Source organism: Pseudomonas rustica, assembly GCF_049959085.1.
Lineage (GTDB): Bacteria > Pseudomonadota > Gammaproteobacteria > Pseudomonadales > Pseudomonadaceae > Aquipseudomonas > Aquipseudomonas rustica.
Window position 1 is genome coordinate 5,113,525 of record NZ_CP188200.1, and the last position, 230,686, is coordinate 5,344,210.

A 230,686-nucleotide genomic window follows, 5' to 3' on the forward strand; every position below is an offset into this window, starting at 1 on the left:
ACAATGGCTGGCAAATGCTGCCAAACAAGAGCGCCGGGGCCGATCAGAACCGGCTGTTTCTCGCGGTGCTGCAAGGTGACAGCAGCGGCCTGCAACGGGATTTCGAGCTGGCCCTGAGCGGCGATGCGCAGCAGTGGAAACTGTCGCTGACCCCGCGTTCGCTGCTGCTCAAGCAAGTGTTCAAACAGATCAACATCGATGGTGGCGCCTTGGTGCAAACCATCGAACTGCTGGAAACTCAGGGCGACAGCACCGTGCTGCGCATGCAGGACAGCAGCGCCGCCGAACCGCTGAGCGACACGGAGCAACATGACTTTGCCGAGTGAACGCAGGCTGCCCTGGCTGTTTCTGATGCTGCTGCTCGCGGTTGTTGCGCTGGCCGGTTGGCAGTGGCGCGACGGTGCGCCGCTGTCGGCAAACCTGATGGAACTGGTGCCCGGCACTAACCCGGACGCCCTCGAACTGCGCGCCGAACAGCGCATGCAGGAACCGTTGAATCGCGAAATGCTGGTGCTGGTCGGCCACGCCGATCGCCAGCAAGCGGTCAACATGGCGCAGAAGCTCGGCGAGCAATGGCAGGCCAGCGGTCTGTTCGAGAAAGTGCAGTGGAACCTGCAAGCGGATCTGCCGGCGCTGCGCACGCAGTTGTTGCAAGGACGCCTGGCGATGCTCTCGGCGGACGATCAGCAACTGCTCACCGAACATCCCGATGTGTTTATTCATCAGCGAGTGCAGGCGCTGTTCGATCCGTTCAGCGGTTTCAGCCTGGTGCCGAGTCCGGACGATTGGCTGGGCCTGACCGGGCGTATCCAGAACAGCCAGCCGCAACACGGTTCGGTGCAACTCGACATCGGCAGCGGCGCGTTGATTGCCGATGCCGACGGCAAGAGCTGGGTGCTGCTGCGCGCGCGCACCACTGGCGACGCTTTCGACATGAACCTGCCGCTGAAAGTGGCGGATCTGCTGCAGCACAGCCGCGAACAAGCAGCGCAAGCCGACGTGCAATTGCTGGCCGCCAGCGGTCTGCTTTACGCGGCCAACGGTCAGCAGCAAGCGACGCGCGAAATGACCTGGGTTGGCGGCGGGGCAACGGTCGGCATTCTGCTGTTGCTGCTGCTGGCGTTTCGTCGCTGGCGAGTGCTGCTGGCATTTGTGCCGGTGTTGGTCGGCATGCTTTTCGGGGCTGTCGCGTGCGTGGCGCTGTTCGGTCATATGCACGTGATGACGCTGGTGCTCGGCTCCAGCCTGATCGGCGTGGCGGTGGATTATCCGTTGCACTACCTGTCGAAGAGCTGGAGTCTGAAGCCGTGGCGCAGTTGGCCGGCCTTGCGCCTGACCCTGTCCGGGCTGACCTTGAGCCTGATCACCAGCGCCATCGGTTATCTGGCGCTGGCGTGGACACCGTTCCCGGCGCTGACGCAAATCGCTGTGTTCTCTGCCGCCGGGTTGCTCGGTGCGTATCTGTCAGCGGTGTGCCTGCTGCCGGCGCTGCTCAACAACCTCGAGTTACGCCCGGCGCAATGGCCGCTGACGCTCGCTGAGCGCTTGATCGCGCTGCGGGAAAAACTCCTCGAACGCGTGCGCACGCCAGTGCTGTTGGCGCTGTTGATCGCCTTCTGTGTTGGCGGTCTGGTGCAGCTACAAAGCAAGAACGACATTCGCCAATGGGTCGGCGCGCCGCAGCGTCTGACCGATGAGGCGCAGACCATCGCGCGCATCACCGGTTATCAGCCGACCAGCCAGTTTTTCCTCGTACGCGCCGCCAATCAGCAGCAATTGCTCGAGCGTCAGGCAGCGCTGAGCGAGCGTCTCGAGCAACTGGTCAACCTCGACAAGCTGCAAGGCTATCTGGCCCTCGATCAACTGGTCAGCCCGCCGAGCGAGCAGGAAAAAGTCCGCCAGGCGCTGAACCAACTGCCGCAATACTGGCAGCCGCTGCTCGACCTCGGCGTGCCGCTCGCTGCGCTGCAAAGCGAGCTGCAACAGCTGCAAACCGTGCCAGCGGAAGATATCGACACCGCCCTTGCCGGCCCGCTCGGCGAACCTTATCGCACGCTCTGGCTCGGCCCGACCGAAGACGGCGTGGCGGCGATGACCAGCCTGCAAGGCCTGAACAATCCGGCGCTGTTGCGCGTGCAGGCGCTGGATCTGCCGGGGGTGCAACTGGTCGATCGCCTCGGTGAATTGAACGACGTTTTCGCCGCCACGCAGATCAGCGCCGCGGAGCTGAAACTCGCCTCCTGCGCATTGATCGTGCTGGTGCTGATGCTGCCGTTCGGCCTCGGCGGTGCGCTGCGCATCGTCGCCCTGCCCTTGCTCGCGGCGCTGTGCAGTCTGGCCAGTCTTGGCTGGCTCGGTCAGCCGCTGACCCTGTTCAGCCTGTTCGGCCTGCTGCTGGTGACGGCGATCAGCGTCGACTACGCGATCCTTATGCGTGAACAGGTTGGCGGCGCCGCGGTGAGCCTGCTCGGCACGTTGCTGGCGGCGCTGACGACATGGCTGTCGTTTGGTTTGCTCGCGGTCTCCAGTACACCGGCGGTGAGCAATTTCGGTTTGTCGGTCAGCCTTGGGCTGGCCTTCAGTTTCATGCTCGCACCGTGGGCCGGGCGTCACGCCCACACGGCAACGGTCGCGGAGTCGGCAGCGTGATGGTCGCCGGCTTTTGGCTGCTGGCCTTGGCGCTGTTCGCCGTCGCGACCCGTGTCGGTCGATATTTCGGCCTGATCCCGATTGTCAGCCAGTTGCTGCTGGCGAGCTTCGGCCTGCCGCTGCTGATGTACTTCTGGATCGAACCGGGCTGGCAATTGAGCGGTGCGGAACTGATTGCGCCGGAGTCGCTGAAAAACCTCTACAGCCTGAGTTTTGCCCTGCTGCTCGGGCACATCCTCAGTGATGTGATCGATCTGAAACTCGATCGCCAGAGCGTGAAAATCGCCCTGCCGAGTTTTCTCGTGCCATTCATCTGCGGGCTGGCAGCGGCTTATTGGTTGCTGCCGACGCAACCGTGGCTCAACTCGCTGGCGATCGGCCTGGTGTTCGCAATTACCGCGATTCCGGTGCTGTACCTGTACTTGCGCCACATCGATTACCCGCCCGCCGCCACCCGGCGCCTGGTGCAAACCGCGATACTGATCGATCTGACTTGCTGGACGCTGTTCGGCCTCGCCCAAGGCAGCCTGCACTTGAGCAGTCTGTTGCTGCCGCTGGCGCTCGCTTGTGTGCCGTTGTTGCTGCGCCTGTTCGGCGTGCGCCGACCGTTGACCTACAGCCTCGGTTTCTTCGCCCTGCTGGTGATGGCCGAGCATTACAAACTCAACGCGCTGATTTTCGGCATCGGTTATTTGCTGTGCATGGCGGCGCTGAAAATCCCGTTGGTGCTGCCGTTGCCGGCGCGCTGGATGAACCGTTTGCAGACGTGGATCGCGATCCCGCTGATCCTCACCTTTGGCATTGTGCAGATCGACGTGCACAGCGCCCTCGCCAGCCTCGGCCCGCTGCAATGGGCGGCGCTGCTGCTGTTGCCGATTGCCAGTAAACTGCTCGGCAACTGGCTCGGCCTCGGCTGGGCCGGCGCCTCGTTTGAAGGCGCCAGCCGCTGGCGTGAAAGCGTACTGCTGAACATTCGCGGCCTGAGCGAGATCGTCTTTCTCAATTTGCTCTTGCAACAACAGCTCATCACCCCGGCGCTGTACTTCGCGCTGATGCTGATGGGCCTGATGGCGACGCTGCTGCCGGCGCTGATCGGCCTGCACCGTGCACCGCTGGACATCAAAAACCACCTGCCCCGGAGTTCACGTGCCAACCGTTGAAATGGAATCCCGTCAGGTCGTGATCATCGGCGCCGGCCCGTCCGGCGCCATCGCTGCTGCCCTGCTCAAACGCCAGGGCCACGATGTGCTGGTGATCGAACGCCAGCACTTTCCGCGCTTCTCCATCGGCGAAAGCCTGCTGTGCCACTGCCTCGATTTTGTCGAAGAGGCCGGCATGCTGGACGCAGTGAATGCCGCTGGATTCCAGCGTAAAACCGGCGCTGCTTTCGCCTGGGGCGAGCGCTACAGCGCTTTCGACTTTGGCGACACCTTTACCAACGGCAAGCCCACCACGTTCCAGGTGCAGCGCGCCGACTTCGACAAGTTGCTGGCCGACCAAGCCGCGCTGCAAGGTGTGGAAATCCGTTACGGCGATGCCATCGTCAGCGTCGATTTCGACCGTGCGAAACCGCAGCTCGACGTGCGTCGCGAGGACGGCCGTGAATACCGCGTCGAAGCGGATTTCGTCCTAGATGCCAGCGGCTATGGCCGTGTGCTGTCGCGACTGCTGGATCTGGAAGCACCGTCGAATTTTCCGGTGCGCCAAGCGGTGTTCACCCACGTCGAAGATCACATCGACAACCCGGCCTTCGACCGCGAAAAAATCCTCGTCACCACCCATCCCGAACATCGCGATGTGTGGTTCTGGACGATCCCGTTCAGCAACGGCCGCTGCTCGGTGGGCGTGGTCGCGGCCGAAGCACACTTCAAGGGCCGTGACAGCGATCTCGATGCCTGCCTGCGCAGCTTCATCGCTGAAACCCCGAGCCTTGCCGGCGTGCTGAACAACGCGGTGTGGGACACCCCGGCGCGCACCCTCGGTGGCTACGCGGCGAACGTGAAAACCCTGCACGGGCCGGGTTTTGCCTTGCTCGGCAATGCCGCCGAATTTCTCGACCCGGTGTTCTCTTCTGGCGTGACCATCGCCATGCGTTCGGCGAGCATGGCCGCCGCCGTGCTGCACCGTCAGTTGCAAGGTGAAGCGGTCGACTGGCAACGCGAGTTCGCCGAACCGCTGAAACGCGGCGTCGATACGTTCCGTTGCTACGTCGAGGGCTGGTACGCCGGCACCTTTCAGGACGTGATTTTTTATGAAGACAGCCAGGCCGACATCCGCCGCATGATCAGCTCGATCCTCGCCGGTTACGCCTGGGACGAACGCAACCCGTTCGTCAGCGAAGCCCGCCGCCGCTTGAAGATGATTTCCGAACTCTGTGCAAAGGACGCCACATGAATTACTTGAGCGACAGCTACGTCGAGGAAACCCGCTTCGGTTTCTGGTTCCTGCGCAGCCACACCTGGCAGCACCATGTGTTGCGCGTGGCGATCAATGATTTGCGCGGACTGTTCAGCGAAGCGCTGCCGGAGCATCCGGTGCTGCTCGACGCCGGTTGCGGTCAGGGCAAGTCGTTCGGCCACCTGCGCCAGACCTTCGCCCCACAGCGTTTGATCGGTGTTGACGCCGATCCGCACAGCCTGGAGTTGAGTGGCGAAGAGGCGGCGCGTCTGGGCCTCGATGTGGAGCTGATCGGCAGCGATTGCGCGACGCTGAATGTGCCGGACGCGAGTGTTGATCTGCTGTTCTGTCATCAGACCTTTCATCATCTGGTTGAACAGGAAAAAGCGCTGGCCGAGTTTTACCGGGTTCTGAAACCGGGCGGTTATCTGCTATTTGCCGAATCGACCGAGGCTTACATTGATACCTGGGTGATTCGCTGGCTGTTCCGCCATCCGATGCATGTGCAGAAGAGTGCGGCGCAGTATTTGGAGATGATTCGCGGGCAAGGGTTTGAGTTTGCCGAGCGCAATGTGTCGTACCCGTATTTGTGGTGGAGCCGGTCGAAGGATTTTGGCTTGCTGGAGCGGTTTGGGGTGCTCAAACCGAAACCGTTTGGGCAGCGTGAAGAGACGTTGGTGAACGTTGTCGCGCGTAAGCCATTGGCAGAGGCTTCCTGATGTACCCCATTACCTGTAGGAGTGAGCCTGCTCGCGATAGCGGTGGGTCAGCTAACCTTTATTTTGAATGTATGACCGCTATCGCGAGCAGGCTCACTCCTACAGTTTCCGCAGTGCTGCGGATGGTGATGGTCGGCGCAATATTTCTGTTAAGTGCCTGCGCCAGCCAGGCGCCGCTGCCGGCGGGCAACCCGACGTTGCCGCTGCCGTTGCAACTGCACATCGAACGCCAGCAAGCCGAGCAACGCCAGGACTGGCTGCTGGTGATCCAGCGCGAAGGCCCGGGTATTCGTTGGTCGATGATGGATCCGCTGGGTATTCCCCAGGCGCGTCAGCAATTGATCGACGGTCGCTGGCAGGCCGATGGTCTGCTGCCGCCGAACCCGGAGGCCCGCGAGCTGTTCGCCGCGCTATTGTTCGCCCTGACCCCGTCCGCCGAGCTGCTGCGCAATTACCCTTCTGCCCAACAGCAGACCGGGCAACGTTCCCTGCCAGCGCGCTGGGACATCCGTTATTCACAACCGTTGAGCTTCGAATTGAACCTGCCCCAAGGCCCGCACTATCGCGTTTCTCCGCTCGGTGAATCGACGCCATGACCGCTTACCTGAATGCCCTCGGCGTGATTTGCGCGCTGGGTCGCGACAAGGCCGAAGTCGCGCGCAACCTGTTCGCCGGCGACTGCTCGGGCATGCGCCGCGAATCCGGCTGGGTCGTGGAGCGTGAATTGCCGGTGGCCGCCGTACACGGTGAATTGGCGCCGATCCCGCCAGCACTTGCCGATCAAAGCAGCCGCAACAATCAGTTGTTGCTGGAAGCGGCGCTACAGATTCGCGATGACATCGATCAAGCGATCCAGACTTACGGCCGCGACCGCATCGGTGTGGTGCTCGGCACCAGCACCTCGGGCATCGACGAGGCCAGCCGTGGCCTGGCGCACTATATTCGCGAGCAGCAGTTCCCGGCGGAATACGATTACCGTCAGCAGGAACTCGGCGCGCCAGCGAATTTCCTCGCCGACTGGCTGCAACTGAGCGGCCCGGCCTACGTGATTTCCACCGCTTGCACCTCGAGCGCCCGCGCCTTGATGAGTGCCCAGCGCCTGCTCGATCTGGGCTTGTGCGACGCGGTGTTGTGCGGCGGCGTCGACAGTTTGTGCAAGCTGACGCTCAACGGTTTTTCGTCGCTGGAAGCGGTGTCGGACGAACGCTGCAATCCGTTCTCGGCCAACCGCAACGGCATCAACATCGGCGAAGCAGCGGTGTTGTTCGTGATGAGCAAACAAGCTCACGACGGCCCGTCGATCGCCCTGCTCGGCGCCGGTGCCAGCTCGGACGCGCACCATATTTCCGCGCCGGAGCCGAGCGGTCGCGGCGCTCTGCAAGCGATGCAGAAAGCCCTGAGCCGCGCGCATTTGCAAACCTCGCAAATCAGCTATCTGAACCTGCACGGCACCGCCACCCAACACAACGACGCCATGGAAAGTCTGGCCGTCGCCACGCTTTTTCCCGAAGGCGTCGCCTGTTCGTCGACCAAACCGATGACCGGCCACACCCTCGGCGCGGCCGGAGCGCTGGAAGCGGCGTTTTGCTGGCTGAGCCTGAGCGCCGACAACCCTGATCACGCGTTGCCGCCGCACGTCTGGGACGGTCATGCCGATCCCGCGCTGCCAGCGCTGAAGTGGGTGACCGCCCGCGAACGCCTGACGTCCATTGCTCCCCGCTACCTGATGAGCAATTCGTTTGCCTTCGGCGGCAACAACGTCAGCCTGATTCTCGGAGACGCCCCATGACCGACTGGCCGCTCGCCGAACTGCTGCCCCATGCCGGCGACATGATCCTGATCGACAGCATCGAGCGCTTCGACGATGAACAGATTTACACCCGCCTGACGGTCAAGTCCGAAGGCCTGTTCAACCTGCCCGACGGCAGCCTGCCGGCGTGGGTCGGCGTCGAACTGATGGCGCAAAGCGTCGCCGCGTTTGCCGGTTGCCACGCGCGACAAAAAGGTAATCCGGTGGAGCTGGGTTTTCTGCTCGGCACACGCAAATTCGAGTGCAATGTCGAGGCGTTTGCTGCCGGCACCGAGCTGACCATTCATGGCCTGCGCTCGCTTGAAGACGACAACGGCATGGGCGTCTTCGAATGCCATATCCACGGCGACGGCATTCATGCCAGCGCCCGGCTCAACGTGTTTCGCCCGCCCGAAGCCACTCAATATCTGCAACAGACAAAGGAGTCGAACGATGACTGAATCCGTACTGGTCACCGGCTCCAGCCGTGGCATCGGCCGCGCCATTGCCTTGCGCCTCGCGCAGGCCGGGCACGACATCGTCTTGCATTGCCGCAGCGGCGTGACCGAGGCGCAAGGCGTTCAGGCTGAAATCGAAGCGCTGGGGCGCAAGGCGCGCATCCTGCAATTCGACGTCGCCGACCGCGAAACCTGCAAAGCCATTCTCGAAGCTGACGTCGAAACCCACGGTGCTTATTACGGCGTGGTGCTGAATGCCGGCCTGACCCGCGACGGCGCGTTCCCCGCGCTGAGCGACGACGATTGGGACGTGGTGTTGCGCACCAACCTCGACGGCTTCTACAACGTTCTGCACCCGGTGATGATGCCGATGATCCGTCGCCGCGCCGCCGGTCGCATTGTCTGCATCACCTCGGTGTCGGGGCTGATCGGCAACCGTGGCCAGGTCAATTACAGCGCTTCCAAGGCTGGCGTGATCGGCGCTGCAAAGGCGTTGGCGATCGAGCTGGGCAAGCGCAAAATCACCGTTAACTGTGTCGCGCCGGGCCTGATCGACACGGCGATGCTCGACGAAAACGTGCCGGTGGAAGAACTGATGAAAATGATCCCCGCGCAACGCATGGGCACCCCTGAAGAGGTGGCCAGTGCGGTGAATTTCCTGATGTCGGCGGAAGCCTCGTACATCACCCGCCAGGTCTTGGCGGTCAACGGAGGCTTGTGCTGATGAAGCGCGTCGTCGTCACCGGCATGGCCGGCATCACTTCGCTGGGCAGCGACTGGCAGACCATCGCCGGTAATTTCGCGGCCAACCGCAGCGGCATTCGCCGGATGGACGAGTGGGATCGCTTCAGCGAACTCAACACGCGTCTGGCCGGGCCAATCGATGATTTCGTTGTGCCGGCGCACTGGACGCGCAAGCAGCTGCGCAGCATGGGCCGGGTTTCGCGACTGGCGGTCGGCGCGGCGGAAAAAGCCTTGGCCGATGCTGGCTTGCTCGGCGACGCAATCATCAAGGATGGCCGAATGGGCGTCGCTTGCGGCTCGTCGACCGGCAGCACCGACGAGATCAAAGCGTTCGGCAACATGCTGCTCAACTCGGTGGCCGAGGGCCTTAACGCCAACTCCTACGTGCGGATGATGCCGCACACAACCGCTGCGAATATCAGCATCTTCTTCGGCCTCACCGGGCGCCTGATCCCGACGTCCAGCGCCTGCACCAGCGGCAGTCAGGGCATCGGCTACGCCTACGAGGCGATCAAGTTCGGCCGTTTACCGCTGATGCTCGCCGGTGGCGCCGAAGAACTCTGCCCGACTGAAGCGATGGTCTTCGATGCGCTCTACGCCACCAGCCTGAAAAACGATGCACCGCAGACCAGTCCGCGCCCGTATGACAAGGGCCGCGACGGTCTGGTGATCGGTGAGGGCGGCGGCATGCTGGTGCTTGAGGAACTGGAACACGCCCTCGCACGCGGTGCGCACATCCACGCCGAGATCGTCGGTTTCGGCAGCAACGCCGACGGCCAGCACACCACCCGCCCCGAGCAAGTGACCATGCGCCGCGCCATGGAGCTGGCGCTGGAAGACGCCGGGCTGACACCGGACGCCATCGGTTATGTAAATGGTCACGGTACCGCTACAGAACAGGGCGACATTGCCGAAACAATAGCCACCAGCAGTTTGTTCGGCGAACGCATGCCGATCAGCTCGCAGAAAAGCTTCCTCGGTCACACGCTGGGGGCCTGCGGGGCGCTGGAGTCGTGGTTCAGCATCGAAATGCTCAACCGCGACCAGTACGTGCACACGCTCAACCTCGACGAGGTCGATCCGCACTGCGGCAAGCTCGATTACCTGCGCGGCGAATTCCGCCAGATGCACCACGAGTTCGTGATGAACAACAATTTCGCTTTTGGTGGCGTCAACACCTCGTTGATTTTCCGCCGCTGGCACTGACCGCAATACGTTTGGAGTAGAAGGAATGACTCAGTTTCACCGCATCGCCGCACTGCTGGCCCTGGCCTTTGTGCTCGGCGGTTGCACCAGCAAACCGGTGTACAACGCTAAAGAAGAGTTTTCGCCGAACCTCGGTTTCACCCAGCAACAGATGAGCCGCGCCATCGTCACCGCGCTGAACGATCGTCAGTGGGTGGTGCAATCGGTGCGCCCGGGCATGATCAAAGCGGCGATCACCGTACGCGGTCGCCATCACGCCGAAGTCGATATCCCGTTTACCCCGACCTCGTTCGAAATCGACTACCGCAGCAGCTACGGCCTCGACGCCAAGGACGGCAAGATCCACGGCAACTACAACCGCTGGGTCAACCGGCTGCGCGACAACGTGCTCAAAGAGCTGTCGATCAACCCGGACATCGAAGCGGTCAACAATCTCGGCATCATCAAACAAGGCGCTGACGAACCGACTTACCTGAGCTTCCGTGAAGGCGTCAAACGCGCCACCGACGCCGGCCTGCTCGACGGCAGCGTGAAGTTCTACCTGGCCGGCGAAACCCTGCCCAAGCAAGTACGAAAACTCGACACCGTGAGCAGCAGCCGCAAAACCAACGGCTCAAACAAATCCGACGAAGACGCCTGCTTCTGGGCCCTGCAATCGGCACTGGCCACCCTGCAGAACGCCGCGAAAAAAGCTGACGCCAACGCGGTGATCAACATCGCCAGCGTGGATCAGCGGGATCTGTACAAAGACACCGAGAAGTTTCAGTGCCGTGCGGGGATGGTGGTGTCGAGCGTGGCGTTGAGGGGTGACCTTGCTCACGTCGACTGACTGACTGAGTGGCTAAGTGGCTAAGTGGATGAATGACCGAGTGACTAATGACTGAATGAATGCAGTCCTGTGGTGAGGGGATTTATCCCCGACGGGGCGCGTAGCGGCCCAAAAACCTGAGAACTCGGAGCATCAGACATACCGAATTCACTGGTTTGGGGACTGCTTCGCAGTCCATCGGGGATAAATCCCCTCGCCACAGGGGTGCACTTTCACAAACAGGTCGACTCCCTCAATGGCTGGTTGCCCAGCGTAAGTCCTTGAGTATTACTCGACTGTGGCGAGGGAGCTTGCTCCCGCTCGGCTGCGCAGCAGTCGCAAAACCTGCTGACGCGGGCTAACTGAAAAACCGCGAGCGCAGGATTCAGGGCCACTTCGTACCCCAGCGGGAGCAAGCTCCCTCGCCACAGGGGGCACAGCGCTCCATCTGCATCTACACTCGTTCTCGCAGGCCGATACATCGCGCCTGCCAGAACGGCGGGCCCGGTCGGTCGAGCACTCGCGGTTCTCTTTCATCGTCAAGGAGATGACCATGCAAGTGAAAGCCATGATCGCCGCCGCGCTTTTTGGCCTGCTGCCCAGCGCCAGCCATGCCACCAACCTCATGTACATGCCGTTCGAAACCGTGCTTTCGGATGCGATTCGCGCCGGGCGGCTGGATGGCAGTGTGAAGTTTTATCTGGTCGGTAATGGCCCGCAGGGCACTCAGCAGTTGCTGCGCCGGGGTGTGGTCAGTGATTTGAGCACCAACGGTTTCAACAAGAGTGATCATGATTCCTGCGAGTGGGTGTTGCAGTCGAATCTGATCAAGCTGCAGGCCGATGCCAAGCGGGTCGGGGCGAACGCGGTGACCAATATCGTCAGTTATTACGACCAGCATGTGCGCAAGGATTTGAATACTTATGAGTGTCGGGCGGGGATTTTTGTGACACGGGTGGCGTTAAAAGGGGATTTGGTGCGGTTGCCTTAACGGCAAGATCAAAAGATCGCAGCCTTCGGCAGCTCCTACATAGATCGAGGTAGGAGCTGCCGAAGGCTGCGATCTATTAAGCGGACTCAACCTTACGCGTCAGCAGTTCAACAAACGCTTTGGCCATCGGCGACTTTTGATCCTTGCGCTGCACCAGCCACACCGCCGTCACCGCTTCGGGATCGAGCAACGGCCGATAGACCACGCCGTCAATGCGCATGCGCTGGTACGACGCCGGCATCACCGACACGCCCAACCCCGCCGCCACCAGGCCGATGATGGTCATCGCCTCCCCCGCCTCTTGCGCAAAGTGCGGGCTGAACCCCGCGTCACGCGCCAGGCTCAATAGCTGCGCATACAAACCACTGCCGTAACTGCGCGGAAAGAACACGAATGGCTCATGCGCCAACGCCGCGAGAAACAAACCCTCCTCCGAGCCCTGCGCCAGCGGATGTTTCGAGCTGAGCACCGCGACCAACGGTTCGCGCATCAACTCAACCACGCTCAGCGAGTCCGGCAATCCGAGCGGGCGCATGATGCCGACTTCAATCGACTCATCGACCAACGCATCGGCAACCATCGTGCTGCTCATCTCGCGCAGGTTCAGGTGCACTGCCGGAAAACGCTGCCGAAAGGAAAATATCGCCTGTGGAATGGTCGAGTTGAACGGTGCCGACGAGGTGAAGCCAATCTTCAATTCGCCCAGTTCACCGAGTTGTGCACGTCGGGCGACATCCGCTGCCTTATCGACCTGCGCCAGCACCAGCCGCGCTTCTTCGAGAAACAATCTCCCGGCCTCGCTCAGTTCGACCCGACGATTGGTACGTTCGAACAGCCGCGCGCCGACTTCCTGTTCCAGCGCCTGAATCTGCTGACTCAGCGGCGGCTGCGAGATGCCCAACACCTGTGCGGCGCGGCCAAAGTGCAGTTCTTCGGCGACGGCGATGAAGTAGCGCAGATGACGCAATTCCATGAAAACCCCATTAGGTCGTAAAAGCTATCAAACAGGTCGAACAATATATTGGATAGAAACATTAGCCAGCTATATGATTTTTTCATTGCCTGCCTGGCTGTGCCCTCCGAGGTCTGAAGTGAAAACTGCTGTCGCGCCCCTTGCCCATGAAGTTCCGCCTGCTGCAGCCGACGATGTCGTCGCCGAGCTGCAAGAGATCTACATCGAAAAAGGCACGCCGATGTTTATGCGCACGGTACTGGCGCTGTTCAGCGGCGGTTTCGCGACCTTTGCGCTGTTGTATTGCGTGCAGCCGATGATGCCGCTGCTGTCCCACGAATATTCGATCAACGCCGCGCAGAGCAGTCTGATCCTCTCGGTCGCCACCGGCATGCTCGCTATTGGTCTGCTGATCACCGGGCCGATTTCTGATCGGGTCGGGCGCAAACCGGTGATGGTAACTGCGCTTTTTGCCGCAGCGATTTGCACCATGGCCAGTGCAATGATGCCGAGTTGGGAAGGCGTGCTGATCATGCGCGCACTGATCGGCCTGTCGCTGAGCGGTCTGGCCGCCGTTGCGATGACTTATCTGAGCGAAGAGATTCACCCGCAGCACATCGGCCTGGCGATGGGTTTGTACATCGGCGGCAACGCGATTGGCGGGATGAGCGGGCGCTTGATCACCGGCGTGTTGATCGACTTCGTCAGCTGGCACACGGCGATGCTGGTGATCGGCGGTCTGGCGATGATTGCCGCAGCGGTGTTCTGGAAGATTCTTCCGGAGTCGCGCAATTTTCGCTCGCGCTCGCTGCACCCGCGCAGCCTGCTCGACGGTTTCACCATGCACTTTCGCGACGCTGGTCTGCCGCTGCTGTTTCTCGAAGCGTTCGTGTTGATGGGCGCGTTTGTCACGCTGTTCAACTACATCGGTTATCGCTTGCTGGCGGCGCCGTACAACCTTGATCAAGTCTTTGTGGGTTTGCTCTCGGTGGTGTACCTGTCGGGCATCTACAGCTCGGCGAAAATCGGTTCGCTGGCCGACAAACTTGGCCGTCGCAAAGTGCTCTGGGCGACCATTGCGCTGATGTTCGTCGGCCTCGCGTTGACCCTGTTCACGCCGTTGCCGCTGGTGATTGTCGGCATGCTGATTTTCACTTTCGGTTTCTTCGGCGCGCACTCGGTGGCCAGCAGCTGGATCGGCCGCCGCGCGCTCAAAGCCAAAGGCCAGGCGTCGTCGCTGTACCTGTTCAGCTACTACGCCGGCTCGAGCATCGCAGGTACTGCGGGCGGCGTGTTCTGGCACCTTGGTGGCTGGAACGGCATCGGGTTGTTCATCGGCGCGCTATTGCTGATCGCGCTGTTGGTGGCATTGAAACTGGCGAAACTGCCGCCCCTGACTGGCGCGACTATCTGAGCTGTAGCCGCGCTTCCAGCAGATTGTCGCGCGGCTCCAGGCTCAGCGATTGCAGCACCACGCCGTCACGTTCAAGCCTGTCCAGCCAGAGCAACAATGGCTCGGGCGGGCCGCTAAGGGTCAGACGGATCTGCTCGTTATCGCTGTCCATTTGCTGCACCTCAAACCCGGTCGAGTTGAGGCTTTCGCTGATCCTTAACGACAACGGCTGAGTCGCGTCGAACGCCGAACTGCTTGGTGGCTGAGCGCGATCCAGTTGAATTGCAAAAGCCTGTTGCTGACGATGTTGGCGCTCGAGCGCTTCGAGCCGTTGCACGCTTGGTTGCCAGATCCAGGTAAACACCGCACCACCGAGCAACCCCGCCATCAGCAGCAGAATCAACCCACGCTCACGGCGCGATAAACGCCGCCAACGCTGAACGTAATCATCAGACTTCATACGCCCGCCTCCCACGTCAGTGTCGCCGTCACCCGATCGCCTATCTTGCTTGCGCCCTCGACTTTTATCGCCAGACCTTGCTGACGCCCGCGTTCACGCAACTGCTCAAGCTCGGCAAAACTGTTGGCCGTCAATTGCACTTTCCAGCCATCGACCTCGGCAAAATCGATGCGCTTGACCTCGACCTGACTCGCGCCAATCACCTGCTCGATCAACCTGACCAGCGCCGCAACCTGAGTGTCGCGAGACTGCGCTGGCAAACTCTGAATCGCCCGCATCTGCGCGGTCAGATCGACGATTTGCCCGTGCTGTGGATACAGCGTTTTGAAGCGCTGTGCATTGTGCTCGGCGAGACGCCGGGTTTCGCCATCAAGGAAACGGAACCGCGTTTCGCTGGCGCCTACGCCCAGCAACAAAAAGGTCAGCAGCACCGCCGCCAGCGAACGCCACGGCAACGGCGAATGCCGTGGCGCAAACTCGCCATGACGCAGATTGATCGCTTGTCGAAAACCTTCCGCCAGCAATGCCTGTTCATCCGGCTCATCGACCCAAATCATGTCCTCGGGCAACACGCCTTTCAGCGCGGCCAAACCCTCGTCCGTGACTGCAAGCCGCGCCGGCAACGCCCCGCCCAGCAACCAGCGTCCGAACCAGCGGGTGCCGATTGGCTGATCCGTGGGCAACAAGTCGGCATCGACAAACACCGAGCGCACTTGCAGACCACTTTCACCGAGCAGCGACAACACCGCGGCCAGGCGCTCACGAGCGATGACCATCAGCGGATAACGTCGCTCGGCGTCCGCTTTGCCAACGCTCAAATGCACAGTGTCGAGCGCTTCGCCAAGCTGCTCTTCCACAGCAAATGCCAGCGCCTGCGCGGCCGGCGCACGGCGCCCGGGCCAGGGTTCGCTGCGCAGCCAGCTGCAGGATTCGATGGGCAGTAACAGGTCGATTTTTTGTCCGCGCAGTACTTGTGCGGCTTGATGCAGCGGCATCGATTGGCGTTGGCCGGTGTGCGACCACAGGCAACACGGCCAGTCAGTCGACAGGTCTGCAAGCCCTTCGGCGGTCAGGTAAAGCCAGTTTTTCATTGCGTTATCTCGAGGCCGCGGGAGGGAAGTAAGCGGCGTTGCAGGACTTTCAGCTGGGCGGATTTTTCGACAAGCTCGACGTCAGTGCTCAGCGTCAGCACGTGCTGGTCTTGCACCACGCGCACGCTGATGCGATGCCAGCGACTGTCGACGCCGAGTCCATGGGTATTGATTCCAGCATCAGCGATTAATGGGTCGGCGCTGAAGGCTTGAACGCTGTGCCATGAAGTTGTCGGACGCTGACGAACGAGGGCGTCGGCCACTTCGGGCTCGATCTCCAGCACGCGCAGCAACAGCGCCGGTACCGTGTTGATATTCAGCGCTGCATCCGTGGGCAGCAGCGAAACCCATGGTTCTAGGCGTCGTAGCGTTGCCGCATCGAAACCCGGCACCAGTCTTAATTGGCTCAACTCTGATAAAAACCCGACCTGATCAGGTCGCAACGCGGGCAACTCCAGCAATTCGAGCAACCGCGCCCAGCGCTCAAGCGTCACCACATCAATCTGCCCCTGATGCAGCAATGCATTGAGATTGAAACGCGCCGACAGGTCTTCGATCTGCACCTCGACTTGCGCGTCTTCGCTGCCCAGTTCAGGAGTGATTTGCGGCCAGTCGCGGAGCATCTCGGCGTGGTTCTGCTGTTCAACAAAAGCCTTGTGCAAACGCCGTAGCGCCCAGATTTCTCCGCCCACCGCCAACTGACGCAAATGCAAGGTTTGCAGCTGTTGCGCGCTGCTCTGCAAGGCCAGTCGATGACTGCGCAATAGGCCGCTGGTGATCAGCAAAGCGAGGCTCAACACCAGCATCACACTGATCAACGCCAGTCCCTGTTGCCGGTGTTTCATGGCAAGGCTCCCGGCAACAGCAGCACCCGGCGAATGCCGTCATAGCGTCGAGTCGAGAGCTGAAACTCCATCGCAGAATCATCAAGCAGGCGCCAGCGCAGATCGACGACTTCCTCCAGCAACTTCTGCCGCTGCACGGTCAGCGAGCCCTCGGCACGGCTCTCGCGCCACAACACGTCGCCGAGCAAGCGATACGTCAGCTCCTGACGTTCGCTGCGCGGTTGATCCAGCGGATTGCGCCAGTTACTGCGTTGCACGCTCAGTTGCCCGGCATTCAACACCACCGGCTGTTCGGTGATGTGCAGCAGATCGCGCTCGATCACCGCCACCGCCCGTTGCAGACTTCTGAAAGCGCGCTCATGACTCGCCGTCGTCTGTTGCACGCGCACCACGCTGTCGAACAGGCGCCAACTGGCGAGACCGAGTACGGCAAAAATCGCCATCGCGATCACCAGTTCCAGCAGGGTGAATCCGCGCTGGCTATTCATGGCGGCCCTGCAACCGTGCAGTCGTGCGATACAACGGTTGATCGCTGTCGGCGAGACTGACTTCCAGTTCCACCGTGAACAGCCCCGATACATCGCCCTCGCGCAGATGCTGACGTAACCGCCATTCGCGGCGATCCATGTGCACGATCTGTTGCTGTTGTCCGGCGACCCACGTGTGTTGCAGGCGCAATTCGTTCAAATGGTTATCCGCCAACCACGCGGCAAACAACCGTTGCTCAGCCGCACCACTCTGCTGCACCACGTAGCGGCTCGCGGACAATATCGCTGCTGCGAGTACGGCGAAAACCGTCAGCGCGACCATGACTTCCAGCAGCGTGAAACCTCGCATGCGCTTGATCAGCGGTCGGTCACTCATCAAGCGAGACCTCGCTCAAACCGTCCGAAGACAAACCCGCCCAAACTCGCTCGCGGCTTGCCAACTGCAAAGTAAACGCGCTGATTTCATCGCTGCTGAGAATCAGCAATTGCGGCCTCTCTGCGCTGCTCGCCAAGCGCACCGGCAGGCCCTCCACAGCAAGTCGCGGCTGCAATTCCGGCGGCCATGTTTGCAAGGCCATTAAAGGCGACCAACCCCGCTCGCCAAGCTGCAGAACGCGATAACCCTCCGGGCTGAAACCCACACCAAACTCCCGCCCTTCCAGCACCGCCCGTTCGCGAAATTGCTCGATCACCCGTGCAATCCGGCTCGCCTCCTGCCGCGCCACTTGCGCCGGATTGCTGCCGCCCACCAGGCTGACCAAACCCAGCAGCACGCCGATCAGCACCATGACCACCATCAACTCCAGCAAGGTGAAACCCCGGCAGCGCTGGCGCATCAATCGATGGCCCAGTTGCCGATATCGGCAGCGTGGCCGTCACCGCCGCTGACGCCATCGGAGCCCAGCGAATACAAGTCATAACCGCCACCCACCGCACGGGTGCCGGGGTTGAGGTATTGATACGGCGTACCCCACGGATCGCGCGCCAGACTTTTCAGATAACCGGCAGGATTCCAGTTGCGCGCCGCCGGGGTGCCGCTCGGGCGTTTCACCAACGCTTCCAGCCCCTGCTGCGTGGTCGGATACCGCGCGTTGTCGAGGCGATACATCTCCAGCGCCGTGGCGATCGCCTGAATGTCGATCTTCGCCGCAGTGGTTTTCGCCTGATCCGGCCGGCTCATGAATTGCGGAACGACAATCGCGCCGAGGATGCCGATGATCACCACCACGACCATGATTTCGATCAGGGTGAAACCGCGCTGCGCGGTCGCTGTTTTTCTGTGCAAAAGAGCCATGGATCAATTCACCAATTGGTTGAGACTGAGGATCGGAAGGAGGATGGCGAGGACGATCAACAACACCACCGCGCCCATCACCAGCAGCATCGCCGGCTCGAACAAACTCACCATCAAGGCGATGCGCGCAGCGAGGCTGGCTTCCTGTTGTTCGGCGGCGCGGGCGAGCATGGCGTCGAGCTCGCCCGCGCGTTCACCGCTCGCGATCATGTGCAGCATCATCGGCGGGATATCGCCACTGCGTTCCAGGCTGCGGGTCAGCGTCGAGCCTTCGCGCACCGAGCGGGCGACCTCGCTCATGCGTGCGCGGATGGTTTGGTTGCCGATGACGGCGGCGGCGATTTCCAGTGCATCGACCAAGGGCACGGCGCTCTTGCCGAGGATCGCCAGAGTGCTGGCGAATCGCGCCGCTTCCATGGCGCGCAGAAGCGTGCCGATCAGCGGAATATTCAATGCCAGCGCATGCCAGCGCAGTCGCCAGAGCGGTTGACGCAAACTCCAGCGCCAGCCACTAAACAGCGCCAATGCGCCGCCAAGAAACACCAGACCAAACTGACGCACACCGTCGCTGAGGCTGATCAATGCGCGGGTCAGCCATGGCAGCTGCTGGCCGCTGTCGACGAATATTTTCACCACGTCCGGCACCACGTAGCCGAGCAGGAAACCGACGATGGCCACGCTGGCGAACATCAGAATCGACGGAAAAATCAGCGCCATCTGAATCTTTTGCCGCGACGCCTGCCGCGCCTGGGTGTAAGCGGCCAGTTGCTCCAGCACATGACCGAGATGGCCCGAGCGCTCACCCGCCGCCACCGTGGCGCGGAACAATTCGGGAAATGCCGCAGGAAACTGGCTTAACGCGACGGCCAGCGCATGGCCTTCCATGACTCGACCACGCACCGCCCACAACAACCCGGCAACACGCCGCTTGCTGGTTTGTCGGGCGACCACTTCCAGCGCTTCTTCCAGCGGCAAACCGGCCTGCACCAGCGTCGACAGCTGCAACGTCAGCAGCGCCAGATCACTAGCGCTCAAACGGCCGGCACGCCTCGCACCCTGTTCACCGCGCAGTTCTTTGAGTTGAAACGGCCACAGTCCCCGCTCTCGCAACAGCTGCCGCGCGTGCCTTGGATTTTCGGCTTCGAGCCGGCCTCGGCAGCGATGGCCTTGCGCGTTGTCAGCGCGGTAATCGAAAGTCGGCATCGCTCAGTTCTCCTGCGTCACGCGCAGCCACTCATCGACGCTGGTGACGCCGTCGAGCACGCGTTGCCGACCCGCCTCAAACAGACTGCGCGAATCCTTGCGCGTGGCGTCGATCAGTTCGCGCTCGCTGGCGCCTCGATGAATCAGCGCTGCCACCGGTTCGCTGATGCTGATCAATTCATAGATGCCAATGCGTCCGCGATAACCGTGTTGGCAATGCTCACAGCCCTGCGGCCGAAACAACGCCACGGTCTGCGTGGGTTGCAAATCCAGACGCAGGCGAGTCTCGGCGTCAGCGAAGTACGGCGCCTTGCAATGCACACACAACGTGCGCAACAAGCGTTGCGCAAGCACACCAACCAACGACGAGGCCAGCAAGTACGCATCCACGCCCATGTCGACCAGCCGCGTCACCGCACCGACCGCGCTGTTGGTGTGCAACGTCGACAGCACCAGATGCCCGGTCAACGAAGCCTGCACAGCGATTTGCGCGGTCTCGCGATCACGGATTTCACCGACCATCACCACGTCCGGATCCTGCCGCAGAATCGCCCGCAAACCGCGGGCGAAAGTCATCTCGACTTTCGCATTGACCGGCATCTGACCGATCCCCGGCAGGTGATATTCGATCGGATCCTCGACCGTGAGAATGTTGCGCGACGGATCGTTCAGGCTGCTCAACGCCGCATACAAACTGGTGGTTTTGCCGGAACCGGTCGGCCCGGTCACCAGCAAAATCCCGTGAGGTCTGGCGAGCAGGTTTTGCAGGCTGACGAGGGTGTCGTCCGGCATGCCCAGACGTTGCAGTTCGAGGCGTCCGGCCTGCTTGTCGAGCAAGCGCAGCACCACCCGTTCGCCATGCGCCGACGGCAGTGTTGAGACGCGCACATCGACTTCGTGCCCGGCCAGACGCAAGGCAATCCGGCCGTCCTGCGGCACGCGTTTTTCAGCGATGTCGAGGCGCGCCATGACTTTGATCCGCGACACCAGCAACGTCGCCAGTTCGCGTTTGGGCCTGAGCATCTCGCGCAACTGACCGTCGACGCGCATGCGCACCGACAGGTATTGCTCGAAGGTTTCCAGATGGACGTCCGAAGCCTGTGCACGCACTGCCTCGCTGAGCAGCGCGTTGATCAGGCGGATCACCGGCGCATCGCCCTGTTGCTCGAGCAGGTCGGCGGTTTGCGGTACTTGCTCGGCGAGGCTGAGCAGATCCAGTTCATCGTCCAGCCCTTGCGCGACCTGTTGCGCGGCGCTCTGGCCTTCGCGATAGGTGGCCGCCAGACGCGCGGCAAAAGGCTCTGGCTCAAGCACCTCGATTGACAGTTTGCGAGCACATAAGCGACGCACTTCGGCCAGCGCGGTCAGCGACGTGTCGGCACGAATGAGCAGGTGGGAGCCCGCAGCGTCCAGCAGCACGCCAAACCGCCGGGCGAAACCGAACGGCAGGATTTCCAGCGGAGCACTCATGGCGCCACCTTTCCGGGCTCAAACAATTGCCGCGCCTCGGCCGGCAGCAACAGCGAGTTGCTCTCCCCGGCCTTGGGCTGACTGAGGTCACGCAAGGTGTCGTAACGCTGCTGACTGATCCCGGAGAGATCTTCGCGGCTGCGCACGATGGTCGGGCGCAGAAACACCATCAGATTGCTTTTGGTCTGGGTGTCGCGGCTCCAGCGAAACAGCGCGCCAACATAGGGAATATCGCGCAGCAACGGCACCCCGCTTTTCTGCGTGCGCACGCTGTCGCGGATCAGCCCGCCAATCACAATTATTTCGCCGTCGTCGGCGAGAATCGTGCTTTTCAGCGCGCGCTTGTTGGTGATCAGATCCGAGGAATCGATGCCCGACACCGAAGGCGCGATGTCCGAGACTTCCTGCTCGACTTCCAGACGCAGGGTCGAGCCTTCGTTGATGTAGGGTTTGATCTTCAGGCTGATGCCGACGTCTTTGCGCTCGACCGTGGTGAACGGGTTATCCGCCCCGCTGCTGTTGGTCGAGTAGGAGCCGGTCTTGAACGGCACGTTCTGCCCGACGATGATTTCCGCTTGCTGATTGTCGAGGGTCAGCAGGCTCGGCGTGGACAGCAGATTGCTCCGCGTATTGCTCGCCAGCGCCGAAATCAATGCGCCGAAACGGTCGCCGCCCAACTGCAGAATCGCGCCGTCGGGCGCCGATTTTTTCTCGTCGAACTTCAAGCCACCGACGATGGGAATGTCGGTGCCGGGAAAGTTGATAAAGCCCTTCGCGTCGCCCGTACTCAAGCCCCACTGCACGCCCACGGCATCGGCGATGTCGCCGGAGATTTCGACAATGGCGGCGTGGATCAGCACTTGCGCGCGCGGCTGATCGAGCTCGCGGACGATGTTCTCGATGGTTCTGACCTGAGCCGGATCGGCGATCAGCACCAGCGCATTCTGACTTTCGTCGGCCTTGAGCATGAACGGCGTTGCGGCGGACGCTTCTTTGACGCTGCCAGCTGTGGGTTGTTTGCGATTCTGGCCCATGCTTTCCAGCACCTGCGCGAGTTGCTTGGCATCGCTGTGGCGCAAACGGATGACCCGCGCGGTGTCGAGGCTGGCGGTGGCCGGCACGTCGAGTTGGCGAATCAGCTCGGTCAAACGCTGGCGCACGGCGAGCGGGCCGATGACGATCAAGCGATTGGTTCTGACGTCGGCCAGCACTTGTATCAGCGAGTCGACATTGCGCTTGCCCAGCGAGGATTCGATCACCGTGGCGACGTCGCTGGCCTGGGCAAAACGCAGCGCTACCACAGCGTGCTGATCTTGTTGACCGCCGTCGAGTTGGCGCACCACCTGGGCGATGCGTTTGACGTTGGCGCCGGTGTCGGTGATCACCAAGGCATTGGCCGAAACGGACGGGCCGAGGTAGCCGTTGGCCGACACCAACGGGCGAATCAGCGCAGACAGATCGGCGGCGCTGCTGGTGTTCAGTTCGATGACTTGGGTGATGAATTGCGCGGGGGTGGCGCGCTCGCTGGCCGATTGACCGGCGCGGGTTTTCACGTCTGATACGGGAGTGATGAGGATGCGGTCGCCCTCATCGATCACGGTGAAGTTGTGCGCGTCCAGCACCGAGTAGAACAAGCGCCGCACGCCCTCACGATCCAGCGCCTGACGGGACATGACGGTGACGCGTCCCGACACACGCGGGTCGAGCACGACGGTGGTGCCGAGGATCGCCGAGATCTCTTCGACGATGTCGCGCAGTTCGGCCTGATTCATCGCCAACTGCCAGCGTTGTTCTTCGGCGTATGCAGGGCGATTGAGGAGCGGCGTCGCCAGCACGGCGCAAACCAACAAGGTGCGCAGAGCGTGCGCGCCGTTCAAGTTGTTCATCAATGAGATCACTCTGACTGCCCGTTCAGCGGGCGTAGAAAACGTGCGGAAATGTCTGCGGCGGGTGCCTCGGCGGACGCGGGCGAGTGCTTGAGGAATGCGCTGGCAGAGGGCGCGAGAGGCAATGATTCCTCCCGCCCCTTGTTCCACAGCACCACGTGTTGTGCCTCGACTCGACGCAATACGCTGCCGCCCGGCAAGTCGTCGCCGACCCGATATAACCGCGCGCCTTGGGCAGCGCTTATCAGGGCTTTCGACAGGCCACTGTCGACGGCGAACGTCGCTTGCAGGGTCAGCGATTCGGCGCTTGGTCGAAGTGCGCTGGGCGCGGCGAGCCCGAACACCGTGGCCACTGCGGCGGTGTTCAAAGGTGCAGGTGCCTTCGGCATTGGCACAGCGACCGGCACCGGCAGACGTTGCGCGTTGCGAAATGCCCACTCTTGCCAAGCGAGAAACGCAGCACAGGCGAACGGCAGCGCCCACAGTCCCAACAGCAAAAAAAATCTCACCGGCGGTTCATCCGATACGCCCACAGGCCTGGCGAACGCGCGAGCGCCACGACATGCGTCGCAGCACGCGGTAACCGCGCAGCTCGTGCAGAATCACCGCGCCAATGTGCATTGCCACCAGCACTGCCAGCGCGGTGCAGGCCCAGATGTGCAGCACGAAAAAGCCGTCCGTCAGCGCCACATCGCTCAGCGGCTGCGGGAATTCGAACAGGCCGAACACAGGGATCGGTCGATCCATCATCAGCACCCCGCTCACCAGCACCACTGCCACCAGCAAATAGATCAGCCGATGGACAAACATCGCGAGCATTTTTGCCGAGGAAAACTGCGCCATGCGCTCATGTCGCAGGTGGCTGACAAACACCACCAGCCGCCAGCAGAACACAGGGATGAACAGCGTGGTCAGCGACACATTGACCCCGGCCACCCACTGTTTGGTGTCATCGGCCACATTGACGTTGGCCACATAAAACCCGGTGACCAGCGTCCACAGAATTACCGCTGCCGACACCCAGTGCAGCAGCATTTGTTGCTTGGAATAAATTGAAAGCGTCATTCGAATCGCCCCTGAAAATCATCAGCGGTCAGACGACCTCGGTGGTCGTCTGACGCAATTACACGGGACGAGCCTTAGAGCTTGTTCCACGCCGCATGCGAGTGCTCGCCGACGCCCGGTTCGAAACCGTTCGCCTCAGGCTTGTACTGCTTGCAATAGCCGGATGCCGGGAACGGCTTGCACTCGAAGACCTCGTTGGTTTTCGGCTGCAGCACCTTGGTGCCGGCGGTGTAGTCGCTGAGACCTTCCGGGAACAGGAAGTCGTAATCGGCGCCGGCGCCTTCACCGGTGACGTTGACAGGCTGGGTGTCTTGACGGGTGGTGCGGCCATCCAGCGTGGTGCCAACCAGCGTCAGCGTGTGCGGGCCGGGGTTGCTGCGGATGTCCATGGCCAGCCAGGTTGCACCGCTGTCCGCTTGCGCGGTGGTGGTGCCGACCAGCTTGTTCTGCTCGTTGAACAGGTTGGCTTCGACGTTCATTTTGCGGTTCGACATCATGCTGAAATCGACTTTGGTTTTACCTTTGTCGAGCACGTATTCGGCTTGTTGCGAGGCCACCGACAGACGCGCGGCGGCGTCTTCTTTCATCAGCAGTTGCACTTCGTAGCGAACGACGCCGCTGTCTTTTTGTGCGTACAGCGTGTTGCTGCCGCGAATCGCTTCGATGTTGCCGTTTTCATCACGAACGCCGGCGCGGATCAGGGTCTGCGACTGGTTGATCTGCTCGGCGAGTTTGAACGACCAGTTTCGCGGCTCGGCGTCTTCGGCGTTGTCGATCGAGATTTCGACGCTGTATGGCGCGCTCTCACCCGCTGCGGTAAAGGCGCGGGCCTTGACCTTGTCGCCAGCCAGCAGTGGCGTCGATGGTGCGATGGCGCCGACCGACGACCAGCCACCGGGCAGGGACGGCTCGGCAATGATGTTTACGTCGAGGACATTGTGGAAGGCCATTTTGGTATCACTGACGCCCCAGATTGCGAGGATCACGTGCTGACCGTTTTTGTCTTCTGGGATACTGCAGCGATGCCTGGTGCCTGGCACAGGCATCTGAAAATCACCCGCGACCTCACAAAAAGGCGTGCTCTCGAACGAAGTGCGTTTCAACGCTTCATTCGGGTTCCAGCCGTTACGGGTAATGAAATATTGGTGTTTTTCCACCGTATGTGGCGCTTCGTAATGCCACTGGAAATCCAGCGTGCGCTCTTTGATGTCTGTCAGCTGCCAGCGTGTCGCGGACTGCACGTCCAGAGCAGTGAACAGTTCATTGCCACCGCTAGCGATCCTGCCATCTACCGGCCCTTGGCCCTTGTCACCACCCACACCGGCCGGGAAACCCTGAAAGGTTTCGCCAACACTTTGTGGCTCGTATTGCGCACCACCACAACCGGTGTTTACTCCCTTCTGGCACAGCAACGCGCGCGATGGCGGCACCTCTACATAACCATGGGCTACTGCGCCCGAAGAACCCAGCATGGCCGACAGTAAAATCAACGAAGAAGTGCATGTCGCCAATGCACTCCTTTTAAAATTTGGTGTTTTCATTGTTATTCCAGGCTCATATCAAATAAGCGAGCCTGGCATCGCGCCAGGCTCTAATACGGTGCTCGACCCCATGCCGAACACACGCCTGAAACCTTACGTGGATAGGGAAAACTTCTATGTAGGAGTAATCACCGGGTGTAGCAGGAATAGTCGCCACGGAAACTAATCCGACAACTAAGGAAAGAATTCTTACAACAGGAAACTATTCATCCTCACCCTCAAGAGCCCCTCACCCGAGCTCCCTCCGAAGGGATAAGAGAATGATTGAGTGACATTACACGCATAAAAAAACCTGCCCCGCATGACACGGGGCAGGTTTTTTTGTACAGACGTTGCAGCGTTATTCGTGGTACTGCGCCGACAACTCATGCACCGCACGCAGGAAAGCGCCGGCGTGTTCCGGATCGACTTCCGGGGTGATGCCATGGCCAAGGTTGAACACGTGACCGCTGCCCTTGCCGTAGCTGGCCAGAATACGTCCGACTTCGGTGCGGATCGCTTCCGGTTTTGCGTAAAGCACGGTCGGATCCATGTTGCCTTGCAGCGCAACCTTGTCGCCAACGCGGGCGCGGGCGTTGCCGATGTCGCACGTCCAGTCCAGGCCCAGTGCATCGGCGCCAGCGTCAGCAATGCTTTCCAGCCACAGGCCGCCGTTTTTGGTGAAGAGGATCACCGGCACTTTGCGACCGTCGTTTTCGCGGATCAGACCGCTGACGATTTTCTTCATGTAGGCCAGCGAGAATTCCTGATACGCCGCCGCCGACAGGTTGCCGCCCCAGGTATCGAAGATCTGCACCGCTTGCGCGCCGGCCATGATCTGGCCGTTGAGGTACGAGGTCACCGACTGCGCCAGTTTATCCAGCAGCAGGTGCATGGCTTGCGGGTTGTCGTAGAGCATCGCTTTGGTCTTGCGGAAGTCTTTCGACGAGCCGCCTTCAACCATGTAGGTCGCCAAAGTCCACGGGCTGCCGGAGAAGCCGATCAGCGGCACACGGCCGTTCAATTCGCGACGGATGGTGCTGACCGCGTCCATGACGTAGCCGAGGTCTTTGTGCGGATCAGGGATCGGCAGGGCTTCGATATCGGCGAGGGTGCTGACGACTTTTTTGAAGCGCGGACCTTCACCGGTTTCGAAGTACAGGCCTTGGCCCATGGCATCGGGGATGGTGAGGATGTCGGAAAACAGGATCGCCGCGTCCAGTTGTGGATAGCGGTCGAGCGGTTGCATGGTGACTTCGCAGGCGAATTCCGGATTCATGCACAGGCTCATGAAATCACCGGCCTGGGCGCGGCTGGCGCGGTATTCCGGCAGATAGCGACCGGCCTGACGCATCATCCACACAGGGGTGACGTCTACGGGTTGCTTGAGCAGGGCGCGGAGGAAACGGTCGTTCTTCAGGGCAGTCATGTCGGCATCCGGAAAAAAAGTGCGGGCATTTTCTCAGAGCGCGACGCAAAAGGCACGGATGCAGGTCAGCCTTTTGTCTATCGGGTCAATTTATTGCGCAATGATCGTTCCCACGCTCTGCGTGGTAATGCCTCCTGTGACGCTCTGCGTCACGCTTTTGGGGACGCAGAGCGCCCCCGGCTGCATTCCCACGCAGAGTGTGGGAACGATCAATCACTAACACCGAGAAACAAATGTGGGAGCGAGCCTGCTCGCGAAGAGGTAGGCCCATCCAACATTTAAGTTGGCTGACAGACCGCTTTCGCGAGCAGGCTCGCTCCCACAGGTTTATTGCGTTTGGCTAAGGAGTCGGGTTTAGACACCCAGGTAATCAAGGATCCCTTCGGCGGCGTTGCGGCCTTCGAAGATCGCCGTTACCACCAGGTCGGAACCGCGCACCATGTCACCACCGGCGAAGATTTTCGGGTTGCTGGTCTGGTGCTTGTACTGACCTTGCTCAGGCGCAACGACGCGGCCCTGGCTGTCGGTCTGGATTTCGAACTGTTCAAACCACGGCGCCGGGCTCGGGCGGAAGCCGAAGGCGATGACCACGGCGTCGGCCGGGATGATCTCTTCGGAACCCGGGATCGGTTCAGGGCTGCGACGGCCACGGGCGTCCGGTTCGCCGAGACGGGTCTCGACCACTTTGACGCCTTCGACCTTGTCTTCACCGACGATGGCGATCGGCTGGCGGTTGTAGAGGAATTTCACGCCTTCTTCCTTGGCGTTTTTCACCTCTTTGCGCGAGCCGGGCATGTTCGCTTCGTCACGACGATAAGCACAGGTCACCGATTTGGCGCCCTGACGGATCGACGTGCGGTTGCAGTCCATCGCCGTGTCGCCGCCGCCGAGTACCACGACCTTTTTGCCTTTCATGTCGACGAAATCTTCCGGCGACTTTTCAAAGCCCAGGTTGCGGTTGACGTTGGCAATCAGGAAGTCCAGCGCGTCATAAACGCCCGGCAGATCCTCACCGGCAAAACCGCCCTTCATGTAGGTGTAGGTGCCCATGCCCATGAACACGGCATCGTATTCGGCGAGCAGTTGTTCCATGGTCACGTCTTTGCCGACTTCGGTGTTCAGACGGAACTCAATACCCATGCCGGTGAAGACTTCGCGACGATTGCTCAGCACGGTCTTTTCCAGCTTGAACTCGGGGATGCCGAAGGTCAGCAGACCGCCGATTTCCGGGTTCTTGTCGAACACCACCGGGGTCACGCCACCGCGTACCAGCACGTCGGCACAACCCAGACCCGCCGGGCCCGCGCCGATGATCGCGACACGTTTGCCGGTCGGTTTGACCTTGGACATGTCCGGGCGCCAGCCCATGGCGAACGCGGTGTCGGTGATGTACTTCTCGACCGAACCGATGGTTACCGCGCCGAAGCCGTCGTTAAGGGTGCAGGCACCCTCGCACAGACGATCCTGCGGACACACCCGGCCGCAGACTTCCGGCAGGGTGTTGGTCTGGTGCGACAGCTCGGCGGCCTGAAGGATGTTGCCCTCGGCCACCAGCTTCAGCCAGTTTGGAATGAAGTTGTGCACCGGGCACTTCCATTCGCAATACGGGTTGCCGCAACCCAGGCAGCGGTGGGCCTGATCGGCCGACTGCTGGGGTTTGAACGGTTCGTAGATTTCGACAAACTCTTTCTTGCGTTGACGCAACAGTTTCTTCTTCGGATCTTTGCGCCCGACATCGATGAATTGAAAGTCGTTACTGAGACGTTCGGCCATCTTCAAAACCTCATAACAGCAGCTTCAAGCTACTAGCTTCAAGCTGCAAGAAAATCACTCTGCAGGCACATCGCGCACTGCTGTTAACTTGCGGCTTGTAACTTGCCGCTTGCAGCTGCGTCTTTTATTGCGGACTCGCACGAGTACTGGAGAGCAGAGATTTCAAACTCGCCGCCTTCGGTTTGACCAGCCAGAAACGGCGCAAGTAGTCATCGAGGTTTTCGGCGAGTTCACGACCCCACTCGCTGTCGGTTTCCGCGACGTACTCGTTCAGCACGTTTTGCAGGTGGCTGCGATAGGCTTCCATCGCCTCGCCGCTGATCCGCTGGATTTCCACCAGTTCGTGGTTGACCCGGTCAACGAAGGCGTTGTCCTGGTCGAGCACGTAGGCGAAACCGCCGGTCATGCCAGAGCCGAAGTTGTAACCGGTCTTGCCCAGAACGCAGACAAAACCACCGGTCATGTACTCACAGCAGTGATCGCCAGTGCCTTCCACAACCGTGTGGGCACCGGAGTTACGCACGGCGAAACGCTCGCCTGCAGTGCCAGCGGCGAACAGCTTGCCGCCCGTCGCGCCGTACAGGCAGGTGTTGCCGATGATGGCGCTGTCCTGAGTCTTATAAACGCTGCCCTTCGGCGGCACGATGGTCAGTTTGCCACCGGTCATGCCTTTGCCGACGTAGTCGTTGGCATCGCCTTCGAGGTACATGTTCAGACCGCCGGCGTTCCACACGCCGAAGCTCTGACCGGCAGTGCCTTTGAAGCGGAAGGTGATCGGCGCTTTCGCCATGCCCTGGTTGCCGTGCTTGCGCGCGATTTCGCCGGAGATCCGCGCGCCGATCGAACGGTCGCAGTTGCAGATATCCAGGTCGAATTCGGCGCCGCTCATGTCGTTGATCGCCGACGAGGCCATCTCGACCATTTTCTCGGCCAGCAGGCCTTTGTCGAACGGCGGGTTGCGCTCAACGCCGCAGAACTGTGGCTTGTCCGCCGGGATGTGATCGCTGCCCAACAGCGGCGTCAGGTCCAAGTGGTTCTGCTTGGCGGTCTGGCCTTCGAGGATTTCCAGCAGATCGGTACGACCGATCAGCTCTTCGAGGGAGCGCACGCCGAGCTTGGCCAGCCACTCGCGGGTTTCTTCGGCGACGTAGGTGAAGAAATTCACCACCATGTCGACGGTGCCAATGTAGTGATCCTTGCGCAGCTTCTCGTTCTGCGTCGCAACGCCGGTGGCGCAGTTGTTCAGGTGGCAGATACGCAGGTATTTGCAGCCCAGCGCGATCATTGGCGCAGTACCGAAGCCGAAGCTTTCAGCGCCGAGGATTGCAGCCTTGATCACGTCGAGGCCGGTTTTCAGGCCACCGTCGGTCTGCACCCGGACTTTGCCGCGCAGGTCGTTGCCGCGCAGAGTCTGGTGGGTTTCGGCGAGGCCGAGTTCCCACGGTGCGCCGGCGTATTTGATCGAAGTCAGCGGCGAAGCACCGGTGCCGCCGTCGTAGCCGGAGATGGTGATCAAGTCCGCATAGGCCTTGGCCACACCGGCGGCGATGGTGCCGACGCCCGCTTCAGCCACCAGCTTCACCGAAACCAGTGCCTTCGGGTTGACTTGCTTGAGGTCGAAAATCAGCTGCGACAAGTCTTCGATCGAGTAGATGTCGTGGTGCGGCGGCGGCGAAATCAAGGTCACGCCCGGCACTGCATAACGCAGCTTGGCGATCAGCCCGTTCACTTTACCGCCCGGCAGTTGCCCGCCTTCGCCCGGCTTGGCGCCTTGGGCGACCTTGATCTGCAGCACTTCGGCGTTGACCAGGTATTCCGGGGTCACGCCGAAACGACCCGTCGCAACCTGCTTGATTTTCGAGCTCTTGATGGTGCCGTAACGTGCCGGATCTTCACCACCTTCGCCGGAGTTGGAACGCGCACCGAGGCGGTTCATGGCTTCGGCCAAGGCTTCGTGAGCTTCCGGCGACAAGGCGCCCAGCGAGATACCGGCGGAGTCGAAGCGCTTGAGCACCGATTCCAGCGGCTCGATTTCACTGATGTCCAGCGGCGTGTCGAGGGTCTTGACCTTGAACAGGTCGCGGATCATCGATACCGGACGGTTGTCCACCAGCGAGGTGTATTCCTTGAACTTGGCGTAGTCGCCCTGCTGCACGGCGGCTTGCAGGGTGTTGACCACGTCCGGGTTGTAGGCGTGATATTCGCCACCGTGGACGAACTTCAGCAGACCGCCCTGCTGGATCGGCTTGCGCGGACTCCAGGCTTCGCTGGCGAGTGCTTTCTGCTCGGCTTCGATGTCGACGAAACGCGCACCCTTGATGCGGCTCGGCACGCCACGGAAGCTCAGGTCGCAAACTTCTTCGGACAGGCCGATCGCTTCGAACAATTGTGCTCCGCGGTAGGAGGCGATGGTCGAGATACCCATCTTCGAGAGGATCTTCAGCAGACCTTTGGTGATGCCTTTGCGGTAGTTCTTGAACACCTCATAGAGGTCGCCCAGCACTTCACCGGTACGGATCAGGTCGCCCAGCACTTCGTACGCGAGGAACGGATAGACCGCCGAGGCGCCGAAACCGATCAGCACCGCAAAGTGATGCGGGTCACGGGCGGTCGCAGTTTCAACAAGGATGTTGGAATCGCAACGCAGGCCTTTTTCGGTCAGGCGGTGGTGTACGGCACCGGTCGCCAGCGAGGCGTGGATCGGCAGCTTGCCCGGGGCGATATGGCGGTCGCTCAGGACGATCTGGGTACGACCGGCGCGCACGGCTTCTTCAGCCTGATCGGCAACGTTGCGGATCGCCGCTTCGAGGCCAACGCTTTCGTCGTAGTTGAGGTCGATGATCGCCCGTTCGAAACCCGGACGGTCGAGGTTCATCAACGAGCGCCACTTGGCCGGCGAGATCACTGGCGAGCTGAGGATCACGCGCGAGGCGTGTTCCGGCGACTCCTGGAAAATGTTGCGCTCGGCACCGAGGCAGATTTCCAGCGACATCACGATCGCTTCACGCAGCGGGTCGATCGGCGGGTTGGTAACCTGCGCGAACTGCTGACGGAAATAGTCGTACGGCGTGCGCACGCGCTGCGAGAGCACGGCCATCGGCGTGTCGTCGCCCATCGAGCCCACGGCTTCGTAGCCTTGCTCGCCGAGCGGACGCAGGACCTGATCGCGCTCTTCGAACGTGACCTGATACATCTTCATGTATTGCTTGAGCTGATCGACGTCGTAAAACGCCGAACCGTGGTCGTTGTCTTCCATGGTCGCCTGGATGCGCAGAGCGTTCTTGCGCAGCCATTGCTTGTACGGATGACGGGACTTCAGACGGTTGTCGATCGCGTCGGTGTCGAGGATCTGCCCGGTTTCGGTGTCCACCGCGAAGATCTGGCCAGGGCCGACACGACCTTTGGCAATCACGTCTTCAGGCTTGTAGTCCCACACGCCGATTTCCGACGCGAGGGTGATGAAACCGTTGGTAGTGGTGACCCAACGCGCCGGGCGCAGACCGTTACGGTCGAGCAGGCACACCGCGTAACGACCGTCGGTCATTACCACGCCGGCCGGGCCGTCCCACGGCTCCATGTGCATCGAGTTGTACTCGTAGAACGCACGCAGATCCGGGTCCATGGTTTCGACGTTCTGCCACGCTGGCGGAATGATCATCCGCACGCCACGGAACAGGTCGATGCCACCGGTGACCATCAGTTCGAGCATGTTGTCCATGCTCGATGAGTCGGAACCGACACGGTTAACCAGCGGGCCGAGTTCTTCCAGATCCATCAGATCGTTGCTGAACTTGGTGCGCCGGGCCTGCGCCCAGTTGCGGTTACCGGTGATGGTGTTGATCTCGCCGTTGTGGGCGAGGAAGCGGAATGGCTGAGCCAGCGGCCATTTCGGCAGGGTGTTGGTGGAGAAGCGCTGGTGGAACACGCAGATCGCGGTTTGCAGGCGCTCGTCACTCAGATCTGGATAAAACGCGGCCAGATCGGCCGGCATCATCAGGCCTTTATAGATGATGGTTTTGTGCGAAAAGCTGCAGATGTAGTGGTCGGAGTCGACGGCGTTGGACACCGACGAACGACGACGCGCACTGAACAGCTTCACGGCCATGTCCTGATCGCTCAGGCCTTCGCCGCCGATGTACACCTGCTCGATTTGCGGCAGGCGCTCAAGGGCCAGGCGGCCGAGGACGCTGGTGTCGATGGGCACTTTGCGCCAGCCGATCAGCTGCAGGCCTTCAGCGAGGATCTCGCGGTTCATGTTTTCGCGAGCGGCTTCGGCCTTGGCCGGATCCTGGTTGAAGAAAACCATGCCCACCGCATATTGCTTGGGCAGCTCGACGCTGAATGTTTCCTGGGCAATGGCTCGCAGGAACGCGTCAGGCTTCTGAATCAGCAGACCGCAACCGTCACCGGTCTTGCCGTCGGCATTAATCCCACCGCGGTGGGTCATGCAGGTCAGGGCCTCAATGGCCGTTTGCAAAAGGGTATGACTGGGCTCGCCCTGCATATGGGCTATCAGGCCGAAACCGCAGTTATCCTTGAATTCATCTGGTTGGTACAGACCTGCTTTCATAGACACTTTCTCACCAGGCTGCCTCTTGTCGAGGCAAATTTCTTTTCAATTCAACCACTTGCGATCCGCGCCGAACGTACGCCGGCTTAGCGGGGGCAAAAGGGTGGTCATTGTACACAGCGACACAGAGGCTCACAAATTTGACGACGAAATGTCGCAAATTCATGTCGCATTTGTGAAAGGTTTAAAGCGATCTGCTGTGCTAGTCAAAACTTTTTTAATTCTGACCGCAACGACTCAAAGACTACTATGACGCAGACACCACAAGGCACGCGACCTGGAAGGAAGCGCGCACTTGCAGAAATTTTGAGGTGCTTGGAGAGGCGGCCTGGGTAAGGCCGCCGAATCTTCAGCGAGTTGTTGCCAGTTCTTGTTGGACGCTGGCGACAGTGCGAGGCCAAGGTTTACCAGCCTGAACCTTCGCTGGCAAGGCCTTGATGGCAGAAACGGCCGCATCACGATTGGCGAAGTTGCCATAAGTGATCACGTAAAGCGGCTTGCCGTTGAGGACTTTCTTGAAATAACGGTACTCGCCGCCCTGCTCCTTGACGAAGTTTTGCGCGGCAGTTTCCGAGCTGGTGCCGAGGATCTGCACCACGTAGTTACCGGTCGGCTGACCGGCGTACCAGCTGCCACCGGCGGCTTTGGCCACGGTAACCGGCTTCTCGGCAGGCTTGGCAGCAGCGGCTGGCTTGGCCGGCGCTGGAGCCGGTTTCGCTGCAGGCGCTGCCGGAGCAGGCTTGGCGGTAGCAATTTGGGTTGGCGCTGGCGTCGGCTTCGCGGCCGGGGCTGGAGCCGGTGTTGGCGCAGGGCCAGCCGGAACGCCTGCAGGTGGCGCGGAAGTGGTGACGGTCGGCGGTGTGGCGCTGGAGCCTTCGACCGGCACGCCGTCGTCGCCTTCGGTGATGCCTCCGGCCGCTTCAGCCAACGGGCCACGCATGACCGGTTGCGAGTTGCCGACCAGCGGCAGCGGCATCGGTTGGGTATTGCCGGCGAATTCGACGGAAGGATTAGCCCCGTTCGCCCCGCCCTGACCCAATGGCAACTGCGCCTGTTCATTGGCAGGAGCGCCGGTAGTTGGTGTCTTGTTGCGACCCGGCATCAGCCAGGCGGCGGCGACCGCAACCACAACGACGGCAGAAATCGCCAATACGTGTTTCTTCGGCATGTTGAACCCCATACTTGGACGCTTGACCGCAGAGCGGCTGGCAATCATGACTTCGATCAGTGCATCGCGAGCGACCTGGTTGATGTTGCCTGGCCAACCCTCGGCGCTTTCGTGAATATCAGAGATCTGATCCGCGGTGAAAAGTTCGACACCACGGCCTGCACCTTCGAGCCGTTGGTCGAGATACTCGCGGGTCTCTTCTTCGGTGTACGGCTGCAATTCGATGACGTGGAAACGCTCTTCCTCAAGGTGCAAAGCCTCGAGTTGCGCGATCAGCGACGACTCACCAAACAGGAATACGTGCGGGCGACCTTCCGGTGCGCCGGCACCCAGCGCCATCAGCGCTTCGAGGGCGGATTCGTCGAGTTGTTCGGCGTCATCCACCAGCAGATAGACTTCCTGACCGGTCAGCGCGAGTTGCACCACCTGATCCAGAATCGCGCCCACTTCGGCCTGAGCGACGTTCATCGCCTGGGCAACCTGACGCAGCACACCGGCCGCATCGCCGGCGCCACGGGCGGAAACCACCACGCTCTGTACCGATTGCTTGTTGGTGCTGGCGACCAGCGCCTGACGCAGCAAGGTCTTGCCGCTGCCTTGCGGGCCAGTGACGACCAGCAGCAACTGGCTGTAACGCGCCAGATGATGCAACTGACCCAGCACCGGTTTGCGCTGGGCCGGGAAGAATTTAAAACCCGGCACTCGTGGCGCGAAGGGGTCGTGGCTTAACTGGAAATGGCCGAGGAACGCCTCGTCGGCATGCAAACTAGTCATTGGAATCTTTTCAACCTTTAAGCTGAGCCAGGGCGCGGTAATCCGCTCCCAGCGTGGCCTGTAGAACCTCTTTCGGATAATCGGCGGTCACTACCGCTTCGCCCATCCGGCGCAGCAGCACCAGGCGCAGACGACCGTCGATCACTTTTTTGTCGATTGCCATGTGTTCAAGAAAATCGGCTTCGGTCATTTCTGTCGGCGGCACCACCGGCAGACCGGCGCGCTGGAACAGACGAATGCCGCGATCACGTTCCGCTTCGCTGATCCAGCCCAGACGCGCGGACATTTCCAGCGCCATCACCGTGCCAGCTGCGACGGCCTCACCATGCAACCAGACACCATAGCCCATGTGGGTCTCGATGGCGTGACCGAAGGTGTGGCCGAGATTGAGGGTGGCGCGCACGCCGGTTTCTTTCTCGTCGGCGCCGACCACCGCAGCCTTGGCCGCACAGGAGCGCTCGATGGCGTAAGTCAGGGCTTTTTGATCCAGCGCACGCAGGGCGTCGACGTTGTCTTCGAGCCAGCCGAGGAACGGCTCGTCGCAGATCAGACCGTACTTGATGACCTCTGCCAGGCCGGCGGACAGTTCACGCTCGGGCAGGGTTTTCAGCGAGGCGGTATCGATCAGCACCACGTTCGGCTGATAGAACGCGCCGACCATGTTCTTGCCCAGCGGATGGTTGATACCGGTTTTGCCGCCCACCGACGAATCGACCTGGGACAGCAACGTCGTCGGGATCTGAATGAAGTCGACGCCGCGCTGATAGCAGGCGGCGGCGAAACCGGCCATGTCGCCGATCACACCGCCGCCGAGGGCGATCACGGTGGTGCGGCGGTCATGACGCGCGGTCAGCAGACCGTCGAAGATCAGTTGCAGGGTTTCCCAGTTCTTGAAGGCTTCGCCGTCCGGCAGCACCACGGAGATCACCGAGAACTGCGCGAGGCTACGGGTCAGACGTTCGAGATAGAGCGGCGCAACGGTCTCGTTGGAGATGATTGCCACCTGCCGCCCATGGATATGCGGTGCCAGCAACTCGGGCTGATCCAACAAACCTTCGCCAATATGAATCGGGTAGCTGCGCTCGCCTAGATCGACCTTGAGTGTCTGCATGTGTCCCCACAGTGAAGATGGAAGCAGGCATCCTGCCCTGAATTATTGGTTATCTGCGGCCTATAGCGGGTATGACGCCGCTCGCCCGCCAGCCGCCACAACCGCGACGGGTTGTGACAGGACGCCGAGGATAGCGCATTTCGAGCGATGCTTTAACGGGGAGGAAGCTGCGCCAGACGCTCGAGAATGTCGAGCACTACCATGCGCGGCGGCCGTTCGTCGGTTTCCACCACCAGATCGGCGATTTCCCGATACAGCGGATCACGGATCGCCAGCAGATCGCGCAGGGTTTTCTCGGGATTGGCGGTGCGCAGCAACGGCCGATTGCGATCGCGCGAGGTGCGGCCGACCTGCTGTTCGACGGAGGCGTGCAAATAGACCACGCGCCCGCCCTCATGCAGAGCCTTGCGATTGGCATCACGCATCACCGCGCCGCCGCCGGTCGCCAGCACCACACCATCGAACTCGCACAGCTCGGCGATCATCGCCTGCTCACGGTCACGAAAGCCGGGCTCGCCTTCCTTATCGAAGATCCACGGGATATTGGCGCCCGTGCGCAGTTCAATTTCCTTGTCGGAATCTTTGAACGGCAGGCGCAGCTCTTTGGCCAGCAACCGGCCGATGGTGCTTTTACCAGCGCCCATCGGTCCTACAAGAATCAAATTTCGCACAGAATCAACGACTCACAGCAATCGCCTGGTTATTCATGATACGCGGAGTGAGAAATACCAGCAGCTCGGATTTTTTCTCCGAAACCACATCACGCCGGAAAAGGCGGCCAAGATACGGCACATCGCCAAGAAATGGCACCTTATCTACGACCTTGCTTTGAGTATTTGAGAAAACACCACCAATCACGATGGTTTCGCCGTCATTGACCAGCACCTTGGCGTTGACCTCGTTTTTCTTGATCGGCGGCACATCCTGCACTTTGTTCAGGTAATCCGGCTCATCCTTGGTGACCTTGACCTCCATGATGATGCGGTTATCGGGGGTGATCTGCGGCGTCACTTCCAGCGACAAAGACGCCTCTTTGAACGACACCGAAGTCGCGCCGCTGGAGCTGGCTTCCTGATACGGAATCTCGGTGCCCTTGAGGATCTTCGCGGTCTCCTTGTCGGAGGTGACCACTTTCGGTTGCGAAACGATTTCACCGTTGCCGGTCTTTTCCATCGCCGTCAGTTCGAGATCGAGCAAGACGTTGTCAGTAATAAAGGCGATGCCGATCCCCGAGGTGTTGCCGACCGTGCCCATATCGACGAACGGCGAGTTGGTGCTGGTGCTGCCCGGCGTGCCGATGGTGGTCGATGAACCGTTAACCCCGGAGGCGTTCCAGTTGCCCTTGTTCTGGATTGAGCCGCCCCAGCGCACGCCGAGGCTTTTGTCGTAATCGACGTTGGCCTCAACGATTCGGGCTTCGATCATCACCTGACGCACCGGAATATCCAGTTGCGCCACGATCCGTCGCAGCTCGTCGAGGCGATCCTGGGTCTGGTAGGCAATGATGTTGTTGGTGCGCTCATCGACGGTGATCGAACCGCGCTCATCGATTTTCGCCTCGGCGCTGGTCACCGACTGGAACAGCTTGGCGATGTCTGCTGCCTTGGCGTAATTCACTTGCAGCAATTCACGACGCAGCGGCGCCAGTTCGGCGATCTGCTTCTGCGACTCCAGCTCCTGGCGTTCCCGGGCGGCAATTTCATCGGCGGGCGCGACCAACAGCACGTTGCCGATTTTGCGTTTATCCAGCCCTTTGGTTTTCAGCACCAGATCCAGCGCCTGATCCCACGGCACGTTTTGCAGGCGCAAGGTAATGCCGCCCTGCACCGTGTCACTGGCGACCAGATTGAGGTTGGTGAAATCGGCGATCAGTTGCAGCACCGAGCGCACGTCGATGTCCTGGAAATTCAGCGAGAGCTTTTCACCGACGTACGCCTGGCGGTCAGCATTGCGCTTTTGCAGATCGTCGACGGTCATCGGCCGGACGCTGACGGTCAGCTTGTTGTCGGTCTGGAAAGTTGAATAGTCGTAAGTGCCGCCGGGCTCGACGGTGATGATCGCGCGATCACCGCTGACGCTGGAATTGACGAACTGCACCGGGGTGGCGAAATCCTTGACGTCGAGGCGTACGCGCAGCTTTTCCGGCAGTTGCGTGCGGGCGAAGCTGAGGATGATTTTGCCGTCATGCTCCTGAATATCCGGGGCGATGGTCGGGTCGGACAAATCAATGACCACATTGCCTTCGCCCGCTGTGCCGCGTTGAAAGTCGACGCCGCGAATGACTTTGGTTTTTGCGACATAAGGTTTTATCGGTACCGCAACAGGCGTAATGCGCGGCGCGGCAACGGGACGCGGTGCTGCGGCCGGAGCACCTTGCCCCACCACCACGAACAGATTATTGCCATCGACCCGCGTGTCATACGGCGCCAGTTGCGTCAGGCTGACGATCAGTCGCGTGCGATCCTTGGCCTCAACCACCGTCGCCGTGCGCGCATTACCGCTGCCTAGATCGAGATTCTTGCTGGCCAACTGGCTGGCAACCCCGGGCAAGTCCAGAGCAATCCGCGCCGGCGATTCAGTGGTATAGCCCTTGGGCTGCGGTGGCGGGCCGTCGAACGACAGCTTCAGCTCGACGCGGTCACCCGGCAAGGCCGCCACGTCCAGCGTCTTCAGATTGGCCGCAATAACCATCGGTGACAACAACGCTATCCATAGCGAAAAACCGAGGGTGGAGAAAATCCTGTTCATTGTTCGACTTCCACTATGAGTGCTCTTTCAAAGGAATAGTGCGCGGACGTTCCAGCCAGGCCCCTTCGCCGTCGGGAACGATCTCGACCACATCGACCTGGGTGGCGCTGATCGAAACGATGCGTCCGTCGTTGCGCCCCAGGTAGTCGCCGACCTTCATCCGGTGCACGCCGCCGGCTCCGCGCAACAGCGCGAAAGAGCCGCCGGCGTTGGAGATGGTGCCGACCATTTCAAACTGCTCGATGTTGAAACCTTCGAGGTACTGCTTGACCCGATTGGAGTCGGGTTTGACGTTGCGCGAACCCTGTTTTTGCCCGGCCAGATCGATGCGCACCTGACGCGAGAACGGGCTGCGCAGGTTGGCGGCGCTGTAAGTGAATGTGGGGTAAGACCGGAATGTCGGGGTTGGTTCAATTTTCCCCGGCGGGCGCAGTCGCACTTCATTCATGTAGGCATCAAGGTCGCTGAAGTCATTGCCGCCACCACAACCATTGAGCGCGAGCAGTGCCATCGACAGGGCCAAATAGCGTGGCGGGCTCATTTTTGCAGCCCCTTGTCGTTATAGCGGTACGTCTTGGCGAGGATGTTCATGCGCAGCTTCGTCCCGCCTTCGGGATTGGCTGGCGCCAGTTCGAAATCATGCAGGGTGACGATGCGCGGCAACCCGGCGACGCCGCTGACGAAGGTCGCGAGGTCGTGGTAGGCGCCAGTCACGGTGATCTGGATCGGCAGTTCGATGTAGAACTGCTGGGTGACCTCCGGCAGCAATTTGATCTCTTCAAATTCCAGACCGCTGCCCAGACCGGTGCGGGTGATGTCTTCGAGCAGGCCCGGCACTTCGGTGTCGCTGGGCAACTGCCGCAACAGCACACCGAAGGAGTTTTCCATCTCCTTCATCTGTTGGGTGTACAGCTCGAGATTGGCCGAGACATGCGCTTTGCTGGCGAACTGCTCCTTGAGCGTGGCTTCCTCTTCGCGCTTGAGGGCGAGCTGATCTTCCATGTCACTGATGAAAAAGTTGTAGCCCAGGGCGAGCACCAGAATCATCAGCAATGCGCCGGCCATGGCTTTTACCGCCGCTGGCCACGAGCCGATGTTGCTGGTGTCGAGATCGTTGAAGTCGATGTTGCGCAGGCTCTCCAGCCATTCGGACGGCTTCATGGCTCGTCCTCCGTCGTCTTCGGCTGCGTCTGACGAACGGTTAACTGGAAGACGTTGGCCTGTTCCACCTGATCGGCTGAGGTGGCTTTGACTTCATTAAGGCTCGGCGCATCGAACCAGTCGGAGGCGTCAAGATTGCGCATCAACTCGGAGACACGGTTGTTCGACTCCGCCGCGCCACTGATGGACAGGGTTTTGCCGAGCATTTTCACTTGGGTGAAATACACGCCGTCGGGCAGCGTCCGCGCCAGTTGATCGAAGATCCGCCCGCTGACCTGCCGGTTGCCCTGCAAGTCCTGGATGATGCGCATGCGTTCGACCAGTTGCTGGCGATGGGCCTTGAGTTCACTGATCTGTTTGATCCGTTCGTCGACCACGGCAATTTGTTTGCCGATGTAATCGTTGCGCGCCACTTGTCGATCGATCGCCGCGCTGATCACCTGATCGGCGATGAACACCGCGCCCACCGAACCGACGATGACGCCGGTCAGCGTCAGCAGGAAGCGTTTGCGCCGCTCTTCACGGCGCTCCTCGCGCCACGGTAAAAGGTTGATCCGCGTCATCAGTCGAAACTCCTGAGCGCGAGCCCGCAGGCAATCATCAGGGCCGGCGCATCACTGGCCAGGGCGCCAGCGTTGACCTTGCTGCTCAGGGACATATCGGAAAACGGATTGGCCACTTGCGTCGGCGTATTCAGGCGCTGTTCGATCAGGCGATCGAGCCCCGGCACCGACGCCGTGCCGCCGGCCAGCAGAATGTGATCGACGGCGTTGTACTGCCCGGAGGCGAAGAAAAACTGCAGCGAGCGCGAAACTTGCTGCACCAGCGCTTCGCGAAACGGTTGCAGGACTTCGCTGACGTAATCGTCGGGCAAGCCGCCCTGCTTTTTCGCTAGTCCCGCCTGTTCGACGGTCAGGCCGTAACGGCGCTGGATTTCTTCGGTCAGCTGGCGGCCGCCGAACAGTTGCTCGCGGGTATAAATGATTTTGCCGTTGTGCAGAACGCTGAGGGTGGTCATGGTCGCGCCGATGTCGACCACTGCCACGGTGAGGCGCTCTTGCGAGGCGGCGAGTTGCTTGGAGAGCAGGCCGAACGAGCGCTCCAGCGCGTAGGCCTCGACGTCCACCACCCGCGCGGTGAGCCCGGCGAGGGCCAGCGCTGCTTCGCGGACTTCGACGTTTTCCTTGCGACAGGCGGCCAGCAACACGTTGACCCGTTCTGGATTGCGCGGCGAAACGCCCTGGACTTCGAAATCGATGGCGACTTCATCCAAGGGATAGGGAATGTATTGGTCGGCTTCGATTTTGAGCTGGTTTTCCAGTTCGTCGTCGGAAAGTCCGGCGTCCATTTCGATGACTTTAGTGATTACCGCTGATCCGGCCACCGCCACCGCCACGCTCTTGAGCCCGGTGCGCGCCTTGACCAGTACCCGACTGAGGGCTTGGCCCACGCCTTCGAGTTCGGCGATGTTTTTTTCGACCACGGCATTCGCCGGCAACGGCTCTACCGCGTACGCCTCGACCCGGTAGCGATCGCCCTGACGGCTCAGCTCCAGCAGCTTTACCGAGGTGGAGCTGATGTCGATCCCCAGTAACGTATGGGTCTTTTTATTGAAGAGTCCTAGCACTACCAATTCCCTATGACTTTCCGTGAGTTACGGACTCTGTAATACGCATTGCGTTCCCTGACCCCACCTTGACAGAAGCGTCAATGACGCCTCCGACGGAAAAGTGCTTATAATGCCCAGCGATTTTTTCCGCTTTTTACTGCCTGCGCGGGCGTTCTGTGTGTAGCCGGAACCCCGTCGCCAAATTCATTCTTTGCCCTGGATGTCCAAACGCCTTGATTCGTCTGCTGAAATTTTTCGGTTGGTCCATCGTCGCCGTTTTCTGCGGACTGCTTTTAGGTCTCAGCGGCGCCTATCTTTACCTTAGTCCGGGTTTGCCTTCTGTGGAGGCCCTGAGAAGCATTCAGTTGCAGATTCCATTGCGGGTCTACAGCAGCGACAACAAGTTGATCGCAGAATTTGGCGAAATGCGCCGGACTCCGATCCGTTTCGCCGACATTCCCCCCAATTTCATTAATGCGTTACTAAGTGCTGAAGACGACAATTTCGCCAATCACTATGGCGTCGATCCGAGCAGCCTGATGCGCGCCGCGACGCAATTGGTCAAAAGCGGCCACATTCAGTCCGGCGGCAGCACCATCACCATGCAGGTGGCGAAGAACTTCTTCCTGACCAGCGAACGCAGCTTCTCGCGCAAAACCACTGAAATCCTCCTGGCCCTGCAGATCGAGCGACAGCTGACCAAGGACGAAATCCTTGAGCTGTACGTGAACAAGATCTATCTGGGTAACCGCGCCTACGGCATCGAGGCGGCGGCGCAGGTGTATTACGGCAAGTCGATCCGCGACATCAGCCTGGCGCAGATGGCGATGATCGCCGGCCTGCCGAAAGCCCCGTCGCGCTTCAATCCGCTGGCCAACCCGACGCGCAGTAAAGAACGCCGCGACTGGATCCTCGGGCGCATGTACAAGCTCGGCAAGATCACCGAAGCGGATTACACCGCTGCGATCAACGAGCCGCTGAACGCCAGTTATCACGTGCCGACCCCGGAAGTGAACGCACCGTACATCGCCGAAATGGCCCGTGCCGAAATGGTCGGCCGTTATGGCAGCGACGCCTATACCGAAGGTTTCCGCGTCACCACCACGGTACCGAGCAATCTGCAGGAAATGGCCAACACCGCGCTGCACGAAGGTTTGATGACCTACGACCAGCGTCACGGCTACCGTGGCCCCGAGTCGCGCCTGCCGGGCAAGACCCGCGAAGCCTGGGCCAGCGAGCTGACCAAACAACGCACCATCAGCAGCCTCGAACCGGCGATCGTCACGCAAGTCGACAAGAACGGCCTGCAAGTACTGACCCGCACCGGTGAAGAACACGTGGCCTGGGACACTATGAAATGGGCGCGGCCGTTCCTCAATACCAACAGCATGGGCCCGAATCCGCGTCAGCCGTCGGATGTTGCGCAGGTTGGCGATCTGGTTCGTGTGCAGCGTCAGAAAGACAATTCGCTGAAATTCAGCCAGATCCCGCAGGCGCAAGGCGCGCTGGTCTCGCTGGATCCGCAGAACGGCGCAATCCGCTCGCTGGTCGGTGGTTTCGCTTTCGAGCAGAGCAACTACAACCGCGCCATGCAGGCCAAGCGTCAGCCGGGTTCGAGTTTCAAGCCATTCGTTTATAGCGCCGCGCTGGACAGCGGCTACACCGCCGCGACGCTGGTCAACGACGCGCCGATCGTGTTTGTCGACGAGTACCTGGACAAGGTCTGGCGTCCGAAGAACGACACCAATACCTTCCTCGGCCCGATCCGCTTGCGTGAAGGTTTGTACAAATCGCGCAACCTGGTGTCGATCCGTTTGCTGCAAGCGATGGGCGTGAGCAAGACCATCGACTACATCAGCCGCTTCGGCTTCAACAAACAGGATCTGCCGCCGAACCTTTCGCTGGCACTGGGTACCGCAACGCTGACGCCAATGGAGATCGCGACCGGCTGGAGCACGTTCGCCAACGGTGGCTACAAGATCACGCCATATGTGATCGACAAGATCGAAAGCCGTAACGGCGACACGCTGTTCGTCGCCAACCCGCCGACCGTGCCGCAGGGCGCTGCGGCAACGGACGGCATTGCCGCGCCGCACACTGACGCGATCACGGTCAACGCTACGCCGGGTGAAGCACCGGGCACTGCGGCGGCACCGCAAACGCCTGCCGTCGCCGAGCGCATCGTTGATGGCCGCACCACTTACATCCTCAACAGCATGTTGCAGGACGTGATCAAGCTCGGCACCGGCCGTCGCGCGCTGGCCATGGGTCGCAGCGACATCGCCGGCAAAACCGGTACCACCAACGAATCTAAGGATGCGTGGTTCTCCGGGTACAACGCCGATTACGTGACCACGGTCTGGACGGGCTTCGACCAGCCGGAAAGCCTTGGTCGTCGCGAGTTCGGTGGCACGGTGGCACTGCCAATCTGGATGAATTACATGTCGGCGGCGCTGAAGGACAAGCCACCGCACGTGCAGCCTGAGCCGGAAGGTTTGTTGAGCCTGCGCGTGGATCCGGTGAGTGGCCGTGCGGCGACGCCGAGCACGCCGGGGGCGTACTTCGAGCTGTTCAAGGCTGAGGATACCCCGCCATCGGTGAACGAGCTGGGTAACGGCGCTGTGCCAGGCAGCCCGCTGCCGGCGGATGAACAGGCGCCGATCGACTTGTTCTGATCCAGCGGCATTGAAAAGCCCCGCCTTCGCGAGAAGTGCGGGGCTTTTTATTGGTTGGAGCGCAGATCAAAAGATCGCAGCCTTCGGCAGCTCCTACAGGGGGAGTGCGATATTCATGTAGGAGCTGCCGAAGGCTGCGATCTTTTGATCTTTCCAAACAAAAAGCCCTGACTCTCACGAGCCAGGGCTTTCGCTTGAAGCGTTACAACGGCTTAGCCGTTGAACACGTCATCCACGCTTTTCAGCGGGTAGTTCTTCGGATACGGCAGGGTTGCCACACCAGTCTCGATCGCGGCTTTAGCCACAGCGTCGGAGATCAGAGTGATCAGGCGCTTGTCCATTGGCTTCGGAATGATGTACTCACGACCGAATTCCAGCGGAGCACCGCCGTAGGCATCGCACACGTCCTGTGGCACTGGCAGTTTGGCCAGTTCACGCAGGGCGTTGGCCGCAGCCACTTTCATTTCTTCGTTGATGCGCTTGGCGCGAACGTCCAGGGCACCACGGAAGATGAACGGGAAGCCCAGTACGTTGTTGACCTGGTTCGGGTAGTCCGAACGGCCGGTGGCCATGATCACGTCGTTACGGGTGGCGTGTGCCAGTTCCGGGGAGATTTCCGGATCCGGGTTCGAGCACGCGAACACGATCGGGTTGGCCGCCATCGACAGCAGGCCTTCAGGGCTCAGCAGGTTCGGGCCGGACAGACCGACGAACACGTCAGCGCCTTGCAGAGCGTCAGCCAGGCTGCGCTTCTCGGTGGCGTGAGCGAATACCGCTTTGTACTGGTTCAGGTCGTCACGGCCGGAGTGGATCACGCCGGTACGGTCAACCATGAAAATGTTTTCGATGCGTGCGCCCATGCTCACCAGCAACTTCATGCAGGAGATGGCGGCAGCGCCGGCGCCCAGGCAAACGATCTTGGCATCAGCCAGGGTTTTGCCTGCGATTTCCAGGGCGTTGATCATGCCGGCAGCGGTCACGATCGCGGTACCGTGCTGGTCATCGTGGAATACCGGAATGTCGCACTGCTCGATCAGAGCACGTTCGATCTCAAAGCACTCTGGTGCCTTGATGTCTTCCAGGTTGATGCCACCGAAAGTGATGGAGATGCGTTTTACGGTGTCGATGAAGGCTTGCGGGCTTTCGGAGTCGACTTCGATGTCGAAAACGTCGATGCCGGCGAAGCGCTTGAACAGTACGCCTTTACCTTCCATCACTGGCTTGGACGCCAATGGGCCGAGGTTACCCAGGCCGAGAATCGCGGTGCCATCGGAAATGACTGCAACCAGGTTGCCCTTGCCGGTGTATTTGTAGGCCAGTTCAGGATCGCGAGCGATCTCACGCACTGGTTCAGCTACGCCGGGGCTGTAGGCCAGCGACAAGTCGCGAGCGGTAGCAGTGGCCTTGGTGAGCTCGACACTCAGCTTCCCTGGACGAGGATTGGCATGATATTCGAGAGCGGCAGTTTTCAGATCAGACATTTTGGCATTCCGCTTTTTACTGTTGGACAGACTGGTCAGCGAGGATACGCGCCTCGCAAAGTCCCCACAAGACTGAGCGGTCACCCCTGTCAAGCGCCCTGCCCTACGACTTTGGGCCAAGAGCCACGGCGCACAAGGGCTGGACTGTTCACAATCGACAGAAAAAATGTCTACAATTTTATTTCAGCGAGCGCTTTGCAACATTGCAGGATCTGTCAGCGGAAGTAGCCAACGTGGCTGATCTTGTTTCAAGCCGCCGCGCCGTGATCGATCGACAATCCAGCCGCGCACCTCGATCTGCTTGCCCTTCAACGCCTGCAATCGGGCATTGTCGAATTGTCCGACCAGATTGGGTGCAACGCGCAATACAAGCGCACCCTGCAACTCGATCCAGGTTCCGCCACGATTGCGCTGAACCTTGCTCACACGGCCACTGACCACGGCGAAACCGGAACGCTGGATCCGCGCCGCTTTCAGCACCGGCGACTGCCGCCAGAGACCCCGGCCAGCCTGTCGCGCACTGCGCTCGGCGGCTTGCTGACACGTAACCAAATCGATATTCGGCGCGACCGCGACCTGAAAGCCGAGGCCATCGGCGAGCATCTGCGCTTCAAGATTGGTGCCGCTGGCGCTGTAGAGGTGCGCGAGCGTGCGGCCGTAGTGGTCTTTCGCCTGCTTGCCGAGACGCAAACCGAGCCGTCCATTGCTGTCGGCCACCAATGATTCCAGACGTTTGCGCGCCGCCACCGCGAACGGTTCGTCACTGCGGCCCTGCTTGCCCAGCTCAGATGTGTTGAGGCCGATCATCCGCACACTGCGCCCGTCGCTCAGGCGCACGGTGTCGCCATCGACCACGCGCTGCACCGTGACGCGGGTCAGCCCTACGGGCGTGGGGCAGAAAGCCTGCGCGGCGGACAGCCAAATCGCAGACACAAAAAAGGCGCCCACAAGGGACGCCTTTTTCAGCAATGAGGAAAAGCCCATCGGGCCTTTCAACTTTACTCTGCAGCAGCAGGCTTCTTGCCGAAAGCACCGAAACGGTCTGCGAAGCGCTGAACGCGGCCGCCAGTGTCCAGAGTCTTTTGCTTACCGGTGTAGAACGGGTGGCATTCGTTGCAAACGTCGATCGCCAGAGGCTTGGCCAGGTTCGAACGAGTTTCGAACTTGTTGCCACAGCTGCAGGTAACTGCGGTGACTTCGTATGTTGGATGAATATCAGCTTTCATGATGTCTTCCTCAGGCTGCGTGCCGCCATCCAACACTATTGTTGAATACCGCACGTAATTAGGCCGCGGATTCTACCAGACCTTTTAAATCACGCAAGCTGTCACCGAGACCGACCGTCTGCTAGGCTCCCGACCCTGTGGGAGCGAGCCTGCTCGCGAAGACGATCCATCAGCCAGCATTTTTGTCGCCTGACACTCCGCCTTCGCGAGCAGGCTCGCTCCCACAGGTTATGCAGCCAGTCCTTTAATCGTCTGTTGATAGAGATCCCCCCGCGTGCCCGACGCCATTCTGCGCCTCGCTTTGCCTTCGCCCCTGCGCCGCCTGTTCGATTATCGAGCGCCGGCCGGCGTGCTGCGCGAGCAATTGCAGCCGGGCATGCGCTTGCGCGTACCGTTTGGCCGACGCGAGATGATCGGGATTCTGGTCGAGGTCACTGACACCAGCGAAGTGCCGGTGGAGAAACTCAAACCGGCGCTGGCCCTGCTCGACACGACGCCGCCGCTACCGCCAGCGCTGTTCAAGCTGTGCCTGTGGACGTCGCAGTATTATCAGCACAGCCTCGGCGACACCTTGAGCTGGGCGCTGCCGGTGCTGTTGCGTCAGGGCGAACTGGCCGAGGCGCGTCAGGAACGTTTCTGGTCAGCCGCCCCCGGTGCCAGCCTTGATGATCCGCGTATCGCCCGCGCGCCGCGTCAGCGTGAGGCGCTCGCCACATTGGCCCAGCACCCGCACGGCGTTGCCCATCAGTTGCTGAGCAAACTGATGCTGAGCAAAGACAGCCTCGACCTGCTGCTGGCCAAAGGTCTGGTGCAAGTCGAGATCCGCCGTCACGCACCGGGCTTGCGCCATGAACATTGGCTGGCGCAACCGGAGCTGCCGCTGAACAGCGAGCAACGCGCCGCGTATGAGGCGATCCGCGCCGGCTTCGACAGTTATCATGCCTTTCTGCTGGCCGGCGTCACCGGCAGCGGCAAGACTGAAGTTTATCTGCAGTTGATCCGCGAAACCCTCGAAGCCGGCAAGCAGGCACTGGTGTTGATCCCGGAGATCAACCTCGGCCCGCAGACCCTCGCGCGTTTCGAGCAACGTTTCAACGCGCGCATCGCCCTGTTGCACTCGGCGGTCAATGATCGCGAGCGCCTCGAAGCCTGGCTCGCCGCCCGTGATGGCGAGGCCGACATTATTATCGGCACCCGTTCGGCGCTGTTCACGCCGATGAAAAATCCCGGCCTGATCATCATTGATGAAGAACATGACGGCTCCTATAAACAGCAGGAAGGTTTGCGCTACCACGCCCGTGATCTGGCGCTGGTGCGTGCGCGGCAGGAAAACATCCCGATCGTGCTCGGCTCCGCCACGCCTTCGCTGGAAAGCCTGCACAACGCCTACACCGGACGTTACGGCCTCCTACGCCTGAATGAGCGTGCCGGTGGCGCCAAGCAGCCACGCTTCCTACGCCTGGATGTAAAAAGCCGTCCACTCGACAGCGGGATTTCCGGGCCGATGCAACAAGCCATCGGCCAGACCCTCGCCAACGGCCAGCAGGTGCTGGTGTTCCTCAACCGTCGCGGTTTCGCGCCGACGCTGCTGTGCCACGATTGCGGCTGGATGTCCGAGTGTTCGCGTTGCGATGCGCGGATGACCGTGCATCAGCGTTATGGCGAGTTGCGCTGCCACCATTGCGGCTACGTCGAGCGCACGCCGCGCCAGTGTCCCAAGTGCAACAAGGTCGATTTGCGTCCGGTGGGCGCCGGCACCGAGCGCGCCGAGGAACGTCTGGCGATTCTGTTTCCCGACTATCCGGTGCTGCGCGTCGACCGCGACAGCACCTCGCGCAAGGACGCGATGAATCAGCTGTTCGCGACGATTCAGAAGGGCCAGCCGTGCATTCTGGTCGGCACACAGATGCTCGCCAAGGGTCACCACTTTCCACGGGTGACGCTGGTGTCGATCCTCGATGCCGACGGCGGGCTGTTCTCCGGCGACTTCCGCGCCAGCGAGCGCATGGCGCAGTTGATTGTTCAAGTGGCCGGGCGCGCCGGGCGAGCGGAAGAGCCGGGCAAGGTGATCATTCAGACGCATCTGGCCGACCATCCTTTATTGGTGCAACTCACCGAGCAGGGTTATTTCGCCTTTGCCGAGCAGGCTTTGAGTGAACGTCGTGCGGCCGGGCTGCCGCCATTTGCGCATTTGGCACTGTTGCGCGCTGAGGCGCACAAACCGGGGCAGGCGGAAGGGTTTCTCGATGAGGCGTGCAGCGAGGCTGAGCGCTTGCTGGCGGAGCAGAATCTGAGCGGGATTGAACTGCTCGGGCCAGTGCCGGCGCCGATGGAGCGACGGGCCGGGCGTTATCGTGCGCAGCTTTTATTGCAGGCGTCGGCGCGGGCGCCGCTGCATCGGTTGCTGACCAGTTGGCTGTTGGCGCTGGAGCAGATGCCGAGCGGGCGGGCGGTGCGTTGGTCCTTGGATGTCGATCCCGTCGATTTGTATTGAAGATCAAAAGATCGCAGCCTTCGTTAGCTCCTACAGGAAAACCCAGATCCCCGTGTAGGAGCTGCCGCAGGCTGCGATCTTTTGCTTTTAATGTCACCACATATCCACATCCTGCCTGCTAAGGTTGGCAAGCCCGTCTTCGCAACGGATAATGCCCAGTTTTTCCACCCGCGCATCGATGCGCCGCCGCGCTTGCGGTCGAAAGAGAAGACCATGAAAGACACCATTCGCCAGCTGATCCAACAAGCCCTCACCCAACTCGTCAACGAAGGTGTGTTGCCTGAAGGCCTGTCGCCGGCGATTCAGGTGGAGAACGCCCGTGACAAGACCCACGGCGATTTCGCCAGCAACATCGCGATGATGCTGGCCAAGCCTGCGGGCATGAAGCCGCGCGATCTGGCGGAAAAAATCATCGCCGCGCTGCCGGCTGACGAGAACGTCACCAAAGCCGAAATCGCTGGCCCGGGCTTCATCAACTTCTTCCAGAACACTCAGGCTTTGGCCTCGCGTCTCGACGCTGCCTTGGCTGATGCCCATGTTGGCGTGCGCAAGGCCGGCCCGGCGCAGCGCACCGTGGTCGACCTGTCGGCACCGAACCTGGCCAAAGAGATGCACGTCGGCCACTTGCGTTCGACCATCATTGGCGACGGCGTGGCCCGCGTCCTCGAATTCCTCGGCGACGAAGTGATCCGTCAGAACCACGTCGGCGACTGGGGCACCCAGTTCGGCATGCTGATGGCGTATCTGCAGGAAAACCCGATCACCAGCGACGAGCTGTCGGATCTGGAAAACTTCTACCGCGCCGCCAAACAACGTTTCGACGATTCCGCAGAGTTTGCCGACCGCGCCCGTGGCCTGGTGGTCAAGCTGCAGGCCGGCGATGCTGATTGCCTGGCGCTGTGGACGAAGTTCAAGGACATCTCGCTGTCGCACTGCCAGAAGATCTACGAACTGCTCAACGTCAAACTGACCATGGCCGACGTGATGGGCGAAAGCGCCTACAACGACGACCTGATCAACGTGGTCAACGACTTGAAAGCCGCTGGCATGCTGGTCGAGAGCAACGGCGCCCAGTGCGTGTTCCTCGACGAATTCAAAAATGCCGATGGCGACCCGCTGCCGGTGATCATCGTCAAGGCTGACGGCGGTTACCTGTATGCCACCACTGACTTGGCGGCCGTGCGCTATCGCAGCGGCAAACTGAAAGCCGATCGCGCGCTGTACTTTGTCGATCAGCGTCAGGCCCTGCACTTCCAGCAAGTCTTCGCCGTGGCGCGCAAGGCCGGTTTTGTGACCCATCCGATGGAGATGGAACACATGGGCTTCGGCACCATGAACGGCGCCGATGGCCGTCCGTTCAAGACCCGTGACGGTGGCACCGTGAAGCTGATCGACCTGCTGACCGAAGCGCAGGAACGTGCCTACAACCTGGTTAAAGAGAAGAACCCGACACTGGCCGAGGACGAACTGCGCAACATCGCCAAAGTCGTCGGCATCGGCGCGGTGAAATACGCCGACCTGTCGAAGCACCGCACCAGCGACTACAGCTTCAACTTCGACCTGATGCTGAATTTCGAAGGCAACACCGCGCCGTACCTGCTTTACGCTTACACCCGCGTCGCCGGTGTGTTCCGCAAGCTGGGCAAGGACTTCAGCGAAGTCGACGGTCAGATCGTTCTTGAAGCCGAGCACGAACAAGAGCTGGCGGCGAAACTGGCGCAGTTCGGCGAAGTGCTGAACAACGTGTCCGACAAAGGCACGCCGCACATTCTCTGCACTTATCTGTATGACGTTGCCGGTCTGTTCTCCAGCTTCTACGAGAACTGCCCGATCCTCGCCGCCGAAACGCCGGCCCAGATGCAGAGCCGTCTGCGTCTGGCCGCACTGACCGGTCGCACCCTCAAGCAAGGCCTGGAGCTGTTGGGTCTGGAAACTCTGGAGCGTATGTAAGTTGGCTGCCAAGAAAAAACCTGCACCCAAGCGTGGCGCCAGCCGTTACCAAGCTCCTGCGAAGCAACCGATTCCGGGTTGGCTGTGGATGGCCATCGGCCTGACGGTCGGCGCGTTCATCGTGTTTCTGATGAAACTGGAGCCGGGCAAGGGCAGCGACACGGTCAAGCGTGAGAAAGTCGAGCAAGCGCAACAGCAGAAAGCGTCGAAGATCGCCGAGGCCAACAAGACCCCGCCGAGCCCGACCCAGCCTGTGAAACCGAAGTACGACTTCTACACCCTGCTGCCGGAATCGGAAGTGATCGTGCCGCCCGACGCCGTGCCGGAGAAAACCCTGCCGACGCCACAAGTGCCGACCACTCCGGTGACCCCGGCGGAAGCGGCGAAAATCGACACTGCGCGTGCTCAGGCGGCGCTGGCCGGGATCACCCCGCCACCGGCACCCCCGGTGAAAGCGGCGCCCGTGACCAAGTTCTTCCTCCAGGCCGGTTCGTTCCGCAAAGAGGCGGACGCGGACAAAGTGCGTGCGCAGATCATCCTGCTCGGCCAGGCGGTCGCGGTTGAATCGGGCACGGTGAAAGATGAAACCTGGTACCGCGTGCTGGTCGGCCCGTTCAGCAACCGCGAACAACTGACCACAGCGCAGAAACAACTGGCGGGCAGCGGTTTTAGCAATCTGTTGTTACAACAACGCCAGAGCCGCTGACTTTACGTAGAAAACCGCTCCCACAGGCGACGCAAACCCCCTGTAGGAGCTGCCGCAGGCTGCGATCTTTTGATTTTGCTTTCAGATCAGGATCAAAAGATCGCAGCCTTCGGCAGCTCCTACAGTTGATCACCGCTCGTCTCCTCTCCCGCGCTACGGTTGAAATCCTCTCCAGCACCCCCATATGAATGGGCATAAGGCACTTTCGCCCCGCTGTGTGGAGACTCTTCCCTTGACCACCATCGTTTCAGTCCGCCGTCACGGCAAAGTCGTCATGGGCGGCGACGGCCAGGTTTCTCTTGGCAATACCGTGATGAAAGGCAACGCGAAAAAAGTTCGTCGCCTGTACCACGGCCAGGTCATCGCCGGTTTTGCCGGTGCCACCGCCGACGCCTTTACCCTCTTCGAACGTTTCGAAGGCCAGCTTGAAAAACATCAGGGCCACCTGGTGCGCGCCGCGGTCGAACTCGCCAAAGAATGGCGCACCGACCGCTCCCTGAGCCGCCTCGAAGCAATGCTCGCGGTTGCCAACAAAGACGCTTCCCTGATCATCACCGGCAACGGTGACGTGGTCGAACCCGAAGACGGCCTGATCGCCATGGGTTCCGGCGGCGGCTACGCGCAGGCTGCGGCCAGCGCCCTGCTGAAAAAGACCGACCTGTCGGCTCGCGAAATCGTCGAAACCGCACTCGGTATCGCCGGCGACATCTGTGTATTCACCAACCACACTCAGACCATTGAGGAGCAGGATCTCGCTGAATAAGCCTGACGCGGCCCTGTGCCACGGCTTGTTTTTGCTTGAGGACCGTCAACTACTATGTCCATGACTCCCCGCGAAATCGTCCACGAACTCAACCGTCACATCATCGGCCAGGACGATGCCAAGCGCGCCGTCGCGATTGCCCTGCGCAACCGCTGGCGCCGCATGCAGCTGCCTGAAGAGCTGCGCGTTGAAGTGACCCCGAAGAACATCCTGATGATCGGTCCGACCGGTGTCGGTAAAACCGAGATCGCCCGTCGTCTGGCGAAACTCGCCAACGCGCCGTTCATCAAAGTCGAAGCGACCAAGTTCACCGAAGTCGGCTACGTCGGCCGTGACGTCGAATCGATCATCCGTGATCTGGCCGACGCGGCGCTCAAGTTGCTCCGCGAGCAGGAAATGACCCGCGTTCGCCACCGCGCCGAAGACGCTGCCGAGGATCGTATCCTCGACGCGCTGCTGCCGCCGGCACGCATGGGCTTCAGCAATGAAGAAGCGCCAAGTTCCGATTCCAACACCCGTCAACTGTTCCGCAAGCGCCTGCGTGAAGGTCAGCTGGATGACAAGGAGATCGAAATCGAAGTCGCCGAAGTGGCCGGCGTCGATATCTCCGCGCCACCGGGCATGGAAGAAATGACCAACCAGTTGCAGTCGTTGTTCGCCAACATGGGCAAGGGCAAGAAGAAGTCGCGCAAGCTCAAGGTCAAAGAAGCGCTGAAGCTGGTGCGTGACGAAGAAGCCGGGCGTCTGGTCAACGAAGAAGAGCTGAAAGCCAAAGCGCTGGAAGCGGTTGAGCAGCACGGCATCGTGTTCATCGACGAAATCGACAAAGTCGCCAAGCGTGGCAATGTCGGCGGCGCCGATGTCTCCCGTGAAGGCGTGCAGCGCGACTTGCTGCCGCTGATCGAAGGCTGCACCGTCAACACCAAACTGGGCATGGTCAAAACCGACCACATCCTGTTCATCGCGTCCGGTGCGTTCCACCTGAGCAAGCCGAGCGATCTGGTGCCTGAGCTGCAAGGTCGTCTGCCGATCCGCGTTGAACTGAAAGCGCTGAGCCCGTCGGACTTCGAACGCATCCTCAGCGAACCGCACGCTTCGCTCACCGAGCAATACTGCGCACTGCTGAAAACCGAAGGTTTGAACATTCAGTTCCAGCCAGAAGGCATCAAGCGCATCGCCGAGATCGCCTGGCAGGTCAACGAGAAAACCGAGAACATCGGTGCCCGTCGCCTGCACACCCTGCTTGAGCGTCTGCTCGAAGAGGTGTCGTTCAGCGCCGGCGACATGGCCAGCACCCACGATGAGAAGCCGATTCTGATCGACGCCGAATACGTCAACAGCCACCTCGGCGAATTGGCGGAGAACGAAGACCTGTCCCGTTATATCCTGTAAAGCGGCAAGCTCCGAGCTACAAGCGGCAAGCTGAGTTAAGCTTGCCGCTTGTTGCTTGCAGCTCAAGGCTGTTTTTATGATTCCTACCGACATCAAACTGCACAAAGCCTCGAAAACCCTGACGCTCAAATACGCGTCTGGCGAGGAATACACCCTGCCCGCCGAATTTCTGCGCGTGCATTCTCCCTCCGCCGAGGTTCAAGGCCACGGCAATCCGATCCTGCAATTCGGCAAGATTCACGTCGGTCTGAGCAAAGTAGAACCGGCCGGTCAGTACGCACTGAAACTGACCTTCGACGACGGTCACGACAGCGGTCTGTTCACCTGGGAATACCTCTACGAGCTGGGGCGACGTTTTGACGCACTCTGGGCCGATTATCTCGCCGAGCTCAAAGCCGCCGGAAAAACCCGCGATCCCGACGAGTCGATCGTCAAGCTGATGCTCTAGTCCGAGCCTCGCGCTCTTTAGAGGGCATTTTCTAACTTCATCTGTTTGAATGCTCCCCTGCGGAATACAGGATCGGTCCGCTTGCGAAAAAAATTAAACTCGGGTAACCAATGGAGCTGGCAAGTTCCCTGCAGTGCACTACGACTGTAAAACAGCTATGCAGAATTAACGGTCACCCGAGCAGTAGTACCTGGCATTGGCTGTGGAACTGCACAGCAGAAAACCGGGTACTCGTCTCAGGACAATGGAGCGTCGTAGATGAGTAACAAGAATAACGATGACTTGAAGTACCAAGCCTCGGAAAACACCTTGGGGCTTAATCCTGTCGTTGGGCTACGTGGAAAGGATCTGCTCGCCTCTGCTCGTATGGTGCTGAAACAGGCCATCAAACAACCGATCCATAGCGTCAAGCACGTGACCCATTTCGGCCTCGAACTGAAGAACGTGTTGTTCGGCAAATCCGAACTGCAACCGGCCGGCGATGACCGTCGCTTCGCCGATCCTGCGTGGAGCCAGAACCCGCTCTACAAACGTTATCTGCAAACCTACCTGGCGTGGCGCAAGGAACTCCACTCCTGGATTGATGACAGCAACCTCTCACCGAAAGACATCGCGCGCGGCCACTTCGTCATCAACCTGATGACCGAAGCCATGGCCCCGACCAACTCGGCGGCCAACCCCGCAGCGGTCAAACGTTTCTTCGAAACCGGTGGCAAGAGCCTGCTCGACGGCCTCTCGCATCTGGCCAAGGATCTGGTACACAACGGCGGCATGCCGAGCCAGGTCAACATGGGCGCATTCGAGGTCGGCAAGAGCCTCGGCGTGACCGAAGGCGCGGTGGTGTTTCGCAACGACGTGCTGGAGCTGATCCAGTACAAGCCGATCACCGAGCAAGTCCACGAGCGTCCATTGCTGGTGGTGCCGCCACAGATCAACAAGTTCTACGTATTCGACCTCAGCCCGGACAAGAGTCTGGCGCGGTTCTGCCTGCGCAATAACGTGCAGACGTTTATCGTCAGCTGGCGCAACCCGACCAAGGCGCAGCGTGAGTGGGGCCTGTCGACGTACATCGATGCACTGAAAGAAGCGGTCGACGTGGTCACCGCGATTACCGGCAGCAAAGACATCAACATGCTCGGCGCCTGCTCCGGCGGCATCACCTGCACCGCCCTGCTCGGCCACTACGCGGCGATCGGCGAGAAGAAGGTCAACTCCCTCACGCTACTGGTGAGCGTGCTCGACACGACGCTGGACAGCGACGTCGCCCTGTTTGTCGACGAGCAGACCCTGGAGACCGCCAAGCGCCATTCGTATCAGGCCGGCGTGCTCGAAGGTAAAGACATGGCCAAGGTCTTTGCGTGGATGCGCCCGAACGACCTGATCTGGAACTACTGGGTCAATAATTACCTGCTCGGCAACGAGCCGCCGGTGTTCGACATCCTGTTCTGGAACAACGACACCACCCGGTTACCGGCGGCGTTCCACGGCGACCTGATCGAGATGTTCAAAAACAACCCACTGATCCGCCCGAATGCACTGGAAGTGTGCGGCACGCCGATCGACCTCAAGCAGGTCACGGCCGACATCTTCTCGCTGGCCGGCACCAACGACCACATCACGCCGTGGAAGTCCTGCTACAAGTCGGCGCAGTTGTTCGGTGGCAAGGTGGAATTCGTGCTGTCGAGCAGCGGGCATATCCAGAGCATCCTGAACCCGCCGGGCAACCCGAAATCGCGCTACATGACCAGTGAAGGCATGGCCGCGAATGCCGATGACTGGCAAGAGAACTCGACCAAGCACACCGATTCCTGGTGGCTGCACTGGCAGGCCTGGCAGGCCGAACGCTCGGGCAACCTGAAAAAGGCCCCGCTAAAACTGGGCAACAAGGCACATCCGGCGGGCGAAGCCTCGCCGGGCACATACGTACACGAGCGGTAACTGACACCACCCCTCCCCTGTAGGAGCTGCCGCAGGCTGCGATCTTTTGACTTTTGATTTTTAAAAAACAAGATCAAAAGATCGCAGCCTTCGGCAGCTCCTACATGGGGTGTGGTGAATTTAAATCCACAGGGTCTGACGCATGCCGCAACCGTTCATATTCCGTACCGTCGATCTGGATGGCCAGACCCTCCGCACGGCGGTACGCCCCGGCAAGCCTCACTTGACGCCCTTGCTGATTTTCAACGGCATCGGCGCCAACCTGGAGCTGGTGTTTCCGTTTGTCGCGGCGCTGGATCCGGATCTGGAAGTGATCGCTTTCGACGTCCCCGGTGTCGGCGGCTCCTCGACGCCTAATCGGCCGTACCGTTTTCCCGGTCTGGCCAAACTGACGGCGCGGATGCTCGATTACCTCGACTACGGGCAGGTCAACGTCATCGGCGTGTCGTGGGGCGGTGCGCTCGCGCAGCAGTTCGCCTACGACTATCCGGAACGCTGCAAGAAACTGGTGCTGGCGGCGACCGCTGCCGGTGCGGTGATGGTGCCGGGCAAACCGAAAGTACTGTGGTTGATGGCCAGTCCGCGGCGCTACATTCAGCCCTCCCACGTGATCAGGATCGCGCCGCTGATCTATGGCGGCTCGTTCCGTCGCGACCCGACCCTGGCCGCCAGCCACGCGGCGAAAGTGCGTTCGGCGGGCAAGCTCGGTTATTACTGGCAACTGTTCGCCGGCCTCGGCTGGACGAGCATTCACTGGCTGCACAAGATCCATCAGCCGACGCTGGTGCTGGCCGGCGACGACGATCCGCTGATCCCGCTGATCAACATGCGCATGCTCGCCTGGCGCATTCCCAACGCGCAGTTGCACATCATCGATGACGGCCACCTGTTCCTGATCACCCGCGCCGAAGCCGTGGCGCCGATCATCATGAAATTCCTCCAGGAGGAACGGCAGCGCGCGGTGATGCACCCGCACCCGACACCGCTCGGCGGCTAAGGTCGGCGGCAGGCTTTATGCAGGGCTTTACCCGCAATTCGTGGCAGGACGCCACGCAAGCAGCAACCCGTAACAGCGTCTATGGTGTTCTGGTTCGGTGAGTGTGTTTTTGGCCTGAAGACGAAGGAGTGTTGAGTCATGCGCGACAAACCAGCGACGGGCGTAGTGCCCAGCCCCGCCGTGTTCATTAACGCACAGAGTGCGATCACCGGATTGCGCGGTCGCGACTTGCTCTCGACCCTGCGCAGCGTGGCCGCCCACGGTTTGCGTAACCCGGTGCACAGCGCGAAACACGCCTTGAAGCTCGGCGGCCAGTTGGGCCGCGTCCTGCTCGGTGAAACCCTGCACCCGACCAATCCCAACGACAGCCGTTTCGCTGACCCGGCGTGGAGCCTCAACCCGTTTTACCGGCGTAGTCTGCAGGCGTATCTGGCCTGGCAGAAACAGGTCAAAAGCTGGATCGACGAAAGCGACATGAACCCGGAAGACCGCGCCCGCGCGCACTTCGCCTTCACCCTGCTCAACGACGCCGTGGCGCCATCCAACACCCTGCTCAATCCGCTGGCGGTCAAGGAGCTGTTCAACTCCGGCGGCCACAGTCTGGTGCGCGGCCTCGGTCATTTGTTCGATGATTTGCTGCACAACGACGGCTTGCCACGGCAAGTGACCAAGCAGGCTTTTGAAGTCGGCAAAACCGTGGCGACCACTACCGGCTCGGTGGTGTTTCGCAACGAGATGCTCGAGCTGATCCAGTACAAACCGATGAGCGAAAAGCAGTACGCCAAGCCGCTATTGGTGGTACCGCCGCAGATCAACAAGTACTACATTTTCGACCTCAGCCCGCAGAACAGCTTTGTCCAGTACGCGCTGAAAAACGGCTTGCAGACCTTCATGATCAGTTGGCGCAACCCTGACGTGCGCCATCGCGAATGGGGTCTTTCGACCTACGTCGAAGCGGTGGAAGAGGCGATGAATATTTGCCGGGCGATTACCGGCGCCCGCGAGGTCAACCTGATGGGCGCTTGCGCCGGCGGGCTGACCATCGCCGCCCTGCAAGGGCATTTGCAGGCCAAGCGGCAGCTACGGCGGGTCTCCAGCGCAACCTATCTGGTCAGCCTGCTCGACAGTGAAATCGAAACCTCGGCCACGCTGTTCGCCGATGAGCAAACCCTCGAAGCGGCCAAGCGTCGTTCCTATCAAAAGGGTGTGCTCGATGGTCGCGACATGGCCAAAGTCTTCGCTTGGATGCGCCCCAACGATTTGATCTGGAGCTACTTCGTCAACAACTACCTGTTGGGCAAAGAGCCGCCGGCCTTCGACATTCTCTACTGGAACAACGACAACACGCGCCTGCCCGCTGCGTTTCACGGTGACTTGCTGGACTTCTTCAAACACAACCCGTTGACCCATCCGGGTGGGCTAGAAGTCTGCGGCACGCCGATCGACCTGCAGAAAGTCACCGTCGACAGCTTCAGCGTCGCCGGCATGAACGACCACATCACGCCGTGGGATGCGGTGTATCGCTCGACCTTGCTGCTCGGTGGTGACCGACGCTTTGTGCTGTCCAACAGCGGCCATGTGCAGAGCATTCTCAACCCGCCGAGCAACCCGAAAGCCGCGTACGTCGAGAACGCCAAGATGAGCAGCGACCCGCGCGCCTGGTACTACGACGCCAAACACGTCGACGGCAGCTGGTGGCCACAGTGGCTGGAATGGATACAGCAACGCTCCGGCGCCCAGCACGAAACCTCGTTCACCCTCGGCAACCCGAACTATCCACCGATGGAGGCAGCGCCCGGTACCTACGTGCGCGTGCGCTGACGCTTAACCGAACTTTTCTAAGAAGACTGGATGAAAACCCGCGACCGGATTCTCGAATGTGCTTTGCAACTGTTCAACGAAAAGGGCGAGCCGAACGTCTCCACCATGGAAGTTGCCAACGAAATGGGCATCAGCCCAGGCAACCTCTACTACCACTTCCACGGCAAGGAACCGCTGATTCTCGGGCTGTTCGAACGCTTCCAGAATGAACTGGCGCCGCTGCTTGATCCGCCCTCGGATGTGGAACTGGCACCGGAGGATTACTGGCTGTTTTTGCATTTGATTGTGGAGCGGCTGGCGCAGTATCGGTTCCTGTTTCAGGACTTGTCGAACCTGGCCGGGCGGTTGCCGAAACTGGCCAAGGGGATACGTCATCTGCTCAACGCGCTGAAGCGTACGCTGGCTTCGTTGCTGGCGCGGTTGAAGGCGGCGGGGCAGTTGGTCAGTGATACCCAGGCGTTGGGGCAGTTGGTGGAGCAGATCACCATGACGCTGCTGTTCTCGCTGGATTATCAGCGGATTCTGGATCGTGAGGGCGAAGTTCGTTTGGTCGTGTACCAGATCATGATGTTGGTGGCACCGCACCTGCTGCCGCCGGTGAAGGTCGCCACCGAACGGATGGCCCTGCAATACCTTGAAGACCACGAGTAACCCGGAATCAAAAGATCGCAGCCTTCGGCAGCTCCTACAGGGGGAATGTGTACCTCTGTAGGAGCTGCCGAAGGCTGCGATCTTTTGATCTTCAAACAAAAACGCCCGACCTTCACAGGACGGGCGTTTTGTTTTGCCCTGAAAGAATCAGGACTGACTGGTTGGCGTCGACGGGGTCGATGCAGCAGTCGGGGTTGCCACTGGAGTCGGTGCGGCGGCGGAGTTCGACGCGCTTACCGGAGCTGCCGGGGTGGCAGGTTTGGCTGCAGCAGGTGCTGCTGGCTTCGGCGCTGCGGCTTTCGGCGCGGCCGGTTTTTTCACTGCGGTTTTTTTCGCTGCTGCCGGTTTGGCCGCAGGCTTGGCAGCCGGTTTAGCGGCAGCGGTTTTCGCTGCTGGCTTGGCGGCCGGTTTGGCTGCTGCTTTTGTCGCAGGTTTAGCGGCTGGTTTCGCAGCGGCCTTAGCGGCAACCGGTTTGGCAGCTGCTTTAGCGGCAGGCTTGGCGGCGGCAGTTTTTGCTGCCGGTTTAGCGGCGGCTTTGGCTTTCGCTGCCGGCTTGGCCGCTGCTTTTGCTGCAGGTTTAGCCGCAGCTTTTACCAGTGGCTTGGCCGCGGTTTTAGCAGCAGGTTTGGCCGCTGCCGTTTTAGCAGCAGGTTTTGCCGCAGCCGTTTTCGCCGCCACAGGCTGAGCTTTCAGGCCGGTGAGTTTTTCGATCTGCTTGGTCAGTGTGTCGACCTTGCTGTTGAGCGCTTTGACTTCATTGCGGCTCGGTACACCGAGGCGCGAAATCGCGCTGTTCAGGCGCTTGTCGAAAGCCCCTTCCAGCTCGTCCCACTTGCCCAGTGCGCGATCTTTCACGCCGCTGATGCGCGACTTGGCCGACGAAGCGGAATCCTTGGCGGCATCGACTTTTTTGCCGACTGCAGACTTGGTGAGCTTCTCGGCTTTCTCGCCGTCTTTGACCAATGTATCGAAGAGCTTGCTGCCGTCAGTGTCGATCTTCGAGTACACGCCTAAACCAGCCAGCCAGATTTTGCGGGAGTAGTCTTCGACTTTCCCGATCCACGAGCTGCCTTCTTTATCGGTGTTCTTTTTACCAGCCATCCCGTTCTCCTTAAGATTTACGCGCGACGCGTTCGAGCAATGCCGTCAGCTCATCGAGCTTAGCAGAGAGTGTCTCAACGTCATGTTTAGACGGAATGCCGATACGATTCAAGGCGCTTGCTACACGGGAGTCGAACGCCTTCTCGACCTTGTCGAGTTGAACTTCGACGCGACCTTTGAAAGAACTCACTTCACCCTTGGCTTCATCGATCTCGGCGTTGGCCGCTTCGAGTTTTTCGGTGACGGCTTTTTTGCCTTTCTTTTCAACAGTTTGACCAGCTTTGATCAGCTCTTGAAAGTAGTCGCTGCCCTCTTGGCCGACCTTGGCATAGGCACCCAGGCCTGCCAGCCAGATCTTGCGGGCATAGGATTTAACGTCGCTCAGAGCGGTTGTCGAAGCGTCGATTTTTTTCTTCAAAATTACTTTGGCCATGGTGCACCTCACGCGCAGAAGGTTTGAGGAACTGCCCGCGAAAGTGTCGGGCTCAGGCACAAAGTAGGTAGAAAAATTAGAAACGGCACCCTAACAACTGACATAAATCGGTGTTGCCTGAACGAAAGGATCGCAGCCTTCGGCAGCTCCTACAGGGGTACACATTCCCCTGTAGGAGCTGCCGAAGGCTGCGATCTTTTGATGTTCAGACCAGGGCTTTGTCGAGGGCTTTTTCGATTTCGGCTTTGATCATGCCGCTCATGGCCGACATCATCAGGCCCAGCTCGACGTCGACCTTGATCGAATCGTCCGCCACATGCACCGCGCCTTTCACGCCCGAGCGTTTGAGGTTCAGGGTGTCGCCCGACCACTGCGGCTCCAGGCCATATTGATCGGAGAGTTTTTGCGCCAGCTTGTCGGCCTTCTCGCGGGCGGCTTCCTTACCCAGGTTGTGGGCACGCTCAACAGTGATTTTGGCCATTGATTGACTCCTGCTTTTTGAATGGGGCGAAAAATGTGTGTCGGTAAATCTTGACCGCCGCTGCGGCAAATCGTCCCGAAGGTTGCCCATCTTACCTTTAGCCATTCCAAGACAAAGCATGGCTTGGGGATTAGAATGTCGCGCATTCTCTTTTGGTGACAGCGATATGACTGATCAGCGCAAAGGCAGCGATGCCGAACCCACCACTCACTTCGGCTTCAAAAACGTTCCGGAAAGCCAGAAAGCGGAAAAAGTCGCTGAGGTTTTCCACTCGGTAGCCGCCAAGTACGACCTGATGAACGACCTTCTGTCGGGCGGCATGCACCGTTTGTGGAAGCGTTTCGCGATCGAACTGTCGGGCGTGCGCAGCGGTAACCGCGTGCTGGACATCGCCGGCGGTACCGGTGACCTGACCAAAAAATTCTCGCACCTGGTCGGCCCGACCGGTCAGGTCGTTTTGGCTGACATCAACGAATCCATGCTCAAGGTCGGTCGTGACCGCCTGCTCGACCTGGGTGTCGCCGGCAACGTCGAATTCGTTCAGGCGGACGCGGAAAAGCTGCCGTTCCCGGACAACCATTTCGACTGCGTGACCATCGCCTTCGGCCTGCGCAACGTGACGCACAAAGAAGACGCGCTGCGTTCGATGCTGCGCGTGCTCAAGCCTGGCGGTCGCCTGTTGGTGCTGGAATTCTCCAAGCCGACCAACGCGCTGATGTCGAAAGCCTACGACGCCTACTCGTTCGCCTTCATGCCGCTGATGGGCAAGCTGATCACCAACGACTCGGAAAGCTATCGCTACCTGGCCGAATCGATCCGCATGCACCCGAATCAGGAAACGTTGAAGTCGATGATGGTCGACGCCGGTTTTGACCGCGTGACCTATCACAACATGACCGCAGGCATCGTCGCCCTGCACCGTGGCATCAAGCCCTGATGTTACTTACCGGGCTGCTCGCCAGCGTTGAACTCGGCCTCAACCGGGTGCTGCGTCTCGACAGCACGGCGCTGCCGCGGCTGGCGCATTTGACCGGCAAAGTGATTGCCGTCGACTGCCGCAGCCCGGCGCTGCAACTGTTCATTTTGCCGAGCGACGAAGGTCTGATGCTGGCCTCGCACTGGGAAACCGGTGTCGACTGCACCCTGCGTGCGCCGGCTTCGAGCCTGATCAAACTGGCCGTGAGCAAAGACAAGACCGCGGTGCTGCACGCCCCGGAAGTCGAGCTCGATGGCGACAGTGGCGTGCTGCTGGAGCTGGCCGGCGTGCTGCAAGACCTTGAGCTGGACTGGGAGTACGAACTCTCGCGCTGGCTCGGCCCGGTCGCCACGCAACTGATTGGCGGTCACTTGCGCAGCCGCGCGCGCTGGTATCAACAAGGATTTGCCAGCCTCAACCAGAACCTCGCCGAATACCTCGCTGAAGAATCGCGCACCCTCGTCGGGCAGCGCGAAGCCGAAGCGCGGTTCAGTGAACTGGACCGGATCAAACTTGATCTGGAACGTCTCGAGGCGCGCTTCGAGCGCCTTTCCCGATCCCTCGACCCAAGCGATAACGCATGAAGCTGCTTGCCGTCCGCCGTCTGTTGCGCATCCAGCGCGTCGTGATCCGCTACCGTCTCGATGACCTGCTGTTCGATCTGCCGCTGCCCTGGTTCCTCCTGGCGCTGCGCTATGTGCTGCCGTGGCGCTGGTTCCCGCGCAAGCCGCTGGATCTGAGCCGGGGCGCGCGTTTGCGTCTGGCGTTGCAGGATCTCGGGCCGATTTTCATCAAGTTCGGGCAGATTCTCTCGACCCGCCGCGACTTGCTGCCGGAAGACATCGCCGATGAGCTGATGCGCTTGCAGGATCGCGTGCCGCCGTTCGATTCGCAGCTGTCGATCAAGTTGATCGAAGAACAGCTCGGCAAGAAAATCAGCGACGTGTTCAGCCGTTTCGACGTTGAGCCGCTGGCTTCGGCCTCGGTGGCGCAGGTGCATGCCGCGCAGTTGAAAACCGGCGAAGAAGTGGTGGTTAAAGTGATCCGCCCGGGCTTGAGACCGATCATCGCGCAGGATCTGGCGTGGCTGTTCATCCTCGCCCGCGCCGCTGAAAAGCTCTCGGCCGACGCGCGTCTGCTGCACCCGGTCGACGTGGTGCAGGACTACGAAAAAACCATCTACGACGAACTCGACCTGCTGCGCGAGGCGGCCAACGCCAGCCAGTTGAAGCGCAACTTCGAAGGTTCGCCGCTGCTCTACGTGCCGCAAGTCTATTGGGACTGGTGCCGGCCGAAAGTGCTGGTGATGGAGCGCATCTACGGCATTCAGGTGACCGATCTGGCGACCCTCGCCGATCAGCGCACCGACATGAAAATGCTCGCCGAACGCGGCGTGGAGATCTTCTTCACTCAAGTGTTCCGCGACAGCTTCTTCCACGCCGACATGCACCCGGGCAACATTTTTGTCAGCACCGTCAATCCGTGGAGCCCGCAGTACATCGCGATCGACTGCGGCATCGTCGGCAGCCTGACCCCGGAAGATCAGGATTATCTGGCGCGCAACCTGTTCGCTTTCTTCAAGCGTGACTACCGGCGTGTGGCGCAATTGCACATCGATTCGGGCTGGGTGCCGGCGGAGACCAAACTCAACGAATTCGAAGCGGCAATCCGTACCGTGTGCGAACCGATCTTCGAAAAACCGTTAAAAGATATTTCATTTGGCCAGGTGCTGATGCGCCTGTTCCAGACCGCACGCCGTTTCAACATGGAAGTGCAGCCGCAACTGGTACTGCTGCAAAAGACCCTGCTGAACATCGAAGGCCTCGGCCGTCAGTTGTATCCGGATCTGGATCTGTGGAACACCGCGCAGCCATTCCTCGAGCGCTGGATGCGCGAGCGCGTCAGCCCGAAAGCCTTGCTCGGCAACGTGCAGAGCCAGTTTGAACAGTTGCCGCATCTGGCGAATATGGCCCGCGATCTGCTCGAACGCATGTCCCAACCGCACGCCTACGACCCGCCGCCACCGTGGCATAAACGCAAGGACGACTGGTTCCTGCGCCTGCTCGGTTGCGCGCATCTGGCCGGCGGGGTGATCCTCGCCATCGGTGGCCCGCTAAACGAATTGGGGCATTGGCCGGCGGGAATCATGGTGGCAGTCGGCTTGTATCTGGTCGTTCGCCGATAGCACGAATCAGCTGCAAGTTATAAGCTGCGAGCTGCAAGCTTGAAGCTACAAGCACACCGCAACTGCTTTTACTTGCAGCGTGAAGCTCGCAACTCGAAGCTGCTTCTGTCAGGAATTGAAGATGAAAAACTGGCTGGACGAGATCAAATGGGACGCTGATGGCCTGGTGCCGGCGATTGCCCAGGATCACAAGACCGGACGTGTATTGATGATGGCCTGGATGAACCGCGAAGCGCTCGAACTGACCGCTGCGGAAAACCGTGCCATCTACTGGTCACGCTCCCGTGGCAAGCTGTGGCGCAAGGGCGAAGAGTCCGGCCATGTGCAGACCCTGCATGAAATGCGTCTGGACTGTGACGCCGACGTGATCATCCTGATGGTTGAACAGATCGGCGACATCGCTTGCCATACCGGCCGTCAAAGCTGCTTTTATCGCGTCTTCGAAAACGGCGACTGGAAAACCGTCGATCCGGTTCTCAAAGACCCGCACGCCATCTATTCCGCAGGACACAAACATGAGTGACACCCTGACCCGCCTGGCCGAAGTGCTCGAAGAGCGCAAAGGCGCAGCCGCCGACAGCTCATATGTAGCTAGTCTGTACCACAAGGGTTTGAACAAAATTCTGGAGAAAGTCGGCGAAGAGTCGGTCGAAACCATTATTGCCGCCAAAGACGCCGCCATCAGCGGCGACTGCAGCGATGTGATCTACGAGACCGCCGACCTGTGGTTCCACAGCATGGTCATGCTCGCCCAACTGGGGCAGCATCCGCAGGCTGTGCTCGATGAACTGGATCGTCGCTTCGGTCTGTCCGGACACGTCGAGAAAGCCTCGCGTCCGTCCGCCTGAACAATTTTTAGAGAGGAACAGCAACATGGGCATTTTTGACTGGAAACACTGGATCGTCATTCTGGTAGTCGTGGTGTTGGTGTTCGGCACCAAGAAACTGAAAAACCTCGGCACCGACGTTGGCGAGTCGATCAAGGGCTTCCGCAAAGCCATGAACGACGACGAAAAACCTGCCGCTGATCCAACCGTGACGCCTGCGCAACCGGTACCACCGGTGCAGCCGCAAGCCACCGCTCAGGCCAACCCGCCGCACACCATCGACGTGCAGGCGCAGAAAGTCGAAGAGCCGATCCGCAAAGACGTGTGAGCACTGACTAATGTTTGGTATCAGCTTCTCTGAACTGCTGCTCGTCGGCCTCGTCGCCCTGCTGGTGCTGGGCCCCGAGCGTCTGCCGGGCGCTGCGCGCACCGCTGGCCTGTGGGTCGGACGGCTGAAGCGCAGCTTCAACGCGATCAAACAGGAAGTTGAACGTGAAATCGGTGCCGACGAGATCCGTCGGCAACTGCACAACGAGCATATTCTGTCGCTGGAGCAAGAGGCGCGGAAGATTTTCAACCCGGTTCAGCAAGAGCCGACGTCGGTTGAGCATGTGGGTCAGCAGACGATTCATGCGCCGACTGCGCCTGTTCCGACACCCGTGCCCGCCGCCGTTGTGGCGCCGACAGAACCCGTGCCCGTTGCCGCAGAAACTTCGGTCGAACACGTAGCTCCAACCGCCGCGCCGATCAGACCAGCGCCTCACGACCCTACTCTGCCGCCGCGAGCCCCATGAGCGATCTCCCCGAAAACGACCAGCACATGCCGCTGGTTTCGCACCTCACCGAGTTGCGCACCCGCCTGCTGCGTTGTGTGGCGGCGATCTTCATCATCTTCGCCGGGCTGTTCGCCTTCACCCAGCAGATCTACACCTTCGTCTCGACGCCGCTGCGCCAGTACCTGCCGGTCGGCGCGACGATGATCGCCACCGACGTGTCGTCGCCGTTCCTGACGCCGCTGAAACTGACGATGATGGTCTCGCTGTTCCTCGCGATCCCGGTGATCCTGCATCAGATCTGGGGCTTTATCGCGCCGGGCCTGTACAAGCATGAGAAGCGCATCGCGGTGCCGTTGCTGGTGTCGAGCATCCTGCTGTTCTACACCGGCATGGCGTTCGCCTATTACTTCGTGTTCCCGCTGATCTTCAAGTTCTTCGCCGCCGCCACCCCGGCCGGCGTGGAAATGATGACCGACATCGCCAGTTACCTCGATTTCGTCATGACGCTGTTCTTCGCCTTCGGCGTGGCGTTCGAGATTCCAGTGGCCGTGGTGCTGCTGGTATGGATCGGCGTGGTCGACGTCAAATACCTGAAGAAAATCCGCCCGTACGTGATCATCGGCTGCTTCGTGGTCGGCATGATCCTGACACCGCCGGACATCTTCTCGCAGACCCTGTTGGCCGTGCCGATGTGGATGCTGTTTGAAATCGGCATTCTGTTCGGTGGTTTGATCAGCAAGCGCGAACGCCCGGAAGAAACCCCGGCCGACGACCACAACGACCAGCCGCCAGCGACCCAGGCATGAACCTGTTGTTGCTCGAAGAGGCCGATTTCATTGCGGCCGACCGCGTGGTGCTGCGTGATCGACGCCTGACGCACATGCAGGAAGTTCACCGTTCGGAAGTCGGTGACAGCCTGCGCGTCGGGCGTATTGACGGGTTGATGGGCTCGGCTGAATTGCTGCGACTGGACGCAGGTGAAGCTGAGTTGCGCGTTACCCTCGATCAGCCGCCACCGGCGAAATTGCCGCTAACCCTCGTGCTGGCGCTGCCGCGTCCGAAAATGCTCCGTCGGGTGTTTCAGACCGTGGCGACCATGGGCGTGGCGAAGGTGATTCTGGTCAACAGCTATCGGGTCGAGAAGAGCTTCTGGCAGACGCCGTTTCTTGAGCCGGCGGCTATCCGTGAACAACTGATCCTCGGCCTCGAACAGGCGCGCGACACGGTATTGCCGGAGATCGTCATCGAGAAACGCTTCAAGCCGTTCGTTGAAGATCGCCTACCCACGATTACCGAAGGCACGCTCGGTCTGGTCGGTCATCCCGGCAACTATCCGCCGTGCCCGCGCGCCCTCAGCGAACCAGTCACCCTCGCCATCGGCCCTGAAGGCGGCTGGATTCCCTACGAGATCGACCTGCTGGCCAAGTCCGGCCTGCAACCGGTGCAACTGGGCGAGCGCATCCTGCGCGTAGAAACCGCCGTCACCGCCCTCCTTGCCCGCCTGTTCTAAACGAACACCGCGCCCCGTGTAGGAGCTGCCGAAGGCTGCGATCTTTTGATGTTGTTTTTTTATAAGCAAGAACAAAAGATCGCAGCCTCGTTTCACTCGACAGCTCCTACAGATCAGCGGATCAGCGGATTAGCAGGTCGGCAATCGGCAGGTCAGCAGGTCAGCAGATCCAGAGCGCAGGGCCTTCCCGGACAAATGGTGTTACAGATTGCCATCACCCGGCCGATACGCTCCCCATAAGTCCAATTTGTGGTCGGGGAGTTGTCGCATGTACCGTTGGTTAGCCGAGAATCTTGGGAATGTCAGCGTCAAACGCAAGCTGGGTATTGGCTTCGGTCTGGTGCTTTTGCTGACGCTGTTGATCACCTTCACCGGCTGGTCCGGCATGAGCGGCATCATCAGCCGGGGCGACAAGCTCGGGTTTATTTCCAGCCTCAATGAGTACAGCAAAGACCTGCGTCTGGCCCGCGTTGACTACGATTCACGCCGTGGCGAACAAGGCCCGGGCGCGGTCAACGACATGCTCGGCAAACTCGACAGCGGCCTGCAAACCGCGCGCACGCTGATCGAACAACCGGCCGACATCGCCATGGTCGACCAGCAACTGGCTGCCGTCGCCGAGTACAAACGTGCTTTCGCCGACATGATCCAGGCGACCACGCACCGCGAAGACGCGCGCAGCAAACTCGGCGCGAATGCCGACAACGCCGTGGCCAAAGTCTCGGAAGTTGAAAAGGGCCTGCTGCAAGGTGACAGCATCGCGCAATTCAACAGCGTGGTTGATCTGAGCAAGCTGCTGCAACAGGCGCGCTATCAAGTGCGCGGCTACACCTACAGTGGCAAGGCCGAGGCCGAGCAACCTGCGCTCGACGCCATCGAAAATGCTTTGAAATCCCTTGAGAGTCTGCCGTCGAAACTGCCGGAACAGTTCACTGCCAACCTGCAGCAAGCCGCCGAGTCAATGAAAGCCTATCGCGCCGCCGTCGGCCAGTTCCGCGACGCGCAAACTGCCAGCGGGAGCGCCGTTGCTCGTATGGCAGCCCAGGGCGATATCCTCCTCGATGCCAGTAAAAAACTGACCATTTCCCAGACCGTGGTGCGTGACACCGACGCCGCACACGCGAAAAACATGCTGATCATCGCCACCTTGCTCGCCATCGCGTTCGGCTTGCTGGCCGCGTGGGCGATCACCCGCCAGATCATCATCCCGCTGAACCAGACCCTGAAAGTTGCCGAGCGCGTGGCCGCTGGCGACCTGACCCACAACCTGGTCTCGCAGCGCCGCGACGAACTCGGCCAGCTACAACGCTCGATGCAGAGCATGACCCAAGGCCTGCGCGAGCTGATCGGCGGCATCAGCGACGGCGTCACCCAGATCGCCAGCGCTGCTGAAGAACTCTCGGCGGTGACCGAGCAGACCAGCGCCGGGGTCAACAATCAGAAGATCGAGACCGATCAGGTCGCCACCGCCATGAACGAAATGGCCGCCACCGTGCAGGAAGTCGCGCGCAACGCCGAGGAAGCCTCCGAAGCCGCCGTCGCCGCTGACCAACAGGCCCGCGAAGGCGACAAAGTCGTTGGCGAGGCCATTGCGCAGATCGAACGCCTGGCCGTTGAAGTCGGTCACTCCACCGAAGCCATGGGCGAGCTCAAGCGCGAAAGCGACAAGATTGGCAGCGTCCTCGACGTGATCAAATCCGTCGCTCAGCAAACCAACCTGCTGGCCCTCAACGCAGCCATCGAAGCGGCACGTGCCGGTGAGGCTGGACGTGGTTTTGCGGTGGTTGCCGATGAAGTGCGCAGCCTCGCCCAGCGCACGCAGAAGTCCACCGAAGAAATTGAAGAGCTGATCGTCGGCCTGCAAAACGGCACTCAGCAAGTGGCGACGATCATGGACAACAGCCGCACCCTGACCGACAGCAGCGTCGAGCTGACCCGTCGTGCCGGTGGTTCGCTGGAAAGCATTACGCGCACGGTGTCGGCGATTCAGGCGATGAACCAGCAGATTGCGGCGGCGGCCGAGCAGCAGAGCGCGGTGGCGGAGGAGATCAACCGTAGCGTGCTGAATGTGCGGGACGTGTCGGATCAGACGTCGGCGGCGAGTGAAGAAACCGCGGCGTCCAGCGTTGAGCTGGCGCGGTTGGGGACGCATCTGCAGATGCTGGTCGGGCGCTTCAAGGTATAAGCCCCACAGATCGTTCCCACGCTCTGCGTGGGAATGCATCCTGTGACGCTCCGCGTCATGCATGAAAGGGACGCGGAGCGTCCCGGGCGGCATTCCCACGCGGAGCGTGGGAACGATCAGTTACTACAAGACCTGACGCAGAAACGCCTGAGCCCGCGGATCCTTCGGCGCATCAAAGAACTCCGCCGGCGCAGCATCTTCCAGCAATTTGCCGTGATCAAAGAACAACACCCGGTCCGCCACTTCCCGAGCAAAACCCATCTCGTGGGTCACGCAGACCATGGTCATGCCTTCCACGGCCAGGTTCTTCATCACATCCAGCACTTCGCCAACCATTTCCGGATCAAGCGCCGAAGTCGGTTCATCGAACAACATCACCTTCGGTTCCATCGCCAGCGCCCGGGCAATCGCCACGCGCTGTTGCTGACCGCCGGACAGGCGTGACGGAAACTCGTTGGCCTTCTGTGCAATTCCGACCTTTTGCAGCAACTCCATCGCCTTGGCTTCGCGCTCTTTCTTGCCGCGCTTGCGCACGACTTTCTGCGCCAGACAGAGGTTTTCCAGCACGGTCATGTGCGGGAACAGGTTGAAATGCTGAAAGACCATGCCGACTTCGCGGCGGTAGGCGTTGACGTCGGTTTGCGGGTCGGCCAGTTGCAGGCCGTCGATGCTCACCGAGCCCGAGTCGAACTCCTCCAGGCCATTGAGGCAGCGCAGGAAGGTCGACTTGCCGGAACCCGACGGACCGATCACCACCAGCACTTCGCCCTTGGCGACCGTGGTGCTGACGTTATCCACCGCGCGCACCACTTGCCCACGGGTGTCGAAGACTTTTACCAGTTCGCGGACTTCAATCACTTTGCGCGAGCCTCCGCTCAAGCCGGCTGGCGATCTTCGACAGCGGCAGGTTGATCAACAGGTACAGACCGGCGACGCAGAACAGAATTTCGAACGGCGAAAACGAGGTGGTGATGACTTCACGGCCGCTTTTCAGCAGCTCGGTGATGGCGATCACCGACACCAGCGAGGTGTCTTTGACCAGACTGATGAATTGCCCGGCCAGCGGCGGCAGCACGCGTTTCAGCGCTTGCGGCAACACCACATGACGCATCGACTGACCGGCACTCAGACCGAGCGAGCGCGCCGCTTCGTTCTGGCCACGGGCGATCGATTGCACACCGGAACGAATGATCTCGGCCACGTAGGCGCCGGTGAACAGCGACAGCGCGGCGATCCCGGCGAACTCGCGGGACAGGTTCATCACCGTGCCGATGAAGAAGTAGAAAATGAAGATCTGCACCAACAGCGGCGTGCCGCGTACCAGTTCGACGTAGATGGTCGAGAGGTCGCGCAAGGTCGGGTTGTTCGACAGCCGGCACAGGCCGGTGACCAGACCAATGAGCAACCCGAGAATCCCGGACACTACCGACAGCCAAAGCGTCGTCCACAGCCCCCACAACAGCGGCCCTGCCGCCCAATGGCGAGTGACACCCACGACGTCACCTTCGGCCACATCGTCGCCCTGAGCGAATTGCAGGCTGTTCTCGTCGACAGTCAGGTGTTGCTCGTCACCAGCGTCGTTGCGCAGGGTGACCTGCGCGCTGCTGCCCTTGCGCACGAGTTCGGTGACCGTGGAAATGTCAGCGGCGCGCTGGGTTTCTTCGGCCTGATAGGCGAAGTACTGCGGCACACGGTTCCAGCGCCATTCGTAGGACATCAGCGACGTCGCGTAATACAACGCGCCGGCCAGGCCGACCAGCACCAGCACGGTGAGGACGTGCCAGGGCCATTGGGCTTTTTTCTGTTTCATTGCAGGTTCTCGGATGATCGTTCCCACGCTCTGCGTGGGAATGCCGCTCGGGACGCTCTGCGTCCCTGCCTGATCGTGACGCGGAGCGTCACAGGATGCGTTCCCACGCAGAGCGTGGGAACGATCAGCGGATGAGCGTTATTCCATGTCCTTGAGCCACTCGGTGCTCTTGAACCACTTGTCATGGATGCGATCGTAGGTGCCGTCTTCGTGGATCTGGTGCAGGAAGTTGTTGATGAAGTTGAGGCTGTCGTAATCGCCCTTCTTCAGACCAAACGCCAAAGGCTCGTAGGTGAACGGCTTGTCGAGGAACACCAGTTTGCCCGCGCCGACCTTGGTCACCGCGACCACGTTGTACGGGGCGTCGTAGATAAAGGCGTCAGCCTTGCCGTTGACCACATCGAGCACGGCTTCTTGCTCGTTGTCGTAGCCGTGGTACTTGGCTTTGGAGATCAGCTTCTTGGCGACCATCTCGCCGGTGGTGCCGAGCTTGGAGGTGATGCGGTAGTCAGCGGTGTTCAGGTCTTTGTAGGACTTGATGGTGCCTTCCAGCTCTTTGCGGATCAGCAGGGTCTGGCCGACGACGATGAACGGTTCGCTGAAGTTCAGGCGCAGGTTGCGTTCCTGGGTCAGGGTCATGCCGCTGCCGATCATGTCGAACTTGTCGGTCATCAGCGCCGGGATGATGCCGTCGTAGCCGGTGGAAACCAGCTCCAGCTTGACGCCCATGGCTTTGGACATGGCTTTGAGAATGTCGACTTCGAAGCCGATGATTTCGCCGCGCTTGTTGGTCATTTCGAACGGCATGTAGGTCGGATCCATACCGACTTTCAACGTGCCGCGCTTGACCGCGTCATCGATTGCGCCAGCCTGCGCCGCATTGACTGCAACCAGTGCCGTGACGCCGACCAGCAGCATCGACAGATACTTCTTCATCTTCAAGTCCCCAAAACCATTGCGTGTGCGGCGCGAAAACCAACAGTGACGGGCAAAAAAGCCCGGGTGCGCCAATTCGGGGACGGATGCTAACGCACTCGTTTTTTTGCACAAGGTTTAATGGACGATTTGTTTAACAATCAAGGGCGCACCCTCACCCCAGCCCTCTCCCGGAGGGAGAGGGAGCCGACCGAGGTGTCTCAAGCTAAATGTCGACCTGAAAAATCGAGTCGATTATGAATTCAACGCAGAAAAATCAGGTCGGCGTATCTCGAACATCCAACTCGGTCAGTCCCCTCTCCCTCCGGGAGAGGGCTAGGGTGAGGGGCTTTTCAGCAGGCCAAAAAAAACCCCGCAACATCGCGGGGTTTCTTCATCAGGCCGGTTGCGCCTGCAAGCTCACCGGTTGCAACGGCAGCAACGGCGCATGCGGATCGGCTTTCACCGAAGCGCGCCAGGCATCCAGCCACTCGGCGTGACCTTCCGCCCAGACCTGCTCATGCAAACGCGCCAGGGCAACAGGATCGCTCAGCAGTTGCAGACGATCATGGTTGTTCAACCCCGCAGGGCCGACCTTCAGCGCGTGACGCACACGTTCCTGACGCAGCCATTCGATCGGTTCGGCCTGACCGTGACGGGAAGTCGCCAGCGAGCACGCCAAAGCGTTCTGCTGAGGATCGACCACCGCGCGGACGAAGCCGTCGTTGAGCGCGTGGTAACGGTTTTCGTGGGTGTACTGATCGGTCGCCAGCAGCGCCTGTGGCGGATTGTATTCCTCAGGGATGAGGAACAGGCTCTCGTCACGGGATTTCAGGCCCAGACCGACACGGCTGGAAATCACCGACACCGGGATCGACAGCATCAGCGAACCGACGATTGGCACCAGCCACCAGAGGAAGCTCGGGTTCAGCCAGACCACCAGCAGCGCCCAGAAGAAGCCCAGCAGGGTTTGCGGGCCGTGGCGTTTGACCGCCTCGCTCCAAGGTGTCGAGTCGTCGTCACGTTGCGGCGAATTCCAGGTCGCGGCCCAGCCGAGGAACGCGGCCAGAACGAAACGAGTGTGGAAAATCATCCGCACCGGCGCCAGCAGCATGGAGAACAACATCTCCAGCAGCATCGACAGGGTCACCTTGAACTTGCCGCCGAACTCTTTCGCGCCTTTGGCCCAGATCAGAATGATGCTCAACAGTTTCGGCAGGAACAGCAGCACGATGGTCGTCGAGAACAGCGCAATCGCCTTGTCCGGATGCCATTGTGGCCACAGCGGATAGAGCTGACGCGGTTCAAGGAAGTACTGCGGTTCCATCAGTGTGTTCACCGCCAACAGCGCGGTCGACAACACGAGGAAGAAGAACCACAACGGCGCCGACAGGTACGACATCACGCCGGTGAGGAACACCGCGCGATGCACCGGGTGCATGCCTTTGACCAGAAACAGACGGAAGTTCATCAGGTTGCCGTGGCACCAGCGACGGTCACGCTTGAGTTCGTCGAGCAGGTTCGGCGGCAATTCTTCGTAGCTGCCCGGCAAGTCGTACGCAATCCACACGCCCCAACCAGCACGGCGCATCAGCGCGGCTTCAACGAAGTCGTGAGACAGAATCGCACCGGAGAACGCCCCTTTACCTGGCAACGGCGCCAAGGCGCAGTGGTCGATAAACGGCTTCATGCGGATGATCGCGTTGTGACCCCAGTAGTGGGATTCACCCAACTGCCAAAAGTGCAGGCCAGCGGTAAACAGCGGGCCGTACACGCGGGTCGCGAACTGCTGCATGCGCGCATACAGGGTGTCCATGCCCGACGCACGCGGCGCGGTCTGGATGATCCCGGCGTCCGGCGTGGCTTCCATCAAGCGCACCAGACTGGTCAGGCACTCGCCGCTCATGACCGAGTCGGCGTCGAGCACAACCATGTACTTGTAGTCACCGCCCCAACGACGGCAGAAGTCGTCGAGGTTGCCGCTCTTGCGCTTCACCCGACGGCGACGACGACGGTAGAAGATCTTGCCGAAGCCTTTGGCCTCGCGGCAGACGTCCAGCCAGGCCTGTTGCTCGGCAACACAGATATCGGTGTCGTTACTGTCGCTGAGGACGAAGAAGTCGAAGCGATCCAGATCACCGGTAGCCGCGACCGATTCGAACGTAGCGCGCAGACCGGCGAATACGCGCGGTACGTCTTCGTTGCAGATCGGCATTACCAGCGCGGTACGCGCGTCTTTGGCAATCGGCTCGTTGCCGGCGCTTTTGCCGGAGATACGGTATTTATCGTGACCGGTGAGCAACTCGAGGAAGCCCATCAGCGCCGTCCAGAAACCGGCCGACACCCAGCAGAACAGAATCCCGAAGAGAATCAGGATGCTGGTTTGCAGCGCATACGGCAGCACTTGCGTGGCGGTTTGCAGCAGCGGCTGGTGCAGGACTTCGTCGAGATCGACGAACGACCAGCCCTGGTACGGCATGATGCCTTTCATGTACCAGCCAGCAACGATGGTCTGGCCGAGCATCAGCACCAGCAGAATATAGCGACGGATCGAACCAACGGTGCGCCAGCGCGCCGCCGGCAGAACGTTTTCGTCCTTCGGCGGCTGTGGCGGGTTGGTGCGACCGGTCAGACGGCGCCAGCCACGCACCAGAATATTGGTGCGCCACGGCTCCGGAACCACCTTGGTGCGGCGGATCGGCGGGGTGGCCTTGAGGCTGACCCGACCGCTGGCGTCGAGCACCAGCATTTCCGCTTCTTCCAGCTCTTCAGCCGTGCTCAGGGTCAGGCGCTTGCCCACCGAAGCCTGGGCGGCTTCGGCAGGGGCGTCGAACGTCGAGGACGACAGGCGTTCATGCAACTCGCTGAACGACTGGCAGCCCGCGAGTTCCGCGCGCTGCTCGTCGGTCATCGGCAGATGCGCCAGATACTCGGAAAGAGTCTCTGGCTGTACTTGAGAGTTACTCATCGGCAGGCAACTGATAGCTCCAGGTTTCGGTGATGACTTCTTCAGTCGGCGCCGATTCCGGTGTGGCTGGGGCCGCGTCCGCAGCTACAGGCTGCTTGGCGTCTTTGTTGGCCTTGTCCTTGGCATCTGCAGCGGGCTTGGCATCGGCCTGTTGAGCCTGTTTGGCCTCGGCTGCCTTGGCTTCCTTGTCTTCTTTCTCTTGTTGCTTGGCGGCAACCTTGTCGGCCTTGGCCACGGACGAGTTGGACGCCGGTACCGACGACTTGGCCAGATCAGCCGTTACCACCGGCTGAACCAGTGCGGCACGCATCTCGGTCGACTTGCCTGCGTCTTTGATTTTCATCCGCAGGGTCAAGCGCCAGCCCTTGGTTTCCGGGTTGTAGCGCACGCTGTTCTCGACCAGTTCGGCGTTGTCGCCGACGCTGACCTGACTGCGAACGTCAGCGTCCGGGGCCAGGGCCGCCAGCGATGGACCTTCGAAATCGACCAGATAGGCAACGCTGCCATCCGGCTGACGGATCAGGTTCGATTGCTTGACGTCACCGGTCGAACGCAGAGTCTGCGAGACCCAGGCGCTGTCCGGCGCGTGAATCGCCGCTTCGTCCATCGTCCAGTGCATGCGGTAAGCGAAGTCCAGCGGCTGGCCCGGCTCCGGCATTTTTTCCGGGCTCCAGAACGCAACGATGTTGTCGTTGGTTTCGTCGGCGGTCGGAATCTCTACCAGATCAACGGTGCCTTTGCCCCAGTCACCCTTCGGCTCGATCCAGGCGCTTGGACGCTTGTCGTAGCGATCGTCGAGGTCTTCGTAGTGGCTGAAGTCGCGACCACGCTGCAGCAGACCGAAACCACGCAGGTTTTCGACGCTGAAGTTGCTCACGGCCAGGTGTTTCGGATTGTTCAGCGGACGCCAGATCCACTCGCCGTTGCCGGCATGGATCGACAGACCGCTGGAGTCGTGCAGTTCACGACGATAGTTGAGGACTTTCGACGGCTGGTTAGCGCCGAACAGGAACATGCTGGTCAGCGGTGCGATGCCCAGTTTGCCGACCTTGTCACGCAGGAACATCTGCGCTTTGACGTCGACAATGGTGTCGCTGCCCGGACGCAGGATCAGACGATAGGCACCGGTGGCGCGCGGCGAGTCGAGCAAGGCGAAGATCACCAGATGCTTGTCGCCCGGCTTCGGCTGCTGAATCCAGAACTCGCGGAAACGCGGGAATTCTTCGCCCGACGGCAGCGCGGTATCAATCGCCAGACCACGGGCCGACAGACCGTAGGTATGACCCTTGCCAACGACGCGGAAGTAGCTCGCGCCAAGCATGGTCATGATTTCGTCTTGCTTGTCGGCCTTGTTGATCGGGTACAGCACACGGAAACCGGCATAACCCAGTTGCTCAGTGGCCTTAGGATCGAATTTCAGGTCGCCGAAATCGAAGCGGGTCGGATCGTATTTGATCTCTTCGACGGTGTTCGCCGTGATTTCGTTGATTTTGACCGGCGTGTCGAAGTGCATGCCCTGGTGATAGAAGGACAACTTGAACGGGGTCTTCTGATCAGCCCACTCAGCCTTTTCGGTGAGGAAGCGAATTTTTTGATAGTCCGCGAACTTCATGTCGCGGAACTCGTTCGGCAGGTTGCTGCGCGGGGCTTCGAACTTCTGCCCGGCCAGCTCTTTTGCCTTGGCCGATACATCGTCAAGATTGAACGCCCAAAGCTGACCGGCGCTGAGCAGGCACAGGAGCGCCGAGCCCGCTACCAGAGCACTTCGCATGCGTTTGGCAGACAATTTTGCTGCATTACAGGGACTAACAATCACGAGCAACCCTCGCCGAAAACAGATCAATAAACCAACGGCCAGATGAAGTGCCTGTAGGGTTTTCGGCAGTGAAAAACCGACCTTCCAGAACACTCTTGCCAAGTTGGCGAGCATTGTTCCGACTCCGCTGGGGCAAAATGATTCCCCAATCGGCTCCGGACAAGTCTCTACCTAAGTCAAAACGGACCAACGAACGCTGATCCCCGTAGCGCGCGATTATCTAGTAGCCCGCATGACAAAGCATCGGGGGTAACCAAGTATTTATCGCGAAAAATGCCTGTTTTCAGTCGAAACGCCCTTAAAAAGATGTTTCAAGCGCTTTCAGGTCTGTAACAGGAAGGTTACCGGGCCATCATTGACCAGGTGCACCTGCATATCCGCGCCGAATCTACCTGATGCCACAGTGCCATGCATCTGTTTCGCTTTGCCTAATAGATAGTCGAACAATTCCTCGCCCAGGGCCGGAGGTGCTGCGCTGGAAAAACCCGGGCGCAACCCGCTCTTGGTGTCGGCTGCGAGGGTGAACTGAGAGACCAGCAGCAACCCGCCGCCAACATCCGCCAGGGACAAGTTCATCTTGCCCTCGGCGTCGCTGAATACCCGATAGTTAAGCAGCTTATGCAGAAGTTTGTCGGCGCTGGCACGCGTGTCGTCGGGTTCGACCGCCACCAGCACCAGCAAACCTTGATCGACCGCGCCTACGACCTCGCCCGCCACTTCCACCCGCGCGTTACTGACGCGCTGCAAAAGGCCCTTCATGCTTCTTCGGGCGGCAGGTCGAGCAAGCGTCGCGCCATGTTGCCGGCCGCGCGCACCAGGGCATCGGTGATGCCCGGTTCGGAGGCGGCGTGGCCGGCGTCGCGGATCACCTGCAATTCGCTGTTCGGCCAGGCTTGATGCAGTTCCCAGGCATTGTCGAGCGGGCAGATCACGTCATAACGACCGTGAATGATCACGCCCGGCAAATGCGCGATTTTGCCCATGTCGCGAATCAACTGATTCGGCTCAAGGAACGCGTTGTTGGTGAAGTAGTGGCATTCGATCCGTGCAATCGACAGCGCGCGCTGCGGCTCGGAGAAACGATCGACCACCAGCGGGTTCGGCCGCAGGGTTGCGGTACGCCCTTCCCACGTAGACCAGGCTTTGGCCGCGTGCATCTGCGCAATCTGGTCATTGCCGATCAGGCGTTTGTGGAAAGCGCTGAGCAGATCGTCGCGTTCGTCCAGCGGGATCGGCGCGATGTAGTCCTGCCAGTAATCAGGGAACAGACGGCTGGCACCGGCTTGATAGAACCACTCGATTTCCTGCGGACGGCAGAGAAAGATCCCACGCAGGATCAGACCATGAACACGTTCCGGATGAGTTTGCGCGTAGGCCAGCGCCAGCGTCGAACCCCACGAGCCACCGAACAGCACCCATTTTTCGATGCCCAAGTGTTTACGGATGCGCTCAAGGTCGGCGACCAGATCCCAGGTGGTGTTGTTTTCCAGACTGGCGTGCGGCGTGGAGCGACCGCAACCGCGCTGGTCGAAAGTGACAATGCGATACAGATTCGGATCGAAATAGCGCCGGCTCTGCGCGTCGCAACCGGCGCCGGGGCCGCCGTGGATGAACACAACCGGCAAACCCTCGGGTGAACCGCTTTCGTCGACGTACAGCGTGTGGGTGTCATCGACAGCCAGATCGTGCCGGGCGTGAGGTTTGATCTGCGGAAACAAAGTCTGCATTGCGCGCTCCGTAAGGGGTCGAGGTCATCCCTGGGGGGACTTCTATTATTCTGCCGTTGGGCATCATAAACCCGATTTACGTCAATGAGCATGCTCCGGAGCCTGATCGTTGATCGTTCCCACGCTCTGCGTGGGAATGCAGCCCGTGACGCTCCGCGTCACTGGACGCGGAGCGTCCCAAGAGGCATTCCCACGCGGAGCGTGGGAACGCTCAAAAGATCGCAGCCTTCGGCAGCTCCTACAAGGGTGGATCAGCCGGTGTAGTGAGACTTTGCCCAGGCCAGATAGCCTTGTAGCAGTTCCTTGAGTACGACTTGCGTCGGCTCGGCCAGGTCGGCGCGATAGCGGAACGGTTCGAACTCTTCCATGTAGGTGCTCTGGCACAACTCCAGTTGCACGGCGTGGATGTTCTCGGCCGGGTTGCCGTAATGCCGGGTGATGTGACCACCCTTGAAGCGGCCGTTGAGCACATGGCTGTAGTGGCTGTGGCCGGCGCAGATTGCTTCGAGCTGACTGGCCAGTTGCGGATCACAACTGGCGCCGTTGAAGGTGCCGAGGTTGAAGTCCGGCAGCTTGCCGTCGAACAGGTGCGGGATGATCGAACGGATCGAGTGCGCATCGAACAGCAACGCGTAACCGAACTCGGCCTTCAATCGCGCCAGCTCTTCTTGCAGGGTGCGGTGATACGGCGTCCAGATCTGCTCCAGATACGTCGCGCGTTCTTCCTTCGACGGTTCGTGCCCTTCGCGGAACAACGGAATGCCATCGAACAACGTCGCCGGATACAGCCCGGTGGTAGCGCCGGCGTATAGCGGCTTATCGTCGGACGGTCGATTCAGATCGATGACGAATCGCGAGTACTCGGCAGCCAAAGTACTCGCGCCCAGTTCCTCGGCAAAGTCGTACAGCTGCGGAATGTGCCAGTCAGTGTCCGGCAGGCTTTTCGCGTCCGGAATCAACCCGGCTTCCACCGCAGGCGTCAGGCGTACGCCAGCGTGAGGCATGCTGATCAGCAGCGGCACGCGACCTTGTTTGAAGTTCAGAACCTTATCCACAACCGCTCTCCTACAGACTTGATTCGACGCCGTGACGGACGACGCGTTTGTCCAGATCACCACCAAGCCAATAGGCCAGATCCGCCGGACGATCGATGTGCCAGGCGACGAAATCCGCGACCTTGCCGACTTCCAGCGAACCGTGAGTGTCGGCCATGCCCAGTGCTTGCGCGGCATGAATCGTCGCACCGGCCAGGGCTTCTTCCGGGGTCATGCGGAAACAGGTGCAGGCCATGTTCAGCATCAGCCGCAACGACAGCGCCGGCGAAGTGCCGGGGTTGAGGTCGCTGGCAATGGCGATTTTCACCTTGTGCTTGCGCAGGGCGTCCATTGGCGGCAACTGGGTTTCGCGCAGAAAGTAGAACGCGCCCGGCAGCAGCACGGCGACGGTATCGGCTTCGGCCATGGCGATGGCGTCGGCCTCGTCCATGAACTCCAGGTGATCGGCAGACAACGCCTTGTAGCGCGCGGCGAGGCTGGAGCCGTGCAGCGAGGACAATTGTTCGGCGTGCAGCTTCACCGGCAGACCGAGTTGTTGCGCGGCGATAAACACGCGCTCGACCTGCTCCGGGGAGAAGGCCAGGTATTCGCAGAACGCATCCACGGCATCGACCAGACCTTCGGCGGCGAGCGCGGGGAGCATTTCGTTGCAGACCAGATCGATGTAATCGTCCGCGCGATCCTTGTACTCAGGCGGCAGCGCGTGGGCGGCCAGACAGGTGCTGCGCACGCTGATGGGCAGCTGTTTTTCCAGGCGACGGATGACCCGGAGGATTTTGCGTTCGTTGACCAGATCGAGGCCGTAGCCGGATTTCATTTCGACCGTGGTCACGCCGTCGCGCATCAGGCTTTTCAGGCGTTTGGCGGCGCTGGCGAACAGCTCGTCTTCCGTCGCTTCACGCGTAGCGCGCACGGTGCTGGCGATGCCGCCGCCGGACGCCGCGATCTCGGCATAGCTGACGCCTTGCAGACGCTTTTCGAATTCGCCGCTGCGGTTGCCGCCGAACACCGTGTGGGTGTGGCAGTCGATCAGGCCGGGGGTGACCCACGCGCCTTGCAGATCATTGACCGCCGGGTATTCGCCGGACGGTAATTGATTGCGCGGGCCGATCCACTCGATGAGCGCACCGGACGTCACGATGGCCGCATCCTCGATGATCGAGTAGACGCCTTGCGCCATGGTTGCGACGTGGCAGTGTTGCCAGAGGGTTTTCATCCCAAGTCCTCGTCTGGTGATCGTTCCCACGCTCTGCGTGGGAATGCCTCAAGGGACGCTCTGCGTCCAGTGACGCGGAGCGTCACGGGCTGCATTCCCACGCGGAGCGTGGGAACGATCAGTGGGTGGGTTACAAACTAGGCAGCAGCTTCGCCGGAACCAGCTCGGTCAGGCAGCGCGAAGCCAACAACTCAGTCGCCGCATTGATATCTGGCGCAAAGAACCGGTCTTTCTCATAAAACGGCACTTCCTTACGCAGAATCGCTCGCGCCTGTTCCAGCTTCGCCGAGGTCTTCAGACCGTTACGCAGATCCAGCCCCTGCACCGCCGCCAGCCATTCCACCGCGAGAATCCCGCGGGTGTTTTCGGCCATTTCCCACAGACGCTTGCCCGCCGCCGGTGCCATGGAAACGTGGTCTTCTTGGTTAGCCGAGGTCGGCAGACTGTCCACCGAATGCGGATGCGACAACGCTTTGTTCTCGCTGGCCAGCGCCGCAGCGGTCACCTGCGCAATCATGAAGCCGGAATTCACGCCGCCATTGGCCACCAGGAACGGCGGCAGTTGCGACATGTGCTTGTCCATCATCAGCGAGATGCGGCGTTCGCTCAGCGAGCCGATTTCGGCAATGGCCAACGCCATGTTGTCAGCGGCCATGGCCACCGGTTCGGCGTGGAAGTTACCGCCAGAGATCACGTCACCTTCAGCGGCAAACACCAACGGGTTATCGGAAACCGCGTTGGCTTCAACCGCCAGCACTTCAGCGGCCTGACGGAACTGGGTCAGGCAGGCGCCCATGACTTGCGGCTGGCAGCGCAGCGAGTACGGATCCTGAACCTTCTCGCAATTCTGATGCGAGTCGGAGACTTCACTGCGCTCACCGAGCAGATCACGATAAGCCGCAGCCGCATCGATCTGACCTTTCTGGCCACGCGCCGCATGAATGCGGGCATCGAACGGCGAACGCGAACCCAATACCGCTTCAACCGTCAGACCGCCGAGCGCCAACGCGCCGGCAAACAAATCTTCACCTTCAAACAACCCACGCAGCGCGAACGCGGTGGAAACCTGAGTACCGTTGAGCAGCGCCAGGCCTTCTTTTGCTGCCAGCGTCAGCGGCGTCAGACCCGCGACTTTCAGCGCTTCAACCGCTTCCATCCACTCGCCTTTGTAGCGCGCCTTGCCCTCGCCCAGCAGCACCAGCGACATGTGCGCCAACGGCGCCAGATCGCCCGACGCACCCACCGAACCTTTCAATGGAATGTGCGGATAAACCTCGGCGTTGATCAACGCGATCAGCGCATCGATCACCACGCGGCGAATGCCGGAGAAACCACGGCTGAGGCTGTTGACCTTGAGCACCATGACCAAACGCACCAACTCATCGCTGATCGGCACGCCAACACCGGCGGCGTGGGACAACACCAGCGAGCGCTGCAGGTTTTCCAGGTCTTCGCTGGCGATGCGCGTCGAGGCCAGCAGGCCGAAACCGGTGTTGATGCCGTAGGCAGTGCGGTTCTCGGCGAGGATCTGCTCGACGCAAGCGACGCTGGCTTCGATCTGCGCCGAGGCGCTGTTGTCGAGCGTCAGCTTGACCGGGTTCTGGTAGACGTCACGCAGTTGGGCCAGGCTCAGTTGGCCGGGAATCAGGTTCAGCGCAGTCATTTAAATGCTCCTTTTGAGAGTTTGTTATTAACTTGCCATTCGCTCCGGAGCATTCCGTTATCCGTCGCTTTCAGCCTTGTGGGCATCCGGCGCCTTGGCACGCTGGCAGGGTAGTTTTTCAATGCAAATTCGATAGAACGTTGTGCAGCAGATTCGGGTTTTTCAACACGCTCGCGGCGGCGGCAATATCCGGGGCGAGCCAGCGATCCTGATCGTAGGCCGGGACGGTTTCACGCAGCAGTCGCCAGGCGACATCGGTGCCGGTGCCGAAGCGTTGTTCCTTGAGGAATTCAAACGCCTGCGCCGCCAGCAGATATTCGATGGCGAGGATCTGCGTGCAGTTTTCCAGCGCGCGATGCAGCTTCAGCGCGGCGTTGGTGCCCATGCTCAAGTGGTCTTCCTGCAGGCCGGAAGTGATGTAGTTATCGAGCACCGCCGGTTGCGCCAATTGACGGTTTTCCGCGCATAACGACGCAGCGACGTACTGGACGATCATCATCCCGGAGTTCACCCCCGGATTGGCCACCAGAAATGCCGGCAAACCGCTGACGTGTGGGTTGACCAGACGATCGAGGCGACGCTCGGCGATCGAGCCGATTTCGGCCATGGCAATCGCCAGCAAATCCGCCGCCATCGCCACCGATTGGCCGTGCGGATTGGCTTGCGACATCACCCGGAAATTATCCGGCGTGCCGAGCAGCAACGGATTGTCGGTGCAGCCGTTGAGTTCGGCTTCGACCTGTTTGATCGCATGGTCGAGTTGATCACGCGCCGCGCCGTGTACTTGCGGGATAGAACGAATGCTCAGCGCATCCTGCGTACGAATGCCTTTGCTCGACGCAATCACTTCACTGCCATCGAGCAATGTGCGCAAATTGATTCCGACCTGCTGCATGCCCGGGTGCGGTTTCAACGCGATGATCTCGGCATCGAAGGCGTCGATCTGACCGCGCTGCGCTTCGAAACTCATCGCACCGATGACGTCGGCCCACTGCACCAGCCGCGTGGCATCGGCAATCGCCAGACAGCTGAGGCCGGTCATGCATGGCGTGCCATTGACCAGACACAAACCGTCCTTCGCGCCGAGCTGCACCGGTTGCAGGCCTTCTTCGGCCAACGCTTGTTGTGCGGAAATAATCTGCCCGCGATAGCTGACATTGCCGACGCCGAGCAGCGTGATACCGATGTGCGCCATGTGCGTCAGATAGCCGACTGAACCTTGCGACGGCACTTGTGGGGTGATGCCACGATTGAGCAGCGCCAGCAGCCCTTCGACGACCCGGCGATGCAGGCCGGATTTGCCGTGGCTGTAGTTGTGAATGGCGGCGCAGATGATCGCGCGGGTCTGCTCGTCGGGGAGTACCGGGCCGACGCCGCAGGCATGGCTGAGCAAGGTGTTGCGCGAGAGCTGGCTGAGTTGTTGGTCTTGCAGGGAAACGTTAGACAAACCGCCCAGACCGGTGTTGACGCCATAGGCGCGCTCGCCGCTGGCGACGATGCGCTGGACGATGGCTTGCGCATTTTCGATGCGCGCCCAGGTGTCGCTCGACAGCTCCAGTTGAGCGCCGTGACGGGCGACAGCAACCACGTCCTGCCAACGCAGAGGAGCGCCGGTGATAACGATTTTTTCAGCCTGGGACATCTAAAACCTCATACCAATTCTGTTGATGCAGATAACCCTGTGGCGAGGGGATTTATCCCCGATGGGCTGCGCAGCAGCCCCAAAACCTGCAGCCAGGATGTTTCAGGCATACCGCATGCAGTGTTTGGGGCGGCTTCGCCACCCATCGGGGATAAATCCCCTCGCCACAAGGACAATCCATTTCAGACCACCGCCGCACGCCGCTGCACAAACCGGTCAACATACTCATCCGCCGGCGAATGCAGAATCTCGCGTGGCGTGCCGACCTGAATCAACCGCCCATCCTTGAGAATCGCAATCCGGTTACCAATGCGCACCGCCTCATCAAGGTCGTGGGTGATAAACACGATGGTCTTGTGCAACGTCTTCTGCAGCTCGAGCAACTGATCCTGCATCTCGGCGCGGATCAGCGGATCCAGCGCACTGAACGCTTCGTCCATCAGGATGATGTCGGTGTCCGCCGCCAAGGCCCGGGCCAGACCAACACGCTGGCGCATGCCGCCGGAGAGTTGATGCGGGTATTTGTTTTCATAGCCCTTCAGGCCCACGGTGTTGATCCAGTGCAGCGCGCGCTCCGCGCACATTTGCTTGCTCTCGCCGCGCACCTTCAGGCCGTAGGCGACGTTATCCAGCACGCTCTTGTGCGGCAGCAGGCCGAAGCTCTGGAACACCATGCTGATCTTGTGCCGGCGGAATTCGCGCAGGGCTTCCATGTCGTATTGCAGGATGTCGACGCCGTCGACAAGGATCGCGCCGCTGGTGGGGTCGATCAGCCGGTTGAAGTGACGAACCAGAGTCGATTTACCGGAACCGGAGAGGCCCATGATCACGAAGATCTCGCCAGTGCCGATGCTCAACGACAGGTCGTTCACGCCGACCACGCAACCGGTTTCGCTCAACACCTGATCCTTGGTCTTGCCCTGACCGACCATGGCCAGCGCATCCTTGGCGCGGTTGCCGAAAATCTTGAAGACGTTTTTGACTTCGATCTTGCTCACGGTTGCGTTGCTCATTTGCTCACCTCATGCCGTGGCCGACCGTACGCCTGAGTAATGCGGTCGATGACCACTGCGAGAATCACGATCGCCAGACCGGCCTCAAGCCCGCGCCCGACGTTGAGGGTCTGAATCCCCACCAACACATCTTCACCCAGACCACGGGCGCCGATCATCGAGGCGATCACCACCATCGACAGGGCCATCATGGTGGTCTGGTTGATCCCGGCCATGATGCTCGGCAGGGCCAGCGGCAGTTGCACACCGAACAGTTGCTGCCAGCGGTTGGCGCCGAACGCGTTGATCGCTTCCATCACTTCGCCGTCAACCTGGCGGATGCCCAGATCGGTGAGGCGAATCAGCGGTGGCGCAGCATAGATAACGGTAGCGAAAATCGCCGGCACCTTGCCCAGGCCGAACAGCATCAGCACCGGAATCAGGTACACAAAACTTGGCATGGTTTGCATGATGTCGAGCAGCGGCATCAGCACCGAACGCAGGCGATTGCTACGCGCAGAAAGGATCCCCAGCGGGATGCCGATCAGCACCGAAATGATCGTCGCGACCATCATCAGCGCCAGCGTTTGCATGAGTTTGTCCCACAGGCCGACCGCGCCGACGAGGAACAACAAACCGACGATGACCGCAGTGGTCACCACTTTGCGCGTGGCGTGCCAGGCGATCACACCGACGATCGCCAGCATCAACCACCACGGCGCCGCACGCAGCATGCCTTCAAGGTTGACGATGGCCCACAGCAGGGTGTCGGAGATATGGCGGAACACATCGCCGTAGTTGGTGACCAGCGAATCGACCCAACCGTTGACCCAGTCGGCGATGGAAAAGGTAAAGCTCTCGGGAAACATAAGCGGCTCTCAATCAGAAATCTCAATCAAGCGTTTACGGCATATCTCCCGGCCTGCCTCGCGGTTAGCCGGGAGGTATCGACCTACAGCGCCGCGTCGATTTTCTTGGCTGCGTCGTCACTGACCCACGCATGCCAGACTTCAGGATGTTCCTTGAGGAAGATTTTCGCCAGTTTTGGCGACTCGATGCGTTCCTTGGCCATGCGACCCAGGTTCTGGTTCAGCAGGTCGATCGGCAGGTTGACCTTTTCCAGCACGGCGACCAGTTCCGGGGCTTCGTCGTGGAAGGTCTTGGACAGGCCGACCTTGATGCTCACGGACTTGTCGACGCCGGGTTTTTCTTCGAGTTTGACCAGGTCAACCTGGCCCATCAGCGGGGTTGGCGACCAGTAGTAGAACAGGATCGGCTCGCCACGCTTGTAGCTCGACAGCACTGCCGCATCCAGCGCCGGGCCGGTGCCTGGGCGGAAGTTGGTGTAGCTGTTTTCGAGGCCGTAGCTTTTCAGCATTTCGCTGTTGTCGAGTTCACAAGTCCAGCCGGCCGGGCAGTTGTAGAAACGGCCCTTGGACGGCTCTTCCTGATCCTTGAACACGGCGGCGTACTTGCCCAGATCGGCGATGTTTTTCAGATCCGGTGCTTTCGGTTCCAGCTTGCGCTTGGCGTCGCCTTCGATCACGTAGCGCGGCACGTACCAGCCTTCCACAGCGCCCACCACAGGTGCGCCGACACCGACGACCTTGCCGGCCTTCTCGGCCTTGTTCCAGACCTCGCTGCGGCCGACCCACTCTTCGGCGAACACTTGAATATCGTTGCTGCTCAGGGCGTTTTCCATGGTGATGGAATTGCCCGGCAGGCTGTCGACCTTGCAGTCGTAACCTTTCTCCAGAACCACTTGCAGGACGTCGGTCAGCAACATGCCGCTTTCCCAGTTCAGGCCGGCAAACTTCACCGGTTTGCCCGATTCGCACCAGCCCGCGGCCTGGGTCGCGCCGGCACTGGCCAGCAGGCCCATGGACAGCAATGTGGTCAGCAGGGTCTTGTTCGATTTCATTGTTGTGACGCTCCTAATCATGAATTGGCTTTCGGCAGTCAAGAGGCATCCAGCCCTGTCCACGTCCAAATCAGGCCTGCGCCGCAGCGCGTCCGGCCCCGCTTGTTTTAGGTTGTACAACGCTGTTCTGCTCGACCGGCAGAATCAGTTGATCGGGTACCGCGCTGTGCCATTTTTTCGCGCACACGTAGTAGACGACGGCCGGCAGCACCAGACCGATGATCCAGGAAATATCCACATCACCGAGGGCCGCCACCAGCGGGCCGGTGTAGAACTTGGTGGAGATGAACGGCAGTTGCACCAGCACACCGAACACATAAACGCTGATACCGAGCATGTTCCAGCGACCGTAGCGACCGTTCGGATCGGCCAGCGCCGGCACGTCATAACGCTCACGGGTGATGCAGTAGTAGTCGACCAGGTTGATCGCACTCCACGGAGTGAAGAACGCGAGCAGGAACAGGATGAAAGACTTGAACGCACCGAGGAACGAATGCTGACCGAGCAGCGCGATCAGGGTCGCCGCGCCAACGATCACCAGCACGAACACCAGACGCTGCATACGCGTAACAGTCAGGTGGCCTTTGAAACCACTGATGATGGTCGCGATGCACATGAAGCTGCCGTAGGAGTTCAGCGTCGAGATGGTCACCTTGCCGAATGCGATGCTGAAGTACAGCAGCGCAGCGGTGGCTCCGGTGCCGCCCAGGCCGACGATGTAGGCGACTTCGTGACCAGCGAATTGGCCGTTGGCCGAAGCCGCCGCGAACACGCCGAGGATCATCGCCACTTGCGCGCCGACCACTGAACCGGCACCGGCGGCAAAGAAGGTTTTCACCGCCGAGGTATTGCTCGGCAGGTAACGGGAATAGTCAGCCACGTATGGGCCGAACGCGATCTGCCAGGAGGCCGCGAGCGACACCGCGAGCAGGAAGCTGCTCCAGCTGAAATGACGGATTTGCAGGAGTGCGCCAACGTCGGTCTGGCTCATCAGACGCCAGAACAGGAAGACGAAAGCGATCACGCCAATGACGCTGGCGACACGGCCGATCCAGTGGATCACCCGATAGCCGAGCACCGTGACCACCACGATCACGCTGGCGAAAATCAGGATGCCGACGCTGTCGCTGACGTTAAACAACTGGCCCAACGCTTGACCGGAAAGTACGGTGCCGGTCGCGGTGAAACCCAGGTACATCAGGCACACCAGCACGATCGGGATCGCCGCACCATACACGCCAAACTGCACGCGGCTGGAGATCATCTGCGGCAAACCGAGTTTCGGCCCTTGCGCGGCATGCAGCGCCATCACGCCACCGCCGAGCAATTGACCGATCAACAGCCCGATCAACGACCAGAACACATCACCGCCCAACACCACGGCCAAGGCCCCGGTGACGATTGCGGTGATTTGCAGGTTGGCACCCATCCACAGAGTGAATTGGCTGAACAGACGACCGTGTCTTTCCGCTTCCGGGATGTAGTCGATCGAACGCCTTTCGATCAACGGTTTGTTGCTTGCACGATCGGTGGTGACAGCCATGATTCAACCTCTGTGGATTGTTAGATTCTCTGTAGGAGCTGCCGCAGGCTGCGATCTTTTGATCTTGAAAAACCAACATCAAAAGATCGCAGCCTGCGGCAGCTCCTACAGGGCTTTTGCATTTATTTACCGGTGATCATCGGCAAGTTCAGGCCCTGTTCCTTGGCGCAGTCGATGGCGATCTGGTAACCGGCATCGGCGTGGCGCATAACGCCTGTAGCCGGGTCGTTGTGCAGGACGCGCGCAATGCGCTCGGCCGCCTCGTCCGTTCCGTCGCAAACAATCACCATGCCCGAGTGCTGCGAGAAGCCCATGCCGACGCCGCCGCCGTGGTGCAGGGAAACCCAGGTCGCGCCGCTCGCGGTATTGAGCAGAGCGTTGAGCAGTGGCCAGTCGGACACAGCGTCGGAACCGTCCTGCATCGATTCGGTTTCACGGTTCGGGCTAGCCACCGAGCCAGAGTCGAGGTGGTCGCGACCGATGACGATCGGCGCCGACAGCTCACCGCTGCGCACCATCTCGTTGAAGGCCAGACCGAGCTTGGCGCGCAGGCCCAGGCCGACCCAGCAGATACGTGCCGGCAGACCCTGGAAGCTGATGCGCTCGCGGGCCATGTCCAGCCAGTTGTGCAGGTGCGCGTCGTCGGGGATCAGCTCTTTGACCTTGGCGTCGGTTTTGTAGATGTCTTGCGGATCGCCGGACAGTGCCGCCCAACGGAACGGGCCGATGCCACGGCAGAACAGCGGACGGATGTAAGCCGGTACGAAACCCGGGAAGTCGAACGCGTTTTCGACGCCTTCTTCCTGTGCCATCTGACGGATGTTGTTGCCGTAGTCGAAGGTCGGAATGCCTTGCTTCTGAAATTCCAGCATCGCTTTAACGTGCACGGCCATCGACTGCTTGGCGGCTTTGATCACAGCGGCCGGCTCGGTCTTGGCGCGGGCGCGGTATTCGTCCCAGGTCCAGCCGGCAGGCAGGTAACCGTTGAGCGGGTCGTGGGCGCTGGTCTGGTCGGTGACCATGTCCGGGCGCACGCCGCGCTTGACCAGTTCCGGCAGAATTTCTGCGGCGTTACCCAGCAGCGCGATGGAGATCGCTTTGCCTTCTTTGGTGTATTTGTCGATGCGTGCCAGGGCGTCGTCGAGGTCTTTGGCTTGCTCGTCGACGTAGCGGCTTTTCAGGCGGAAATCGATGCTGACTTGCTGGCATTCGATGTTCAGCGAGCAAGCGCCGGCCAGGGTTGCCGCCAGCGGTTGTGCGCCGCCCATGCCACCCAAACCGGCGGTCAACACCCACTTGCCGGTGAGGTTGTCGTTGTAGTGCTGGCGACCGGCTTCAACGAAGGTTTCGTAGGTGCCTTGAACGATGCCCTGGCTGCCGATGTAGATCCAGCTGCCGGCGGTCATCTGGCCATACATGGCCAAGCCTTTGGCGTCGAGTTCGTTGAAGTGCTCCCAGCTCGCCCAGTGCGGGACGAGGTTGGAGTTGGCGATCAGTACGCGCGGGGCGTTGCTGTGGGTCTTGAATACGCCGACCGGCTTGCCGGATTGCACCAGCAGGGTCTCGTCGTCATTCAGGTTGGTCAGGCTCTCGACGATTTTGTCGTAGCACTCCCAGTTACGCGCAGCGCGACCGATACCACCGTAAACCACCAACTCTTTCGGGTTCTCGGCGACTTCCGGGTCGAGGTTGTTCATCAGCATGCGCAGCGGCGCTTCGGTCAGCCAGCTCTTGGCGGTCAGCTTGTTGCCGCGGGCGGCACGGATTTCGACATCGCGAAACTTAGTCATTTTGTTATCAGTCACGAAAGAGACTCCTCAGCGATCAATTCAAACCAACCCTGGCAGTGGGCAAGCAGCCTGTGCGCTTCGCTGCGCGACAAGCGAATCAGTGGACGCTGCGGAGAGTCTCGAACGACTCATACGCATACGTCTTTACTTGTACATACAAGCATATGCAATCAAGCGGCCAACTTGTTGGAGGGCTGTTCAAGAAAAACCGCGGACACGGCTGGAGGGCGCCTGAATCAAGGGTTCTGGCGTGGATGAAATATTTCGAGGGTATTGATGGAGGGGGTTGGAGATTGTTACGAAAGCGAGGTTTTGCGCCACGCTGGGGCAATCGGTAACAAGTTGGTGCGTGGGTTGGGAACATCCCAAAAGCAAAAGATCGCAGCCTTCGGCAGCTCCTACAGTGGGATTGAGGTACACCCTGTAGGAGCTGCCGAAGGCTGCGATCTTTTAAGATTTTTGAATCAGCGCGCCGTCAGCTCAATGACACAGCAAGCGGCATTGGTGGTGACTTCAACCAGTCCGGCGTTACCGTCCAGTTGCAGGCAATCATGGCGACCGAGTTGCGACGCGGAATGACCAACCTGCACTTCCAGCAACTCACTGACACTGAACACCAGCACCGTCCCCGCCGAGCTGAAAAACCGCTGTTCACCGTCCAGCCACTGCAACCGAGCGCTGTACCGCTGCGGCGCGTAGATCAGGTTGAAGTCGCGAATCGCACCGCCGAGCAGCGTGCAGGAAACCTGGCTTTCACCGCTGAAGGCAAACGGGTCGAGCGGTAACAGCGGCCGCGTATCGTCGCCATCGACGCACAGAACCATGCCGTCACCTTGCAACACGGTGATCACCCGCTGATAGCTAGCGAACGTCGAAAAACCACCGGACTCGGCGATGTCGGCAATCGACAGGCGCCAGCCGAAACCATCCAGCCCGGCACCGGCATCACGGGTTATTTCCTCAGTGCTGCCGCCGCCGTTTTTCCACGGCATGCGCGGGTAGCCTTCCGCGCGTAAAACCTTCACTTCACTCATTTATGCTCTCTATTTATGAAACCGACCTTCCAGACGATGACGAGAACCCGGGTGAATCAATCGCGCCGCCGTCACCGGCTGACGCCCCGACCACGTGCGGCGACGGATCAGCAAGCAAGGCTCACCCTTTTCAATCTGCAGCAATTTGCATTCGGACGGCTCGGCCAGAATCGCTTCAACCACATGCTCGCCTTCGGTCAGCGGCGCGACTTGGTTCAGATACGCGTAAGGCGTTTGCAGGGTGAAGTCCTGCTTGAGGTATTCCGGCGCGACCAGCGCGTTGACGAAACGGTCTTCGATTTGCACCGGAATGTCGTTTTCGTAATGCACGATCAGCGAGTGAAAGACCTTCTGCCCTTCGCGCATGTCCAGCGCCAGCGCGCGTTCGGAACCGGCGGCCTCTTCTTCGAGGGTGATCACCTGGCAGGTGTGGCGATGGCCACGGGAAGCGATTTCGTCGGCGATGTTGTGCACTTCGAACAGCGCGGACTGGCTCTTCGGTTCGGCGACAAACGTGCCGACGCCTTGCATGCGCACCAACAGACCGTCGGCGGTCATCTCGCGCAGGGCGCGGTTGATGGTCATGCGGCTGAAACCCAGTTGATTGACCAGTTCGCTTTCGGACGGCACGCGGTAGTGCGGCGGCCAGTTTCCGCTGTCGATCTGCTGGGTGATCATCTGTTTGACGCGGGCGTACAAGGGCGCCGGACTGTCGCCCATGTTCGCGGCCAACGGGGAGACTGGAGGCGGAGTCGGCACGGTTGATCCCTGTTCTTTGGATGAAAGTGGCTAGCTTGCCGGAGTTTACCGGGCAGGCAAACGTCTGTATATGTATATACAAATAACACACGATGGGGTGCTGAACCATGTCCGCCTTCTTTGCCGAACGCGCGCTGCTGCCTAACGGATGGGCCAACAATGTACGTCTTGAGGTCAGCGCCGAGGGCCTGCTGACCCAAATCCAGGCCGATTCCACCGCAGATGGCGCCGAGCGACTAAGCGGGCCGTTGTTGCCGGGGATGCCCAATCTGCACTCGCATGCTTTCCAGCGGGCGATGGCGGGGCTGGCTGAAGTGGCCGGCAATCCGAATGACAGTTTCTGGACCTGGCGCGATCTGATGTATCGCCTCGTCGGAAAAATCAGCCCGGATCAGCTCGGCGTGATCGCCCGTCAGCTGTACATCGAAATGCTCAAGGCCGGTTACACCTCGGTCGCCGAATTCCACTATGTGCACCACGACAGCAATGGTCAGCCGTACGCCGATCCGGCTGAACTGGCGTTGCGTATCAGTCAGGCGGCGAGTGAAAGCGGCATCGGTCTGACCTTGCTGCCGGTGCTCTACAGCCACTCCGGTTTTGGCGGCCAGACGCCGAATGATGGTCAGCGTCGGTTTATCAACAGCACCGAAAATTACCTGAATCTGCAGTCGCGTTTGCAGCCAATGTTGGCGCAGCAAAAGGCGCAGTCGCTGGGTCTGTGCTTCCACTCATTGCGCGCGGTGACGCCGCAGCAGATCAGCGAAGTGTTGGCGGCCAGCAACAAGCAATGCCCGATTCACATTCACATCGCCGAACAGCAGAAAGAAGTCGATGACTGCCTGAGCTGGAGCGGTCGGCGTCCGCTGCAATGGCTGTACGAGAATGCCGAAGTCGATCAGCGCTGGTGTCTGGTGCATGCCACTCACGCCAATCCGGAAGAGGTCACGCTGATGGCCAAGAGTCGCGCCATCGCCGGGCTGTGCCTGACCACTGAAGCCAACCTGGGCGACGGAATTTTCCCGGCGGTGGATTTCCTCGCGCAGGGCGGGCGCATGGGCATCGGTTCCGACAGCCATGTCTCGCTGAGTGTGGTGGAAGAATTGCGTTGGCTGGAATACGGCCAGCGTCTGCGTGATCAGCGGCGTAACCGTTTGTATGGCGCGGATCAGCCGATGGTCGGGCGCACGTTGTATGACGCGGCGCTGGATGGTGGTGCGCAGGCGTTGGGGCAACCGATTGGTGCGCTGGAGGTTGGCAAACGTGCCGACTGGATTGTGCTCGATGGCAACGATCCGTATCTGGCGACGGCGAGCGGAGACGGGATTTTGAATCGCTGGTTGTTTGCCGGAGGGGATCGGCAGGTGCGTGATGTTTTGGTCAATGGCCAGTGGGTTGTGCGCGATGGCCGGCATGCCGGGGAAGAGGACAGCGCCCGCGCGTTCACCCAAGTCTTGCGCGACCTTCTCGGCTAGAAAAGCAAAAGATCGCAGCCTTCGGCAGCTCCTACAGGGTGAACACTTTCCCTTGTAGGAGCTGCCGAAGGCTGCGATCTTTCGCTCTTAATTAGAAGTCTTGGCCATCTGCCGATCCGACGCTCGCCAGATCAATCGCGTGGTGTCATAGCCCTGCTGACGCGCCTTGCTCAGCAGTTCTTCACGCACCACACCGTTAACGGTCGGCGTGCGCGACAACAGCCACATGTACTTGCGACTCGGGTCGCCGACGATGGCGGTCTTGTAGTCATCGCTGACGTACAGCACCCAGTATTCGCCTTTCGCCACACCCGGTATCAGACGCGAGAACCAGGTATCGAACTCGACCCACAATTTGTCGGTCTTGCCCGGCACTTGTGGATAAGCCGTGCCCTTCACTTCTTCCCACTGCCATTGCGGGGTCAGGCAACGATTGAGCACCGCGACGTTGCCGTCAGGCTTGAGGGTGTAATGCGCTTCGGATTGCGCGCAGTCGCGCTGGAAGTACATCGGCAAACGCGCCAGCTCATACCAGGTCCCTTGATAACGCTTGAGATTGACGCTGTTGACGGTCTTCGGCGCCAACGGATCTACGCCGGAAGTGGCGCAGCCGGCCAGTACCAGGCCGGCAAAAAGGACAAGCAATAACCGCTTCATTTTTCTTCTCCGTGGGCGCGAGGCCCCGGTTTACTTCAGGCCTTGGCCGGAAAACATCAGCACTTTGTCACCGGCGTACTGCACGCTGATAAAGCTGTTTTTGTCGCCCCAGGTGCAACTGGACATGCCGAGCGCGCCCGAGCAATCAGTCGGTTTGCCCAACAAGGTCTCCACTTCGGTCTTGGCCATGCCGGCCGAGAGCTTCGAGTAGTTTTCCTGATTGATCTTGCCGCAGGCGGCCAACAGCACGCAGAACGACAAAAGGGCGATAGATCGCAGCGACATGGTGTAACTCCTGGAACGGAAGGGGGATGGCATGGGGCCAACCAGAAGCTTAGAAGAGAAAAGTGGTGTCTGGTTCCCTCCCGAGGCGCCTATTTATTGCTCCGCTCGTCTGGCTTTTGCCGATAAATCAGACACTTTGTCGCGCTTTTGAGCATTTCGTCGCAATTCGCAAAAAAGGCCTAATCTTTGGCGCGGCCCGGTCGAAACAAGAGCAGCGCAAAGCCTCCCTGTGTGGCAAATTGCCGCCCTTTCTTGATCAGCCCCTTCGCGGTAGCTCATTCGATGACCAGAAACATGAAATTCAGCCACAAGATTTTGTTGGCTGCCGCCCTCGTGGTGGCCGTTGCGTTCGCCTGTTTCATTTTCTTCAACGACTATCGACAGCGCGAAGCGCTGAGCAGCAGCACCGAAGCGTCGATGCAGGAACTGGGCAGCCTGACCACCAGCAACATCCAGACCTGGCTGGAAAGCCGCATTCAATTGCTGCAATCGCTGTCGCAGCAAGTTGTTGTCGACGGCAACGCCCCGGCCAGCCTCAAACGCATCATCGACCTGCCCGCCTACACCGGCAATTTTCAGCTCAGCTACTTCGGTGGTGCCGACGGCGTGATGTTCTCCGTGCCGGCCGGCAACCGCGCGCCGGATTACGACCCGCGCGCACGCGGCTGGTATAAAGCGGCGAACAGCGCGCAACAAACCATCGTCACCGAACCGTACATCGCCGCCTCCTCGGGCAAACTGGTGATCACCGTCGCCACCCCGGTGCAGCGTCAGGGCCAGATGCTCGGCGTTGCCGGTGCCGACATCGACCTGACCAGCGTCAGCGCGATCATCAACTCGCTGAACTTCGGCGGCCATGGCCACGCGTTCATCGTCAGTGCCGACGGCAAGATCCTGATTCACCCGGACAGCAAACTGGTGCTCAAGACCCTCGCCGAGGCCTACCCGAACGGTGCGCCGAAAGTCACTCCGGGCCTGAAGGAAGTCGAGTTCGACGGCAAGACCCAGTTGATCTCTTTCACCCACGTTAACGGTGTGCCATCTGCCGACTGGTACGTGGCGCTGGTGCTCGATAAAGACACCGCGTTCGCCATGCTCAGCGAATTCCGCACCTCGGCACTGATCGCTATGGTCATCGCCGTAGTGATCATCATCGCCCTGCTCGGCATGCTCATCCGCGTGTTGATGCAGCCGCTGCTGACCATGGGCCGCGCCATGCATGACATTGCCGAAGGTGAAGGCGATCTGACCAAACGTCTGGTGATCCACGGCAACGATGAATTCGGCGCGCTGGGCACTTCGTTCAACCGTTTTGTTGAGCGCATCCACACCTCGATCCGCGAAGTGTCCTCGGCTACCGGCCAGGTCAACGAAGTCGCCCTGCGCGTAGTCGCGGCGTCGAACTCGTCGATGTACAACTCGGATCAGCAAGCCACCCGCACCAACAGCGTCGCCGCCGCGATCAATCAGCTCGGCGCCGCCGCGCAGGAAATCGCCCAGAACGCCGCCCTCGCCTCGCAGCATTCGAGCGATGCGCGCAGCCTCGCGGTGGATGGTCAGCAGGTTGTGGATAAAACCATTTCTGCCATGCAACAGCTGTCGGCGAAGATAAGCGACTCCTGCGGCAACATCGAAACCCTGAACGCCAACACGGTGAACATCGGCCAGATTCTCGAAGTGATCACCAGCATTTCCCAACAGACCAACCTGCTCGCGCTCAACGCTGCGATCGAAGCAGCGCGTGCCGGTGAGGCCGGGCGTGGTTTCGCCGTGGTTGCCGATGAAGTGCGCAATCTGGCGCACCGCACTCAGGACTCGGCGCAGCAAGTGCAGAAGATGATCGAAGAACTGCAGGTCGGCGCACGTCAGGCGGTCAGCATCATGACCGAGAGCCAGCGCGAGAGCGAAAGCAGCGTCGGCATCGCCAACCAGGCCGGCGAGCGCTTGGGCAGCGTGACTCAGCGTATCGGCGAGATTGACGGGATGAACCAGTCGGTGGCCACGGCGACTGAAGAGCAGACGGCGGTGGTCGAGTCGATCAATGTCGATATCAACGAGATCAACACGCTGAATCAGGAAGGTGTGGAGAACTTGCAGGCGACGTTGCGGGCTTGCTCGGATCTGGAGCAGCAGGCGGCGCGGTTGAAGCAGTTGGTGGGTAGTTTCCGCATTTAAGGATCAAAAGATCGCAGCCTGCGGCAGCTCCTACATAGATCGAGTTCACTGTAGGAGCTGCCGTAGGCTGCGATCTTTTTTGGGATCAGAACCGCGAACCCGGTTCGGAAAGAAACACCAATTCCTCCACCGTAGACTCCCGCCCCAACACCGCATTGCGATGCGGAAACCGGCCAAACCGCGCGATCACTTTCTGATGCCGTTCGGCATAATCCAGATTATCGGCAAACACCGCGCGCTGCGCTTCCGGCTGTTCAGCCACCAGTTCGATAAACCGGGAGACCGCCTCGTTCTGCACCGCGAGGTTTTCGCAGTGTTCGAACACCAGATAAATAAACACACGCTGGATCGGCTTCAACTGCCGATCAAAATCCGCCGCAATGCCTTGGGCGACGAGTTTCTGCGCGCGCAGATCACCGGAAAACGCTTTGGGGGTGTCGCGAAAAATCATTCGCGGCAGTTGATCGAGCAGGAGCACCAGCGCCAGCCAACCTTCGGGACGTTGCGTCCACTCGGTCAATTCGCCGGCCAGGGCCTGATCGACAAAGACCCCGAAACGCGTCTGCGCTTCGAGGTCTTGGCTGTCTCGCTTACCGAACCACAACTTGCCCTTGTCAGCCGAAATGTCGTCCGGGGATTCGGCATGTCCGAACCACCAATCGAGCAACGGCTGCCAGGGCGCGGTCATGGTTTATTCCTTGTGGTAAGCCGTAGCGCGGGCGACTTCTTCTTTCGAGCCGAGGAACACCGCTACGCGCTGGTGCAGGCCTTCTGGCTGGATGTCGAGGATGCGCTGGTGACCGTCGGTGGACGCGCCGCCCGCTTGTTCCACGAGGAACGACATCGGGTTGGCTTCGTACATCAGACGCAGTTTGCCTGGCTTGGATGGCTCACGGCTGTCGCGCGGGTACATGAACAGACCGCCACGGGTCAGGATGCGGTGTACGTCGGCAACCATCGCCGCGACCCAACGCATGTTGTAGTTCTTTTTCAGCGGACCTTCTTCACCGGCCAGCAACTCGCCAACGTAACGTTGTACCGGGGCTTCCCAGTGACGCTGGTTGGACATGTTGATGGCGAATTCCTGGGTCGATTCAGGAATGGTGATGTCTTCGTGAGTGAGCACGAAGCTGCCCATTTCGCGATCCAGGGTGAAGCCTTTAACGCCGTCGCCGAGGGTCAGCACCAGCATGGTTTGCGGGCCGTAGATCGCGTAACCGGCGGCAACTTGCTGAGTGCCTGGCTGCAGGAACGCTTTCTCGTTCAGCGGCTCGTTCTGGCTCAGGTATTCGTTCGGGCAACGCAGTACCGAGAAGATGGTGCCGACCGGGGCGTTGATGTCGATGTTCGACGAGCCGTCCAGTGGGTCGAATACCAGCAGGTACGCGCCTTTCGGGTATTTACCCGGGATCTGGTAGGCATTGTCCATTTCTTCGGACGCCATGCCGGCCAGGTGACCGCCCCATTCGTTGGCTTCGAGCAGGATCTCGTTGGAGATCACGTCGAGTTTCTTCTGCACTTCGCCTTGGACGTTTTCAGTGCCCATGCTGCCCAGAACACCACCCAGGGCGCCTTTGGACACGGCGTGGCTGATTTCTTTGCAAGCACGCGCGACCACTTCGATCAGGAAACGCAGATCGGCAGGAGTGTTATTGCTGCGGGTCTGCTCAATCAAATAGCGACTCAGGGTAACGCGGGACATGGACGGCTCCGGTGGAATGGGGGGCTAAAAACCCGCGCAGTTTACAGGGAGTCTGAAACCGTAGCGAGCGAAGACGCCCGGTAACGTGCGTTGGGGTGTAATTGCCTGCATGAGACGTGATTGTCGGTGGAGAGTTCAGGTAGCGGATTTAGCGTAGTCCGAAATCGGGCGAAGGCTGCGCGGTTTGGGATATGTATTGATTGAGAGACCGCTTTCGCGAGCAGGCTCGCTCCCACAGGGGATTTGAGTGAACACGCAATTGGTGTCCACTGCAGTCCACTGTGGGAGCTAGCCTGCTAGCGAATGGCGCGCAGCGCCAGCCATTCTCAGGAATTGGCAGGAGGCTTGCGCAGTAAGCTAATCGCCATCGCCCCAAGGAACACCACACTCAGCAACAACACCGCCCACAACCCGATCTTCTTCCAATTGGTCTCCGCCACCGCCGCCGTCGTGGCCGTCGAAGTCTGCGTCGCCACCACTTCCCCCTGCACCGCAGCCTTACCCAGCCCCGCCAACTTCTCCGGTTTGAAATCCGGAATCAGCGTCGCCAACGGCAGATTCGCTGTTTTCACCGTCGCATTGCCCACCGCCAGACTGTACGGCCCCTCGCCCCGCGCAAGGAAAATCACCTGGGTCGCGCGCACTGCATATTTCAGGCTCGGCGCCTGCTCACCCAGACCACCGCCGCGCTCATCCACCGTCAACTTCAACTGCTGCACGGTTTGCCCGTAGAGCTGCAATTCATTCTGCACCACGTCCTGGCCATTCTGCGTCAGGCGATACAGCAAACCGTTGCTCACTTCCTGCCACGGCAAGCTGCTTTCGCGGCGCCCGGCCAATGTCACCGGCGCCAGACTGTTCGGTTGTTTCAGCTCGACCTGCACGCGCTCGACGTTCAGCCCCATGGGCAACTGCCAGCTGTACTCGCCAGCCTTGGTGCTGCTGCCAGACAACGCTTGCGACCAGACCAACGGCAGCGGAACGTTGCGCGGATCGCTGCTTTTCAACTGTGCCGAGGTGATGGTCGGCGCCGAACTCGGCGAATCCCACAACAGGCGCAAATAGCGCGCGGATTGCCCCGGCAACGTCACTTCGTGCTGCTCGATGCGCTCATCGGAAAACGTCAGGCGCGCGACCTGGCCTTCGCCCCACGGCTGCCAGTGCTGCAAGTCATCACTGGCTTCGATGCTGAAACGCTGAAAGCCATCGCGCTCGCTGGTCCAGTCGAGGATCAATTGCTGCAACGGCGCCTTGATCGCGCTGGCATCGAGCAGCCAACCGCGCAGCACTTCCTCGCCCGCCTCCAGCTGACTCGACGGCTGCACTTCGACCAGTGTGCCGTTGGTGGTCGACTGCACGCGCACGTTCGGCACGTGTTCATTCGAATCGGCGGCGTTGTACAGCGGAAACCACTTCACCTCGTGCAACTGTCCATCGTCGCGGGTCTGCGCCGATTCGCGCGCCAAGGCGTACGCCTGCGCTTCGCCGGCGGCGTTGAACACGCGCAGGTCACTGAGATCGGTCTGGCGCGCCTGCAATTGCACATTCAGTGGCAGTTCGAGGCGATACCACGGCCCGTCGCCGCTGACCGACAGCGGCACCTGCGTGGCGAAGTCCGCCGGTTTTTCCTGGGCGCCGGCAGCCATCACCACGCCCAACGCCAACCAACCCAGATTCAGCATGCGACTCAAGATGAAACTCCTTCGGTGTCCGGGGCCGGTTTGTCCGCCGCCGGGTCAGCGTCGACGCGTTTGGGCGGCAGCGGTGCGAAATAGCCGACCACCAGCAGCAACACGCCCACGCCGATAAACGAGACGATCCGGGCGAGGCCGCCACGGTTGCTCAATTCGACAAAAATCAGTTTGGCCACGACCAGCGCAATCAGCGCCGCGCCGATCAGCCACACTTCGCGACGATGACGCAGATGCCCGCCGATCATCAGCCCCAGCGCCATCAGCGTCCAGACGATGGACAAGCCCGCCTGCACCAGCATCGAAGCGAGCAGCGTATCCAGCTCAAACGGAATCCCCGCCCAATGGTGCGCGGCGCGGGTGACCAACGCCGTGCAGAAGGCGAACAGCGAAACCCCGGCGATCAATTGCGTCGCGTATTCGGCGTAGTCCTGACGAATCGACAGCTGCGAAACCGCGCTGCGCGACCACACATAAACGCCGAACAGCGCGAACAGCAAACCCAACTCCAACGGGTTGAGCAGCGGCACGTACGGCAACGGTTCGGCATTGCCATCGCTGACGCCATTCGCCAGCCAGAACCACGCGAGCATCAGCACCGCCAACGGCGCAGCGGCGTACAAGCGGTACTCGCGGGCAAACACTGCGACCGGCCACGGCCAATTGCGCGGTGCCGCCGCCATCAACAGATACAGGCTCGGCAGAATCGCCCAGCCCAACCAGCGCCAGGCGTTGTATTGCTCGGACAACAACAGCAGGCCGTAGCGCAATTCCAGCGCCAGCACGCCGATCAATAGCCAGCAGCCGAGCACATGCGCGGTGCTCAAAGCGCGCGCCGGCAACATCGGCGCCAAGCGGCGCAGACTGAAGAAATGCACGGCGAACACTGCCGCCCACGCCAGCCAACCGAAATCGGCCGCCGGGTGATAACGCGAATGCCAGGCAGCGAGCAACACCAGCCCCGCCGCCGGAATCAGCAAGGTGCAAAGCAAACCCAGCGCCGGCCATTTCAGGCGCAGCGACAACACCGTCCACAACGCCACGCTCACCGCTGCAACCGACAGCAGCAACGTGCCTTGCAGATTCGGCGTAGCAAAACGCAGCACTTCACTGACCCACGCCAGCGCCCACCAACCCGCGCCCCAAACCAGCAAAACTTCGGACAAACGCTGCAAACTCAACGCATCGAACGCGGAAGCGTGATTGCCCAGTTGCAGGCGCCACGCACCGATCATCGCGGCCAGCCCCAGCACCAGCGGCGTCCAGAATCCGCCGTGGGCCAGCGGTTTCAGTCCTTCGCTGGACAGCGGCCCGAGCAGTTCCGGGCCTGCGAACAGAAACGCCGCGCCACCCATCAACTGCAATAAAAGACCGAAGACAAAACTCACGCGCTGCTTGAGGTACAGGCTCAGCCAGATGATCAACAAACCACTCGCGGCCCACACCGCGCTCGCGGTTTGCCACGGCAGCACGAACAGCACCGCCAGATTGATCAGCACCAGACCGGCCAACAACACCACCGACAAACCACGCAGCAGGCGCACATCGCTACGCACCATTTCATCGCGAGCCGCCAACAGCATGCCGGCGATCAACGCCAGACCAATCAGCGAAGCACTGAGCAAACCGCTCCAACCGGCGCTGAACACCGCCGCTGAATCCTCGCCCGCGCCTTGCAGACGCAAGAGGAACAAAGCGCCGCCGAGCAACTGCACAGCAAACGCGGTGAACAGGAACGTGCGCGACTGAATCCGCAGGCCGACGAACAACGTCACCAACCCGGCCAGCGCCCAACTGATCGCCGTGCCCTGCGTGAAGAAAAACAGCGGCGCCAGCAGGTAGAGGAAGGTCAGGCCCAGACAGGCCAACACTGGCAGGCCTTGGCGTTCCCATGGCGAAATCTGCTCCGCCGAGGCCTTGCGCAGTTGATAAAAGCTGAACAGCAAAGCGCTGCCGAGCATCAACGCGCCGAGCGGTGCACCGTCGAGCAGGCTGCTTTCGCCAACCCGCAATTGACTGAGAAACGCCAACGCCGAGCCCAGTTGCAGCAGCAACGCGAACGCCCGCGCGAACGGTCGATGCTGACGCAGACCGAGCCAGAAAATCCCCGCACCTTCCACGGCCCACGCCGCCGAAGTCCAGCGCGCATCCAGCCCCAGCGGAATCGCCAGACTGGCGAAAATCACCCCGAGCGCCAGACAGGTTTCGCCCAGCAACGCCGCGCGGCCACCCATCAACACCTTGGCCAGCGCCATGTAAATCACGCCGAGTGCCAGCGCGCTGAACGCGGCGGCGAACTCCAGATGCTGCACCAACGCAAACTGCAAACCGAAACCAATGATCGGCGGGCCGAACAGCATCGTCCCGTCGACGTAATCGCCCTTGCGCGCCGACCAGTGCAGCAAGGCATCACGGTCGCCGTCCGCCGGGGCATCGGGCATGTCGAGCAATTTGCGTCGGGCAAACAACAGGCCGATGCCGAGGTACATCAGGAAGAACAGAATCAGAAACGGCTCGGTGCTCCACAACAGCTCGGGCGCATACGAACGCAAGCCCCAGGCGAAACCGATGCCGAAGGTGCCGACGAAGCCGATCAGGTTGAGCAGACGCCAGGCCTTGAACCAGGCGATGGCGAGAATGCCGGCGTTGAGCAACGCGAAATAACTGAACAGAGCGACGTGGCTGCCGGCCCCGGTCGAGGTCAGGATCGGCGCGGCGAAACCGCCCAATGCGGCTGCGGCAGCCAGGCCCAGCGCATCCTGGGTGATCGCCAGAATCGCCGAGAACACCGTGACCGCGACCAGCAATCCAAGCGCGGCAGAAGGATCGAGCAGCGGATGCAGACGCATCGCCGCAAATACCGTCAGGTACAACACCGCGATCCCGGTGCCTTGCAGCATCAATGCGTAATTACTGTTGCGATTGCGTAGCCACCAGCCCAGCGCGAGCAAGCCCAGCGCGGCGGCTGCGACACCGGCGTAACGCAACTCGATCGGCACGACCATGCCTTCGGTGGCGTAACGCAGCAGGAACGCCAGACCGAAAAACAACAACACCACGCCGACGCGCAGCACGGTGTTACCGCCGAACAGCCAATTGCGCGCAGCACTGATGCCGCGCTCGATAAGGTTCGGGCCACGGGGTTCGGCGGGTTTTTGTGGTTCAGGAGTAACGGCGTCGAGATTCCAGACATCGGCAGGCAGCGGTTGGCTGGTTTCGCTGGCGACGGCGGAAATCGGTTCGAGTTCGGGGGGCAACTCCCAGACCAGTTCCGGTGCGGGGGCTTCTTCGACGGTTTTGGCGGGTTCTGCGACGGTCTCGGTTACCGGTGCTGCACTCGGTGGCGGGGCGGCACGAACCGGCGCACCTTCTAGCAAAAATAGCCGCTGCTCCACGCCCTGCAGCGCGACCTTCGCCTGTTCAAGTTGCTGCTGTTGCTCAGCCGCTTGCGAGCCAAGCCGAGCAATGCGCAGCGTCTGCCCGATCACCAGCCCCAGCAACGCGCCCAACAGCGCATCACTGAACGACTCGTCGAGCAGCCAGCCGAGCACCAGCCCGATCAACATGAACATCCATTGCATGGTCGATATCCCTAAGCAGCCCCAAGACGGGGCGAGTCCGGCGATTGCTTCAGTCTAGGCACAAACCCTGTGGGAGCGGTGTTGACTAGAGCAGCCGGTAACCGGCGCTCAGTATATCGATGCGGCCCAACAAACGTTGGGACTTGCGTAGATTTGTTGCGGAAAGTTACTCCAGCGCTTTCCAGATCTCCGTGGCGTACTCACGAATCGTCCGGTCTGACGAGAACCAGCCCATCCGCGCCGTGTTGAGCACCGCCGAACGCCACCAGTTGTTGCTGTCGTGCCAGTGCGCTTCAACGCGTTTCTGCGCTTCCCAGTACGAGTCGAAATCAGCGCAGACCAGAAAGCGGTCGTAATCCACCAGCGAGTCGATCAACCCGGTGTAGCGCGAAGTATCGTCTGGCGAGAACACCCCACTGCGGATCGCTTGCAACACATCGTTCAAACGATGCGACGCGGCGATGTCCGGCAAGGCGCTGAACTCGTGGTTCTGTTTACGCGCTTCCACCTGCTGCGCGCTGAGACCAAAGATAAACATGTGCTCGGCCCCGATGCGCTCGCACATTTCCACGTTGGCGCCGTCCAGCGTGCCGATAGTCAGCGCGCCGTTGAGGCCGAACTTCATGTTGCTGGTGCCCGACGCCTCGAAACCTGCAGTGGAGATCTGCTCGGACAAGTCCGCCGCCGGAATAATGCTCTCCGCCAGACTGACGTTGTAGTTGGGCAGGAACACCACTTTCAGCAGGCCACGCACCGTCGGATCGTTATTCACTACCCGGGCGATGTCGTTGGTCAGTTTGATGATCAGTTTGGCCTGGTGATAACTCGCCGCCGCTTTACCGGCGAAGATTTTCACCCGTGGCACCCAGTCGACTTCCGGCTCGGCGCGAATCGCCTGATACAACGCCACGGTGTGCAGCAGGTTGAGCAACTGGCGTTTGTATTCGTGGATCCGTTTGACCTGCACGTCGAACATCGCCGCCGGATTGACGGCAATGCCCAAGCGTTCATGAATCAGATAAGCCAGCGCTTTTTTGCTGTGCAGGCGCTGTTCGGCGAAAGCTTTGCGGAACGCGGGCTTCTCGGCGAACGGTTCAAGATCGAGCAAGCGCTCTTCCGCGTTATCCAGCAGATCCGGGCCCAATGCGTCGACCAGCATCGAAGTCAGTTCCGAGTTGGCCTGATACAGCCAGCGGCGGAAAGTAATGCCGTTGGTTTTGTTGTTGATCCGCTCCGGGTAGAGCTTGTGCAGTTCGGCGAACACGGTTTTACGCATCAGCTGCGTGTGCAATCCGGATACACCGTTGACGCTGTGCGAACCGAGGAACGCGAGGTTGCCCATGCGCACGCGGCGACCGTTGTCTTCTTCGATCAGCGACACGGCGCGGAGCACGTCGAAATCGTGAATGCCTTTGGCGCGCAGCGAATCGATGTGCTGGGCGTTGATCAGGTAAATGATCTGCATGTGCCGGGGCAGCATGCGTTCCATCAGGCCCACCGGCCAGGTTTCCAGCGCTTCCGGCAGCAGCGTGTGGTTGGTGTACGACAGCGTATCGACCGTCACTTGCCACGCCGCGTCCCACGCCACGTCGTAGACGTCGACCAGTTGTCGCATCAGTTCGGCGACGGCAATCGAAGGGTGGGTGTCGTTGAGCTGGATCGCGGCGTGATCACCCAGGGTCAGCACCGAGGTGTGCATGTTGCGATGGCGGCGCAGCAGATCCTGCAGCGAGGCGGCGACGAAGAAGTATTCCTGACGCAGGCGCAGCTCTTGCCCTGCTTCGGTGCTGTCTGCCGGGTAGAGCACGCGCGAGATACTTTCGGCGCGAGCAACCTCGGCGACGGCGCCCAAGTGGTCACCGGCGTTGAAGCGCTCAAGGTGCAAATCTTCCATGGCGCGGGCACGCCACAGGCGCAGCGTATTAACGCTTGCCCCGCGCCAGCCGACCACCGGCGTGTCGTAAGCGATCGCGCGGACAGTTTCTGCCGGCGACCAGACTTGTTTGGATTTGCCGCTGACGTCGGTGACGGTTTCAACGCTGCCGCCGAAGCCGATGGAGTAGACGACCTCTGGCCGCTCGAACTCCCACGGGTTACCGAAATCCAGCCAGTGCTCGGTCTGCTCCTGTTGCCAGCCGTCGACGATGGCCTGGCGGAACAAACCGTGTTCATAACGAATGCCGTAACCGTGGCCGGCGATGCCGAGGGTCGACATGCTTTCCATAAAGCACGCTGCGAGACGACCGAGGCCGCCGTTACCGAGCGCGGCATCGGGCTCCAGCAAGCGGATGCGTTCGAGGTCGACACCGAGTTCGGTCAGCGCTTCACGGGCAACGTCGAGCAGGCCGAGGTTGCTCAGGCTGTCGTAGAGCAAACGGCCGATGAGGAACTCCAGCGAGAGGTAATACACCCGCTTCTGGCCTTTGCGGTAGATCTGCCGGGTGTGATCCATCCAGTGCTCGACCATGTGATCGCGCGCAGCCAAAGCGATGGCTTCGAACCAGTCATGGTCGAAGGCGTGATCAGGGTCTTTGCCCACCGCGTAGGTGAGTTTGGTCAGGACGGCATCGCGGAATGCGGCCACCTCTGCTTCGCGAACTAGTGGTTCTTGAGTCATCAATGGGACCTCGAGCGAGCGGGAATTGTCTGAGCCTAGACGGTCTGACCGACGGTGAGGGCTCTGGTTCGGCAGTATTTCCTGAGACGGTGAGATGGCCCGGCATAACCCTGGCGGCTGGGCTAATGAATGCAGGGGCCGTGCCGAATTGTCCGGCAATGTGCCTGCATCGAGAAAAAATCTGGCGAAAGGTTGTTCAAAAATCCACCAGTCCCGGTATGATCGCGCGCCCTGATGCACACACGCCTGGTAACTCCCGATGATGAAGCCCAACCTGATTGCCGCCGCCGAGATCGATCGTCTCGATACGTGGGCAAAATATTCAGCCCCGATGTGCGGTTCCTGCATATCCAGCTGCTGCACGCTGCCGGTTGAGGTGAAGATCAAGGATCTGGTGCGCATCGGTGTGGTCGACGAGTTCGAACTCGGTGACCCGCCGAAGAACATCGCCAAGCGTTTGCAGAAGGAAGGCCTGGTTGAACGCTTCAATCAGAAGTCCGGCATCTTCACCCTGCAGCGCATGAGCAACAACGATTGCTACTACCTGGATCGTAAGAGCCGCCTGTGCACCATTTATGACAAGCGGCCGGATACCTGCCGCAATCACCCGAAGATCGGGCCACGTCCGGGGTATTGCGCGTACAAGCCGAAGGAAGTGGTGCGCGAGCAGAATTTCCGCGCGATCGAGAAGTTTTGATCTGACCTGAGATTTTCGGCGGCTGATCGGCCGCCTTCGCGAGCAAGCTTTGCTCCTACAAAGGCGAATCGTGCCGCGTAGGAGCAAAGCTTGCTCGCGAAGGGGCCAGTACAAACACCACACAAATCCCGGACAAACAAAAACGCCCCCGGTCTCGCGACCGGGGGCGTTTTCATTCAGCCTGAACTAATGACTCAGTTCTTGGCTTTCTTGGCAGCGCGGGTACGCTCGCTTTCGTCCAGGATCTTCTTGCGAAGACGGATGGACTTAGGAGTTACTTCGCACAGCTCGTCTTCCTGGATGTATTCCAGAGCCTGTTCCAGAGTGAACTTCACTGGTGGAACCAGAGCGATGGTTTCGTCTTTACCCGAAGCACGCATGTTGTCGAGCTTCTTGCCCTTGGTAGGGTTAACGCCCAGGTCGTTGTCACGGCTGTTCTGACCAACGATTTGACCGTTGTAGATCTCTTGACCGTGTTCTACGAACAGCTTGCCACGAGCCTGCAGGGTTTCCAGCGAGTAGGTCAGTGCCTTACCGGTTTCAACCGAAACCAGAACGCCGTTCTGACGGCCGGACATGTGGCCCGACTTGACGGTGTCGTAACGATCGAAGATCGAGGTCAGGATGCCAGCACCGTTGGTCAGGGTCAGGAACTGGTTACGGAAACCGATCAGACCGCGAGCAGGGATGTTGTATTCCAGACGAACACGGCCCTTACCATCCGGAACCATGTTGGTCAGGTCGCCTTTACGCAGACCCATCTCTTCCATGACCTTGCCCTGCGAATCTTCAGGGATGTCGATGGTCACGTTTTCGAACGGTTCTTGTTTAACGCCGTTCACTTCACGAATGATTACTTCCGGACGGCCCAGGGCCAGCTCGAAGCCTTCGCGACGCATGGTTTCGATCAGTACCGAGAGGTGCAGCTCACCACGGCCGGAAACCTTGAACTTGTCAGCCGAGTCGCCTTCTTCAACGCGCAGAGCAACGTTGTACAGCAGCTCTTTGTCTAGACGATCCTTGATGTTACGGGAGGTCACGAACTTGCCTTCTTTACCGCAGAATGGCGAGTCGTTTACCTGGAAGGTCATCGAAACGGTTGGCTCGTCAACGGTCAGAGGCTTCATCGCCTCAACAGTCAGCGGGTCGCACAGGGTGTCGGAGATGAACAGCGATTCCATACCGCTGATGCAAACGATGTCGCCTGCTGCAGCTTCTTCAACGTCGATACGGTGCAGACCGTGGTGACCCATCAGCTTCAGGATACGACCGTTGCGACGCTTGCCGTCGGCACCGATAGCAACAACCGGGGTGTTCGGCTTGACGCGACCACGAGCGATACGGCCAACGCCGATAACACCCAGGAAGCTGTTGTAGTCCAGTGCGGAGATCTGCATCTGGAACGCGCCTTCACGGTCGACTTTAGGGGCCGGAACGTGATCGACAACCGCTTGGTACAGCGGGGTCATGTCTTCAGCCATGTCGGTGTGATCCAGACCGGCAATGCCGTTCAGGGCCGAGGCGTAAACAACCTGGAAGTCCAGTTGTTCTTCGGAAGCACCGAGGTTGTCGAACAGGTCGAAGATCTGATCCAGAACCCAGTCCGGACGCGCGCCTGGACGGTCAACCTTGTTGATGACCACGATTGGACGCAGGCCGGCTTCGAAAGCCTTCTTGGTCACGAAACGGGTTTGCGGCATAGGGCCGTCTTGAGCGTCAACCAGCAGCAGAACGGAGTCAACCATCGACATTACGCGTTCAACTTCGCCGCCGAAGTCGGCGTGGCCCGGGGTGTCCACGATGTTGATGTGGTAGCCGTTCCAGTTGATGGCGGTGTTTTTCGCCAGAATGGTAATACCGCGCTCTTTTTCCTGGTCGTTGGAGTCCATCACGCGCTCGTCGTTGAGCTCGTTGCGCTCCAGAGTGCCGGATTGACGCAGGAGTTTGTCTACCAGGGTGGTTTTACCATGGTCAACGTGGGCAATGATGGCGATGTTACGTAGATTTTCGATCACTTGTGTATCTCGATCAGAGGATTCGGTTTGCTGACAAGTCTTGGCAGCGATTAGCAGTAGTGTCCGGCATGGCCGTTACAGCTTGACGGCGGTGTCGGGGGGCCGGTGACGCAGGCCACAGGCAAACAGCCCCGGGCACTTAGCTCGGTCGATAAACGCGCACATTGGCATGCCCCTCACTGAGCAAATGGTGAGCATGCAGGCGACTCATCACGCCTTTGTCGCAATACAGCAGGTACTGGCGAGTCGGATCCAGCTCCTTGAAACGAGCGTTCACTGCGTAGAACGGCATCGTCTGTACTTCTACGCCAGCGAGTTCCAGCGGCTCATCCTCGGCGGCATCCGGGTGACGGATGTCGATCACGATCTGGCCGGCCAGTGCTTCGCTGACTTCTTCAATCTGTACGTCCTGGCCCAATTCGTCGATCACGCGATCGATCGGCACCAGTTTGGCGTTTTCGAGCGCACGCTCGAGCACCGCCATGTCGAATTCTTTCTCTTCGTGCTCAACGCGACCGCGTTTGGCGGCGGTCTTCGGGTTGACCGAAATGACCCCGCAGTATTCCGGCATGTGCCGGGCGAAATCGGCGGTGCCGATTTCATTGGCCGTGTCGATGATGTCCTGCTTGTGCGCCACGATCAGCGGGCGCAGGACAAGCTTGTCGGTCACGCAGTCGATCACCGACAGGTTCGGCAACGTCTGGCTCGACACCTGGGAGATCGCTTCGCCGGTGACCAGCGCTTCGATCTGCAGGCGGTCAGCGATGTTGGACGCCGCGCGCAACATCATACGCTTCAATACGACGCCCATATGACTGTTATCGACTTTGCCGAGAATTTCGCCGAGAACTTCTTCGAACGGAACACTGACAAATAGCACGCGTTGCGAGCTGCCGTACTTCTTCCAGATGAAATGCGCGACTTCCATAACGCCCAATTCATGGGCGCGACCGCCCAGATTGAAGAAACAGAAGTGGGTCATCAGGCCGCGACGAATGATCTGGTAGGCCGCAACGGTCGAGTCAAAGCCGCCGGACATCAATACCAGCGTCTGCTCCAAGGCGCCGAGCGGGTAACCGCCGATGCCGTTGTGCTGGCTGTGAATCACAAACAACCGTTTGTCGCGAACTTCGATACGGACTTCGATTTCCGGCGATTTCAGGTCAATCCCGGCAGCACCGCACTCACGACGCAGCTTGCTGCCGACGTATTTTTCGACGTCCATCGAGCTGAACGCGTGCTTGCCGGCACGCTTGCAACGCACCGAAAAGATCTTCCCGGCCAGCGCATCGCCGTAGTGCTCTTTGCACTTCTCGGTGATGTCGTCGAAGTCGCCCAGCGGGTACTCGTCGATCTGCAGAAAGTGCGCGATGCCCGGCATGCAGGTCAGGCGCTCACCCATCTCTTTCAAGGCTTTGGCGTCGGTAATGCGGGTGTCCAGCTCGAGATTGTCCCACACACCGTTCACCACCACGGCCGGGTCCAGGTCGCGGAGCACGGTGCGGATGTTCTTGGCCAACTGGCGGATGAATTTCGTCCGGACAGGTCGGCTTTTGATGGTGATCTCGGGGAAGACTTTTACGATTAGTTTCATGAAAACAGCGCGCGAACGGCCAGCCGAAAAAGGGGGGCGCGGATTATAGCGGAAATTGCTCAAGGTTTAACCAGTTAATGTGCAGAAGGTTTTGTCTGCACCAAAACGGGTCATTTTCGATTAAGGACGCTACATTAGGGGGCGAGATTTGCAGCATTAAGACGCTTTGCACCTTAATAAGCGTGAATTTGGGGCAAAAAACCCATGCTGGGGCACTGGCATGCAATTTGCTCCCTTGTGAGGCAGGTTGCCTTGGCAGAGTATTCGCGCCGGCATCACCCACATTTAAGGGCATCCACTACCAAGCCCGAAGCCACCCGGAGGACATATGTCGAAGACGGTTCAACTCATCAAAGATCATGACGTCAAGTGGATTGATCTGCGCTTCACGGACACCAAAGGTACTCAGCACCACGTGACCATGCCGGCTCGCGATGCTTTGGACGACGACTTCTTCGAAGTCGGCAAAATGTTCGACGGCTCCTCCATCGCTGGCTGGAAAGGCATCGAAGCCTCCGACATGATCCTGATGCCGGTTGACGAAACTGCCGTTCTCGACCCGTTCACCGAAGACGCCACCCTGATCCTGGTGTGCGACATCATCGAACCTTCGAGCATGCAAGGCTACGACCGCGACCCACGTGCGATCGCCAAGCGCGCCGAAGAACACCTGAAAGCCACCGGTATCGGTGACACCGTATTCGCCGGTCCAGAGCCAGAATTCTTCATCTTTGACTCGGTGAAATTCAAGTCGGACATTTCCGGCTCGATGTTCAAGATCTACTCCGAGCAAGGTTCGTGGATGTCCGACCAGGACATCGAAGGCGGCAACAAGGGTCACCGTCCAGGCGTCAAAGGCGGCTACTTCCCTGTTCCACCGTTCGACCACGACCACGAAATCCGTACCTCCATGTGCAACGCACTGGAAGAAATGGGCCTGACCGTTGAAGTTCACCACCACGAAGTGGCGACTGCCGGCCAGAACGAAATCGGCGTCAAGTTCAACACCCTGGTGAAGAAAGCCGACGAAACCCAAACCCTCAAGTACGTTGTACACAACGTTGCTGACGCTTACGGCCGCACCGCGACCTTCATGCCGAAGCCACTGTACGGCGACAACGGTTCGGGCATGCACGTACACATGTCGATCTGGAAAGACGGCAAAAACACCTTCGCAGGTGAAGGCTATGCCGGCCTGTCCGATACCGCTCTGTACTTCATCGGCGGCATCATCAAACACGGTAAGGCCCTGAACGGCTTCACCAACCCGGCGACCAACTCGTACAAGCGTCTGGTACCAGGCTTCGAAGCTCCGGTCATGCTGGCCTACTCGGCTCGCAACCGTTCCGCTTCGATCCGTATTCCTTACGTGTCGAGCCCGAAAGCCCGCCGTATCGAAGCCCGCTTCCCGGATCCGGCTGCCAACCCGTACCTGGCCTTCGCAGCACTGCTGATGGCTGGTCTGGACGGTATCCAGAACAAGATCCACCCTGGCGACGCTGCTGACAAAAACCTGTACGACCTGCCGCCTGAAGAGGCGAAAGAGATCCCACAAGTTTGCGGCAGCCTGAAAGAAGCCCTGGAAGAGCTGGACAAGGGCCGCGCGTTCCTGACCAAGGGCGGCGTATTCTCCGACGACTTCATCGACGCTTACATCGCGCTGAAATCGGAAGAAGAAATCAAGGTTCGCACCTTCGTACACCCACTGGAATATGAGCTGTACTACAGCTGCTGATCCGGTAGCGCCGCGTTCCGTGGCGTGAGTGAAAGAGGCCTCCTTCGGGAGGCCTTTTTTATTGCAGATCAAAAGATCGCAGCCTTCGGCAGCTCCTACATCGATCCCTGTAGGAGCTGCCGAAGGCTGCGATCTTTTGACTTTGTTTTTCAATTCCAATTGTTAACAGCTTGGGCCTCTCGCCCACCCTGACCTATGCTGCACCCCATCGCTTTCAATCCCGGTCGATTTCATGGGTCGCACCTTTCTCTACATTCTATTGTTGATCGCCCTGCCCGCCGCCGCGCAGATCTACAAGTACACCGATGCCAACGGCAACACGGTCTACAGCGATCACTCGCCGGACGGCGTACAGGCGCAGCCCGTGGAGTTGCCGCCGCTCAATCGCGTCGAGCCGCAAGCGCCGAGCGCACCCTCTGCGCCCGTCAGCGACAACCGTGAACCTCAGCGCAACGCCTACGACATCCTCGAACTCGCCGGGCTGCCCACCGAAGAAGCCCTGCGCGCGAACAACGGCACCTTCACCGTCAACGTGCTGATCAAGCCACGGCTGCAACCGCCGCATCAATTAAGGCTGGTACTCGATGACGAACCCTACGGCCAGCCAAGCAATGTGCCGATCCTGCAATTGGTCAACGTCGATCGCGGCGAGCATCGCCTCGCCGTGCAGGTCATCGACGGTCAGACGATCATTCAACAGAGCCCGCCAGTCGCCCTCAGCGTACAACGGGTGCACACGCCATGATCCGCACGTGGCTGATCGTCGCGATGGCGCTGGTGACACTGCAGGCCTCAGCCGAGGTGTTCACTTACATTGATTCGCAAGGTAACCGCGTCTACACCGATCAACCGCGCAGCAACGCCAAGCGCGTACCGATCGCGACCAGCAATCGCATGTCCGCCAATCCAACCGCTGCCGCACCGATCACCACCGCAAAAAAATCCCCGGAACAACCACCCTTCCACTACGACATGCTGCGCATTCTGGTGCCCGAACCCGATGCGACGATTCGCAGCAGCGCCGGCGAAATCATCGTCAGCGTCACCAGCGAACCCGGCCTGCAACGTGGTCACCGCTATCGCCTATTACTGGACGGCCAGTCCACCGGCGAACCCGGCCTGAGCCCTGTGTTCCCGCTGAACAACATTGATCGCGGCAGCCACAATCTCTCGGTTGAAATCCTCGATTTGGAGGGCCGCACCGTCGAACGCACCGCCAACCAGCCGTTCCACATGTTGCGCATTTCCCTCGCGCAGAAACGCCAGGTCAAACCCTGCGTCGCCGACGACTACGGCGTACGTCCGGAATGCCCCTTGAAAGACAAACCGCCCGAGCCGAAAAACCCCTTCCTGCGTTTCTTCTAACGCCGCTCAGCTTTGCGCACTATATTGGTGCAATAGCCTGCACCGTACTCACATTCCAACCCATTTTGGTTCGAAACTACCCGCGAGAGCTGGCCCAGTGCCACGTAAACGAGCGTCAAACGCCTGTTTCAGGGGTTAAGCGCTTCTTTTCAGAGCCTTGGTTTGTTTTTTGCATTTTGCCGATACCGACGCTTGCTTGTTGCGCACGCTCCGCCCCCAAAAGAGGCTCCGATGACTATTAGCGACGCAATCCACCGTTTGCTGCTCGACAACCTGACCACCGCCACCATCCTGCTCGACGCCGAATTGCGCCTCGAGTACATGAACCCGGCGGCGGAGATGCTGCTCGCCATCAGCGGGCAGCGTAGCCATGGGCAATTCATCAGCGAGCTGTTCACAGAATCCACCGAAGCGCTGAATTCGTTGCGCCAAGCGGTAGAGCAGGCGCATCCGTTCACCAAGCGCGAAGCGATGCTCACCGCCCTCACCGGCCAGACGCTGACCGTGGATTACGCGGTGACGCCGATCCTCAGCAACGGCGCGACCATGCTCCTGCTGGAAGTGCATCCGCGTGATCGCTTGCTGCGGATCACCAAGGAAGAGGCGCAAATTTCCAAACAGGAAACCAGCAAAATGCTGGTGCGCGGCCTCGCCCACGAAATCAAGAATCCGCTGGGCGGCATCCGTGGCGCCGCGCAATTGCTCGCCCGCGAACTGCCGGAAGAAAGCCTGCGCGATTACACCAACGTGATCATTGAAGAGGCCGATCGCCTGCGCAATCTGGTCGACCGCATGCTCGGCTCGAACAAGTTGCCGTCGCTGGCGATGTGCAACATTCACGAAGTGCTGGAACGCGTTTGCCATCTGGTCGAAGCGGAAAGTCAGGGCTGCATCACCTTGGTGCGTGATTACGACCCAAGCATTCCCGACGTGCTGATCGACCGCGAACAAATGATTCAGGCGGTGCTGAATATCGTGCGCAATGCCATGCAGGCAATCAGCAGCCAGAACGAGCTGCGTCTGGGCCGCATCAGCCTGCGCACCCGCGCCATGCGCCAGTTCACCATCGGCCACGTCCGCCATCGTCTGGTGACCAAAATCGAGATCATCGACAACGGCCCGGGGATCCCTGCGGAACTTCAAGAAACCATTTTCTTTCCCATGGTCAGCGGACGCCCGGACGGTACCGGACTCGGCCTGGCCATTACCCAGAACATCATCAGCCAGCACCAGGGCCTGATCGAGTGTGACAGCCATCCAGGCCACACCACCTTCTCGATCTTTCTGCCACTGGAACAAGGAGCCACATCGACATGAGCCGTAGTGAAACCGTGTGGATCGTCGATGACGACCGTTCTATCCGTTGGGTTCTGGAAAAGGCCTTGCAGCAGGAAGGCATGACCACCCAGAGCTTCGACAGCGCCGATGGCGTGATGAGTCGGCTGGCCCGTCAGCAGCCTGACGTGATCATTTCCGACATCCGTATGCCGGGTGCCAGCGGTCTGGATCTGTTGGCGCGGATTCGCGAGCAGCACCCACGGTTGCCGGTCATCATCATGACCGCTCACTCCGATCTGGACAGCGCTGTCGCCTCGTATCAGGGCGGCGCGTTCGAGTACCTGCCGAAGCCGTTCGACGTTGATGAAGCGGTGTCGCTGGTCAAACGTGCCAACCAGCATGCGCAAGAACAGCAAGGCCTGGAAGTCGTACCGGCGCTGACCCGCACCCCGGAAATCATCGGCGAAGCGCCGGCGATGCAGGAAGTGTTTCGCGCCATCGGGCGCTTGAGCCACTCCAACATCACCGTGCTGATCAACGGCGAATCAGGCACTGGTAAAGAACTGGTCGCCCACGCCCTGCACCGCCACAGCCCGCGCGCGGCCTCGCCGTTTATCGCGCTGAACATGGCGGCGATCCCCAAGGATCTGATGGAGTCCGAGCTGTTCGGTCACGAGAAAGGCGCCTTCACCGGTGCGGCGAATTTGCGTCGCGGCCGCTTTGAACAGGCTGACGGTGGCACGCTGTTCCTCGATGAAATCGGCGACATGCCGGCGGATACGCAAACCCGTTTGCTGCGGGTTCTGGCCGACGGCGAGTTCTATCGCGTTGGCGGGCATGTGCCGGTCAAGGTCGATGTGCGCATCATCGCCGCGACGCACCAGAATCTGGAAACCCTGGTGCACGCCGGCAAATTCCGTGAAGACTTGTTCCATCGCCTCAACGTGATCCGCATCCACATCCCGCGCCTGTCGGATCGTCGTGAAGACATTCCGACCCTGGCCAAACACTTCCTCAGCCGCGCCGCGCAAGAACTGGCGGTCGAGCCGAAGCTGCTGAAAAGCGAGACCGAGGAATACCTGAAAAACCTGCCGTGGGGCGGCAACGTGCGTCAGCTGGAGAACACCTGCCGCTGGATCACGGTGATGGCGTCCGGACGCGAAGTGCACATCAGCGACCTGCCGCCGGAACTGCTGAACCTGCCGCAGGATTCGGCGCCAGTGACCAATTGGGAGCAGGCGCTGCGCCAGTGGGCCGACCAAGCCTTGGCGCGCGGCCAGTCGAGTTTGCTCGACAGCGCGGTGCCGGCGTTTGAGCGAATCATGATCGATACGGCGCTGAAGCACACGGCCGGACGTCGGCGTGATGCGGCGGTGTTGTTGGGTTGGGGGCGTAATACCCTGACGCGCAAGATCAAGGAATTGGGGATGAAGGTTGATGGGGCGGATGAGGATGAGGGGGATGAGGGCTGATCAGCCTTTGAATCTTCGCTGACAGTCACATCCATTCGCGAGCAGGCTCGCTCCCACAGGGGATTGCATTCCAACTGTGGGAGCGAGCCTGCTCGCGAAGCTTTTAGGGCCACCGTGCACCGCATGGATGCACGATGACCTCTGATCGCGCACAGCCGTATCACCCCAATCGCGTCGGAAAACACCAGAAAACTCACCATCCAAAAACACGAAAGCCCCGAATCCCGGGGCTTTCGCGTTTCTGCTCAGCTTTTTTGTTTCAACAAATTAAAACCTGGCACGCGCCCTGCAATACCTCTTACAGGTGATTCGTTTCACCACCCGTTTCGGGGACCTTGGTACAGGCAGGCCGGGGATTCCCCTCTTTACACCGGGCGCAGATCGCCACGCGATGCGCCCACCCTTTTGGGATCCTTGGTACAGGCAGGCCGGGGGTTCCCTCTTTATACCGGACCGACGCGATACGCGAAGTCCACCCCGTTTTGGGAACCCTGATACAGGCAGGTCAGGGATTCCCGCTTTTATTACTCGCGGAGATGGATCTCCAGCCGCCAGCGGTCATCGACCTTGCTGCCGGCCCAGTCTCCTTGCAGCGGCCGCGCCGCCAGCACCGTCAGCAACAACCCTCCGTCACTCGCTCGCGTCCGCCAGTTCACGTCCTTACCGTTGAGCTTGAGCTGGCCTTTCTGCGCCCGTCCTTCGGCCTGAAACAGCAGCGCCACGGTGCCATCGATGATCTCACCGTGCAGCTTCGGCTCATTGTTGAACCACACCACCAAACCGCCGTCAGTCACTTCGACTTGCTGCAGCACACTGGGATCCGGCGTGGTCAGACGACCAATCATCAAGCCGATCATCATGCCGACAATCGCCAGCGAACCGATCACTCGCGGGAATAGTTTCGAACGCCGGTCTGCTTGCGGCGTAGAATGCGCGTCATCTTTACCTTCGGAGCCGTGCATGTTTCACGTCATCCTTTTTCAACCAGAAATTCCGCCGAATACCGGCAACGTTATCAGGCTGTGCGCCAACAGCGGCTGCCACCTGCATTTGATCGAACCGCTGGGCTTCGAGATGGACGACAAGCGCTTGCGCCGTGCCGGTCTCGACTACCACGAATATGCCACGCTGCAGCGCCATGCCGACCTCGCCAGTTGCCTGGAGAGCATCGGCAACCCTCGGGTGTATGCGTTCACCACCAAGGGCTCGCGGCCGTTTCATGATGCGGCGTTTGTCCCGGGTGATGCGTTCATCTTCGGCCCGGAAAGCCGTGGCTTGCCGCCGGAAGTGCTCGACGCCCTTGCGCCGGATCAGCGCCTGCGTCTGCCGATGCGTGAAGGCTGCCGTAGCCTGAACCTGTCCAACACCGTGGCGGTCGCCGTGTACGAAGCCTGGCGCCAGAACGACTTTAAATAACACCACAAAACCGCAGTTCCTGACTCCACTGTAGGAGCTGCCGAAGGCTGCGATCTTTTGATCCTGCTTTTCAAGATCAAGATCAAAAGATCGCAGCCTGCGGCAGCTCCTACATGAGACGAGTATTTCAGCCCAAGAAAAAAGCGCCTGTTACGGCGCTTTTTTTCTTTGTAGCCCAGACCGTTTACTGAACGGTTGGCGTCTCGCCGCTTTCCTGCATGCGCTGCAGCTCTTGCGCGTACAGGGCGTCGAAGTTCACCGGAGCCAGCATCAGGGCCGGGAACGAACCACGGGTGACCAGGCTATCCAGGGTTTCGCGGGCGTACGGAAACAGGATGTTCGGGCAGAACGCACCCAGGGTGTGGCTCATCGAAGCCGCGTCGAGGTTCTTGATCAGGAAGATACCGGCCTGTTGCACTTCAGCGATGAAAGCAACTTCTTCACCGTTTTTCACGGTGACGGACAGGGTCAGCACGACTTCGTAGAAATCACCTTCCAGCGCTTTCTGACGAGTGTTCAGATCCAGACCGACCGCCGGATCCCACTGCTGGCGGAAGATCGCCGGGCTTTTCGGGGCTTCGAAGGACAGGTCGCGTACATAGATGCGCTGCAAGGAGAATTGCGGTGCGGTTTCTTCTTCGCTGGCTGCAGTGTTCTGTTGGTCAGTCATCTCAGATCCTTTCTGATCTTGGGTCTTTTAGGGAGTGCTGTACGTGGGTGCAGCCGTTCAGGCCTTGAGCAGCGCGTCGAGTTTGCCGGCGCGCTCCAGGGCAAATAAATCATCACAACCGCCGATGTGCTTGCTGCCGATCCAGATCTGCGGAACGGACGTGCGCCCCGCTTTCTGGGCCATTTCGGCGCGCACCTGCGGCTTGCCATCGACCTTGATCTCTTTGAAGGCCACGCCTTTGTTCTCGAGCAAATACTTGGCTCGGGAGCAATAAGGGCAGTAGTCGCTGGAGTAGACGATGACTTCGCTCATTTATTTCACCAGCGGCAGGTTGTCGCCTTTCCAGCTGGAGATCCCGCCGGACAGCTTGGCGGCGGTAAAGCCGGATTTCATCAGTTCGCGGGCGTGAGTGCCGGCGGTCTGGCCCAGGGCGTCGACCAGAATGATGGTCTTGGTCTTGTGCTTTTCCAGCTCGGCGGTGCGCGCAGCCAGTTTGTCCTGGGGAATGTTGATCGCGCCAACGATGTGGCCGGCAGCGAAATCCTTGGCCGGACGGATGTCCACCACCACGCCTGCGTCTTTATTGACCAGCGCAGTCAGTTCGCCGGTGCTCAGGCTTTTACCGCCGCCCTGCATCGTGTGCGCCAGCAGCAGAGCCAGCAGTACGACGAAGATACCGACAAGAATGTAGTGGTTAGTGGCAAATTCAATCAGGTGAGCAACCATCGAAGGAGGTTCCAGGGCGTTAAAATGTCGGCCAGTATACACAGCCACTATGGTCGGCCAAACCCCGTCCGGCGGTGACGCGGTCGGAACTTAGCTTTAAACTCCAACTCCCTTTTCCATCGCCCTCTTCTTTATTAGCCACGAGTGGATTCCATGACTACCACGCCTAAACCTTTGGTCCTGATGATTCTCGACGGCTTCGGTCACAGCGAAAGCCCCGAATCCAACGCCGTTTTTGCGGCGAAGAAGCCCGTCCTTGATCGCCTGTGGGCCACCGTGCCAAACGGCTTGATCTCGGGCAGCGGCATGGACGTCGGTCTGCCGGACGGCCAGATGGGCAACTCCGAAGTCGGCCACATGAACCTCGGCGCCGGCCGCGTGGTGTATCAGGACTTCACCCGCGTGACCAAGTCGATCCGCGACGGCGAATTCTTCGAGAACCCGACCATCTGCGCCGCTGTGGATAAAGCCGTGGCCGCCGGTAAAGCCGTGCACTTCATGGGTCTGCTCTCCGATGGCGGCGTGCACAGCCACCAGGATCACCTGATCGCCATGGCCGAACTGGCCTTCAAGCGCGGCGCTGAAAAAATCTACCTGCACGCTTTCCTTGATGGCCGCGATACGCCGCCGAAAAGCGCTGCGTCGTCGATCGAATTGCTCGATGCAACCTTCCAGGCACTGGGCAAGGGCCGCATCGCCAGCATCATCGGCCGCTACTTCGCAATGGATCGTGACAACCGCTGGGATCGCGTCGCTCAGGCCTACAACCTGATCGTCGACGGCAACAGCGAATTCAACGCCGCCACCGCGCAGGAAGGTCTCGAAGCGGCTTACGCTCGCGGCGAGAGCGACGAATTCGTCAAAGCCACGACCATTGGTGAGCCGGTGAAAGTTGAAGACGGCGATGCTGTGGTGTTCATGAACTTCCGCGCCGACCGGGCCCGCGAGCTGACCCGCGTATTCGTCGAAGACGATTTCAAGGACTTCGAGCGCGCACGCCAGCCGAAACTGGCCGGGTTCGTCATGCTGACCCAATACGCGGCAAGCATCCCGGCACCGTCGGCATTCGCCGCGGGCAGCCTGGAAAACGTGCTGGGCGATTACTTGGCGAAGAATGGCAAAACCCAGCTGCGCATCGCTGAAACCGAGAAATACGCGCACGTGACCTTCTTCTTCTCCGGTGGTCGTGAAGAGCCGTTCCCGGGCGAAGAGCGCATTCTGATCCCGTCGCCGAAAGTCGCCACTTACGACTTGCAGCCGGAAATGAGCGCGCCGGAGGTCACCGACCGCATCGTTGAAGCCATCGAAAACCAGCGTTTCGACGTGATCGTGGTCAACTACGCCAACGGCGACATGGTCGGCCACAGCGGTGTGTTCGACGCGGCGGTGAAAGCGGTTGAATGCCTCGACACTTGCGTCGGTCGCATCGTTGAAGCACTGGAAAAGGTCGGCGGTGAAGCGCTGATCACGGCTGACCACGGCAACGTCGAAAAAATGGCCGACGAAGAAACCCACCAGGCGCACACCGCGCACACCACCGAGCCGGTGCCGTTCATTTATGTCGGCAAGCGTGATCTGAAAGTGCGTGAAGGCGGCGTGCTGGCGGATGTGGCACCGACCATGCTGAAGCTGCTGGGTCTGGAAAAACCGGCGGAGATGACCGGCACTTCCATCCTGGTGTAAACCACACCTAACCTTGTGGGAGCGAGCCTGCTCGCGAATACGGTGGATCAGTCGACAGCGATGTCGCCTGACACACTGCTTTCGCGAGCAGGCTCGCTCCCACATTGGTTTTGGAGTGTTTTTCAGGCCAGTTATCACACAGCCCCAATTGGGCGTTTTTTTTGCAGCCTCGGGCGGGCATACTAGGCCGTCCCTTACCCTGGTGCCGCCCGCCCCTATGCTTCGCGTCCTGATCGCCCTCGCTCTGACCTGCCTGCTCCAACCGGCCTTCGCTGACGAGCGCGCGCAAACCCAACAGCAGTTGGACGCCACGCGTCAGGACATTGCCGAGCTGAAAAAGCTGCTGGGCAAAGTCCAGGAAGAAAAATCCGGCGTGCAGAAAGAGCTCAAGGGCACGGAAACCGAGCTGGGCAAGCTGCAGAAGCAGGTCGATGCGCTGCAGAAAGAACTGCAGAAAAGCGAATCCGAGCTGCAGCGACTCGATGCAGAGAAAAAAAAACTCCAGAGCGCGCGCACTGAACAGCAACGACTGATCGCCATTCAGGCCCGTGCGGCTTATCAGAACGGTCGGCAGGAGTACCTCAAGCTGCTGCTCAACCAGCAGAATCCCGAGAAATTCGCCCGCACCCTCACCTATTACGATTACCTGAGCCAGGCCCGCCTGGAGCAGTTGAAGAACTTCAACGAAACCCTGCGCCAACTGGCCAATGTCGAACAGGACATCGCCGCGCAACAGGCGCAATTGCTGGTGCAGAAAAGCAGCCTCGACACCCAGCGCGACGAACTGGAGAAAGTCCGCAAGGAACGTCAGCAGGTGCTCGCCAAGCTCAATGACGACGTAAAGGCCCGCGATCAGAAACTCGCCGCACGCGAGCAGGATCAGGCAGACCTGTCTAAAGTCCTTAAAACCATTGAAGAAACCCTGGCCCGTCAGGCCCGTGAGGCAGAAGAAGCGCGGCAGAAAGCGCTGATCGCCCAGCAGGAAGCGGAAAAAAAGCGCTTGCGTGAGGCGCAGGCGGAAAACACCGACGCCCCACGAAAACCCGCCAAATCGACGCCCGGCGCGCTGGTTTCCAGCAGCGGCGAGACCTTCGGTGGCGCTTTTGCTGCAACCCGGGGAAAACTTCCTTGGCCGGTTGATGGTCGACTACTGGCGCGCTTCGGTGAAAGCCGTGGCGACGACGCCCGTACCAAGTGGGATGGCGTAATGATCAGCGCCGCCGCCGGCAGCCAGGTGCATGCCGTGCACGGCGGGCGCGTGGTGTTCGCCGACTGGTTGCGTGGCGCCGGGCTGCTGGTGATCCTCGATCACGGCAACGGTTTTTTGAGTCTTTACGGCCACAACCAGACGCTGCTCAAGTCAGCAGGTGACGTGGTCAAAGCCGGTGAGTCGATTTCCACTGTCGGTAACAGTGGCGGTCAGGACACATCGGCGCTGTATTTCGCAATTCGTCAGCAGGGTCACCCGAGTGATCCGGCGCAATGGTGCCGCGCGCAAGGATAGGCGTTGAGTCACCTACATTAGGAGTTCGTTCGACATGCTGCATTTGTCCCGTCTTACCTCGCTGGCCCTGACGATCGCCCTGGTGATCGGCGCGCCTCTGGCGTTCGCCGCTCAACCGGCTCCGGCCGTCGCTCCGGCAGGCACAGCCGCGACCTCCAAGGCGCCGTTGCCGCTGGAAGAGTTGCGCACCTTTGCCGAGGTCATGGATCGGATCAAAGCCGCTTACGTCGAGCCGGTGGACGACAAAACCCTGCTGGAAAACGCGATCAAGGGCATGCTCAGCAACCTTGATCCGCACTCGGCCTACCTCGGCCCAGAGGACTTTACCGAACTGCAGGAAAGCACCAGCGGTGAGTTCGGCGGGCTGGGTATCGAAGTCGGCGCTGAAGACGGCTTCATCAAAGTCGTCTCGCCAATCGACGACACCCCGGCATCGAAGGCCGGCATTCAGGCCGGTGACTTCATCGTCAAGATCAACGGCCAGCCGACTCGCGGCCAGACCATGACCGAAGCCGTCGACAAAATGCGCGGCAAGATCGGCCAGAAAATCACCCTGACCCTGGTGCGCGATGGCGGCACGCCGTTCGACGTGACCCTGGCGCGTGCAGTGATTCAGGTGAAGAGCGTCAAGGCGCAGTTGCTGGAAACCGGCTATGCGTACATCCGCATCACCCAGTTCCAGGTCAAGACCGGCGAAGAGGTCTCCAAGGCTCTGGCCAAGCTGCGCAAGGACAACGGCAAGAAGCTCAACGGCATCATTCTCGACCTGCGTAACAACCCCGGCGGCGTGTTGCAGGCAGCGGTGGAAGTGGTCGACCACTTCATCACCAAAGGCCTGATCGTTTACACCAAGGGTCGCATCGCCAACTCCGAACTGCGCTTCTCCGCCACCGGCAAAGACGAAAGCGAAGCGGTGCCAATGGTGGTGTTGATCAACGGTGGCAGCGCCTCGGCCTCGGAAATCGTCGCCGGCGCCTTGCAGGATCAGAAACGCGCCGTGGTCATGGGCACCACCAGTTTCGGCAAGGGCTCGGTACAAACCGTGCTGCCGCTGAACAACGACCGCGCGCTGAAGATCACCACCGCGCTGTACTTCACGCCGAACGGCCGCTCGATTCAGGCGCAGGGCATCGTCCCGGACATCGAAGTGCGCAAAGCGAAGATCACCAACGAGGCGGACGGCGATTACTTCAAAGAAGCCGACCTGCAAGGTCACTTGGGTAACGGCAACGGCGGCGCCGACAAACCGACCGGCTCGGGCGCCAAGCCTAAAGCCATGCCGCAGGATGATGACTACCAATTGGCCCAGGCCCTGAGCCTGCTCAAAGGGCTGAGCATTACGTCCGGCCGTTGAGGATGTCTTTGCGTTTCGTCTTCGTTCTGTTGTGCTGTCTGGCGGGTGCTGCTCATGCAGAGCCCGTCAGCCCAACGCCTCACAAGGCCTACCTGAGTCTGATCATCGATGACCTGGGGCAAAACCTGCCCAGGGATCGCCGCGTGCTGGCCCTGCCCGGCCCGGTGACCACGGCGATCATGCCCGACACCCCGCACGCCACCGAATTTGCCCGCGAGGCCCATCGCGCCGGCAAGATCGTCATCCTGCACATGCCAATGGATCCGGCCACCGGGCCTTACGCCTGGCATCCCGAACTGCCCATCGAAGAACTGGAAAAACGCCTGAACGCCGCGTTCAAAATGGTGCCGTACACCGCCGGCATCAATAACCACATGGGCAGCCGCATGACTGCGCAACCAGTGGCGATGGCGTGGTTGATGGGCGAGTTGCAGCGCCGTCACAAGTTCTTCGTCGACAGCCGCACCAGTGCGCAAACCGTCGCCGCGCAGCAGGCGCAGAAGATCGATCTGGCGAGCGTTTCGCGGGATGTGTTTCTTGATGATGAGCGTACGGAAGCGGCGATTTACACGCAGTTGCAGACGGCGATCAGCCTGGCGCACAAGCAGGGTTCGGCGGTGATGATCGGGCATCCGTATCCGCAGACGCTGGCAGTGCTGGAGCGCGAATTGCCGAAGCTGAAGGCTCAGGGGATTGAGTGGATAGATATCCGGCAGATGATCAGCGTGCGCAGTAACAAGGCGACTGCAGCACACGGCAAGGATGGCGTTTACCGCTGAAAAGATCGCAGCCTTCGGCAGCTCCTACATTGGCAATGCATTCCTCTGTAGGAGCTGCCGAAGGCTGCGATCTTTTAACAAGCGCTACAAATACCGCCCCATGATGTCATCCACCACACCATCCTTGCGCATCTGATCCAGCGCGGCCTGCAGCTTCTTCACGGTTTCTTCCGGCACGTCCTTGTTCAGCGCCAGATACAGCTCAGCGCTGTTGAAGCGCAGCACCGTCTTCAGCCCCGTCACCCCATCCTGTCGCGCCAGATAGCGCCCCGCCGGATCACCCGTCGCCCACAAATCAATCTGCCCGTTGACCAGCTTCTTGGCGTTGTCCTGATCGCGCAACACCACCACCGGCTTCAAGCCCTGCTTGGTCAGTGTCTCGGCAATCGCATCGCCCTTGTACGCGCCAATCTTGTATTTGCGCGCGTCTTCGAGGGTTTCAAGGGTGATCTTGCTGTCGGCCTTGGCCAACAGGATCCAGTCGTCCGGGCCGATCGGGCCGACCCATTTGAAGAGTTTTTCGCGATCCGGCAGGCGCGCCATCACGAAGGCGCCGTAACCAGGATTTTCCAGGGCGAGTTTGTACACGCGCTCCCAAGGAAAGCGCAGGGTCAGGCTGTAAGTGACGCCGGCACGCTGGAACATTTCCCGAACGATGTCGGTGGCGATGCCGTTGATGTTTTCGCCTTGGGCGAAATTTTTGCCGTTCTTCGCCATGTTGTACGGCGGGAAGTTTTCGGTAAGGAGCACCAGATCGGTGTCGGGACTGGTTTCGGCGCGGGCCGTGTTGATGAGCAACAGAGAGGCGCTGGCGAGAACTAGAAGCAGGCGTTTGATCATGTTGGGCTACCGAAATCCATGGCGTGCCCAAGAGTGCCTTGGGTGCGCCATGGTGTCCACTGGCCTGTACGGATTTTGACGCTTAACGCATCGTGATGCCGCGTTTAGCCATGTAGGCCTTGGCTTCCTGCACGGTGTATTCGCCGAAGTGGAAAATACTCGCCGCCAACACAGCGCTGGCGTGGCCTTCGAGAATGCCGTCAGCCAAGTGCTGCAAGTTGCCGACACCGCCGGAAGCGATCACGGGAATGCCCAGAGCATCGCTGATCGCGCGGGTCACGCCGAGATCGAAACCGTTTTTCATGCCGTCCTGATCCATGCTGGTCAGCAGGATTTCGCCGGCACCGAGGCCTTCCATTTTCTTCGCCCACTCGACCGCGTCGAGGCCGGTTGGCTTGCGCCCGCCGTGGGTGAAGATCTCCCAGCGCGGGGTTTCGCCCGGGCCAGAAACCTTTTTGGCGTCGATGGCAACGACGATGCACTGCGAGCCGAAATGCTGCGCGGCTTCGCCAACAAATTCCGGGTTGAACACGGCAGCGGTATTGATCGACACCTTGTCCGCACCGGCATTCAGCAGATTGCGAATGTCCTGCACGGTACGCACGCCACCGCCGACGGTCAGCGGAATGAACACCTGACTGGCCATGCGCTCGACGGTATGCAGCGTGGTGTCGCGACCATCGACGCTGGCGGTGATGTCGAGAAAAGTAATCTCGTCGGCACCCTGCTCGTCATAGCGACGGGCGATTTCTACCGGGTCACCGGCGTCGCGGATGTTCTCGAATTTCACACCTTTGACGACCCGGCCGTTATCCACGTCCAGGCAAGGGATGATGCGTTTGGCCAGAGCCATGCTTAATCTCCGATTAAGAGTTGCAAGCTTCAAGCTTCAAGCTGCAAGAAAGAGCGGACGCGGTCGCGCTTCTAACTTGCAGCTCGCAGCTTACAGCTTGGAGCTGGTCGCGTAGCTATCGCAGAAAGCCTGGGCTTCTGCCACATCCAGCGTGCCCTCATAAATCGCGCGGCCCGTGATGGCGCCGATGATGCCCGGCGCCTTGGCGTCGAGCAGCGATTTGATGTCACCGAGATTGTGGATGCCACCAGAAGCGATCACCGGAATCTTGGTAGCGGCAGCCAGCGCAGCGGTGAACGGTACGTTGCAGCCCTGCATCATGCCGTCTTTGGCGATGTCGGTATAAACGATCGAGGAGACGCCGTCGGCTTCAAACTGCTTGGCCAGATCGATGACCTGCACGGTGCTGATTTCAGCCCAGCCATCGGTGGCGACGAAGCCGTCTTTGGCATCCAGACCAACGATGATCTTGCCCGGGAACGCGCGGCACGCTTCAGCGACGAACGCCGGATCTTTCACGGCTTTGGTGCCGATGATCACGTAGCTCACGCCAGCCTTGACGTAGTGCTCGATGGTTTCCAGCGAACGGATGCCGCCACCGATCTGGATCGGCAGGGTCGGGTAACGTTTGGCGATCGCGGTAACCACTTCGCCGTTGACTGGCTGGCCTTCAAACGCGCCGTTCAGATCGACCAGATGCAGACGGCGGCAACCGCCCTCCACCCACTTGGCAGCCATGCTCACCGGGTCATCGGAGAACACTGTGGAATCTTCCATGCGGCCCTGGCGCAGACGTACGCAGGCACCGTCTTTAAGATCGATAGCGGGAATAATCAGCATGCTTTTTCCTTCGTCAAAAGAGCGGCAAGCTGCAAGCGACTAGCTGCGAGCATGCGGTGTACCAATTCTTGCAGCCTGAAGCTTGCGGCTTGCAGCTGCTCCTAATTTTTTTCGAGCGCCCACAGGTCGCTTTCGATGCTTTCAAACCGCTCTTTGAGGTGGGTCTGAACATCGAAAATCGCCCTGTTGTAATAGTGCGGAGCAATTTCGCGGGTAAACAGCTCAAGAATTTCCCCTGCTTCGAACGATCCCAGATCGAGTTCGAAACGGTCTTCCATGAACCGCTGAATCTTGCGATTGGCCTCGTTCTCCTGTTCGGGAGTGAGGGTCAGAATCGGCGGTTTGGTTTTCTTGGCGGCCATTTACCAGCGACCGTCCCACGCCGCGAAGTTCTGCAGCAACTGCAGGCCATGGGTATGGCTTTTCTCCGGGTGGAACTGCACGGCGAAGCGCGAACCATCGGCCAGCGCCGCAGCGAAATCGACACCGTAATGACCGCCACCAACCACTTGCCGCGCATTGGCGGCAGCGATGTAGTAGCTGTGCACGAAGTAGAAACGCGCCATGTCCGGAATGTCATGCCACAGCGGGTGGCTGACCTTCTGCTGCACTTCGTTCCAGCCCATGTGCGGGACTTTCAGGTGCTCGCCGTCTTCGTGCAGGTCTTTGCCGAAGAACTTCACTGCGCCCGGAAACAGGCCGATGCAGTCGACGCCATCGTTCTCTTCGCTGCTGTCGAGCAAGGCTTGCATGCCGACACAGATGCCGAGGAACGGACGATCCTGACTGACTTCACGCACCAACGAGTCGAAACCGAGGCGACGGATCTCCGCCATGCAATCGCGAATCGCACCAACACCGGGGAACACCACGCGGTCAGCTTCACGAATCACCGCCGCATCGCTGGTGATCAGCACTTTACCGGCGCCGACGTGCTCGAGGGCCTTGGCCACCGAGTGCAGGTTGCCCATGCCGTAATCGATAACTGCAACCGTCTGCATTACAGAACGCCTTTGGTCGATGGCATTTGCCCGGCCATGCGCTCATCCAGCTCGACGGCCATGCGCAGCGCGCGGCCGAAAGCCTTGAACACGGTTTCGATCTGGTGGTGGGTGTTAGTGCCACGCAGGTTATCGATGTGCATGCTGACCAACGCATGGTTGACGAAGCCCTGGAAGAATTCCTGGAACAGGTCAACGTCGAAACCACCGACGGTGGCGCGGGTGTACGGCACGTGCATCTGCAGGCCTGGACGACCGGAGAAGTCGATGACCACGCGTGACAGCGCTTCATCGAGCGGCACGTAAGCATGACCGTAGCGACGGATGCCTTTTTTATCGCCGATGGCTTTGGCAAATGCCTGGCCGAGGGTGATACCGACGTCTTCCACCGTATGGTGGTCGTCGATATGCAGATCGCCCTTGCATTCAATATCCAGGTCGATCAACCCGTGACGGGCGATCTGATCCAGCATGTGCTCAAGAAAAGGAACACCGATATCGAATCGGGCCTTTCCGGTGCCATCAAGGTTGATCGAGGCTTTGATCTGGGTTTCCAGAGTGTCGCGCTCGACAGAAGCCTTACGTTCGGCCATCACCAGCTCCGCAAAATCATTGGGCGAAAAAGGCAGCCATTATAGGCACGCGGGGCGCAAACAGAAACACGAGAGGTGATATGGCTGACGGATAGAACGCCCGGCTGTCGCGGGTAGACATGTCCATACAAGCCATTAAGGGCAATGATCGCTCCCACGCTCTGCGTGGGAGTGCAGCCCGGGACGCTCTGCGTCCGCTTCGAATGTGACGCAGAGCGTCACGGGAGGCATTCCCACGCAGAGCGTGGGAACGATCAGGTACAGGCGACCTTAGTGAAACAGTACCGCCGTTTTCTGCAGGGTCACCCACACACCCCACGCCAACGGAATACCCACGGCCAACCACGCAGCAATCGCCAGCGGCTTGCTGCCCGGCGCGGCTTTCCACTCCAGAACCGTGCTGGCATCGGCACCTTTGTCGTGACCCAGCGCCTGTTCGGCGGCCAGTTCAGCGTCGGTCATGAAGTACTTGTCGGCCACCGGGCGTACCAGCATGTTGCACAGGAAGCCCAACACCAGCAGGCCGGCGAGGATGTACAAGGTGATGTCGTAAGCGGCAGCGCGTTCAACGCCGATGCTCAGCTGATATTCACGCAGATAGTTCACCAGCACCGGGCCGAGCACACCAGCCGCCGCCCAGGCAGTCAGCAGACGACCGTGGATCGCGCCAACCATTTGCGTACCGAACAGGTCAGCCAGATACGCCGGAACAGTGGCAAAACCACCGCCGTACATCGACAGGATGATGCAGAACGCCGCCACGAACAGCGCAACGTTGCCCAAATGACCCATGTTCGGAATCAGCGCGTACAGGGCAAAACCCAGGGCGAAGAACACGAAGTAGGTGTTTTTGCGGCCCAGGTAGTCCGAGAACGAAGCCCAGAAGAAACGACCACCGATGTTGAACAGGCTCAACAAACCGGTGAAGCCCGCAGCGATCGCAGCGATCGAAGCCAACTGACCGGCATCGAGCTGACCAAACGGCACATCAACGCCCAGCAGCTTGCCGCCGAACACTTCCTGCAACAGTGGCGACGCCATGCCGAGGATGCCGATACCGGCAGAAACGTTCAGGCACAGTACCAGCCAGACCAGACGGAATTGCGGGGTTTTCCACGCCACATTCACGTGTACGTGACGATTGGTGATCATCGCGTTTGCGGCTTTCTTCGCCGGCGCAGTCCAGCCTTCAGGTTTCCAGCCGGTTGGCGGAACGCGGTACGACAGAGCGCCACCGATCATGAACACAAAGTAGATCGCGGCCATGGCCACGAAGCTCTGCCAGACGCCAACGCCTTCAGCCGAGCCGAAGTGGCTCATCAGCGCAGTCGCCAACGGTGCACCGACCATCGCGCCGCCACCGAAGCCCATGATTGCCATGCCGGTCGCCATACCGCGCTTGTCCGGGAACCACTTGATCAGGGTCGAGACCGGCGAGATGTATCCCAGACCGAGACCGATACCGCCGATCACGCCCGAGCCAATCCACATCAGCCAGATCTGGTGGGTATAAATACCCAGCGCCGAAATCAGCAGACCGCCGCACCAGCACAGTGCCGACACCACGCCAGCCTTACGCGGCCCAGCGTGCTCCAGCCAGCCACCCCAGATCGCTGCCGAGCAACCGAGGAAGATGAAGAACAGCGTGTAGATCCAGCCGAGCATGGAGATCGGCCAGTCGCATTGCGAGGAAAATACTTGTGCGATGAAGCTCATGTCCGGCGCGCAAGTCACTGGCGCGGTGACGCCCAGCGCCTTGGACAGCGGCAACCAGAACACCGAGAAACCGTAGGCCATGCCGATGCACAAGTGGATGGCCAACGCGGCCGGTGGAACCAGCCAGCGGTTGAAACCGGGCTTGGCGATGATGCGCTCCTTGGAGAGGAACGCAGGCTGGGCGGCGCTGAGGCCGTCCGCCGTAATGCTCGTGCTCATTGTGTATCCCCCAATTATTAGTATGGTTCGCCAGCCACTGTTCACCCTCGGCCTTATGCACGCAGGCATGACCGTTTTTTGGGTGAAGCTCCTTGAAGGCGCGACGTTAAGTCGCAGAGGGACGGACGAACGGGGCGAAGGTTACCATTTGCAGGTGACAGAAAAACCAAACTGATATCACCTTTTTCATGTCATCTGATCTCTACACCTGTGTTGGAGCTGCCGAAGGCTGCGATCTTTTGATCCTGTTTTTGAAAAACATCAAAAGATCGCAGCGTTCCGCAGCTCCTACACGGGGCAATTTTTGCTGAACGACGGGTGAACCAAGTCCGGAAAATGGCGTCGCAAGCGGGGGCCGAACTGCGCCTGCTGGCACCTACCGGACATCCTGAAGCTCTGGCCATCGCGGCTAAGTTGCACGCGTCATTAGCGGTACTGGCAACATGACGCCACACCGAACCGGGCATTTGCAGCGCTATACTCCCCGGCTAAATTACGAATTCGACTAATTACAAGGACTCGCCCATGAAAGCGTTCGGCAAAATCCTGGGTCTGGTACTTCTCGGGCTGTTGCTGATCATCGTGGCGGCAGGCTTTGCCCTGACCCACCTCTTCGATCCCAACGACTATAAAGACGAGATCCGCCAGATAGCCCGCGACAAGGCCCACATCGAGCTGACGCTCAATGGCGATATCGGCTGGAGCCTGTTCCCGTGGCTCGGTCTGGAATTGCACGAAGCCAGCGTCGCCACCCTGATCAAACCGGCCGAACCGTTCGCCGATTTGCAGATGCTTGGCCTTTCCGTGCGTGTGCTGCCGCTGCTGCGCCGTGAAGTGCAGATGAGCGACGTGCGCGTCGAAGGCCTGAACCTGCGCCTGAACCGCGACAAGGACGGTCATGGCAACTGGGAAGACATTGGCAAGCTGCCGCAGCCTGCCGGTGCAACGCCGCCTGTCGCAGCCAATCAACCGGCCAGCGAAACCCCGCCAGCAGCGGAAAAACCACCGCAACCAATCCGCCTCGACATCGACAGCCTGACCGTCAACAACGCCCGCGTTGAATACAACGACGAGAAGACCGGCAAGCAGTTCAGCGCCGAAAGCATCCAGTTGAGCACCGGCGCGGTTCACGATTCGACCAATATTCCGTTGAAGGCCACCGCTTTCCTCAGCACCAATCAGCCGATGCTGCGGGTGCGCACCGAGCTGAACGGCGAATTGCGCATCGAGCGCGCGCTGCAACGCTACAGGTTCGAAGACATGAAATTGTCCGGCGAACTGACTGGCGATCCGCTGCAAGGCAAAGCCATGACCTTCTCGGCTCAAGGCCAGGTTTCGCTGGATAAAGCCGCGAACGTCGCCGAATGGACGGGGATCAAGATCTCCGCTAACCAATTGCGCGCTTTGGGCGAACTGAAAGCCAACGATCTCGACAAAACCCCGCAGATCACTGGCGGCCTCTCCATCGCTCAATTCGATCTGGCGAAATTCGTCGACAGCATCGGCCAGACACTTCCGGCGATGGCCGCCGGCAGCCTGAGCAAAGTCGAACTGGTCAGCCGCATTGCCGCCACGCCAACCAGCGTCGCGTTCGACAACATCAACCTGAAAGTCGACGACAGCAGTTTCAGCGGCCGCATCGCCGTCGAGGATTTCGCCAAGCAATCGCTGCGCGCGATCCTCAAGGCTGACACCTTCAACGTCGACCGCTACCTGCCGCCGAAATCGGAAAAAGCTGCGAACGCCACGCAAGTGCGTCAGGCCGAAGTCGCCAGCACCGAAGCCGATGCCATGGCCGGCGCCGGCAGTACGCCGCTGCCGGACAAGCCGACCAAAACCGCGTGGAGCACCGATCGCCTGCTGCCGGTGGAACGTCTGGCCAAGCTCGATGTGGACGCCGATCTGACTTTCGGCCAACTGACCCTCGACAAATTGCCGATCCAGAACGCCGCACTGAAAGCCACCGGCCAGGGCGGCCTGCTGACCCTGACCAACCTGAGCGGCGACTTGTACAACGGCAACTTCGCCGCCAATGGCACCCTTGATGTCCGCCAAACCGCGCCCGTGCTGAATTTGCAGACCAAGCTCAATCGCGTGCCGGTCGATAAAATCCTCGAAAGCCAAGGCAAGAATCCGCCGGTGAAAGGTCTGGTGACGCTCACCAGTAACGTCACCGGCAACGGCAACAGCCAGCAAGCGCTGATCGAAAGCCTCAATGGCAACGCCAGTTTCGTGATCAATAACGGCGTGCTGCTCAACGCCAACCTTGAACAGCAATTGTGCAAAGGCATCGCCACACTCAACCGCAAAACCCTCAGCGGCGAGCCACGCGGCAAAGACACGCCGTTCCAGGAACTCAAGGGCAACCTGACCTTCCGCAACGGCATCGCCAGCAACCCCGATCTGAAAGTGCGCATCCCCGGCATGACCGTCAACGGTGACGGCGACATCGATTTGCGCGTGCTCGGCATGGACTATCGCGTCGGCATCATCGTCGAAGGCGACACCAGTGCGATGCCGGATCCGGCCTGTCAGGTCGGCGAAAAATTCGTCGGCATCGAGTGGCCGCTGCGCTGCCGTGGCCCGCTGGAGCTGGGCGCGAAAGCCTGCCGCGTCGACAACGATCGACTCGGTCAGGTCGCGACCAAACTGGCTGGCGACAAGCTCAGCGACAAGATCGACGAGAAACTCGGTGACAAGGTCAGCCCGGAATTGAAAAACGCACTGAAGGGGCTGTTCAAGCGATGAGAGCGGAGCAGTTTTCCACGGCGGTGCTGGATTGGTTCGACCGCCACGGCCGCCACGATTTGCCTTGGCAGCAAGACATCAATCCGTATCGGGTGTGGGTGTCGGAGATCATGTTGCAGCAGACTCAGGTCAGCACCGTGCTCAATTACTTCGACCGTTTTATGGCTGCGCTGCCGACGGTCGAAGCGCTGGCCGAAGCGCCGGAAGACGAGGTGCTGCACTTGTGGACTGGCCTGGGTTACTACACCCGCGCGCGCAATTTGCAGAAGACCGCGAAGATCGTCGTCAGCCAGTACGGTGGCGAGTTTCCGCGCGACGTCGAAAAGCTTACGGATTTGCCGGGTATCGGCCTGTCCACTGCTGGCGCCATCGCGAGCATCAGCATGGGCCTGCGCGCGCCGATCCTCGATGGCAACGTCAAACGCGTGCTGGCGCGCTTTACTGCGCAAGAGGGTTATCCCGGCGAGCCGAAGGTGGCCAAACAGCTCTGGGCCAACGCTGAGCGCTTTACGCCGCACGATCGGGTCAACGCCTACACCCAGGCGATGATGGATCTCGGCGCCACGCTCTGCACGCGCAGCAAGCCGAGTTGCCTGCTGTGTCCGCTGGAGCGTGGTTGTGAAGCGCACATGCTCGGCCTCGAAACCCGCTACCCGATTCCCAAGCCGCGCAAAGCCATCCCGCAAAAGCGCACGCTGATGCCGATGCTGGCCAATTGCGACGGCGCGATTCTGCTTTACCGTCGCCCCTCCAGCGGTTTGTGGGGCGGTTTGTGGAGCCTGCCGGAACTCGACGACCTCGACGACCTGCAGCACCTCGCCGACCAGCACGCACTGACCATGGGCGAACAGCAGGCGCTGCCGAGCCTTGTCCACACGTTCAGCCATTTCCAGCTGTCCATCGAACCCTGGCTGGTTCAGGTACAGGAGGCCGCCCATCACGTGGCCGAGGCCGACTGGCTCTGGTATAACCTCGCCACCCCGCCGCGCCTGGGCCTCGCCGCCCCGGTCAAAACCTTGCTCGAACGCGCGGCCGCCGTCTTGAATGCAGGAGAGTCGCCATGACCCGCACCGTAATGTGCCGCAAGTACAAAGAAGAACTGCCCGCCCTGGAACGCGCCCCTTTCCCGGGCGCTAAAGGTCAGGATATTTTTGACCACGTCTCGGCCAAGGCCTGGGCCGACTGGCAGAAACACCAGACCCTGCTGATCAATGAAAAGCGTTTGAACATGATGAATGCCGAAGACCGCAAATATCTTCAGGGCGAAATGGACAAGTACTTCTCCGGCGAGGAATACGCTCAAGCCGAAGGCTACGTTCCACCTGCAGAGTAAACCCCGGAAATCGGGGGTCGGATCGTAAGCGACGGAATTAATTTAAGAAATTTTAAAAAAGTCGTTGACGTAAATCCGAAAAACCCTTTTAATGCGCCCCGTTGCCCAGATAGCTCAGTCGGTAGAGCAGGGGATTGAAAATCCCCGTGTCGGCGGTTCGATTCCGTCTCTGGGCACCAAATACCGAAAACCCTGAATCGCAAGATTCAGGGTTTTTTTATGTCTGCGATTTGGTAAGGCACGGTTACATATCGACGGAATCGCCGGACAACGTTTCCCTCCCCCTCTATCTACCCCTCCCAACAAGCATCAGATCGCGATCAGACGAATAAGCCTACAAGGCCCGGAGTCGCACATCCCTGAAGTCTCTCAAACCTGTCGGAACGCTCCGTAGGCAATAGCGGAAATGGACGACATACGCGCTCTCTCAACTTAGGCAGAATAAGACGAAGAGCTGGAAGCTCGACAGCAGATTCACAACAGGGATGTAGCCAATGACTCACGCCACCAAACCAGACGTCGCAAATGCTGGGGGCCTTAAAGAACAAGAAATCAGAACCTTCAAATTTGACCTTCGACAATCAGAGTCGCTTCAAAAATTCACCGAAGTATTGGCAAGCCGCGGCGGACCGCAGGCGTCTGAAGCCCAGTCCATAACCACCAAGGCATACGCTGAACTCATGTCTGCATTTTCGGAGCAACAACGCACATTGCTGACTGCCTACTCCGATTGCTTGTTGTCCGTCTTGATTTTTGAAGGACTAAAAAAAATCACTGATTGCGATCCTCCCGATGAATTGCCCGACGTGGCTTCCTTGGAAAACAGGTTCGACGTGCTCTGCCTGGCCGCTCGCAACCAAATATTACTGAGCCTTGTTGATAATCGTGCATTCGCTTATGACATGGATAACGACGGCAAATTGGTTCGTCTGGTTGCCAACTTCAAGGGCGGGGGACTTACCAAGATCAAAGCTGAGCCGAAATCCAATGAGCTGAGCTCACATTCGGGCCTGGCGCTTGGCCCACATACCGAAGCACCTTACTGGTGCGCTGTTAAGGTAAAGGACAGCCATTCCCCCTCCCATCGTCGTTGATACTTTCCGCGTTATGGAATCCCGGCCGTGAACCAACACGCGTGATACCGCTCCCTCCAATTCTCGAAAAGATCGGCGCCGTCCATTGCCTTGCCCTCACCAGCGACAATTTTGAGTTCACCCGCAGTGACTCCTTTGTAAGTGGTAAAGGAGAAGCCGGACGCGGCGTTTCGATTTTGGAATTCGACGAAAACACTGGATTCGCTGCCCGATTCAATTCCTATCGTTTCTCGGTCAGTAGCAATGCATCGACCTTCGTTAGCAAGGCTTACTCCGCTCTATGCGAGTGCGTAGATAAAGCGATTCCAGCGGATTATTCGCTGACGCAGGAATCGGCCATGGTGATCAACAACACGCGAGCCCTCCACTGCCGGGATGTCATCAAAGACAACAGAAGGGTCCTGGTGCGAATTTTTGGACTGTCCAGATTTGCCTCACCAATCGTCATTTCAGAGAACCCGTTACTGCTACAAGGTTGAATTCCTTGCGCTTATCAGCCTGCTGAACACCTCGCCAGTTAATGGCCGACAAACAACCATAAAGAGGGAACACAATGTCTTGGGACATCATCGGCATGCTCGCGCTCGTCGCGTTCTGCGCCGGTTTTTTTGATGCGATCGCTGGGGGCGGCGGTTTGATCACCCTGCCGGCTTTATTTCTGGCGGGGGTGGATCCGATCAGCGCCATTGCCACGAACAAGTTTCAGGCGGCATCAGCCACGATCTCGGCCACGGCAACCTTTGCCCGCAACGGCTTGATCGAATGGCGGGAAGGTCGCTATCTGATGATCTGTGGCTTCATTGGCGGCGCCAGCGGTGCGCTGCTGGTCAGCTCAATCGACAAGCGCTACCTCGAAGCCTGCGTGCCGATCATGTTGATTCTGGTGGCCATCTATTTTGCGCTGTCGCCAAAACTGGCGAATGAAGATCGACGCAAGCGAATAGGAATTCTGCTGTTTTCATTTACCGTTGCGCCCATCCTGGGCTTTTACGACGGTATATTCGGGCCGGGCGTGGGTTCTTTCTTTATCGTAGGATTTGTCCTTCTGTGCGGCTTGGGCATGATGCGCGCCATGAGTTTTACCAAGCTCGCCAACGCATCCTGCAATCTGGGTTCGCTGGCGGTGTTCATCACCAAAGGCGTGATCATCTGGCCAGTCGCAATTGCCATGGCACTGGCGGCGTTTTTCGGCGCTCAGTTAGGCGCGCGTGCCGCTGTTCGAGTCGGGCCGCGACTGATTAAACCGATGCTGATCGTGGTTTGCTGCGCCTTGGCCATCAAACTGCTGAGTGTTGAAAGCAACCCATTGCGCGTTGTGCTCTCGCAGGCAGTGGCCTCGTTTTGAGCAGCATCACGCCGCAACCATGAAAACCCGCGATCCCATCCTCAGAGATCCGCCCTTACGGAAGAGGGTCATCCCCGCGATGAACCAGAAACGCACTCGCATCCCCCTGCCCCATCCGCCGCCACCTCGGGAAAGCCTGGTGTCGAGAGGACTGGCGATCATGATCAGCGTGTTTCTGATCAGCACCGGCGCGCTGCTGTGCTACTCGGTCATCGACGGCTTGATTCACGACACCATCACCACCGCCACTCGCGGCGGGCCGGCCAAGGTCTACACCCTTGCCGGGCAACCGGGCGCGTACTGGTTTCATATCGTTTTTGAAGGATTTTTTGGCGGATTGCTGCTGGTCGCAGGGGTGGCGTGGCATCAACTGACGCGTATCGGCAGACCCGCGAGCAGGGCCCGGCGTAAATACCGCTAGCACTTGGCGCTCGTAAGACATGGACTACAGACCCTGCCCGCCAACGTCCTTTTCCTCGGCAGTGTCCTGCATGACCAATCGCCTCTTCCTGCGGATTTCACCGTCTCTCCCGACATACTCAAACGGCGACGCCGGGCATGCTTTTGCGCCTGTTCACAACGACGCGGAAGACCCGATGAGCCAGTTAAAACCTGCTGACACGCAAGACCCGAAAATCGATTCATTGCTGGGGGAGCTTGGCGAGTTGATTCGTCAGGCACGGCAAAAAGTGCTGCGAGCGGTTGATACGATTCAAGTGCAGACCTGCTGGCAGATCGGCCGGCATATCGTCGAGTTTGAGCAACAGGGCGCCCAGCGTGCGGGCTATGGCAAGCAGTTGCTTGCCTTGCTGGCGAAGGATCTGACGGCGCAGTTTGGTAAAGGGTTTGATGAACGTAATCTGCGATACATGCGCAGCTTTTATCAGCTGTTTCCAATTTGGAACGCAGTGCGTTCCGAATTGAGCTGGACTCACTACCGTAGGCTGTTGGGAGTAACCAATGAAAAAGCGCGGCATTGGTACATGGACGAGTGCGCCAACCTGAACTGGTCAAGCCGCGCCCTCGATCGCCAGATTCTCACCCTCTACTACGAGCGGCTCCTCAGGAGTAGAGACAAAGCCGACGTGATCGAAGAAGCCACCACCAACATCGAAGCGATGAAATGCAATCCGCGTGAGTTCATTCGCGATCCGGTCATGCTCGAGTTTCTCGGCCTGCCGTCAGCCGGCAAGGTCAGGGAAAGCAGTCTCGAACAAGCCCTCATCGATCACCTGCAGGGCTTTCTGCTCGAACTGGGCAAAGGCTTTTCCTTCGTTGCTCGCCAGCAACGCATCAGTACCGACGGCGTCGATCTGTACATCGATCTGGTGTTCTACAACTACCTGCTCAAATGCTTTGTGATCATCGATCTCAAACGCGGCAAGCTCAGCGCCCGCGATGTCGGGCAAATGGACATGTATGTGCGCATGTACGACGAGCTGATGCGCAGCGAGGGCGACAAGCCGACAGTCGGGATAATTTTGTCTGCCGAAAGCAACGATTCGGTGGCGCGTTATTCAATGCTCAAAGGCAACGAGCAACTGTTCGCCAGCAGTTACAAAACGATATTGCCGAGTGAAGAAGAGTTGCGCGCTGAACTCAATCGCGAACAGGCCTTGATCGAAGAACGCATGCTGACTCAATCCACTGAATAAACCCTACGGATTGTTCCCGGGCGGCGCGGAGACTATCGTTGGCAGCTTACCCGCCAAGGTCGAGAGTCATGAGCTGTCAGGACATGCCCGCAACGCAGGATGTGCAGTCAAGGTCGCCGATTTTGAATACTGCTCAAGGCGAGCCTTTCAAAGAATCGGCCGCCGACGGGTACGTGCTGGGCGGTTTCACCTGGCGTCACACATCCCCCGATGCCCAGCGCCCGGTGGTCATCATCAACGCCGCCACTTCCGTGCGCTGCCGCCACTACTCGCGATTCGCCGCCTATCTGTTCGCCAATGGCTTCGACGTCATTACCTACGACTACCGCGGCATCGGCGAATCGCGACAGGCTTCGATCAAAGGCCTGAACGCCTCGTGGACTGACTGGGGCGCGCTGGATTTCGAAGCGATGCTCAAGCGTGCGCAACGTGAGTTTCCCGGTCAGCCGATCGATGTGGTCGGCCACAGTTTTGGCGGTTGCGCGGCGGGGTTGGCTGAATCCGGGCGAGTTATCCGACGGTTGGTCACTGTCGGCGCGCAGTTCGCCTACTGGCGAGATTACGCACCCGAGCATCGCTGGCGCATGTTCGGCAAATGGCATCTGCTGATGCCATTGATAACGCTGTTCTGCGGCTACTTCCCCGGCAAACGCCTCGGCTGGCTGGAGGACACGCCGACAGGCGTTGTACACGACTGGAGCACGCCTGCCCCGCGTTTTGAAGAGCGCCCAAGCGGTCGCGCACTGATGGAAAAAACCGGCACCCTGCCCTTCGCCAATGTCCGCGCGCAGACGCTGGCCATCAGCATCAGCGACGATCCCTACGGCACGATTGCGGCCATCGAACGCCTGCTCGGCTACTTCAGCAACGCTTCAAAAACCCACCTGCGCATCGAGCCGCAAGACATCGGCGAACAACAAGTCGGACATTTCGCCTTTTTTCGCAGCGCATACCAAGCCACACTATGGCCCATCGCTCTGACCTGGCTGCAAACCGGCGCACTGGCCCCCGACACACCGGGGCGGCAAGTCCCGCGCAGCTGAGCCCTCTCAACGCACGACGGAACACATCATGGCCTCCGCCAACAAGCAGCAAAAACGCGCCACCCGGGCCAAAGCCAAGGCCAAGCAGAACCGCACCAAACGCGCTGAAGCGCCGGTTGAGCTGGATCCGAACGACGACCGCATCGACTTCGAATCGGTGGATCTGACCGAGCTGTTCAAGAAAATGATCGACGCAGAGAAGATCAGCCAGCAAGCCCTGTGCACCGCGTTCCTCGAAGACCCGCTGCTGGAGCTGGTTTATGAGCAGGAAGGCGAAGAAGGCGCGATGGACTTCATCCTCGCCGCGCTGATCGAGTATCGCCAGTGGTCGCAGGAAACCGACGAGGCCGGCGCGCTGGCATGGATCGAATCACCGGCCTTCCAGGCCGACTATGTGGCGGCGTCCGACGCGATCGCCGCAAACACCCAACAGAAGAACTGAGCTCCCATGGCATCCCTGAACAAGCAACAGAAACGCGCCAAACGCGCCAAGGCCAAAGCCAAGCAAATCCGTATGGTCGGCCGCAAGCCGCTGGAGCAGGACGAAGACCTCGACCACCTCGCCGAGCCGGTGCCGGAATACGTCCTGGCGATGTTCAGCAAAATGCGCGACGCCGAAGCCATCAGCCGCAACGAAATGCTGCTGACCCTGCTGCGCGAACTGGCGTTCGTCATCGTTGATCATCCTGAACTGCTGGACATGGAAAACGCCGACAACGAAGGCATGGCCGCCACTCACCTGGCCGCCGACATGCTGATCGACTACCGCATGTGGGCCGAAGGCGTAACGATCGAAGAAGCCCAGGCCTGGCTGAGCGAGCCACAGTTCATCACCGATTTCGGGGTTGCGCTGGATGCTTATGGCAAGTCGGTGGAAGCACAGGAAGACAAGAGCGAATAAACATCGCTCAAAAACAAAAACGGCCGCTAGTCATCACTGACAGCGGCCGTTTTTGTTTGGATGGTTTGGTCACCCTCTGTCCGATGACAGCGTATATCCCGTTGACATATCCCAAGCACGACCTATCCTGAGCCCATCACAGATCAGATCCGGGAGGTCAAATATGGAACAGACCACAATTTTCATGAGCAATAGAAGTCAGGCAGTTCGACTGCCAAAGGCAGTTGCGATGCCCGGCGACGTTAAACGAGTGGAAGTCATTGCGATTGGCAGAACACGCGTCATTACGCCTGCTGGCGAAAGCTGGGATAGCTGGTTCGATGGCGACAGCGTCACCGCTGATTTCATGGCTGACCGTGAGCAACCTGCCGATCAGGAGCGCGAGTCGTTCTGATGATCAAATACATGCTGGATACCAACATCTGCATCTTCACTATCAAGAACAAACCACAAATTGTCCGGGAAGCTTTCAATCGACATTCTGGGCAGTTGTGCATCAGCGCTATCACGCTCATGGAGCTCATTTATGGAGCTGAGAAGTCAGCGGCCCCAGAAAAAAATCTGGCAATTGTCGAAGGATTCGTTGCGCGATTGGAAGTCTTGCCTTTCGACAATGACGCCGCAGCACAGACAGGGATGATTCGATCTGAGCTGGCGAAAGCCGGAACACCGATTGGGCCGTACGACCAAATGATCGCAGGCCACGCGCGGTCACTTGGACTTATCGTAGTCACGAACAATGTACGGGAATTTGAACGTGTTTCCGGATTGCGTATTGAGGATTGGGTTCATCCCGACTGAGCAACGCGCACAAACAAAAACGGCCGCTCGTCATCACTGACAGCGGCCGTTTTGCATTACGCGTTACGGATCAGTTCAACACCACCGCGCCACGTTTTTCCAGCTTGCGACGGCGTGCCACCAACAAACCGGCAGCCACCACCATCAAACTCAGCAAACCAGTCGCGAGGATCTCCACGCGATGCGCTTCCTGGAACAGCATGATCGTCAGGGCCGCGACGATGAAGATGATCACCGCGTAGGTCAGGCCCGGGAACAGCCACATGCTGAAGACGATTTTCTCGCCGCGTGCCATGCGCTGCTTGCGCATACGCAGTTGCGAGAAGGCGATTACCAAGTACACCAGCAGGGCGATGGCGCCGGAGCTGGCCAAGAGGAATTCGAACACCGCTGCCGGGGCCACGTAGTTGGCGAACGTGCAGAGGAACGCTGCGCCAGTCGACAACATCACCGCCCAGTAAGGCGTGCCGCTTTTGTTGGTGCGGGTCGACATGGCCGGGGCATCGCCACGCTTGCCGAGGGAGAAGAGCATGCGCGACGAGGTGTACAGCGCCGAGTTCAGGCAGCTGGTCACCGCGACCAGAACGACGATGTCGACGATCATTTTCGCGTTAGGAATGCCCATGCGCTCAAGCACGGTCTGGTAGGAACCGAGGTTGGCCAGCGTAGGATCGTTCCACGGCACCAAGGCCACAACGATGAAGATCGACACGAGATAGAACAAGCCGATCCGCCAGATCACCGAGTTGGTGGCCTTGGAGATTTGCTTGCCCGGGTTCTTCGATTCCGCGGCCGCGATGGTCACGATTTCGGTACCCATGAAGGAGAACATGGTGGTCAGGATTGCACCCAGCACCGCGCCCATGCCGTTTGGCAGGAAGCCGCCGCTGTCGAACAGGTGCGACACACCGCTGACCTGGCTGTTCGGCAGAAAGCCGAAAATGGCCGCAAGACCAAGGCCGATAAAGCCAATGATCGCCAGCACTTTGATCAGGGCGAACCAGAATTCGAATTCGCCGTAATTCTTCACGCTGAACAGGTTGGTGACCGTGAGCAACATGGTGATGATCAGCGCGAAAGCCCAAATGCCTACGCCCGGGAACCAAGCGTGGAGGATGGTCGCGGCGGCGTTGGCTTCCAGCGGAATCACCAATACCCAGAACCACCAGTACAACCAGCCGATGGTGAAACCGGCCCAGTGCCCGATGGCACGGTCGGCGTAAGTCGAGAACGAACCGGTGTCCGGCGAGGCAACAGCCATTTCGCCGAGCATGCGCATCACTAACACCACCAGGGTACCGGCGGCGGCGTAAGCCAGCAGCACGGCAGGGCCGGCGGCAGCGATGGCGTGGCCGGAGCCAACGAACAGACCGGCGCCGATCACACCGGCGATCGACAACATGGTCACATGACGCGGTTTGAGCCCTTGTTCAAGGCCATTGGAGCTTGGGGTACTGCTCATCGAAACTACCTTTGCGAGGAAAGCGATTCAGTCCGTCCTGTCTGGTGTGTTCTTTCTCGTAAAAAGAAACCAACAGGGCGTTCCGGATTCTGCACGCAATAAATGCGCCAAAATGTTTCAAAGTCTTCTGGATCGCGGCTTTGCGTGCGACCGGACGGTCATCGCAAGTCCTTGAGATTAATGGCTATTCGCCAGAACGTTACCCTGCGACTCACTTTCAAGACAAATCAGCGCACCAGAAACACACTGAAAAAGTGTGGGATGCACAATAAAAGAGCGAAACCTGTACGTTCGGCCGGATAGCGCTTCCAACACCCCGCCAAAGCTGGCAACATCGCGCCTTTTTTTACGCGACACCCACGGGTTTGCACGATCAAACACCCGTTCGGTTGTTGATGGGGCGACAGTCTGCTGTGCCGATGCGACAACCTGCCACATGCCACCCGTTAACCGCTCGTAGCGCTGTTGGCTGCCATTGAAACGCTATGCTAGCTTGGCCGCCTCGCCAGGAAGGCCACCCAACAGCTGGAGCGCAACATATATGAGGAACGCACATGGCTGAGGCCACGCCCGCGCTTGAAATCCGCAACCTGCACAAACGCTACGGACAGCTTGAGGTGCTCAAAGGCATCTCGCTGACCGCCCGCGACGGCGATGTGATCTCGATCCTCGGTTCCTCCGGTTCCGGCAAGTCCACGTTCCTGCGTTGCATCAACCTGCTGGAAAACCCGCACCAGGGCCAGATTCTGGTGGCCGGTGAAGAACTCAAGCTCAAGGCCGCCAAGAATGGCGAACTGGTTGCCGCCGACGGCAAACAGATCAACCGCCTGCGCTCCGAGATTGGTTTTGTGTTTCAAAACTTTAATCTGTGGCCGCACATGAGCATCCTCGACAACATCATCGAGGCCCCGCGTCGCGTGCTCGGCCAGGGCAAAGCCGAAGCCATCGACGTCGCCGAAGCGCTGCTGGCCAAGGTCGGCATCTCCGACAAGCGCCACGCGTACCCGGCGCAATTGTCCGGCGGTCAGCAACAACGCGCGGCGATTGCCCGCACGCTGGCGATGCAACCGAAGGTGATCCTGTTCGACGAGCCCACCTCGGCGCTTGACCCGGAAATGGTTCAGGAAGTACTTAGTGTCATCCGCGCATTGGCCGAAGAAGGCCGCACCATGCTGCTCGTGACCCACGAAATGGGCTTCGCCCGTCAGGTCTCCAGCGAAGTGGTGTTCCTTCACCAAGGCCTTATAGAAGAGCAAGGATCGCCACAGCAGGTGTTCGAAAACCCGCTTTCGGCGCGCTGCAAACAATTCATGTCCAGCAACCGCTAACGGAGCAACATGCATGCAGAACTATAAAAAGGTCTTCCTGGCCGCCGCCGTCACCCTTGCGTTCAGCGCCGGTGCCATGGCTGAAACCCTGAAGATGGGCATCGAAGCGGCATACCCGCCGTTCAACAACAAAGACGCCAGCGGCAACGTAGTCGGCTTCGACAAAGACATCGGCGACGCCCTGTGCGCGAAGATGAAAGTCGAGTGCAGCGTGGTCACGTCCGACTGGGACGGCATCATTCCGGCCCTGAACGCGAAGAAGTTCGACTTCCTGATCTCCTCGCTGTCGATCACCGAAGAGCGCAAAGGCGCGGTCGATTTCACCGACCCGTACTACTCGAACAAGCTGCAGTTCATCGCACCGAAAAACGTCGACTTCAAAACCGACAAGGACTCGCTGAAAGGCAAGACCATCGGTACTCAGCGTGCAACCCTGGCCGGTACCTGGCTGGAAGACACCTACGCTGATGACATCAAAGTCAGCCTCTACGACACCCAGGAAAACGCCTACCTCGACCTGACCTCCGGTCGTGTCGACGCGATCCTCGCCGACAAGTACGCCAACTATGACTGGCTGAAAAGCGACGCGGGCAAGAACTACGAGTTCAAAGGTGACCCGGTCGTAGAAAGCGACAAGATCGGCATCGCTGTACGTAAAGGCGATCCACTGCGTGAGAAGTTGAACGCTGCCCTGAAGGAAATCGTCGCCGACGGTACCTACAAGAAGATCAACGACAAGTACTTCCCGTTCAGCATCTACTGATCCTGACCTGTGGGACTGGCGCCGTGATGCAACGGCGCCGGCTCCCGACTTTGCCTGCCGCAATTTGAACAGAAACCCATGATTATCGACCTCTACGGATTCGGCCCGGCCCTCGCTGCCGGCGCGCTGATGACCGTCCAACTGGCCCTCACCGCCCTGTGCCTGGGACTGGTGCTCGGTCTGCTCGGCGCCTTGGCCAAGACTTCCCCGTACAAGCCGCTGCAATGGCTTGGCGGCACTTATTCGACCCTCGTGCGCGGCGTCCCGGAATTGCTCTGGGTGCTGTTGATCTACTTCGGTACGGTCAACCTGATGCGCGCCCTCGGTGAGTTCTTCGGCAACCCCGACCTGCAACTCAACGCCTTCGCCGCTGGCGTGATCGCCCTCGGCCTGTGCTTCGGCGCTTACGCCACGGAAGTGTTCCGTGGTGCAATCCTCGCCATTCCCAAAGGCCACCGTGAGGCCGGCCAGGCCCTGGGCCTGTCGAAATGGCGGATCTTCACCCGTCTGATCATGCCGCAGATGTGGCGCATCGCCCTGCCCGGTCTGGGCAATCTGTTCATGATCCTGATGAAAGACACCGCGTTGGTCTCGGTGATCGGCCTGGAAGAAATCATGCGTCACGCGCAAATCGGCGTGACCGTGTCGAAACAACCGTTCACCTTTTATATGGTCGCCGCGATCATGTACTTGGGCCTGACCGTGCTGGCGATGACCGGCATGCACTTCCTGGAAAAACGCGCCGCTCGCGGCTTTGCGAGGAGCGCTTAAATGAACTGGGAAGTCATCATCAAGTGGCTGCCGAAACTGGCGCAGGGCGCGACCCTGACTCTGGAACTGGTGGCCATCGCTGTCATCGCCGGTTTGCTGCTGGCGATTCCGCTAGGCATCGCCCGCTCCTCCAAGCTCTGGTACGTGCGCTCGTTGCCTTACGCCTACATCTTCTTTTTCCGTGGCACGCCACTTTTGGTTCAGCTGTTTCTGGTTTATTACGGTTTGGCGCAGTTCGACGCGGTGCGTGCAAGTGCGTTGTGGCCGTACCTGCGCGATCCGTTCTGGTGTGCGACCGTGACCATGACCCTGCACACCGCGGCGTATATCGCCGAGATTCTGCGCGGGGCGATTCAGGCGATTCCGCCGGGCGAGATCGAAGCGGCGCGAGCGTTGGGCATGTCCAAGCCGAAAGCGATGTTCTACATCATCCTTCCGCGTGCGGCGCGTATCGGCCTGCCGGCCTACAGCAACGAAGTGATCCTGATGCTCAAGGCCAGCGCGCTGGCCAGCACCGTGACCCTGCTGGAACTGACCGGCATGGCGCGCACGATCATCGCGCGCACCTATCTGCCGGTGGAGATCTTCTTCGCGGCGGGCGTGTTCTATCTGCTGATGGCTTACGTGCTCGTGCGCGGCTTCAAGCTGCTGGAGCGCTGGCTGCGCGTCGATGCCTGCCAAGGGCGTTGATTCTTCCTACGTGCTGACGGGCGAGGACTTACTCGCCCGCTTCACCGCGCTGGATGCTTTTTTGATTGAGCATCAGGCGCTGTGGAAACCTCGACCGTTCACTCACCTTTCGCTTGCTTGGGAAGCGTCCTACCCGGAATTGTCCTCGTGGCTACGCGGGCGGTCGCTGGAAGACGCGGAAAACGCTCATAACCACCCTGCTGATCTTGCTGATGCGCCGGAGCCGTTTGCTTCATTGGCGGCGTTGTCGGCTGAGTTGAGCGTGGTTGGCGAGTTGCCGGGACATGCGCTGGAGGCTGCGGGGCATCGCTTGAATGTCGATGTACCGGGGCGCAAGTGGCAGCAGATCGAGGCGTTTACCAGCCGTTTGGCTTTTGCCTCGCAGCCGATGCATTGGCTGGACTGGTGCTCTGGCAAGGGGCATTTGGGGCGACGCTTGTTGGGCGCGGGGCAGCAACTGACTTGCGTTGAATACGATCCTTTATTGGTCGCCAGCGGTCAGGCGTTAAGTCAGCGTCATCACTTGCACGCTTTGCATGTGGAACAGGATGTACTGGCGGCGAACGCCTCTGCGGTATTGAGCGCGAATCACACGCCCGTCGCCCTTCACGCCTGCGGTGACCTGCATGTGCGATTGATGCAACTGGCCAGTGCCGCAGGTTGCCAGCAAATGGCGATCGTGCCCTGCTGCTACAACCGCACCAGTCGTAGCGAATATCAGGCCTTGTCCTGCGCAGGATCGGCATCGCTCCTACAACTCTCGCTGGAAGATCTCGCTCTGCCGATGAGTGAAACCGTCACCGCTGGTGCACGCGTCCGACGTCAGCGCGACACCTCGATGGCCCGTCGCCTCGCTTTCGACCTGCTGCAACGGCAAAAGCGTGGCGTCGACGAATACTTGCCAACGCCCTCCCTGCCCAGCGCTTGGCTGGACAAACCGTTCGCCGATTACTGCCGCGATCTGGCCGATCTCAAAGAGTTATCCACAGTCGGCATACCAGATTGGGCGGCACTGGAAGCGGCTGGATGGCAACGATTGGCCGAAGTGCGCAATCTGGAATTGCTGCGCGGATTATTCCGACGACCACTGGAGCTTTGGCTGAACCTCGATCGGGCACTTTTCCTCACCGAACAGGGATACGCCGTACGCCTCGGCACTTTCTGCGAATCAGCGCTGACTCCGCGCAATTTCCTGTTGTTGGCCGAACGCGAATAAACCACCGCCAGCCTGTGGATAACTCTGTTGATGGATTTTACTCGGATCCAATATTCACGCCTGTTTCGGTGCTGAAACAGCTCTGGTCATTTTTTGTTCACATAAAGAAAAAACCAATAAAACAGGGATTTGCGAACAAAATGAGAACGCGTCCACAAAAACCGGCCTAAGCACGTCTTCACGGTGCTCAGTTGTGCATAAGCCGCCAATCAAAACGACATAACCGCCGAAAAAAAGCAAAGCTCAGCGGCCTTATCACCCATGCCCAAGACTGAAAATGGGCTCCTCGATAATTAGCGTCTGAACCTGGCGAACGCGACGCCCGACACCACCTCGCGACCGCCCTGCATCGCGCCGAACACGCAGAAGCGCAGCCATTCGCCCGGCCAAACAGTCGCATCGGGCGGACGGTGCAAGCGCTGCGAAATGTACTGCGCAGGGCCTGATTTTCAGAGATGCAAAAATAGTCTGAATTCAGGGGTTTACAGAAATTATCCAGTCGCTATAATCGTCGCCCACACGCCGGTATAGCTCAGTTGGTAGAGCAACTGACTTGTAATCAGTAGGTCCCGGGTTCGACTCCTGGTGCCGGCACCATACAAGGTTCCAGAGAAGGCTTTCAAAATCTCTGGAACCCCCGAAAAACCCGCCTTCTGGCGGGTTTTTTCGTTTTGGCGTTCCATCGGTTTCCGTCAGAAACTGGTGGATTCCAACCGTTTTAAGGGTAGAGTTTGGGATACAGGTCACTTCGATAAAAGGGAGTACCCTTATGTCGCGCACCACAGCTCCGCTCTCCGACGCAGCTTGCCGCTTGGCAAAACCTACAGACCGCGCCTACAAGCTTTTCGACGGCGATGGACTCTATCTTCTAGTCCAACCCAATGGCCGCAAAGGCTGGCGGCTCCGTTACGTCAAACCTGACGGACGGGAAGGACTGACCTCGTTCTGCAACTACCCCGTCATTGGCCTCGCCGACGCCCGTCGCAAGCGCTTGGAGGTCAAGCGAATGCTGGCGGATGGCATTGATCCCATAGAGACCAAGCACCAAGCCAAGGCGGAAGCTGTGATCAAAGGCAGAACCTTTGAAAGCGTTGCGCTGGACTGGCACACGGAAATGTCGGCCAAGTGGGCACTAGGCCACTCCAAGACTGTGATGAGTCGCCTCAAAACCCACGTGTTCCCGCTGATCGGCCCCCGCGCCATTGTCGACCTCGACACCCATGACCTCATGCAGCCCTTGGAAGCGATCAAGAAGCGCGGAACGAGAGACGTTGCTTTAAGGGTACAAAACTACCTGCAGAGCATCATGCGCGAGGCAAAACGCCTCCGGCTTATCACCGCAAACCCTGCTTACGACCTCGAAGGCTTGATCAAAGCCCCGCGGGTGGTACATCGCCCCGCTCTACCCTTATCGCGACTGCCGGAACTACAGGAGCGGATCGATACCTATAAAGGCCGGGCACTTACCCGCCTGACGGTAATGCTGTCGCTGCATGTGTTTGTACGCTCCAGCGAGCTGCGTTTCGCACGCTGGAGCGAGTTCGACCTCAAGCGCGGCACCTGGGAGATACCGGACACTCGACCCGCGTTGGAAGGCGTACCCTTTTCCACAAGGGGTACGAAGATGGCAGGGGATATCCATTTAGTACCCTTATCGCCGCAAGCAGTGGCGCTACTCGAAAAAATCCATGCACTCACAGGCAAATTCGCATTGGTCTTCGCAGGGGATGCCAAACCCTGGAAGCCCATGTCCGAAAATACCGTGAACAACGCGCTTCGGACGATGGGATACGACACCAAAACCGATATCTGCGGGCATGGGTTTCGTTCGATGGCCTGCAGCGCACTGATCGAGTCAGGATTGTGGTCGGAGACAGCCATTGAACGGCAGATGAGCCACAAGGAGCGCAACAACGTCCGCGCCGCTTACATCCACAAGGCCGAGTTCATCGAGGAGCGCAAACTGGTGGAGCCGGTACCTGGAGGCCAACCGGCAGGAGCATGTCACTCCCCACGAGTTTGCTAATCAGACCGGCACCAACGTCACTCGCCTAAAAGCAAAACGTGGCGCAACCGAGTAAGTGCTCGGTCTTCATATCTCAGTGATCCGCTTATCCACGCGGGTCCATCCAAACGGGGCTGCAAAGCCGCCCTGTTTGGATGGACCTCACTTAAAAAATCTAAAGCCCACACAACTGTCTGTGGAAAGCCACAGATTTCCACCGGTGGATAATTTCATCCACAGCCGCAGAACTCCCAAAAATTCGAGCCTTGACCCGAATTATCCACAGGCGTAGAAAAGATCGGGCAAAGCGCTGTCGTTGACAGCAACCCCAGGTAGCCAGAACCTTTAAGGCTACGCCACACCGTGGTGGTTCTCCCAAAGTGCGATTAGCGTCCGGCGGCTCGCACGCTCACAGCGATGTGATGGATGCCTACTTTTACCAGTGTGCCCACTGCGGCAACTTCCCCCTTTCATAGCTGCCTTGCAGCAACCTGTCCGCTTGGCCATTTCCTTGCGCCAACCTACGCCCGTCTCTTTCTCCCGGAAAGAGACGGGCGCTTCTACCGCTGCTGCAGCCCAACTCGTACAAGGCTTTGCGGCATTCCCCCTCGTGACAATCGGCGTGACAAACACCGAAGTCACCAGCAACAGCGATGCAGATGATGGTGCCGCAGCCTACGGAATGGACTGCACCTGACTGACAGTCAGGTATGCCCCGGTCATCGCATAGCTGCCTTCACCCGACTCAGGATCTCGCGGCGCCGGTCTCGTCAGCCAGTGCAGCCTCCACCCGCCCACTTTCTTGGAAGTGTTCAGGAGGCCAGATCATGAGATGCCCAAGCTCCCGGTCGTAAAGAGCCGTAAGTCCCGCGTTAGTGGACAACCCTCACAGGTCGCAGGGGCCTTGATCCCTGATAACACTCAGCACTCTTGGCGGGATGACGTGAGGAAGGTTTGAAACGTTTTGGCTTCGAGAGGAGTTTGATCATGGCATTGGTAGGCAGACGGGATGGGCGAAATTTTGGCTATGACCGCCAATTGAGTTATGCCGGGGCCCAGGCGTTGCGGGACATGTTTGGCGGCGGGCATTACGGCACGGTCAAAGCGCACAGTGATCGATGGCAGGCATTTGTACGTTGGTGCCGCTCGAAGGATGGGCCGGGGTTTAACGATGCGCGGCAGATTGATCGGAAGACCTTGTTGGACTATGCCGGACATCTGCGCCAACAAGTTGAACAAGGTGAGCTCGCCATCGCCACTGCGCAAAACCGATTGTCCAGCGTCAACCGTACCTTGGCAGCGCTTCGCAGTGATCAGTATGTGAAAGTACCGAGTCCGAGCAACGCGTTAGGAATGCAGCGCACTACCATCCGCTCAACAACTCCGCAAGGTCAGAACCGTGACCAAGTAATGTTGATCATCAAGGCGCTCCGCCACCAGCAACCTCGTGCAGCAGCGATCGCACAGTTGGCCCGAACCACCGGCATGCGCTTGCGCGAGACCATACTGGCCGACCTGCCCCGTCTCAAACGTGAAGCCGAACAATATGGCAAGATCAACATCCAGGACGGCACCAAAGGTGGCCGCTGCGGCGCAACAGCACCTCGCTGGATCATGGTGGATGATCATATTCGCGACGCACTCAGGTACGCCGAACAGGTATCTCCCGATGGTAGCCGCAACCTGCTAGCACCGAACGAGAGCTACCTAGATTTTCAATCGAGTGTCGTACGCCCTTCCAGAGACATCCTACGTACGTACAACCTCAAAGGTTTCCACCAACTGCGCGCGGCCTATGCGTGCGAACGCTATGAACAGATTACCCACCACCTAGCCCCCATCAACGGTGGCAGATGCAAACGGCTCGATCCACGCCTTGATCGAGAAGCACGATTACAAATCAGCTATGAGTTGGGACACGGTCGAATAGACGTGGTATCGGCCTACATAGGTGGACGGACATGAGCAAACCATTCGACATTGAGACGTTCTTGGCCGGGGCGCTAACTGGGGCACCTGCCACACGAGAACGTCACATACGGCAGGCTATAGCTATACAGACAGCTATTTCTAGGCGCTGGCACCGAGACAACCCGTGGACTTGGCAACGAAAACATCTCGCTTGGTTTTTGAGCCACCAGCTTGCGGCCCGGTCGGAATCGACGCGCTACTATTACCGGCTAACCATAGGGTTGATATCTCTGCGCACAGGCAAGTCTTGGAGGTTTTTGCGCTAGCTGAAAGCAGACAGCTATCATCAAAAAGGCAGAATGGTAAAGATTCTAGCCGATGATCGCGCTCCTCCCCATCTAGGGACGTCGACCGCGATAGCCCCGAACCGGTCAGCCGTAACAACCAGAAATCGCCCAAAAGCAGTAACTCAATAGATTCGCTAACCAAAACTGAGTCATTGGCAATTCGCGACCGTTCTAACTCCTGCTCCTGACTATTTCAGATGCTCGGCTCCCGTAGAAATGAATGCATTAAGTCCGTTGTATAGCTTAGGATCAAGAAAAGGGAGGGCTGTCCTGGATGAATATTGGTGGATTGCATGCGACACAAACGCATTGGTACCAAGAGTCTCCACCTCTTGCGATTTTCAAGCATCGCCATCAGATCAAATCCGAAGGTAGAAAGAGCTTCCCGAAGAAAAGAACCAACAGACTGACTATTACTGAGTTTCCAAGGGTCGCCTTGCTGACCGTACCACTCCAGCCGGTTGTCGGTTGCGTGCTATGACTTCATCTATCTTCCTTCAGAAAATTGCTCGCAAGCTCGCAGAACCAAGGCAGTTGCACCAAATAATCAAGCAGCCCTCTAGCACCCAACATGATTTAAAACCTATATACGCTTAAGAAATCAATAGGAATAAAAATGTATATCAAGGAAATGACGTTAAGAAACTTCAGAAATTTCAAATCTGAAAAACTTAAGTTTTCAAAAGAATCTGTTAACACACTTATCGGCGAAAATGCCTCAGGCAAAACTAACGTATTCTATGCAATGAGATTGGTTCTAGATGAAAGTCTACCTCTCAACGCACGTCAGCTGATGAACTCAGATTTCTTTAGAGGTTTAGGCTCAACCAAAGGGCATTGGATTGTTATCTCCTTGAAATTCGCAGATCTAGGAAGGTCTGATGAAGATTTAGTGCTTGCAAATAGCGCACTACTTCCAGGTGCGGTTAGCCGAGAAGGTAATTATACTTTCGTATTCAGACCCAGAAAGTTTGTCAGAGCAAAACTTTACGAAATCTCAAAAACAATTACAGATATAAGCCTTAGAAAAATCACTACCGACCATTATCTTAGCAACATAAATATTGATAGAGACTCTTATGAAGCAGTTGCATTCACAAGAACAAGTGTAGATTTTTCACTGGATCATGTTTACGAACGCCTTGTCGGAAACTTTGAAGAATTAAATTTCCCGAACCCTGATGATGAAGACGCGGCAGAAATAGGAAACATTAAGCCTCCATATTTTTCGTTAGTCAAAGAGATATCTTGCACATATGTAAAAGCACTTCGAAATGTAGTTGCTGACATGAAATACACAAACAGCAACCCTCTTATAAAACTGCTTGCAAAAAGCGCCACCAACATCCCGGACTCGGATAAAATTGTTCAACAGGTTAAAAATTTAAACTCATCAATATCTGATCTTAATGAAATCAGAAACCTGAGCGAGCAGAAAAACACTGCTCAAAGCAGTCGGCCACACGTACTCACCATCTTTAGACATTTCATCATACCTTCCCGAGGAGTTCGATGAACTAATCAAGTCTCTCGGGCTACTGGTTGAAGATGGCACTGGATACATTGGATCAGGAAAGCTCGAGGACTTAAGCCTTGGAGGAGCCAATCTAATATACTTAGCATTGAAGCTGTATGAATACGAAGCTCAGCTTGACTCTGAAGATAAAATAGCTCATTTCCTTTTAATTGAAGAGCCTGAAGCACACATACATACTCACATTAAAAAAACTCTATTCTCTAATGTTAGCAACATCAATACTCAAGTATTTATATCAACTCACTCATCACAGATAAGCTCTGCGGCAAAAATCTCGGCAATCAATGTATTATCTAGAAAAAAGCTCCACTCAGAAGTTTACCAACCATCTAATGGTCTAAACACTCAAGATCTATCAAGGATCGAGAGATATCTAGATTCAGTTAGAAGCACCTTACTTTTTTCCAAAGGCGTGATTTTGGTAGAAGGTGAAGCAGAGCAAATCCTCATACCCGCATTAATTAAGACGGTGATAGGTATTTCGCTTGACGAACTAGGGATAAGTTTAGTCAGCATGGGAGGAACCGTTTTCAAACATATCTCTGGACTCTTCCATCCTGAGAGATTGAGGATCCACTGCTCCATTCTCACTGACAGAGATGAAGCCTACTTAAGTGCACCGACCAGCTACGCCAACCAAAAACATATTGAACACCTTATTGCAGCCGACCGTGATGGACTGCAGAGAAAAAATGATCTAGATGCGCAAATTTCTGGAAACGCTTATGTGTCAGCTTATTATGCAGAAAATACGTTTGAAGCAGAACTTATAAACACAAACAAATTAAATACTAATAACCAAGAGCTATTTTGTAACGTTCTACCACTTATCTACACCAAGAAATCGTTCATGGACACATACGCGACTCACTTCAGATCTACAGATGCGTCTATTAGAACATTTTACGTTTTAAAACTAGCGAATAAAGTTGGGAAAGGTTGGTTCTCTCTCCTCATTAGCGAAAAGTTACACTCGTGCACCAATATCCCCGAATATGTACTTCATGCGCTGTCCAACGCCTTAAAAGGGCACGTAACTGAAGATATATGGAGGAAGATGATTCATCATAGACTTCCACTGTACGAAAACGGGGGATGGGTGGCGAAATATAATGCTTTCTGCATAGGCCGCGGAATTGATACACCTGAAGGAAGTTCGGCTCTATTTGCCGAATTTTTCGTAACCGACCCTGTTTCTCTTCTCATCAAAGAGGCTGTTTGATATGCCAATGACCGGGTTAACTGAGCAACAGCGTAACGCTGTAATTCACGATGGCAACTTACTATTGACGGCGTGCCCAGGTAGCGGAAAAACAAAAACATTAGTGGCAAAATTAGCTCAAAGGTTGAGCCTGGGAAATCTTGGCAAAAAACGTTTAATCGCAATCACATACACGAACGTGGCTGCAGACACTATACTTGAGCGTCTCGATAACTTTGGCATACCATTAAGCAATCTCTGGGTAGGAACAATTCATTCTTTTTGCTTGGAATGGATAATCAAACCACATAAAGGTTTACTTTCTATAATATCTACTGGCTATCGCGTTGTGGACGAATACGAAAGCCAGGAAATCCTTGACAATATAAAAGCAAACTCTGCTGTTGGCACTTTTGATAAAATACCATTAAAACTTAACTATGATTGGTCTATTAATGAGACTGGACATACCGTGCATGCCATTGACGTTGCACGACAGTACCACTCACATCTTCAAAGAGAGAAACTAATTGATTTTGATTTGATTCTAAATATAGCCTTAAGTATATTACTGCAAAACCCTGAAATTGGCCTCAGACTTTCTTGCTTATTCGAGTCATGCTTAATTGACGAATACCAAGATACCAACCAGTTTCAATACAACATCCTAAGAGAAATAATAAAACACGGAAAGAGTAAAATATGCCTTGTGGGAGACGTTGATCAGGCAATATATACAGGGCTAGGAGCAGTGGTAAAAAATCAGCAAGAAATCTGTAAAGAATTTAATTTAAGTTCAATTGACTGCATGACCCTAACGGGGTGTTACCGATCCAAACAACAAATCATTGACTTTTATAGCAAGTTCCAAGAATCGCCCTATAAAATCGATTCAAAGCAAAATATTAATTTTTTTGGCGAAAATCTTAGTATCAATCAAAGCATTTCCAAGGAAGATCTTGCTCAACATATCTCCACAATCATCAACACGTATCTAAACCACGGAATTCCTCCTGAAGAAATTGCAGTACTCTCTCCTAGTTGGTACGAAGTAACAAACTTAGGGCGTTCTCTGTCAACTTTATTACCAGGCGTTCGGCTAGACTCCCCTGGACTGTCTCCAATACCCTATTCCCAAGAAAATGTTTGGTTCAAACTAATACGTTTGAGCAACACAGAAGTGAGCAGCAAAAATTATTATAGAAGATATCGACTCGCAAGCGAAATCATCCAGAATTTGATTGATCTTGATCTAAAAATAGACATTACGACTTTAACTGCCAAAGCCTTGCTTAAGCTCTCCAACTCTATTATCACACCTGATTCAGACATAATAACTTATATTAATAATATTATTAACTCTTACTGCTTACATCTAAAAATAGCATACTCAGACTCGCCATCCGCTACATCACAGTACGATGCCTTGCTTAAGGCCGTCACTAGAAGGCTTGGGAAAGACGGCGTAGAGGACTGTTCCACCTGCCTATCTAAATACTTTAATGAAGGCAGCGGCATAAAAATCACAACGTGCCATTCAACGAAGGGAGAAGAATACCAAGTTGTAATATGTACCGGACTGCTAGAAGGAAAAATCCCTCACTGGGATGATATATATAGAAAAATAAATAACCAAGCGCCTTACATGGCTAGAAGGCTCCTTTATGTAATATGCTCTAGGGCGAAGAGCTCCTTATTCTTAATTTCCGAAAAAGGCGTATACACGAAAGGTAGAATTGAGTACAGCCAAACAAAACAGCTAGCTCAAGCACTCATATAGTTCTTAATCAACCAATTATAGAAAAATAACAAACTTGATTATTTTTGGTTAACACAGCGAAATCCAAACAACTCAAATCAGCATCTATCCAAAATACAAATGCGAGAATCCAGAGCCCCCTGAGCACTTAGAATCTTGGCACCCTGTTGCACAAGAGTTATAGGTGCAGTTCGTGCAGTATCTACCTGCATGAGCTGCGCAGAGTACAAGAGGCTTGGTTGACTGTCAGGCAGAGCGCGCCCCGTCAGTCAACTTTAGGCCTGCCTCACTGATGGCACAGTAGCCCAGCTCTGCGCGTGCCGGAAAGCGCTTGAGCTGTACGGAGTTTAAGAGTCCCGATCAGTTTGTGTCCGTCATCTCCGAAATCACTTAACTTATTGAAAATAATTGATATTTTTAGATCTGGTTGATAGATAGGCTAACTGTTGAGCTAAGCCGCCCTAAGATAGGACGCGGTAGCAACGGTCGGCTTGGTCAATGGGATCAAAGAAGGATTGAAAAGAAGTATCACTTTGATATCATTAGCCACTATGGAACGGCCTCTAGGGTCAATATGCGCATCGACGGATGCGATAGGATAGGAGAAATGGTGAATCGCGCCCCAACGGCGGACTACCTTGAAGGCTTCTGTTACGCTTAGGACAGATCACGATTCAAGCGCAGACTTTCTTGGAAAACTCTCTTATGAAAGACACTATAAGTTACATCTACAGCATCGGTCATGGCAGCCGAAAAATTGAAGACTTCATACATCTTCTTAAAACCTATGAAGTCAAATATGTGGTCGATGTTCGTTCCAAACCCAGATCAAGATTTCACCCCCAGTACAATCAAAAAGCATTACAAGAATTTCTAAAAGAAAGTGACATTGGCTATTTGTTCCTGGGCAATCAACTGGGCGGACTACCAAACGATACTGCATGCTATGACGAAGAGGGCCATGTCGTATACAAAAAAGTAGAAGCTATGGATTTCTATAAAGAAGGGTTAGCTAGATTGGTTTCAGCAAACGAGAAAAATATAAAAATAGCTTGCATGTGCAGCGAAATCGACCCATGCGACTGTCATAGGAGCAAGCTTATAGGTGTCTCACTTGAGAGCCAAGAAATCCATATGCTTCACATCAATAGAAGCGGCGCTATTGAAACGCAGAGCAATGTAATCAAAAACGTTATAAATGCGTCAAGTGGCAAAGATCTTTTTTCGGATGATACTTCCTTGAAATCAAGGAATTCTTATAGATAGGGAAAATCATGGCCGTACAGGGTAATGTTGTCATTTTGAGTAAGACGCTTATGGCAGAAGGTATCTGCGTTGGCGCGTGGGATGTCGTTAATGAGAGGATGCTACGCCTTCTAGACGAAAAGGCCCAAAGACTATCTCACGACGCCCCCTATGAGATAGGTCAATGCTATACGATAAAATATGCTCCGCATTACAGAATTATTCCTCCGCACACCGAAGATGCTGCTGTCTACGAGTACAACTACTTGGACACCCTAGATGAAGATGACTTCAATGATCTGATCTCATCGCTTTGTGACGAGGCTATAGAATTAGAAGATCTCTTTGACGGAAAAATTATTTGGGATGGCAGCGGCCATATGGAACCCGACGACACGACGAATTACAGTGTTCAAATCGCCACATTGAATTGCAGCTTAACCAAGAATGGTAACTATTTTGAATATTCTCGCTTTGGCACTGTAGGCAAAAGAATAAGATATGTAGGCGCTCGCCCTTTAGCCGAACTTCCCAATAGGCTTTCAGCCGGTACTCGTATTAGGTTTTCCCTAGCGCGCTTTTGGGACAAAGACAAAGACGGAAAATTGCGAGCATATTTACAGTTATCAGGAATATATGAATAGAAATTTGGCAACGCATTGAAACACTCCCAACGTCCATCCTGCAACACGCGCGACATTGGACGAATTGAATCTAGCTTTATCAGTCAGATCACAGCTAGTGTAGTGCGGGGTATTTTTAGGGGTAGCAGCGCAAGGCAAGCAGAAAAATCCAAGAATATTTGATAGTTAACATGCTATTCGACTCCTGGTGCCGCACCATACAAAACAAAGCCCCTGCAGAAATGCAGGGGCTTTGTTGTTTCTGGGGTGTTTATATTATTGGCAGCGTTTCTACTTCAGCTCAAATTTCCGTCTTTATGCCAAATTATGAACTGGCAATAATTATGGCGTACCCATAAAAAGATGTAATCGGATGAGCAGCATTTCTCGTTGCCCTGAACTGGCGGGTTCAATGGAAATCAGGCTTTCCGATCCAATATCGCTTGATGCCTCGACGCTTTGTTCCTCCGCCACAGAGAATGGCATCAACGTAACGCGCGCGGCCTCACCGGCCTTCATCTGACGTACAGACTCCAGTAAGTCCTGCTGGAATTGCTCCAGTTCATCGACCATCGCTGATCTCCTCGTTTTGCCAATCGCGGTGTACCGGTAATCGCCGCCCTTTCCCACGCCTCACACTTGCTGCACATTTCACGACTGCTCACTGCGGACTCCTCAGTCGGGCGCGATCCTGATCTTCACGCCTATGCCTCGGAATATTTGCAGGAACTGAGCAAGGCGCTGATCGATGATGTTGTGAAAGTAATGGATGCGCTGCCGGACAAGCCGTTGATGTAAATCAGCCACGTGAAGTCCTCGCTGATGCGAGGGCTTTTTGCGTTTCAGACCTGACTGATCTCAAACACAAACGAAATCTTCTGCTGAGTCGCACTCCACACATAGCGCAAATGCTTACCCTGCTTCGGAATCGATACCGCTGGCGGCCGAAACGCGGCGACGCATTCATGGCCCGGCGATCGAACGCTGTTATAGAGCAGTCCCCACGACTCGGTTTCGCGCAGTTGCCGGGCGAAAACCTGAGACGGCCCATAAGCCTCAGGATCCGGATTGTGCAGTTCGGGATGATCGTGACGAATGTCGTGTAACGGTTTAACCACCCGATTGACGTAAGTGCGCATGGTCAACTCAAGATCCGCTTCCTGGGTCGCCGCCAGAAATCGCTCCTGGTGATAACAGGTCTCGGCGATGGCAGCCGCCTGACTGCTTGCGGCGTAGTAAACGCCGAAGGTGCCGTCGCAGAAACGGCTACGTTTACCGATATGAGTAAACGCAGCCATCACCGGAGTCGAGCCGGGGCCGGAGAGTCGATCTTCGGGACGCACTCGGGCGAGAACCCCGGCCTGCTCTATCAATCGATCATTGGTCAGCGCCTCAATCGCGTAGGCAATTTCCAGGTCTTCGGGATCGAGCACATCTTCAAACAGCGCAATCGGCGGGAAGCTGCTGTTAACGATCCGATAGGCTCGCGGCCAGGCCACATCCACTAACTCTGGCACCTTCAACCGCGCACCCCATCGAGGTAGCGGCGCACATCGGCGATGTCGACCACGCGCCCGGCCAGCATGTAATCCAGCGCCGTTTGCCCATTGAACGGTGCTGCCGTGTTCGGACTGCAGACCCACGTGTAGGCGCGTTCGCGGCTGTTGCTGAAGATGATACTCAGCGCCTTGTGAATGCCCATCAGGTAGGAGATACGCTCAAGGGTGTCGTTCGGCAGGCGTATGTTCGGCAGGTGTTTGTATTTGTAGAACGTGGTGTTACCGACACCGCCCAGCAATGTGCGTTGCTGCTCGGCGCTGCAGCCCCAGCGCTCCATGAGGTTGAAGAAGAACTTCAGCGCAACGCGGCCGGCTTCGGGGGCGTCGAGTTGTTCGCTTGGAGTGAGGGCTGGAGGTGAAGTAGGCATCAGATCGTTACCAACTCGTTATGTGATACATCAAGATTAGTACACATATGAACCAAACAAATAAAGCGCTTCATATGCGGACTCCTATTGCCTATTTTTCGTTTGACTTGCCAATACGCCTGACAGAGAATCGGCCCCAAGAGCGCGAAACCGACTGCCTTCAGGTGGCAATAGTCGGCGTTAGGAACCCCGTTGATGACCTGAATATCAGCGCTCGGGTGAGACCTCTTCTCCCCTGCTTGAGGGAGCACAATATCAAGCACCTACTTCAGAAAAAGCAGCCTCTTCAGGCTGCTTTTTTTGTTTGGCGGTTTGGAAACGCTGATACACCAGTATTCCATGGCGATGCTTATTCAACGCTTTCTTGTCGCAGTTCATGAAATTCCAGAGAGCGTGTCCATAGTCAGCGTGGATCACCACAAGCATCTGATATTTCGTGTTGTACGCACCGATGAACGCCAGTCGTATCGAACCGTCATCGTAGGAAATTTGCCAGATTTCCAAGGGATTCTGAATGGTATCCAATGCAAACTCGGTGAAGCGCTCTCGCGCATTGGGCCTTTTTTCCACGATATGTAGTAGGTATTCGCGTCTGACAGTGACCGCGACGTAAGGCGTTTGTATCACGGAGTAACTCTTGCCTTCCGACAACCCAAACCCCAACGCAACCTGCTCCCAAGCCAATTCCAAACTTGTCGCACCAGGAATTTCTCGAGCATTCGAATTCAATAACCTCACTTCGATATCGCGTATGTCCGGTAAGCCCAGGGCTATCCAATTGGTTTGATTGGGAGTAGCGCGCTTTCCTGGCAAATTCATTGGTACCCACCCAGTCGCGCCTTGGCTAGGCGGAAATATCCTTAACTGCAATGGATTCGGCCTTAACAAAATCCTCAAAGTAACAGTCCATATTTCGCTGGTTTTTGGCGGTGGGGTAAATCAGCCACATCCTCATTTGCAATCGGACGCTTCTGGTATCGGGAAGGATTGCTGCCGAGCGAAGGTGGGAAAAATCGCCACAGCTCTTAGATTCCAAACGAAAAAAAGTGCCCGGATCTTTCGATCCGGGCACTTTTTTTGACCCCCATCACCCCCCTCCCCCCAAAAACCCCGATCCTGTGTCAGCCTCCAGCCATCGGCGGGGACATCAATTCGCTACTAAACCCGCGACAACTATGCTCAGGTACAGGAATATACCCAGCATATGGCCGCCGAACCGGCAGTCTCGTAAACAACAATACCCAGCCCACTTTAGAGGGCATTACCCATGGATAGCAGAACCTTACGCAACCTGATGCGCATCGTGCAGACCGGCTCTTTGTCGGCCGCAGCCGAGCATTCGTGCCTGACTGTGCAGGCGTTGGCCGCGCAGTTGAACAAGGTCGAAGAGCAGTTCGGTTTCCGCTTGTTTCGTCGTTCCAACAAAGGGCTGACGCTAACGCCGCAAGGCACTGAGCTGACGCCGTATATGGACAAAGTGCTGATTGCCACGCGACAGATGGAAGAAAAGGTCGAGGCGCTGAAGGTGCCGGGCCAGCGGACGTTGAAGGTTGCGTTGAACAACACGTTGTCGACTGACTTCAACCGGCGAATGATCGGGCGCCTGATTGAGGTGTTTCCCGATTATCAGATGGAATTCAGCTACGCGGAGTCGATGGAAAATCTCAGCAAGCTGAAGAACGAAGACTTTGACCTCGCGGTGCTGATCGGCCCGCAGCGTCCGGGTTTGCCGAGTATTGTCTTGCCCGAAGTGCAGGTGCAGGTAGTCGGCGCGCATTGCGGGCAGGAGAACGATCCGCTGACGTTGCTGGGCAACAAGTTTCAGGTACGTCCTGCAGAAGATTGTCCGTATTCCCACAGCTTTTTGCGTTTTCTCGACGCCGGGCTGGGCAATCACGAGAACGGTCAGCGCATGGTCTATTCGTGCAGCGAAACGCTGACGTTGTCGTTGATCACGCAGATGGACGCGGTCGGCATGGTCTCGCGTGAGGCTGCGCAGAAAAACGGCCTGACGATTTTCCCGGGGTTCGAGGACTTCCTCGAAGTGCGCCTTGCGGTGAACAACTCGGAGTTGTCGCGCCAGGCGCTCAGCGATGTTGTCGATCTGCCGTTACATGAACGAGCCGAGCGCAATGTACGCAGCCGTCCCAACCGCCACACTGAGAAAGAGGTTTTTGCTGAAATACGCACATAGCAACGTCGGAATCGCGGCATAGAATTCCGGGCGGTCGAGCTGTATGTGCTGATCCTTGATCAACAAGGGAGTCAGGCTGATCGCAGCGACGATCGCCACCGGCAGGTATTCCAGCGCCCGCGCGACAAATGGCGGCCAGTGCTCGGTATTGATTTGCAGTGGCAAGGCGCGTGGCAGAAAGGTCACGGCCATCATCAGCACCACTACCAGAATCAGGAACGTTTGGTCAGGCATACACCCACTCCGCAGCCCACAAACGTGGCGATAAACACATTAAACGGCGAGCTGCCGACCAGGCTCAGGGCGCCCATGCAGATCACCGCTGCCGCGGCGGCGATCAGTTTGTTGCGCGTGTTGCACAGCGACACCAGCACGTAGAGCATCATCGCCGTCAGTGCGTAGTCGAGCTGATATTTGATCAGGTGCGCCGCGTACTGTGCGCAAACTGCGCCGAGCAATCCTCCGAGCACCCACGAGGTGTGGCAGAACAGGTTGAAACCGATCAGATAGCGCACGTTGACCGGCGCGCCGGTGCCGAGTTTCACACTGTGGAAGGCAAAGGATTCATCGGTCAGGCCGCCGGCGTAAGCCCAACGCTCCATGCGGCTCAAACCGAGCGCGCGCAGGGCTTTGGCCATATAGACCGACATCAACATGTGCCGCGCGTTGATCAGGAACGTGGTCAGCACAATGGTGGTCAGCGACGCGCCGCTGGAGATCAGCGCCAGCGCAGCGAATTGCGATGCGCCGGCATACACGAACAAGCACATCGCCACCGGCAGCCACATCGGCAACCCGGCGTTGACGGCCATCAGCCCGAACACGAATGACACCGTGAAGTAGCCGGCGACCACCGGGCTGGCTTCGGCAAACGTGCGCGACGGCTGATGGGTGACCATCAGCGGCGCACTGCCGGACCTTTCATTCATAGATCCCTCTCAAAAGTCCGTTCGCCGTGGGGCTCGCAAAAACCTTGGGCAGTCCAAAAACGCTTGCCCGCGAGGTTAGCATCGTCGACGAACAGAAACATCCGCAACACGCCGACACGCTTCATGTCGGACGACGCCGCTTCAACCAGACGTTGACCGACGCCCTGGCTGCGATAGCGCGGGCTGACGGCCAGATGATTGATGGTGCCGCGACTGCCGAGCATGCCACCGAGCACCGCGCCGACGATTTCGCCGGCGACGTCGAAGGCGAGATAGGCCGTCGTGGTTTTCTGGATCAACACGCCGCGCAGGCACTTGGCGTCCTGCCATTCGCAGAAGGACACTTCGTCGAACTGGCGGAAGAAGCGCTCCATGCGCTGCGCATCCTTGGCCGTGGCGCGTCGCAGCACCACTGGCGTCGAGCACTCGACGCCATCGATTGGGGTGATCTGATTAGCGAACAATGTCGAAAGCGGTCCCGGGCCGCGAGAAGGAAATCGCCAGAATCTGCCGATACGCCATGGCATGGGTGTGGCTGTTGCGCGCCGGGGTCACGTAGTGGCGCATGTCGCGGTCGAGGAAGTAAGTGGTGTCGAGAATTTCCTCGTAAGTGGTCGACGCCAGTTGATGCTCGTGGATGTCGTACAGACGACTCTCCGCACCCTCGACATTGTTGCGCCCCCAGAAATGCACACCGCTGAACGGGTAACCGTCGCAGTGAATGCCTTCAGGGGTGATTTCCAATTGTTTGCCGGGTTTGATCTCGATGCGGATCTGATGGATCTGGCACTGCCAGATTTCATCGTGCAGCTCTTCCGGCAACACGCTTTTGTACACTTCGAAATCGGTGTCGATCAGGCTGCGCATTACCGGCGAAGAAATCACTTCATCGGAGAAGTCCTGGAAGTGTCGTACCAGGCCGCCAACGTAGGCGTTGTTCTCTTTCGATTGCACGTACGCGCGATGCTCGAGTTGCGTCAGCTCGCGGGTTTTCGGGTTGTATTCGAAGTCGCTGTAACGACGGTAACGCATGCCGGCTTCGGCCTGACCGTAGTAGCTGTCAGGCTCCATGTTTTCCCAACTTTTGGTCAGTCTGACGAAGTCGGCAAAATGACCGTAGAGATTGAAGTCACCACCCTGGACGTTGACATATTTGTCGCGCCGTAGCGATTCGCCCACTTCTCTGTTCAAAACGATCATTACCCAATTCTCCACTGCGTTGAGCGGCCTAATCTATTAGGTGGAGAATTTGCGTCCATGAGAAAGAATTTCAGGCATTTAAAGCCCTGTTTGAAACGAAGTTTGCAGCGACTTAAAAACTACTTTTACATGACAAAAACATGGTTTTTTTCTGGTTTTCATCAAAAATCCGTCGAAAAAAAACCCCGAACGAATCGGGGTTTTTCTCAAGTTTCTTACATTCGATCGATCATCAGAAGATGTTGATCGGGTAATCCACGAACACACGCAGCTCGTTGCCGCTGACGTTGTACTCGCTGGACTTCTGCGACACGCGCAGGATCGAGCTGCGCAGTTTCACGCTCAGGTCTTTGGCCGGGCCACTTTGCACGACGTACTTGAACTGGTTGAAGATCTCGCGCTCGGTGCCGCCTTCGCTGGTGGACGTAGTGATGTTGTCGCCACGTACGTAAGCAACGTTGTAGCTCAGACCCGGCACGCCGAAAGCGCTGAAGTCGAGGCCGTAGCCCAACTGCCAGCTGCGTTCGTCTTCAGCGTTGAAGTCAGACCAGTAGGAGTTGGCCAGGTAGATGGTGTTGCCACCGTCGCCGACACGACCCTGATCTTTCTGATAGCCGCCGTAGGCGTAGCCAAGGTTGCTGTCGCCAGTGGAACGCTGGTGCGCCACGGTGAACGAGTGCGGGCCGGTGACGAAAGTCGCGGCCAGACTCCAGATCTTGTTGTCGTCGCCGGTTGCACCGCTTTCGCGGACGTAGGAATTGTCCAGCTTGGTGCGGTAGCCGTTGAAATCGAGGGTCAGCGATTGATCCTTGTCGATCGGGAACACGTAGTTGGCGTTCACGTATTGCTTCTTCAGCACGTCTTCGACGTCGGAAGCGTACAGCGCCGCTTTGAACTGTTCGGTGAACTGGTAGCTACCGCCCAATACGTTGATCGACTTCAGACCACCGCTGTCACGGCCTTCCGCGCTCTTGCGCGATTCGGCGGTGAAACGACCGGCGTTCAGCTCCAGGCCTTTGATCTCTTTGGAAGTGATCAAAGTACCGGTGTAGCTTTCCGGCAGCAGACGCGAGTTGTCGTAGTTCAGCACCGGCAGGGCCGGCATCTGGTCACCGTACGTCAGGGTGGTGCTGGACAGACGGAATTTGACCGCTGCGCCGCCCTTGGACAGGTCGTCGGCCGGAGCACCGCTGGCGCCCTTCTTGAAGAAGTCGATACCGCCGGCGCCGCTGCGATCTTCGCTGCGTTCCAGGTTCAGTGCATACAGACCGAAAGCGTCGACACCGACACCGATGGTGCCTTGGGTGAAGCCGGACGAGAACGTACCGATGGCCGCTTGGCCCCACTCGGATTTGTCGTCGTTGCCGTCTTTGTAGTCACGATTGATGTAAGCGTTGCGCAGCAGCACTTTGAGGCTGCTGTCTTCTTGAAAACCCTTGGACTCGGCCTGGTCGTTAGCCATGGCCTGTGTGGCGCTCAACATCCCCAGAGCGATCAGGCTGATTCGCTTGTTCAACATTTTATTTTCCTTATTACGGGTTGAAACGCGCTGTGTCGAACGGCTGAAACGGCGCTTTTGCACTCTTTTTTCATCCCGAAACAAAAAGACCCGCCCACGACCAAGTCGTGGCGGGCCTTCTTATTATTTTGAGTCATGGCGGTTGGCCACAGGCGTTGGGCCGAATCGTAGCCGCGCCCGGAACAATGTGTCAATTTCAAGAATCGTCTTTAAATAGGCGAAATTCGTCTAAGAAACGTAATTTTTGCGATAGCGGGTTGCAAGGATTCGGTGACAACCAGTGATTTTGACGTCGCGCAGAGGAAGATTTTTCAGCGATTTATCGTGCGCGTGATCGCTCTCACGAGCCAATCAATTTCGCTGACCGAGCGGGCTGTATTGGCTGAGACACAATCCGAAACAATCCAGCAGCGGAACTTCCCAGGAATAATTAACGAAAGTAAATAGCAAGCATTATCATCCGCGCCCTACACGCTACAGCCTAAAAATCCTACGGATGTTTTCTTCAATGCCTGCCCCTTTTCGCCTGACGTCCTACAGCTTTGGCCTGTCTGCCCTGCTGTCTGCCGGTTTTTCCTACGCGGCTCCTACAACCTTGCCTGAAACATCGATCAGCGCTGCCGAAGCCGAGGATGATGATCCGCGCGTCAAAGTCAGCAACACCGCGACCCGCACCTCGACGCCGGTGCGCTATGTGCCGCAGGCCATCGACTCGATCAAGACCGCCAATGTGGCGAACTACGGCACCAATGACATCGGCGATGCGTTGAGCGGCATTCCCAACGTCAGCAGCGGCGCTGACACGCGTTTCGACAGCCTGCGCATCCGGGGTTTCGATGCGAGCAACGACTTTTATCTGGACGGCATCCGCGACGACAGCCAGTACAAGCGCGACATGCACAACATCGAACGCGTCGAAGTGCTCAAGGGCCCGGCCGCTGTGTTGTATGGCCGTGGCAGCCAGGGCGGCATCGTCAACCGCGTGAGCAAAATGCCGGAATTCGGCCGCCGCTCGACGATTGAGGCCCAAGGCAGCAGCGAAGATTTGCGCAGCCTGTACGCCGACCTCAGCACCGATCCGAGCGAAAACATCAGCCTGCGCCTGAACATGGGCAACATGGATGAAAACAGCTTCCGTGATGGTGTCAGTGGCAATCGCCAGTTGTTCGCGCCGTCGATGAGCTGGCAACTGAGCCCGGATCTGAATTGGTTGGTGCAGTATGAATACAGCCGCTACAACCGCACGCCGGATCGCGGCATTCCGGGGGTTAATGGTCGTCCGGCCGATGTCGGGCGCGACACCACTTATGGCAACGATCACGATTTCATCGACGACAAAACCCAGTCGTTGCGCTCGAAGCTCACTTACGAAATCAACGAAAACTGGCAACTGCACCAGACCCTCGGCGTGTTCAAACTCGACAGTGATTTCGACAACACCTACCTCACCGGTTATGTCCCGGCGACCAACAAGGTCACGCGTCAGCACTGGCAGCAGGATCTGACCACCCGCAACATTTACAACAACATTGAGCTGGAAGGCGGTTTCGACACCTTTGGTCTGGAGCATCGTCTGCTGACCGGGATCGAGATCGGCAGTCAACGCCGCGACCCGAAGCTGTACAACGCGGCGACCACGGGCCCCGGCAGCTCGCCAGTGCCAGCGCTGGATCTGTACAACCCCAATCGCGATTTGCGCCACACCGGGCGCATGCAGGTATCCAGCGACACTCACACCGAAGTCGAAAGCCGCGCACTGTACGTGCAGGATCAATTGCGCCTGAACGATCAATGGCAAGTGCTCGCCGGTTTGCGTTACGACACCTTCGACATCGAGTCGACCAACCAGTTGAAAAACATCAGCGAAGACCGCGACAGCCACAGCACCAGCCCGCGCGTGGGCCTGGTCTGGACGCCGCTGCACAATCACTCGTTCTATGCCTCATGGACTAAAACTTTCTCACCAGTGGGCGGCGGTCTGATCGGTATCACCCCGGGTGCAGCGGGCAACTCCAATGACCTGAGCCCGGAGCTGACCAAGCAGAAAGAAATCGGCGTGAAGAGCGACTGGCTTGATGATCGCCTGAGCACCACGCTGGCGATCTACGACCTTGAGCTCTACAACCGCCGCACCGCAGATCCAAACGATCCGACCGTAACCGTGCTGACCGGCGTGCAACGTTCACGCGGGATTGAACTGACCGGCACCGGCAAAATCGCCGGTAACTGGTACGTGCGCGGAGGCGTCGGCGTGCAGGACGCGACGATCGAGAAGGACAACAACGGCCTGGAAGGCAAACGCATCAACAACGTCGCCAAGCACAACGGCAGCCTGTTCCTGACCTGGAAACCGGAGCTGGGCTGGTATGGCGAAACCGGGCTGACGCTGGTTGGCCAGCGCTATGCCGATAATCTCAATACAACCGTGCTGCCGGGTTATGGACGTTGGGATGCGCTGGTGGGTTATCGGATGAAGGATTGGGATCTGCGTGGGGCGTTGAACAATATTACTGATCGCGAGTATTACTCGTCGGCGACCAGTGCTGCGCAGATCCAGCCGGGGGCGCCGCGTAGTGTTGTGATGACGGGGACTTATTCTTTTTGATTACTCGCAGACCTGCGAGATCACTCCTACATCGCTGATATTTTTTAGAGCCGATCTGCTTTTAGAAATGTCTGAAATTTACCAAGAAAACCTATGACCGTTTATCGGGACTGTCAGATTTTACAGGTGTAGACGGCACCCGGTGGAGGTACAAGAGAAGCAACCTTTTCTAAAGATTTTCGAGAACACGGTCATGTCAGATACGGTGAAAAATGAAAATGAGTATGGCGGTTGGTTTTCGCCAAAGGCAGATGGGTTTTATACATTTCCTGTGACGATTAAAGGTTTTTGTAATATTAGAGATTGGGAGCATCTCGTTATTGATCTACGGAGGGGAGGACAGTCTTACGATAAAATCACAGTGAATTTTACTCTGGCGGATGAAAAGTATAGGGAGTTCAGTATTGAAACCTCCCGTGTACGACTAGGCCCTGCCTATTTGCAGGCCACTATCTTTTTCGGAGGAGCAATTGTTGATTGGCTACCAGATGTTGCAGATTTTTACGTCCTCACCCCTCCCGAATAAATGAGCTATAGACCGGCCGACTCACCTCTATATTTCCCGCGCCAAAAAAAGCGCCGCCATCCCGGCAGCGCTTTCACTTATCCCTATTGTCCTTCTTATCCTTCCAGCACATCCCACAACGCTTCCAGTTCGTCCTCGCTGAACAGGTCAGCGGGGTAGCGCTCGATCATCATCCGGCGCGGATCAGGAACCCTGATCTGACGCGTTCCATTGGATTTCAACCAGTGCGCAACGCGGTGGAGCGATTCGCCGTTAACGGCCATGGGATGCAAAGTCCGCTCGCTGATTACGTTCACTTCGGCGTTCATTTCAGCGCTCTCTCCCCGTTCGTGAGCGGCTACGTTATCCAAGGTTTATGACAGAACGATTGAAGTTCTTCCCCCCTCCCTAGTGCCCCCAGACGAATACAAGAGCTATGCCAATGTCTCGCGTTTGTCGACAAGTGGATACAAAAAAGCCCGCCGTCCTTTCGGGCTGCGGGCCTCTGTTCATACTTAGCGAGCTAATCATTGCCCGGCTGATTTGGTAATCAACTCAAGCTGTTACGACTCAACTCACTCTTTGTGCGGCGCGGGTTGCTGTTGAGTAAGGCAGTGGATGTTGCCGCCGCCCAGTAACAGTTCGCGGCCCGGCACCATGACCACTTCGTGCTGCGGGAACAGGTTCTGCAGGATTTCCAGAGCAGGCGCGTCCATCGGGTCGTCGAAGCTCGGCGCGATGATGCCGCCGTTGACGATCAGGAAGTTCACGTAAGAACCGGCCAGACGCACCGACGGATTACGCTCCTGCGTGCCGTCGACCGGATCGACACCAGCGCACTCTTCTTCGGTCGCATACAGCGGCCCCGGGATCGGCATTTTGTGCACCGTGAACGGGCGACCTTTGGCATCGGTGCTGCTTTGCAGGACGTTCATCGCAGCCTGACAGCGCGGGTAGTTCGGATCCTGCGGATCATCTGTCCACGCCAGCAGCACTTCGCCCGGACGCACGTAGCAGCAGAAGTTATCCACATGGCCATCGGTTTCGTCGTTGAACAAACCGTCCGGCAGCCAGATGATTTTATCCACAGACAGATTGGCGCTGAGCACTGCTTCGATTTCTTCGCGACCCAGATGCGGGTTGCGATTACGGTTCAGCAGGCATTCTTCGGTGGTAATCAGCGTTCCTTCGCCGTCGACGTGAATCGAACCGCCTTCGAGCACAAAACCTTCAGTGCGATAGCGTGGGCTGCGTTCGATCTCGAGGATCTTGCCACCGACCTGCGAGTCGCGATTCCACGGCGAATACAGACCGCCATCGAAACCGCCCCAAGCGTTGAAGTCCCAGTTCACACCGCGTACTTCGCCGTTGTTATTGATGACGAAGGTCGGGCCGCTGTCGCGTACCCAGGCGTCATCGCTGGACATCTCGACCACGCGGATATTCGGCACGTCCAGGCGGGCGCGGGCGTTTTCGTATTGGCCGGCGGAAACGGCAACAGTCACCGGTTCGAAACGCGCGATGGCTTTGGCCACCGCTGCGTGTGCGGCTTGCGCCGGTTTGCCGCCCAGACGCCAGTTGTCCGGGCGCTCGGGCCAGATCATCCAGGTCTGCGTTTGCGGCGCCCACTCGGCCGGCATGTGAAAGCCGTCGGCGCGCGGGGTACTTTTCAATGTGGTCATCGGGATCAGGACTCCAGGGAACCGTCGAGGGTTTTCAACGCGCCGTACAGGTTCGGACGGCGGTCACGGAATGAACCCCACGCGCTGCGAATGTGTTCGAGCTCGTCGAGGTTGAAAGTGTGCACAAGAATACCTTCTTCGGTTTTATTCAGCTCCTGCACTTTTTCGCCGAACTGGTTGGCGATGAACGAAGAGCCGTAGAACGTGATGTCGTAGCCGTCCTGTTCTTCGTTGCCAATGCGGTTGCTGGCGATCAGCGGCATCAAGTTAGCGCCGGCATGGCCCTGCTGCACACGCTGCCAGTGGTCGCGCGACGAGATGGTCTTGTCGTGCGGCTCGCTGCCGATCGCGGTTGGGTAAAACAGAATTTCCGCACCTTGCAGCGCCATGCTGCGCGCCGCTTCCGGAAACCACTGATCCCAGCAGATGCCTACGCCGATTTTCGCGTAACGCGTATTCCACACTTTGAAACCAGTGTCGCCTGGGTTGAAGTAATACTTCTCGTGATAGCCCGGGCCGTCCGGAATGTGGCTTTTACGATAAATCCCGAGGTTGCTGCCGTCGGCGTCGATGATCGCGATGCTGTTGAAACGCGCGCGGCCGGCCAGCTCGTAGAAGCTGATCGGCAGCACCACTTGCAGCTCTTTGGCGATTTTCTGGAAATGTTTGATCGCGACGTTTTCTTCCACCGTCGTCGCCAGTTGCAGATAGTCCGGGTTTGGCTTCTGGCAGAAGTACGGCGCCTCGAACAGCTCCTGAATCAGGATGATCTGCGCACCTTTGGCGGCGGCTTCGCGTACCAGCCTTTCAGCGATTTCGAGGTTGGCTTCCAGATCCCACGAACACGCCATCTGAGTGGCGGCAACGGTAACGATACGACTCATGAATCATCTCCGGGCAAGTGCTTTGACGGTCGACCATTTCGACCGAAAAGAAAACGCGCGCACCGGACAAGAGATCGCCATGCCGGGGCAATGGCGACTTTATAGCCGATAAATATCGGCTTTAAAAGCTACTAAAATGCATTTCGTCTAATTCAACGCATTAAAGACCGATACAAATCGAATTAACTCCGAAACCCTGTAGGAGCTGCCGAAGGCTGCGATCTTTTGATTTTGCTCTTGAAAAACAAGATCAAAAGATCGCAGCCTTCGGCAGCTCCTACATGGGGTGAGTGTCAGAGTCCCTCGGTGAGCACCCGATCAAGCATGTCGACGAAGAAGTCGACACTGCGACGCGACGTCACCATCGGTGGTTTGATCTTGAGAATATTCAGATCATCCCCGGTCGGCTGCATGAAAATCCCCAGCTCACGCAGGCGATCACACAGCAGCGCGGTCTCTTCGGTCGCCGCTTCCAGCGTCTCGCGGTTACGGATCAGCTCAAGCCCCAGATAAAACCCGGAACCGTGCACCGCGCCCACCAGCGGATGTTTATCGATCAACGCTTCAAGCCGTGCCTTGAAGTGGCCTCCGACCACCTGCGCGTTTTCCCAAAGCTTTTCTTCTTCCATCACATCCAGCACCGCCATGCCGATCTGGCAACTGACCGGACTGCCGCCCGCCGACGAGAAGAAATAACCTTCGGCCTCCAGCGCTTCGGCAATCTCCCGGCGAGTAATCACCGCACCGAGTGGCTGGCCGTTGCCCATGCCTTTGGCCATGGTGATGATGTCCGGCACCACGCCCTGCTCTTCAACACCCCAGAAAAACTTACCCATACGCCCATAACCGACCTGCACTTCGTCGGCGATGCACACCCCGCCCTGCGCGCGCACCAAGGCATAAACCTGTTTCAGATAACCCGGTGGCAGCGAGATGCCGCCGGCATTGCCGTACACCGGTTCGCAGATAAATCCGGCCAATTGGCGCTTCTGCTCGGCGAGTTTTTCCAGGTGATGCACAACGCTGCGCACGTAATCCGGTGCCGAATCGATGCCACGGAACTCACCGCGATACATGTTTGGCGCAGGCACCGGGTGCACCCAGTCCGGGCGGCTTTCCAGGGCTTTCGGGTTATCGGCAATCGACGTCGACACCGCATCGGCGCCGACCGTCCAGCCGTGATAAGCCTCCAGCACGCTGATCATGTCGCGACCGCCGCTGTAAGCCCACGCCAGACGGATCGCCAAGTCATTGGCCTCACTGCCGCTGTTGACCAGGAATACCCGATCCATGCCTTCCGGTGCCAGCTTCAGCAAGCGCTCGGAAAACTCGGCGACTGCCGCATAGTTGAAACGCGAGTTGGTATTGAGCAGCGACCACTGACGCGCAGCCACAGCGGCCATGCGCGGATGACCGTGGCCGAGCACCGCAACGTTGTTGAGCATGTCCAGATAGGAGCGGCCCTGCATGTCGATCAGGTGATTGCGCCAGCCGCGTTCGATGCGCGGCGGGTCGACGTAATAGTGTTTTTGCGTGCGGGCGAAACTGGCGTCACGGCGTTCAAGCAGGGTTTTGCCATCCAGCTCCGGCTCGGCATCGCAGGCCAGCCCCAGCAGCGCGGCTGGCGACGGACACAATGCCTGCCAGGCCACCGCGTGAGTTGGCGTGCAGAACAGCGGCGCTTCCAGCTGCGCACCACGGCATAGCTGAACCAACAGCGGGCCACTGACCGAGCCCAGCACCTGACCTTTGACCAGCGCCGCGCCGCTGTGCACCGAAGGTGTCACGCCCCACAGACGTACACTGAGTTGCGGGCCATCGAGGTGCAACGCGCCGTCCGCCGCTTGATGCAGCACGCCGGCAAACGGTGCTTCGACGGTGGTACCGATGGGCACGCGCAATTCGACGTGCAGCGGGAAGGTGTCTGGTTCGTCCGCACTGTCAGGGCGCGTGCGCGACAAACGGTACTGACCATAACGGCTCGCCGCCAAACCATGCGCCGCAGCGGCTTCGGTCAGCAGGCACTGATCGATACCTTCCTGCTCCCAGTTGCCCGCCTCGAAATGCGCGCTCAAGACGCCAAGATCGATCAAGGCAAATTCGCGCCCGACCAGGCTCGGCAACAACGGCGCAAAACCTTCGCTATTGATCGCCGGTAAGGAATGACCAACCGCCGTCAAGATCGCCGCTTCCATCAACGCCAGCGGCACCGCGGTCGCCACGCGGAAAATTTCCCACTCGTGGGTGAGGTTGTCGCGGCTGTAGGTGTTGGCCGGATCAATGCTGACCTGCTGCTCGCCACTCAATACCAGCACCGCGGCCCGCGCGACGATCAACGGCCACAGCGCCTGCAACTCTTCGTGTTGCAACGGATTGACCGCATGATAGGCCTGCACTGCCGGCAGAATCACAAACGGATCGCCGCCGGCGTGATGCAGCAATGCAGCGCAGGTCACCGACAAATCGGTGATGCGCCAGGTGCGCACCAGATCGCCGAAATCAATAACGCCCTGCAATTGCCAATGACGCTGCGCATCACGCTGCCACACCGCGTTGTCATCGGTGATGTCCATGTGAATCGCCTGCACCGGCAGCTTCTCGAGCAGCGGCTGCAAGCAGCGCTCTGCTTGCTCGGCAGCGTCGGCGATCAATTCACGCTGACGCTGATCCTTGATCACCGGCAGCAAATGGCTGATCAACGCGCTGGCGTGGCGCGCATCCCACTGCAACGTGCGCTCAAGGCCCGGATGATCAAAGCCTGCGAGCGCCAGATCCATCTCACCGCAAAGCCGACCAAACCCGGCCACGACTTCTTTGCCCAAATGGTCGAGATCGGTCAGCGGCTGGCCTTCGATGTAATCGAGCAAGCGCACGTGCACCGATTCGCCAGCGGATTCCAAGGTCAACAAATCCTGACCATTGTTGGCGACGATAACGCTGGGCACCCTGACTGCGGAATGTTCGGCGAGGTACTTGAGGCCGGCGTGCTGGGCTTGCAGCTCCACCAGCGAATAGTCGCCACGGCAGATTTTCAGCACAAACCGGCCGCGCTCACTGTCGACCCGGAAGTTGAGATCCTGCTGGCTGCCCAAGGCTTTTAACCGGCCACTGATCCCGTAATGTTCCGCGAGCCATTGCAGGGCTTGCACCTCAGAAACCTGGGGGCTGGGCAAACTGGCGCGGTGAAACAACGTGGCAAGTGGCATGCAAACAACCCCTGAAATTTTATTAGGCGCCTATATCGCCATTGCTGCAGAGGATGCGCAAGCCTTTCCAGTTGTTACAACGTGCTCAGTATTTACATGCCAGCACTCGCGCCGTCGGGCACTTTGCGCAAGAATGTCGACCATTCACACCCATCACTGGAAAATTCACATGAATGTCATCACCACCGATCTGCCCGGTGTTCTGATCATCGAACCCAAGGTTTTTGGTGACGAGCGCGGCTTCTTCTACGAGAGCTTCAATGCGAAGGCGTTCCAGGACGCAACCGGTCTGGACACACAATTTGTCCAGGATAACCACTCGCGCTCGCAGAAAGGCGTACTTCGGGGTCTGCATTACCAACTGGAAAACACCCAGGGCAAACTGGTTCGCGTCACCGTCGGTGAAGTGCTGGACGTGGCTGTGGACATTCGCCGTAGCTCGCCAAATTTTGGCAAGTGGGTAGCGGTGCGTCTGTCTGCCGACAACCACCGTCAACTGTGGGTACCAGAAGGTTTCGCCCATGGTTTCGTAGTACTGAGCGAGTTCGCAGAATTCCTCTACAAGACCACCGACTACTACACGCCGTCGGCCGAGCGCAGCATTCGCTGGGATGACCCGGATCTGGGCATCGACTGGCAACTGGACGAAGCGCCGAAACTTTCAGCCAAGGATCAGACCGCCGCGTTGTTCAAGGACGCTGACGTCTTCGCCTGAGCCTAGGCATAATGCGCCTGTTCCCCACAGGCGCATTCGGCATGAAACCAACCCTTCCCCGCAGACCCCGCTGGCGCAGCCTCGCGTTGCTGGCGCTGTGTCTGGCGCCGCTGTTGTGGCCGCTGGAACACCTTGCCGAGCGGTATTACCGCAGTGAACTGGCCGGCCAGAATCGTCAGACCCTCGACCTCTACGTCGCCAACCTGTTGGGCACCCTGCACCGCTACGAAGTGTTGCCGCAGATCCTCGGTGATCTGCCCGCGCTGCGCTCTGTCCTCGGCGCGCCGGACGATGGCGTCACCCAAGGCAACGCCAATCGCCTGCTGAAAAATATCGCCGCGCAAACCGGCGCCGAGGTCATGTACCTGATGGACACCAGCGGCCAGACGCTGGCGGCCTCCAACTGGGATAAGCACGACAGTTTTGTCGGCCGTAATTTCTCCTTCCGTCCGTATTTCAGTGAAGCGATGGCCGGGCGTCTGGGGCGCTTTTTCGGGCTCGGTACCACGTCAGCCAAACGCGGTTACTTCTTCGCCGCCGCCGTGCGCAACGGCGAAAAAATCATCGGCGTATTGGTGATCAAGGTCGATCTCGATCACACCGAAAGTCTTTGGGGCAAAACTCCGGAACAACTGCTGGTGACCGACCACAACGGCGTGGTCATTCTCACCTCGCGCCCGGAATGGCGTTTCCGCTCGACCCGAGAGTTGAGCGAAGCCGAACGCTCTGCGATCACAGCGATCCAGCCTTATCCAACCCGCGAGCCTCGACCGCTGAATCTCAGCCCCACTGCCTGGCTGATCCAGACCCACGACATCGCCGAAACCGGCTGGAGCGTCAGCATCCTTGCCCCGCGCACGCTGATCGATCGCCCGGTGCGCACGGTCGTAGCCATCGGTGGCGCCACGTTGCTGGTGGTGATGTTGTTGCTCGGTTTGATGATGCAGCGTCGCCGTCATTATCTGGAACGCATCGCTTTCGAAGCCAAGGCGCGCCGCGAACTCGAAGGTCGCGTCGCCGAACGTACCAGCGACCTCGAAGGCCTCAACCGGCGCCTGAAACAAGAAGTATTGGAGCGCGAGCAGGCGCAGCAGGAACTGGTGCGCGCGCAGGATGACTTGGTGCAGGCCGGCAAACTGTCAGCGCTGGGGACGATGTCGGCGAGCATCAGTCACGAACTCAATCAGCCGCTGGCGGCGATCCGCAGCTACGCGGAAAACGCCGAAGTTCTGCTCGATCATCAGCGCACCGACGACGCGCGCGGCAACCTCAAACTGATCAGCGAACTGACCGGGCGTATGGCCTCGATCATCGCCCACCTGCGCGCCTTCGCCCGCCGCGATCGTCATGCTCCGGAAAGCGTTGCCCTGCAACCGGCGCTGGACGATGCCTTGGCACTGCTGGCCAAACGTCGGCGCAGCATGGAAGTCGAGCTGATCCGTGATTTGCCCGCCGCTACGTTGTGGGTCGAAGCCGGGGAAACCCGTCTGCGCCAAGTTCTCGGCAATCTATTGGCCAACGCCCTCGATGCGCTCACCGAAAAAGGCCCGCCGCGCAAATTGTGGCTGAGTGCCGAATCCACCGCCGAGGGCGTCAATCTGTACATTCGCGACAACGGCCCGGGGTTCTGCATGGAAGCCCTCGGCCGCGCCAGCGAGCCGTTTTACACCACCAAGACCCGCACGCAGGGGCTTGGTCTGGGTTTGGCCATTTGCGAAACCCTGATGCGCGCCTTCGGCGGTGAACTGTCGTTCGCCAACCACAAGCAAGGCGGCGCCTTGATCACCCTGCGGCTGCGCGCCGGTGCGCCCGGGGTCAGCCTGCAACCGTCCGAGGATCGAAGTGCATGACCATCGACAATCGCATTCAGGTGGTGTTGATCGACGACGATCCGCACCTGCGTCAGGCCCTCGGCCAGACTCTGGATCTGGCCGGCCTGAAAATCCTGCCGCTGTCCGAAGCCAAAGGCCTCGCCGCACAACTTGAGCGTGACTGGCCCGGTGTGGTGGTCAGCGACATTCGCATGCCGGGCATGGACGGTCTGGAATTGCTCAGCGAACTGCACGCTCAGGATCCGGAGTTGCCAGTGCTGTTGATCACCGGCCATGGCGATGTGCCACTGGCGGTGCAAGCGATGCGCGCCGGCGCTTACGACTTTCTCGAAAAACCTTTCGCCAGCGATGCACTACTCGACAGCGTGCGCCGCGCGTTAGCCCTGCGCCGACTGGTGCTGGACAACCGCAGCCTGCGTCTGGCCCTCAGCGATCGCAATGAGTTGAGCGCGCGACTGGTCGGCCAATCGGCGCCGATGCTGCGCCTGCGTGAGCAGATTGGCGCACTGGCGGCGACCAAGGCTGACGTGCTGATCCTCGGTGAAACTGGCGCTGGCAAAGAGGTCGTCGCCCGCGCGCTGCATGATCTGTCGAGCCGACGCAACGGGCCGTTTGTGGCGATCAACGCCGGCGCATTGGCCGAGTCCGTGGTCGAAAGCGAACTGTTCGGCCACGAACCGGGCGCCTTCACTGGCGCGCAGAAACGCCGGATCGGCAAGTTCGAATTCGCCAATGGCGGTACGCTGTTTCTCGATGAAATCGAAAGCATGAGCATGGACGTGCAGGTGAAATTGCTGCGCATGCTCCAGGAACGTGTGGTCGAGCGACTCGGTGGCAATCAGTTGATCCCGCTGGACATCCGCGTCATCGCCGCGACCAAGGAAGACCTGCGTCAGGCGGCTGATCAGGGGCGTTTCCGCGCCGACTTGTACTACCGCCTCAACGTCGCGCCGCTGCGCATTCCGCCGCTGCGCGAACGTGGCGAAGATGCGCTGATGCTGTTCCAGCATTACGCCGACGAGGCCAGCGCCCGCCACGGCTTGCCGCCGCATGAACTGCAACCGGCGCAACGCGCTTTGTTGTTGCGCCACACCTGGCCGGGCAACGTGCGTGAACTGCAAAACGCCGCCGAACGCTTTGCCCTCGGTCTGGAACTGGCGCTGGATAACAGTGCTGTTGAAGGTGTCGACGGTGCGACCGTTGCAGTTGTCGAAGGCGGGCTAAGCGAACAAGTGGAACACTTCGAAAAATCGCTGATTGCTGCCGAACTGGCGCGCTCGCACAGCTCGGTGCGCAGCCTCGCCGAAGCACTGGGCGTTCCGCGCAAGACCCTGCACGACAAACTGCGCAAGCACGGTCTGAATTTTGGTGACAGCAGCCACGGGGACGAAAACGAATGAGCACAGACAGTCACTATCTGGAGTCGGTGCTTCATCACGACATTCCGCTGACCCGCGACATGGGCCTGCGGGTGCTCGACTGGCGCGAGCAGCAATTGAGCTTGTATTTGCCGCTCGATCCCAACGTCAACCACAAGAGCACCATGTTCGGCGGCAGTCTCTATTGCGGCGCGGTGCTGGCGGGTTGGGGCTGGTTGCATTTGCGTTTGAAGGAAGAAGGGATCACCGATGGGCACATCGTGATTCAGGAAGGGCAGATCAATTATCCGCTGCCGGTGACGGGGGATGCCACGGCGATTTGCCCGGCGCCTGATGAGCGGGTGTGGAAGAAGTTTTTGGCGATGTATCAGCGGTATGGGCGGGCGCGGTTGGTGTTGCAGACGCGGATCGTCAATGTCGGAAGTGATATCGATGCGGTGACGTTTAGTGGGCAATACGTGTTGCACCGTTAAAGCAAAAGATCGCAGCCTGCGGCAGCTCCTACGCCGATCCCTGTAGGAGCTGCCGCAGGCTGCGATCTTTGGATATTAACCCCGCGCCAACTCCAACAACCTCGCCCGCCATGCAGCCTTCGCCGGCAGCGCTAAAAAGAATTCGTTCAACAGCGATTCCCGCGCCGGATAACAAAACGCCTCACCGCGTAAATCCAGCACCTCGCCCCCCGCCCCTTCCAGCACACCCTGCGCCGCCGCCGTGTCCCACTGCGAAGTCGGCGCCAGTCGCGGATAGCAATCGGCAGCCCCTTCCGCTAGCAGGCAAAACTTCAGCGAGCTGCCGATGTTCGCCAACTGCAGTTCACCGAGGCTGGCGCTCAAGCCCACCAGCAAACGCTCCTGCTCAGGACTGGAATGCCGACGACTTGCCACCACCGTAAACGCTTCACCCGGCTCGGGCACATCCCGCACCTGAATCGAAACCGGTGCGCCGTCCTTGTCACAACGCCACGCGCCAAGCCCGGCACCACCGACGTAAAAGCGACCGTTGGTCGGCATCGAGACCACGCCAAACACCACCCGACCGTTCTCGATCAGCGCAATGTTGACGGTAAATTCTTCACTGCCGCTGATGAATTCCTTGGTGCCATCCAGCGGATCGACCAACCACCAGCGCGTCCATCCGGCACGTACGTTTTGGGGAATGTTCGCGTCTTCTTCAGACAGCACCGGAATGTTCGGATCCAGCGCGGTCAGCCCGGCCAGAATCAAATGGTGCGCCGCCAGATCCGCAGCCGTCACCGGCGAATCATCAGATTTAGCCGTCACTTCAACGCCTGCGCGCCAGAACGGCAAAATCGCTTCGCCGGCCTGCAATGCCAGCGCAACCACCGGCGCCATCAACGGATGGGGAAAATTCATCGACATTTCACTCACGATTGAAAGAAGCCGCGCTGGGTCAGCAAGTCACGGGTCAGATACAGCGCCGCCAATGCGCGGCCTTCGGAGAATTGCGGGTTCTGCGCCAGCGCCGACAGATCACGCAGATTGACCTTGTCGACCCGCATCGGCTCGGGCTCGTCGCCCTCCAGCCGCTCTTCGTAGAGATCGGTGGCCAGCACCACCTGAATCTTCTGGCTCATGTAACCGGGCGACAGCGACAGCTCGGTCAGATGCTCCAGTTGCCGCGCGCCAAAACCAGCTTCTTCCTTGAGCTCACGTTCAGCCGCCGCCAGAACATCTTCGCCCGGCTCGATCAAACCTTTGGGCAGCGACAATTCGTACTCGTCAGTACCGCCGCAGTATTCCTCGATCAGCACCGCGTGCTCGGCATCGAGCATTGCCACGATCATTACCGCGCCATAGCCGGCGCCCTTGCCGACCAGCCGCTCGTAGGTGCGCTCCACGCCATTGGAAAAACGCAGCTTGAGTTCTTCGACGCAAAACAGACGACTGGTGGCGACGATCTCGCGGGCGAGTACGGTAGGTTTCTGGCGCATGCAAAGCTCCTTGGCGTGAACGCGCTACTATAACGCGGCTTTCCCGATTGTTTACGTCGGATATCTTTCTACCGTTTCGAGACGTTGCCATGCCCTCTTTACCCTGGTCCGACATCGATACCGTCCTGCTGGACATGGACGGCACGCTGCTGGATCTGCACTTCGACAACCATTTCTGGCTGGAACACCTGCCCCAGCGCTACGCCGAACTGCACGGGGTCAGCCGCGCAATGGCCGAGATGGAATTGCAGCCGCTGTTCGAACGCCATGCTGGTCAGTTGCAGTGGTATTGCCTGGATTTCTGGAGCAGCGAACTGAAGCTGTCAGTGCGTGAGTTGAAGCAGGAAACTGCGCACCTGATCGCCCTGCGTCCCGATGCGGATACGTTTCTGGAAGCGATCAAACGCGCCGGGAAACGGGTGATCATGATCACCAACGCGCACCGTGACTCACTGTCGCTGAAGCTGGAACGGATTGAACTGGCACCGTACTTCGAGCGGCTGATCAGCTCGCATGATTACGGTTTCCCCAAGGAAAACCCGCAGTTCTGGGACGCGTTGCAGGCAGATATCGGTTTTGATCCGGCACGCAGTCTGTTCATCGACGACACCTTGCCGATTCTGCGCAGCGCGCGAGATTTTGGGGTGGCGCACTTGCTGGCAGTCAAACAACCCGACAGCCGCAAAGGCCCGAAAGACACGGCCGAATTCGCGGCAGTCGAAGACTACCGCGACCTGATCTCAGGCTTGTGACCCCCTGTAGGAGCTGCCGCAGGCTGCGATCTTTTGACTTTGATTTGTAAAAAACAAGATCAAAAGATCGCAGCCTTCGGCAGCTCCTACAGGGTTTGCGGATTACTCAGGAATACGCAGTGTCTGACCCGGATAGATTTTGTTCACGTCCTTGAGCATCGGCTTGTTGGCATCGAAGATCTTTTGATACTTGTTGGAATCACCGTACACGCGCAGTGAAATCGCGCTGAGGGTGTCGCCCGACTTGACCACAACAAACTGCGCAGCCGTCACAACCGGGCCGCTCACGGTGATCTGATCATCAACACTGCCAACCCCGGCAATATTGCCAACGGCCAGCAGGATTTTCTCTTTCTCTTCCTGACTTGCCACTTCACCGGTCACGGTGACTTTGTCGCCATCCACCGTTGCCTGCACATTCGGATTGCCCAGCCCGACCTTATTGATGTGATCCTTCAATTGCTCACTGGCATTGGCGTTACCGGGGGTCAGCAGATCCAGCAGCTTCTCTCCCGCTTCTTTCACAAAGCTCAAAAGACTCATAGCGCACACTCCTTGATTTGGGTTCCAGATGCCCAAGCCTAGACCACGTCAGGCAAACCCGGTTCCGAGCCGACCAATGACTCTGTAACCGTATGCGTACGCAAAAGCTCCCTTGATCGACGCCATCTATCAATACATCGACAGTAGCGATTAGACGCGACAACTTGACGCGCCTAGTCTTAACGTTGATCAAACCGTCGGTGATGCCATGAACGCCAAGCGCCCAACTTGCGCGGCGCCTGCACTCGAAACGCCCGCGCCTGCCGCCAGCCAGACCTACAGTTACAGCGATCTTCCCCGCGAAGAGTCGGCGAGCACTGCGCTCGCCGAGGAAGTCGCGTTGGCGATCGCCTACAACGGCATCAGCCAAGCCGTGATGCTGGTGACGCCGACTGACCTGGAAGACTTCATCGTCGGCTTCAGCCTCGGCAGCGGCATCATCGAAGACGCGACCGACATCTATGACCTGCAACTGACCGGCGCCGGCTCGGCGCAATACGCGCAAGTGACCATCGCTAATCGCGCCTTCTGGAACCTCAAGCAGCAACGTCGGCAAATGGCTGGCACCAGCGGTTGCGGATTGTGTGGCGTCGAAGCGGTGGAACAGGCGTTGCCTGATCTGAAAGTGCTGCCCGGCGCGCCGTTGCCACCGATTGAATGGCTTGATGGTTTGCGTCAGCGCATCAGTGCGTTTCAGCCTTTGGGTCAGTACTGCGGCGCGGTACACGCGGCAGTGTTCATGAACGCCAGCGGCGAATTGCTGCTCGGTCGCGAAGACATTGGCCGGCACAACGCGCTCGACAAACTGATCGGCGGACTGATCCGCCAGAAGATATCCACAGAAGGCGGACTGGCAATTGTCACCAGCCGTTGCAGCCTCGAATTGATCCAGAAAGTGTTGCGCGCCGGCATCCAGACCCTGGTCAGCCTGTCAGCGCCCACGGGCCTCGCCGTGCAATGGGCCCGTCGACACAACCTCAATCTCATCCACCTGCCGCAGAAAAGTGCGCCGCGGGTGTATAGCCCCGCGATGGAGAATCAAGCGTGAGCCAACATCATCAAGCCGACCAGAAACCCGTCCCGCGCTACAAGCCTTACAAAGGCGCAGCCGGCGGCTGGGGTGCCCTGATCAGTGTGGCTCAGGCCTGGTTGACCAGCGACAACGCCCTGAAAAACCTGCGCATGATGCTCAAGACCAACCAGAACGGCGGCTTCGACTGCCCGGGTTGCGCGTGGGGCGATTCGCCGGAAAGCGGCATGGTCAAGTTCTGCGAGAACGGCGCGAAAGCGGTGAACTGGGAAGCGACCAAGCGCCGCGTCGATGCCAAGTTCTTCGCCAAGCACAGCGTCACTTCGTTGCTGGAACAGAGCGATTACTGGCTGGAGTATCAGGGCCGTCTGACCGAACCGATGGTCTACGACGCCGAAACTGATCGCTACAAACCGATCAGTTGGGACAACGCCTACGCGCTGATTGCCAAACACCTGCAAAGTCTGCCGAGCCCGGATCTGGCCGAGTTCTACACCTCGGGTCGTGCCAGCAATGAAGCGGCTTATCTGTATCAGCTATTCGTGCGCGCCTTCGGCACCAACAACTTCCCTGACTGCTCGAACATGTGCCACGAAGCCAGCGGCGTGGCGTTGGCGCAAAGTGTCGGCGTCGGCAAAGGCACCGTGACCTTCGATGATTTCGAACACGCCGATGCGATTTTCGTTTGGGGCCAGAATCCGGGCACCAATCATCCGCGCATGCTCGAACCGTTGCGTGAAGCGGTGAAACGCGGCGCGCAAGTGGTGTGCATCAACCCGCTGAAAGAGCGCGGACTGGAGCGTTTCCAGCACCCGCAGCACCCGATCGAAATGCTCACCAACGGCGACAAGCCGACCAACACCGCCTACTTCCGTCCGGCACTCGGCGGCGACATGGCGCTGTTGCGCGGCATGGCCAAATTCCTCCTGCAATGGGAACGCGATGCGCAGAAGGCTGGCGCGCCAGCGGTGTTCGACCACGACTTCCTCAATGAACACAGCACCAACGTGCTGGAGTATCTCGGTGTCGTGGATGACACGCCGTGGGAACAAATCGTCGAACAGTCCGGCCTGACCCTCGTGGACATCGAGCAAGCCGCGCGCATGTACGCCAAAGGCAAAAACGTAATCATGTGTTGGGCGATGGGCATCACCCAGCACCGCCATTCGGTGCCGACCATTCAGGAAATCGCCAACCTGATGCTGCTGCGCGGCAACATCGGCAAACCGGGCGCCGGCCTGTGCCCGGTGCGCGGTCACAGTAACGTGCAGGGCGATCGCACGATGGGCATCAACGAGCGTCCGCCGGTGGCGTTCCTCGATTCGCTGGAGCGTCGTTTCCAGTTCAAGGTGCCGCGTCATAACGGCCACAACGTGGTCGAGGCGATCCATGCGATGGCCGAAGGTCGCGCAAAAGTATTCATCGGTCTGGGCGGCAACTTCGCTCAAGCGACGCCGGACAGCCCGCGCACTTTCGAAGCGCTGAGCAATTGCGACCTGACCGTGCAGATCAGCACCAAGCTCAACCGCAGCCACTTGGCTCACGGTAAAGACGCGCTGATCCTGCCGTGCCTCGGTCGCACCGACATCGACATCCAGACTGAAGGCCCGCAAGCGGTCACCGTGGAAGACTCGTTCAGCATGGTTCACGCCTCCAACGGCCAGTTGCAGCCGCTGTCGAACCAGATGCGCTCGGAGCCGTCGATCATCGCCGGCATCGCCGCCGCTACGCTGGGCAGCAAACCGGTGGACTGGAATTGGCTGGTGGCCGATTACGCGCGCATTCGCGAACTGATCGCCGACACCATTCCGGGCTTCAAGGAATTCAACGAGAAGGTAAAAAACCCGGGCGGTTTCTACCTTGGCAACAGCGCCGGTGCGCGCAAGTGGAACACGCCGTCGGGCCGCGCCAATTTCCGCGCGAACCTGCTGCCGAAAGATCTGGTGCACGAACGCACTCGTGCGACTGGACAACTGCCGGATCTGATCCTGCAATCGATGCGTTCTCACGATCAATACAACACGACGATTTATGGGCTCGATGACCGTTATCGCGGGGTGAAGGGCCAGCGCGATGTGGTGTTTGCCAACGAGGCGGACATCATTCGCCTGGGCTTCCGTCCGGGGCAGAAGGCTGACATCGTGTCACTGTGGGACGATGGTCGTGAGCGTCGGGTGAAAGGCTTTACCTTGCTGGCGTTTGATATTCCGGCGGGGCAGGCGGCGGCTTATTATCCGGAGGTGAATCCGTTGGTGCCGCTGGAAAGCACCGGGGATGGCAGCCATACGCCGACGTCGAAGTTCATCGCGATCCGGTTGGAAGCGGCGAGTGAGACTGGGTTGATCATGGCCAAGTCGGCTTAACACAAGATCAAAAGATCGCAGCCTTCGGCAGCTCCTACAGGGATCGGTGTAGGAGCTGCCGAAGGCTGCGATCTTTTCGTTTTTTGCCTTTCGAACGCCCACAAAAAAGGCCGCTTTTTTACAAAAGCGGCCTGTCCGAAGTAATTAAAGACCGGCAAAAAACAGATAAGTTCCGTATACAAAACAGTAACTTGCGAAATTGTATACAAGTCGTGCTATTCGTCGGATTTCGATTGTCACGCTTGTTACACAGCCTCAGGATCGGCGCCGTCATCCCTTTGAGGCTCCTCTATGAAGTTCTCCCAGATTCTCTTGTTGTCCCTTGGCCTGGTCAGTGGTTTTGCGTCGGCAGGCGGCACCACCGAAGCAGGTGTTGGCGGCGCATTGGGCGGGGTTCTTGGCTCGGTCGTCGGTCAGTCTTTAGGCGGCAATACAGGTTCCACCATTGGCGCAGCCTTGGGCGGCGCGGGTGGTAGCGCAGTCGGCGCCGACAAACGCAGCCGTGGCGAAGCAGCCATTGGCGGTGCGTTGGGCGCTGCTGGCGGTAACGTGGTCGGTCGCAGCCTCGGCGGCAGCACTGGCAGCCTGATCGGTTCGGCCGCAGGTGGCGGTGCCGGTGGTGCGTTGGGTAACTACATGGGCAACAAGAGCGATGACGATGATCGTCATTACGATCGCGGTCGTGATAACCGTCGCTACTACCGCGACGACCACCGTGGTCGCGGCCATGCCTACGGCCACCGCAAGCATCACAAGTACTATCGTCACCGCTGATTGCTGATGGCGGCAAGTAGATCAAAAGATCGCAGCCTGCGGCAGCTCCTACACAGATCAATGTAGGAGTTGCCGCAGGCTGCGATCTTTTTGCTTTATCCCACCACCAGACGTTCCAGCGCCTGACGCAATTCGCTCGGAATCGGCACCGGCTGATTGCTCGCCCGATCCACAAACACATGCACGAAACGCCCGGCCGCACAGGCCTCGCTTTCGCCGACCTTGAACACCGCCAGTTCGTACTGCACCGAACTGTTGCCCAACTTGCCGACTCGCAATCCGATCTCGATCAGATCCGGGAACGCGATCGACGCGAAGTAATCACACGCCGAGCTGACCACGAAACCCACCACTTCCCCGTCATGGATATCCAGACCACCGACATGGATCAGGTATGTGTTCACGGCTGTGTCGAAGAAGCTGTAGTAGGTGACGTTGTTGACGTGACCGTAGGCGTCGTTGTCGTGCCAGCGTGTGGTGATGGGCTGGAAGTGCAGGTAGTCGGTGCGTTGAGGCATCGGGTTGGACATTGATCAACGATTCCTGAAGGTATTTGTTGCGAGTCTAATTTAAATCCGTGGCGCGGCCTTCGCGAGCAAGCCCGCACACACATTCGAAACGCATTCCAAATGTGGGAGCGAGCCTGCTCGCGAAAGCGTCACCCCAAGCACCCAATCACTCAGCGATCAGCAAACCCCTTCCCCTGCGCCGCCAACTCACCAATCAACCGCGCCGGTTTCCACTGATCGCCCTGCCGCGTCTCCAGCGCCAACAGCCGCTGATGAATATCCGCCAGCCCCTGCTGATCCGCCCACGCCATCGGCCCGCCCTTATCCGCCGGGAAGCCGTAGCCATTCAAATACACCAGATCAATGTCATGGGCAGACTCGGCAATACCTTCCTGGAGAATCTTCGCCCCTTCGTTGACCAATGCCAGCAGGGAGCGCTCGAGAATCTCCTCCGGGCCGATCTCACGGCGCTGAAAGCCCAAGCCTTCGCTGACCTGCAACACCAGCGCATCGACCTCAGGATCATGCTCAGCCTGACGACTGCCCGGCTCGTAATGGTAATAACCGTTGCCGGACTTCTGCCCGAATCGACCCATTTCGCACAAGCGATTATCCACGTGCACCTCTGGCGCATCCTGACCCTTGCCGGCCAACTCGCGCGCGCGCCATTCCAGATCGATGCCGACCACGTCGTACATGCGAAACGGCCCCATGGCGAAACCGAATCCTTGCAACGCCGCATCGACCTGCTGTGGATAAGCGCCTTCAAGCAACATCTTGCGCGCCTCGAGTACATACGGATGCAGCATGCGGTTGCCGATAAAACCATGGCAGTTGCCCGAGACCACGCTGACTTTGCCCATGCGCTTGCCCAAAGCCAGTGCGGCGTCCAGAGCTGCTGGTGAGGTCTGCGCGCCGCGAACGATTTCCAGCAGTTTCATGATGAAGAAATGCAGGCCCAGCACTTGTTCCGGACGTTTTGTCGCCGCCGCAATCGCATCAATATCCAGTGCCGATGTATTGCTAGCCAATAGCGCTTCAGGCTTCAGCAAGCCATCCAGCTCGCGGAAGATCTTCTGCTTCAGTTCAAGATTCTCGTACACCGCTTCGATCACCAGATCGACATTGCGAATCGCCGCGTAATCCGCCGCCGCACTGACCCGGGCGATACGCGCATCAGCCTCGGCCTGATCAATGCGCCCCTGCCGCACATTGTGTGCATAGGTGTCGGCAACGGTGGCGAGTGCATGCTCAAGCATCTGTGGGTTGTTATCTACCCACTGTACTGTCACGCCGGCATTGGCCAGGCACATGACGATGCCACGGCCCATGGTGCCCGCGCCGATCACGGCGGCCTGCTGAATATCGAAGGATGTCTGGCTCATATTGTTCTCTTGTTGGCGATCCAAAGACTGGTCTCACCATAGTCAGCCGACGACGTTTTTTGAAGTTTATTACCGTGATGATCGACATTCAGCGGATGGATAGAGCCCTTGTCTTGATGAACTCATGTAGGAGCTGCCGAAGGCTGCGATCTTTTTCATCTTGAAAAAATCAACATCAAAAGATTGCAGCCTTCGGCAGCTCCTACAAGGGTTAGAGGTGATCTTGCGCCCAGCTGCGCACCTCGGCGTAGGGGTATTCCTCCAGCGCCGCATACCCGGGAATCGCCCGCGCCTTGAGCTTGGTAAACAGCGGCACGCTGATCCCGCACAAAAACCGCGTCAGCCGTTCCGCTGTCGGCACGACGCCGGTGTGTTGTTCGTGCCTGTGGATAAAATCACCACACAGCGCCGCGAAGTTTTTATCCACAAGCGGCGGCAATTCCGGCGGCGCCGGCAAGCGTGCAACCTGCCCATGACACACCGAACAATGCCCACAACGCTCGGGCGCATCATGGTCACCGAAGTACTCGGCCAGTCGATAACCCAAACACCGCTCGGTGGCGAAAACCTCAAGCATCGCGTGAATCCGCGCCACTTCGGTCTGTTCATGTCGAGTGAAGTAATCGTGCAACTCGCCACTCAACACGTCACTGTCAAAGTCGCTGTGCAGCAGGCTGTAGACCTCGGTCATCTGCTTGCTTTCAAGCTCGACCCAGCCCTTCTCCTGAAAATAATCCAGCGCCGTCACCACGCGATTACGCTCGGCTGAATACTGTTCGTACATCGAGTCGAAACTCACTGTCGCCCATGTTCGTGCGCGATTGGAGGTCTGAATAATCGCCGCGACAAAATCCCTGCGCTCACCCTCGAAACGCGAGAGCAATGCGTCCGGTTCCACCAGGTATTTGAAGCGGTACTCGGCGTAATAGGCGTAGCGCGGCGCGATCAAGCCACGCAGCTCCAGTTGCACCAATAATGTCTTCAGCGGCAACGAACGAATGTTGCTTTGATCCGCCAACGGCCCGAGCAAAAACTCCCACTGCCCGTCCGGCACCGAAGCCTTCAGTTCGTCGAGCACATAACGAATGCCATCGCGCTCCGGCGTATCGCCGTAGACGAAGTTTTCCAGCACGTTGAGGCTGTCGCGGTTGGCCAGCACCAGACAGTCCGAGGGCTGCCCGTCTCGCCCGGCGCGGCCGATTTCCTGACTGTAGTTTTCGATGGATTTAGGCAGGTCGAAGTGCACCACATTGCGGATGTCACTCTTATCGATGCCCATGCCGAACGCGATGGTCGCGACGATGCAATTGGACTGCCCGGCCATGAAACGTTTCTGGATGCCTTCACGCTTATCGTGGGGCAAACCGGCGTGATACGCCTCGGCCTGAATGCCGTTGCGTTCAAGGTGTTCGGCGATGTGTTCAGCGGTTTTCTGCAAGGTCACGTAGACGATGCTGGGCTGCCCCGGGCGCTCACTCATCCACTCAACCAGACGCCGGCGTTTGTCCTGACCGCGCACCGGTTCCACCAACAGATTGAGGTTGGGCCGGTAGAAACCAGTGGTCACCACATCCTCTGGAGCGATGGCGAATTTGCTCTGCATATCGACGATGACTTTCGGCGTCGCGGTGGCTGTCAGCAGTAAGGTTTGCGGGATGTTGAACTGCCGTTGATAGTCCGGCAGCTTGAGGTAGTCGGGACGGAAATTGTGGCCCCACTCGGAGATACAGTGCGCCTCGTCCACCACCAGTAGCGAGATCGGCACCTGCTGCAAAAAGTTGCGGAAGCGCTCGTTTTTCAAACGCTCCACCGAGATCATCAGGATCTTCAATTCACCCGTTCGAGCACGCGCCATCACGTCATTGGCGTCTTCGCGGCTCTGCGCAGAATCAATGCTGCCCGCTGAAATGCCGTGGCGTTGCAGGAACGCCAATTGATCCTGCATCAGCGCCAGCAATGGCGAGACCACCAGCGTCAGGTGCGGCAGCAACAACGCCGATATTTGATAGCAAAGGGACTTGCCGGAGCCGGTGGGAAAAATCGCCGCCGCCGAGCGCCCGGCCAGCACCGCGCTGATCGCGGCCTCTTGTCCGGGACGAAACTGTGGATAACCAAAAACCTGTTCCAGGGTGTTGTGCATTCGCTGTCACTCCTTTGACCGCTGCCATGCCAACAGCCTAGCGGGCAATCGCAGCGAGTCGAGAAAAGGTCGGGGCCAAATCGATTCGGAATGATACAGCGGTCACGCAAATTCTGTGGGAGCAGCCTGCACGCCCGCCGTTTTCCCTTTAAGCGCGTGTCAGACGTTTGCAAACGCCCTACAGATTCTGTCGCGCACCGGAGCGCCGTGTACGGCGAATTACCTGACAAGCAGGTAGGAATTTTCCGTGTAGAGGTTTTGCCTCGAATATGCCGAAAAATCACGTAGGGAAAATCCGTAAAACCCGGAAAAACCCCTACAAACACTGTCCATTGCGGCCGTCTTGTCCCGCTGCGCAACGCCCTTCTATAGTGGCCGGCGCGGCTGAAAGCACTCTGTCGGCCGACCCGAGCGTCTTCGAACAGGACAAGCCTCACCATGATCGACCGTTACCAGCCACTCAAAACCTGCTACAGCGAAAAACCCGTGATGCTGATCGACACCGCCGCCAGTCACAGCGATCTGCTCGATGCCGCCGACCAACGCTTGCGCGCCGCCAGTGATCTACTGGAAACACTTTACTGTATGTGTTTCAAACAGGCCGACGCGAAAGATATTCCGCACATAGTCAATGCGCTTTATTTATTGGTGCAAGATGGCTGCGACCTGCTGCAAGTTGCCAAGCTGCAACTTAAATAACTCGACCTCAATAAAAAACCACAAACCCGGATACAACCCAGCGCTTTATTAATGAGCGGGACGCACACTAACTTGTTGGTTCTTATCACCAACAAGGTCAACATCATGACAGTCGTCACTATATTTTTTTGCGGCACAGGTTCTAACAAGTTCGATACCCAACATGAAAACTTCTGGGACGGCGAACTGGTTTCCACCCTCGCCTCTCACCATACAGGCCGCGAGTTCGCTGAATGGATCGTCGTCGACGGCCCCGGCAGCGGCAACCTGCAGGCCGATGATCTTTTCACCGAAAACAAGGACTACGGCCTAAGCGGCACGCTGTTCGGCAAGGGCTGGGAAGAAAACGTTCAGCACGCCATGAACATCATAAAAGGCCAATGTGAATGGCAACGTGAACAACTCACCGAAGCCGAGTACAACCGACTTAAAGCCGCCGGCATTCCCATCGAAGATGTAAAAGTCGAAGGCTCTTGGTTCTGGCGTAAATATAACTACGGCGACCGCAGCGTCACCCAACAGAAGTTACAGGAACAAATCATCAAGACTTTCCGTAAAGATGGCGTTATTCCGACCACGGTTAACCTGGTAGGCTGGAGTCGTGGCGGCATTAGTTGCCACATGCTGGCCAATGCGATGCTCAAGGACAGTGCACTGCAAAACATTCCGGTGAACATCTTTGCGATTGACCCGGTGCCGGGCATCGCCAACTTTCAGGAGCAACGCGTCAAACTCGGCAACAACGTCAAAGAGTACGTCGGCGTCTACGCCCGCGATGAGCGCTCCAAAGGTTTCAGCTGCGTGATCCCGCAAACCGCCACCGGCACCAAAACCTCCATTTATCCAATGGCCGGTCGCCATGCCACCCTCGCGGGCAACGCCACTTCCACTGGCGGCGTGCCGACCAATGCCAGCGACCTGAAAGTGCTGGCCGAACCCGGCCGCATCGTTCGCCACCTGGCTGAGATCTGCCTGAAGCGCTGGGGCACAACACTCGACAAAACCCTCAACCTGACCCAGACCGACCTGGAAAACCTCACCAACGGCATCGCCCGCGACGAGGCCAGATATCAATTAATGCACAACTATTCCTACACCTACTTCACCGAACTGGATCAGGGCGAACGTTATGTTTCCCTCGGCAGCAAAGGCGTGCCGTTCTCGACTGTGAAAGGCCCGATTTACCAACCGGCTACTGGGTTGGCGACGAGTTTGCTGGATATTTCTGCGTATGTGCATTTGCGTTGAAAAACGTTGAAGGATCGGTAGGAACGTCCGATGCAATCTTCGTCCAGTTCCTACAAGGACAGACCGCTTCGTCGACTATCGGGATTTGAGGGCGCGAATCTATAGTTGTGACTGTCGCTGCCAACCAGCGACTCGGGCTTGGTCACCCGAATGGATCGTGCGTACGCATGCGCTGTATGCTGCCGGCACTCAATTGCCTGCAGTTTATGGTGACTGTGTTTGGGACACCTTCGGGTGTGCCGGGTATGTGCACGATCCTCACCGGTTGACCAACCCGAACACAGTCGCCTCCTGTCGCTTGGTCACGATGTGGTGGCTTCTCCCGGAAGCAATTGAGGATCAATAAAATGAAAACATGGAATCAATTCACCACTGATCGTTACCGAACACTCGAATCCAATCTCACTGACACCAACCCACTGATCATCGACACAGAAGCCAACCCGCAAGACATCCTCGAATGCGCCGTCCAGCGCTTACGCGCATCAAGCGACCTGCTACGCACCCTCTACTGCCTCAACTTCAAACAAGCCGACGTCGAAGACATCCCCCACATCACCCACGCCCTCTATCTGCTGACGCAGGATGGTTGTGATCTGCTGCAAGTTGCCCAGCAGCAAATGCTCAACTGGAAAGCTCCGACCGGAGCTTGAGTGATCACACAGCTCTCACCTATTCGTCGAGAGCGGTAAATAAGGCAATTGACCATCGGAGTAACCATGAGCAAGTTTTTTGATGAGCTGATGGAAAGCGTCCAGGAAATGGACGAGATCTTACGCAGGGAGCGTCACGCTTCCAGTCCGACCTTTACACCGGAAACAGACGACAAGACCGCTTTGTCGTCTGAGCAAAAGCAAGCCTACTACGACAAGGTACGCCGCTCGAACTACTTGGCCAGCCTTCATATTGAAGGTTTGGAAACCCAGCGCACCGATACCGACAAGCCGCTTCCTTTACGTGAGTCAGCCCTAGAAAACACAGTCGAAACAAAAACTGACTGGCAATCACTACCCTCCTTTAAGTGGAAGTATTCTGGCTATATATCGTAAAAATAGTTGGAATAATGCCATTTAAAAACTTAAATACTGCAGATCCGCCCAGCCCTGCATTTTTCAACTTAAGTGCTATTATTCTGGCAGTTAAGGTTGAAAAATGAAGGAATACTGCCACATGGCCAAGAAAACAGCGCCGCTTTTGCCCTCTACTGCTCGACTTCTGGTCGACTTAGGCGAACGCCTGAAACTCGCTCGCCTGCGCCGGAAATTGACGGCCAAACAAGTCGCTGAACGCTCCGGCATGTCGCTGACAACCTTGCGCAATGTGGAGACGGGAGGATCAGGAGTGACCATCGGTGCCTACCTTTCGGTCATGCAAGTGTTGGGGTTGGAGAAGGATCTGAACAAACTCGCTGCAGCCGATGAGATGGGACGCCAATTGCAGGATGCGCAGTTAATGCCTGCAACACGATCCCCAGCCAAAAAGCCCCAGCGAGTACGAGCAGCCAGTGCGGTAAAAAAGGGCGCATCCGAACACGTCGGGACTTCAAACGTTACCGATGCCGCCACCACCACGAAAATTCCGGCTGACTTCCCACTCAACACACACTCACTTTCCAGCCTTTTGAACAAGAAGAAAAAGGCCGGCCCCCCAACAGGTGAAGAATGACGCTGATTGCTGTTTATGCAGACTGGGAATCCTTGAAAGGCGCCAGACGCCTCGGATTTTTGCATGCAAGGAAAACACGCAACACCAACGTGTTCGAATTTGAATACGACCCTAAGGCGCTGGCCGATCCCGAGTTGAGTTTCATAACTTTAGACCCGCGCATCGGCCCCTTCGAAGGCCGCCAATTCCCCGGGGAACATCAGAGCCGCTTTGGCGCCTTTGCAGACTCGAGCCCTGATCGTTGGGGCCAAATGCTGATGAAGCGCCGTCTAGAGAGGGACATTCGCGACGGCTCACTTCCCAGCAACAGCAAGTTGTTTGAATCCGATTACCTGCTTGGCGTGCACGACCTGTTCCGTGTCGGCGCCCTTCGCTACAAACTCAATGACGCAGGCAACTTCCTCGACGACCGCGACGGCGTTGCCGCCCCACCCTTTGTCGAACTACGCGCCCTAGAGCAGGCAAGTCTCGCCTTGGAAAACGATAGGGACAACACAGCCATCGATGGCCGCGAATGGCTAAGAATGCTCATTGCACCAGGCGGCTCACTGGGCGGCGCCAGGCCGAAAGCCAGCGTCGTCGACGAGTTCGGCCAACTGTGGATCGCCAAATTCCCAAGTATGAGAGATGACTACGATGTAGGTGGTTGGGAATTTGTAGTAAACGCTTTGGCGCTCAATTGTGGCCTACGTGTTGCCACCGGCATGGCCCGACGCTACGCAAGCGATCACCACTGCTTCCTGGTGAAGCGTTTTGACCGAACCGAACGCGGCGGCCGACATCACTTTGCATCGGCTATGACCATGACCAACCGCGTCGATGGCGACGACGCCTCAACCGGCGCCAGCTATCTAGAGTTGGCGGAAGTAATCATGGAACACGGCTCGGAACCCAACACCGACCTCCGTGAACTCTGGTCACGAATCGTCTTCAACATCCTCGTATCCAATACCGATGACCACCTACGGAATCATGGGTTTATTTTCGATCCTGGGCGGGGATGGCGATTGTCGGCAGCCTACGACATGAATCCGGTGGCGCATGCGGATGGGTTGAAGCTGAACATCACTGATTCTGACAACGCGTTGGACTTAGAGCTGGCGAGGGAAGTCGCTGGTTATTTTCGGGTTAGCCATGAGGATTCAGCAGACATCATTGAGCGCACTCAAGACGTGATCCGTGTTTGGTCGGAGATCGCTAATGCGCTTGGGATGTCCAGAAGTGAGCAGGAAAGGATGGCACCTGCTTTTCGTACCTTCTGATCACCCAAAAAAAAGCCGCCCCAAAAGGGCGGCTTTTTCATTCACATCAAACCAATCTTACAACTTCGGCCCGGCAGCCTTGATCGCGTCGCTCACTTCGAACTTCTTGAAGTTCTCGATGAACAGACCGGCCAGTGCTTTGGCAGCCTCGTCGTACGCAGCCTTGTCAGCCCAGGTGTTGCGTGGGTTGAGCAGGTTGGTTTCAACGCCCGGTACGGCCAGTGGCACGTCGAGGTTGATGGTGTCGAGGTGTTCGGTGTCAGCACCGATCAGCGCGCCGCTCTGGATCGCTGCGATCACCGCGCGGGTGGTCGGGATGTTGAAGCGTTTGCCGACGCCGTAGCCGCCGCCGGTCCAGCCGGTGTTGACCAGGTAAACCTTCGAACCGAAGCCGCGGATGCGCTTGATCAGCAGCTCTGCGTATTCGCCAGCCGGGCGCGGGAAGAACGGTGCGCCGAAGCAGGTGGAGAAGGTCGACTTGATGCCGCTGCCCGAACCCATTTCAGTCGAGCCCACCAGTGCGGTGTAGCCGGACAGGAAGTGGTAGGCCGCTTGTTCTTCGTTGAGGATCGACACTGGCGGCAGCACGCCGGTCAGGTCGCAAGTCAGGAAGATCACCGCGTTTGGCTCGCCACCGAGGTTCTGCTCGGAACGCTTGGCAACGTGCTCCAGCGGGTAAGCGGCGCGGCTGTTCTGGGTCAGGCTGACATCGGCGTAGTCGGCGTGCTTGGCGTCGTCGATAACGACGTTTTCCAGTACAGCACCGTGCTTGATGGCTTTCCAGATAACCGGCTCGTTCTTCTCGGAGAGGTCGATGCACTTGGCATAGCAACCGCCTTCGATGTTGAACACCACGCCTTCGCCCCAGCCGTGTTCGTCGTCACCGATCAGGTAACGGCTTTCGTCGGCCGACAGGGTGGTTTTACCGGTGCCCGACAGACCGAAGAACAGGGTCACGTCGCCTTCTTCGCCGATGTTGGCAGCGCAGTGCATCGGCAGCACGTCAGCGGCCGGCAGCAGGAAGTTCTGCACGGAGAACATGGCTTTCTTCATCTCACCGGCGTAACGCATGCCGGCGATCAGTACTTTCTTCTGTGCGAAGTTGAGGATCACGCAACCGTCGGAGTTGGTGCCGTCACGCTCAGGCACGCACTCGAAGTTGGCCACGTTGAGCACTTGCCACTCTTCACGACCGGCCGGGTTGTACTGGGCCGGGTTGATGAACAGGCAACGACCGAACAGATTCTGCCAGGCAGTCTGAGTGGTCATCTTCACGGCCAGGTAGTGATCTTCAGCTGCGCCTACATGCACGTGGGAAACGAAGTGCTCTTGCGCGTTGTTGAACGCCTCGACACGAGCCCACAGCGCGTCGAACTTGTCGGCCGGGAACTTGCGGTTGATCGGGCCCCAGGCGATAGCGGCCTGGGTGGAAGGCTCTTCAACGATGAAACGGTCAACAGGCGAACGACCGGTGCGGTGACCGGTGCGAACAACCAGAGCGCCGGTATCGGCAAGCTCGCCCTCACCGCGATTCAAGGCTTCTTTTACCAGATCATCGACACTCAGATCGGTGTACACGGCGTTATTGGCTTGCGTCATGAGATTCCCCGTCGGCCAGTGGCCGAGTGTGCTCCAAACGTTTTGTAGTAGAAAGTCGTGCACTACTACCGCGACAAAAAGTGGGCCGGATTATGCCAGAAACGCCCAAAAAGAGTAGGGCCCTCCCGTCGTAACGGCGTAATTGCGCGTTTGAGCAGTGAATTTACCTGCGCTGAACCGTTTTAGTGCCGGGTGTCGGATGGCGTGTCGACACCTGCGCCAGCGAACAATTGAGCGATATCGGCTGCATCGAACAGGTAGCGCTCGTTGCAAAACTGGCAATCAATCTCGACGGTGCCACCCTGTTCGGCGACCAACGCTTGCGCATCTTCCAGACCCAGACTGACCAGCGCATTGCCCGAACGATCCCGCGAGCAGCTGCAACGGAAGCGCAGATTCTGCACATCGAACAGACGCACCTGCTCTTCGTGGTAGAGGCGATGCAGCACGGTTTCGTTGTCCAGGCTGAGCAATTCATCGGCGGTCAGGGTGGTGGCCAGCGCGGTGATGTGCTGCCAACTGGCGGCGCGATCTTCTTCGTCTTTCAGACGATCGGCCGGCAATTGCTGCAGGAGCAAACCACGGGCGCGACGACCGTCGGCGAACAGCTTGAAGCGCGTACCGACCTGTTGCGACATGACGAAATAGTTGGTGAAGCAATCGGACAGGGTTTCGCCGTCGAGGTCGACAATGCCCTGATAGCGCTGGCCGACAGTCGGGTCGACGGTCAGGGCCAGAACACCGTTCGGCATCAGGTCGGCGAGGGTTGCGTCCGGGGCGATCTGATCGGCGTGATAACGCGCCAGACCACGGATGTCGCGGTCGCTGGAGCACTCGATCATCAGCATCGGGATCGGGCCTTCGGAACGCGCCTGCAGAATCAGCAGTCCATCGAACTTGAGGGTGCCCACCAGCAACGAGGCGGCGGCCATCAGCTCGCCCAGCAATTGCGCAACCGGCTCCGGGTACGGGTGCTTGGCGAGGACTTCGGCGTAGCTGCGCTCAAGCGCGACCAGTTCGCCACGGGTGTCGCTGTCATCGAAGATGAAGCGTTGGGTGAAATCGGTATCCGGTAGGTCGGTCATAGGTCTGGGTATCTGAAAGTGGTGACAAAATGGTTACAAGACGTGAAAATTTGCGCTTCTTGGCACCCCTTTTGGTGCCGACTGCTCTGCCATGGGAGGCATTTTATGAACAATCCGGGTTTGTTCCAATCAAGGTGGAACCTCGGCCGGCTGGTTCTGTGCAACGTGGTGCCATTAGCACTACTGGCTTTCTGGTTATGGCCTACGGGCAACGCGCTGTGTGTGATTTTCGACGAGTGGCTGTTTCGCTCACTCAATACACCGCTGGCCAGCAACCCCATATGGCTCCACATCTGGGCAATTGCAAGTATGCGTCCGTTCGACATCGTCGTTGGCCTGATCCTGCTGACGCTGCTGATCAAGGGCGATTGGGTGTTCAAGGCGATTGACGTGCGCCGGGCTTTTTTCGGTTTTCTGTCAATTCTGTTGTTGATGGTGGTGATTCGCGCACTGTTTTCCAAGTTCGCCGACTCTATGGATTGGCAGCACAGCAGCCCGTCGATGGTGCTTGAGGGCGCCGTGCACATCAGCGACTACTTCCCGGATCTGGAAAAAACCTGGGAAATTAAAGATCGCTCCAGCCAGAGTTTCCCCGGTGATCACGCCTCGGTGTTGTTGATCTGGGCGCTGTTCATGGGCGTGTTCAGCCGTACGGTCGGGCAATTTTTGACGGTGTGGGGTTTGGCGGTGTTGTTCATGTTGCCGCGACTGGTGGCTGGTGCGCATTGGGGCCAGGACGATTACATCGGTGGGGTTTTGCTGGCGGTGTGGGCGTTGGGCTGGGGTTATTACACGCCGTTCGCGTATCACGCGGCGAATATCTGGTTGAAGGTGACGGCGCCGGTTTTTGCGCTGCTGGGCAAGTTGCCGGTGGTGTCGCGGATGAGTGTGGTGCGTAGCGCCTGATCCGCGTTGACTCCGGCGAGGGTTGGGCCCTCGATTCGCGAGCAGGCTCGCTCCCACAGCGACCGCATAGAGTTCATACGACTCGGTCAAATGTGGGAGCGAGCCTGCTCGCGAAAAGGCCAGCACCGACTGCTCTCACTCGTCGTGGCTGCTGCCACGAAACTTGAACAAATCCCGCCGCTGTTTCTTGCTCGGTTTGCCATCGGTGCTCATGCCCAACGCGCCCGCCTTGCGCATCGCCGCTGCCGCCTCACGTTTGGCAACACTCTCGGCAGTCTCCGCGTACAACGTCTGCGCCTCGGGCGCACCGCGGCGCACGATCGACAGCGCCTCAACCTTCACCGTACGCACTTCGAACCCCATACGAATCTCGAACTCATCGCCAATGCGTGGCTCTTTGCCAGGCTTGCAGCGCTCACCCCGACAATGCACCTTGCCACTCTCGATGGCGGCTTTGGCCAACGCGCGAGTCTTGTAGAAACGTGCGGCCCACAGCCACTTGTCGAGACGAACCTTGTCGTCCTCTTCCTGTTTTTGCGCCATATGAATTCCTCGGTCAGCCAGTAGTCGGAACTGTACTACCGTTTCTGTCGGGCGCAACAACCCGGCCCTCCAGATAGACTGTGATCCAGGCCGGTTCATCGGCACGGAGAGATCGAGTGACAAAATTTCCATCTTCATTAACTTCGCCCAAGGCCGGTTGCCAAGGCTGCCAGCAAAGCGAGCCGCTGGGCTTCGAGTTTGCCTTCGCCTATCAACCCATCGTCGATCTGCGCGATCAGTCGATTTTCGCCCACGAAGCGCTGGTTCGGGGTGTGGCCGGTGAAGGCGCGTTCACCGTGTTGGATCAAGTTACAGAAGACAACCGCTACCGTTTCGACCAGCTCTGCCGCACCCGCGCCATCGAAGGCGCGGCCACTCTAAATATGCAGACACACTTGTCGATCAACTTCATGCCCAACGCGGTCTATCGTCCAGAGTTATGCATTCGCAGCACTCTGGAGGCGGCAAAAAAACACAATTTCCCGATCGACCGATTGATTTTCGAAACCCTGGAAAGCGAGCACGTAGATAACTATCGCCATTTGACCAATATTCTGCGTGAATACCGCGAATTCGGCTTCAAGACCGCCATCGATGACTTCGGTGCCGGTTATTCGGGGCTCAATCTGCTGGCTGATTTCCAACCGGATCTGATCAAACTCGACATGGCGCTGATCCGCGATGTCGATCGCGACCGTGTTCGTCAGGCGATCGTTCGGGGGATTGTCACAATCTGTGCGGAGTTGGACGTTACAGTCATTGCCGAAGGCATTGAGAGCGCCGGTGAACGGGATTTCCTGGCGGACTGTGGAATATTTCTGATGCAAGGCTATTGGTTCGCCAGACCTGCATTCAAAGCGTTGGCCCAGGTAGCACCTGAGGCCTGGACGCGTTAATCGTTGGTTTTTATCTATTGAAGACATTTGACCATTTGACCGTTGTCGGTCTGCGCGAGTGGGTGGCGCTCCCGGATTTGGGAGTCGCGGGCCTGCGGGCGAAAATCGACACCGGTGCCAGCACCTCCAGTCTGCACGCCACCGATATCGAACCGTTCGAACGCGACGGCGAAAAGTGGGTGCGTTTCACCGCGCACCTGGGCACGGTGGTGCAGTTACGTCACCGCCGCTGCGAAGCGCCGCTGGTGACGCGCAAAACCATTAAAAGCTCCAACGGCCATGCGCAGGTGCGCTACGTGATAAGCACCACCCTGGCCTTGGGTGATCGGGTCTGGCCGGTCGAGTTCACCCTCGCCTGCCGCAAGTCCATGCGTTATCGCCTGTTACTCGGTTCCAAAGCCCTGATCGACGGCCAGTTGGTGGTCAATCCGGGTATCAAATATGTACAAGACAAGCCGGTGTTCCCGGTATCTACCTCCTCCACAGGTGTTGCATGAAGATCGCTGTGCTGTCGCGGAACCCGCGTCTGTATTCCACCCGCCGTCTGGTCGAAGCCGGAACCGAGCGCGGGCATGAAATGGTAGTGATCGACACGTTGCGCGCCTACATGAACATCGCCAGCCACAAGCCGCAAATCCACTATCGCGGCAAACCGCTGGAAGGTTTCGACGCGGTGATTCCGCGGATCGGTGCGTCGGTGACGTTCTATGGCTGCGCCGTGTTGCGTCAGTTTGAAATGATGGGGGTGTTCCCGCTCAACGAATCGGTGGCGATTGCCCGTTCCCGGGACAAATTGCGTTCGCTGCAATTGCTCTCGCGTCGCGGCATCGGTTTGCCAGTCACCGGGTTTGCTCACTCGCCGGATGACATTCCCGATCTGATCGACATGGTCAACGGCGCGCCGCTGGTGATCAAAGTGCTGGAAGGCACCCAAGGCATCGGTGTGGTGCTGTGCGAAACCGCGACCGCTGCGGAATCGGTGATCGAAGCGTTCATGGGCCTGAAGCAGAACATCATGGTGCAGGAGTACATCAAGGAAGCGGGCGGCGCGGATATTCGTTGCTTCGTGGTCGGCGACAAGGTGATCGCGGCGATGAAGCGTCAGGCGAAACCGGGTGAGTTCCGTTCCAACCTGCACCGTGGCGGCAGCGCGAGCCTGATCAAGATCACGCCGGAAGAGCGCATGACCGCGTTGCGTGCGGCGAAGGTCATGGGCCTGGCGGTGGCGGGTGTGGATATTCTGCGTTCCAATCACGGGCCGCTGGTTATGGAAGTGAACTCGTCGCCGGGGCTGGAAGGGATTGAGACCACTACCGGGAAGAATGTGGCGGGGATCATCATTGAGCATCTGGAAAAGAATGGTGGGCCGAATATGACGCGCACCAAAGGCAAGGGCTAGAGCGAAGAGCAAGAGCCCCTCACCCTAACCCTCTCCCGAAGGGAGAGGGGACTGATTGGGGGATATTGGAAAACTCCGCCGACATGATCGATCTTTACCGAATCCATAATCGACTCGGAATTTCAGGTCGATGTATGACGCCAGACACCTCAGTCAGCTCCCTCTCCCTCCGGGAGAGGGCTGGGGTGAGGGTTTTATGGTTTAAACGGCATCGCGCGGCAGCATCAACCCAAGCGGCAACCTTACCCGCGCCTCCAGCCCTCCTCCAGACCGGTTGCGCAACTCAACATTGCCGCCATGCATCGAAGCAATCCGCTTCACGATCGCCAGACCCAAGCCAGTGCCCTTCCCGCCCCGAGCACGATCGCCGCGAGTAAACGGGTTAAAGATCGCCTCGAGCTCTGAAGGATCAATCCCCGCCCCTCGATCCATCACGCTCAGCACCACATACGGCGCGCTGACATCACCGCTCACATAAGCCGCAACTTCCACGCTGCTGCCGGCATGGTTCAGGGCGTTGCCGATCAGGTTGTTCAGCAGTCGCTTCATCGACACCCGACGCAGCGGAAACGGCTGGATCGGCTCAAGACGCAAACGGACTTTCTCTTCATTCTGGTTGTAAGGCGCAGCCACCTCACGCACCAGATCGCTAAGATCGACCTCTTCCACCGATTCATCACGACCATCACGAATAAACGCGAGGAACTGGTCGAGAATCGCGTCCATGTCCTCGATGTCACGCACCATGTCGTCAGTCAGGTCGTTGCGATCGCCCATCAACTCCAGTGACAACCGCAGACGCGTCAACGGTGTGCGCAAATCGTGGGAAACCCCCGCCAGCATCAACTCGCGCTCGCGTCCGGCCTGCTCGACGTCTTCGGCCATCTGGTTGAAGGCGCGATACACTTCGGTCATTTCGCTCGGCGTATCGCTGATCGGCAGACGCACGCTGCGGCCCTGACCGAGTTGCCGCGCGGCAAACACCAGACGTTTCAACGGCTGATTGAGCTGACTGACGAAAATCCACGCCGACGCCGTCGACAGCAAACCGATGGCGAGGAACCAGCCGAGCACGTTCCAGATTTTCTGGCCGCGCAACGGATGCGGGTACAACGGCACTTTCAGCCAGCCATCACCGAGGCTCGGCGCGCGAACCCACAGCGCCGGCGGCGAATGCATGCGCAAACGCACTTCGGTGTCGGCGCCCAGCTCCGCCTGCATCTGCCGCTGGTAGATTTCGCTATACGGCCAGTGCTGTTCGCCTTCCGGCACGCCAGCGCCGACCACGCGGATCAGGGTCGCGGCATCGGCAATCTTCGCGCGGTTTTCTTCGTCGGCGGCCCAATAAGCGCGCAGCGTCAGGGCGACGCCGTGGCTGTATTGACGATCCACCAGCACGTCCTCGTTCATCAACAGATAAACCAGGGTCAGCGCTTTGGAAAACAGCACGACGATAAGCACCAGCCAGAGGGTGCGGGAGAAAAAACTTTGGGGGAACCAGACGGGGGTTTTCATGAATAACCGCTACACACTTGCAGGAGCGAGCAATGCTCGCATATTGCGGATTGCGAGTCTGCGGGCCGGGTCATTCAACCCGGGCCCGACAGACCCGCTCCTACAAATCGCCGATCACTTAGTGGCGGCGCCATCCGGTACGAACACGTAGCCCACGCCCCAGACAGTCTGGATGTAGCGCGGCTTGGATGGATCGGGTTCGATCATCCGGCGCAGACGCGAGATCTGTACGTCGATGGAACGCTCGAGGGCATCCCACTCGCGGCCACGGGCCAGGTTCATCAGCTTGTCGCGGGTCAGTGGCTGACGCGCGTTCATCACCAGAGCCTTGAGTACCGCAAACTCACCGGTGGTGAGCATGTGCACTTCGTCGCCGCGCTTCAGTTCGCGGGTGGCCAGCGACAACACGTAATCACCGAAGGTGACGTTTTCGTCTTCGCTGCCCGGCGCGCCCGGCACCGGAGCGGCCTGACGACGCAGAACGGCTTTGACCCGGGCCATCAGCTCGTCCGGGTTGAACGGCTTGGCCAGATAGTCATCGGCGCCCAGTTCCAGGCCCTTGATGCGGCTGATCTCATCGCCCTTGGCGGTGAGCATGATGATCGGGATCTGATTGTTCGCGGCGCGCAGGCGGCGGCAAGCGGTCAGGCCGTCTTCACCCGGCAGCATCAGGTCGAGGACGACCAGATTGAACACTTCACGCGACAACAGACGATCCATCTGTTCGGTGTTCGGAACGGTACGGGCGCGGTAGCCCTTGCTGACGAAGAAACGTTCCAGCAGGCTGCTCAGCCCCGGATCGTCATCAACGATAAGAATTTTTTCGCCTTCAGCAGTTTGTGCAGTGCTGCTCATTAGATGCTCCTTTTAGCTCGGCGCGCATTATGGCGTAGCTGCCGTTATACGCACCGTGTGCATTGTTAGCAGATTTTTCCTTCACTGCCAGAAAACCGGGGTTTATGCCTACAGACTGCAACACCCCCGAATGGCAGAACGCTGGTTATAATGCGCGGCGTTTTGTGCCAGGCAACGTCTGAATCGTTACCGCAGGTGATCGCCGGTTTTTTTCATGGCAACCGCAGTAATTGTTCGATTTCACGGGTCAATGGGGTGCCTTTTGACCCAGGCAGCGGCCATCTTCATGCCGCTCAACCAGACTCCGGGCCTTTATTTTCGCGCCTGCGAGCCTGCTTTCACAATATGTCAGGTGGTTTTATGGACAGCATCAACAGCCGCATCGCCGAGGAACTCGGCGTACGCCCACAACAGGTCGAAGCGGCCGTCGCGCTACTCGATGAAGGCTCAACCGTTCCCTTCATCGCCCGTTACCGGAAAGAAGTCACCGGCAGCCTCGATGACACCCAGTTGCGTCATCTGGAAGAGCGCCTGCGCTACCTGCGAGAACTCGACGAACGGCGCATCAGCATCCTCGCCAGTATCGAAGAGCAAGGCAAACTCACACCGCAACTTGAGCGCGACATCAAGCTTGCCGACACCAAAACCCGCCTCGAAGACTTGTACTTGCCGTACAAGCAGAAGCGCCGCACCAAGGGCCAGATCGCCCTGGAAGCCGGCCTCGGCGACCTCGCGGATGGCCTGTTCAACGACCCGAACCTGGCCCCGGAAACCGAAGCGGCACGTTTCGTCGACGCCGAAAAAGGCGTGGCCGATGTGAAGGCTGCCCTCGAAGGCGCCAAATACATCCTCATGGAACGCTTCGCCGAAGACGCCAGCCTGCTGGAAAAACTGCGTAACTACCTGAAACAGGAAGCCACCCTCAGTGCCCGCGTCATCGCTGGCAAAGAAGAGGAAGGCGCCAAGTTCCGCGACTACTTCGAACACGACGAACCACTGAAAAGCATGCCGTCGCACCGCGCGCTGGCCATTTTCCGTGGCCGCAACGAAGGCATTCTCAGCTCCGCGCTGAAAGTCGGCGACGAGCTGCCGGGCACCATGCACCCGTGCGAAGGCATGATCGGCCAGCAATTCAACATTCAGAACCAGAACCGCCCGGCCGACAAATGGCTCGGCGAAGTGGTGCGCTGGACGTGGAAGGTCAAGCTCTACACGCACCTGGAAACCGACCTGCTCGGCGAGCTGCGTGACGGCGCTGAAACCGAGGCGATCAACGTGTTCGCCCACAACCTGCACGACTTGCTACTGGCCGCTCCGGCCGGCCCACGCGCCACCTTGGGTCTCGACCCGGGCCTGCGTACCGGTTGCAAGGTGGCCGTGGTCGACTCCACCGGCAAGCTGCTTGATCACGCCACGGTTTACCCGCACGTGCCGCACAACAAGTGGGATCAGACCATCGCCATCCTGGCCGCCCTGTGCGCCAAGCACTCGGTTGACCTGATCGCCATCGGCAACGGCACCGCCAGCCGCGAGACCGACAAACTGGCAATCGAGCTGATCAAAAAATACCCGGCGATGAAAATGACCAAGGTCATGGTCTCCGAGGCCGGCGCGTCGGTGTACTCGGCATCGGAACTGGCGGCCAAGGAATTCCCGGATCTCGACGTATCGATCCGTGGCGCCGTGTCCATCGCCCGTCGTCTGCAGGATCCATTGGCAGAGCTGGTGAAAATCGATCCGAAATCCATCGGTGTCGGCCAGTACCAGCACGACGTTTCGCAACTGAAACTGGCGCGCGGTCTGGATGCAGTAGTTGAAGACTGCGTAAACGCCGTCGGCGTTGATGTAAACACCGCTTCGGTGGCGCTGCTGGCCCGTATCTCCGGCCTCAACTCGACACTGGCGCAGAACATCGTGACTCACCGCGATGAGCACGGCGCGTTCAAAACCCGTGCAGCCCTGAAGAAAGTCGCGCGTCTGGGCGAAAAAACCTTCGAACAGGCGGCCGGTTTCTTGCGCGTGATGAACGGCGACAACCCGCTGGATTCCTCGGCCGTTCACCCGGAAGCCTATCCGCTGGTGCAGCGTATTGCCGCTGAAACCGACCGCGACATCCGCTCGCTGATCGGCGATGCAAGCTTCCTCAAGCGTCTGGATCCGAAGAAATTCACCGACGAGACCTTCGGTCTGCCCACCGTCACCGACATTCTGCAAGAGCTGGAAAAACCGGGCCGCGACCCGCGTCCGGAGTTCAAGACAGCCGAGTTCCAGGAAGGCGTTGAAGACCTGAAAGACCTGCAATTGGGGATGATCCTCGAAGGCGTGGTCACCAACGTGACCGCGTTTGGTGCCTTCGTCGACATCGGCGTGCATCAGGACGGTCTGGTGCACATCTCGGCGCTGTCGGAGAAATTCATCAAGGATCCACGCGAAGCGGTGAAGGCCGGTGACGTGGTGAAAGTGAAGGTCATGGAAGTCGATATCCCGCGCAAACGCGTTGGCCTGTCGATGCGCATGGGCGACACCCCGGGCGAGAAGATCGACGGTGCGCGTGGCTCGCGTCCGGGCTCGGCGCAGCGCCAGCCTTCGAACAACGCGCCACGCAAGGAAACCGCCACCGCCGCGCCGGTGAACAATGCGATGGCCTCGCTGTTCGCCAACGCCAAGCAATTGAAGAAACGCTGATGGAGATTCCGGCCGGGCTCGTCGAGAGCGCGTTTTTCAAGCTGTTGGGCTGCCGCCTGCACAGCCTGGAAACCGGGGTGGCGCAAGTCGCCCTGGTGCTGGAACCCGAACTGCGCAATCGCGGCGGCAAATTGCACGGTGGCGCGCTGTTCAGTCTGGTCGATATCGCCATGGGGCTGGCCTGTTCCAGCACCCACGGCTTCGATCAGCAGAGCGCGACCATCGAGTGCAAGATCAACTATATCCGCGCCGTTTCCGACGGCGAGGTCATGTGCACGGCGCGGGTTATCCACCCGGGCCGGCGCACGTTGGTGGTTGAAGCCGACGTGATGCAGGGCGACAAACTGGTCGCAAAAGCACAAGGCACGTTCGCTGTCCTGTAGCTACCGGTCATCATTTTGAGTTAATTTCGGCGCAATGAATCCTGTAGGAGTTGCCGCAGGCTGCCATCTTTTGATTTTGTTTTTCAATAGCAAGATCAAAAGATCGCAGCCTTCGGCAGCTCCTACAGGTATGTGTGCGGCTGACCGGCTAGAAAAACCAGGCGATAACGCCAGTTTCAACTTCACCCTTGTAGACCGTCCTGCCCACCCCCATATTGGGGCGACTGACGCGTGAAGGAATCCAAATTGAGCGAACTTCTCAACCGCCGCCTGGCTCTGCTCGGCGAGCGCGCTAACCTCTCTCTGCTCGAGCAGTGCCTGCACGGTATCGAACGTGAATGCCTGCGCGTGACCAGCGAAGGTCGCCTGGCGCAAACGCCGCACCCCGAAGCCTTGGGTTCCGCGCTGACCAACGAACAAATCACCACCGACTACTCCGAGTCGCTGCTGGAATTCATCACGCCCGCCCTGCCCGACCCGGCCGACACGCTGGCGAGCCTGGACAAGATTCACCGTTTTGCCTACAGCAAACTCGGCAACGAGTATCTGTGGAGTCCATCGATGCCGTGCCCGTTGCCGGCCGAGGAAGACATCCCGATTGCCTATTACGGCACCTCCAACATTGGTCAGCTCAAGTACGTCTATCGCAAGGGCCTGGCCCTGCGCTACGGCAAGACCATGCAGTGCATCGCCGGGATTCACTACAACTTCTCCCTGCCGGAAAAGCTCTGGCCGCTGTTGCGCGAAACCGAAGGGTTTGTCGGCACGGATCGCGATTTCCAGTCGTTTTCCTACATCGCGCTGATCCGTAACTTCCGTCGTTATAGCTGGCTGCTGATGTACCTGTTCGGTGCCTCGCCAGCGCTTGACGCCGGTTTCTTGCGTGGTCGTTCCCATCAGCTCGAACAACTCGATCCGGACACCTTGTATCTGCCGTACGCGACCAGCCTGCGTATGAGCGACCTCGGTTACCAGAGCAACGCTCAGGCCGGCCTGACGCCGTGCTACAACGATCTGGCCAGCTACACGGACAGCCTGCGCAAAGCCGTGGCCACGCCGTACGCGCCGTATGTTGAAGTCGGCACGCACAAGGATGGTGAGTGGGTTCAGCTCAACACCAACATCCTGCAGATCGAAAACGAGTACTACTCCAACATCCGCCCGAAACGCGTGACCTACACCGGTGAGCGGCCGATTCAGGCGCTGGTGGCCCGTGGCATTCAGTACGTCGAAGTGCGATGCCTGGACATCAACCCGTTCCTGCCGATGGGCATCGACCTCACCGAGTCGCGCTTCCTCGACGCTTTCCTGCTGTTCTGCGCGCTGAACGATAGCCCGCTGCTGACCAACACCTCGTGCGGCAACGCCACGTCGAACTTCCTCAGCGTGGTCAAAGAAGGTCGTCGTCCGGGTCTGGAGTTGCAGCGTGACGGTGAGTCGGTCGAGATGAAGACTTGGGCTGCCGAACTGCTGGAACAAATCGCCCCGCTGGCGGCGTTGCTGGATCAGAGCCATGGCGGCGATGCGCACAGCAAGGCGCTGGATACGCAACTGGCCAAGGTCAGTGATCCGTCCCTGACACCGTCCGCGCAGGTTTTGGCGGCGATGGCTGAGCATAAGGAAAGCTTTGCGCAGTTCTCGTTGCGTCAGAGCCAGGCGCACGCGGAGTTTTTCCGTAGCGAGCCTTTGGCGGCGGATGAGCAGGCGAAGTTTGAGGAGTTGGCGCGTACTTCGCTGGCGGCGCAGGCTGAGCTGGAGCAGAACGAGGTGGGGGATTTTGATGTGTTTGTTGGGTCGTATCAGGCGAGTATTTTGGCGATCAGCAATTAAGCGTTGGGGCAGTGAAAAGATCGCAGCCTTCGGCAGCTCCTACATGGGAACGAGATTGATCGTTCCCACGCTCCGCGTGGTAACGCCTCAAGGGACGCTCCGCGTCCAGGTGACGCGGAGCGTCACCGGCTGCATTCCCACGCAGAGCGTGCGGACGATCTGCTCCCTCGCTCTTAGATTTTTCCGCTCATAAGCTCATTCGAAAAAGTTATTTATTTACTGATTCTTAGATCATTTAGTCTCCTTTCACGCCGACGCTCGGTCGCCTGATATGGAGCTCTTCAATGAAACTGAATTTCCCGCTTCGCCTGCTGGCCGTGGCCTCTCTGGCTGCCGCTAGTTTTCTGGCTCAGGCCGCCGACCTCACCGTCGCCTACCAAACTACCGTTGACCCGGCGAAAGTCGCTCAGGCCGACGGCGCTTACGAAAAAGCCACCAAAGCCGATATCGCCTGGCGCAAGTTCGATAACGGCGCCGACATCATCGCCGCCATCGCTTCCGGCGACGTGCAGATCGGCTACCTCGGTTCGAGCCCGCTGACCGCCGCGATCACCCGCAAAGTCCCGGTCGAAACCTTCCTCATCGCTACCCAGATCGGCGCCGCCGAAGCACTGGTCGCCCGCGACGGTTCCGGCATCAAGACCCCGCAAGATCTGGTCGGCAAGAAAATCGCCGTGCCGTTCGTATCCACCGGTCACTACAGCCTGCTCGCCGCACTGAAGCACTGGAACATCGATCCATCGAAAGTCACCATCCTCAACCTCGCGCCCCCAGCCATCGTTGCTGCGTGGAAACGCGGCGATATCGACGCCACTTACGTTTGGGATCCGGCACTCGGCGTGGCCAAAGAAAACGGCAAAGTGCTGATCACTTCCGGCGAACTGGCCAAGTTCGGCGCGCCGACTTTCGATGCGTGGATCGTGCGCAAAGACTTCGCCGAGAAGCACCCGGAAATCGTCACCGCATTCGCCAAGGTCACCCTCGACGCCTACGCCGACTACCGCAAAGACCCGAAAGCCTGGCTCGCCGATCAATCCAACGTCGACAAACTGGTGAAACTCTCCGGCGCCAAGGCCAGTGATATTCCGCTGCTGCTGCAAGGCAACGTCTACCCGCTCGCGGCTGATCAGGTCGTCACCCTCGGCGCGCCGACCACCAAAGCCATCACCGACACCGCTGCGTTCCTCAAGGAACAAGGCAAGGTCGAAGCCGTTCTGCCGGACTACGCGCCGTACGTCAGCGCCAAATTCATCACCAACTGATCGGGAGTTAACCGCGATGGCCTTGCTACAGCTGGAGCGCATCAGCGCACAGTACCCGGGCAGCCCGACACCGGTGCTGGCGGATATTTCTCTGACCCTGGGGCCTCAGCAATTGCTGGTCGCCCTCGGCCCGTCCGGCAGTGGCAAGACTTCGCTGTTGAACCTGATTGCCGGTTTCGTTGAACCGAGCGCCGGGCGCATCACCCTCGACGGCGTGCCAGTCAAAGGCCCGAGCGCCGAACGTGGCGTGGTGTTTCAGGATGACGCCTTGTTGCCTTGGCAGGACGTGTTGGCCAACGTCGCATTCGGTCTGGAACTGGCCGGCGTCGCCAAGGACAAACGCGAAAAAATCGCCCGTGAAATGCTCGCACTGGTTGATCTTTCCGGTTTCGAAAGCCGCCGCATCTGGCAACTCTCCGGTGGCCAGAAACAACGCGTCGGCCTCGCCCGCGCTCTCGCCGCTGACCCGCGTGTATTGCTGATGGACGAGCCTTTCGGTGCCCTCGACGCGTTCACCCGCGAACAGATGCAGGAACTGTTGCTGCAAGTCTGGCAACGCACCGCCAAGCCGGTTTTCCTGATTACCCATGACATTGAAGAAGCGGTGTTCCTCGCCACTGACCTGATTCTGCTCGCGCCGAATCCGGGGCAGATCGTTGAGCGTCTGCACTTGGATTTCGGTCAGCGTTACGCCGCTGGCGAGTCCGCCCGCGCGATCAAATCCGATCCGCGTTTTATCGAAACCCGCGAACACGTGCTGAGCAAAGTGTTCTCGCAACGCAGCGCCGGGCAACGGCAGGAGCGCGCATGAGCAGTTACGACGTTTCCTCGGCGGCGGTAAAACCGGTCAGCGCATCGGTGGTGATTCCCGTGCGCCGCAGCCTCAGCACGCGCTGGATCAGCCTGTTGACGCTGTTCACTTTGGTGGCGATCTGGTGGGCAGTGACTGCCACCGGTCTGATCGAACCATTGTTCCTGCCGCCACCGTCCGCCGTGCTGCAAAAGGGCTGGTTGCTGGCGACTACCGGTTACATGGACTCGACGTTGTGGCAGCACCTTGGTGCGAGCCTGAGCCGCATCGGTCTGGGCCTCGGTTTTGCGATTTTGACCGCTGTGCCGGTGGGCATTGCGATCGGCGCCAACCGCATCGCCCGTGGTGTGCTCGATCCGCTGATCGAGTTCTACCGCCCGATTCCGCCGTTGGCTTATCTGCCGCTGATTGTGATCTGGTGCGGCATCGGCGAGTTGTCGAAAGTGCTGCTGATTTATCTGGCGATTTTCGCGCCGATTGCCATTGCTACCGCCACTGGTGTGCGCACGGTTGACCCGGCGAAATTGCGCGCGGCGCAGTCGTTGGGTGCGACGCGTTTGCAGCTGATTCGCCATGTGATTTTGCCGAGCGCTTTGCCGGACATTCTCACTGGCGTGCGCATTGGCCTAGGCGTTGGCTGGTCGACGTTGGTTGCTGCCGAATTGATTGCTGCCACCAGTGGCCTGGGTTTCATGGTGCAGTCGGCCGCGCAATTCCTGGTCACCGATGTGGTGGTGCTGGGGATTCTGGTCATCGCCCTGATCGCCTTCGCCATGGAAATGGGCCTGCGCGCCCTGCAACGCAAACTGGTGCCGTGGCACGGCCAGGCCCACTAAAACATCTTTTGAATCACCCCCTGTAGGAGCTGCCGCAGGCTGCGATCTTTTGATCTTGATCCTCTTAAAAACAAGATCAAAAGATCGCAGCCTGCGGCAGCTCCTACATAGGGTGATGACCGCAATTGAAGAGAAAGACCATGAGCAGCCTCAACATCACCCCGTTAAGCTCGGCCCTCGGCGCACAGATCAGTGGCGTCGACATCAGCCAGCCGCTGTCCCTGGAACACCGCGACGCCATCGAGCAGGCGCTGCTCAAGTATCAAGTTTTGTTCTTCCGCAACCAGCCAATCGAGCCACCGCAACAGGCGCGTTTCGCTGCGTACTTTGGCGACCTGCACATTCACCCGATCTACCCGAACGTACCGGAACAACCGGAAGTGCTGGTCCTCGACACCGCCGTCACCGACGTGCGCGACAACGCGATCTGGCACACCGACGTGACCTTCCTGCCAACGCCAGCGATGGGCGCAGTGCTCAGCGCCAAGTTGCTGCCGGAGTTCGGTGGCGACACCTTGTGGGCCAGCGGGATTGCTGCGTATGAAGCGCTGTCGGCGCCGATGAAAAGTTTGCTCGAAGGGCTGACCGCGACTCACGATTTCACTCGTTCGTTTCCGCTGGAACGCTACGGCAACACGCCTGAAGCGCTCGCGCAGTGGGAAGAGGCGCGACGCAAGAATCCACCGCTGTCACACCCGGTGATTCGCACGCATCCGGTCAGCGGGCGGCGTTCGTTGTTCGTCAATGAAGGCTTCACGTCGAAGATCAATGAACTGTCGGAAACCGAGAGCGAGGCGATTCTGAAGTTTTTGTTCGCCCATGCGACGCGACCGGAATTCACCATTCGCTGGCGTTGGCAGCTGGACGATATTGCGTTCTGGGACAACCGCGTGACCCAGCATTACGCGGTAGATGATTACCGCCCGGCGCGGCGGGTGATGCAGCGGGCGACGGTGTTGGGGGATGTGCCGTTTTTTTAGGATCAAAAGATCGCAGCCTGCGGCAGCTCCTACCTTGATCGTTCCCACGCTCTGCGTGGGAACGCCGCCCGGGACGCTCTGCGTCCCATCTAAAGCCGAACGCGGAGCGTCCGTGGATGCATTCCCACGCGGAGCGTGGGAACGATCAGCTTCGAGAGGCTCACTCCGCCGTCGAAGGCTTCTCCCACAAATTGATCCCGCCCTCTTGGGCAAACCGGTCAATCTCCGCCAGTTCTTCAGCACTGAAGCTCAGATTCTTCAACGCCCCAACGTTCTCAATAATCTGCTCCGGCCGGCTCGCACCAATCAACGCCGAGGTCACTCGCGGATCCCGCAGCGTCCACGCCAGCGCCAATTGCGCCAGGCTCTGACCGCGACGCTTGGCGATCTCGTTCAGTGCGCGCACATGAGCGATGTTGGCCTCGGACAAGTGCGAAGCCTGCAGCGAACCACCACCCGGACGATTAACCCGCGCATCCGCCGGCACGCCGTTGAGGTATTTGTCGGTGAGCAGCCCTTGCGCCAGCGGAGTGAAAGCAATCACGCCCGTGCCGAGTTCATCGGTGGTATCGAGCAGATCCTTTTCCACCCAGCGATTGAGCAGGTTGTACGCCGGTTGATGAATCAACAACGGCACTTTCCACTCTTGCAACAGCGCGGCCATCTCGCGGGTTTTCACGCCGGAATACGACGAGATACCGATGTACAACGCCTTACCCTGTTGCACCGCAGTGGCGAGGGCGCTGGCGGTTTCTTCCAGTGGGGTGTCCGGGTCGAAGCGGTGCGAATAGAAGATATCCACATAGTCGAGACCGAGGCGTTGCAGGCTCTGGTCGAGGCTGGCCAGCACGTACTTGCGAGAGCCGCCGCCCTGACCGTAAGGGCCGGGCCACATGTCCCAACCGGCCTTGCTGGAAATGATCAGTTCATCGCGGTATTGCTTGAAGTCTTCACGCAGCAGACGACCGAAATTGATCTCGGCGCTGCCGTACGGCGGGCCGTAGTTGTTGGCCAGGTCGAAGTGGTTGATGCCCAGATCGAACGCGGTGCGCAGCAACGCGCGCTGGGTGTCGATCGGCGTGCTGTCACCGAAGTTGTGCCACAGGCCCAGCGACAGCGCCGGCAGCACCAGACCGCTGCGCCCAACGCGGCGGTAAGGGATGGAGTCATAGCGATTTTCGGCAGCGGTGTAAGTCATCGAATCCTCTCTTGTCTGTCTTGAAATGGGTGTCGACTGCTTCGCGAGCAGGCTCGCTCCCACAGGTAAATGCATTCCAAATGTGGGAGCGAGCCTGCTCGCGAAGGGTGTTACACAAATCTATTGCCAGGTCGGGCGAGCCCGAGGTTCTGGCGCAATGTCCGGCCCTCGTACTCCGTTCTGAACAACCCACGCCGTTGCAGTTCCGGCACCACGCCGTTGGCGAAGTCTTCGAGCCCGCCTGGCAGGTGTGGCACCAGCACGTTGAAGCCGTCCGCCGCGCCCTGTTCGAACCATTCCTGCAAACGATCTGCAATCTGCTCAGGCGTACCGACCAGGCTGTAATGCCCGCGCCCGCCAGCAATCTTGCGCCCCAATTCGGCAAGGGTCAGGTTCTCCCGCCCCGCCAGCTCAGTGAGCAATTTCTGCCGACTCTGCTGGCCGCTTTCGGTCAGTGGCAACGCCGGTAACGGCCCGTCCAGCGGGTACTTCGACAAATCGAAGTTGCCCAGCATACGCCCAAGTAAAGCCACGCCAACCTCGGGTTCGACTAATTGCTGAAACGTTTCACATTTTTCCTGCGCTTCGGCTTCGGTACGGCCGACCACGACAAAAACCCCGGGCATGATTTTCAGCGAATCGGCGCTGCGACCGTACTTGGGCAGACGCCCTTTGAGGTCGGCGTAGAACGCCTGTGCATTGACTAAGGATGTCTGCGCGGTAAACACCACCTCAGCCGTTTGCGCCGCCAACTCGCGTCCGGTTTCGGAGGATCCCGCCTGCACGATCACCGGTTGCCCCTGCGGCGAGCGTGCAACATTCAGCGGCCCTTTGACCCGAAAGTGCTCACCCACATGATCCAGCACATGCAACTTCGCAGGGTCGTAATACGCCCCGCTAGCCTTGTCGCGCACAAACGCATCGTCCTCCCAACTGTCCCAAAGCCCGGTGACCACCTGATGAAATTCCCGCGCACGGCTGTAGCGTTCGGCGTGGCCGATATGTTCGTCGCGGCCGAAATTCAGCGCTTCGGCAGCATTGTCCGAGGTCACCAGATTCCACCCCGCTCGGCCGCCCGAAAGGTGATCTAGCGAGGCGAATTTGCGCGCCACGTGATACGGCTCGTTGTAGCTGGTGGTCGCCGTCGCAATCAGGCCGATGTGCTCGGTCACCGCACTCAGCGCCGAGAGCAATGTCAACGGCTCAAAGTGATCAGAGCGCGCCATGCGACTGGCGATGTCCTGGGTCGGCGCGGCGACGCTGTCAGCGACAAACAACGCATCGAATTTCGCCGCCTCGGCAATCTGCGCCAGCCGCTTGTAATGGGCGAAATCCAGACCTGCATTCGCCGGCACATCCGGATGACGCCACGCCGCGACGTGGTGCCCGGTGGCCATGAGAAACGCGCCGAGTTTCAACTGTCTGCTCATCTCAGAAATCCTTGCGCAGTTGCACGCCGAAGTAGCGTTCGTCGTCGCGTGGCACGGCGCGGTAGATGTAGTTGCCACCGCTGGCGAGCACCGGCGAGTAAGACTTGTCAGTGAGGTTTTTGCCGAGCAGCGCAACACGCCAGCCATTGCTGTAATCGGCGAGTGCGACGCTGGCGTTCCAGATACCGTAGGCGCCCTGTTTGGTGTCGACGTTCTGGCTGATGTCGTACTGCACTTCGCTCTGCCAGCTGTAGTCGGTGCCGAGTTCGATATCCAGGCCGTTATCCAGCGGAATCGTGTAGTCGGCACGCACGTAGCTTTTCCAGTCCGGGCTGAACGGCAGCGGTTTGCCGTTGACGTTGCAGGACGCCGCCGCGCCCGCCGGGCAGGCGAATTCGTCGATGCGTGCGCGGGTGTAAGCGAGTGCGCCGGACAGTTTCAGTTGCTGGGTCGCTTGCAGGGCGTAATCGAGCTCGACGCCTTCGGTGCTGACGCTGCCGGCGTTGATCAGACGCGTCACCACTTGCCCGGCGACGGTGTCGAAGAAGTTCGCCTGATAGTTGTCGTAATCGCTGTGGAACACCGCAAGGTTGGTGGTCAGGCGGTTGTTCCACGACGTGGCTTTGATGCCCGCCTCCCAAGTGTTGGAGGTTTCCGGTTTCAGCGCTTCGGTGTCGCGCGGCTGCATGTTGAAGAACACGTTGTAGGCCGGGCCTTTGTAGCCGCGCGAGTAGGTCAGGTACGTGGTGACGGCGTCGCTCAAGTCGTACTGCACTCCGAGGCGACCAGACCAGCCATCTTCATCGACGGAACCTGAGCTGCTGGTCGCCGGTTGGATACCGCTGACGGTGGTGGCCGACGTCGACACGCGGCGGTGATCGTATTCGAGATCATCGTGGGTGTAGCGCAGGCCGGCGATGCCGCGAAAGTCCGAAGTGAAGTTCAGCGTGCTCTCGCCGAACACCGCATAGCTGTCGCTGGTGGTGCCGTAGTTGGCGACGCCACGGTCAGTGCGCGTTGTCGTGGTCAATGTGCGCTGATAGGTCTCGTCGTCCTTGCCGTGCATGTAGAACAGGCCGCCGACGTATTCGAGGAATTCGCCTTTCGGTGAGGCCAGGCGCAGCTCTTGCGAGTATTGATCGAAGGCCAGATCACCCTTATCCGCCGTGCCGGGAAACGCTGCGGTCACCGTGCCGAGACGGTCGCCGTCCTGATATTGGGTGTTGTCCCAGCCACGCCACGCGGTGATCGACGTCAGCGTGTAATCGCCCAGTTGCCAGTCGAGCTGGCCGGACAAACCTTTGTTGATGTCTTCAACGTGAGAGCGAGTGTCGGTGTTGATGTCGCGGTTGTGGCTGGAGGCGTACGCCGGGCTCAGCGCGTTGGCGAAGGCCGGGGTCAGCGACTTGCTGACCACGCCATTGGGGCCGTCGTCGTGGGACTGCATGTAGTCGGCGATCAGGGTGAAGGTGACGTCGTCATTCGGGGTGAATTCGAGTTTGCCGCGCACGCCGCGATGGTTGTAGCCGTTGACCTCCTGACCATTATGTTGGTTGTCGACGTTGCCATCGTAGGTGCCGAACAGCGTGCTGATCGAGCCCTTCAACGTCTCAGGAATCAGGCTGCCGCCGAGGCCGAAACGGGTGCGGCTTTCGTTGCCGCTGTAGTACGACTGATCGATGTAGCCGTGGGTCTCGGCGGTGGGTGCCTTGCTGGTGATGTTGAGCACGCCAGCCGAGGCGTTCTTGCCGAACAGCGTGCCTTGCGGCCCGCGCAAAACTTCGACGCGCTCGAGATCGAGCAGGTCCAGGGTCGCCTGTCCCGGACGCGCATACACCACGCCATCAATCACCGTCGCCACGGTCGGCTCGACGCCCGGCGAGGTGGAAATCGTGCCGACGCCGCGCACGAACAACGAGGTGTCTTTGTTCGATGCGCCGGTACGGAAATTCAGCGACGGTACTTGCTGAACAATGCTCGCCACGCCGTTGCGGTTATCGCGCTCAAGCTGCTCGCCGTCGATCACCGAGACCGCAACCGGCACCTTTTGCAGCGACTCTTCGCGGCGAGTCGCGGTGACGGTGACCGACTTCAGCGTCGGCTCCTGATCGCTGCTGTCAGCAGCGAATGCATTGGGCAACGGCAGCGCCGCCAACCCCGTCAGTAACCAGCCAGCGGCGCGAATCGACTGCGCCAGTTTGTGTGTCGCCCCAGGAATGTTGTGCATGTTCTGCCCGCTCGAAATTGGCCCTGATCCGCTGCCGTTCTGCGACGACAGCGCCTGAATCGGTGTCTTGGGCATTCGCTCGAGCGAGTAGCAGACAACGCGCTTTGTTAGCGCTAACATCGCCAATATTGGCCATCCGCACATAGACCGTCCAATACTGAAAAATTAGTTTTATATGCGATTTGGTTTTTAACAAGGATCGAACCATGAGCGAAGAAAAGCCGCGCAAACGCCGTGGCGCCGGACGCGTGACCCTGAATGCCGTGGCGCGCGAGGCCGGGGTTTCGGCGATCACCGTGTCGCGCTACTTCAATCAGCCCGAACAGGTGTCGCCTGCACGCCGCGAGCGGATCGCGGCAGTGGTGGCTGATTTGGGTTATGTACCGAATCTGGTAGCCGGCGGGCTGGCCTCGGCGCGGGGGAAAATCGTCGGCATGGTCATTCCGAACATTTCCGGGCCGATCTTCGCCAATACCATTCAGGGCTTCAGCGATACGCTCAGTCGTCATGGTTATCAACTGTTGCTGGCGTCGAGTTATTTCAGCACCGAACAGGAAGAGAACGCAGTGCGCGCGTTTCTCGGCTGGGCGCCGGCGGCGCTGGTACTGACCAGCCATTTTCACAGCGCGGGAACGGAAAAGATGATCGCCGAGGCGGATATTCCGGTGATCGAAACCTGGGATTACCAGCCGGAACGTGAGCCGATGCAGATCGGTTTTTCGCATTTCGACGTAGGCGTGACGGCGGCGAATTATCTGCTGGAAAAAGGTTATCGACGCATTGCGTTCGTGCAGAACAGCGCTGCGGGTGACTTCAGCGCCCTGGAACGCCGCGACGGTTACGCGGCGACCTTGCGAGAGGCCGGCGTGGAGCCGTGGGTCTTTGCCCCCGACGCTGATCGCACGCCCTTCGAAGCCGGCAAACAGGCGATGGACGCCCTGATGAACGCCTCACCGCGCCCCGACGCGATCATCTTCGCCAACGACAACCTCGCCGCCGGCGGTCTCCTCGCCGGGCAACGCGCGGGCATTAAAATCCCCGAAGACTGCGCCGTTCTCGGCTTCGGTGATTACCCGTTCGCCGAGATGCTTTTGCCAAGTCTGAGCACGATCAAACCACCGGCGCTGGAGATCGGTGTGCTGGCGGCGACACGCGTGCTGGAAAGTCTTGGTGTATTGCCGAGCGATGAAGTGCAACGGCTGAATCTGCTGCAGTGCCAAGTCATCGAACGGGAAAGCACCTGAAACGGACATCTCAGTAGGAGCTGCCGCAGGCTGCGATCTTTTGATCTTTAAAAACAAGTCAAAAGATCGCAGCCTGCGGCAGCTCCTACAGGGTCATCTTTACATCGAGAGTTCGCGCAAGGCGGCTGCCGCGAGGAAACCGGAGCGGGAGCTATAGCGTTGGTCACGTCGGACAGTTTGGTCGATGCGCTCAAGCAACTGCTCAGGCAGCGTGGCATTAAACCGCACTGACTTGCCGAAATACGGGGTGATATCAAAATCGACCACACCCCAGATCCCTCCCGCGTAATCCGGGTTATCGAGATGAGCATCAATCTCCCGCACTTGCGGCAACGGCGCGGCGTCGGCGACCAAGCCTTCATAATGAAGCGCCAACGCTTCCTGAGTATTCTCAAACGCCTCGGCGACCGTAGTGCCCGCAGAGAAGCAGCCCGGTACATCCGGGATGATCACGCCGTAGTCTGAGTCGGCATCCTTGTGCAGAACGACCGGGAATTTCATGTGAGTGAGTCCTTCCTCTGACAGGCCCTTAAAACGGCCTTCGTTTCCAATAACGGGCCTCATTTCAGGCCCGCCTGTTTCAAAATGCTGTTGATCGTGCCCTTGGGCAGATCGGAGTCGGGGTGCTTGATCGTCACCCTTCCCTGCTTGAACGCATGCTTTTACTGGTGGTGACTGCCTTTCACCGCCACCAGATACCAACCATCGTCCTCGATCATCCTGATCATTTCCCGACTGCGCATTCCCTTTGCCCTGTTCGACCGCTGGAGCTGTTTACTCTAGGGGACGCTAGCGCCTGCAATACACACAATACACATCAAGATAATTTTAGCTCACGGAACGGACGCTCGGTTAAGGGCCAGTTCAACGGCAGGCGCGAGCCAGCGAACACCACACCTCGTGAGCCGTGCACATCTGGATGAGTCACGAAATGTGTCCCGATGGAGAGGACCGGTGTTTTAGTGGTGTGGGCCGGATTGTCTATGCTCTAAAGGACACCGAGGTGACCCTATCGCGAGCAGGCTCACTCCTACAGGAGCTGCGTTGTACATAAAATTCATGTCCAACCACGCTCCACTGTAGGAGTGAGCCTGCTCGCGATAGCGGTCTTTCAGGCAATACACATCCACCAGGCAGAACCCGCCATGCACACCGCCATCATCATCTTCTTCGGCCTGGTTCTGCTCGCCCTCATGCTCTACATCGGCGAGCGCATCGGTTTCAGCCGGCAGACCATGGCCTACAGCTTCGCCGCCCTGTGGCTGGCGTTGACGGTGATTAACGGCGCGGTGGGTGTGGTGCATGCGAAGCAACCGCTGGGTTCGGAAATAGCGATTGGCAGTGCGGTGTTCGGCGTGCCGATGGCGGCGATGGTCTTGTTCATGGTGTTTTCCGAAGCGCAGTAAGCGCTTCCACCCACCTGTTACTTCTTACAGTATTCAAAATATTCAAACGCCCTCACTCTGTGCGTAACACGTACGAGGGATCGTAATGTTCGCCGCCACCTCCCACGACACCGCGACGCCCAAGCTGTCCGTGATGGACTCACAAGGCCTGGCCGTGCGAGTCGTCAAATACTGTCGTCACCGCGTCGAGCAAGCCATCGAATCGCGAATCGATCGGCAAGTCTCCGACCCGGCACGGCGGATGATCGCCCAATGGGATCCCCGACTCTGGGGTTCTGCGGCCAAACCCAATATCGCTACATTCTTTTCCTTGTCCGCGAAGACATTATTAAGCGAAAGCGTCGACAGTGGCTGGGCCTTGAGTTTGTTCAGTGCCCCGGGTTATCCGCTGTCACATTGGGACAGTCGCGGTAGCCAGAGTCACGCTGAGTTGGACCCACTTCAACGCCCGGTCGCCGTGACCCAATATCTGGCCGCTCAGCCGCCGCAAGTGGTGGAACGACTAACGTATGGCGATGCCTGCGCAAGCGATAACCTGCGCGGGCGACTTGTGCGCCATGACCATCCGGCAGGAACCTTGCAACACTGCGCCTTCACGGTGACGGGCCAGTCGCTGATTGAGCAAACCCGGTTTCTGATCGATCTGACTACGCCGGATTGGCCGATGGAAATGGCGGCACGGGAGGTGCAACTGGAAAGTGAGGCCTTCACTACCTGTCACAGTTACAACGCCGTAGGAGATGTGATCGATCAAACCGACGCGATGGGTAACCGGAAGCTGTTCGCCTACACCCGGGCCGGCGAGCAAAAAGAAGCACGGCTGAAACTTGCATCCGTCGAAAATAAATCCGTTCTGCTGGTCAGCGACATTGGCTACAACGCCTCGGGTCAGGTCACGCATGAAACCGCCGGCAACGGCGCAAAAACCAGCCACGAATATTCGCTCGAAGACGGCCGCCCGATTCGATTATGTGTCCGCGATCCCGCCGGGAAAGACCTGCAAGACCTCAACTTTGTCTACGACCCTGTGGGCAATATCCTCAGCATCGACGACAAATCCCGGCTCGCTGGCTACTTCAAAAACCGACGAAGCGAGCCGATCAATCGCTATCGATATGACAGCCTCTACCAACTGGTCGAAGCCACCGGGCGGGAAGTCAGCCAACCGGATCACGGCCCGTCATTGCCGGTATGGCGATCGCCCGCGGTCGATCCAAACCAATTGCTGCCGTACACCCAGAGCTTCGAGTACGACATCGCCGGCAACCTGATTGCCAGACATCACAGCGGCGCCGAAACATTTACGATGTTCACGGCCCTCGACAGTAATCGCAGCGTGCCGCGAAAAGAGGATTTGGGCGACGCCTTCGATGCCAATGGCAATCAACTGGAACTGCAACGCGGACAGCGGATGAGTTGGGATGCGCGCAATCAATTGAGCCTGATTACGATGGTCAAACGCGAGGACGGGGCTGACGATAGCGAGCGCTACATATACGACAACCCCGGCAGCCGAGCCCGCAAGGTGCGCATGCTGCAGACCGGTACTCGCAGCTTGCGCAGTGAAACCCGCTACCTGCCAAGACTGGAAATTCACCGCAACGCAGCCACGGGTGAAGATAGGCATGTGATCAACATTGAGGCAGGGGCATGTCAGGTGCGAGCGTTGCACTGGGTGGCGGGACGTCCTGCAGAGATCGCCAATGATCAACTGCGTTACTGCGTGAAGGATCATCTTGCCTCGGTATCGCTGGAGCTGGATGATCAGGCGCAACTCTTGAGCCAGGAAGGTTATTACCCCTACGGAGGGACGGCTTGGTGGGCGGGGGCGAGCGCTGTTGAGGTCAAGTACAAGACCCTTCGATACTCAGGCAAAGAGCGGGATGCAACGGGATTGTATTTTTATGGGTTTAGATATTACGCGCCGTGGTTGCAGCGGTGGATAAGTCCGGATCCGGCGGGGTCTCTTGACGGTACCAACCAATATTTAATGGTCAACAACAATCCTGTGAACAGGACAGACAGCAATGGTTTGGTCGGTCAGGCAATCGATAGAAAAGCTGAAAGGTTGAACTCGTGGGGAAATCTTCCAGAAAATTTGATGCTCGTACACAGCGTTGTAGACAGCATGCACGGTCGCGACAGTGAACTGCTGAAATACAAAGCTGATGATGTTTTATCTCGCTGGGACGCCATCAGCACATCACTGATCAATCTGGATGATCGGAACACTCAAATAGTTGAGGCGCCAGCATCTCCACAGCCAGGGACACTTGATTCGCTACAGACACCAGAAACCTATACCGTTTCCGAGGCAATCACCTATAGGGAAATTGCCTTCAAACTTAAATTCACGCCCTCCAACATAATCACGATGTCCGGAGCAGATATGAGTTTTCCAAATCATATCGGCACTCAGCGCAACCCTGTCAGCGGTAACAAGACCGAAAACGCGGGAGCCCTCGCGAAACACGTGTTCCGTCCGCAGGCAAATTGGCCAAAACGCGATCATCAGGTAGTACTCAGCGTTTCAGAACTTAGAGAACTTCAACAAAAAAACTCAACCAACAACCCTGATTTTTTTCCACACAACGAAGTTGTGATTACGGGCCGAAAAGACGTATCACTCCATGCAGGCCTCCCCGTTTCACAGTCCGTTTCTGTTGCAGAGATATTTGTACTTCCAAGAGAACCGGTATTGCGTCGCAAGGAAAATGGTCGGCTTGAAGGCGTACTACCGCAGTATCTGCAAAACGCAGTCGACAAACTAAAAATACTGAATCCCGGAATACCCGTTTCCATTCGATAGCCCCCCTCCTGGAGAAGGGGCTATCGATTCATCTCTACCGAACCAAATGCAAAAACTGCATATGCCGTTCGTACTGATCGAGGATGTCGTTGATGATCTGTTCTTTGGTGTAGCCGACCAGATCGTAGTCCTGACTGCCCTCGCTCAAATGCACTTCGGCGCGGTAGTAGCGACGATTGTTGAGCTGCTTCGAGCCCATCCCGCCACGCGCGAAGGACGGCGTGAAGTAGCCGCGCATCTGCACCTGATAGATGAATGGATGCGCATCGCCATGGCCGATTTCGAGGCTGACGCTGTCATTTGCCGGATCCGGCTGGGTGACCACGTTCAGGCCTTTCTCGACAAACACCGCCGTCACTTCTTCAATCGCCGGGCGCACCGTGGTGTCCATGAAGCGGTACACCTCGTCGCGTGACGGGAAGTGCACAGCCTGACTCAGACGCTGACGCCAGCCGCCCGTGCCGCGTCGCGAACCGGAGACCGGTGCCAGCGAATGCAACTGCGCGATCTGCTTCTGTGACTCGAGATAGAACGCCTTGTGCAGGCCCCACATCATCAACAAAAGAATCAGCGAGAACGGCAACGACGTCAGCACCACCGCTGACTTCAGCGCATCGATGCTGCCGGAGAACAGCAGCGCACTGGTGATCAGCGCAGTCATCGCGCCCCAGAACACCCGCAGCCATTTCGGCCCGTCTTCGTCCGGGCTACCGCCCTTGGCCGAGAGGGTCGAGAGCACCACGGTGCCGGAATCGGCAGAGGTGACGAAGAACACGAAGCTGATAAACACCGTCACGGCGATGACGGTTTTGCTCCATGGATAGGTTTCCAGCAGCAGGTAAATACTCATCGACGGGTTGTCGAGGGCCGACATGCCCAGCGCACTCATGCCGTGGTTGAGCACCTGATCGATGGCGCTGTTGCCGAAGATCGACATCCACGCGAGGGTGAAACCGAGCGGAATCAACAGCACGCCGAAAACGAATTCGCGGATGGTGCGGCCACGGGAAATCCGTGCGATGAACAGACCCACGAACGGCGACCATGCGATCCACCAGGCCCAGTAAAACACTGTCCAACCGCCGAGCCAGTCGCTAGGCTTGTCGTAGGCGTAGAGGTCGAAACTCTTCATCGGCAAGGCGCCGAGGTAGTCGCCGATGTTCTGGATCAAGGTGTTGAGCAGATGCTGGGTAGGCCCGGCGAACAACACAAACAGCAGCAGTGCACAGGCCAACAGCATGTTGATGTCGGACATCACCCGCACGCCTTTATCGACGCCGGAGACCGCAACAATGATCGCCGCGCCCATCATCAGCGTGATCAGGCCGACCTGTATCCACTGGGTGTGCGCGATGCCGAACAGGTAGTCGAGACCGGAGTTGAGGTGCAGCACACCAAAACCCATGTCGGCACCGAGGCCGAACACCGTGGCGATGATGCCGAAGCCATCGACCGCGTAACCGATCGGGCCGTTGATGCGTTTGCCGATCAGCGGATACAGCGCCGAGCGCAGCGCCAGCGGCAGGTTGTGGCGGTAAGCGAAGTAGGCCAGCGCCATGCCGACGAAGGCGAACACGCCCCAGCCATGCAGGCCCCAGTGCAAAAACAGAATCTGCATGGCTTGGCGCGCCGCATCCGCCGTGCCCGCCTCGCCTTGCGGCGGTTGGAGCATGTGGGTCAGCGGTTCGGACACGCAAAAGAAGAACAGCGTGATGCTGATCCCGGCGGCGAACAGCATGCCGGCCCAGGACAGGTAACTAAATTCGGGCTCGTCGTGGTCGGCACCGAGTTTTATCTTGCCGTAGCCGGATAAGGCGGTGACCACCACGAAGACCAGATACAGGGTCATCGCGAGCATGTAGTACCAGCCGACCGTATTGGCCGCCCAGTTTTGCGCTTCCAGTAACCAGGCGCCTGCCTGTTCAGGCATGGCGATGACCACGAGACCAAACAGCAGAATGACCGTCGCGGCGAAATAGAACACCGGCGGATTCATGCGCACCAGACCGCTGGCGGGGGTAGACGATGCACTCATGAAACGTGCACCTCGAGGGGTTTAGACGTGGCTGAAATGATCGGACTCAGCAAAGGCAAGCCTCCTGTTGTGAGCGGGCAGCGAACCACCGGTTTAACTTGAATGAACGTTCAAGTTAAACATGGATGGGGGGGTAAGGACTAATCGTACGGCTAGGCGGTAGTTTTCCTACGCTAGCTCAAGGATGGGTATGACGCGGGTTTGAGGGGATTCGTTCAACGACAACAGGACTCATGCACAAACCTGTAGGAGCTGCCGAAGGCTGCGATCTTTTGCTGTGGTTTTTGTAGATCAAAAGATCGCAGCCTTCGGCAGCTCCTACATCGGATCTTACTTTTGCGTGCCGTCATCGTGCTGCAAGTTGGCCTGGGTCAGATTGCACCCCGCCGGCACACTGCGCGTCAGCCACACATTGCCGCCAATGGTCGAACCCTTACCGATGGTGATGCGTCCGAGAATCGTCGCCCCGGCGTAAATCACCACATCATCTTCCACGATCGGATGACGCGGATGACCCTTCTGCAACTGGCCGTCTTCGTCCGCCGGGAAGCGTTTGGCGCCCAACGTCACCGCCTGATAAATCCGCACACGCTCGCCAATGATCGCGGTCTCGCCGATCACCACGCCCGTCCCATGATCGATAAAGAAGCTACGGCCGATCTGCGCGCCCGGATGGATATCAATCCCGGTCGCCGAATGCGCGATTTCCGCGCTGATCCGCGCCAGCAACGGCAGCCCCGCGCGATACAAATGGTGCGCCAGACGATGATGAATCACCGCCAGAATCCCCGGGTAGCACAGCAGCACTTCATCAACGCTACGCGCGGCTGGATCACCGTGATAAGCGGCTAACACATCGGTATCGAGCAGCGTGCGCAAGCCTGGCAAGGCCAAGGCAAAGTCCTGAATAATCTCAATCGCACGGGCCTCGACTTCGGTATCGGCCTGCGCGCTGTGGCGGGCGACATAACGCAGCTCCAGGCGCGTTTGCGCCAGCAAGGCATTCAGCGCGACATCAAGGGTATGACCGACATAGAAATCTTCACTCTCTTCGCGCAGATCCACCGGCCCCAGACGCATCGGGAACAACGCGCCGCACAGCGCTTCGAGAATCTCCGCCATCGCCGCCCGCGACGGCAACTCGCGACCACCCTGCTCGCCGGACGCCCGGCCGTTCTGTGCCCGCCACTGATCCCGCGCGCTGCGCAGTTGACTGACGATGGTCTGCAATTGCCAATGGCTGGAACGCTCGCTCACGGTAAAGACTCCTCACGGGCGGCCGGACTGTCTGGCCGCGTCAACGGCGACTACTTTACGGCATGCTCGCGGGGGCGAATTAAGAACCGATAGTGCTGGGCTCAGTTCATTTGGCTATAAGCGATTCGCGGTTGCCCCTGCAAAAACCCGTGCCTATAGTCCTTTCATCTTTCTCCGCCAGTACGGACTCATGATCAAGAATCAGCTGGAACGCTTTAACCGCCTCGACCTGCTCGGCCATCCAACGCCGCTGGAAAAACTCGAACGCCTGTCCGCATGGCTCGGTCGCGAGGTGTACATCAAGCGCGATGACCTGACGCCGCTGGCCATGGGCGGCAACAAACTGCGCAAACTCGAATACCTCGCCGCTGATGCCTTGGCGCAAGGCGCCGACACGCTGATCACCGCCGGCGCGCTGCAATCGAACCACGTCCGCCAGACCGCTGCGCTGGCCGCCAAGCTCGGTCTCGGTTGTGTGGCATTGCTGGAAAATCCGCTGGGCACCGATGACAGCAACTACACCGGCAACGGCAACCGACTGCTGCTGGATCTGTTCGACACCAAGGTCGAACTGGTTGACAACCTCGACAACGCGGATGAACAACTTGCCGCCCTCGCCGTGCGTTTACGCAGCAACGGCAAGAAGCCGTATCTGGTGCCGATTGGCGGTTCGAACGCACTCGGTGCGCTGGGTTATGTGCGCGCCGGTCTGGAACTGGCCGAGCAGATCAAGGACACCGGCCTGAATTTCGCCGCCGTGGTGTTGGCCTCGGGCAGCGCCGGCACGCACAGTGGTCTGGCCTTGGCGTTGAGCGAAGTGTTGCCACAGTTGCCGGTGATCGGCGTGACGGTTTCGCGCAGTGAAGAAGATCAGCGGCCGAAGGTGCAAGGGCTGGCTGAGCGTACGGCGGCGCTGCTCGGCGTCGAACTGCCGGAGAGCTTCAAAGTCGAATTGTGGGACGAATACTTCGGCCCGCGCTATGGCGAGCCGAATGCCGGAACGTTGGCGGCGGTGAAGTTGCTGGCGAGTCAGGAGGCGGTGTTGCTGGATCCGGTTTATACCGGCAAGGCGATGGCGGGGTTGCTGGATGGGATTGGTCGTCAGCGCTTTGATGCAGGCCCGATCATCTTTTTGCACACCGGCGGCGCGCCGGCGTTGTTTGCCTATAGGGATTTTCTGTAAGACCAAGATCAAAAGATCGCAGCCTGCGGCAGCTCCTACAGGTGATCCCGTGTAGGAGCTGCCGCAGGCTGCGATCTTTTCTAAAGAGAAGCCATATTCAAATAAGATCTAACAAATTAAATATTAAGTATTTTCAAGTCTAACGCAGACATCTTATAGTCTCGCCGCAGGCGAATTTCGCGCAAGACGCATAAGCTGCTTTAGGGCACGATAACGCAGGCGCACGAATCACGAATTCGCCAACTTTCCTTTAGCGTCTTCCATAAGAAAACACAGGGGCTCGTCATGAATTTTTCCGCACTACGTCGCAATCTGCTGGTGGGTTCACTGGGTCTGGCGCTGAGCGCCGGTCTGATCAGCCAGGCCGTGGCCGGTGAGCAGCTGCAACAGATCAAGGACAAAGGCGTTATCAACGTCGGCCTGGAAGGCACTTACCCTCCGTTCAGCTTCGTCGATGCCGACGGCAAACTGTCCGGTTTCGAAGTCGAGCTCTCGGAAGCGATCGCGCAAAAACTCGGCGTCAAAGCGAAGATCCAGCCGACCAAATGGGATGGCATCCTCGCCGCGCTGGAATCCAAGCGTCTGGACGTTGTGGTCAACCAGGTAACCATCTCCGACGAGCGCAAAAAGAAGTATGACTTCTCCGAGCCGTACACCGTTTCCGGTATTCAGGCGCTGGTGCTGAAGAGCAAAGAGTCCGCACTGAACATCAAGACCGCCGCTGACCTGTCCGGCAAAAAAGTCGGTGTGGGCCTGGGTACCAACTACGAACAATGGGTTCGCGCCAACGTGCCGGGCGCTGACGTGCGCACTTACGATGATGATCCGACCAAGTTCGCCGACCTCAACAACGGTCGCACCGACGCCATCCTGATCGACCGTCTGGCCGCGCTGGAATACGCCAAGAAAGCCCCGAAAACCGTCGCCGCCGGTGAAGCCTTCTCCCGTCAGGAAGCCGGTGTTGCCCTGCGTAAAGGTGAGCCGGAACTGCTGGCTGCCGTGAACAAGGCCATCGACGAACTTCGTGCTGACGGCACGTTGAAGAAGCTGTCCGAGAAGTACTTCAACGCAGACGTCACTAAATAATGGAAGTTGGATTTCAATTCGAAGCGCACTTCCCGCAGTTGAGCCAGCAACTCGCCGAGACATCGACGCTGTTGCTGGACTCCGCGCCCTTTCTGCTCAAGGGCGCGTACTACACGGTAGTCCTCAGCCTCGGCGGGATGTTCTTCGGCTTGCTGCTGGGCTTCGGCCTGGCGTTGATGCGTCTGTCGCGCTTCAAATCAGTGAGTTGGCTGGCGCGCGTGTATGTGTCGTTCTTTCGCGGGACGCCGCTGCTGGTGCAGTTGTTCGTGATCTATTACGGCTTCCCGCAACTGGGAATCGAACTGGATCCGTTACCCGCAGCGCTGATCGGCTTCTCGCTGAACATGGCCGCGTACGCCTGTGAAATTCTGCGCGCCGC

General features: G+C 58.9%; 206 protein-coding genes, 2 tRNA genes and 5 pseudogenes (2 of these 213 running past the window's edge). 112 read left to right on the forward strand and 101 right to left on the reverse strand.

From position 1 onward, the window contains the following. The 12 genes from ACP3TY_RS23280 to ACP3TY_RS23335 all read left to right on the forward strand — a co-directional run. Positions 1-326: the 3' portion of an outer membrane lipoprotein carrier protein LolA gene (locus ACP3TY_RS23280; protein ID WP_426618584.1), read on the forward strand. 277 nt of this gene lie to the left of the window's left edge; the window shows 326 of its 603 coding nt (coding positions 278-603); the start codon falls outside the window, past its left edge; its stop codon occupies positions 324-326. After that, the gene (locus tag ACP3TY_RS23285; protein ID WP_426618585.1) at positions 310-2,649 is read left to right on the forward strand and encodes an MMPL family transporter; all 2,340 of its coding nucleotides are present in this window, start codon (positions 310-312) and stop codon (positions 2,647-2,649) included. Before ACP3TY_RS23280 ends, ACP3TY_RS23285 begins: the two co-directional genes overlap by 17 nt. Further along, positions 2,646-3,809, forward strand: coding sequence for a sodium:proton antiporter (locus ACP3TY_RS23290; protein WP_426618586.1), 1,164 nt, complete (start codon positions 2,646-2,648; stop codon positions 3,807-3,809). Before ACP3TY_RS23285 ends, ACP3TY_RS23290 begins: the two co-directional genes overlap by 4 nt. Beyond that, positions 3,796-5,043, forward strand: coding sequence for an NAD(P)/FAD-dependent oxidoreductase (locus tag ACP3TY_RS23295; RefSeq protein ID WP_426618587.1), 1,248 nt, complete (start codon positions 3,796-3,798; stop codon positions 5,041-5,043). The genes ACP3TY_RS23290 and ACP3TY_RS23295 overlap by 14 nt, the downstream gene beginning before the upstream one ends. Then, positions 5,040-5,765, forward strand: a complete 726-nt coding sequence (locus ACP3TY_RS23300; protein ID WP_401243817.1) for a class I SAM-dependent methyltransferase — start codon at positions 5,040-5,042, stop codon at positions 5,763-5,765. Before ACP3TY_RS23295 ends, ACP3TY_RS23300 begins: the two co-directional genes overlap by 4 nt. Then, positions 5,765-6,361, forward strand: coding sequence for a hypothetical protein (locus ACP3TY_RS23305; RefSeq protein WP_426618588.1), 597 nt, complete (start codon positions 5,765-5,767; stop codon positions 6,359-6,361). The genes ACP3TY_RS23300 and ACP3TY_RS23305 overlap by 1 nt, the downstream gene beginning before the upstream one ends. Then, complete coding sequence (locus tag ACP3TY_RS23310; RefSeq protein WP_426618589.1) at positions 6,358-7,554, forward strand: beta-ketoacyl-[acyl-carrier-protein] synthase family protein; 1,197 nt, start codon at positions 6,358-6,360, stop codon at positions 7,552-7,554. The genes ACP3TY_RS23305 and ACP3TY_RS23310 overlap by 4 nt, the downstream gene beginning before the upstream one ends. Then, entirely contained in the window at positions 7,551-8,015 is a 465-nt protein-coding gene (locus tag ACP3TY_RS23315) for a hotdog family protein (protein ID WP_426618590.1), read from the forward strand. The genes ACP3TY_RS23310 and ACP3TY_RS23315 overlap by 4 nt, the downstream gene beginning before the upstream one ends. Beyond that, positions 8,008-8,736, forward strand: coding sequence for a 3-oxoacyl-ACP reductase FabG (fabG, locus tag ACP3TY_RS23320; RefSeq protein WP_400752157.1), 729 nt, complete (start codon positions 8,008-8,010; stop codon positions 8,734-8,736). Before ACP3TY_RS23315 ends, fabG begins: the two co-directional genes overlap by 8 nt. Then, entirely contained in the window at positions 8,736-9,962 is a 1,227-nt protein-coding gene (locus ACP3TY_RS23325) for a beta-ketoacyl-ACP synthase (RefSeq protein ID WP_400650354.1), read from the forward strand. The genes fabG and ACP3TY_RS23325 overlap by 1 nt, the downstream gene beginning before the upstream one ends. A 25-nt stretch (positions 9,963-9,987) precedes the next feature. Further along, entirely contained in the window at positions 9,988-10,791 is an 804-nt protein-coding gene (locus ACP3TY_RS23330) for a hypothetical protein (RefSeq protein WP_159811642.1), read from the forward strand. Positions 10,792-11,323: 532 nt separating this feature from the next. Then, positions 11,324-11,761: a hypothetical protein gene (locus ACP3TY_RS23335; RefSeq protein ID WP_053116670.1), complete on the forward strand. Its 438-nt coding sequence runs from the start codon at positions 11,324-11,326 to the stop codon at positions 11,759-11,761. 76 nt (positions 11,762-11,837) lie between these two features. On the opposite strand, the gene ACP3TY_RS23340 is transcribed toward ACP3TY_RS23335, so the two are convergent. Continuing rightward, entirely contained in the window at positions 11,838-12,734 is an 897-nt protein-coding gene (locus ACP3TY_RS23340; protein WP_053116669.1) for a LysR family transcriptional regulator, read from the reverse strand. Between the two features lie 118 nt (positions 12,735-12,852). Between ACP3TY_RS23340 and ACP3TY_RS23345 the strand changes: the two genes are divergently transcribed. Then, complete coding sequence (locus ACP3TY_RS23345) at positions 12,853-14,127, forward strand: MFS transporter (protein ID WP_159811639.1); 1,275 nt, start codon at positions 12,853-12,855, stop codon at positions 14,125-14,127. Here the strand turns inward: ACP3TY_RS23345 and gspM are convergent. From gspM to gbpA, 13 genes are all read right to left on the reverse strand, one after another. Then, the gene (gspM, locus tag ACP3TY_RS23350) at positions 14,120-14,566 is read right to left on the reverse strand and encodes a type II secretion system protein GspM (RefSeq protein WP_426618591.1); all 447 of its coding nucleotides are present in this window, start codon (positions 14,564-14,566) and stop codon (positions 14,120-14,122) included. The genes ACP3TY_RS23345 and gspM overlap by 8 nt on opposite strands. Beyond that, positions 14,563-15,657 (reverse strand): type II secretion system protein GspL, encoded by a 1,095-nt coding sequence (gspL, locus tag ACP3TY_RS23355; protein WP_426618592.1) that lies wholly within the window; start codon positions 15,655-15,657, stop codon positions 14,563-14,565. Before gspL ends, gspM begins: the two co-directional genes overlap by 4 nt. Next, a complete protein-coding gene (locus tag ACP3TY_RS23360) occupies positions 15,654-16,502 on the reverse strand; it encodes a general secretion pathway protein GspK (protein WP_426618593.1) in 849 nt (282 codons plus the stop codon). The genes gspL and ACP3TY_RS23360 overlap by 4 nt, the downstream gene beginning before the upstream one ends. Further along, entirely contained in the window at positions 16,499-16,990 is a 492-nt protein-coding gene (gene gspJ / locus ACP3TY_RS23365; protein WP_426618594.1) for a type II secretion system minor pseudopilin GspJ, read from the reverse strand. Before gspJ ends, ACP3TY_RS23360 begins: the two co-directional genes overlap by 4 nt. Beyond that, a complete protein-coding gene (gene gspI, locus ACP3TY_RS23370) occupies positions 16,983-17,366 on the reverse strand; it encodes a type II secretion system minor pseudopilin GspI (protein ID WP_426618595.1) in 384 nt (127 codons plus the stop codon). Before gspI ends, gspJ begins: the two co-directional genes overlap by 8 nt. Further along, positions 17,359-17,826 (reverse strand): type II secretion system minor pseudopilin GspH, encoded by a 468-nt coding sequence (gene gspH / locus ACP3TY_RS23375; RefSeq protein WP_426618596.1) that lies wholly within the window; start codon positions 17,824-17,826, stop codon positions 17,359-17,361. Before gspH ends, gspI begins: the two co-directional genes overlap by 8 nt. Next, positions 17,826-18,284, reverse strand: a complete 459-nt coding sequence (gene gspG / locus ACP3TY_RS23380) for a type II secretion system major pseudopilin GspG (protein WP_159811634.1) — start codon at positions 18,282-18,284, stop codon at positions 17,826-17,828. The genes gspH and gspG overlap by 1 nt, the downstream gene beginning before the upstream one ends. A gap of 3 nt (positions 18,285-18,287) precedes the next feature. Then, positions 18,288-19,487 carry a type II secretion system inner membrane protein GspF gene (gene gspF, locus ACP3TY_RS23385; protein WP_426618597.1) on the reverse strand — a complete coding sequence of 400 codons (1,200 nt, stop codon included), beginning with the start codon at positions 19,485-19,487 and terminating at the stop codon, positions 18,288-18,290. A 3-nt stretch (positions 19,488-19,490) separates the two neighbouring features. Next, positions 19,491-20,957, reverse strand: coding sequence for a type II secretion system ATPase GspE (gene gspE / locus ACP3TY_RS23390; RefSeq protein WP_426618598.1), 1,467 nt, complete (start codon positions 20,955-20,957; stop codon positions 19,491-19,493). Next, positions 20,954-22,843, reverse strand: coding sequence for a type II secretion system secretin GspD (gene gspD, locus ACP3TY_RS23395; RefSeq protein WP_426618599.1), 1,890 nt, complete (start codon positions 22,841-22,843; stop codon positions 20,954-20,956). Before gspD ends, gspE begins: the two co-directional genes overlap by 4 nt. 8 nt (positions 22,844-22,851) lie before the next feature. Beyond that, positions 22,852-23,352 (reverse strand): type II secretion system protein N, encoded by a 501-nt coding sequence (locus tag ACP3TY_RS23400; RefSeq protein ID WP_426618600.1) that lies wholly within the window; start codon positions 23,350-23,352, stop codon positions 22,852-22,854. A gap of 7 nt (positions 23,353-23,359) precedes the next feature. Next, positions 23,360-23,908: a cytochrome b/b6 domain-containing protein gene (locus ACP3TY_RS23405; protein WP_426618601.1), complete on the reverse strand. Its 549-nt coding sequence runs from the start codon at positions 23,906-23,908 to the stop codon at positions 23,360-23,362. A 74-nt stretch (positions 23,909-23,982) separates the two neighbouring features. After that, positions 23,983-25,449, reverse strand: a complete 1,467-nt coding sequence (gene gbpA, locus ACP3TY_RS23410) for an N-acetylglucosamine-binding protein GbpA (protein WP_426618602.1) — start codon at positions 25,447-25,449, stop codon at positions 23,983-23,985. Here gbpA and ACP3TY_RS23415 point away from each other — a divergent pair. Then, positions 25,379-25,615: a hypothetical protein gene (locus ACP3TY_RS23415; protein ID WP_426620530.1), complete on the forward strand. Its 237-nt coding sequence runs from the start codon at positions 25,379-25,381 to the stop codon at positions 25,613-25,615. The two genes, gbpA and ACP3TY_RS23415, sit on opposite strands and share 71 nt — an antisense overlap. A gap of 174 nt (positions 25,616-25,789) precedes the next feature. On the opposite strand, the gene hemE is transcribed toward ACP3TY_RS23415, so the two are convergent. The 11 genes from hemE to ACP3TY_RS23470 form a co-directional block, all read right to left on the reverse strand. Beyond that, positions 25,790-26,857, reverse strand: coding sequence for a uroporphyrinogen decarboxylase (gene hemE / locus ACP3TY_RS23420; protein ID WP_053116656.1), 1,068 nt, complete (start codon positions 26,855-26,857; stop codon positions 25,790-25,792). A 354-nt stretch (positions 26,858-27,211) separates the two neighbouring features. Further along, complete coding sequence (locus ACP3TY_RS23425) at positions 27,212-28,630, reverse strand: FAD-dependent oxidoreductase (protein WP_039757038.1); 1,419 nt, start codon at positions 28,628-28,630, stop codon at positions 27,212-27,214. 124 nt (positions 28,631-28,754) lie between these two features. Beyond that, the gene (gltB, locus tag ACP3TY_RS23430; RefSeq protein ID WP_426618603.1) at positions 28,755-33,200 is read right to left on the reverse strand and encodes a glutamate synthase large subunit; all 4,446 of its coding nucleotides are present in this window, start codon (positions 33,198-33,200) and stop codon (positions 28,755-28,757) included. 349 nt (positions 33,201-33,549) lie between these two features. After that, the gene (locus ACP3TY_RS23435; protein WP_426618604.1) at positions 33,550-35,142 is read right to left on the reverse strand and encodes an AAA family ATPase; all 1,593 of its coding nucleotides are present in this window, start codon (positions 35,140-35,142) and stop codon (positions 33,550-33,552) included. A gap of 10 nt (positions 35,143-35,152) precedes the next feature. Beyond that, positions 35,153-36,253, reverse strand: a complete 1,101-nt coding sequence (gene aroB, locus ACP3TY_RS23440; protein WP_053116653.1) for a 3-dehydroquinate synthase — start codon at positions 36,251-36,253, stop codon at positions 35,153-35,155. 152 nt (positions 36,254-36,405) lie between these two features. Continuing rightward, complete coding sequence (aroK, locus tag ACP3TY_RS23445; protein WP_053116652.1) at positions 36,406-36,924, reverse strand: shikimate kinase AroK; 519 nt, start codon at positions 36,922-36,924, stop codon at positions 36,406-36,408. Between the two features lie 4 nt (positions 36,925-36,928). Next, positions 36,929-39,001, reverse strand: a complete 2,073-nt coding sequence (gene pilQ, locus ACP3TY_RS23450) for a type IV pilus secretin PilQ (RefSeq protein ID WP_426618605.1) — start codon at positions 38,999-39,001, stop codon at positions 36,929-36,931. Positions 39,002-39,014: 13 nt separating this feature from the next. Further along, the gene (locus tag ACP3TY_RS23455) at positions 39,015-39,542 is read right to left on the reverse strand and encodes a pilus assembly protein PilP (RefSeq protein ID WP_426618606.1); all 528 of its coding nucleotides are present in this window, start codon (positions 39,540-39,542) and stop codon (positions 39,015-39,017) included. Further along, positions 39,539-40,162 (reverse strand): type 4a pilus biogenesis protein PilO, encoded by a 624-nt coding sequence (gene pilO / locus ACP3TY_RS23460; RefSeq protein WP_426618607.1) that lies wholly within the window; start codon positions 40,160-40,162, stop codon positions 39,539-39,541. The genes ACP3TY_RS23455 and pilO overlap by 4 nt, the downstream gene beginning before the upstream one ends. Then, positions 40,159-40,725, reverse strand: coding sequence for a PilN domain-containing protein (locus ACP3TY_RS23465; protein WP_426618608.1), 567 nt, complete (start codon positions 40,723-40,725; stop codon positions 40,159-40,161). Before ACP3TY_RS23465 ends, pilO begins: the two co-directional genes overlap by 4 nt. Continuing rightward, positions 40,725-41,789, reverse strand: coding sequence for a type IV pilus assembly protein PilM (locus ACP3TY_RS23470; RefSeq protein ID WP_212544822.1), 1,065 nt, complete (start codon positions 41,787-41,789; stop codon positions 40,725-40,727). Before ACP3TY_RS23470 ends, ACP3TY_RS23465 begins: the two co-directional genes overlap by 1 nt. Before the next feature lie 218 nt (positions 41,790-42,007). Between ACP3TY_RS23470 and ACP3TY_RS23475 the strand changes: the two genes are divergently transcribed. Then, positions 42,008-44,446 (forward strand): penicillin-binding protein 1A, encoded by a 2,439-nt coding sequence (locus ACP3TY_RS23475; protein ID WP_401243536.1) that lies wholly within the window; start codon positions 42,008-42,010, stop codon positions 44,444-44,446. Positions 44,447-44,658: 212 nt separating this feature from the next. On the opposite strand, the gene ACP3TY_RS23480 is transcribed toward ACP3TY_RS23475, so the two are convergent. The 3 genes from ACP3TY_RS23480 to rpmE form a co-directional block, all read right to left on the reverse strand. After that, positions 44,659-45,927: a malic enzyme-like NAD(P)-binding protein gene (locus ACP3TY_RS23480; RefSeq protein ID WP_212544820.1), complete on the reverse strand. Its 1,269-nt coding sequence runs from the start codon at positions 45,925-45,927 to the stop codon at positions 44,659-44,661. Between the two features lie 183 nt (positions 45,928-46,110). Continuing rightward, on the reverse strand, positions 46,111-46,911 hold the full coding sequence (locus ACP3TY_RS23485) for a thermonuclease family protein (RefSeq protein WP_426618609.1): 801 nt from the start codon (positions 46,909-46,911) through the stop codon (positions 46,111-46,113). 14 nt (positions 46,912-46,925) lie between these two features. Next, a complete protein-coding gene (gene rpmE, locus ACP3TY_RS23490; RefSeq protein ID WP_053116643.1) occupies positions 46,926-47,153 on the reverse strand; it encodes a 50S ribosomal protein L31 in 228 nt (75 codons plus the stop codon). 274 nt (positions 47,154-47,427) lie between these two features. Here rpmE and ACP3TY_RS23495 point away from each other — a divergent pair, with 274 nt between their 5' ends. From ACP3TY_RS23495 to ACP3TY_RS23540, 10 genes are all read left to right on the forward strand, one after another. Beyond that, positions 47,428-49,647, forward strand: coding sequence for a primosomal protein N' (locus ACP3TY_RS23495; RefSeq protein ID WP_053116642.1), 2,220 nt, complete (start codon positions 47,428-47,430; stop codon positions 49,645-49,647). A 213-nt stretch (positions 49,648-49,860) separates the two neighbouring features. After that, on the forward strand, positions 49,861-51,597 hold the full coding sequence (gene argS, locus ACP3TY_RS23500; protein WP_426618610.1) for an arginine--tRNA ligase: 1,737 nt from the start codon (positions 49,861-49,863) through the stop codon (positions 51,595-51,597). A gap of 1 nt (position 51,598) precedes the next feature. After that, positions 51,599-52,303, forward strand: a complete 705-nt coding sequence (locus ACP3TY_RS23505; protein ID WP_159811618.1) for an SPOR domain-containing protein — start codon at positions 51,599-51,601, stop codon at positions 52,301-52,303. Positions 52,304-52,535: 232 nt separating this feature from the next. Further along, on the forward strand, positions 52,536-53,066 hold the full coding sequence (hslV, locus tag ACP3TY_RS23510; protein WP_016984593.1) for an ATP-dependent protease subunit HslV: 531 nt from the start codon (positions 52,536-52,538) through the stop codon (positions 53,064-53,066). A 54-nt stretch (positions 53,067-53,120) separates the two neighbouring features. Next, a complete protein-coding gene (gene hslU / locus ACP3TY_RS23515) occupies positions 53,121-54,458 on the forward strand; it encodes an HslU--HslV peptidase ATPase subunit (RefSeq protein ID WP_053116639.1) in 1,338 nt (445 codons plus the stop codon). Positions 54,459-54,534: 76 nt separating this feature from the next. Further along, on the forward strand, positions 54,535-54,906 hold the full coding sequence (locus ACP3TY_RS23520) for a DUF971 domain-containing protein (RefSeq protein ID WP_282354893.1): 372 nt from the start codon (positions 54,535-54,537) through the stop codon (positions 54,904-54,906). Positions 54,907-55,164: 258 nt separating this feature from the next. Then, the gene (gene phaC, locus ACP3TY_RS23525; RefSeq protein ID WP_426618611.1) at positions 55,165-56,844 is read left to right on the forward strand and encodes a class II poly(R)-hydroxyalkanoic acid synthase; all 1,680 of its coding nucleotides are present in this window, start codon (positions 55,165-55,167) and stop codon (positions 56,842-56,844) included. A 142-nt stretch (positions 56,845-56,986) separates the two neighbouring features. Beyond that, complete coding sequence (phaZ, locus tag ACP3TY_RS23530; RefSeq protein ID WP_426618612.1) at positions 56,987-57,841, forward strand: poly(3-hydroxyalkanoate) depolymerase; 855 nt, start codon at positions 56,987-56,989, stop codon at positions 57,839-57,841. A 138-nt stretch (positions 57,842-57,979) separates the two neighbouring features. Then, entirely contained in the window at positions 57,980-59,662 is a 1,683-nt protein-coding gene (phaC, locus tag ACP3TY_RS23535; protein ID WP_400755769.1) for a class II poly(R)-hydroxyalkanoic acid synthase, read from the forward strand. Positions 59,663-59,692: 30 nt separating this feature from the next. Then, positions 59,693-60,313, forward strand: coding sequence for a TetR/AcrR family transcriptional regulator (locus tag ACP3TY_RS23540; RefSeq protein ID WP_008080633.1), 621 nt, complete (start codon positions 59,693-59,695; stop codon positions 60,311-60,313). A 147-nt stretch (positions 60,314-60,460) separates the two neighbouring features. Here ACP3TY_RS23540 and ACP3TY_RS23545 read toward each other — a convergent pair whose 3' ends face one another. From ACP3TY_RS23545 to ACP3TY_RS23555, 3 genes are all read right to left on the reverse strand, one after another. Beyond that, positions 60,461-61,414, reverse strand: a complete 954-nt coding sequence (locus ACP3TY_RS23545) for a phasin family protein (protein ID WP_401243511.1) — start codon at positions 61,412-61,414, stop codon at positions 60,461-60,463. A gap of 10 nt (positions 61,415-61,424) precedes the next feature. After that, on the reverse strand, positions 61,425-61,847 hold the full coding sequence (locus ACP3TY_RS23550; protein ID WP_008080629.1) for a phasin family protein: 423 nt from the start codon (positions 61,845-61,847) through the stop codon (positions 61,425-61,427). A gap of 205 nt (positions 61,848-62,052) precedes the next feature. Continuing rightward, positions 62,053-62,328, reverse strand: a complete 276-nt coding sequence (locus tag ACP3TY_RS23555; protein ID WP_038360037.1) for a polyhydroxyalkanoic acid system family protein — start codon at positions 62,326-62,328, stop codon at positions 62,053-62,055. Between the two features lie 166 nt (positions 62,329-62,494). Between ACP3TY_RS23555 and ubiE the strand changes: the two genes are divergently transcribed. The 11 genes and pseudogenes from ubiE to ACP3TY_RS23610 all read left to right on the forward strand — a co-directional run bounded on the left by ubiE (position 62,495) and on the right by ACP3TY_RS23610 (position 70,787). Then, a complete protein-coding gene (ubiE, locus tag ACP3TY_RS23560; protein WP_008080626.1) occupies positions 62,495-63,265 on the forward strand; it encodes a bifunctional demethylmenaquinone methyltransferase/2-methoxy-6-polyprenyl-1,4-benzoquinol methylase UbiE in 771 nt (256 codons plus the stop codon). Further along, entirely contained in the window at positions 63,265-63,888 is a 624-nt protein-coding gene (locus ACP3TY_RS23565; RefSeq protein ID WP_064117077.1) for a ubiquinone biosynthesis accessory factor UbiJ, read from the forward strand. Before ubiE ends, ACP3TY_RS23565 begins: the two co-directional genes overlap by 1 nt. After that, positions 63,885-65,489, forward strand: a complete 1,605-nt coding sequence (gene ubiB, locus ACP3TY_RS23570) for a ubiquinone biosynthesis regulatory protein kinase UbiB (RefSeq protein ID WP_159811612.1) — start codon at positions 63,885-63,887, stop codon at positions 65,487-65,489. The genes ACP3TY_RS23565 and ubiB overlap by 4 nt, the downstream gene beginning before the upstream one ends. A gap of 121 nt (positions 65,490-65,610) precedes the next feature. Next, a complete protein-coding gene (hisI, locus tag ACP3TY_RS23575) occupies positions 65,611-66,012 on the forward strand; it encodes a phosphoribosyl-AMP cyclohydrolase (protein ID WP_007909357.1) in 402 nt (133 codons plus the stop codon). Further along, positions 66,005-66,337 carry a phosphoribosyl-ATP diphosphatase gene (locus ACP3TY_RS23580; protein WP_007909355.1) on the forward strand — a complete coding sequence of 111 codons (333 nt, stop codon included), beginning with the start codon at positions 66,005-66,007 and terminating at the stop codon, positions 66,335-66,337. The genes hisI and ACP3TY_RS23580 overlap by 8 nt, the downstream gene beginning before the upstream one ends. A 25-nt stretch (positions 66,338-66,362) precedes the next feature. Next, entirely contained in the window at positions 66,363-66,644 is a 282-nt protein-coding gene (locus ACP3TY_RS23585; RefSeq protein ID WP_003220847.1) for a twin-arginine translocase TatA/TatE family subunit, read from the forward strand. Positions 66,645-66,654: 10 nt separating this feature from the next. Beyond that, positions 66,655-67,110, forward strand: coding sequence for a Sec-independent protein translocase protein TatB (tatB, locus tag ACP3TY_RS23590; RefSeq protein WP_426618613.1), 456 nt, complete (start codon positions 66,655-66,657; stop codon positions 67,108-67,110). Then, positions 67,107-67,898, forward strand: coding sequence for a twin-arginine translocase subunit TatC (gene tatC, locus ACP3TY_RS23595; protein ID WP_008080622.1), 792 nt, complete (start codon positions 67,107-67,109; stop codon positions 67,896-67,898). Before tatB ends, tatC begins: the two co-directional genes overlap by 4 nt. Beyond that, complete coding sequence (locus ACP3TY_RS23600; RefSeq protein WP_426618614.1) at positions 67,895-68,602, forward strand: 16S rRNA (uracil(1498)-N(3))-methyltransferase; 708 nt, start codon at positions 67,895-67,897, stop codon at positions 68,600-68,602. The genes tatC and ACP3TY_RS23600 overlap by 4 nt, the downstream gene beginning before the upstream one ends. Before the next feature lie 385 nt (positions 68,603-68,987). After that, positions 68,988-69,932, forward strand: a pseudogene (locus ACP3TY_RS23605) (methyl-accepting chemotaxis protein); the annotation flags it as partial. Positions 69,933-70,073: 141 nt separating this feature from the next. Then, a complete protein-coding gene (locus ACP3TY_RS23610) occupies positions 70,074-70,787 on the forward strand; it encodes a methyl-accepting chemotaxis protein (RefSeq protein WP_371850961.1) in 714 nt (237 codons plus the stop codon). A 123-nt stretch (positions 70,788-70,910) separates the two neighbouring features. Here ACP3TY_RS23610 and ACP3TY_RS23615 read toward each other — a convergent pair whose 3' ends face one another. The 18 genes from ACP3TY_RS23615 to hutC form a co-directional block, all read right to left on the reverse strand. Then, positions 70,911-71,645 (reverse strand): amino acid ABC transporter ATP-binding protein, encoded by a 735-nt coding sequence (locus ACP3TY_RS23615; protein ID WP_426618615.1) that lies wholly within the window; start codon positions 71,643-71,645, stop codon positions 70,911-70,913. After that, positions 71,638-72,597 (reverse strand): amino acid ABC transporter permease, encoded by a 960-nt coding sequence (locus ACP3TY_RS23620; protein ID WP_053116625.1) that lies wholly within the window; start codon positions 72,595-72,597, stop codon positions 71,638-71,640. Before ACP3TY_RS23620 ends, ACP3TY_RS23615 begins: the two co-directional genes overlap by 8 nt. 138 nt (positions 72,598-72,735) lie before the next feature. Beyond that, on the reverse strand, positions 72,736-73,533 hold the full coding sequence (locus ACP3TY_RS23625) for a transporter substrate-binding domain-containing protein (RefSeq protein WP_034152980.1): 798 nt from the start codon (positions 73,531-73,533) through the stop codon (positions 72,736-72,738). 376 nt (positions 73,534-73,909) lie between these two features. Next, positions 73,910-76,480, reverse strand: a complete 2,571-nt coding sequence (gene mdoH / locus ACP3TY_RS23630; protein ID WP_400649016.1) for a glucans biosynthesis glucosyltransferase MdoH — start codon at positions 76,478-76,480, stop codon at positions 73,910-73,912. Next, on the reverse strand, positions 76,473-78,251 hold the full coding sequence (locus tag ACP3TY_RS23635; protein WP_178124148.1) for a glucan biosynthesis protein G: 1,779 nt from the start codon (positions 78,249-78,251) through the stop codon (positions 76,473-76,475). The genes mdoH and ACP3TY_RS23635 overlap by 8 nt, the downstream gene beginning before the upstream one ends. A gap of 366 nt (positions 78,252-78,617) precedes the next feature. Beyond that, on the reverse strand, positions 78,618-79,055 hold the full coding sequence (dtd, locus tag ACP3TY_RS23640) for a D-aminoacyl-tRNA deacylase (protein ID WP_400755657.1): 438 nt from the start codon (positions 79,053-79,055) through the stop codon (positions 78,618-78,620). Continuing rightward, positions 79,052-80,023 (reverse strand): prolyl aminopeptidase, encoded by a 972-nt coding sequence (gene pip / locus ACP3TY_RS23645; RefSeq protein ID WP_053116622.1) that lies wholly within the window; start codon positions 80,021-80,023, stop codon positions 79,052-79,054. Before pip ends, dtd begins: the two co-directional genes overlap by 4 nt. A gap of 251 nt (positions 80,024-80,274) precedes the next feature. Continuing rightward, positions 80,275-81,078, reverse strand: a complete 804-nt coding sequence (gene hutG / locus ACP3TY_RS23650) for an N-formylglutamate deformylase (RefSeq protein ID WP_159811604.1) — start codon at positions 81,076-81,078, stop codon at positions 80,275-80,277. A 10-nt stretch (positions 81,079-81,088) separates the two neighbouring features. Continuing rightward, positions 81,089-82,294: an imidazolonepropionase gene (gene hutI, locus ACP3TY_RS23655; RefSeq protein ID WP_159811603.1), complete on the reverse strand. Its 1,206-nt coding sequence runs from the start codon at positions 82,292-82,294 to the stop codon at positions 81,089-81,091. 130 nt (positions 82,295-82,424) lie between these two features. Continuing rightward, positions 82,425-83,957: a histidine ammonia-lyase gene (gene hutH / locus ACP3TY_RS23660; protein ID WP_053116619.1), complete on the reverse strand. Its 1,533-nt coding sequence runs from the start codon at positions 83,955-83,957 to the stop codon at positions 82,425-82,427. A gap of 118 nt (positions 83,958-84,075) precedes the next feature. After that, positions 84,076-85,599: a histidine ammonia-lyase gene (gene hutH, locus ACP3TY_RS23665; protein ID WP_426618616.1), complete on the reverse strand. Its 1,524-nt coding sequence runs from the start codon at positions 85,597-85,599 to the stop codon at positions 84,076-84,078. A 182-nt stretch (positions 85,600-85,781) separates the two neighbouring features. Continuing rightward, positions 85,782-86,612 (reverse strand): quaternary amine ABC transporter ATP-binding protein, encoded by an 831-nt coding sequence (locus ACP3TY_RS23670; protein ID WP_426618617.1) that lies wholly within the window; start codon positions 86,610-86,612, stop codon positions 85,782-85,784. Then, complete coding sequence (locus ACP3TY_RS23675) at positions 86,609-87,460, reverse strand: ABC transporter permease (RefSeq protein WP_008080600.1); 852 nt, start codon at positions 87,458-87,460, stop codon at positions 86,609-86,611. Before ACP3TY_RS23675 ends, ACP3TY_RS23670 begins: the two co-directional genes overlap by 4 nt. A gap of 83 nt (positions 87,461-87,543) precedes the next feature. Then, a complete protein-coding gene (locus ACP3TY_RS23680) occupies positions 87,544-88,512 on the reverse strand; it encodes an ABC transporter substrate-binding protein (protein WP_053116616.1) in 969 nt (322 codons plus the stop codon). 70 nt (positions 88,513-88,582) lie between these two features. Further along, complete coding sequence (locus tag ACP3TY_RS23685) at positions 88,583-90,055, reverse strand: purine-cytosine permease family protein (protein WP_426618618.1); 1,473 nt, start codon at positions 90,053-90,055, stop codon at positions 88,583-88,585. Positions 90,056-90,177: 122 nt separating this feature from the next. Further along, a complete protein-coding gene (gene hutU / locus ACP3TY_RS23690) occupies positions 90,178-91,845 on the reverse strand; it encodes a urocanate hydratase (RefSeq protein ID WP_162130775.1) in 1,668 nt (555 codons plus the stop codon). A 464-nt stretch (positions 91,846-92,309) separates the two neighbouring features. Then, positions 92,310-92,879, reverse strand: coding sequence for a HutD/Ves family protein (locus ACP3TY_RS23695; RefSeq protein ID WP_426618619.1), 570 nt, complete (start codon positions 92,877-92,879; stop codon positions 92,310-92,312). Between the two features lie 9 nt (positions 92,880-92,888). Further along, positions 92,889-93,599: a histidine utilization repressor gene (gene hutC / locus ACP3TY_RS23700; protein ID WP_163013658.1), complete on the reverse strand. Its 711-nt coding sequence runs from the start codon at positions 93,597-93,599 to the stop codon at positions 92,889-92,891. 146 nt (positions 93,600-93,745) lie between these two features. Between hutC and ACP3TY_RS23705 the strand changes: the two genes are divergently transcribed. Continuing rightward, positions 93,746-95,110, forward strand: coding sequence for a formimidoylglutamate deiminase (locus ACP3TY_RS23705; protein ID WP_426618620.1), 1,365 nt, complete (start codon positions 93,746-93,748; stop codon positions 95,108-95,110). 87 nt (positions 95,111-95,197) lie between these two features. Here the strand turns inward: ACP3TY_RS23705 and ACP3TY_RS23710 are convergent, their stop codons facing one another. Together ACP3TY_RS23710 and ACP3TY_RS23715 are read right to left on the reverse strand one after the other, a co-directional pair. Next, entirely contained in the window at positions 95,198-95,767 is a 570-nt protein-coding gene (locus ACP3TY_RS23710; RefSeq protein ID WP_159811596.1) for a lipocalin family protein, read from the reverse strand. Between the two features lie 30 nt (positions 95,768-95,797). Next, positions 95,798-96,052, reverse strand: coding sequence for a hypothetical protein (locus tag ACP3TY_RS23715; RefSeq protein ID WP_053116610.1), 255 nt, complete (start codon positions 96,050-96,052; stop codon positions 95,798-95,800). A gap of 294 nt (positions 96,053-96,346) precedes the next feature. Here ACP3TY_RS23715 and ACP3TY_RS23720 point away from each other — a divergent pair. Together ACP3TY_RS23720 and ACP3TY_RS23725 are read left to right on the forward strand one after the other, a co-directional pair. Beyond that, a pseudogene (locus tag ACP3TY_RS23720) lies at positions 96,347-97,369 on the forward strand (HAMP domain-containing protein); the annotation flags it as partial. 93 nt (positions 97,370-97,462) lie between these two features. Next, positions 97,463-98,227, forward strand: a complete 765-nt coding sequence (locus ACP3TY_RS23725; protein WP_371262350.1) for a methyl-accepting chemotaxis protein — start codon at positions 97,463-97,465, stop codon at positions 98,225-98,227. A gap of 85 nt (positions 98,228-98,312) precedes the next feature. Here the strand turns inward: ACP3TY_RS23725 and ACP3TY_RS23730 are convergent, their stop codons facing one another. The 5 genes from ACP3TY_RS23730 to ACP3TY_RS23750 form a co-directional block, all read right to left on the reverse strand. Next, positions 98,313-98,915 carry a DUF924 family protein gene (locus ACP3TY_RS23730; RefSeq protein ID WP_426618621.1) on the reverse strand — a complete coding sequence of 201 codons (603 nt, stop codon included), beginning with the start codon at positions 98,913-98,915 and terminating at the stop codon, positions 98,313-98,315. A 3-nt stretch (positions 98,916-98,918) separates the two neighbouring features. After that, a complete protein-coding gene (locus ACP3TY_RS23735; protein ID WP_007909265.1) occupies positions 98,919-99,929 on the reverse strand; it encodes a class 1 fructose-bisphosphatase in 1,011 nt (336 codons plus the stop codon). Between the two features lie 326 nt (positions 99,930-100,255). Next, positions 100,256-101,620: a DUF3999 domain-containing protein gene (locus ACP3TY_RS23740; protein ID WP_426618622.1), complete on the reverse strand. Its 1,365-nt coding sequence runs from the start codon at positions 101,618-101,620 to the stop codon at positions 100,256-100,258. Next, positions 101,617-105,201: a DUF2339 domain-containing protein gene (locus ACP3TY_RS23745; RefSeq protein ID WP_426618623.1), complete on the reverse strand. Its 3,585-nt coding sequence runs from the start codon at positions 105,199-105,201 to the stop codon at positions 101,617-101,619. The genes ACP3TY_RS23740 and ACP3TY_RS23745 overlap by 4 nt, the downstream gene beginning before the upstream one ends. 166 nt (positions 105,202-105,367) lie before the next feature. Beyond that, positions 105,368-107,818 (reverse strand): glycogen/starch/alpha-glucan phosphorylase, encoded by a 2,451-nt coding sequence (locus ACP3TY_RS23750; protein ID WP_212549948.1) that lies wholly within the window; start codon positions 107,816-107,818, stop codon positions 105,368-105,370. 259 nt (positions 107,819-108,077) lie between these two features. On the opposite strand from ACP3TY_RS23750, the gene ACP3TY_RS23755 reads away from it, so the two are divergent. Continuing rightward, positions 108,078-108,515 (forward strand): YkgJ family cysteine cluster protein, encoded by a 438-nt coding sequence (locus ACP3TY_RS23755; RefSeq protein WP_008080573.1) that lies wholly within the window; start codon positions 108,078-108,080, stop codon positions 108,513-108,515. Between the two features lie 194 nt (positions 108,516-108,709). On the opposite strand, the gene typA is transcribed toward ACP3TY_RS23755, so the two are convergent. After that, positions 108,710-110,530: a translational GTPase TypA gene (typA, locus tag ACP3TY_RS23760; RefSeq protein ID WP_053116604.1), complete on the reverse strand. Its 1,821-nt coding sequence runs from the start codon at positions 110,528-110,530 to the stop codon at positions 108,710-108,712. A 139-nt stretch (positions 110,531-110,669) separates the two neighbouring features. Continuing rightward, the gene (gene thiI / locus ACP3TY_RS23765; RefSeq protein WP_426618624.1) at positions 110,670-112,124 is read right to left on the reverse strand and encodes a tRNA uracil 4-sulfurtransferase ThiI; all 1,455 of its coding nucleotides are present in this window, start codon (positions 112,122-112,124) and stop codon (positions 110,670-110,672) included. Between the two features lie 328 nt (positions 112,125-112,452). Between thiI and glnA the strand changes: the two genes are divergently transcribed. From glnA to ntrC, 5 genes are all read left to right on the forward strand, one after another. After that, positions 112,453-113,859, forward strand: a complete 1,407-nt coding sequence (gene glnA, locus ACP3TY_RS23770) for a type I glutamate--ammonia ligase (protein WP_008080570.1) — start codon at positions 112,453-112,455, stop codon at positions 113,857-113,859. Between the two features lie 232 nt (positions 113,860-114,091). Then, the gene (locus ACP3TY_RS23775; protein ID WP_426618625.1) at positions 114,092-114,604 is read left to right on the forward strand and encodes a DUF4124 domain-containing protein; all 513 of its coding nucleotides are present in this window, start codon (positions 114,092-114,094) and stop codon (positions 114,602-114,604) included. Next, a complete protein-coding gene (locus ACP3TY_RS23780) occupies positions 114,601-115,224 on the forward strand; it encodes a DUF4124 domain-containing protein (RefSeq protein WP_426618626.1) in 624 nt (207 codons plus the stop codon). The genes ACP3TY_RS23775 and ACP3TY_RS23780 overlap by 4 nt, the downstream gene beginning before the upstream one ends. A 231-nt stretch (positions 115,225-115,455) precedes the next feature. Then, complete coding sequence (glnL, locus tag ACP3TY_RS23785; RefSeq protein WP_053116600.1) at positions 115,456-116,541, forward strand: nitrogen regulation protein NR(II); 1,086 nt, start codon at positions 115,456-115,458, stop codon at positions 116,539-116,541. Continuing rightward, a complete protein-coding gene (gene ntrC, locus ACP3TY_RS23790) occupies positions 116,538-117,974 on the forward strand; it encodes a nitrogen regulation protein NR(I) (RefSeq protein WP_426618627.1) in 1,437 nt (478 codons plus the stop codon). Before glnL ends, ntrC begins: the two co-directional genes overlap by 4 nt. A 524-nt stretch (positions 117,975-118,498) precedes the next feature. Here the strand turns inward: ntrC and ACP3TY_RS23795 are convergent. Beyond that, on the reverse strand, positions 118,499-118,936 hold the full coding sequence (locus tag ACP3TY_RS23795) for a hypothetical protein (RefSeq protein WP_053116598.1): 438 nt from the start codon (positions 118,934-118,936) through the stop codon (positions 118,499-118,501). On the opposite strand from ACP3TY_RS23795, the gene ACP3TY_RS23800 reads away from it, so the two are divergent. Then, positions 118,935-119,390 carry a tRNA (cytidine(34)-2'-O)-methyltransferase gene (locus ACP3TY_RS23800; RefSeq protein ID WP_282358464.1) on the forward strand — a complete coding sequence of 152 codons (456 nt, stop codon included), beginning with the start codon at positions 118,935-118,937 and terminating at the stop codon, positions 119,388-119,390. The genes ACP3TY_RS23795 and ACP3TY_RS23800 overlap by 2 nt on opposite strands. 184 nt (positions 119,391-119,574) lie before the next feature. On the opposite strand, the gene secB is transcribed toward ACP3TY_RS23800, so the two are convergent. The 3 genes from secB to ACP3TY_RS23815 are packed head-to-tail and all read right to left on the reverse strand — an operon-like array spanning position 119,575 to position 120,786. Continuing rightward, positions 119,575-120,060: a protein-export chaperone SecB gene (gene secB, locus ACP3TY_RS23805; RefSeq protein ID WP_016772114.1), complete on the reverse strand. Its 486-nt coding sequence runs from the start codon at positions 120,058-120,060 to the stop codon at positions 119,575-119,577. A 57-nt stretch (positions 120,061-120,117) separates the two neighbouring features. Next, on the reverse strand, positions 120,118-120,372 hold the full coding sequence (gene grxC, locus ACP3TY_RS23810) for a glutaredoxin 3 (protein WP_007909231.1): 255 nt from the start codon (positions 120,370-120,372) through the stop codon (positions 120,118-120,120). Next, on the reverse strand, positions 120,373-120,786 hold the full coding sequence (locus ACP3TY_RS23815) for a rhodanese-like domain-containing protein (protein WP_053116596.1): 414 nt from the start codon (positions 120,784-120,786) through the stop codon (positions 120,373-120,375). Between the two features lie 153 nt (positions 120,787-120,939). Here ACP3TY_RS23815 and gpmI point away from each other — a divergent pair, with 153 nt between their 5' ends. The 4 genes from gpmI (at position 120,940) to ACP3TY_RS23835 (ending at position 126,106) form a co-directional block, all read left to right on the forward strand. Beyond that, on the forward strand, positions 120,940-122,469 hold the full coding sequence (gene gpmI, locus ACP3TY_RS23820; RefSeq protein ID WP_426618628.1) for a 2,3-bisphosphoglycerate-independent phosphoglycerate mutase: 1,530 nt from the start codon (positions 120,940-120,942) through the stop codon (positions 122,467-122,469). A gap of 217 nt (positions 122,470-122,686) precedes the next feature. Beyond that, on the forward strand, positions 122,687-123,973 hold the full coding sequence (locus tag ACP3TY_RS23825) for a murein hydrolase activator EnvC family protein (RefSeq protein WP_053116594.1): 1,287 nt from the start codon (positions 122,687-122,689) through the stop codon (positions 123,971-123,973). Positions 123,974-124,007: 34 nt separating this feature from the next. Beyond that, complete coding sequence (locus ACP3TY_RS23830) at positions 124,008-125,327, forward strand: S41 family peptidase (RefSeq protein ID WP_053116593.1); 1,320 nt, start codon at positions 124,008-124,010, stop codon at positions 125,325-125,327. A gap of 2 nt (positions 125,328-125,329) precedes the next feature. After that, positions 125,330-126,106 carry a divergent polysaccharide deacetylase family protein gene (locus tag ACP3TY_RS23835; RefSeq protein WP_426618629.1) on the forward strand — a complete coding sequence of 259 codons (777 nt, stop codon included), beginning with the start codon at positions 125,330-125,332 and terminating at the stop codon, positions 126,104-126,106. Positions 126,107-126,190: 84 nt separating this feature from the next. On the opposite strand, the gene ACP3TY_RS23840 is transcribed toward ACP3TY_RS23835, so the two are convergent. The 7 genes from ACP3TY_RS23840 to ACP3TY_RS23870 all read right to left on the reverse strand — a co-directional run bounded on the left by ACP3TY_RS23840 (position 126,191) and on the right by ACP3TY_RS23870 (position 132,168). After that, positions 126,191-126,946 carry a substrate-binding periplasmic protein gene (locus ACP3TY_RS23840; protein WP_053116591.1) on the reverse strand — a complete coding sequence of 252 codons (756 nt, stop codon included), beginning with the start codon at positions 126,944-126,946 and terminating at the stop codon, positions 126,191-126,193. 82 nt (positions 126,947-127,028) lie between these two features. Continuing rightward, positions 127,029-127,799 (reverse strand): imidazole glycerol phosphate synthase subunit HisF, encoded by a 771-nt coding sequence (gene hisF, locus ACP3TY_RS23845; protein ID WP_053116590.1) that lies wholly within the window; start codon positions 127,797-127,799, stop codon positions 127,029-127,031. A gap of 90 nt (positions 127,800-127,889) precedes the next feature. Further along, positions 127,890-128,639 (reverse strand): 1-(5-phosphoribosyl)-5-[(5-phosphoribosylamino)methylideneamino]imidazole-4-carboxamide isomerase, encoded by a 750-nt coding sequence (hisA, locus tag ACP3TY_RS23850; protein ID WP_053116589.1) that lies wholly within the window; start codon positions 128,637-128,639, stop codon positions 127,890-127,892. 101 nt (positions 128,640-128,740) lie between these two features. Continuing rightward, positions 128,741-129,001, reverse strand: coding sequence for a DUF2164 domain-containing protein (locus ACP3TY_RS23855; RefSeq protein ID WP_053116588.1), 261 nt, complete (start codon positions 128,999-129,001; stop codon positions 128,741-128,743). Beyond that, on the reverse strand, positions 129,002-129,640 hold the full coding sequence (gene hisH / locus ACP3TY_RS23860; protein WP_053116587.1) for an imidazole glycerol phosphate synthase subunit HisH: 639 nt from the start codon (positions 129,638-129,640) through the stop codon (positions 129,002-129,004). Beyond that, on the reverse strand, positions 129,640-130,233 hold the full coding sequence (gene hisB, locus ACP3TY_RS23865; protein ID WP_042557195.1) for an imidazoleglycerol-phosphate dehydratase HisB: 594 nt from the start codon (positions 130,231-130,233) through the stop codon (positions 129,640-129,642). Before hisB ends, hisH begins: the two co-directional genes overlap by 1 nt. A gap of 270 nt (positions 130,234-130,503) precedes the next feature. Further along, positions 130,504-132,168 carry an OFA family MFS transporter gene (locus tag ACP3TY_RS23870; protein ID WP_053116586.1) on the reverse strand — a complete coding sequence of 555 codons (1,665 nt, stop codon included), beginning with the start codon at positions 132,166-132,168 and terminating at the stop codon, positions 130,504-130,506. Between the two features lie 525 nt (positions 132,169-132,693). Here ACP3TY_RS23870 and ACP3TY_RS23875 point away from each other — a divergent pair. From ACP3TY_RS23875 to vapC, 14 genes are all read left to right on the forward strand, one after another. Continuing rightward, a complete protein-coding gene (locus tag ACP3TY_RS23875) occupies positions 132,694-134,916 on the forward strand; it encodes an AsmA family protein (RefSeq protein WP_426618630.1) in 2,223 nt (740 codons plus the stop codon). Continuing rightward, positions 134,913-135,980, forward strand: a complete 1,068-nt coding sequence (gene mutY, locus ACP3TY_RS23880; RefSeq protein WP_426618631.1) for an A/G-specific adenine glycosylase — start codon at positions 134,913-134,915, stop codon at positions 135,978-135,980. The genes ACP3TY_RS23875 and mutY overlap by 4 nt, the downstream gene beginning before the upstream one ends. Continuing rightward, positions 135,977-136,249, forward strand: coding sequence for an oxidative damage protection protein (locus ACP3TY_RS23885; protein ID WP_053116583.1), 273 nt, complete (start codon positions 135,977-135,979; stop codon positions 136,247-136,249). The genes mutY and ACP3TY_RS23885 overlap by 4 nt, the downstream gene beginning before the upstream one ends. Before the next feature lie 103 nt (positions 136,250-136,352). Next, positions 136,353-136,428, forward strand: a tRNA-Phe gene (locus ACP3TY_RS23890). Positions 136,429-136,743: 315 nt separating this feature from the next. Further along, positions 136,744-137,343 (forward strand): hypothetical protein, encoded by a 600-nt coding sequence (locus ACP3TY_RS23895; RefSeq protein WP_426618632.1) that lies wholly within the window; start codon positions 136,744-136,746, stop codon positions 137,341-137,343. A gap of 41 nt (positions 137,344-137,384) precedes the next feature. After that, positions 137,385-137,822: a hypothetical protein gene (locus tag ACP3TY_RS23900; protein WP_426618633.1), complete on the forward strand. Its 438-nt coding sequence runs from the start codon at positions 137,385-137,387 to the stop codon at positions 137,820-137,822. Between the two features lie 74 nt (positions 137,823-137,896). After that, complete coding sequence (locus ACP3TY_RS23905; protein WP_159815485.1) at positions 137,897-138,688, forward strand: TSUP family transporter; 792 nt, start codon at positions 137,897-137,899, stop codon at positions 138,686-138,688. Between the two features lie 79 nt (positions 138,689-138,767). Further along, entirely contained in the window at positions 138,768-139,109 is a 342-nt protein-coding gene (locus ACP3TY_RS23910; protein ID WP_426618634.1) for a hypothetical protein, read from the forward strand. 175 nt (positions 139,110-139,284) lie between these two features. Next, positions 139,285-140,343, forward strand: coding sequence for a PDDEXK nuclease domain-containing protein (locus ACP3TY_RS23915; RefSeq protein ID WP_426618635.1), 1,059 nt, complete (start codon positions 139,285-139,287; stop codon positions 140,341-140,343). A 68-nt stretch (positions 140,344-140,411) separates the two neighbouring features. Continuing rightward, the gene (locus ACP3TY_RS23920; RefSeq protein ID WP_426618636.1) at positions 140,412-141,386 is read left to right on the forward strand and encodes an alpha/beta fold hydrolase; all 975 of its coding nucleotides are present in this window, start codon (positions 140,412-140,414) and stop codon (positions 141,384-141,386) included. Positions 141,387-141,414: 28 nt separating this feature from the next. Continuing rightward, positions 141,415-141,828, forward strand: a complete 414-nt coding sequence (locus tag ACP3TY_RS23925; protein ID WP_053116577.1) for a hypothetical protein — start codon at positions 141,415-141,417, stop codon at positions 141,826-141,828. Positions 141,829-141,834: 6 nt separating this feature from the next. Then, positions 141,835-142,287: a hypothetical protein gene (locus ACP3TY_RS23930; protein WP_008080542.1), complete on the forward strand. Its 453-nt coding sequence runs from the start codon at positions 141,835-141,837 to the stop codon at positions 142,285-142,287. 163 nt (positions 142,288-142,450) lie between these two features. After that, positions 142,451-142,681 carry a type II toxin-antitoxin system VapB family antitoxin gene (gene vapB / locus ACP3TY_RS23935; RefSeq protein WP_426618637.1) on the forward strand — a complete coding sequence of 77 codons (231 nt, stop codon included), beginning with the start codon at positions 142,451-142,453 and terminating at the stop codon, positions 142,679-142,681. Next, positions 142,681-143,088, forward strand: coding sequence for a type II toxin-antitoxin system tRNA(fMet)-specific endonuclease VapC (gene vapC, locus ACP3TY_RS23940; RefSeq protein WP_150604043.1), 408 nt, complete (start codon positions 142,681-142,683; stop codon positions 143,086-143,088). Before vapB ends, vapC begins: the two co-directional genes overlap by 1 nt. Positions 143,089-143,158: 70 nt before the next feature. Here vapC and gabP read toward each other — a convergent pair whose 3' ends face one another. Then, entirely contained in the window at positions 143,159-144,550 is a 1,392-nt protein-coding gene (gabP, locus tag ACP3TY_RS23945) for a GABA permease (RefSeq protein ID WP_053116576.1), read from the reverse strand. A 554-nt stretch (positions 144,551-145,104) separates the two neighbouring features. On the opposite strand from gabP, the gene ACP3TY_RS23950 reads away from it, so the two are divergent. The 13 genes and pseudogenes from ACP3TY_RS23950 (at position 145,105) to ACP3TY_RS24010 (ending at position 159,967) form a co-directional block, all read left to right on the forward strand. Beyond that, positions 145,105-145,878 (forward strand): ABC transporter ATP-binding protein, encoded by a 774-nt coding sequence (locus ACP3TY_RS23950; protein ID WP_426618638.1) that lies wholly within the window; start codon positions 145,105-145,107, stop codon positions 145,876-145,878. Positions 145,879-145,891: 13 nt separating this feature from the next. Continuing rightward, positions 145,892-146,641 carry an ABC transporter substrate-binding protein gene (locus tag ACP3TY_RS23955; protein ID WP_053116574.1) on the forward strand — a complete coding sequence of 250 codons (750 nt, stop codon included), beginning with the start codon at positions 145,892-145,894 and terminating at the stop codon, positions 146,639-146,641. A gap of 78 nt (positions 146,642-146,719) precedes the next feature. Then, positions 146,720-147,412, forward strand: a complete 693-nt coding sequence (locus ACP3TY_RS23960; RefSeq protein WP_007909165.1) for an ABC transporter permease — start codon at positions 146,720-146,722, stop codon at positions 147,410-147,412. Continuing rightward, positions 147,413-148,102, forward strand: coding sequence for an ABC transporter permease (locus ACP3TY_RS23965; RefSeq protein WP_159815479.1), 690 nt, complete (start codon positions 147,413-147,415; stop codon positions 148,100-148,102). It begins immediately after the preceding gene. After that, positions 148,083-149,318, forward strand: coding sequence for a methyltransferase (locus ACP3TY_RS23970; protein ID WP_426618639.1), 1,236 nt, complete (start codon positions 148,083-148,085; stop codon positions 149,316-149,318). The genes ACP3TY_RS23965 and ACP3TY_RS23970 overlap by 20 nt, the downstream gene beginning before the upstream one ends. A gap of 521 nt (positions 149,319-149,839) precedes the next feature. After that, positions 149,840-149,915 (forward strand) — tRNA-Thr (locus tag ACP3TY_RS23975). 172 nt (positions 149,916-150,087) lie between these two features. Beyond that, a pseudogene (locus tag ACP3TY_RS23980) lies at positions 150,088-151,399 on the forward strand (tyrosine-type recombinase/integrase). A 911-nt stretch (positions 151,400-152,310) separates the two neighbouring features. Next, complete coding sequence (locus ACP3TY_RS23985; RefSeq protein ID WP_426618640.1) at positions 152,311-153,288, forward strand: integrase domain-containing protein; 978 nt, start codon at positions 152,311-152,313, stop codon at positions 153,286-153,288. 909 nt (positions 153,289-154,197) lie between these two features. Further along, the gene (locus tag ACP3TY_RS23990) at positions 154,198-155,097 is read left to right on the forward strand and encodes an AAA family ATPase (protein ID WP_426618641.1); all 900 of its coding nucleotides are present in this window, start codon (positions 154,198-154,200) and stop codon (positions 155,095-155,097) included. Between the two features lie 46 nt (positions 155,098-155,143). After that, positions 155,144-156,340: an ATP-dependent nuclease gene (locus tag ACP3TY_RS23995; protein ID WP_426620516.1), complete on the forward strand. Its 1,197-nt coding sequence runs from the start codon at positions 155,144-155,146 to the stop codon at positions 156,338-156,340. Between the two features lies 1 nt (position 156,341). After that, the gene (locus tag ACP3TY_RS24000) at positions 156,342-158,099 is read left to right on the forward strand and encodes a UvrD-helicase domain-containing protein (protein WP_426618642.1); all 1,758 of its coding nucleotides are present in this window, start codon (positions 156,342-156,344) and stop codon (positions 158,097-158,099) included. A 684-nt stretch (positions 158,100-158,783) separates the two neighbouring features. Continuing rightward, on the forward strand, positions 158,784-159,344 hold the full coding sequence (locus ACP3TY_RS24005) for a DUF488 family protein (RefSeq protein ID WP_426618643.1): 561 nt from the start codon (positions 158,784-158,786) through the stop codon (positions 159,342-159,344). Between the two features lie 8 nt (positions 159,345-159,352). Further along, on the forward strand, positions 159,353-159,967 hold the full coding sequence (locus tag ACP3TY_RS24010; protein WP_426618644.1) for a hypothetical protein: 615 nt from the start codon (positions 159,353-159,355) through the stop codon (positions 159,965-159,967). Between the two features lie 321 nt (positions 159,968-160,288). Here the strand turns inward: ACP3TY_RS24010 and ACP3TY_RS24015 are convergent, their stop codons facing one another. Further along, on the reverse strand, positions 160,289-160,519 hold the full coding sequence (locus ACP3TY_RS24015) for a hypothetical protein (protein ID WP_426618645.1): 231 nt from the start codon (positions 160,517-160,519) through the stop codon (positions 160,289-160,291). 21 nt (positions 160,520-160,540) lie between these two features. On the opposite strand from ACP3TY_RS24015, the pseudogene ACP3TY_RS24020 reads away from it, so the two are divergent. Next, a pseudogene (locus tag ACP3TY_RS24020) lies at positions 160,541-160,744 on the forward strand (DUF3077 domain-containing protein); the annotation flags it as partial. A gap of 44 nt (positions 160,745-160,788) precedes the next feature. Here ACP3TY_RS24020 and ACP3TY_RS24025 read toward each other — a convergent pair. The 3 genes from ACP3TY_RS24025 to ACP3TY_RS24035 form a co-directional block, all read right to left on the reverse strand. Next, positions 160,789-161,469 carry an RES family NAD+ phosphorylase gene (locus tag ACP3TY_RS24025; RefSeq protein ID WP_426618646.1) on the reverse strand — a complete coding sequence of 227 codons (681 nt, stop codon included), beginning with the start codon at positions 161,467-161,469 and terminating at the stop codon, positions 160,789-160,791. After that, on the reverse strand, positions 161,466-161,873 hold the full coding sequence (locus ACP3TY_RS24030) for an MbcA/ParS/Xre antitoxin family protein (protein ID WP_426618647.1): 408 nt from the start codon (positions 161,871-161,873) through the stop codon (positions 161,466-161,468). The genes ACP3TY_RS24025 and ACP3TY_RS24030 overlap by 4 nt, the downstream gene beginning before the upstream one ends. Before the next feature lie 255 nt (positions 161,874-162,128). Further along, complete coding sequence (locus ACP3TY_RS24035; protein ID WP_426618648.1) at positions 162,129-162,692, reverse strand: PBECR2 nuclease fold domain-containing protein; 564 nt, start codon at positions 162,690-162,692, stop codon at positions 162,129-162,131. Positions 162,693-163,140: 448 nt separating this feature from the next. On the opposite strand from ACP3TY_RS24035, the gene ACP3TY_RS24040 reads away from it, so the two are divergent. Further along, the gene (locus ACP3TY_RS24040) at positions 163,141-164,067 is read left to right on the forward strand and encodes a LysR family transcriptional regulator (RefSeq protein WP_053116561.1); all 927 of its coding nucleotides are present in this window, start codon (positions 163,141-163,143) and stop codon (positions 164,065-164,067) included. Here ACP3TY_RS24040 and ACP3TY_RS24045 read toward each other — a convergent pair. From ACP3TY_RS24045 to ACP3TY_RS24065, 5 genes are all read right to left on the reverse strand, one after another. Continuing rightward, positions 163,984-164,301, reverse strand: coding sequence for an AzlD domain-containing protein (locus ACP3TY_RS24045; RefSeq protein ID WP_053116560.1), 318 nt, complete (start codon positions 164,299-164,301; stop codon positions 163,984-163,986). The genes ACP3TY_RS24040 and ACP3TY_RS24045 overlap by 84 nt on opposite strands. Then, positions 164,280-164,996: an AzlC family ABC transporter permease gene (locus ACP3TY_RS24050; RefSeq protein ID WP_053116559.1), complete on the reverse strand. Its 717-nt coding sequence runs from the start codon at positions 164,994-164,996 to the stop codon at positions 164,280-164,282. Before ACP3TY_RS24050 ends, ACP3TY_RS24045 begins: the two co-directional genes overlap by 22 nt. After that, positions 164,993-165,370 carry a GNAT family N-acetyltransferase gene (locus ACP3TY_RS24055; RefSeq protein ID WP_008080517.1) on the reverse strand — a complete coding sequence of 126 codons (378 nt, stop codon included), beginning with the start codon at positions 165,368-165,370 and terminating at the stop codon, positions 164,993-164,995. Before ACP3TY_RS24055 ends, ACP3TY_RS24050 begins: the two co-directional genes overlap by 4 nt. A 79-nt stretch (positions 165,371-165,449) precedes the next feature. Beyond that, complete coding sequence (locus ACP3TY_RS24060) at positions 165,450-166,196, reverse strand: 2OG-Fe dioxygenase family protein (RefSeq protein ID WP_008080516.1); 747 nt, start codon at positions 166,194-166,196, stop codon at positions 165,450-165,452. Positions 166,197-166,428: 232 nt separating this feature from the next. Next, positions 166,429-167,715 carry an OprD family porin gene (locus tag ACP3TY_RS24065; protein ID WP_053116556.1) on the reverse strand — a complete coding sequence of 429 codons (1,287 nt, stop codon included), beginning with the start codon at positions 167,713-167,715 and terminating at the stop codon, positions 166,429-166,431. A gap of 508 nt (positions 167,716-168,223) precedes the next feature. Between ACP3TY_RS24065 and ACP3TY_RS24070 the strand changes: the two genes are divergently transcribed. Next, complete coding sequence (locus ACP3TY_RS24070) at positions 168,224-170,320, forward strand: TonB-dependent receptor (RefSeq protein ID WP_426618649.1); 2,097 nt, start codon at positions 168,224-168,226, stop codon at positions 170,318-170,320. A 193-nt stretch (positions 170,321-170,513) separates the two neighbouring features. After that, entirely contained in the window at positions 170,514-170,846 is a 333-nt protein-coding gene (locus tag ACP3TY_RS24075; RefSeq protein ID WP_426618650.1) for a hypothetical protein, read from the forward strand. Positions 170,847-170,941: 95 nt separating this feature from the next. On the opposite strand, the gene ACP3TY_RS24080 is transcribed toward ACP3TY_RS24075, so the two are convergent. The 4 genes from ACP3TY_RS24080 to ACP3TY_RS24095 all read right to left on the reverse strand — a co-directional run bounded on the left by ACP3TY_RS24080 (position 170,942) and on the right by ACP3TY_RS24095 (position 176,597). After that, positions 170,942-171,154, reverse strand: coding sequence for a hypothetical protein (locus tag ACP3TY_RS24080; protein WP_053116553.1), 213 nt, complete (start codon positions 171,152-171,154; stop codon positions 170,942-170,944). Between the two features lie 246 nt (positions 171,155-171,400). Further along, complete coding sequence (gene aguA, locus ACP3TY_RS24085) at positions 171,401-172,507, reverse strand: agmatine deiminase (RefSeq protein WP_426618651.1); 1,107 nt, start codon at positions 172,505-172,507, stop codon at positions 171,401-171,403. A 5-nt stretch (positions 172,508-172,512) separates the two neighbouring features. After that, the gene (gene aguB, locus ACP3TY_RS24090) at positions 172,513-173,391 is read right to left on the reverse strand and encodes an N-carbamoylputrescine amidase (protein ID WP_034151905.1); all 879 of its coding nucleotides are present in this window, start codon (positions 173,389-173,391) and stop codon (positions 172,513-172,515) included. Positions 173,392-173,684: 293 nt separating this feature from the next. Next, the gene (locus tag ACP3TY_RS24095; RefSeq protein ID WP_426618652.1) at positions 173,685-176,597 is read right to left on the reverse strand and encodes an aminotransferase; all 2,913 of its coding nucleotides are present in this window, start codon (positions 176,595-176,597) and stop codon (positions 173,685-173,687) included. 169 nt (positions 176,598-176,766) lie between these two features. Between ACP3TY_RS24095 and rfbC the strand changes: the two genes are divergently transcribed. The 4 genes from rfbC to ACP3TY_RS24115 are packed head-to-tail and all read left to right on the forward strand — an operon-like array spanning position 176,767 to position 180,996. After that, complete coding sequence (rfbC, locus tag ACP3TY_RS24100) at positions 176,767-177,312, forward strand: dTDP-4-dehydrorhamnose 3,5-epimerase (RefSeq protein ID WP_426618653.1); 546 nt, start codon at positions 176,767-176,769, stop codon at positions 177,310-177,312. 41 nt (positions 177,313-177,353) lie between these two features. Continuing rightward, complete coding sequence (locus ACP3TY_RS24105) at positions 177,354-179,162, forward strand: sensor histidine kinase (protein ID WP_159812021.1); 1,809 nt, start codon at positions 177,354-177,356, stop codon at positions 179,160-179,162. After that, on the forward strand, positions 179,159-180,544 hold the full coding sequence (locus tag ACP3TY_RS24110) for a sigma-54-dependent transcriptional regulator (RefSeq protein WP_053116549.1): 1,386 nt from the start codon (positions 179,159-179,161) through the stop codon (positions 180,542-180,544). Before ACP3TY_RS24105 ends, ACP3TY_RS24110 begins: the two co-directional genes overlap by 4 nt. Further along, complete coding sequence (locus tag ACP3TY_RS24115) at positions 180,541-180,996, forward strand: YiiD C-terminal domain-containing protein (protein ID WP_426618654.1); 456 nt, start codon at positions 180,541-180,543, stop codon at positions 180,994-180,996. Before ACP3TY_RS24110 ends, ACP3TY_RS24115 begins: the two co-directional genes overlap by 4 nt. 75 nt (positions 180,997-181,071) lie before the next feature. Here ACP3TY_RS24115 and cysQ read toward each other — a convergent pair whose 3' ends face one another. Further along, on the reverse strand, positions 181,072-181,905 hold the full coding sequence (gene cysQ / locus ACP3TY_RS24120; protein WP_426618655.1) for a 3'(2'),5'-bisphosphate nucleotidase CysQ: 834 nt from the start codon (positions 181,903-181,905) through the stop codon (positions 181,072-181,074). 5 nt (positions 181,906-181,910) lie between these two features. Continuing rightward, complete coding sequence (nudE, locus tag ACP3TY_RS24125; RefSeq protein WP_053116546.1) at positions 181,911-182,477, reverse strand: ADP compounds hydrolase NudE; 567 nt, start codon at positions 182,475-182,477, stop codon at positions 181,911-181,913. A gap of 89 nt (positions 182,478-182,566) precedes the next feature. On the opposite strand from nudE, the gene yrfG reads away from it, so the two are divergent. Continuing rightward, entirely contained in the window at positions 182,567-183,229 is a 663-nt protein-coding gene (yrfG, locus tag ACP3TY_RS24130) for a GMP/IMP nucleotidase (protein WP_212544767.1), read from the forward strand. A gap of 102 nt (positions 183,230-183,331) precedes the next feature. Here the strand turns inward: yrfG and lysM are convergent, their stop codons facing one another. Then, positions 183,332-183,772, reverse strand: coding sequence for a peptidoglycan-binding protein LysM (gene lysM / locus ACP3TY_RS24135; RefSeq protein WP_426618656.1), 441 nt, complete (start codon positions 183,770-183,772; stop codon positions 183,332-183,334). Between the two features lie 208 nt (positions 183,773-183,980). Between lysM and fdhD the strand changes: the two genes are divergently transcribed. The 3 genes from fdhD to ACP3TY_RS24150 all read left to right on the forward strand — a co-directional run bounded on the left by fdhD (position 183,981) and on the right by ACP3TY_RS24150 (position 187,939). Next, a complete protein-coding gene (gene fdhD / locus ACP3TY_RS24140) occupies positions 183,981-184,820 on the forward strand; it encodes a formate dehydrogenase accessory sulfurtransferase FdhD (RefSeq protein WP_212544766.1) in 840 nt (279 codons plus the stop codon). Next, the gene (locus tag ACP3TY_RS24145; RefSeq protein WP_426618657.1) at positions 184,817-187,165 is read left to right on the forward strand and encodes an FdhF/YdeP family oxidoreductase; all 2,349 of its coding nucleotides are present in this window, start codon (positions 184,817-184,819) and stop codon (positions 187,163-187,165) included. The genes fdhD and ACP3TY_RS24145 overlap by 4 nt, the downstream gene beginning before the upstream one ends. Positions 187,166-187,456: 291 nt before the next feature. Beyond that, positions 187,457-187,939, forward strand: a complete 483-nt coding sequence (locus tag ACP3TY_RS24150) for a glycine zipper domain-containing protein (protein WP_053116541.1) — start codon at positions 187,457-187,459, stop codon at positions 187,937-187,939. Positions 187,940-188,034: 95 nt separating this feature from the next. Here the strand turns inward: ACP3TY_RS24150 and ACP3TY_RS24155 are convergent, their stop codons facing one another. The 3 genes from ACP3TY_RS24155 to ACP3TY_RS24165 form a co-directional block, all read right to left on the reverse strand. After that, entirely contained in the window at positions 188,035-188,469 is a 435-nt protein-coding gene (locus tag ACP3TY_RS24155) for an acyl-CoA thioesterase (RefSeq protein ID WP_426618658.1), read from the reverse strand. Positions 188,470-188,618: 149 nt separating this feature from the next. Next, the gene (locus ACP3TY_RS24160) at positions 188,619-189,833 is read right to left on the reverse strand and encodes a 3-hydroxyacyl-CoA dehydrogenase NAD-binding domain-containing protein (protein WP_426618659.1); all 1,215 of its coding nucleotides are present in this window, start codon (positions 189,831-189,833) and stop codon (positions 188,619-188,621) included. Positions 189,834-190,044: 211 nt separating this feature from the next. Then, on the reverse strand, positions 190,045-191,973 hold the full coding sequence (locus ACP3TY_RS24165) for a RecQ family ATP-dependent DNA helicase (protein WP_426618660.1): 1,929 nt from the start codon (positions 191,971-191,973) through the stop codon (positions 190,045-190,047). Between the two features lie 438 nt (positions 191,974-192,411). Between ACP3TY_RS24165 and ACP3TY_RS24170 the strand changes: the two genes are divergently transcribed. The 6 genes from ACP3TY_RS24170 (at position 192,412) to ACP3TY_RS24195 (ending at position 196,847) form a co-directional block, all read left to right on the forward strand. Beyond that, entirely contained in the window at positions 192,412-192,672 is a 261-nt protein-coding gene (locus ACP3TY_RS24170; RefSeq protein WP_053116537.1) for a hypothetical protein, read from the forward strand. A 105-nt stretch (positions 192,673-192,777) separates the two neighbouring features. Further along, the gene (locus ACP3TY_RS24175; protein WP_426618661.1) at positions 192,778-193,920 is read left to right on the forward strand and encodes a hypothetical protein; all 1,143 of its coding nucleotides are present in this window, start codon (positions 192,778-192,780) and stop codon (positions 193,918-193,920) included. 347 nt (positions 193,921-194,267) lie between these two features. After that, positions 194,268-194,573 carry a hypothetical protein gene (locus ACP3TY_RS24180; RefSeq protein WP_426618662.1) on the forward strand — a complete coding sequence of 102 codons (306 nt, stop codon included), beginning with the start codon at positions 194,268-194,270 and terminating at the stop codon, positions 194,571-194,573. A gap of 66 nt (positions 194,574-194,639) precedes the next feature. Next, a complete protein-coding gene (locus ACP3TY_RS24185; protein ID WP_282357693.1) occupies positions 194,640-194,969 on the forward strand; it encodes a YhfG family protein in 330 nt (109 codons plus the stop codon). Between the two features lie 121 nt (positions 194,970-195,090). Then, positions 195,091-195,585: a helix-turn-helix domain-containing protein gene (locus ACP3TY_RS24190; protein WP_426618663.1), complete on the forward strand. Its 495-nt coding sequence runs from the start codon at positions 195,091-195,093 to the stop codon at positions 195,583-195,585. Next, positions 195,582-196,847 (forward strand): type II toxin-antitoxin system HipA family toxin, encoded by a 1,266-nt coding sequence (locus ACP3TY_RS24195; RefSeq protein WP_282357695.1) that lies wholly within the window; start codon positions 195,582-195,584, stop codon positions 196,845-196,847. Before ACP3TY_RS24190 ends, ACP3TY_RS24195 begins: the two co-directional genes overlap by 4 nt. Positions 196,848-196,904: 57 nt before the next feature. On the opposite strand, the gene ACP3TY_RS24200 is transcribed toward ACP3TY_RS24195, so the two are convergent. Next, complete coding sequence (locus ACP3TY_RS24200; protein ID WP_053116533.1) at positions 196,905-198,446, reverse strand: phosphoenolpyruvate carboxykinase; 1,542 nt, start codon at positions 198,444-198,446, stop codon at positions 196,905-196,907. Between the two features lie 182 nt (positions 198,447-198,628). Beyond that, positions 198,629-199,531, reverse strand: coding sequence for an Hsp33 family molecular chaperone HslO (gene hslO / locus ACP3TY_RS24205; RefSeq protein ID WP_008080485.1), 903 nt, complete (start codon positions 199,529-199,531; stop codon positions 198,629-198,631). A 105-nt stretch (positions 199,532-199,636) separates the two neighbouring features. Here hslO and ACP3TY_RS24210 point away from each other — a divergent pair, with 105 nt between their 5' ends. Next, entirely contained in the window at positions 199,637-200,437 is an 801-nt protein-coding gene (locus tag ACP3TY_RS24210; protein WP_159812006.1) for a phosphatase PAP2 family protein, read from the forward strand. Positions 200,438-200,572: 135 nt separating this feature from the next. Here the strand turns inward: ACP3TY_RS24210 and ACP3TY_RS24215 are convergent, their stop codons facing one another. Continuing rightward, a complete protein-coding gene (locus ACP3TY_RS24215; protein ID WP_053116531.1) occupies positions 200,573-200,980 on the reverse strand; it encodes an RNA-binding S4 domain-containing protein in 408 nt (135 codons plus the stop codon). 116 nt (positions 200,981-201,096) lie between these two features. Here ACP3TY_RS24215 and ACP3TY_RS24220 point away from each other — a divergent pair, with 116 nt between their 5' ends. From ACP3TY_RS24220 to rimK, 3 genes are all read left to right on the forward strand, one after another. Then, positions 201,097-201,876: an EAL domain-containing protein gene (locus tag ACP3TY_RS24220; RefSeq protein ID WP_053116530.1), complete on the forward strand. Its 780-nt coding sequence runs from the start codon at positions 201,097-201,099 to the stop codon at positions 201,874-201,876. 77 nt (positions 201,877-201,953) lie between these two features. Next, positions 201,954-202,373, forward strand: coding sequence for an ATP-dependent zinc protease family protein (locus tag ACP3TY_RS24225; protein ID WP_231982547.1), 420 nt, complete (start codon positions 201,954-201,956; stop codon positions 202,371-202,373). Then, a complete protein-coding gene (rimK, locus tag ACP3TY_RS24230) occupies positions 202,370-203,275 on the forward strand; it encodes a 30S ribosomal protein S6--L-glutamate ligase (protein ID WP_007949201.1) in 906 nt (301 codons plus the stop codon). The genes ACP3TY_RS24225 and rimK overlap by 4 nt, the downstream gene beginning before the upstream one ends. Positions 203,276-203,476: 201 nt before the next feature. Here the strand turns inward: rimK and ACP3TY_RS24235 are convergent, their stop codons facing one another. Both ACP3TY_RS24235 and ompR read right to left on the reverse strand, forming a co-directional pair. Then, positions 203,477-204,790, reverse strand: a complete 1,314-nt coding sequence (locus tag ACP3TY_RS24235; RefSeq protein ID WP_053116529.1) for an ATP-binding protein — start codon at positions 204,788-204,790, stop codon at positions 203,477-203,479. A gap of 114 nt (positions 204,791-204,904) precedes the next feature. Next, positions 204,905-205,645 (reverse strand): two-component system response regulator OmpR, encoded by a 741-nt coding sequence (ompR, locus tag ACP3TY_RS24240; RefSeq protein WP_008080479.1) that lies wholly within the window; start codon positions 205,643-205,645, stop codon positions 204,905-204,907. Positions 205,646-206,005: 360 nt separating this feature from the next. Here ompR and ACP3TY_RS24245 point away from each other — a divergent pair, with 360 nt between their 5' ends. From ACP3TY_RS24245 to tauD, 7 genes are all read left to right on the forward strand, one after another. Beyond that, positions 206,006-208,330: a Tex family protein gene (locus ACP3TY_RS24245; RefSeq protein ID WP_282358868.1), complete on the forward strand. Its 2,325-nt coding sequence runs from the start codon at positions 206,006-206,008 to the stop codon at positions 208,328-208,330. Further along, positions 208,330-208,713, forward strand: a complete 384-nt coding sequence (locus ACP3TY_RS24250; protein WP_053116527.1) for a PaaI family thioesterase — start codon at positions 208,330-208,332, stop codon at positions 208,711-208,713. The genes ACP3TY_RS24245 and ACP3TY_RS24250 overlap by 1 nt, the downstream gene beginning before the upstream one ends. A 246-nt stretch (positions 208,714-208,959) precedes the next feature. Further along, complete coding sequence (gshA, locus tag ACP3TY_RS24255) at positions 208,960-210,543, forward strand: glutamate--cysteine ligase (protein WP_212544757.1); 1,584 nt, start codon at positions 208,960-208,962, stop codon at positions 210,541-210,543. A 284-nt stretch (positions 210,544-210,827) separates the two neighbouring features. After that, positions 210,828-211,805 carry a taurine ABC transporter substrate-binding protein gene (tauA, locus tag ACP3TY_RS24260; protein ID WP_159812001.1) on the forward strand — a complete coding sequence of 326 codons (978 nt, stop codon included), beginning with the start codon at positions 210,828-210,830 and terminating at the stop codon, positions 211,803-211,805. 16 nt (positions 211,806-211,821) lie between these two features. Further along, entirely contained in the window at positions 211,822-212,616 is a 795-nt protein-coding gene (tauB, locus tag ACP3TY_RS24265) for a taurine ABC transporter ATP-binding subunit (protein ID WP_007917917.1), read from the forward strand. Then, positions 212,613-213,452 (forward strand): taurine ABC transporter permease TauC, encoded by an 840-nt coding sequence (gene tauC / locus ACP3TY_RS24270; RefSeq protein ID WP_053116523.1) that lies wholly within the window; start codon positions 212,613-212,615, stop codon positions 213,450-213,452. The genes tauB and tauC overlap by 4 nt, the downstream gene beginning before the upstream one ends. Positions 213,453-213,592: 140 nt before the next feature. Beyond that, positions 213,593-214,432, forward strand: a complete 840-nt coding sequence (tauD, locus tag ACP3TY_RS24275) for a taurine dioxygenase (protein ID WP_426618664.1) — start codon at positions 213,593-213,595, stop codon at positions 214,430-214,432. A 160-nt stretch (positions 214,433-214,592) separates the two neighbouring features. Here the strand turns inward: tauD and mgrA are convergent, their stop codons facing one another. From mgrA to ACP3TY_RS24290, 3 genes are all read right to left on the reverse strand, one after another. Continuing rightward, positions 214,593-215,630 (reverse strand): L-glyceraldehyde 3-phosphate reductase, encoded by a 1,038-nt coding sequence (gene mgrA, locus ACP3TY_RS24280; protein ID WP_400646161.1) that lies wholly within the window; start codon positions 215,628-215,630, stop codon positions 214,593-214,595. A 110-nt stretch (positions 215,631-215,740) separates the two neighbouring features. Continuing rightward, positions 215,741-217,060 (reverse strand): LLM class flavin-dependent oxidoreductase, encoded by a 1,320-nt coding sequence (locus ACP3TY_RS24285; RefSeq protein ID WP_426618665.1) that lies wholly within the window; start codon positions 217,058-217,060, stop codon positions 215,741-215,743. Position 217,061: 1 nt separating this feature from the next. Then, positions 217,062-219,287, reverse strand: coding sequence for a TonB-dependent receptor (locus tag ACP3TY_RS24290; RefSeq protein ID WP_426620517.1), 2,226 nt, complete (start codon positions 219,285-219,287; stop codon positions 217,062-217,064). A gap of 206 nt (positions 219,288-219,493) precedes the next feature. Here ACP3TY_RS24290 and ACP3TY_RS24295 point away from each other — a divergent pair, with 206 nt between their 5' ends. Beyond that, complete coding sequence (locus ACP3TY_RS24295) at positions 219,494-220,531, forward strand: LacI family DNA-binding transcriptional regulator (RefSeq protein WP_426618666.1); 1,038 nt, start codon at positions 219,494-219,496, stop codon at positions 220,529-220,531. A 99-nt stretch (positions 220,532-220,630) separates the two neighbouring features. Here ACP3TY_RS24295 and ACP3TY_RS24300 read toward each other — a convergent pair whose 3' ends face one another. Both ACP3TY_RS24300 and ACP3TY_RS24305 read right to left on the reverse strand, forming a co-directional pair. Further along, on the reverse strand, positions 220,631-221,095 hold the full coding sequence (locus tag ACP3TY_RS24300) for a type II toxin-antitoxin system HicB family antitoxin (RefSeq protein ID WP_426618667.1): 465 nt from the start codon (positions 221,093-221,095) through the stop codon (positions 220,631-220,633). Next, positions 221,092-221,274 (reverse strand): annotated as a pseudogene (locus ACP3TY_RS24305) (type II toxin-antitoxin system HicA family toxin). The gene ACP3TY_RS24300 and the pseudogene ACP3TY_RS24305 overlap by 4 nt, the downstream one beginning before the upstream one ends. Positions 221,275-221,676: 402 nt before the next feature. On the opposite strand from ACP3TY_RS24305, the gene ACP3TY_RS24310 reads away from it, so the two are divergent. Continuing rightward, on the forward strand, positions 221,677-221,937 hold the full coding sequence (locus tag ACP3TY_RS24310; protein WP_426618668.1) for a hypothetical protein: 261 nt from the start codon (positions 221,677-221,679) through the stop codon (positions 221,935-221,937). An 85-nt stretch (positions 221,938-222,022) separates the two neighbouring features. Then, positions 222,023-224,746, forward strand: coding sequence for an RHS repeat domain-containing protein (locus ACP3TY_RS24315; protein ID WP_426618669.1), 2,724 nt, complete (start codon positions 222,023-222,025; stop codon positions 224,744-224,746). A 34-nt stretch (positions 224,747-224,780) separates the two neighbouring features. Here ACP3TY_RS24315 and betT read toward each other — a convergent pair whose 3' ends face one another. Further along, positions 224,781-226,742, reverse strand: coding sequence for a choline transporter BetT (betT, locus tag ACP3TY_RS24320; protein WP_171057266.1), 1,962 nt, complete (start codon positions 226,740-226,742; stop codon positions 224,781-224,783). A gap of 369 nt (positions 226,743-227,111) precedes the next feature. Continuing rightward, positions 227,112-228,038 carry a serine O-acetyltransferase EpsC gene (gene epsC / locus ACP3TY_RS24325; RefSeq protein ID WP_053116516.1) on the reverse strand — a complete coding sequence of 309 codons (927 nt, stop codon included), beginning with the start codon at positions 228,036-228,038 and terminating at the stop codon, positions 227,112-227,114. A gap of 190 nt (positions 228,039-228,228) precedes the next feature. On the opposite strand from epsC, the gene ACP3TY_RS24330 reads away from it, so the two are divergent. The 3 genes from ACP3TY_RS24330 to tcyL form a co-directional block, all read left to right on the forward strand. Beyond that, positions 228,229-229,221 carry a D-cysteine desulfhydrase gene (locus ACP3TY_RS24330; RefSeq protein WP_426618670.1) on the forward strand — a complete coding sequence of 331 codons (993 nt, stop codon included), beginning with the start codon at positions 228,229-228,231 and terminating at the stop codon, positions 229,219-229,221. Between the two features lie 285 nt (positions 229,222-229,506). Next, a complete protein-coding gene (gene tcyJ, locus ACP3TY_RS24335) occupies positions 229,507-230,307 on the forward strand; it encodes a cystine ABC transporter substrate-binding protein (RefSeq protein ID WP_053116513.1) in 801 nt (266 codons plus the stop codon). Continuing rightward, a protein-coding gene (gene tcyL, locus ACP3TY_RS24340; protein ID WP_426618671.1) for a cystine ABC transporter permease crosses the window boundary here: on the forward strand, positions 230,307-230,686 show its 5' portion. It continues 337 nt past the right edge of the window; only the first 380 of its 717 coding nucleotides appear in the window; the start codon lies at positions 230,307-230,309; the stop codon falls past the right edge of the window. The genes tcyJ and tcyL overlap by 1 nt, the downstream gene beginning before the upstream one ends.

Excerpts from the sequence above, each read along its gene's own strand:
- gltB (WP_426618603.1), bottom strand. The coding sequence starts at position 33,200 with ATGAAAGCAGGTCTGTACCAACCAGATGAATTCAAGGATAACTGCGGT.
- ACP3TY_RS24170 (WP_053116537.1), top strand. The coding sequence starts at position 192,412 with ATGATCGACCGTTACCAGCCACTCAAAACCTGCTACAGCGAAAAACCC.
- gspJ (WP_426618594.1), bottom strand. The coding sequence starts at position 16,990 with ATGAATAGCCAGCGCGGATTCACCCTGCTGGAACTGGTGATCGCGATG.
- gspM (WP_426618591.1), bottom strand. The coding sequence starts at position 14,566 with ATGAAGTCTGATGATTACGTTCAGCGTTGGCGGCGTTTATCGCGCCGT.
- ACP3TY_RS23600 (WP_426618614.1), top strand. The coding sequence starts at position 67,895 with ATGAACCTGTTGTTGCTCGAAGAGGCCGATTTCATTGCGGCCGACCGC.
- ACP3TY_RS23285 (WP_426618585.1), top strand. The coding sequence starts at position 310 with ATGACTTTGCCGAGTGAACGCAGGCTGCCCTGGCTGTTTCTGATGCTG.
- ACP3TY_RS23960 (WP_007909165.1), top strand. The coding sequence starts at position 146,720 with ATGATTATCGACCTCTACGGATTCGGCCCGGCCCTCGCTGCCGGCGCG.
- ACP3TY_RS23780 (WP_426618626.1), top strand. The coding sequence starts at position 114,601 with ATGATCCGCACGTGGCTGATCGTCGCGATGGCGCTGGTGACACTGCAG.
- ACP3TY_RS23815 (WP_053116596.1), bottom strand. The coding sequence starts at position 120,786 with ATGGTTGCTCACCTGATTGAATTTGCCACTAACCACTACATTCTTGTC.
- gabP (WP_053116576.1), bottom strand. The coding sequence starts at position 144,550 with ATGAGCAGTACCCCAAGCTCCAATGGCCTTGAACAAGGGCTCAAACCG.
- hisA (WP_053116589.1), bottom strand. The coding sequence starts at position 128,639 with ATGCTGATTATTCCCGCTATCGATCTTAAAGACGGTGCCTGCGTACGT.
- thiI (WP_426618624.1), bottom strand. The coding sequence starts at position 112,124 with ATGAAACTAATCGTAAAAGTCTTCCCCGAGATCACCATCAAAAGCCGA.
- ACP3TY_RS24095 (WP_426618652.1), bottom strand. The coding sequence starts at position 176,597 with ATGCCACTTGCCACGTTGTTTCACCGCGCCAGTTTGCCCAGCCCCCAG.
- ACP3TY_RS24070 (WP_426618649.1), top strand. The coding sequence starts at position 168,224 with ATGCCTGCCCCTTTTCGCCTGACGTCCTACAGCTTTGGCCTGTCTGCC.
- hutC (WP_163013658.1), bottom strand. The coding sequence starts at position 93,599 with ATGGGCGACAGTCCGGCGCCCTTGTACGCCCGCGTCAAACAGATGATC.
- ACP3TY_RS23335 (WP_053116670.1), top strand. The coding sequence starts at position 11,324 with ATGCAAGTGAAAGCCATGATCGCCGCCGCGCTTTTTGGCCTGCTGCCC.
- ACP3TY_RS23825 (WP_053116594.1), top strand. The coding sequence starts at position 122,687 with ATGCTTCGCGTCCTGATCGCCCTCGCTCTGACCTGCCTGCTCCAACCG.
- ACP3TY_RS24310 (WP_426618668.1), top strand. The coding sequence starts at position 221,677 with ATGCACACCGCCATCATCATCTTCTTCGGCCTGGTTCTGCTCGCCCTC.
- gspL (WP_426618592.1), bottom strand. The coding sequence starts at position 15,657 with ATGAAAAACTGGCTTTACCTGACCGCCGAAGGGCTTGCAGACCTGTCG.
- ACP3TY_RS23425 (WP_039757038.1), bottom strand. The coding sequence starts at position 28,630 with ATGGCCGAACGTCTCAGTAACGACTTTCAATTCATCGATGTCGGGCGC.
- pilQ (WP_426618605.1), bottom strand. The coding sequence starts at position 39,001 with ATGAACAGGATTTTCTCCACCCTCGGTTTTTCGCTATGGATAGCGTTG.
- ACP3TY_RS23625 (WP_034152980.1), bottom strand. The coding sequence starts at position 73,533 with ATGAAGAAGTATCTGTCGATGCTGCTGGTCGGCGTCACGGCACTGGTT.
- ACP3TY_RS24040 (WP_053116561.1), top strand. The coding sequence starts at position 163,141 with ATGGATAGCAGAACCTTACGCAACCTGATGCGCATCGTGCAGACCGGC.
- ACP3TY_RS23870 (WP_053116586.1), bottom strand. The coding sequence starts at position 132,168 with ATGAGCACGAGCATTACGGCGGACGGCCTCAGCGCCGCCCAGCCTGCG.
- ACP3TY_RS23550 (WP_008080629.1), bottom strand. The coding sequence starts at position 61,847 with ATGGCCAAAGTAATTTTGAAGAAAAAAATCGACGCTTCGACAACCGCT.
- rpmE (WP_053116643.1), bottom strand. The coding sequence starts at position 47,153 with ATGAAAGCTGATATTCATCCAACATACGAAGTCACCGCAGTTACCTGC.
- ACP3TY_RS23415 (WP_426620530.1), top strand. The coding sequence starts at position 25,379 with ATGGCCGACAGTAAAATCAACGAAGAAGTGCATGTCGCCAATGCACTC.
- ACP3TY_RS24245 (WP_282358868.1), top strand. The coding sequence starts at position 206,006 with ATGGACAGCATCAACAGCCGCATCGCCGAGGAACTCGGCGTACGCCCA.
- ACP3TY_RS23300 (WP_401243817.1), top strand. The coding sequence starts at position 5,040 with ATGAATTACTTGAGCGACAGCTACGTCGAGGAAACCCGCTTCGGTTTC.
- ACP3TY_RS23610 (WP_371850961.1), top strand. The coding sequence starts at position 70,074 with ATGAACGAAATGGCCGCCACCGTGCAGGAAGTCGCGCGCAACGCCGAG.
- nudE (WP_053116546.1), bottom strand. The coding sequence starts at position 182,477 with ATGCGCCAGAAACCTACCGTACTCGCCCGCGAGATCGTCGCCACCAGT.
- ACP3TY_RS24155 (WP_426618658.1), bottom strand. The coding sequence starts at position 188,469 with ATGTCCAACCCGATGCCTCAACGCACCGACTACCTGCACTTCCAGCCC.
- ACP3TY_RS24060 (WP_008080516.1), bottom strand. The coding sequence starts at position 166,196 with ATGATCGTTTTGAACAGAGAAGTGGGCGAATCGCTACGGCGCGACAAA.
- ACP3TY_RS24030 (WP_426618647.1), bottom strand. The coding sequence starts at position 161,873 with ATGCCTACTTCACCTCCAGCCCTCACTCCAAGCGAACAACTCGACGCC.
- phaC (WP_400755769.1), top strand. The coding sequence starts at position 57,980 with ATGCGCGACAAACCAGCGACGGGCGTAGTGCCCAGCCCCGCCGTGTTC.
- tcyJ (WP_053116513.1), top strand. The coding sequence starts at position 229,507 with ATGAATTTTTCCGCACTACGTCGCAATCTGCTGGTGGGTTCACTGGGT.
- betT (WP_171057266.1), bottom strand. The coding sequence starts at position 226,742 with ATGAATCCGCCGGTGTTCTATTTCGCCGCGACGGTCATTCTGCTGTTT.
- ACP3TY_RS23855 (WP_053116588.1), bottom strand. The coding sequence starts at position 129,001 with ATGGCCGCCAAGAAAACCAAACCGCCGATTCTGACCCTCACTCCCGAA.
- hisI (WP_007909357.1), top strand. The coding sequence starts at position 65,611 with ATGAAAAACTGGCTGGACGAGATCAAATGGGACGCTGATGGCCTGGTG.
- ACP3TY_RS24160 (WP_426618659.1), bottom strand. The coding sequence starts at position 189,833 with ATGAGCCAGACATCCTTCGATATTCAGCAGGCCGCCGTGATCGGCGCG.
- ACP3TY_RS23920 (WP_426618636.1), top strand. The coding sequence starts at position 140,412 with ATGAGCTGTCAGGACATGCCCGCAACGCAGGATGTGCAGTCAAGGTCG.
- hemE (WP_053116656.1), bottom strand. The coding sequence starts at position 26,857 with ATGACTGCCCTGAAGAACGACCGTTTCCTCCGCGCCCTGCTCAAGCAA.
- ACP3TY_RS24330 (WP_426618670.1), top strand. The coding sequence starts at position 228,229 with ATGATCAAGAATCAGCTGGAACGCTTTAACCGCCTCGACCTGCTCGGC.
- ACP3TY_RS23340 (WP_053116669.1), bottom strand. The coding sequence starts at position 12,734 with ATGGAATTGCGTCATCTGCGCTACTTCATCGCCGTCGCCGAAGAACTG.
- gspD (WP_426618599.1), bottom strand. The coding sequence starts at position 22,843 with ATGAACAACTTGAACGGCGCGCACGCTCTGCGCACCTTGTTGGTTTGC.
- hslO (WP_008080485.1), bottom strand. The coding sequence starts at position 199,531 with ATGACCGACCTACCGGATACCGATTTCACCCAACGCTTCATCTTCGAT.
- ACP3TY_RS23950 (WP_426618638.1), top strand. The coding sequence starts at position 145,105 with ATGGCTGAGGCCACGCCCGCGCTTGAAATCCGCAACCTGCACAAACGC.
- tauC (WP_053116523.1), top strand. The coding sequence starts at position 212,613 with ATGAGCAGTTACGACGTTTCCTCGGCGGCGGTAAAACCGGTCAGCGCA.
- ACP3TY_RS24200 (WP_053116533.1), bottom strand. The coding sequence starts at position 198,446 with ATGACGCAAGCCAATAACGCCGTGTACACCGATCTGAGTGTCGATGAT.
- hutU (WP_162130775.1), bottom strand. The coding sequence starts at position 91,845 with ATGACTAAGTTTCGCGATGTCGAAATCCGTGCCGCCCGCGGCAACAAG.
- aguA (WP_426618651.1), bottom strand. The coding sequence starts at position 172,507 with ATGACCACATTGAAAAGTACCCCGCGCGCCGACGGCTTTCACATGCCG.
- ACP3TY_RS23455 (WP_426618606.1), bottom strand. The coding sequence starts at position 39,542 with ATGAGCCCGCCACGCTATTTGGCCCTGTCGATGGCACTGCTCGCGCTC.
- vapB (WP_426618637.1), top strand. The coding sequence starts at position 142,451 with ATGGAACAGACCACAATTTTCATGAGCAATAGAAGTCAGGCAGTTCGA.
- ACP3TY_RS24110 (WP_053116549.1), top strand. The coding sequence starts at position 179,159 with ATGACCATCGACAATCGCATTCAGGTGGTGTTGATCGACGACGATCCG.
- glnA (WP_008080570.1), top strand. The coding sequence starts at position 112,453 with ATGTCGAAGACGGTTCAACTCATCAAAGATCATGACGTCAAGTGGATT.
- ACP3TY_RS24215 (WP_053116531.1), bottom strand. The coding sequence starts at position 200,980 with ATGGCGCAAAAACAGGAAGAGGACGACAAGGTTCGTCTCGACAAGTGG.
- ACP3TY_RS23990 (WP_426618641.1), top strand. The coding sequence starts at position 154,198 with ATGTATATCAAGGAAATGACGTTAAGAAACTTCAGAAATTTCAAATCT.
- ACP3TY_RS24035 (WP_426618648.1), bottom strand. The coding sequence starts at position 162,692 with ATGAATTTGCCAGGAAAGCGCGCTACTCCCAATCAAACCAATTGGATA.
- tatB (WP_426618613.1), top strand. The coding sequence starts at position 66,655 with ATGTTTGGTATCAGCTTCTCTGAACTGCTGCTCGTCGGCCTCGTCGCC.
- ACP3TY_RS24065 (WP_053116556.1), bottom strand. The coding sequence starts at position 167,715 with ATGTTGAACAAGCGAATCAGCCTGATCGCTCTGGGGATGTTGAGCGCC.
- ACP3TY_RS24105 (WP_159812021.1), top strand. The coding sequence starts at position 177,354 with ATGAAACCAACCCTTCCCCGCAGACCCCGCTGGCGCAGCCTCGCGTTG.
- ACP3TY_RS24190 (WP_426618663.1), top strand. The coding sequence starts at position 195,091 with ATGGCCAAGAAAACAGCGCCGCTTTTGCCCTCTACTGCTCGACTTCTG.
- ACP3TY_RS23775 (WP_426618625.1), top strand. The coding sequence starts at position 114,092 with ATGGGTCGCACCTTTCTCTACATTCTATTGTTGATCGCCCTGCCCGCC.
- aguB (WP_034151905.1), bottom strand. The coding sequence starts at position 173,391 with ATGAGTCGTATCGTTACCGTTGCCGCCACTCAGATGGCGTGTTCGTGG.
- tauB (WP_007917917.1), top strand. The coding sequence starts at position 211,822 with ATGGCCTTGCTACAGCTGGAGCGCATCAGCGCACAGTACCCGGGCAGC.
- rimK (WP_007949201.1), top strand. The coding sequence starts at position 202,370 with ATGAAGATCGCTGTGCTGTCGCGGAACCCGCGTCTGTATTCCACCCGC.
- ACP3TY_RS23965 (WP_159815479.1), top strand. The coding sequence starts at position 147,413 with ATGAACTGGGAAGTCATCATCAAGTGGCTGCCGAAACTGGCGCAGGGC.
- ACP3TY_RS23745 (WP_426618623.1), bottom strand. The coding sequence starts at position 105,201 with ATGCAATGGATGTTCATGTTGATCGGGCTGGTGCTCGGCTGGCTGCTC.
- ACP3TY_RS23670 (WP_426618617.1), bottom strand. The coding sequence starts at position 86,612 with ATGAGCAACGCAACCGTGAGCAAGATCGAAGTCAAAAACGTCTTCAAG.
- ACP3TY_RS24315 (WP_426618669.1), top strand. The coding sequence starts at position 222,023 with ATGTTCGCCGCCACCTCCCACGACACCGCGACGCCCAAGCTGTCCGTG.
- ACP3TY_RS23730 (WP_426618621.1), bottom strand. The coding sequence starts at position 98,915 with ATGACCGCGCCCTGGCAGCCGTTGCTCGATTGGTGGTTCGGACATGCC.
- ACP3TY_RS24010 (WP_426618644.1), top strand. The coding sequence starts at position 159,353 with ATGGCCGTACAGGGTAATGTTGTCATTTTGAGTAAGACGCTTATGGCA.
- mgrA (WP_400646161.1), bottom strand. The coding sequence starts at position 215,630 with ATGACTTACACCGCTGCCGAAAATCGCTATGACTCCATCCCTTACCGC.
- ACP3TY_RS24150 (WP_053116541.1), top strand. The coding sequence starts at position 187,457 with ATGAAGTTCTCCCAGATTCTCTTGTTGTCCCTTGGCCTGGTCAGTGGT.
- ACP3TY_RS23555 (WP_038360037.1), bottom strand. The coding sequence starts at position 62,328 with ATGGCCAAAATCACTGTTGAGCGTGCCCACAACCTGGGTAAGGAAGCC.
- ACP3TY_RS23685 (WP_426618618.1), bottom strand. The coding sequence starts at position 90,055 with ATGGCTGTCACCACCGATCGTGCAAGCAACAAACCGTTGATCGAAAGG.
- argS (WP_426618610.1), top strand. The coding sequence starts at position 49,861 with ATGAAAGACACCATTCGCCAGCTGATCCAACAAGCCCTCACCCAACTC.
- ACP3TY_RS23985 (WP_426618640.1), top strand. The coding sequence starts at position 152,311 with ATGGCATTGGTAGGCAGACGGGATGGGCGAAATTTTGGCTATGACCGC.
- grxC (WP_007909231.1), bottom strand. The coding sequence starts at position 120,372 with ATGAGCGAAGTCATCGTCTACTCCAGCGACTACTGCCCTTATTGCTCC.
- ACP3TY_RS23325 (WP_400650354.1), top strand. The coding sequence starts at position 8,736 with ATGAAGCGCGTCGTCGTCACCGGCATGGCCGGCATCACTTCGCTGGGC.
- ACP3TY_RS24115 (WP_426618654.1), top strand. The coding sequence starts at position 180,541 with ATGAGCACAGACAGTCACTATCTGGAGTCGGTGCTTCATCACGACATT.
- phaZ (WP_426618612.1), top strand. The coding sequence starts at position 56,987 with ATGCCGCAACCGTTCATATTCCGTACCGTCGATCTGGATGGCCAGACC.
- fabG (WP_400752157.1), top strand. The coding sequence starts at position 8,008 with ATGACTGAATCCGTACTGGTCACCGGCTCCAGCCGTGGCATCGGCCGC.
- ACP3TY_RS24300 (WP_426618667.1), bottom strand. The coding sequence starts at position 221,095 with ATGAGGCCCGTTATTGGAAACGAAGGCCGTTTTAAGGGCCTGTCAGAG.
- pilO (WP_426618607.1), bottom strand. The coding sequence starts at position 40,162 with ATGAAGCCGTCCGAATGGCTGGAGAGCCTGCGCAACATCGACTTCAAC.
- ACP3TY_RS24045 (WP_053116560.1), bottom strand. The coding sequence starts at position 164,301 with ATGCCTGACCAAACGTTCCTGATTCTGGTAGTGGTGCTGATGATGGCC.
- mutY (WP_426618631.1), top strand. The coding sequence starts at position 134,913 with ATGAGAGCGGAGCAGTTTTCCACGGCGGTGCTGGATTGGTTCGACCGC.
- ACP3TY_RS23465 (WP_426618608.1), bottom strand. The coding sequence starts at position 40,725 with ATGACGCGGATCAACCTTTTACCGTGGCGCGAGGAGCGCCGTGAAGAG.
- ACP3TY_RS24185 (WP_282357693.1), top strand. The coding sequence starts at position 194,640 with ATGAGCAAGTTTTTTGATGAGCTGATGGAAAGCGTCCAGGAAATGGAC.
- ACP3TY_RS24210 (WP_159812006.1), top strand. The coding sequence starts at position 199,637 with ATGAACAATCCGGGTTTGTTCCAATCAAGGTGGAACCTCGGCCGGCTG.
- ACP3TY_RS23680 (WP_053116616.1), bottom strand. The coding sequence starts at position 88,512 with ATGAAATCGAACAAGACCCTGCTGACCACATTGCTGTCCATGGGCCTG.
- hisB (WP_042557195.1), bottom strand. The coding sequence starts at position 130,233 with ATGGCCGAACGTAAGGCTTCTGTCGAGCGCGACACTCTGGAAACCCAG.
- ACP3TY_RS24235 (WP_053116529.1), bottom strand. The coding sequence starts at position 204,790 with ATGAAAACCCCCGTCTGGTTCCCCCAAAGTTTTTTCTCCCGCACCCTC.
- ACP3TY_RS24165 (WP_426618660.1), bottom strand. The coding sequence starts at position 191,973 with ATGCACAACACCCTGGAACAGGTTTTTGGTTATCCACAGTTTCGTCCC.
- ACP3TY_RS23580 (WP_007909355.1), top strand. The coding sequence starts at position 66,005 with ATGAGTGACACCCTGACCCGCCTGGCCGAAGTGCTCGAAGAGCGCAAA.
- ACP3TY_RS23710 (WP_159811596.1), bottom strand. The coding sequence starts at position 95,767 with ATGAAGCGGTTATTGCTTGTCCTTTTTGCCGGCCTGGTACTGGCCGGC.
- ACP3TY_RS23800 (WP_282358464.1), top strand. The coding sequence starts at position 118,935 with ATGTTTCACGTCATCCTTTTTCAACCAGAAATTCCGCCGAATACCGGC.
- ubiE (WP_008080626.1), top strand. The coding sequence starts at position 62,495 with ATGACTGATCAGCGCAAAGGCAGCGATGCCGAACCCACCACTCACTTC.
- ACP3TY_RS23435 (WP_426618604.1), bottom strand. The coding sequence starts at position 35,142 with ATGACTAGTTTGCATGCCGACGAGGCGTTCCTCGGCCATTTCCAGTTA.
- ACP3TY_RS23930 (WP_008080542.1), top strand. The coding sequence starts at position 141,835 with ATGGCATCCCTGAACAAGCAACAGAAACGCGCCAAACGCGCCAAGGCC.
- ACP3TY_RS23955 (WP_053116574.1), top strand. The coding sequence starts at position 145,892 with ATGCAGAACTATAAAAAGGTCTTCCTGGCCGCCGCCGTCACCCTTGCG.
- ACP3TY_RS23480 (WP_212544820.1), bottom strand. The coding sequence starts at position 45,927 with ATGTCTGATCTGAAAACTGCCGCTCTCGAATATCATGCCAATCCTCGT.
- gspG (WP_159811634.1), bottom strand. The coding sequence starts at position 18,284 with ATGGCTCTTTTGCACAGAAAAACAGCGACCGCGCAGCGCGGTTTCACC.
- ntrC (WP_426618627.1), top strand. The coding sequence starts at position 116,538 with ATGAGCCGTAGTGAAACCGTGTGGATCGTCGATGACGACCGTTCTATC.
- vapC (WP_150604043.1), top strand. The coding sequence starts at position 142,681 with ATGATCAAATACATGCTGGATACCAACATCTGCATCTTCACTATCAAG.
- ACP3TY_RS23520 (WP_282354893.1), top strand. The coding sequence starts at position 54,535 with ATGATTCCTACCGACATCAAACTGCACAAAGCCTCGAAAACCCTGACG.
- ACP3TY_RS23840 (WP_053116591.1), bottom strand. The coding sequence starts at position 126,946 with ATGATCAAACGCCTGCTTCTAGTTCTCGCCAGCGCCTCTCTGTTGCTC.
- ACP3TY_RS23910 (WP_426618634.1), top strand. The coding sequence starts at position 138,768 with ATGAACCAGAAACGCACTCGCATCCCCCTGCCCCATCCGCCGCCACCT.
- lysM (WP_426618656.1), bottom strand. The coding sequence starts at position 183,772 with ATGAGTCTTTTGAGCTTTGTGAAAGAAGCGGGAGAGAAGCTGCTGGAT.
- phaC (WP_426618611.1), top strand. The coding sequence starts at position 55,165 with ATGAGTAACAAGAATAACGATGACTTGAAGTACCAAGCCTCGGAAAAC.
- hutH (WP_053116619.1), bottom strand. The coding sequence starts at position 83,957 with ATGACTGCGCTGAACCTGATTCCCGGCCAACTGAGCCTGGCCCAACTG.
- ACP3TY_RS23540 (WP_008080633.1), top strand. The coding sequence starts at position 59,693 with ATGAAAACCCGCGACCGGATTCTCGAATGTGCTTTGCAACTGTTCAAC.
- ompR (WP_008080479.1), bottom strand. The coding sequence starts at position 205,645 with ATGAGCAGCACTGCACAAACTGCTGAAGGCGAAAAAATTCTTATCGTT.
- gspH (WP_426618596.1), bottom strand. The coding sequence starts at position 17,826 with ATGCGCCAGCGCTGCCGGGGTTTCACCTTGCTGGAGTTGATGGTGGTC.
- hisF (WP_053116590.1), bottom strand. The coding sequence starts at position 127,799 with ATGGCTCTGGCCAAACGCATCATCCCTTGCCTGGACGTGGATAACGGC.
- hutH (WP_426618616.1), bottom strand. The coding sequence starts at position 85,599 with ATGTCCCAGGCTGAAAAAATCGTTATCACCGGCGCTCCTCTGCGTTGG.
- ACP3TY_RS24250 (WP_053116527.1), top strand. The coding sequence starts at position 208,330 with ATGGAGATTCCGGCCGGGCTCGTCGAGAGCGCGTTTTTCAAGCTGTTG.
- ACP3TY_RS24195 (WP_282357695.1), top strand. The coding sequence starts at position 195,582 with ATGACGCTGATTGCTGTTTATGCAGACTGGGAATCCTTGAAAGGCGCC.
- ACP3TY_RS24075 (WP_426618650.1), top strand. The coding sequence starts at position 170,514 with ATGTCAGATACGGTGAAAAATGAAAATGAGTATGGCGGTTGGTTTTCG.
- ACP3TY_RS23315 (WP_426618590.1), top strand. The coding sequence starts at position 7,551 with ATGACCGACTGGCCGCTCGCCGAACTGCTGCCCCATGCCGGCGACATG.
- aroB (WP_053116653.1), bottom strand. The coding sequence starts at position 36,253 with ATGCAGACACTCAAGGTCGATCTAGGCGAGCGCAGCTACCCGATTCAT.
- gpmI (WP_426618628.1), top strand. The coding sequence starts at position 120,940 with ATGACTACCACGCCTAAACCTTTGGTCCTGATGATTCTCGACGGCTTC.
- ACP3TY_RS23330 (WP_159811642.1), top strand. The coding sequence starts at position 9,988 with ATGACTCAGTTTCACCGCATCGCCGCACTGCTGGCCCTGGCCTTTGTG.
- ACP3TY_RS24080 (WP_053116553.1), bottom strand. The coding sequence starts at position 171,154 with ATGAACGCCGAAGTGAACGTAATCAGCGAGCGGACTTTGCATCCCATG.
- ACP3TY_RS24005 (WP_426618643.1), top strand. The coding sequence starts at position 158,784 with ATGAAAGACACTATAAGTTACATCTACAGCATCGGTCATGGCAGCCGA.
- ACP3TY_RS23585 (WP_003220847.1), top strand. The coding sequence starts at position 66,363 with ATGGGCATTTTTGACTGGAAACACTGGATCGTCATTCTGGTAGTCGTG.
- ACP3TY_RS23545 (WP_401243511.1), bottom strand. The coding sequence starts at position 61,414 with ATGGCTGGTAAAAAGAACACCGATAAAGAAGGCAGCTCGTGGATCGGG.
- ACP3TY_RS23755 (WP_008080573.1), top strand. The coding sequence starts at position 108,078 with ATGATGAAGCCCAACCTGATTGCCGCCGCCGAGATCGATCGTCTCGAT.
- ACP3TY_RS23695 (WP_426618619.1), bottom strand. The coding sequence starts at position 92,879 with ATGAGTGAAGTGAAGGTTTTACGCGCGGAAGGCTACCCGCGCATGCCG.
- ACP3TY_RS23915 (WP_426618635.1), top strand. The coding sequence starts at position 139,285 with ATGAGCCAGTTAAAACCTGCTGACACGCAAGACCCGAAAATCGATTCA.
- gspF (WP_426618597.1), bottom strand. The coding sequence starts at position 19,487 with ATGCCGACTTTCGATTACCGCGCTGACAACGCGCAAGGCCATCGCTGC.
- ACP3TY_RS24050 (WP_053116559.1), bottom strand. The coding sequence starts at position 164,996 with ATGAATGAAAGGTCCGGCAGTGCGCCGCTGATGGTCACCCATCAGCCG.
- cysQ (WP_426618655.1), bottom strand. The coding sequence starts at position 181,905 with ATGTCGATGAATTTTCCCCATCCGTTGATGGCGCCGGTGGTTGCGCTG.
- ACP3TY_RS23885 (WP_053116583.1), top strand. The coding sequence starts at position 135,977 with ATGACCCGCACCGTAATGTGCCGCAAGTACAAAGAAGAACTGCCCGCC.
- ACP3TY_RS23830 (WP_053116593.1), top strand. The coding sequence starts at position 124,008 with ATGCTGCATTTGTCCCGTCTTACCTCGCTGGCCCTGACGATCGCCCTG.
- ACP3TY_RS23970 (WP_426618639.1), top strand. The coding sequence starts at position 148,083 with ATGCCTGCCAAGGGCGTTGATTCTTCCTACGTGCTGACGGGCGAGGAC.
- ACP3TY_RS24055 (WP_008080517.1), bottom strand. The coding sequence starts at position 165,370 with ATGGAGCGCTTCTTCCGCCAGTTCGACGAAGTGTCCTTCTGCGAATGG.
- mdoH (WP_400649016.1), bottom strand. The coding sequence starts at position 76,480 with ATGAGTAACTCTCAAGTACAGCCAGAGACTCTTTCCGAGTATCTGGCG.
- ACP3TY_RS23875 (WP_426618630.1), top strand. The coding sequence starts at position 132,694 with ATGAAAGCGTTCGGCAAAATCCTGGGTCTGGTACTTCTCGGGCTGTTG.
- ACP3TY_RS24180 (WP_426618662.1), top strand. The coding sequence starts at position 194,268 with ATGAAAACATGGAATCAATTCACCACTGATCGTTACCGAACACTCGAA.
- secB (WP_016772114.1), bottom strand. The coding sequence starts at position 120,060 with ATGACTGACCAACAGAACACTGCAGCCAGCGAAGAAGAAACCGCACCG.
- ACP3TY_RS23635 (WP_178124148.1), bottom strand. The coding sequence starts at position 78,251 with ATGCGAAGTGCTCTGGTAGCGGGCTCGGCGCTCCTGTGCCTGCTCAGC.
- hutI (WP_159811603.1), bottom strand. The coding sequence starts at position 82,294 with ATGAAAACCCTCTGGCAACACTGCCACGTCGCAACCATGGCGCAAGGC.
- ACP3TY_RS24290 (WP_426620517.1), bottom strand. The coding sequence starts at position 219,287 with ATGCACAACATTCCTGGGGCGACACACAAACTGGCGCAGTCGATTCGC.
- fdhD (WP_212544766.1), top strand. The coding sequence starts at position 183,981 with ATGAACGCCAAGCGCCCAACTTGCGCGGCGCCTGCACTCGAAACGCCC.
- ACP3TY_RS23725 (WP_371262350.1), top strand. The coding sequence starts at position 97,463 with ATGTACAACTCGGATCAGCAAGCCACCCGCACCAACAGCGTCGCCGCC.
- ACP3TY_RS23705 (WP_426618620.1), top strand. The coding sequence starts at position 93,746 with ATGTCCGCCTTCTTTGCCGAACGCGCGCTGCTGCCTAACGGATGGGCC.
- ACP3TY_RS23675 (WP_008080600.1), bottom strand. The coding sequence starts at position 87,460 with ATGTTTCCCGAGAGCTTTACCTTTTCCATCGCCGACTGGGTCAACGGT.
- ACP3TY_RS23750 (WP_212549948.1), bottom strand. The coding sequence starts at position 107,818 with ATGACTCAAGAACCACTAGTTCGCGAAGCAGAGGTGGCCGCATTCCGC.
- dtd (WP_400755657.1), bottom strand. The coding sequence starts at position 79,055 with ATGAAGGGCCTTTTGCAGCGCGTCAGTAACGCGCGGGTGGAAGTGGCG.
- ACP3TY_RS23620 (WP_053116625.1), bottom strand. The coding sequence starts at position 72,597 with ATGAAACAGAAAAAAGCCCAATGGCCCTGGCACGTCCTCACCGTGCTG.
- ACP3TY_RS23895 (WP_426618632.1), top strand. The coding sequence starts at position 136,744 with ATGACTCACGCCACCAAACCAGACGTCGCAAATGCTGGGGGCCTTAAA.
- ACP3TY_RS23360 (WP_426618593.1), bottom strand. The coding sequence starts at position 16,502 with ATGAAACACCGGCAACAGGGACTGGCGTTGATCAGTGTGATGCTGGTG.
- gspE (WP_426618598.1), bottom strand. The coding sequence starts at position 20,957 with ATGAGTGCTCCGCTGGAAATCCTGCCGTTCGGTTTCGCCCGGCGGTTT.
- ACP3TY_RS23795 (WP_053116598.1), bottom strand. The coding sequence starts at position 118,936 with ATGCACGGCTCCGAAGGTAAAGATGACGCGCATTCTACGCCGCAAGCA.
- ACP3TY_RS24015 (WP_426618645.1), bottom strand. The coding sequence starts at position 160,519 with ATGGTCGATGAACTGGAGCAATTCCAGCAGGACTTACTGGAGTCTGTA.
- ACP3TY_RS23835 (WP_426618629.1), top strand. The coding sequence starts at position 125,330 with ATGTCTTTGCGTTTCGTCTTCGTTCTGTTGTGCTGTCTGGCGGGTGCT.
- ACP3TY_RS23715 (WP_053116610.1), bottom strand. The coding sequence starts at position 96,052 with ATGTCGCTGCGATCTATCGCCCTTTTGTCGTTCTGCGTGCTGTTGGCC.
- ACP3TY_RS23905 (WP_159815485.1), top strand. The coding sequence starts at position 137,897 with ATGTCTTGGGACATCATCGGCATGCTCGCGCTCGTCGCGTTCTGCGCC.
- ACP3TY_RS23925 (WP_053116577.1), top strand. The coding sequence starts at position 141,415 with ATGGCCTCCGCCAACAAGCAGCAAAAACGCGCCACCCGGGCCAAAGCC.
- ACP3TY_RS24295 (WP_426618666.1), top strand. The coding sequence starts at position 219,494 with ATGAGCGAAGAAAAGCCGCGCAAACGCCGTGGCGCCGGACGCGTGACC.
- gspI (WP_426618595.1), bottom strand. The coding sequence starts at position 17,366 with ATGAGTGACCGACCGCTGATCAAGCGCATGCGAGGTTTCACGCTGCTG.
- pip (WP_053116622.1), bottom strand. The coding sequence starts at position 80,023 with ATGCAGACTTTGTTTCCGCAGATCAAACCTCACGCCCGGCACGATCTG.
- tauD (WP_426618664.1), top strand. The coding sequence starts at position 213,593 with ATGAGCAGCCTCAACATCACCCCGTTAAGCTCGGCCCTCGGCGCACAG.
- ACP3TY_RS23735 (WP_007909265.1), bottom strand. The coding sequence starts at position 99,929 with ATGTCCCGCGTTACCCTGAGTCGCTATTTGATTGAGCAGACCCGCAGC.
- ubiB (WP_159811612.1), top strand. The coding sequence starts at position 63,885 with ATGAAGCTGCTTGCCGTCCGCCGTCTGTTGCGCATCCAGCGCGTCGTG.
- ACP3TY_RS23565 (WP_064117077.1), top strand. The coding sequence starts at position 63,265 with ATGTTACTTACCGGGCTGCTCGCCAGCGTTGAACTCGGCCTCAACCGG.
- hslU (WP_053116639.1), top strand. The coding sequence starts at position 53,121 with ATGTCCATGACTCCCCGCGAAATCGTCCACGAACTCAACCGTCACATC.
- gbpA (WP_426618602.1), bottom strand. The coding sequence starts at position 25,449 with ATGAAAACACCAAATTTTAAAAGGAGTGCATTGGCGACATGCACTTCT.
- ACP3TY_RS23485 (WP_426618609.1), bottom strand. The coding sequence starts at position 46,911 with ATGGGCTTTTCCTCATTGCTGAAAAAGGCGTCCCTTGTGGGCGCCTTT.
- yrfG (WP_212544767.1), top strand. The coding sequence starts at position 182,567 with ATGCCCTCTTTACCCTGGTCCGACATCGATACCGTCCTGCTGGACATG.
- hisH (WP_053116587.1), bottom strand. The coding sequence starts at position 129,640 with ATGCAGACGGTTGCAGTTATCGATTACGGCATGGGCAACCTGCACTCG.
- ACP3TY_RS24285 (WP_426618665.1), bottom strand. The coding sequence starts at position 217,060 with ATGAGCAGACAGTTGAAACTCGGCGCGTTTCTCATGGCCACCGGGCAC.
- glnL (WP_053116600.1), top strand. The coding sequence starts at position 115,456 with ATGACTATTAGCGACGCAATCCACCGTTTGCTGCTCGACAACCTGACC.
- tauA (WP_159812001.1), top strand. The coding sequence starts at position 210,828 with ATGAAACTGAATTTCCCGCTTCGCCTGCTGGCCGTGGCCTCTCTGGCT.
- ACP3TY_RS24000 (WP_426618642.1), top strand. The coding sequence starts at position 156,342 with ATGCCAATGACCGGGTTAACTGAGCAACAGCGTAACGCTGTAATTCAC.
- ACP3TY_RS23405 (WP_426618601.1), bottom strand. The coding sequence starts at position 23,908 with ATGACGCTTTCAATTTATTCCAAGCAACAAATGCTGCTGCACTGGGTG.
- ACP3TY_RS24175 (WP_426618661.1), top strand. The coding sequence starts at position 192,778 with ATGACAGTCGTCACTATATTTTTTTGCGGCACAGGTTCTAACAAGTTC.
- rfbC (WP_426618653.1), top strand. The coding sequence starts at position 176,767 with ATGAATGTCATCACCACCGATCTGCCCGGTGTTCTGATCATCGAACCC.
- ACP3TY_RS23305 (WP_426618588.1), top strand. The coding sequence starts at position 5,765 with ATGTACCCCATTACCTGTAGGAGTGAGCCTGCTCGCGATAGCGGTGGG.
- ACP3TY_RS23310 (WP_426618589.1), top strand. The coding sequence starts at position 6,358 with ATGACCGCTTACCTGAATGCCCTCGGCGTGATTTGCGCGCTGGGTCGC.
- tatC (WP_008080622.1), top strand. The coding sequence starts at position 67,107 with ATGAGCGATCTCCCCGAAAACGACCAGCACATGCCGCTGGTTTCGCAC.